At 57.5% G+C, this 168,686-nt stretch carries 169 protein-coding genes, 4 tRNA genes, 1 other RNA gene and 1 pseudogene (1 of these 175 running past the window's edge); 82 read left to right on the top strand and 93 right to left on the bottom strand.

What is annotated here, in order from left to right; all coding sequences use genetic code 11:
- Positions 1–515 precede the first annotated feature (515 nt).
- On the top strand, positions 516–3,953 hold the full coding sequence (locus AC2FGB_RS09745) for a pyruvate carboxylase (protein WP_496706549.1): 3,438 nt from the start codon (positions 516–518) through the stop codon (positions 3,951–3,953).
- 52 nt (positions 3,954–4,005) lie between these two features.
- On the opposite strand, the gene AC2FGB_RS09740 is transcribed toward AC2FGB_RS09745, so the two are convergent.
- Both AC2FGB_RS09740 and AC2FGB_RS09735 read right to left on the bottom strand, forming a co-directional pair.
- Positions 4,006–4,935, bottom strand: a complete 930-nt coding sequence (locus AC2FGB_RS09740; RefSeq protein WP_496791775.1) for a hypothetical protein — start codon at positions 4,933–4,935, stop codon at positions 4,006–4,008.
- Between the two features lie 134 nt (positions 4,936–5,069).
- Positions 5,070–5,453, bottom strand: a complete 384-nt coding sequence (locus tag AC2FGB_RS09735; protein ID WP_142636882.1) for an MAPEG family protein — start codon at positions 5,451–5,453, stop codon at positions 5,070–5,072.
- 201 nt (positions 5,454–5,654) lie between these two features.
- On the opposite strand from AC2FGB_RS09735, the gene AC2FGB_RS09730 reads away from it, so the two are divergent.
- From AC2FGB_RS09730 to AC2FGB_RS09720, 3 genes are all read left to right on the top strand, one after another.
- A tRNA-Gly gene (locus AC2FGB_RS09730) sits at positions 5,655–5,729 on the top strand.
- Between the two features lie 33 nt (positions 5,730–5,762).
- Positions 5,763–5,837, top strand: a tRNA-Gly gene (locus AC2FGB_RS09725).
- 56 nt (positions 5,838–5,893) lie between these two features.
- Complete coding sequence (locus AC2FGB_RS09720) at positions 5,894–6,049, top strand: hypothetical protein (RefSeq protein ID WP_185956685.1); 156 nt, start codon at positions 5,894–5,896, stop codon at positions 6,047–6,049.
- On the opposite strand, the gene AC2FGB_RS09715 is transcribed toward AC2FGB_RS09720, so the two are convergent.
- Entirely contained in the window at positions 6,046–6,285 is a 240-nt protein-coding gene (locus AC2FGB_RS09715) for an Lrp/AsnC family transcriptional regulator (protein ID WP_142636899.1), read from the bottom strand. The two genes, AC2FGB_RS09720 and AC2FGB_RS09715, sit on opposite strands and share 4 nt — an antisense overlap.
- A 154-nt stretch (positions 6,286–6,439) precedes the next feature.
- Between AC2FGB_RS09715 and hisB the strand changes: the two genes are divergently transcribed.
- Positions 6,440–7,027 carry an imidazoleglycerol-phosphate dehydratase HisB gene (gene hisB, locus AC2FGB_RS09710; RefSeq protein ID WP_496693809.1) on the top strand — a complete coding sequence of 196 codons (588 nt, stop codon included), beginning with the start codon at positions 6,440–6,442 and terminating at the stop codon, positions 7,025–7,027.
- Positions 7,028–7,666 (top strand): imidazole glycerol phosphate synthase subunit HisH, encoded by a 639-nt coding sequence (hisH, locus tag AC2FGB_RS09705; protein ID WP_496690913.1) that lies wholly within the window; start codon positions 7,028–7,030, stop codon positions 7,664–7,666.
- Between the two features lie 4 nt (positions 7,667–7,670).
- Here hisH and AC2FGB_RS09700 read toward each other — a convergent pair whose 3' ends face one another.
- The gene (locus AC2FGB_RS09700; RefSeq protein WP_496693810.1) at positions 7,671–8,078 is read right to left on the bottom strand and encodes a DUF2147 domain-containing protein; all 408 of its coding nucleotides are present in this window, start codon (positions 8,076–8,078) and stop codon (positions 7,671–7,673) included.
- Between the two features lie 134 nt (positions 8,079–8,212).
- Between AC2FGB_RS09700 and hisA the strand changes: the two genes are divergently transcribed.
- A complete protein-coding gene (gene hisA, locus AC2FGB_RS09695) occupies positions 8,213–8,932 on the top strand; it encodes a 1-(5-phosphoribosyl)-5-[(5-phosphoribosylamino)methylideneamino]imidazole-4-carboxamide isomerase (RefSeq protein WP_496693811.1) in 720 nt (239 codons plus the stop codon).
- A gap of 1 nt (position 8,933) precedes the next feature.
- Here the strand turns inward: hisA and AC2FGB_RS09690 are convergent, their stop codons facing one another.
- Positions 8,934–9,326, bottom strand: a complete 393-nt coding sequence (locus AC2FGB_RS09690; RefSeq protein ID WP_496693812.1) for a DUF302 domain-containing protein — start codon at positions 9,324–9,326, stop codon at positions 8,934–8,936.
- Between the two features lie 170 nt (positions 9,327–9,496).
- On the opposite strand from AC2FGB_RS09690, the gene hisF reads away from it, so the two are divergent.
- The 3 genes from hisF (at position 9,497) to AC2FGB_RS09675 (ending at position 11,200) form a co-directional block, all read left to right on the top strand.
- The gene (gene hisF / locus AC2FGB_RS09685) at positions 9,497–10,258 is read left to right on the top strand and encodes an imidazole glycerol phosphate synthase subunit HisF (protein ID WP_271949509.1); all 762 of its coding nucleotides are present in this window, start codon (positions 9,497–9,499) and stop codon (positions 10,256–10,258) included.
- Complete coding sequence (locus AC2FGB_RS09680) at positions 10,255–10,572, top strand: phosphoribosyl-ATP diphosphatase (protein ID WP_496689697.1); 318 nt, start codon at positions 10,255–10,257, stop codon at positions 10,570–10,572. Before hisF ends, AC2FGB_RS09680 begins: the two co-directional genes overlap by 4 nt.
- A gap of 61 nt (positions 10,573–10,633) precedes the next feature.
- A complete protein-coding gene (locus AC2FGB_RS09675; RefSeq protein ID WP_496689696.1) occupies positions 10,634–11,200 on the top strand; it encodes a hypothetical protein in 567 nt (188 codons plus the stop codon).
- 4 nt (positions 11,201–11,204) lie between these two features.
- Here the strand turns inward: AC2FGB_RS09675 and AC2FGB_RS09670 are convergent, their stop codons facing one another.
- From AC2FGB_RS09670 to rlmB, 4 genes are all read right to left on the bottom strand, one after another.
- Complete coding sequence (locus AC2FGB_RS09670; protein ID WP_496693813.1) at positions 11,205–11,675, bottom strand: CoA-binding protein; 471 nt, start codon at positions 11,673–11,675, stop codon at positions 11,205–11,207.
- 201 nt (positions 11,676–11,876) lie between these two features.
- Positions 11,877–12,323 (bottom strand): YHS domain-containing (seleno)protein, encoded by a 447-nt coding sequence (locus AC2FGB_RS09665; RefSeq protein WP_271949503.1) that lies wholly within the window; start codon positions 12,321–12,323, stop codon positions 11,877–11,879.
- Between the two features lie 108 nt (positions 12,324–12,431).
- Positions 12,432–12,710 (bottom strand): hypothetical protein, encoded by a 279-nt coding sequence (locus AC2FGB_RS09660; protein ID WP_496689706.1) that lies wholly within the window; start codon positions 12,708–12,710, stop codon positions 12,432–12,434.
- Between the two features lie 15 nt (positions 12,711–12,725).
- On the bottom strand, positions 12,726–13,499 hold the full coding sequence (rlmB, locus tag AC2FGB_RS09655; protein ID WP_496693814.1) for a 23S rRNA (guanosine(2251)-2'-O)-methyltransferase RlmB: 774 nt from the start codon (positions 13,497–13,499) through the stop codon (positions 12,726–12,728).
- 116 nt (positions 13,500–13,615) lie between these two features.
- Here rlmB and AC2FGB_RS09650 point away from each other — a divergent pair.
- Positions 13,616–13,699 (top strand) — tRNA-Tyr (locus tag AC2FGB_RS09650).
- A 110-nt stretch (positions 13,700–13,809) separates the two neighbouring features.
- Here the strand turns inward: AC2FGB_RS09650 and AC2FGB_RS09645 are convergent.
- From AC2FGB_RS09645 to AC2FGB_RS09625, 5 genes are all read right to left on the bottom strand, one after another.
- The gene (locus AC2FGB_RS09645; protein ID WP_496693815.1) at positions 13,810–14,331 is read right to left on the bottom strand and encodes a DUF2478 domain-containing protein; all 522 of its coding nucleotides are present in this window, start codon (positions 14,329–14,331) and stop codon (positions 13,810–13,812) included.
- Positions 14,332–14,401: 70 nt separating this feature from the next.
- Positions 14,402–15,067 (bottom strand): NnrU family protein, encoded by a 666-nt coding sequence (locus tag AC2FGB_RS09640; protein WP_142636854.1) that lies wholly within the window; start codon positions 15,065–15,067, stop codon positions 14,402–14,404.
- 105 nt (positions 15,068–15,172) lie between these two features.
- On the bottom strand, positions 15,173–17,236 hold the full coding sequence (locus AC2FGB_RS09635; RefSeq protein WP_496677739.1) for an ABC transporter permease: 2,064 nt from the start codon (positions 17,234–17,236) through the stop codon (positions 15,173–15,175).
- Positions 17,233–18,282 (bottom strand): quaternary amine ABC transporter ATP-binding protein, encoded by a 1,050-nt coding sequence (locus AC2FGB_RS09630; protein WP_496693816.1) that lies wholly within the window; start codon positions 18,280–18,282, stop codon positions 17,233–17,235. Before AC2FGB_RS09630 ends, AC2FGB_RS09635 begins: the two co-directional genes overlap by 4 nt.
- Positions 18,283–18,292: 10 nt before the next feature.
- Positions 18,293–19,243, bottom strand: coding sequence for an ABC transporter substrate-binding protein (locus tag AC2FGB_RS09625; protein ID WP_142636848.1), 951 nt, complete (start codon positions 19,241–19,243; stop codon positions 18,293–18,295).
- A 386-nt stretch (positions 19,244–19,629) separates the two neighbouring features.
- Here AC2FGB_RS09625 and AC2FGB_RS09620 point away from each other — a divergent pair, with 386 nt between their 5' ends.
- On the top strand, positions 19,630–20,292 hold the full coding sequence (locus tag AC2FGB_RS09620; protein WP_496693817.1) for a DNA-3-methyladenine glycosylase I: 663 nt from the start codon (positions 19,630–19,632) through the stop codon (positions 20,290–20,292).
- A 44-nt stretch (positions 20,293–20,336) separates the two neighbouring features.
- Positions 20,337–21,023, top strand: a complete 687-nt coding sequence (locus tag AC2FGB_RS09615; protein ID WP_271949488.1) for a hypothetical protein — start codon at positions 20,337–20,339, stop codon at positions 21,021–21,023.
- Between the two features lie 3 nt (positions 21,024–21,026).
- Here the strand turns inward: AC2FGB_RS09615 and AC2FGB_RS09610 are convergent, their stop codons facing one another.
- Entirely contained in the window at positions 21,027–21,431 is a 405-nt protein-coding gene (locus tag AC2FGB_RS09610) for a c-type cytochrome (protein WP_496693818.1), read from the bottom strand.
- Positions 21,432–21,522: 91 nt separating this feature from the next.
- Here AC2FGB_RS09610 and AC2FGB_RS09605 point away from each other — a divergent pair, with 91 nt between their 5' ends.
- Complete coding sequence (locus AC2FGB_RS09605) at positions 21,523–21,960, top strand: DMT family transporter (protein ID WP_271949483.1); 438 nt, start codon at positions 21,523–21,525, stop codon at positions 21,958–21,960.
- On the opposite strand, the gene AC2FGB_RS09600 is transcribed toward AC2FGB_RS09605, so the two are convergent.
- From AC2FGB_RS09600 to AC2FGB_RS09590, 3 genes are all read right to left on the bottom strand, one after another.
- Positions 21,944–22,630 carry an ABC transporter ATP-binding protein gene (locus AC2FGB_RS09600; protein ID WP_496693819.1) on the bottom strand — a complete coding sequence of 229 codons (687 nt, stop codon included), beginning with the start codon at positions 22,628–22,630 and terminating at the stop codon, positions 21,944–21,946. The two genes, AC2FGB_RS09605 and AC2FGB_RS09600, sit on opposite strands and share 17 nt — an antisense overlap.
- Complete coding sequence (locus AC2FGB_RS09595; protein WP_496693820.1) at positions 22,623–23,918, bottom strand: lipoprotein-releasing ABC transporter permease subunit; 1,296 nt, start codon at positions 23,916–23,918, stop codon at positions 22,623–22,625. Before AC2FGB_RS09595 ends, AC2FGB_RS09600 begins: the two co-directional genes overlap by 8 nt.
- Positions 23,919–23,981: 63 nt before the next feature.
- On the bottom strand, positions 23,982–25,064 hold the full coding sequence (locus tag AC2FGB_RS09590) for a DUF6492 family protein (RefSeq protein WP_496693821.1): 1,083 nt from the start codon (positions 25,062–25,064) through the stop codon (positions 23,982–23,984).
- 247 nt (positions 25,065–25,311) lie between these two features.
- Here AC2FGB_RS09590 and AC2FGB_RS09585 point away from each other — a divergent pair, with 247 nt between their 5' ends.
- The gene (locus AC2FGB_RS09585; protein ID WP_496693822.1) at positions 25,312–25,671 is read left to right on the top strand and encodes a hypothetical protein; all 360 of its coding nucleotides are present in this window, start codon (positions 25,312–25,314) and stop codon (positions 25,669–25,671) included.
- Here AC2FGB_RS09585 and AC2FGB_RS09580 read toward each other — a convergent pair.
- A complete protein-coding gene (locus AC2FGB_RS09580; protein ID WP_496693823.1) occupies positions 25,668–26,558 on the bottom strand; it encodes a glycosyltransferase family 2 protein in 891 nt (296 codons plus the stop codon). The two genes, AC2FGB_RS09585 and AC2FGB_RS09580, sit on opposite strands and share 4 nt — an antisense overlap.
- Positions 26,542–27,882 carry a proline--tRNA ligase gene (gene proS / locus AC2FGB_RS09575; protein ID WP_496693824.1) on the bottom strand — a complete coding sequence of 447 codons (1,341 nt, stop codon included), beginning with the start codon at positions 27,880–27,882 and terminating at the stop codon, positions 26,542–26,544. The genes AC2FGB_RS09580 and proS overlap by 17 nt, the downstream gene beginning before the upstream one ends.
- 167 nt (positions 27,883–28,049) lie before the next feature.
- Between proS and AC2FGB_RS09570 the strand changes: the two genes are divergently transcribed.
- From AC2FGB_RS09570 to AC2FGB_RS09550, 5 genes are all read left to right on the top strand, one after another.
- Positions 28,050–29,414: an FAD-dependent oxidoreductase gene (locus AC2FGB_RS09570; protein ID WP_271949472.1), complete on the top strand. Its 1,365-nt coding sequence runs from the start codon at positions 28,050–28,052 to the stop codon at positions 29,412–29,414.
- Positions 29,414–30,388, top strand: a complete 975-nt coding sequence (locus AC2FGB_RS09565; RefSeq protein WP_496693825.1) for an isopenicillin N synthase family dioxygenase — start codon at positions 29,414–29,416, stop codon at positions 30,386–30,388. The genes AC2FGB_RS09570 and AC2FGB_RS09565 overlap by 1 nt, the downstream gene beginning before the upstream one ends.
- 91 nt (positions 30,389–30,479) lie before the next feature.
- Positions 30,480–31,553 (top strand): AI-2E family transporter, encoded by a 1,074-nt coding sequence (locus AC2FGB_RS09560; RefSeq protein WP_142636822.1) that lies wholly within the window; start codon positions 30,480–30,482, stop codon positions 31,551–31,553.
- Complete coding sequence (locus tag AC2FGB_RS09555; RefSeq protein ID WP_281972741.1) at positions 31,554–32,243, top strand: P-loop NTPase family protein; 690 nt, start codon at positions 31,554–31,556, stop codon at positions 32,241–32,243. It begins immediately after the preceding gene.
- Positions 32,244–32,292: 49 nt separating this feature from the next.
- Positions 32,293–33,837: a Ppx/GppA family phosphatase gene (locus AC2FGB_RS09550; protein ID WP_496693826.1), complete on the top strand. Its 1,545-nt coding sequence runs from the start codon at positions 32,293–32,295 to the stop codon at positions 33,835–33,837.
- 3 nt (positions 33,838–33,840) lie between these two features.
- On the opposite strand, the gene AC2FGB_RS09545 is transcribed toward AC2FGB_RS09550, so the two are convergent.
- The 6 genes from AC2FGB_RS09545 to scpA all read right to left on the bottom strand — a co-directional run bounded on the left by AC2FGB_RS09545 (position 33,841) and on the right by scpA (position 39,307).
- A complete protein-coding gene (locus AC2FGB_RS09545; RefSeq protein WP_496693827.1) occupies positions 33,841–34,212 on the bottom strand; it encodes a hypothetical protein in 372 nt (123 codons plus the stop codon).
- A gap of 37 nt (positions 34,213–34,249) precedes the next feature.
- On the bottom strand, positions 34,250–35,254 hold the full coding sequence (locus tag AC2FGB_RS09540) for an endonuclease/exonuclease/phosphatase family protein (protein WP_142636815.1): 1,005 nt from the start codon (positions 35,252–35,254) through the stop codon (positions 34,250–34,252).
- A 4-nt stretch (positions 35,255–35,258) separates the two neighbouring features.
- A complete protein-coding gene (locus AC2FGB_RS09535) occupies positions 35,259–35,939 on the bottom strand; it encodes a molecular chaperone DjiA (protein ID WP_142636813.1) in 681 nt (226 codons plus the stop codon).
- 45 nt (positions 35,940–35,984) lie between these two features.
- On the bottom strand, positions 35,985–36,473 hold the full coding sequence (locus tag AC2FGB_RS09530; protein WP_282027550.1) for a GNAT family N-acetyltransferase: 489 nt from the start codon (positions 36,471–36,473) through the stop codon (positions 35,985–35,987).
- Positions 36,470–37,072 (bottom strand): VOC family protein, encoded by a 603-nt coding sequence (locus tag AC2FGB_RS09525; RefSeq protein ID WP_496693828.1) that lies wholly within the window; start codon positions 37,070–37,072, stop codon positions 36,470–36,472. Before AC2FGB_RS09525 ends, AC2FGB_RS09530 begins: the two co-directional genes overlap by 4 nt.
- Before the next feature lie 108 nt (positions 37,073–37,180).
- Complete coding sequence (scpA, locus tag AC2FGB_RS09520; RefSeq protein ID WP_496693829.1) at positions 37,181–39,307, bottom strand: methylmalonyl-CoA mutase; 2,127 nt, start codon at positions 39,305–39,307, stop codon at positions 37,181–37,183.
- Between the two features lie 168 nt (positions 39,308–39,475).
- Here scpA and AC2FGB_RS09515 point away from each other — a divergent pair, with 168 nt between their 5' ends.
- Positions 39,476–39,922: a DUF4174 domain-containing protein gene (locus AC2FGB_RS09515; RefSeq protein ID WP_271949456.1), complete on the top strand. Its 447-nt coding sequence runs from the start codon at positions 39,476–39,478 to the stop codon at positions 39,920–39,922.
- Between the two features lie 76 nt (positions 39,923–39,998).
- On the opposite strand, the gene AC2FGB_RS09510 is transcribed toward AC2FGB_RS09515, so the two are convergent.
- From AC2FGB_RS09510 to AC2FGB_RS09490, 5 genes are all read right to left on the bottom strand, one after another.
- On the bottom strand, positions 39,999–42,044 hold the full coding sequence (locus tag AC2FGB_RS09510; protein ID WP_496693830.1) for an ATP-binding protein: 2,046 nt from the start codon (positions 42,042–42,044) through the stop codon (positions 39,999–40,001).
- A 114-nt stretch (positions 42,045–42,158) separates the two neighbouring features.
- Positions 42,159–42,362, bottom strand: a complete 204-nt coding sequence (locus AC2FGB_RS09505; protein ID WP_142636801.1) for a hypothetical protein — start codon at positions 42,360–42,362, stop codon at positions 42,159–42,161.
- Between the two features lie 706 nt (positions 42,363–43,068).
- A complete protein-coding gene (locus AC2FGB_RS09500) occupies positions 43,069–43,422 on the bottom strand; it encodes a hypothetical protein (RefSeq protein WP_142636799.1) in 354 nt (117 codons plus the stop codon).
- Between the two features lie 73 nt (positions 43,423–43,495).
- Positions 43,496–43,822 carry a DUF6497 family protein gene (locus AC2FGB_RS09495; protein WP_496689677.1) on the bottom strand — a complete coding sequence of 109 codons (327 nt, stop codon included), beginning with the start codon at positions 43,820–43,822 and terminating at the stop codon, positions 43,496–43,498.
- A gap of 256 nt (positions 43,823–44,078) precedes the next feature.
- A complete protein-coding gene (locus AC2FGB_RS09490; RefSeq protein WP_142636795.1) occupies positions 44,079–45,611 on the bottom strand; it encodes an acyl-CoA carboxylase subunit beta in 1,533 nt (510 codons plus the stop codon).
- Positions 45,612–45,794: 183 nt separating this feature from the next.
- Between AC2FGB_RS09490 and AC2FGB_RS09485 the strand changes: the two genes are divergently transcribed.
- Positions 45,795–47,000, top strand: a complete 1,206-nt coding sequence (locus AC2FGB_RS09485; RefSeq protein ID WP_142636794.1) for a multidrug effflux MFS transporter — start codon at positions 45,795–45,797, stop codon at positions 46,998–47,000.
- A gap of 65 nt (positions 47,001–47,065) precedes the next feature.
- The gene (locus AC2FGB_RS09480; protein ID WP_271949447.1) at positions 47,066–48,466 is read left to right on the top strand and encodes a helix-turn-helix domain-containing protein; all 1,401 of its coding nucleotides are present in this window, start codon (positions 47,066–47,068) and stop codon (positions 48,464–48,466) included.
- Between the two features lie 59 nt (positions 48,467–48,525).
- On the opposite strand, the gene AC2FGB_RS09475 is transcribed toward AC2FGB_RS09480, so the two are convergent.
- The 6 genes from AC2FGB_RS09475 to AC2FGB_RS09450 all read right to left on the bottom strand — a co-directional run bounded on the left by AC2FGB_RS09475 (position 48,526) and on the right by AC2FGB_RS09450 (position 54,302).
- Entirely contained in the window at positions 48,526–48,765 is a 240-nt protein-coding gene (locus AC2FGB_RS09475; protein ID WP_496693831.1) for an HP1242/YdcH family protein, read from the bottom strand.
- A gap of 78 nt (positions 48,766–48,843) precedes the next feature.
- Complete coding sequence (gene betA / locus AC2FGB_RS09470; protein ID WP_496693832.1) at positions 48,844–50,502, bottom strand: choline dehydrogenase; 1,659 nt, start codon at positions 50,500–50,502, stop codon at positions 48,844–48,846.
- Positions 50,503–50,588: 86 nt separating this feature from the next.
- A complete protein-coding gene (gene betC / locus AC2FGB_RS09465; protein ID WP_281994927.1) occupies positions 50,589–52,097 on the bottom strand; it encodes a choline-sulfatase in 1,509 nt (502 codons plus the stop codon).
- Positions 52,094–52,666, bottom strand: coding sequence for a choline-binding transcriptional repressor BetI (betI, locus tag AC2FGB_RS09460; RefSeq protein ID WP_271949443.1), 573 nt, complete (start codon positions 52,664–52,666; stop codon positions 52,094–52,096). Before betI ends, betC begins: the two co-directional genes overlap by 4 nt.
- An 87-nt stretch (positions 52,667–52,753) precedes the next feature.
- Positions 52,754–53,662 (bottom strand): DMT family transporter, encoded by a 909-nt coding sequence (locus tag AC2FGB_RS09455; RefSeq protein WP_496689676.1) that lies wholly within the window; start codon positions 53,660–53,662, stop codon positions 52,754–52,756.
- Positions 53,663–53,702: 40 nt separating this feature from the next.
- Positions 53,703–54,302, bottom strand: a complete 600-nt coding sequence (locus tag AC2FGB_RS09450; RefSeq protein WP_271949439.1) for a LysE/ArgO family amino acid transporter — start codon at positions 54,300–54,302, stop codon at positions 53,703–53,705.
- An 86-nt stretch (positions 54,303–54,388) separates the two neighbouring features.
- On the opposite strand from AC2FGB_RS09450, the gene AC2FGB_RS09445 reads away from it, so the two are divergent.
- Positions 54,389–55,273 (top strand): LysR family transcriptional regulator ArgP, encoded by an 885-nt coding sequence (locus AC2FGB_RS09445; RefSeq protein WP_496693833.1) that lies wholly within the window; start codon positions 54,389–54,391, stop codon positions 55,271–55,273.
- 14 nt (positions 55,274–55,287) lie between these two features.
- On the opposite strand, the gene AC2FGB_RS09440 is transcribed toward AC2FGB_RS09445, so the two are convergent.
- Together AC2FGB_RS09440 and AC2FGB_RS09435 are read right to left on the bottom strand one after the other, a co-directional pair.
- The gene (locus tag AC2FGB_RS09440; RefSeq protein ID WP_496693834.1) at positions 55,288–56,559 is read right to left on the bottom strand and encodes an MFS transporter; all 1,272 of its coding nucleotides are present in this window, start codon (positions 56,557–56,559) and stop codon (positions 55,288–55,290) included.
- Positions 56,560–56,696: 137 nt separating this feature from the next.
- Positions 56,697–57,437: a YebC/PmpR family DNA-binding transcriptional regulator gene (locus AC2FGB_RS09435; RefSeq protein WP_496693835.1), complete on the bottom strand. Its 741-nt coding sequence runs from the start codon at positions 57,435–57,437 to the stop codon at positions 56,697–56,699.
- Between the two features lie 110 nt (positions 57,438–57,547).
- Here AC2FGB_RS09435 and AC2FGB_RS09430 point away from each other — a divergent pair, with 110 nt between their 5' ends.
- The 4 genes from AC2FGB_RS09430 to AC2FGB_RS09415 all read left to right on the top strand — a co-directional run bounded on the left by AC2FGB_RS09430 (position 57,548) and on the right by AC2FGB_RS09415 (position 62,675).
- Positions 57,548–59,320 (top strand): SLC13 family permease, encoded by a 1,773-nt coding sequence (locus tag AC2FGB_RS09430; protein WP_496693836.1) that lies wholly within the window; start codon positions 57,548–57,550, stop codon positions 59,318–59,320.
- A gap of 17 nt (positions 59,321–59,337) precedes the next feature.
- Positions 59,338–60,072 carry a glutamine amidotransferase gene (locus AC2FGB_RS09425; RefSeq protein WP_496693837.1) on the top strand — a complete coding sequence of 245 codons (735 nt, stop codon included), beginning with the start codon at positions 59,338–59,340 and terminating at the stop codon, positions 60,070–60,072.
- Between the two features lie 72 nt (positions 60,073–60,144).
- Positions 60,145–61,002 (top strand): bile acid:sodium symporter family protein, encoded by an 858-nt coding sequence (locus tag AC2FGB_RS09420; protein WP_496690945.1) that lies wholly within the window; start codon positions 60,145–60,147, stop codon positions 61,000–61,002.
- 11 nt (positions 61,003–61,013) lie between these two features.
- Positions 61,014–62,675, top strand: coding sequence for an FAD-binding dehydrogenase (locus AC2FGB_RS09415; RefSeq protein ID WP_496693838.1), 1,662 nt, complete (start codon positions 61,014–61,016; stop codon positions 62,673–62,675).
- On the opposite strand, the gene AC2FGB_RS09410 is transcribed toward AC2FGB_RS09415, so the two are convergent.
- The 3 genes from AC2FGB_RS09410 to AC2FGB_RS09400 all read right to left on the bottom strand — a co-directional run bounded on the left by AC2FGB_RS09410 (position 62,676) and on the right by AC2FGB_RS09400 (position 66,203).
- Positions 62,676–63,422, bottom strand: coding sequence for a YbaY family lipoprotein (locus AC2FGB_RS09410; protein WP_496677719.1), 747 nt, complete (start codon positions 63,420–63,422; stop codon positions 62,676–62,678).
- 96 nt (positions 63,423–63,518) lie between these two features.
- Positions 63,519–65,297, bottom strand: a complete 1,779-nt coding sequence (locus AC2FGB_RS09405) for an SLC13 family permease (protein WP_496693839.1) — start codon at positions 65,295–65,297, stop codon at positions 63,519–63,521.
- Between the two features lie 90 nt (positions 65,298–65,387).
- Positions 65,388–66,203 (bottom strand): TIGR00282 family metallophosphoesterase, encoded by an 816-nt coding sequence (locus tag AC2FGB_RS09400; protein WP_142636761.1) that lies wholly within the window; start codon positions 66,201–66,203, stop codon positions 65,388–65,390.
- 87 nt (positions 66,204–66,290) lie between these two features.
- On the opposite strand from AC2FGB_RS09400, the gene AC2FGB_RS09395 reads away from it, so the two are divergent.
- Complete coding sequence (locus AC2FGB_RS09395; protein ID WP_142636759.1) at positions 66,291–66,524, top strand: putative hemolysin; 234 nt, start codon at positions 66,291–66,293, stop codon at positions 66,522–66,524.
- An 8-nt stretch (positions 66,525–66,532) separates the two neighbouring features.
- On the opposite strand, the gene AC2FGB_RS09390 is transcribed toward AC2FGB_RS09395, so the two are convergent.
- Together AC2FGB_RS09390 and mgtE are read right to left on the bottom strand one after the other, a co-directional pair.
- Entirely contained in the window at positions 66,533–67,090 is a 558-nt protein-coding gene (locus tag AC2FGB_RS09390) for a 5-formyltetrahydrofolate cyclo-ligase (RefSeq protein WP_496693840.1), read from the bottom strand.
- Positions 67,087–68,481, bottom strand: coding sequence for a magnesium transporter (mgtE, locus tag AC2FGB_RS09385; RefSeq protein ID WP_496693841.1), 1,395 nt, complete (start codon positions 68,479–68,481; stop codon positions 67,087–67,089). The genes AC2FGB_RS09390 and mgtE overlap by 4 nt, the downstream gene beginning before the upstream one ends.
- A gap of 140 nt (positions 68,482–68,621) precedes the next feature.
- On the opposite strand from mgtE, the gene guaD reads away from it, so the two are divergent.
- A complete protein-coding gene (gene guaD, locus AC2FGB_RS09380) occupies positions 68,622–69,911 on the top strand; it encodes a guanine deaminase (protein WP_496693895.1) in 1,290 nt (429 codons plus the stop codon).
- On the opposite strand, the gene AC2FGB_RS09375 is transcribed toward guaD, so the two are convergent.
- The 3 genes from AC2FGB_RS09375 to AC2FGB_RS09365 form a co-directional block, all read right to left on the bottom strand.
- On the bottom strand, positions 69,908–71,242 hold the full coding sequence (locus AC2FGB_RS09375) for an 8-oxoguanine deaminase (protein ID WP_281994936.1): 1,335 nt from the start codon (positions 71,240–71,242) through the stop codon (positions 69,908–69,910). The genes guaD and AC2FGB_RS09375 overlap by 4 nt on opposite strands.
- 114 nt (positions 71,243–71,356) lie before the next feature.
- On the bottom strand, positions 71,357–72,148 hold the full coding sequence (gene hisN, locus AC2FGB_RS09370; protein WP_281994937.1) for a histidinol-phosphatase: 792 nt from the start codon (positions 72,146–72,148) through the stop codon (positions 71,357–71,359).
- A gap of 44 nt (positions 72,149–72,192) precedes the next feature.
- Positions 72,193–72,564 carry a helix-turn-helix domain-containing protein gene (locus tag AC2FGB_RS09365; RefSeq protein ID WP_142636749.1) on the bottom strand — a complete coding sequence of 124 codons (372 nt, stop codon included), beginning with the start codon at positions 72,562–72,564 and terminating at the stop codon, positions 72,193–72,195.
- Between the two features lie 339 nt (positions 72,565–72,903).
- Here AC2FGB_RS09365 and AC2FGB_RS09360 point away from each other — a divergent pair, with 339 nt between their 5' ends.
- Positions 72,904–73,860, top strand: a complete 957-nt coding sequence (locus AC2FGB_RS09360; protein ID WP_496693843.1) for an NADPH:quinone oxidoreductase family protein — start codon at positions 72,904–72,906, stop codon at positions 73,858–73,860.
- A gap of 7 nt (positions 73,861–73,867) precedes the next feature.
- Here AC2FGB_RS09360 and AC2FGB_RS09355 read toward each other — a convergent pair whose 3' ends face one another.
- On the bottom strand, positions 73,868–74,749 hold the full coding sequence (locus AC2FGB_RS09355; RefSeq protein WP_496693844.1) for a LysR family transcriptional regulator: 882 nt from the start codon (positions 74,747–74,749) through the stop codon (positions 73,868–73,870).
- Between the two features lie 125 nt (positions 74,750–74,874).
- Here AC2FGB_RS09355 and AC2FGB_RS09350 point away from each other — a divergent pair, with 125 nt between their 5' ends.
- Together AC2FGB_RS09350 and AC2FGB_RS09345 are read left to right on the top strand one after the other, a co-directional pair.
- Positions 74,875–75,084 carry a DUF1127 domain-containing protein gene (locus tag AC2FGB_RS09350; protein ID WP_142636743.1) on the top strand — a complete coding sequence of 70 codons (210 nt, stop codon included), beginning with the start codon at positions 74,875–74,877 and terminating at the stop codon, positions 75,082–75,084.
- A 181-nt stretch (positions 75,085–75,265) separates the two neighbouring features.
- Positions 75,266–76,045, top strand: coding sequence for a Bax inhibitor-1/YccA family protein (locus tag AC2FGB_RS09345; protein WP_142636741.1), 780 nt, complete (start codon positions 75,266–75,268; stop codon positions 76,043–76,045).
- A 166-nt stretch (positions 76,046–76,211) separates the two neighbouring features.
- Here AC2FGB_RS09345 and AC2FGB_RS09340 read toward each other — a convergent pair whose 3' ends face one another.
- From AC2FGB_RS09340 to gatC, 7 genes are all read right to left on the bottom strand, one after another.
- Positions 76,212–76,718 carry a hypothetical protein gene (locus AC2FGB_RS09340; protein WP_185956682.1) on the bottom strand — a complete coding sequence of 169 codons (507 nt, stop codon included), beginning with the start codon at positions 76,716–76,718 and terminating at the stop codon, positions 76,212–76,214.
- Positions 76,719–76,946: 228 nt separating this feature from the next.
- Positions 76,947–77,114, bottom strand: coding sequence for a 50S ribosomal protein L33 (gene rpmG, locus AC2FGB_RS09335; RefSeq protein WP_007799108.1), 168 nt, complete (start codon positions 77,112–77,114; stop codon positions 76,947–76,949).
- A gap of 281 nt (positions 77,115–77,395) precedes the next feature.
- An RNA gene (gene rnpB, locus AC2FGB_RS09330) (RNase P RNA component class A) lies at positions 77,396–77,787 on the bottom strand.
- Positions 77,788–77,910: 123 nt separating this feature from the next.
- Positions 77,911–78,594: an N-acetylmuramoyl-L-alanine amidase gene (locus AC2FGB_RS09325; protein ID WP_496693845.1), complete on the bottom strand. Its 684-nt coding sequence runs from the start codon at positions 78,592–78,594 to the stop codon at positions 77,911–77,913.
- A complete protein-coding gene (locus tag AC2FGB_RS09320; protein ID WP_281972717.1) occupies positions 78,578–79,270 on the bottom strand; it encodes a hypothetical protein in 693 nt (230 codons plus the stop codon). Before AC2FGB_RS09320 ends, AC2FGB_RS09325 begins: the two co-directional genes overlap by 17 nt.
- 39 nt (positions 79,271–79,309) lie before the next feature.
- A complete protein-coding gene (gene gatA / locus AC2FGB_RS09315) occupies positions 79,310–80,797 on the bottom strand; it encodes an Asp-tRNA(Asn)/Glu-tRNA(Gln) amidotransferase subunit GatA (protein ID WP_496693846.1) in 1,488 nt (495 codons plus the stop codon).
- Positions 80,798–80,800: 3 nt separating this feature from the next.
- On the bottom strand, positions 80,801–81,088 hold the full coding sequence (gene gatC / locus AC2FGB_RS09310; RefSeq protein ID WP_142636734.1) for an Asp-tRNA(Asn)/Glu-tRNA(Gln) amidotransferase subunit GatC: 288 nt from the start codon (positions 81,086–81,088) through the stop codon (positions 80,801–80,803).
- Positions 81,089–81,315: 227 nt separating this feature from the next.
- Here gatC and AC2FGB_RS09305 point away from each other — a divergent pair, with 227 nt between their 5' ends.
- Together AC2FGB_RS09305 and AC2FGB_RS09300 are read left to right on the top strand one after the other, a co-directional pair.
- Positions 81,316–81,474, top strand: a complete 159-nt coding sequence (locus AC2FGB_RS09305) for a hypothetical protein (protein WP_185956681.1) — start codon at positions 81,316–81,318, stop codon at positions 81,472–81,474.
- Positions 81,475–81,609: 135 nt separating this feature from the next.
- Positions 81,610–82,173 carry a DUF4202 domain-containing protein gene (locus tag AC2FGB_RS09300; protein ID WP_496689663.1) on the top strand — a complete coding sequence of 188 codons (564 nt, stop codon included), beginning with the start codon at positions 81,610–81,612 and terminating at the stop codon, positions 82,171–82,173.
- Here the strand turns inward: AC2FGB_RS09300 and AC2FGB_RS09295 are convergent.
- Positions 82,164–82,820, bottom strand: a complete 657-nt coding sequence (locus AC2FGB_RS09295) for a ceramidase domain-containing protein (RefSeq protein WP_496693847.1) — start codon at positions 82,818–82,820, stop codon at positions 82,164–82,166. The two genes, AC2FGB_RS09300 and AC2FGB_RS09295, sit on opposite strands and share 10 nt — an antisense overlap.
- A 58-nt stretch (positions 82,821–82,878) precedes the next feature.
- Here AC2FGB_RS09295 and AC2FGB_RS09290 point away from each other — a divergent pair, with 58 nt between their 5' ends.
- The gene (locus AC2FGB_RS09290; protein WP_496689661.1) at positions 82,879–83,571 is read left to right on the top strand and encodes a metal-dependent hydrolase; all 693 of its coding nucleotides are present in this window, start codon (positions 82,879–82,881) and stop codon (positions 83,569–83,571) included.
- A gap of 7 nt (positions 83,572–83,578) precedes the next feature.
- Entirely contained in the window at positions 83,579–84,556 is a 978-nt protein-coding gene (locus AC2FGB_RS09285; RefSeq protein WP_496689659.1) for a nuclear transport factor 2 family protein, read from the top strand.
- 28 nt (positions 84,557–84,584) lie between these two features.
- On the opposite strand, the gene AC2FGB_RS09280 is transcribed toward AC2FGB_RS09285, so the two are convergent.
- Positions 84,585–85,040: a nucleoside deaminase gene (locus tag AC2FGB_RS09280; RefSeq protein WP_496693848.1), complete on the bottom strand. Its 456-nt coding sequence runs from the start codon at positions 85,038–85,040 to the stop codon at positions 84,585–84,587.
- 61 nt (positions 85,041–85,101) lie between these two features.
- Here AC2FGB_RS09280 and AC2FGB_RS09275 point away from each other — a divergent pair.
- The 16 genes and pseudogenes from AC2FGB_RS09275 to AC2FGB_RS09200 form a co-directional block, all read left to right on the top strand.
- A pseudogene (locus AC2FGB_RS09275) lies at positions 85,102–85,908 on the top strand (pseudouridine synthase); the annotation flags it as partial.
- Between the two features lie 177 nt (positions 85,909–86,085).
- A complete protein-coding gene (locus AC2FGB_RS09270) occupies positions 86,086–87,000 on the top strand; it encodes a 5-bromo-4-chloroindolyl phosphate hydrolysis family protein (protein ID WP_271949379.1) in 915 nt (304 codons plus the stop codon).
- A gap of 31 nt (positions 87,001–87,031) precedes the next feature.
- Positions 87,032–88,222 (top strand): toxic anion resistance protein, encoded by a 1,191-nt coding sequence (locus tag AC2FGB_RS09265; protein ID WP_496693849.1) that lies wholly within the window; start codon positions 87,032–87,034, stop codon positions 88,220–88,222.
- A complete protein-coding gene (locus tag AC2FGB_RS09260) occupies positions 88,191–89,195 on the top strand; it encodes a DUF2927 domain-containing protein (protein WP_496693850.1) in 1,005 nt (334 codons plus the stop codon). Before AC2FGB_RS09265 ends, AC2FGB_RS09260 begins: the two co-directional genes overlap by 32 nt.
- Positions 89,196–89,217: 22 nt before the next feature.
- On the top strand, positions 89,218–90,366 hold the full coding sequence (locus AC2FGB_RS09255) for an SPFH domain-containing protein (protein WP_281994943.1): 1,149 nt from the start codon (positions 89,218–89,220) through the stop codon (positions 90,364–90,366).
- 65 nt (positions 90,367–90,431) lie between these two features.
- Positions 90,432–90,923 (top strand): cytochrome b, encoded by a 492-nt coding sequence (locus AC2FGB_RS09250; RefSeq protein ID WP_281994944.1) that lies wholly within the window; start codon positions 90,432–90,434, stop codon positions 90,921–90,923.
- 18 nt (positions 90,924–90,941) lie between these two features.
- Positions 90,942–92,051 (top strand): TFIIB-type zinc finger domain-containing protein, encoded by a 1,110-nt coding sequence (locus AC2FGB_RS09245; RefSeq protein ID WP_281972708.1) that lies wholly within the window; start codon positions 90,942–90,944, stop codon positions 92,049–92,051.
- Between the two features lie 85 nt (positions 92,052–92,136).
- Complete coding sequence (locus AC2FGB_RS09240) at positions 92,137–92,805, top strand: nitroreductase (protein WP_496693851.1); 669 nt, start codon at positions 92,137–92,139, stop codon at positions 92,803–92,805.
- Positions 92,806–92,825: 20 nt separating this feature from the next.
- Entirely contained in the window at positions 92,826–93,263 is a 438-nt protein-coding gene (dtd, locus tag AC2FGB_RS09235) for a D-aminoacyl-tRNA deacylase (RefSeq protein ID WP_271949362.1), read from the top strand.
- Positions 93,263–94,366, top strand: a complete 1,104-nt coding sequence (locus AC2FGB_RS09230; protein ID WP_496689652.1) for a DUF4147 domain-containing protein — start codon at positions 93,263–93,265, stop codon at positions 94,364–94,366. The genes dtd and AC2FGB_RS09230 overlap by 1 nt, the downstream gene beginning before the upstream one ends.
- A 51-nt stretch (positions 94,367–94,417) precedes the next feature.
- Complete coding sequence (locus tag AC2FGB_RS09225) at positions 94,418–96,409, top strand: CocE/NonD family hydrolase (protein WP_496693852.1); 1,992 nt, start codon at positions 94,418–94,420, stop codon at positions 96,407–96,409.
- Between the two features lie 125 nt (positions 96,410–96,534).
- Positions 96,535–98,118: an ABC transporter substrate-binding protein gene (locus AC2FGB_RS09220; RefSeq protein ID WP_142636703.1), complete on the top strand. Its 1,584-nt coding sequence runs from the start codon at positions 96,535–96,537 to the stop codon at positions 98,116–98,118.
- A gap of 15 nt (positions 98,119–98,133) precedes the next feature.
- Positions 98,134–99,090 carry an ABC transporter permease gene (locus tag AC2FGB_RS09215; RefSeq protein WP_142636701.1) on the top strand — a complete coding sequence of 319 codons (957 nt, stop codon included), beginning with the start codon at positions 98,134–98,136 and terminating at the stop codon, positions 99,088–99,090.
- The gene (locus tag AC2FGB_RS09210; RefSeq protein ID WP_142636698.1) at positions 99,090–99,905 is read left to right on the top strand and encodes an ABC transporter permease; all 816 of its coding nucleotides are present in this window, start codon (positions 99,090–99,092) and stop codon (positions 99,903–99,905) included. The genes AC2FGB_RS09215 and AC2FGB_RS09210 overlap by 1 nt, the downstream gene beginning before the upstream one ends.
- A complete protein-coding gene (locus AC2FGB_RS09205; RefSeq protein WP_142636696.1) occupies positions 99,902–101,539 on the top strand; it encodes an ABC transporter ATP-binding protein in 1,638 nt (545 codons plus the stop codon). The genes AC2FGB_RS09210 and AC2FGB_RS09205 overlap by 4 nt, the downstream gene beginning before the upstream one ends.
- Positions 101,540–101,682: 143 nt before the next feature.
- The gene (locus tag AC2FGB_RS09200) at positions 101,683–102,519 is read left to right on the top strand and encodes an alkaline phosphatase family protein (protein WP_496693853.1); all 837 of its coding nucleotides are present in this window, start codon (positions 101,683–101,685) and stop codon (positions 102,517–102,519) included.
- A 4-nt stretch (positions 102,520–102,523) separates the two neighbouring features.
- Here the strand turns inward: AC2FGB_RS09200 and AC2FGB_RS09195 are convergent, their stop codons facing one another.
- The 8 genes from AC2FGB_RS09195 to AC2FGB_RS09160 form a co-directional block, all read right to left on the bottom strand.
- Complete coding sequence (locus tag AC2FGB_RS09195; RefSeq protein ID WP_496693854.1) at positions 102,524–103,447, bottom strand: alpha/beta hydrolase; 924 nt, start codon at positions 103,445–103,447, stop codon at positions 102,524–102,526.
- 13 nt (positions 103,448–103,460) lie between these two features.
- Positions 103,461–105,350: an acyl-CoA synthetase gene (locus AC2FGB_RS09190; protein WP_142636690.1), complete on the bottom strand. Its 1,890-nt coding sequence runs from the start codon at positions 105,348–105,350 to the stop codon at positions 103,461–103,463.
- 151 nt (positions 105,351–105,501) lie between these two features.
- On the bottom strand, positions 105,502–107,322 hold the full coding sequence (locus tag AC2FGB_RS09185) for an ABC transporter transmembrane domain-containing protein (RefSeq protein WP_496689641.1): 1,821 nt from the start codon (positions 107,320–107,322) through the stop codon (positions 105,502–105,504).
- Positions 107,323–107,449: 127 nt separating this feature from the next.
- Positions 107,450–107,524: transfer RNA gene (locus AC2FGB_RS09180), tRNA-Gly, on the bottom strand.
- A 138-nt stretch (positions 107,525–107,662) separates the two neighbouring features.
- Positions 107,663–108,799, bottom strand: coding sequence for an N-acetylglucosamine-6-phosphate deacetylase (gene nagA, locus AC2FGB_RS09175; protein ID WP_282027563.1), 1,137 nt, complete (start codon positions 108,797–108,799; stop codon positions 107,663–107,665).
- Complete coding sequence (locus tag AC2FGB_RS09170) at positions 108,796–109,824, bottom strand: SIS domain-containing protein (RefSeq protein WP_271949347.1); 1,029 nt, start codon at positions 109,822–109,824, stop codon at positions 108,796–108,798. Before AC2FGB_RS09170 ends, nagA begins: the two co-directional genes overlap by 4 nt.
- Before the next feature lie 19 nt (positions 109,825–109,843).
- A complete protein-coding gene (locus AC2FGB_RS09165; RefSeq protein WP_271949346.1) occupies positions 109,844–110,593 on the bottom strand; it encodes a GntR family transcriptional regulator in 750 nt (249 codons plus the stop codon).
- A complete protein-coding gene (locus tag AC2FGB_RS09160) occupies positions 110,580–111,455 on the bottom strand; it encodes a glucosamine kinase nucleotide-binding domain-containing protein (protein WP_496689635.1) in 876 nt (291 codons plus the stop codon). The genes AC2FGB_RS09165 and AC2FGB_RS09160 overlap by 14 nt, the downstream gene beginning before the upstream one ends.
- Positions 111,456–111,626: 171 nt before the next feature.
- Here AC2FGB_RS09160 and AC2FGB_RS09155 point away from each other — a divergent pair, with 171 nt between their 5' ends.
- The 7 genes from AC2FGB_RS09155 (at position 111,627) to AC2FGB_RS09125 (ending at position 119,738) form a co-directional block, all read left to right on the top strand.
- A complete protein-coding gene (locus AC2FGB_RS09155; RefSeq protein WP_496693855.1) occupies positions 111,627–112,511 on the top strand; it encodes an N-acetylmuramic acid 6-phosphate etherase in 885 nt (294 codons plus the stop codon).
- Positions 112,512–112,535: 24 nt separating this feature from the next.
- Complete coding sequence (locus AC2FGB_RS09150) at positions 112,536–113,789, top strand: ABC transporter substrate-binding protein (RefSeq protein WP_281994953.1); 1,254 nt, start codon at positions 112,536–112,538, stop codon at positions 113,787–113,789.
- 65 nt (positions 113,790–113,854) lie between these two features.
- Positions 113,855–114,769, top strand: coding sequence for a carbohydrate ABC transporter permease (locus tag AC2FGB_RS09145; protein WP_142636674.1), 915 nt, complete (start codon positions 113,855–113,857; stop codon positions 114,767–114,769).
- Positions 114,770–114,779: 10 nt separating this feature from the next.
- Positions 114,780–115,619 carry a carbohydrate ABC transporter permease gene (locus tag AC2FGB_RS09140; RefSeq protein ID WP_271949335.1) on the top strand — a complete coding sequence of 280 codons (840 nt, stop codon included), beginning with the start codon at positions 114,780–114,782 and terminating at the stop codon, positions 115,617–115,619.
- Positions 115,616–116,650: a Gfo/Idh/MocA family protein gene (locus tag AC2FGB_RS09135; RefSeq protein ID WP_496693856.1), complete on the top strand. Its 1,035-nt coding sequence runs from the start codon at positions 115,616–115,618 to the stop codon at positions 116,648–116,650. The genes AC2FGB_RS09140 and AC2FGB_RS09135 overlap by 4 nt, the downstream gene beginning before the upstream one ends.
- Positions 116,647–117,642: an ABC transporter ATP-binding protein gene (locus AC2FGB_RS09130; protein ID WP_496693857.1), complete on the top strand. Its 996-nt coding sequence runs from the start codon at positions 116,647–116,649 to the stop codon at positions 117,640–117,642. The genes AC2FGB_RS09135 and AC2FGB_RS09130 overlap by 4 nt, the downstream gene beginning before the upstream one ends.
- Before the next feature lie 206 nt (positions 117,643–117,848).
- Complete coding sequence (locus AC2FGB_RS09125; protein WP_496693858.1) at positions 117,849–119,738, top strand: PhoX family protein; 1,890 nt, start codon at positions 117,849–117,851, stop codon at positions 119,736–119,738.
- A gap of 47 nt (positions 119,739–119,785) precedes the next feature.
- Here the strand turns inward: AC2FGB_RS09125 and AC2FGB_RS09120 are convergent, their stop codons facing one another.
- Together AC2FGB_RS09120 and AC2FGB_RS09115 are read right to left on the bottom strand one after the other, a co-directional pair.
- Positions 119,786–120,352 (bottom strand): tetratricopeptide repeat protein, encoded by a 567-nt coding sequence (locus AC2FGB_RS09120; RefSeq protein WP_496689625.1) that lies wholly within the window; start codon positions 120,350–120,352, stop codon positions 119,786–119,788.
- Positions 120,353–120,382: 30 nt separating this feature from the next.
- Positions 120,383–120,865 carry an Lrp/AsnC family transcriptional regulator gene (locus tag AC2FGB_RS09115; protein ID WP_142636662.1) on the bottom strand — a complete coding sequence of 161 codons (483 nt, stop codon included), beginning with the start codon at positions 120,863–120,865 and terminating at the stop codon, positions 120,383–120,385.
- 108 nt (positions 120,866–120,973) lie between these two features.
- Between AC2FGB_RS09115 and putA the strand changes: the two genes are divergently transcribed.
- Both putA and AC2FGB_RS09105 read left to right on the top strand, forming a co-directional pair.
- A complete protein-coding gene (gene putA / locus AC2FGB_RS09110) occupies positions 120,974–124,375 on the top strand; it encodes a bifunctional proline dehydrogenase/L-glutamate gamma-semialdehyde dehydrogenase PutA (RefSeq protein WP_496693859.1) in 3,402 nt (1,133 codons plus the stop codon).
- A gap of 42 nt (positions 124,376–124,417) precedes the next feature.
- Positions 124,418–125,161 (top strand): rhomboid family intramembrane serine protease, encoded by a 744-nt coding sequence (locus AC2FGB_RS09105; RefSeq protein WP_281972692.1) that lies wholly within the window; start codon positions 124,418–124,420, stop codon positions 125,159–125,161.
- On the opposite strand, the gene AC2FGB_RS09100 is transcribed toward AC2FGB_RS09105, so the two are convergent.
- On the bottom strand, positions 125,126–125,968 hold the full coding sequence (locus AC2FGB_RS09100; RefSeq protein ID WP_496693860.1) for an IclR family transcriptional regulator: 843 nt from the start codon (positions 125,966–125,968) through the stop codon (positions 125,126–125,128). The genes AC2FGB_RS09105 and AC2FGB_RS09100 overlap by 36 nt on opposite strands.
- A gap of 189 nt (positions 125,969–126,157) precedes the next feature.
- Here AC2FGB_RS09100 and bhcA point away from each other — a divergent pair, with 189 nt between their 5' ends.
- From bhcA to bhcD, 4 genes are read left to right on the top strand one after another with little or no spacing between them, the layout of a single operon-like run.
- Positions 126,158–127,348 (top strand): L-aspartate--glyoxylate aminotransferase BhcA, encoded by a 1,191-nt coding sequence (gene bhcA / locus AC2FGB_RS09095; protein ID WP_281994957.1) that lies wholly within the window; start codon positions 126,158–126,160, stop codon positions 127,346–127,348.
- A gap of 11 nt (positions 127,349–127,359) precedes the next feature.
- Positions 127,360–128,331 carry a beta-hydroxyaspartate dehydratase BhcB gene (gene bhcB / locus AC2FGB_RS09090; protein ID WP_281972689.1) on the top strand — a complete coding sequence of 324 codons (972 nt, stop codon included), beginning with the start codon at positions 127,360–127,362 and terminating at the stop codon, positions 128,329–128,331.
- Between the two features lie 11 nt (positions 128,332–128,342).
- Positions 128,343–129,506 carry a 3-hydroxy-D-aspartate aldolase BhcC gene (bhcC, locus tag AC2FGB_RS09085; protein ID WP_496693861.1) on the top strand — a complete coding sequence of 388 codons (1,164 nt, stop codon included), beginning with the start codon at positions 128,343–128,345 and terminating at the stop codon, positions 129,504–129,506.
- 1 nt (position 129,507) lies between these two features.
- Entirely contained in the window at positions 129,508–130,500 is a 993-nt protein-coding gene (gene bhcD, locus AC2FGB_RS09080) for an iminosuccinate reductase BhcD (RefSeq protein ID WP_496693862.1), read from the top strand.
- 54 nt (positions 130,501–130,554) lie between these two features.
- On the opposite strand, the gene AC2FGB_RS09075 is transcribed toward bhcD, so the two are convergent.
- A complete protein-coding gene (locus tag AC2FGB_RS09075) occupies positions 130,555–131,340 on the bottom strand; it encodes an inositol monophosphatase family protein (RefSeq protein WP_142636646.1) in 786 nt (261 codons plus the stop codon).
- A gap of 96 nt (positions 131,341–131,436) precedes the next feature.
- Complete coding sequence (locus AC2FGB_RS09070; protein WP_142636644.1) at positions 131,437–132,342, bottom strand: LysR family transcriptional regulator; 906 nt, start codon at positions 132,340–132,342, stop codon at positions 131,437–131,439.
- Between the two features lie 93 nt (positions 132,343–132,435).
- Here AC2FGB_RS09070 and metF point away from each other — a divergent pair, with 93 nt between their 5' ends.
- Entirely contained in the window at positions 132,436–133,302 is an 867-nt protein-coding gene (metF, locus tag AC2FGB_RS09065; RefSeq protein WP_271949306.1) for a methylenetetrahydrofolate reductase [NAD(P)H], read from the top strand.
- Between the two features lie 213 nt (positions 133,303–133,515).
- Positions 133,516–134,178: a J domain-containing protein gene (locus tag AC2FGB_RS09060; protein ID WP_142636640.1), complete on the top strand. Its 663-nt coding sequence runs from the start codon at positions 133,516–133,518 to the stop codon at positions 134,176–134,178.
- Between the two features lie 53 nt (positions 134,179–134,231).
- On the opposite strand, the gene AC2FGB_RS09055 is transcribed toward AC2FGB_RS09060, so the two are convergent.
- Entirely contained in the window at positions 134,232–134,750 is a 519-nt protein-coding gene (locus tag AC2FGB_RS09055) for a YHS domain-containing (seleno)protein (RefSeq protein WP_496693863.1), read from the bottom strand.
- Between the two features lie 246 nt (positions 134,751–134,996).
- On the opposite strand from AC2FGB_RS09055, the gene yghU reads away from it, so the two are divergent.
- Positions 134,997–135,875 carry a glutathione-dependent disulfide-bond oxidoreductase gene (gene yghU, locus AC2FGB_RS09050; protein ID WP_496693864.1) on the top strand — a complete coding sequence of 293 codons (879 nt, stop codon included), beginning with the start codon at positions 134,997–134,999 and terminating at the stop codon, positions 135,873–135,875.
- A 45-nt stretch (positions 135,876–135,920) separates the two neighbouring features.
- Here the strand turns inward: yghU and AC2FGB_RS09045 are convergent, their stop codons facing one another.
- Both AC2FGB_RS09045 and AC2FGB_RS09040 read right to left on the bottom strand, forming a co-directional pair.
- Positions 135,921–136,709: an SseB family protein gene (locus AC2FGB_RS09045; RefSeq protein WP_496693865.1), complete on the bottom strand. Its 789-nt coding sequence runs from the start codon at positions 136,707–136,709 to the stop codon at positions 135,921–135,923.
- Positions 136,702–137,289: a uracil-DNA glycosylase family protein gene (locus AC2FGB_RS09040; RefSeq protein WP_496693866.1), complete on the bottom strand. Its 588-nt coding sequence runs from the start codon at positions 137,287–137,289 to the stop codon at positions 136,702–136,704. Before AC2FGB_RS09040 ends, AC2FGB_RS09045 begins: the two co-directional genes overlap by 8 nt.
- Before the next feature lie 228 nt (positions 137,290–137,517).
- On the opposite strand from AC2FGB_RS09040, the gene AC2FGB_RS09035 reads away from it, so the two are divergent.
- From AC2FGB_RS09035 to AC2FGB_RS09020, 4 genes are read left to right on the top strand one after another with little or no spacing between them, the layout of a single operon-like run.
- Positions 137,518–138,177, top strand: a complete 660-nt coding sequence (locus AC2FGB_RS09035; protein WP_142636630.1) for an ABC transporter ATP-binding protein — start codon at positions 137,518–137,520, stop codon at positions 138,175–138,177.
- A complete protein-coding gene (locus AC2FGB_RS09030) occupies positions 138,155–139,729 on the top strand; it encodes a KpsE/RkpR family capsule polysaccharide export protein (RefSeq protein WP_496693868.1) in 1,575 nt (524 codons plus the stop codon). Before AC2FGB_RS09035 ends, AC2FGB_RS09030 begins: the two co-directional genes overlap by 23 nt.
- 5 nt (positions 139,730–139,734) lie before the next feature.
- Positions 139,735–140,568 carry a 3-deoxy-8-phosphooctulonate synthase gene (kdsA, locus tag AC2FGB_RS09025; RefSeq protein WP_271949290.1) on the top strand — a complete coding sequence of 278 codons (834 nt, stop codon included), beginning with the start codon at positions 139,735–139,737 and terminating at the stop codon, positions 140,566–140,568.
- 14 nt (positions 140,569–140,582) lie between these two features.
- Positions 140,583–142,079 carry a phosphomannomutase/phosphoglucomutase gene (locus AC2FGB_RS09020; protein WP_271949287.1) on the top strand — a complete coding sequence of 499 codons (1,497 nt, stop codon included), beginning with the start codon at positions 140,583–140,585 and terminating at the stop codon, positions 142,077–142,079.
- A 31-nt stretch (positions 142,080–142,110) separates the two neighbouring features.
- Here the strand turns inward: AC2FGB_RS09020 and AC2FGB_RS09015 are convergent, their stop codons facing one another.
- Positions 142,111–144,069, bottom strand: a complete 1,959-nt coding sequence (locus tag AC2FGB_RS09015) for an AsmA family protein (RefSeq protein ID WP_496693869.1) — start codon at positions 144,067–144,069, stop codon at positions 142,111–142,113.
- A 96-nt stretch (positions 144,070–144,165) separates the two neighbouring features.
- On the opposite strand from AC2FGB_RS09015, the gene rimO reads away from it, so the two are divergent.
- Complete coding sequence (gene rimO / locus AC2FGB_RS09010; protein WP_496693870.1) at positions 144,166–145,554, top strand: 30S ribosomal protein S12 methylthiotransferase RimO; 1,389 nt, start codon at positions 144,166–144,168, stop codon at positions 145,552–145,554.
- 34 nt (positions 145,555–145,588) lie between these two features.
- On the opposite strand, the gene AC2FGB_RS09005 is transcribed toward rimO, so the two are convergent.
- Together AC2FGB_RS09005 and AC2FGB_RS09000 are read right to left on the bottom strand one after the other, a co-directional pair.
- On the bottom strand, positions 145,589–145,945 hold the full coding sequence (locus tag AC2FGB_RS09005) for a diacylglycerol kinase (protein ID WP_496693871.1): 357 nt from the start codon (positions 145,943–145,945) through the stop codon (positions 145,589–145,591).
- 131 nt (positions 145,946–146,076) lie between these two features.
- Entirely contained in the window at positions 146,077–146,265 is a 189-nt protein-coding gene (locus tag AC2FGB_RS09000; RefSeq protein WP_142636616.1) for a hypothetical protein, read from the bottom strand.
- A gap of 226 nt (positions 146,266–146,491) precedes the next feature.
- Between AC2FGB_RS09000 and AC2FGB_RS08995 the strand changes: the two genes are divergently transcribed.
- Positions 146,492–146,734, top strand: coding sequence for a CDGSH iron-sulfur domain-containing protein (locus AC2FGB_RS08995; protein ID WP_142636614.1), 243 nt, complete (start codon positions 146,492–146,494; stop codon positions 146,732–146,734).
- Here AC2FGB_RS08995 and AC2FGB_RS08990 read toward each other — a convergent pair whose 3' ends face one another.
- From AC2FGB_RS08990 to AC2FGB_RS08970, 5 genes are all read right to left on the bottom strand, one after another.
- On the bottom strand, positions 146,735–146,992 hold the full coding sequence (locus AC2FGB_RS08990; RefSeq protein ID WP_271949278.1) for a DUF6455 family protein: 258 nt from the start codon (positions 146,990–146,992) through the stop codon (positions 146,735–146,737).
- Positions 146,989–147,261, bottom strand: coding sequence for a DUF6455 family protein (locus tag AC2FGB_RS08985; RefSeq protein ID WP_271949276.1), 273 nt, complete (start codon positions 147,259–147,261; stop codon positions 146,989–146,991). Before AC2FGB_RS08985 ends, AC2FGB_RS08990 begins: the two co-directional genes overlap by 4 nt.
- A 10-nt stretch (positions 147,262–147,271) precedes the next feature.
- On the bottom strand, positions 147,272–147,475 hold the full coding sequence (locus tag AC2FGB_RS08980) for a DUF6455 family protein (RefSeq protein WP_246097229.1): 204 nt from the start codon (positions 147,473–147,475) through the stop codon (positions 147,272–147,274).
- A gap of 118 nt (positions 147,476–147,593) precedes the next feature.
- Positions 147,594–147,962: a YigZ family protein gene (locus AC2FGB_RS08975; RefSeq protein ID WP_142636608.1), complete on the bottom strand. Its 369-nt coding sequence runs from the start codon at positions 147,960–147,962 to the stop codon at positions 147,594–147,596.
- Positions 147,959–148,666 (bottom strand): M48 family metallopeptidase, encoded by a 708-nt coding sequence (locus AC2FGB_RS08970; RefSeq protein ID WP_271949271.1) that lies wholly within the window; start codon positions 148,664–148,666, stop codon positions 147,959–147,961. Before AC2FGB_RS08970 ends, AC2FGB_RS08975 begins: the two co-directional genes overlap by 4 nt.
- Before the next feature lie 122 nt (positions 148,667–148,788).
- Between AC2FGB_RS08970 and AC2FGB_RS08965 the strand changes: the two genes are divergently transcribed.
- Positions 148,789–149,034: a DUF8831 family protein gene (locus tag AC2FGB_RS08965; protein ID WP_271949269.1), complete on the top strand. Its 246-nt coding sequence runs from the start codon at positions 148,789–148,791 to the stop codon at positions 149,032–149,034.
- Here AC2FGB_RS08965 and AC2FGB_RS08960 read toward each other — a convergent pair.
- Positions 149,025–149,300, bottom strand: a complete 276-nt coding sequence (locus tag AC2FGB_RS08960) for a DUF167 domain-containing protein (RefSeq protein ID WP_496693873.1) — start codon at positions 149,298–149,300, stop codon at positions 149,025–149,027. The two genes, AC2FGB_RS08965 and AC2FGB_RS08960, sit on opposite strands and share 10 nt — an antisense overlap.
- Positions 149,301–149,436: 136 nt before the next feature.
- On the opposite strand from AC2FGB_RS08960, the gene AC2FGB_RS08955 reads away from it, so the two are divergent.
- The gene (locus tag AC2FGB_RS08955) at positions 149,437–150,015 is read left to right on the top strand and encodes a nitroreductase family protein (protein ID WP_281972678.1); all 579 of its coding nucleotides are present in this window, start codon (positions 149,437–149,439) and stop codon (positions 150,013–150,015) included.
- Complete coding sequence (locus AC2FGB_RS08950; protein WP_282021506.1) at positions 150,012–150,710, top strand: EI24 domain-containing protein; 699 nt, start codon at positions 150,012–150,014, stop codon at positions 150,708–150,710. The genes AC2FGB_RS08955 and AC2FGB_RS08950 overlap by 4 nt, the downstream gene beginning before the upstream one ends.
- Before the next feature lie 3 nt (positions 150,711–150,713).
- On the opposite strand, the gene AC2FGB_RS08945 is transcribed toward AC2FGB_RS08950, so the two are convergent.
- Both AC2FGB_RS08945 and mce read right to left on the bottom strand, forming a co-directional pair.
- The gene (locus AC2FGB_RS08945; RefSeq protein ID WP_496689574.1) at positions 150,714–150,989 is read right to left on the bottom strand and encodes a DUF1467 family protein; all 276 of its coding nucleotides are present in this window, start codon (positions 150,987–150,989) and stop codon (positions 150,714–150,716) included.
- Between the two features lie 17 nt (positions 150,990–151,006).
- The gene (mce, locus tag AC2FGB_RS08940; protein WP_281972677.1) at positions 151,007–151,411 is read right to left on the bottom strand and encodes a methylmalonyl-CoA epimerase; all 405 of its coding nucleotides are present in this window, start codon (positions 151,409–151,411) and stop codon (positions 151,007–151,009) included.
- Between the two features lie 134 nt (positions 151,412–151,545).
- On the opposite strand from mce, the gene AC2FGB_RS08935 reads away from it, so the two are divergent.
- Positions 151,546–152,262 (top strand): response regulator, encoded by a 717-nt coding sequence (locus AC2FGB_RS08935; protein WP_496693874.1) that lies wholly within the window; start codon positions 151,546–151,548, stop codon positions 152,260–152,262.
- Positions 152,263–152,456: 194 nt separating this feature from the next.
- On the opposite strand, the gene aspS is transcribed toward AC2FGB_RS08935, so the two are convergent.
- The 4 genes from aspS to AC2FGB_RS08915 all read right to left on the bottom strand — a co-directional run bounded on the left by aspS (position 152,457) and on the right by AC2FGB_RS08915 (position 156,709).
- A complete protein-coding gene (aspS, locus tag AC2FGB_RS08930; protein ID WP_496693875.1) occupies positions 152,457–154,232 on the bottom strand; it encodes an aspartate--tRNA ligase in 1,776 nt (591 codons plus the stop codon).
- 79 nt (positions 154,233–154,311) lie between these two features.
- Positions 154,312–154,983: a CPBP family intramembrane glutamic endopeptidase gene (locus AC2FGB_RS08925; RefSeq protein ID WP_496689569.1), complete on the bottom strand. Its 672-nt coding sequence runs from the start codon at positions 154,981–154,983 to the stop codon at positions 154,312–154,314.
- Positions 154,980–155,627 (bottom strand): aminotransferase class IV family protein, encoded by a 648-nt coding sequence (locus AC2FGB_RS08920; protein WP_496689567.1) that lies wholly within the window; start codon positions 155,625–155,627, stop codon positions 154,980–154,982. Before AC2FGB_RS08920 ends, AC2FGB_RS08925 begins: the two co-directional genes overlap by 4 nt.
- On the bottom strand, positions 155,582–156,709 hold the full coding sequence (locus AC2FGB_RS08915) for an aminodeoxychorismate synthase component I (protein ID WP_496689565.1): 1,128 nt from the start codon (positions 156,707–156,709) through the stop codon (positions 155,582–155,584). The genes AC2FGB_RS08920 and AC2FGB_RS08915 overlap by 46 nt, the downstream gene beginning before the upstream one ends.
- A gap of 177 nt (positions 156,710–156,886) precedes the next feature.
- Here AC2FGB_RS08915 and carB point away from each other — a divergent pair, with 177 nt between their 5' ends.
- Positions 156,887–160,231 (top strand): carbamoyl-phosphate synthase large subunit, encoded by a 3,345-nt coding sequence (gene carB, locus AC2FGB_RS08910; RefSeq protein WP_271949249.1) that lies wholly within the window; start codon positions 156,887–156,889, stop codon positions 160,229–160,231.
- A 60-nt stretch (positions 160,232–160,291) separates the two neighbouring features.
- Here carB and AC2FGB_RS08905 read toward each other — a convergent pair whose 3' ends face one another.
- From AC2FGB_RS08905 to AC2FGB_RS08895, 3 genes are read right to left on the bottom strand one after another with little or no spacing between them, the layout of a single operon-like run.
- A complete protein-coding gene (locus AC2FGB_RS08905) occupies positions 160,292–163,342 on the bottom strand; it encodes an efflux RND transporter permease subunit (protein WP_496693876.1) in 3,051 nt (1,016 codons plus the stop codon).
- Positions 163,343–163,353: 11 nt separating this feature from the next.
- A complete protein-coding gene (locus AC2FGB_RS08900; RefSeq protein ID WP_271949243.1) occupies positions 163,354–164,391 on the bottom strand; it encodes an efflux RND transporter periplasmic adaptor subunit in 1,038 nt (345 codons plus the stop codon).
- Positions 164,388–164,855 (bottom strand): MarR family winged helix-turn-helix transcriptional regulator, encoded by a 468-nt coding sequence (locus tag AC2FGB_RS08895; protein WP_185956678.1) that lies wholly within the window; start codon positions 164,853–164,855, stop codon positions 164,388–164,390. The genes AC2FGB_RS08900 and AC2FGB_RS08895 overlap by 4 nt, the downstream gene beginning before the upstream one ends.
- A gap of 166 nt (positions 164,856–165,021) precedes the next feature.
- Here AC2FGB_RS08895 and AC2FGB_RS08890 point away from each other — a divergent pair, with 166 nt between their 5' ends.
- The gene (locus AC2FGB_RS08890; RefSeq protein WP_496689561.1) at positions 165,022–166,146 is read left to right on the top strand and encodes a beta-ketoacyl-ACP synthase III; all 1,125 of its coding nucleotides are present in this window, start codon (positions 165,022–165,024) and stop codon (positions 166,144–166,146) included.
- Positions 166,147–166,366: 220 nt separating this feature from the next.
- Here the strand turns inward: AC2FGB_RS08890 and AC2FGB_RS08885 are convergent, their stop codons facing one another.
- A complete protein-coding gene (locus AC2FGB_RS08885) occupies positions 166,367–166,828 on the bottom strand; it encodes a hypothetical protein (protein WP_142636888.1) in 462 nt (153 codons plus the stop codon).
- Between the two features lie 353 nt (positions 166,829–167,181).
- On the opposite strand from AC2FGB_RS08885, the gene AC2FGB_RS08880 reads away from it, so the two are divergent.
- On the top strand, positions 167,182–167,760 hold the full coding sequence (locus tag AC2FGB_RS08880) for a thymidine kinase (RefSeq protein WP_142636576.1): 579 nt from the start codon (positions 167,182–167,184) through the stop codon (positions 167,758–167,760).
- Here the strand turns inward: AC2FGB_RS08880 and AC2FGB_RS08875 are convergent.
- Positions 167,757–168,686 carry the 3' portion of a 2-hydroxyacid dehydrogenase gene (locus AC2FGB_RS08875; protein ID WP_496693877.1) on the bottom strand. The gene runs 21 nt beyond the window's last position, so only the last 930 of its 951 coding nucleotides appear in the window; the start codon falls outside the window, past its right edge; it ends in the stop codon at positions 167,757–167,759. The genes AC2FGB_RS08880 and AC2FGB_RS08875 overlap by 4 nt on opposite strands.

Raw genomic sequence — 168,686 nt, 5'->3', positions numbered from 1 at the left:
CCAAAGGTATTCCTCTCGGCCATCGCTCTCGCTGCTACAGTCCTATTCTGGCTGTAAATCAATGAGTCTGGAGCCTAGACTCTTAAACGGTCGGTGATCTTTCAGAGGATCGGATAAAGAAGTAACGCAATGATTTGAGGCAAGCAGCACGCAAACGATCTGCCCAAAACCTCTCGGGGCTACACATCCACGATAACCGGACACGGTCAGGCCTTTCATTCCCAACGTTCTTGAAGTCAATCGGCTCGGCACCCGGCACGACCATGCGCGCAACTTGCCTAATGTGTCGAAACTCGGCAAAGCACCTGCCGACCGTGGTCAAAAAGTCCTTAATGAACACACCAAATCACGCCGCAATTCACCAGTCTTGATGCCGCAGCGCAGCAAGGCTATCAAGCATTCACCAACAGGAGGCGTTTGCGAGCGTTAACATGCCGGTTCTACCCAAATCACCGATATACCTGCGCGTATTGTTCGCCTAGAAGTTCGCCAAACAAACAGGACCGGGACCTGATATGACACATTTCGACAAGATCCTGATCGCCAACCGCGGCGAGATTGCCATTCGCGTGATGCGCGCAGCGAATGAGATGGGCAAACGCACAGTCGCCGTATATGCGGAAGAGGACAAGCTTGGCTTGCACCGTTTCAAGGCGGACGAGGCCTATCGCATCGGCGAGGGGATGGGGCCGGTTGCCGCTTACCTCAGCATTGACGAGATTATTCGCGTGGCCAAGGAATGTGGTGCGGATGCCATCCACCCGGGCTATGGCTTGTTGTCGGAAAACCCAGATTTCGTGGATGCCTGCGTCCAGAACGGGATCACCTTCATTGGACCAAAGGCCGAAACCATGCGCGCATTGGGCGACAAGGCCAGCGCCCGCCGCGTGGCCATCGCCGCCGGAGTTCCGGTGATCCCAGCGACCGAAGTGCTGGGCGACGATATGGACGCGATCCGGTCACAAGCCAAAGAGATCGGATATCCCCTGATGCTCAAAGCATCCTGGGGCGGAGGTGGCCGCGGCATGCGCCCAATCGAATCCGAGGACGAACTGGAAGAAAAAGTCCTGGAAGGCCGCCGCGAAGCCGAGGCTGCCTTTGGCAATGGCGAGGGCTATCTGGAAAAGATGATTATCCGCGCCCGCCATGTCGAAGTGCAGATTCTGGGCGACAAACATGGCGAAATTTACCATCTGTATGAGCGCGACTGCTCGGTCCAGCGCCGTAATCAGAAAGTCGTGGAACGCGCGCCTGCCCCGTATCTCAGCGAAGAACAACGCGCGGAAATCTGCGAACTGGGCCGCAAGATTTGCGCCCATGTAAATTATGAATGCGCAGGCACCGTCGAGTTCCTGATGGATATGGAAACCAGCAAGTTCTACTTCATCGAGGTGAACCCGCGCGTTCAGGTGGAACATACCGTCACCGAGGAAGTCACAGGTATCGACATTGTGCAGGCACAGATCCTGATCGCCGAGGGTAAATCGTTGGCCGAAGCCACCGGCGCCGCCAGCCAAGCGGATGTGCACCTGAACGGTCATGCCCTTCAGACCCGGATCACAACCGAAGACCCGCAGAACAACTTCATTCCCGACTACGGTCGCATCACCGCATACCGCTCGGCTACTGGCATGGGTATTCGCCTGGATGGCGGCACGGCCTATGCGGGTGGTGTAATCACGCGGTACTACGACTCGCTGCTGACCAAGGTCACGGCCTGGGCCCCGACGCCACAGGCCGCGATTTCGCGAATGGACCGAGCGTTGCGCGAGTTCCGTATTCGTGGCGTCAGCACCAATATCGACTTTGTCATCAACCTGCTGAAACACCCGACCTTCCTGTCGAATGAATACACCACCAAGTTCATCGACACGACGCCCGAGCTGTTCACCTTTAAACGACGCCGTGACAGGGGCACCAAGGTTCTGACCTATATTGCGGATATCACGGTGAATGGGCATCCCGAAACCAAGGATCGTCCCGAACCGCGTACCGATCTGAAAGAGGCCAAGGCCCCGGCTCTGAAAAGTGAACCGCAGATGGGCACCCGCAATCTGCTAGAACAAAAGGGCCCGCAGGCGGTGGCCGATTGGATGAAGGCTCAGCGCCAGTTGCTGATCACCGACACCACGATGCGCGACGGGCACCAGTCGCTGCTGGCGACGCGGATGCGGTCGATCGACATGATCAAAGTGGCCCCGAGCTATGCGGCCAACCTGCCGCAGCTGTTCAGCGTCGAATGCTGGGGCGGCGCCACTTTCGATGTGGCTTATCGGTTCTTGCAGGAATGTCCGTGGCAACGTCTGCGTGACCTGCGCGAGGTGATGCCGAACCTGATGACCCAGATGCTTTTGCGCGGCGCAAACGGGGTTGGATACACCAATTACCCCGACAACGTGGTGCAGGAATTCGTTCGTCAGGCGTCAGAAAATATCGACGTGTTCCGCGTCTTCGACTCTCTCAACTGGGTCGAAAATATGCGTGTCGCGATGGATGCGGTGGTCGAGAACGGTAAAATCTGTGAAGGCACCGTTTGCTATACTGGCGATATTCTGGACCCGAACCGTGCCAAATATGACCTAAAATACTATGTTGGCATGGCGAAAGAGCTGCGCGATGCCGGGGCTCATATTCTGGGCCTGAAAGACATGGCCGGCCTGCTGAAACCAGCCTCGGCCAAGATTTTGATCCGTGCGCTGAAAGAAGAGGTCGGGTTGCCAATCCACTTCCACACGCACGACACTGCCGGTATCGCCAGCGCCACCATTCTGGCCGCCTCCGAGGCGGGTGTGGACGCAGTGGATTGCGCGATGGACAGCTTCAGTGGCAACACTTCTCAGGCGACATTGGGCACTGTGGTCGAAGCGCTGCGCCATACGGAACGCGACACCGGTCTGGACATCAAGGCCATCCGCGAAATCAGCGACTATTTCGAGGTGGTCCGAGGCCAGTATGCGGCCTTTGAATCTAGCCTGCAGGCCCCTGCATCCGAGGTATATCTGCACGAGATGCCCGGTGGCCAGTTCACTAACCTCAAGGCTCAGGCGCGCAGCCTTGGCCTGGAAGAGCGTTGGCATGAAGTGGCGCAGATGTATGCGGACGTGAACCAGATGTTCGGCGATATCGTCAAAGTCACGCCTTCGTCAAAAGTGGTTGGCGACATGGCGCTGATGATGGTCAGCCAAGGGCTGACGCGCGCCGATGTTGAAAACCCGGACTCGGACGTGGCCTTCCCGGATTCGGTCATCGACATGATGCGCGGCAATCTGGGGCAGCCTCCGGGCGGGTTCCCTGATGCGATCATCAGCAAGGCGCTTAAGGGCGAAAGCCCCAACACTGACCGCCCCGGCAAAGACGTACCCCCGGTCGATCTGGAGGAAACGCGCGCCGAGCTTTCCAAACAACTGGACGGCAAAGAGGTCGACGACGAGGATCTGAACGGATACCTGATGTATCCCAAGGTGTTCCTTGATTACATGGGTCGCCATCGGATCTATGGCCCCGTCCGCACCCTGCCCACGCGCACATTCTTCTATGGAATGGAGCCCGGCGAGGAGATCGCCGCGGAAATCGATCCCGGCAAGACTCTGGAGATTCGCTGTCAGGCCATCGGTGAAACCGATGAAAATGGTGAGGTCAAAGTGTTCTTTGAACTGAACGGTCAGCCCCGTGTGATCCGGGTGCCAAACCGTCTGGTGACATCAACCACGCAGGCCCGACCCAAAGCGGAAATCGGCAACCTCGCACATATCGGCGCACCGATGCCGGGTGTCGTGGCAACCGTTGCGGTTACTTCGGGACAAGAGGTCAAAGAAGGCGATATGCTTTTGACCATCGAGGCCATGAAGATGGAGACTGGCATTCACGCCGAAAGGGACGCCGTAGTCAAAGCCATCCACGTTCAGCCAGGCGGCCAAATTGACGCCAAGGACCTGCTGATCGAGCTGGAATAGCAAAAAAGGCGCGCCTCTGAGGCGCGCCTTTTCCATTTCATTGGGTTAAGGTTCATCCGTCTACGGTTTCTTCTTCAACCTCATCTTCGACCAATGCCTTTTCTGTTTCATCACCAGAAACATCATAATCCGCAAGCGCCGGCAGACCCAGCAGGTCGTGCAGCTCGTTCAGGGCGTCGTCAGACAACTCGCGACCGCCGGTCAGAGTATCCAGAGCCTCTTGCGGGTCAGAAGATCCGGCCAGGTTTGTCTCGGCCTCCTCTACAGCCAGCGCAGCCTCTTCGACCGCGTCGTCGTACTTGTCCTGAGCGGTGATGCCCTCGGCAAGCTCGTCTTCGGTCGGCTCATAGGCCTCTTCGATCTCTTCTGCGGTCAGTTCCTGCAGGTCTTCCAGTTCGTCGTTCTTATCCTGCAGATCTGTCGCCGCATCGGTATGACCAAGAATGCTCTGCTGATAAGAGTACAGTTTTCCTGGCATACTGTTCGGAGACGCATTCATAAGAGCCGTTTGGCTGGCATGGGCTGCGTTCAGACCTTTAAGCTCCGATGCAATTTTGCCGTGCTTGTTGGGGTGAACCGGCTCCTCATCAACGACAGCAGTGGTAACTTTGGTCATCTTGGCAGGTTTCTTATTGCCCTTGACCAGATTACCAATCGAAGCGACCAGCCCGTTTTTCTTTTGAGTCGTAGCGCCCGTTTTGGCAGTTTTTTGCTTTTTCAGGCCAAGACTGGCGAGCAACCCTTTGCCAGTCCCCTTTTTACCCAAGGACTTGCCACCTTTCACCTGTGAGGACTTGTCGCCAGACTTATCCGCGCCGTTCCCATTTCCACCACCATTGCCTTTGCCACCGCCATTACCTTTGCCGCCACCATTTTTGGCGATGGCCATATCAGGTACGGCAACAACTGCCACAAAGCTTACAGCGCCAAGCAGCAGAAATGAGGTCGCAACTACACGCGAAAGTAACAAGAACCGTTTCATATTATTCACCTGTCCTTCTTGAGCAGTGGCAGCAGATACCACAAAATCAAGCACCTGAGTTAACGTTGACAGTTAGTTAATAATTGAATTTGGGTAAAATGGTGGCTTTTTTCGGCGTGTGCGACCCACCGCGCTCACACCGCCAGCACAATATTGGCTATTGCAGCTACGAAGATTGAACCAAATGTCAGCAGCATTCCGATTTGCCTGAGGATAACGATCTGCGGAGACCTGCCAAACCCATATGCATGAAGCAGGCGACCACCCAGCAAGGCCAATCCCAACAGGTTCAACAGCAACCCGCTGGCGCCCTGCAATTCAACCATCGCCATCAATAACAGCGCAAACGGCGCGTATTCCGCGAAATTGCCATGAGTTCGGATCGCCTTGATCATTTGCCCCTTGCCACCATCCCCGTAGGAAACCTTTTCGCCCCGTCGGTGGCCAATGACCCGAAGGCTCAGCGCCAGATACAAAAAGGCGGCTAATGCCGCATAAACCGGTGTAATTGTCAGCATGGGTGGCTCCGTCTATTAATATTCCTAAGCTCTGGGCAAAGCTTAACGCGGAATCTCGACCGGTCCAGTTGAACCGGGCTGCTGCTACGCGAGGTCAAGTCTGTCTGGATTTCCTCCGCACGAGAAGATTTTTTGCAAAAGTCGCGTTTTTCCCCTTGCAGCTTTCCGCCAGAATTAATACTTCACGCCTCACTCAACGGCGCGGGCGTAGCTCAGGGGTAGAGCATAACCTTGCCAAGGTTAGGGTCGGGCGTTCGAATCGCCTCGCCCGCTCCATTGAGAGGTCTCCGGACCAAATATGTATCTGATGCGGGCGTAGCTCAGGGGTAGAGCATAACCTTGCCAAGGTTAGGGTCGGGCGTTCGAATCGCCTCGCCCGCTCCAGATACAAACCCTCTCACTCAACGCTGTTTTCTTATGGCGCGGCCTGCTGAAAAAGCATGACCCGCGTATATGTTCATATGCCGCAACCGAACAAAGCCACCTTCACATTGGCCGCGCGGACGGCGCATAAGAACGTCTTTGACACCGCGCCGAAGTACTCCGATCACGACCCGGACCGAATCTTCCGAGTGACAACGTTTGAGCAGGGCTAGAAGGCCTTGAACGTCATTGTGGTCAGCGAGCGTTCTATACCCGAGATCACCAGCAGATTTTCATTGATGAAATGTCCCACATCCTCGGCCTCGGGGATGTAAAGCTTCAGCAGCAGGTCATATTCGCCGCTGGTAGAGTAGAGCTCCGAGTGGATTTCGCGCAACGCGATCTCTTCAGCCACCTTGTAAGTGGTGCCGGGTTTGCAGCGGATCTGGATGAAAACACAGGTGGACATGGGCCGGGCCTTGTTGGTTGAGTTGGCCGCAGGCTGACATGGGCTGCGCCCGGGCGCAATCCCCTGCAACAGTTTGCGGCGATTGCGACGGATGGTCTGGATCAACCCGCCCTACCCCGTCTATAAGCACGCCTGTAGTAAAAGGAATTCGCCCATGCGCAGCGCAAAGATCAGCCGTCAGACCGCCGAAACCGAGATCACGGTCGAGGTCAATCTGGATGGGACTGGCCAGTATGACAATCAGACCGGCGTCGGTTTCTTTGACCACATGCTGGATCAGTTAGCGCGCCATTCTCTGATCGACATGACGATCCGCGCCAAGGGCGATTACCACATCGACGACCACCACACGGTCGAGGATACCGGAATCGCACTGGGGCAAGCGTTGACACAGGCCTTGGGCGACAAAAAGGGCATCCGGCGGTATGGCGAATGTCACCTGCCGATGGACGATGCACAGGTGCGCTGTGCGCTGGATCTGTCAGGGCGACCGTTTCTGATCTGGAACGTAGACCTGCAGACACCCAAGATAGGCACCTTCGACACTGAACTGGTGCGCGAGTTCTTTCAGGCGCTGGCCACTCATGGCGGCATCACGCTGCATATCGACCAGTTGCACGGGTTCAACAGCCACCACATCGCAGAAGCGGCGTTCAAAGCTGTCGCGCGCGCATTGCGCGACGCGGTTGAGACCGATGCGCGCAAAGCAGATGCGATTCCGTCGACCAAGGGCGCGTTGTAAATGCTCACCGCCATTATCGACTATGAAAGCGGCAATCTGCATTCCGCTGAAAAGGCGTTTCAGCGCATGGCGCGGGAACTGGACGCCGGCGAGGTCGTGGTCACATCCGACGCGGATGTCGTGGCGCGCGCCGACCGGCTGGTGCTGCCCGGCGACGGCGCTTTCCCTGCCTGCGCGGCCGAGCTGCGCGGGCACAAGGGTATCTATGACGCGATGGTCGAAGCGGTCGAGCAGAAAGCCCGCCCATTTCTGGGTATCTGCGTCGGTATGCAGCTGATGGCCTCGAAAGGTCATGAGTACACTGACACCGATGGGTTGGACTGGATTGCTGGGGATGTGGTGCAGATTGCGCCGTCAGACCGGTCGCTGAAAGTGCCGCATATGGGTTGGAACGATCTGGTGTTGGAAAGCGAACACCCTGTCTTTGCCGGGGTCACATCAGGCGATCACGCCTATTTCGTCCACTCATACCATTTCCGGGTCAGCGATCCGGCACAGCGTCTGGCCTATGTGGATTACGGTCAGGACGTCACGGCCGTAATTGGCCGTGACACTATGGTCGGGATGCAGTTCCATCCTGAGAAAAGCCAGGATGTGGGCCTGCGCATGATCGGGAATTTCCTGACCTGGACGCCCTGAGCGGTTACTGAACCCGTGTCCAGTCCTGCCCGCGACACACCAATCCACCCGCAACACAACCTTTGACGGTCAGCTTGTTCTGGCTGTCCAAGGTCATTTTCGAGCTGTAGGTCTTGTCTCTGTCCGGAGCCCAGATCTTGCCCCCGCCATAGGTGCCGTCGCCATCGGGCACCATATCCCAGATGATCTGCTTGCCGAGGTTTTCATATTCCAACTGTTCATTCCCGTCTTTGTCAAAAGCGGTATCGATGGTACCGCAAATCGCGCTGCCGCATTCGGCGATCGAAACATGCAGATACCCGCCGGAGTCTCCGGGCTGGGTTTTCCAAAGACCGTCAACCGGGTCGGCCATCGCCGCTCCCGAAATCAGAGATGCCAGCCCCAAGGCTGCTGCAAAAGCTGTTTTCTTCATAAAATCCTCCCTATTTGACCAGCAGTCTGGCGCGCTGGTGGACGTGGGGCAAGATTGACTTTGCGTCGCGTTGCATCCCCTGCCCTGCCTGTGCGATATCCCGCCGGGAAAACAGCGATTCAAGGCCTGACAACATGATCCTCTATCCTGCCATCGACCTCAAAGACGGACAGGCCGTGCGCCTGCTGCGCGGAGAAATGGACAAAGCGACCGTGTTCAATGAAGACCCCGCCGCCCAGGCCCGTGCCTTTGTCGACGCGGGGTGCGAATGGCTACATCTGGTTGACCTGAACGGTGCATTTGCCGGTGAGCCGGTCAACGCCGCCCCAGTCGAGGCAATTCTGAAGGAATGCAACGTTCCCGCCCAGCTTGGTGGCGGTATCCGCGACATGGTCACCATTGAAACCTGGATCGACAAAGGTCTGGCCCGAGTGATTCTGGGCACAATCGCGGTTGAGAACCCGGATCTGGTGCGCGAGGCGGCCAAAGCCTTTCCCGGCAAAGTTGCCGTTGGCATTGATGCCCGCAACGGCATGGTCGCGACCAAAGGCTGGGCTGAAGAGACGAATGTACAGGTCACTGATCTGGCGCGCAGCTTCGAAGACGCTGGCGTTGCTGCAATCATCTATACCGATATCAACCGCGATGGCGCGATGCAGGGCCCTAACATTGAGGCCACCGCGGACTTGGCCCGTGCCGTATCGATCCCGGTGATCGCGTCAGGCGGCGTCAGCTCATTGGATGATCTGATTGCTCTGCGTGATTGCGGTGTGGAATTGAACGGCGCGATTTCCGGCCGGGCGCTGTATGACGGCGCGATTGACCTGGCAGAGGCCATTCGCGCCCTGACCTGATTTACTGCGCGGCAGCCGCAGTCAGCTTTGCCAGCGCCCCGCGCATTTTCTCGATGATGGGAGAGTTTTCGACCGCGTCGAACTCATCCATCGTCTCTTTTGGATCTTCATAGATCAGCCAAACCTGACCGTCGGCATCTTCATACGCTTGCACCTTGAGCGGCAGGAACAGTCCGGCACGCGGGTCGATCTGCATTGCAGGCGTACCTAGCGCAGGATTGCCGAAAATCAGCACCTGATTGGGCGGGATAGGCGTTCCGACCTTTTCAGCTCCGGCGGCGTGGTCGATCCGCGCAAAAACCGTTGCACCCGCGTTGCCAATCGCCGCCTCAAGCGCGTCCAGCGCCTGGGTCACCGATTTGTCGGTCTTCATCTTGATGATATCGTCAGCCATTGCGGCAGCTGCTCCTGCGAAAATGAAAGTGGTTGCTAAAAAGAGTCTACGCATCTCATTGATCTCCTGATGAATTGGGGACAGTTTTCACAGGTTCCAGAGTTGTGACAATCACAAGTCTGGCATCGGCGGGGCTTTGCCGTTAGAGGTGCGCCAACAAAGGACGAGAGATGCTGAAAACCCGTATCATACCCTGTCTGGATGTCGCCGATGGCCGCGTTGTCAAAGGTGTTAACTTTGTTGGCTTGCGCGATGCGGGTGACCCGGTGGAATCCGCCAAGGCCTATGACGCGGCAGGCGCTGACGAGATTTGCTTTCTGGACATCCATGCCACCCATGAAAACCGGGGGACCATGTTCGATGTGGTGCAGCGCACAGCGGAACAGTGCTTTGTACCCCTGACCGTTGGCGGCGGCGTGCGGACCAAGGAAGACGTGCGCGCTCTGTTGCTGGCCGGTGCAGACAAGGTCAGCTTCAACTCGGCGGCAGTGGCAAACCCGGATGTGATCGCCCAAGCCGCCGATCAATTCGGCAGCCAGTGCATCGTCTGTGCCATCGACGCCAAGACCGTCAGTCCCGGCAAGTGGGAAATTTTCACTCATGGCGGACGCAAGCCCACCGGCATCGACGCGGTTGAGTTCGCCAAAACCGTCGTCGCCAAGGGCGCGGGTGAGATTCTGCTGACTTCGATGGATCGCGATGGTACCAAAGCCGGGTTCAACTTGCCGCTGACACGCGCCATTTCGGATGCTGTGAATGTACCAGTGATCGCCTCGGGCGGGGTTGGAACTCTGGATCATCTGGTCGAAGGCGTCACCGAAGGCGGTGCCAGCGCTGTCCTTGCCGCATCGATCTTTCACTTCGGCGAATTCACCATCCGCGAGGCCAAGGAACACATGGCTGCCGCTGGCATCCCGATGAGGCTGACATGAGCATTCTGCACGACCTGGCCCAAACGATTGAGGCCCGCAAAGGGACGGATCCTGAAGGCAGCTGGACCGCCAAGCTGTTGGCCAAGGGCCCCGAGAAATGCGCCGAGAAATTCGGCGAAGAGGCGGTTGAGGCCATCATTGAGGCGGTCAAGGGCGACCAGGCCAAGCTGACCTCAGAGGCGGCGGATGTACTGTATCACCTGCTGGTCATGCTGGCCGCGCGCGATGTGGCGCTGGATGATGTGTTGGCCGAACTGGTCCGGCGTCAGGGCACCAGCGGCATCGCGGAAAAGGCCGCGCGACCCAAGGGGTGACGCAGGTGTTGTCGATCCTTTATTCTGATCCTGACAGGTTCGCAGGTCAAAGGGCGCGCAGATGATCAGAGCTTTGGTATTTGGACTGGCGCTAGCCGTTCTGGGGTCCTGCGCAATTGCCCCGCCGTCCACCAGTGATGAAGTTCAGCGCCTGGCGTCTGAAATCCGCAACCTCGGGCCTGACATCGACCCTGAAGAGGCCAACCGCGCCGCGCGCATTGCCTATGCCTACACCGATCAACTGGCCCAGGAATATCAGATCACCGACCCGCCACTGATCCACAATGCCAAAGTCAACAAGGGCCTGAAGCCGCGCGGACTGTGTTGGCACTGGGCCGAGGATATCGAACGGCGGCTGGATCAAGAAAACTTCCGGACGCTGGAAATGCACCGCGCCATCGCTAATGCCGACAACCCGTTCCGGATCGACCACAGCACTGCAATCATCAGTCGCAAAGGCGAGACAATGTATGACGGTGTTGTGCTGGACCCCTGGCGCTATGGCGGCGTGCTGTACTGGACGCCCTTACCACAAGACACGCGCTATGACTGGGTTCCGCGCGAAGTGGTTCTGGAAAAGCGGCGTTTGGAACAATTCGGCGAACTGCAACCATATCTCGGTGAATAACCGCTCAGAGTTTCGACGAAATCATTCCGGTGGCAAAACCACCCATGCGCAATTCGCCAAACAAACGCTGATATTCGATCTTCGGGCAGCGGTTCATCACGACATCCACCCCGCGCACCTGCGCTGTAGCCGCAGCCGGGGCATGTTCTATTCCAATCTGCATCCAGATTGTGCGCAGATTGGGAAACGCCTCCAGCGCCGCGTCCACTATGGGTGGTACAGCTTCGGATCGGCGAAAGATATCGACCATGTCTACCGGTTCGGAAATCTCGGATAGCGACGCACGGATTGTCTGGCCAAACAGCATCTTGCCCGCATGGCCGGGGTTAACAGGGATCACTTTGTATCCCTTAAGCGACAAATACCGCGCCACATAATAGCTGGGTCGCACCGGATTCATCGACACGCCCGCCACCGCAATGGTTTTGGTACGCTTTAGAATCCGGGTCAGGAATTCATCGGAATATTCAGTCATTTGTGCACCCTAGTCGCCCTTTCCAAAAGAAAAAAGCGCCCAGGAATACCTGAGCGCCAGTTGTTGGAACGAGGGACAGTGAAATGACCCGCGGCAGTTCCGTTCCGCGGTCACTGTGACATTTAAGCATGAGTTCAGAGAAAAAAAGAGGTAGCGCGCAATTTTGTGATGACAGATCAGAAAAAAACGACCGCCGCCCTGTTATTCATACAGAACGCTTGGCCAATGCGCCTCGGCCTCGCGGATATAAGCTGCGGTATCGCGTTGCCAGATGCGCTCGATTTCTGGCGAGTGGGTCAGATATAGCCGACCGTCAATCACCTGCCAAATAGTCGGATCGGTGCTGACAAGCTCTCCTTGCGCCATTGCGAAGGCGCAGTATCCGCCGAACTGAGGTGCATAGGCACGCGGATTCATCTCAAACGCGTCCCGATTCTCAGCGGTGGCAAAGTGCCATTCGGCGCCTTTCCACATAACCGCATATTCAGGCTGACCCCGAACAGGCGTTTCGCCATTGAAATAGGACACCGCATCATATCCGGCCATAGCTGCACCGTCCGTCCGATAGAAGACGGGCAGATCCTGCGCAAACGCAGGAAGAGCAATCACACAGGCGGCAATCGCGCCAAAAAGGAAACGTCTGTTCATGGTCATCGGATCACAAATAGAAACTCAGGGTATCAAGATGCAATTTATTATCGCAACTGAAACCCCTTTTAACGCGCTTGTGAACATTCGAACCGTCAACGCCAGCCTTTAGTCGAAAATGTCCTCGATCACATCCCAGGCTTCATCCAGCACCCGTGAGAAAACGCCTTTTTTCTTCTTCTTTTTGCTCTTGTAGGGACGATCCTGCTTGGCTGTTTGACGGTTCGCCTTGGCATCTTCCAGTTTGCGCTTTGGCATCATCTTGAGGTTATGCAGCGGGGCACCGCAGCTTGAACAACTGAGCTCTTGGCGCTGCGTGCCTTTTAGAACAAGCGCTGCCCGGGTCCCACAGTAACAGCAGGTCGCAATTTTGGATGGCGTGGAAATGGCGTTCTCCTGTCGTTATCTTTGCCTAGAAGCATATAGGGCAATCGCCGCCGCATTTGAGACATTGAGAGAACCAAACCCGCCCACAGCGTCAATTTTGACCAACTTGTCGACTGTTTCTTTGGTTTTTTGCCTCAGGCCCGGTCCCTCTGCGCCTAACACCAATGCCACTGGCTGGTCCGGGTTACCTCCCAAGGCGGCCTCGATCGTGTCGTCCGCCTCTCCGTCCAGTCCTAGGACCAGAAACCCCATTCCCTGCAACTCGACAATGGCATCAGCCAGGTTACGCACCCGCAGATAGGGTTGACGTTCCAGTGCGCCGCTGGCGGTCTTGGCCAGCGCGCCAGTTTCCGGCGCCGCGTGATGGCGCATACCGACAACAGCGCTGGCTCCAAGAACCTCAGCTGACCGTAGAATCGCTCCGACATTATGGGGGTCGGTTACGCGGTCTAACAAAATGACGCGCGGATGTTCGCGCCCGATGCAGTTTTCCGCCAGACCACCCCATTCCAAAGGCTTAACCTCAAGGGCCGCGCCCTGATGAACCGACCCCGGGTCGATCGGAGCGGAAAATTTGCGTGGATCAACCATCTCGGGCTCAATGCCTGCAAATTCAATGGCTTCCACCAGCTTGTCCCGCGCATTCCGCGTCACAATCAGGTGCAATTTAGTGCGGTTTGGGTTCATAAGCGCATCCCGCACCGCGTGCAGACCAAACAGCCAAACAGTTTCGGATGCAGCAGCTTTGCGCGCCTGTTCTTTTTCGACGACCCACTTGGGTTTCTTCATTTCTTTGGCCTCCGGGCCGCGAATTCGGTTTCCTGCGTCAAAGCAGTATTTTCCTGTTGACGCTCCTTTAGAGCGCTAGTAATCACGCCTCCACGTCAGGTGCAACGCCTGACAGTGGGCGACAGGCCGCAAGGTGTGGCAGGGGACTGTAACTCCCTCGCGGAGACGCACGCCTGGTTCGATTCCAGGGTCGCCCACCATTTTCTTCCAGACATCCAGCAAGCTTTGCCAGCGCGGGTGATGGATGGCTGATCACACAGCACCATGTAGAAATTGGCAGGACCAATGGCCCCGCCTTATGACCGTTCTGTCAGGCGGCAGCTTCACGTTGCGCAGTGACCCGGTCAAACCAGGCCAAGATCGCCTCAAGGTCGGGCTCAATCTGCTCGGCACCGCCGCCCGTAAATTCTTCGAATTTGGCCGTGTTCAAACCGTTCACCCCGACAAGAACCGGAATGTCCTGCGCCAGTGCTTCAGCGATGACCGGGCGAAAACCGCGCCCATCCGCCTCGTGCTTGCCGAACTTGTTAACGATCAGCAAATGGGGATTCTCTGCCAGCGATGCCGTCACATATCCAACTGCCCGCTCAAGTGCCGCAGGGTCCAGACGGCAGCCGCGCGACTGAGTACCCAAAGACTGCGAAATCCGGATGGTCTCGCCCTCGGGCAGGATACGGACGTCCATGTCGCACTTGCTGCTGTCGGCGCATTCGGTGTTGGTTTGCACCACACCCGCCAACTGCGCATCTGCGGCCAAAAGGCGATCCGCAGCCGCGCTCAGCAGACGGTCGGTTGCACCGCGGTCGGTGGTCGTAACATAGGCGAGGTACATGCAAATCCCCTTGTCGCAACAATTCGAAACATCAAATAGCACGCACGACCCGCCCCGACCACCACTCAGCTTATGGCAGCGGAGACAATCCGATCACCGGTTCGTGTAGGTGAAGCAGGATTGCAAATGCCGCCAGCGCTACAAACCCGATCCAAACAGGCGGCCAAGGGCGTGGCGCACGCAAAGAAAACCTTGCAGTGTTGCGCGATAGCCGACCCCATTCAGCACCCATCTGACGGGACTTGCGTCGATCAATCAGCGGCAGCCCCATCGCAGCAAATACCGCAAACAAACCGAACAAAATCACGTGGGACAGGCTACCATTGGCCAGCAGATGAGCGACAGCCCACACCAACAGCGCCACCAAAACCGGGTGGCGCGTGGTGCGCAGAATGCCGGGCTTTTCCGGATCGAACGGGCGCTGGCCCAGGCCACCAAATGAAAACGGGTTCTGGATCGTCAAGCCCGCAACCGCGAGCCAGCACACAACGGGCATCATCAGAACGGGAATCCAGCGGAATATCCAAATGGGTGGGATCACCTCGACATACGGGGCTTGCGCTGCAGCGATGATCAACCAACCCAGAACCAGCAGAGACAAGATGGAATAAGCCACGAAATACCCGCGCCGTCCGAACGTAGTGATCAGACGATCGCGCACAGCGGGGCGCGCTGGTATCGCATGGGTCGCCAGAAACGCTATCAGTGCAGCAAAGAATAGGGGCCAGCCTGCCATGGTAGTCTCCGATCATTTGCGCCAGGTTTAATCACCGGCGCCGGAACGTCCTTGCCCGAAATCAAATGAGGCAGAGAGGCGGTTGTTCCGCCTTTCTGCCGATGTTTACAGGCCCAGCGCCTTGCGACGTTCCTCGGCAAAGCCCTGCACGATGCGGTCAGCTATCAGCGCAAGGATAGCCATCGCCGCCCCTGCTGAAATCCCCAACCCCACATCCGCCTGGCCCAGCGCCAGGTAGATCGACTGGCCCAGACCGGTGGTTCCGATCAGCGCAGCGATCACCAGCATGGCAAAGGCGTAAAGGATGGTCTGGTTCAGACCCAGTAAGATAGTCGGCGCAGCATAAGGAGCGCGCACGTCACGCATGATCTGCCACTCGGTCGCGCCACTAGAGATGGCGGCCTCCATCATCTCATCCGGTGTGTTGACCAGCCCGTGCCGTGTGTAGCGGATCATCGGAACAACGGCATAGGCGCAGATTGCCAGAAAGGCCGAAAACTCGCCGATCTGAAACACCATCAGCACAGGAATCAGGAACACGAACAGTGGGATCGTCTGCAACATGTCACAGACGGGGCGGACCACCTTCCAAACAGGCAACCAGACCGCACTGGCAAGACCAATCACACCACCGACTACGGCACAAGAAAACACCGCAGCACCGCTCAGATACAGCGATAACAGCGCGCGTTCCCACAGGCCCGAGACAAGAATGGTACAGAGCAATCCGACCGAAAGCGCCGCCAATCGCCAGCCCCCTGCCACCCACCCCAACGCGGCGGCGGCAGTCAGAACGAAAGGCCAGGGCAGATTGGCAATGCCGGTTTCCAGCATCCCGATCAGGATCAGCATCACAAGCCCGCCGGTCAGGTGTCCGCGCCATGCCATTAGCACAGCAATCGCTGCGGCGGCGGCGAACAGGCCATAGCTCATCACGGGCGTCCACTGAAAACCCCATGTGAACGGCAGCACGGCCTGGTCCAAACCAATCCGAAGCGGCAGCAGCACATAGAACAAAGAGTTGTTCTTGAGCGCGTCAAGCCACGGCCCATTAGCCTGGGTAAACGCCGTCAGCCCGCCGTCAATCACCCCGGCCAGCGGGTCGAGAATGGTCAGTTCGGACGGGTTCGGCAGCCTGGTCCAAAAGGCAGCGGTGAACAGCACGGCAACGCCAATTACTGCCCAGGCGACACGCTGGTCATAGCGTTTACGTTCGGTCGCCAGCGTCCCGCTCATCCGGTCGATGACGACGGCAAAGACCACGATCACCAGACCGGCCATCAAGGCTTCGCCGAACTGTGCCTTGCGCATGGTCAGAAGAACCTCCCAACCGATATCGTTGAAGCCGCCAATGACGGCTGCGATGATAACCATCGACAGCGCAGCCATTAGGCACTGGTTCACACCGACCATGATCTGCGTGGCTGCAGCCGGGATCTCGACCTGAAACAGCTGTTGAAACCGCGTGCCGCCGGACATGATGGCAGCCTCTTTGATTTCCGGTTCGACCCGCTCCAGCCCCAACATCACGTTGCGCGCCATCGGAGGGGCCGCATAGATGGCCGAGGCGATCAGCCCAACCACAGGACCGAAACCAAACAGCAGCAGCAGCGGCGTCAGATAAGCGAATGTCGGCACGGTCTGCATCACGTCCAGCACGGCCTGCACAAATGACTTCACGCGCGGAACTTCGTTGGCAAGGATACCGATAGCTCCGCCCATGATCAGCGCAACCGGCACGGAAACGGCCACTAACGCTAGGGTGTTCATACTTTCGGCCCAATAGCCCGATGCCAACACAAAGCTAAGGCCCACAAAGCCCAGCGCCGCCATCGGCAAGCCGCCCAGATACCAACCCAGCGCAGTCACCAGACCGATCAGGATGGGCCATGGCGTATTGCCGAGAACAAAGTTGGCCCAGTTCATGGGATAGGCCATGAGATCGGAAAACAGCCGCGCCACCGGTTTGATCCCGTTCAGGAACCAGTCCAGAAACGTGCCGACCCATTGCGTTGCAGGCAGTTCCCAGCCTGCGGGCCATTTGACCAGCCAGGGCGCGACGCCTTCCAGCGCCAGACACAACGCACCGACGATCACTGTGATCAGTGCGGCGCGCGCGCCAATGCTCAGGCGCGCCTGCGGCACAGAAACTTCCGTCGCTACAGTCATGTTTCATCAACCTGCAGGGCGGCGGCCAGATCGGACGGATGAACCGTTCCGACGATGTTACCATCGGCATCCCTGACGGGCACCGGTTCATATAACTCCATGCAATGCGCCAATGCAGCGTCCAATGTCATCGAGGTTGTCAGGCCAGGGTCATCTGGTCCCCGCTCTCCGTCTTGGCGCATGACCGATGCGACCTTGGCATGCTGACCCTTGGCGACATCCTTTGAAAACTCTCGCACGTAATCATCCACCGGGCGCAGTACGATATCGGTGGGTGTACCGATCTGGACTATCTTGCCGTCGCGCATGATGGCAATCCGGTCGGCCAGTTTCAGCGCCTCTTGAATATCGTGGGTGATGAAGACGATGGATTTCTGCAACGTCGCCTGAATGCGCAGGAATTCATCCTGCAACTGACGGCGGATCAAGGGATCGAGGGCCGAGAATGGTTCGTCCAAAAACCAGATATCGGGGTTCACGGCCAGAGACCGGGCAATCCCGACACGCTGCCGCTGACCACCCGAAAGCTGACGCGGGAAGCTGTCTTCGCGCCCCTCCAGACCGACCAACGAGATCACCTCCTGCGCACGGGCCTGCCGCTCTTTGCGGCTAACACCCTGAACACGCAGCGGATAGGCGACGTTTTCGGCAACGGTCATATGCGGGAACAGGCCGAAATGCTGAAATACCATGCCCAGCTTTTTGCGGCGCAGCTCGGTCATGGCTTTCTTTGACGCGCCGATGACGTTCTCGCCATCCACACGGATTTCGCCACCCGTGCCCGACAAAAGCTGCGAGATACAGCGGATCAAAGTGGACTTGCCCGATCCGGACAGGCCCATGATCACAAACAGCTCGCCCTCCTTGACCTCGAAATTGGCATCCTGAACGGCGGGGATGAACCCGTTTTCCCGCAGATCGGCAGCGGCTTTGTTAGCGTCATTCCCTGACCGAGACAGCGCGTCGGTCAGGGCTTTGTCAGCGCCGGGGCCAAACACCTGCCAGAGATTCTGGCAGGCGATGGCTGGCGAATTTACGTCAGTCACTGATGTCAGCTCACTGCGTTGCCGCGTCGACAACAGGGCGCCATTTGCCTTCGTTTTCAGCCATCCAAGCGGCGACGACCTCTTCGACGGAACCACCATCAACGTCGATCGCACCCATCATCGGCTGCTGATCTTCGACCGCCAGCTGATAGTTGGTCAGGATTTCATAGGCTGCGGGCCATTTGTCTTCCATGCCGCTCCAACCCGCCTTGAAGATGCGCGACGGCGAGAAATCGCAATCGTTCACAGCGTTCGGGTTCGGGCCCCAAGCGGGATCGGTGAAACAGGCGTCTTCCCCGGCTGGCAGTTCGACGAATTGCACATCATAGGCCGACATGGCCCAATGCGGCTGCCAGAAGGTGATCAGCAGCGGCGAGTTGCGCTCGGTCGAGGCCCGAAGCTCGGCTATCAAAGCCCCCTCGGAACCTGCGGGAACCGCTTTGAACGGCAGATCCAGGCCCACCATACGGTCAGCGCCGGGCGTACCCCAATCAGCCGGGTAATCGACCAGACGGCCCCCGGGCAGCGTTTCGGCCGTCGCAAATACCTGCGCGCAGTCCTTCAGCGCTTCCCATGCGGGCAGGCCGGGACACAGATCAGCCACATGCGCGGGATAGGCGATGCCTTCTTTGGCGTCGAGGCCCAGATCGCCGATTTCAACGACGGTGCCTTCGTCAATCTTCTTGGCATATTCATCCGATACGTTGGACGACCAGATTTCCAGGGTCGCGTCGATGTCACCATCGGCCAGCGCCTGGAACTGATTCATCATGCCTGCGGTCACATATTCCACATTGTATCCGGCAGCTTTCAGCATCTCACCCGCGACATGGGTGGTCACGTGCTGGCCAGTCCATTCGTTGATCGCCAGTTTGATCGGCTGATCCACGGCCCCCATCTCGGCGGCATAGGCAGAGCCTGCAACGGTCAGCGCCATCAGGCTTACACTCAGTTTTTTCATTGATTTTCTCCCTGCAATATTCGTTTTGCCCGGTCCGGCGCGCTGTTACGCGCCAGTCGGCTTGTCATGTGACAAATCCATGTCGCAACATGCACAAAAACTGGCGAAGAAGGGAAGCAGACAGTTCGGCGCGGCACGGAATAACTCGCCCCTTTGCCCAAGTGTTTCCCCTCTTTCAGCATCATGCTAGGCGCCCGCGCCCACTGCATTTCCCCAGCATTGCGGTGCGGATATTGATTGACGAGTCAATCACAAACTAGAATCACCCACTTTGTCGAGCATTTCTTTTGGGCTTGGGATGTTTTTTTACCTTGGCAGGCATGTGTCCCGGGCCACCTTGCAACACCGACCGCAAAACGCGACGCTAGGTTTGGAGGATTCTGCAGATGCGCCATTTCGACGAGATTTTCGCCATAGCCGCCAGCCGTCACGGCGGGACAGATGCCCTGAGCAACAAGCTTTCCAAACCCAAAAGCCCTGCGGAACTGGCTGAAATGCCCGAAGATCGCTGGCTGTCGATTATCACGAAATGCATCTTTCAGGCCGGGTTTAACTGGAAGGTCATCGAAAACAAATGGGACGGGTTCGAAACCGCTTTTGACGGGTTCGACATTGGACGCTGCGCCTTTATGGATGACGAAAAGTTCGATGCTCTGCTGCAGGACACTCGAATCGTGCGCAATGGCACCAAGATCGCCACGGTCCGCGACAATGCTGCCTTTTTGCTGGAACTGCGCCAAGAAGGTGGCATCGGAAAGATTCTGGGAGGGTGGCCTTCGGATGACTATGTCGGTTTGCTGAACATGCTGAGCAAGCGAGGGTCGCGTCTGGGTGGCGCATCGGCGCAATATGCAATGCGATTTGCGGGGCGTGACAGTTTCATCCTGTCACAGGATGTGACCGCACGGCTGGTGGCCGAGGGCGTGGTCGATAAGCCGCCGACATCGAAAAAGGCCATGGCCTCGGTTCAAGCGGCATTCAACACATGGATGGAACAGTCCGGGCGATCTCTGACGGAAATCAGCCGCGTCCTGGCAATGAGCCTGTAAAAAAACCATTTGCACACGAGTGCTGCCAGAATAGATTTTTTGTCATGTTGCGCCTCATTTTGATGACGTCCCTTTTGGTATTCACCGCTTGCGGTCGCCCCCTGACTGATCAGGAGGCTGCTTTTACCCGCACACTTCAGGGTGATACGCTGAAACTCAACAAAGTGCGGTTGGTCGAAGGCGCACCAGTTGCGCCAATAACTTTCTATCGTAAAGATCGGTCACGCCTTGCTTGCCGCGAACGCATTTTGCCCGCCCCGCAGGAAGGTATCGTGACCGCAAAACCCGCAGCGGTGGCCCTATTCAACAAAGTCTATTTCACGCGGGACTGGTATCTGGACGACTACATGTCCGAATTCCCGGATCGGATGAGCCTGATCGCGGCGATGCTGTTGGGTCATGAACTGACCCATGTCTGGCAATGGCAAAACCGCAAGAAAACCGGATATCACCCGCTGCGCGCCGCAGCCGAGCATGGCGGCAACAGCGACCCCTACCAATTCGATCTGGAGAGCTCGCCTGATTTCCTGTCCTATGGGTTCGAACAGCAGGGCGCCATTGTCGAGGAATACATTTGTTGCCGGGCGCTGGATCCTTCGGCACCCCGCACCAGACGTCTGCACGAGATGCTGGGCGCACATTTCGATCTGGCTCCGCTACGTGGTGACAAGCGTGAAAGCGCAGTGGTCATCCCCTGGGCCGATGCCGAGATCGAAGGAATCTGTCGGTGACGTTCAGTCGGCCTGCAGCGTCTGCAGATAAGCCACCAGATCCACGATCGGCTGGCTGGTCAGGATCGGCTGCCCATCTGGTGTTTTCATCGCCGTATCCTGCCCTTCGAAATACGGTCCATAGACTGGCATCGGGCTGCCATGGCTGACCAGCGGGTCTCGTCCATCTATGCGCGCCACAACACGAGCGGTCGGGAATACCCCTTCGCTGCTTGCAAGCCGCGTCAGGTCAGTTGGCTGAATAACAAGGACGCCTGCCATTGGACCATATCCCGTCGCGTCGATCCCGTGGCAGGTTGCACAATAATGCTGGTACAGCTCGGCGCCGGTATCTGTATCCTGCGCGCTGACCTGAGACGCCGTCACAAACGCCGCTATCGATAGCGCCCCTATTGCCTGTCTGATCATCACATCCTCCTGTCAGATTTGACATTTTCAGGCTTGCCCGTGCCTAGGCTTGGCGCAATGATCCAGATCAACGAGGCAATAGGAAAACCGCATGACACAATATGCTGCTATTATGCTTGTGGCTGGAATTGGGGTTCCGATCCTTGCCGCGTTGAATGCCGCATTGGGCAAATTGATCGGGTCGCCAACAACAGCGGCTGTGGTCCTGTTTGCGATAGCCTTTGCATCAAGTGCAGCGTTGATGGTGGTTTTTCCCGGCTTTGGAGCCCTTTCAAAAATTGCCGATGCCCCCAAGCACCTGCTTCTGGCCGGTGTGCTTGTCGCCTTTTATGTTCTGTCAATCACCCATGTTGCGCCACATTTTGGGGTCGGCAACGCGGTGTTCTTTGTCCTTCTTGGGCAACTCGTCAGCACTGCAGCCATCGACCACTTCGGCTTGTTTGGCGCGCAGGTCACCCCGCTGACATGGGTTCGCGCAAGCGGTATCGCAGTGATGGCTGCAGGCGTTGCCATCACTCAACTGGCCTAAGCGCGCCTCCGTCCAGCCTCAGTGTTCGGTCCATCCGGGCGGCAAGCTGCATGTTATGTGTGGCGATCAGAGCCGAGAGCCCCTCGTTCCGCACCAAAGCCATCAATGCGTCAAAAACCTGATCCGAGGTTTCAGGGTCCAAATTGCCTGTCGGCTCATCCGCAAGAAGAACCCGAGGTTTGTTGGCCAATGCGCGGCAGAAGGCCACGCGTTGCTGCTCACCGCCAGACAGGGCGGCCGGCCGGTGATCGGCGCGCGCGGCGACGCCGACATGATCCAGAAGGGACATCGCCCGTTCCTGGGCTGCCCTTTCGGACACGCCATTGGCCAGCTGCGGCAGTGTGATATTTTCCAGCGCGGTGAATTCCGGCAACAGATGGTGGAACTGATAGACAAAGCCGACATCCTGCCGCCGCAAGGCAGTACGTGTGCGATCACCTTTCCCCGTCACGTTCTGGCCCACGACCTCAACCGATCCTGTGTCGGGTGTGTCCAACAATCCGGCAATATGCAACAGCGTCGACTTACCGGCACCAGAGGGCGCCACAAGAGCCACGGCCTCGCCCGCACGCAGGTCCAAATCGACACCGCGCAATACCTGAACCTCACCCGGCTTACCTTTGAGATAAGTCTTGGTCAGACCGGCCAATCGCATCATTACATCACTCATAGCGCAGCGCCTCAACAGGGTTCAGCCGCGCCGCGCGACGGGCGGGGAAATAGGTGACCAGAAATGACAGGCCCAGAGATAGGCCAACAGCCTTGAGCACATCCGACAGATGCAGTTCAGCTGGAAGCGCATAAATACCGCGGATGGACGGATCCCAAACACCGCCCCCCATTACAAAGTTCACAAAGCTGAAGATCGGGTCGATATAGATCGCAAAGAGACAGCCCAGCACCACGCCCAACCCAGTGCCGATGATCCCGGTAAACGCGCCGCAGATAAAGAACACGCGCAGGATCGAGCCTTCGCTCAGCCCGATGGTGCGTAAGATGCCGATGTCTCGGCCCTTGTTTTTCACCAGCATGATCAGACCCGAAACGATGTTCATCGCGGCGATCAGAACCAGGATCGACAGAATGATGAACATGACATTGTCTTCCACCTCAAGCGCACGCAGGAACCCGCCCGAGGCATCCTGCCATGTCCAGATCTGACTGCGCTCACCTGCGGCCTCAAGGATGGGGATCAGGATCGGCGTCAACTCTTCGGGGCGGTCGACCATGACCTCGATCTCATCGGCCACGCCCTCGCGGTTGAAAAAACCCTGCGCCTGTTCGAAGGGCATATAGACCCGCGTCCGGTCGATGTCATAACGCCCGGCCGAAAACACATAAACCACCTGATAGGCATTCACCCGGGGAGAGGTGCCAAACGCGGTCTTCACCCCATTGGGCGAGGTCAGCTTGATGGTATCGCCCACCGTCGCCCCGATGCTGCGCGCGACACCTGAACCTATGGCAATGACGTCCTGGCCGTTCTGAAACATCGACAGATCACCAACCGCCTGTTCGCTTTCGGCGACACCTGGCAGTTCCAGCAAATCTTCGGGCTGGATGCCAAATACCTCAACCCCGCTGCTGCGGTCGCGATTGGTGATCAGAACCTGACCTTTCACCAAAGGTGCTGCACGCTGAACGCCTGGAACCTGAGCGATCCGGTCGGCCATGTCCGTATAATCCGCAATAGTGCGATCGACCTGCCCCTGCGAAGTGAACTCACCCGATGAATACACGGTCACATGGGCGTTAGCCCCCAGAATGGTTCCGACAAATTCGGACCGGAAACCGGACCTGACGGCCAATGTGGCGATCAGCGCAAACACTGCCAGGGTAATCCCGATCAGCGAAATCCATGTCATCACGCTGACGCCACCTTCAGCACGGCGCGCACGCAGGTATCGCCAAGCGATTTTCCACTCAAAAAGCGCAAATGGCGGTGGTGTCTTGGCCATGTCTGCTCCGCTGGTTTTGTTTTGTGGCGACCCTCTCGGCAATTCGACCGGGGGTCAAGCCGGTTATCCGCCCACTTCGACTTGCCCCGTCAAAGCAGCGGTTCTGTTCAAGGCGGCCTCGGCGATGGAACGATCGCAGATACCGCGGCTTTCCAGCTCGTGAAACACCCGGTTTCGAATGTCGGCGGGCAGCTTGTAAAGCGCTCTGTTATGCAAGCCTAGGGTCAGAGTTTCCGGATCGTCCAGGCGGGAAAGCTCATCGGTCAGTTTCTGCGCCGAAAAGGATGGCCACAGCCCTATGCTAGTGTTTCCCGAGGGTTCGAACCAAGGCGCAAAACCGACTTCGGATTTCAGACAAAATGCATTCAACAACATAAACTCAGACGGGCGTCTGCGAGAGGCAAATAGCGACTGAACCGATCCGTGGCGCGCATTTATCTCTTGCAGCAGATCCAGGATCAGCGACCGGCGCACAGGATAAGGCGTTGCGAAATTTGTTGTCTGCAGGCCGTCCGTTTCCGGTATCGACGCGCCCAGCGCATCAAAGCTCTGTTCCAGCCAGCGTCTGTGATAATCGCTGTTCACACCGATAAACGGAATCCGCGCCGCACCACTGTCCGAGAAAAACTCGGCCTCCTGAAAGGGGCGCAGAAACAGGTTCTTGGTGTCCAGTATCACAATGTTTTCTGTCGAGGCAGCCCGAGCAGATCCCAATTTCAACACCTGCTGTGTCCGGTATCCGTTGTTGCCACGCCATCCACCCTTGCGCGCGCCCGGAATGCGGTATCGGTTTTCGACCAATATCCTGTCCGAGATCGACCGGCGCGCGCATTGCCCAGGAGCCAGCAAAACGTCATCGCCGCTCAGGACTTCAACTTTGGGTCGCAACGGACCGTAAGAAGCCAAAATCGGTTCCACCATCGCGCGCAGTGCCGGTTCGTCCACATCGTTCATGATCACCCGGATCGAGCCGACCTGATCAGGGTCAACAAATCGGGCAAAAGACAATGCCTGCAATTCAAGCAAGGGGAAGTCTTTGGAATAGACGACGGTTGTGAAGCTCAGCAAACCGTGGATCCTTTTGTGATTTTCGGCCCGTGTATCAGCAAATTGCAGGTGATCCAATTCCGCAAGAAATTCAACCATCGGCGAATCAGGTCGGGGTTTTTCAAAATACGGATGATTTCCACATGCCGCATTATACCCTTGGTTGTGAAGCCCTTCACAGACAGCACCGCATTGTTTCAGCTATGAAGTCAATGTGAGCATTCAGGGTGAAACTGCACTCAAAATGCAACATTTTAGGCGCAATATTATTTCGCTTTTTGATTATTTAAAGAAACTTTGTCACCCTACTTTGTGGGGGAATTCATTTCCAGAGCGGGGGTCGCTCATGAATATTCGTACTGAAACAGAACTACCGGGCGCAATTTCGGCCCGGAAACTATCTACAGAAATTGATTGCGAGACCGCAGCACTGCTGCGCGCGGCGATACGCCCGATATTTTCCGGTGCCGCAAGCTGGGGCAATCTGACGGATATCCTGAAAGATAAAGGGTACCATTTGGCGTTTCGACAGGGGCGGTTATGTATCACCGATCGCATGACTGGCGACCGTGTTTGCGGAATACGCTTTCTGGGGTTCGAATTTAAGGACCTGGTCAATCGCTTGGGCCGTCCGATCGTTGTTCCACGCGGATCCGAGGCTGATGGTGATCTGCTATCCGTCCGACCGACTGCGGCAGGCCACTAATAGCGCCGCCAAAACTGTACGGATCGGCGGGCCGTTTTCCATAGGCTATGGCGTGCCGCCAGTTTGATCCCGTCTGGGGTATCTGGGCGCCGCAGTAATTCGATCATCAGATTGGCAGGCATGTGTCCGCGGCGGTAGAACCGGAAGAAATCCTGTTGGGTCAGGGTCCGCGCTGCATTGAAACCTGAATAGAATTGAACCCAGACACGGGCATAATCCTCGGCGGTTTTGACAATGTCGCTGGTTACGCCCCTGCCCCAGAACATGGAAACAGGCTCATCCGTGCGCTCTCCCTGATATCCGGTAGCGACAAGCCTCAGCATCAGGTCATAATCCGCAGCCACCCGAAACTGCGTGTCATGCCCGCCAAGCGCCTGAAACACATCCCGCCGCAGCAACACCGAATTATGGCAGAACGGCATCCGCTGCAGGATCGCTTTGAGCGACATGCGCTTTTCCCGACTTTCCGAACCGTCCTCGTATTTGCGCAGGGTCGAGCCATACAGGAAATCCGGTCGAGATTCGGCAAGCTGGTCGGCAAGGGTGTTCAAAATGCCATCCGATGCCAACGAGTCATCCGAGTTCAGGAACAGCAGATATTCACCCTGTGCAGCCTCGGCGCCTTTGTTCATGGCATCATACAGGCCAGTATCAGGCGCGCTGATCACGCGCGTTCGTGGTGCACCTGCCGTCAGCTCTTCCAGAAACGCCACCGTGCCGTCATTCGATGCGCCATCCTGAATGATATGTTCGGCCCGGTCGCAACTCTGCCGGGCCATACAGGCTATGACTTCGCGGAAACTGTCCTGCCGCCCTTGGGACAGAAGGTTATATGTCGCCGTGATGACCGAGATCAGCGGCGTGTCGGTTTCAGGCAATGCGCTCATAGATCTCGGCGATCTTGGTGACGGCGGCTTCGGGGCTCAACTCTTCGCTTTCGCCTGTGCGGCGGCAAGTCAGTTCCACCACACCGTTCTTCAGGCCGCGCGGGCCGACCGTGATCCGCCAAGGCAGGCCGATCAAATCCATCGTGGCGAATTTACCGCCTGCCCGTTCGTTACGGTCATCATAAAGTGGCTCCAACCCCAGCACGGTCAGCGCGGCATAGAGTTTTTCACAGGCTGCGTCCGCTTCGTCATCGCCTTGTTTCAGGTTCACGATACCGCAATGGAACGGGGTCACGCCCTCTGGCCAGATGATGCCCTTGTCGTCATGGCTGGCTTCAATGATCGCGCCAACCAAGCGGCTGACACCGATGCCGTGGCTACCCATATGGACCGGAACCGGTTTGCCATCGGGGCCTTGAACGGTTGCCCCAAGAGGTTCGGAATATTTTGTGCCGAAATAAAAGATCTGGCCAACTTCGATCCCGCGCGCCACGCGGCGCCGATCTTCCGGCACCTGATTGAACAGCGCCTCGTCATGCGTCTCGTCGGTGCGGGCGTATTTTGAAGTGAACTCTTCCAGAATAGACTGACATTGATCACGGTCGTCATAGTCAATCTGACGGTCGCCAAATGTCAGGTCGGTGACGGCGCTGTCATAGAATACCTCAGACTCGCCGGTTTCAGCCAAAACTAGGAATTCATGCGTATCGTCGCCACCGATTGGGCCGGAATCGGCGCGCATCGGGATCGCCTGCAAGCCCATGCGCTCATAGGTGCGCAGATATGTAACCAGGTGGCGGTTATAGGCGTGCAGCGCATCCTCTTTGGTCAAGTCGAAATTATAACCGTCCTTCATATAGAACTCGCGGCCCCGCATCACGCCGAAACGCGGACGGATTTCATCGCGGAATTTCCACTGGATCTGATAGAGCGTCAGCGGCAGGTCCTTGTAACTACTGACATGACCCCGAAAAATGTCGGTCACCAGTTCCTCGGCAGTCGGGGTAAAAAGCATGTCCCGGTCATGCCGGTCTTTCATTCGCAACATTTCCTGGCCGTAGTCGTCATAACGTCCGGATTCGCGCCACAGATCTGCCGATTGCATGACAGGCATCTGAATGGCGATGTGACCCGCTCGCGCCTGTTCTTCGTGCACGATGTTTTCCAGCTTGCGCAGAACTTTGAACCCCAGCGGGAGCCAGGAATAGATCCCAGCAGCGGCCTGCTTGATCATGCCCGCGCGCAGCATCAGCCGGTGGCTGACGATCTGAGCCTCGGAGGGGTTTTCCTTGAGAACGGGCAGAAAGTAACGGCTGAGGCGCATGGCTTGACCTTTAGAGGTAAAATTCGACTTCAAAGGTGATTATGCCAAAGCCCCGCCGGGGGCAATCACGCATTGGGATTTTACGACCACGGGCCTGTCGGTTTTTTGATTGACCCGCCAGTCAGCTGCGTCAAATGTGGCGGCAATGTAAAGTCACCGAGGCGCCCATGCAGACCATTCAAGAACCCGCCCGTCAGATCCCGGTTGTGCACAGCACAGATGTTCTTGTCGTAGGCTCTGGCCCTGCAGGTCTGGCCGCAGCGCTGGCGGCCGCACGAGCCGGGGCCGAAGTGTCGCTGGTCGACCGCTTCGGCTGCATGGGCGGCAATATCACTGCTGTCGGCGTTGAAGGCTTTGCTTGGTATCGCCACGAGCAAACGGTCGAGGCTGGCGGCATCGGCATGGAGTTCGAAACCCGCGCCAAGGAAATGGGTGCGGCGGTGCCAGAAAGTCAGTCGCTGAGTTATGAGTTGGACAGCGAAGGGTTCAAATTGGTCGCCGACAAACTGATCGAAGAGGCCGGTGTGCATCCGATGCTGCACCGGCAATTCGTGGCTCCGATCATGGACGGCGACCGGATCACCGGCATCATCACCGAATCCAAAGCCGGGCGCGAGGCGATACTGGCGAAGGTTGTCATTGACGCTACAGGGGACGCAGATGTCGCCCATCGCGCCGGTGCGCCCACGCACAAGACCGCACGCGAAGACATGATGGCGGCCTCGGTCATGTTCCATCTGGCGGGCGTCGACAAGCGCGCCTTTATCGAAGGCGTAAAGGCCGACCCCCAGACCTATAAGGATTGGGGCGGTGGCGGCGAATGGAACATTGAGACTAGCGGTAAAGAGGACGACATGTACTCGCCCTTTGTGCACAAACCGTTCCAGCAGGCGATTGATCAGGGGCTGATCCCGGCACATCTGAACACCATCGCGGGCACTTGGGGCGCGATGCATGACACCGGTGAGCTGACCTATATGAACCTGATTCATCTGGCCGAGATCGATGGCACCGATCCCGACAGCATGACCCGCGGTGAGATCGAAGGGCGGCGTCAGTCAATGCTCGCCATCGAGGCGCTGCGCCGGTTCATGCCCGGGTGTGAGAACGCCCGGCTGCGGAATTTCGGGATGACCATCGGCATCCGCGACACCCGCAAGATCGACGCGGTGTACAACATGACCGAGGATGACGCCCGCCATCAGGGCCGGTTCGAAGACACCATCGGCATCTATCCCGAATTCATCGACGGCTATGGCATTCTGATCCTGCCCACGACTGGTCGGTACATGCATATCCCCTATCGGTCGATGCTGCCCAAAGGGATCAGAGGCTTGCTGGTCGCGGGCCGGTCACATGGGGCGGACCGGGTTGCCCATGCGGCGACGCGCAACATGGCTTGCTGTGCGGTCATGGGTCAGGGCGCGGGGATTGCTGCGGCGCTTTCACTCAAAAGCAACCAAGACCTCGATAAATTGAACCTTGCCCCGGTGCATAAAGAACTGGCACGGCAAGGCGTGAGGATACGCTGATGGACCACATCCCAACAATCGACATTGCTCCGCTGGGTGACTCCAGTCACCCCGATTTCAACGCAACCGTTCAGGCAGTCATGGATGCCTGCACCCGGATTGGGTTCCTGTCGATTACCGGCACCGGCGTTTCGCGGGATACCGTCAACAACATGCGCACTTGCGTCCGGGCGATTTTCGACATCGACGATGATGCGAAATGGGATCAGGCGATCACACGCGAGAATTATCGCGGTTTTATCCCGATGGGGTTTTTCACCCCGAATGACGGGTTGGGCAAAGCGGATAAATACGAAGGCTACAAGCTGCATTATCAGGTGGACCTGGATGCGCCCATCCGCCGAGATTGTGCCCTCTATGGCCCAAATATCTGGCCCCGCCATGTTCCACGGGCACAGGCAGTGATTCTGGATTACTGGTCAAAGCTGGACGGTGTCGCGCATATGCTGCTGGGCGCGCTGGAGATGGGATTGAAGCTACCTGCGAACCAGCTGCGCGCTGCGTTCCGCGACCCCATGACCAATATGACCTTGTTGCACTACCCCCCTCAGGCCCCGGACGAGGCCGGGTACGGCATCCACCCGCATAAAGACACGGATGCGCTGACCATCATCGCCCCGGACCCGGTCGGCGGGCTTGAGGTTCAGACCCGTGACGGAGGCTGGATAACCCCCGACTGCCCGCCGGGTGGGTTCGTCGTCAATATCGGTGACATGCTGGAGCTTTGGTCAGGTGGGCGCTTGAAATCCACGCCGCACCGGGTGGTCAACCGGTCGGGAAAAGAACGCTATTCCTTCCCATATTTCGCGGTGCCGCGTCATGATGTGGTTGTCGAACCGCTTTTACCGCCCCTGCCCGGCTTTGACAGGCCATCCGTGCATTGCGGCCATTGGTCGGCTGAAATCTGGCGCACCAACTGGCCCGATGAAACAGCGCATGACGCCACCCCTGAACTGGGCACGTTAAGCGACTAGCCCCGCGCGATTCTGGCGGGTCATGAAGCGCTTGCATCGTAGGGCCGCATACGCCAAGAACATTTGGACGTGCCGAAACAAGGGGACAGCCATGGCTTTGCCGGTAAGAGATCAACTCAGGTACTGGGGCATCGCCGCAGTGGTTATTGTACTGCTGTTGTGGGCACTTGGCGATGTATTGCTGCCCTTTGTAATCGGTGGCGCGATTGCCTATTTCCTTGATCCTGTTGCGGATAGGCTTGAAAAGCTGGGCCTGTCCCGCATGGCCGCTACCGGGGTAATCACGGTTGTCGGCGTTTTGGGTTTCGTACTGCTTATCCTGATGGTCGTTCCGGCGCTGATCACCCAGTTGATCGACCTGGTCGAGGTTATGCCCAGCCTTCTCAAGCAGCTAAGAGGGTTTATCGAACAGCAATTCCCGTCGCTTTTGGACCGCGAATCCAACACGCACCAGTTTCTGGTGTCCTTGGGAGAGACGCTTCAGTCCAAAACTGGTGATGTCCTGCAATCTGTCGCTGCGTCGCTTGGATCAGCCATCAACGTGGTGGTTCTGCTGGTGATTGTCCCAGTGGTCACCGTCTACATGCTGTTGGACTGGGACCGCATGATTGCTCGTATCGCAGAGCTTTTGCCCCGCGACCACGCCCCCACCATCAAGCGGCTGGCTGGTGAGATTGACAGCGTTCTGGCCTCATTTGTACGTGGAATGGGCACGGTCTGCCTGATCCTGGGCACCTATTACGCCGTCGCGCTGATGGCCGTCGGACTGCAGTTCGGGCTGGTCGTTGGGTTCATCGCCGGCTTGGTCACGTTTATCCCTTATCTGGGCGCCCTGATCGGGGGCTCACTGGCCATTGGTTTGGCACTTTTCCAGTTCTGGGGAGACTGGACGCAAATTGGGCTGGTCGCAGCGGTCTTTGCATTGGGTCAGGTGGCCGAGGGCAATTTTCTGACGCCAAAGCTCGTCGGCAGCTCGGTCGGGTTGCACCCGGTCTGGCTGTTGCTGGCATTGTCGGTCTTTGGCGCCCTGTTCGGATTTGTCGGGATGCTGATCGCCGTCCCGGTCGCCGCAGCACTTGGCGTTCTGGCGCGCTTTGCCACGTCGATCTATTTGGATAGCCGTCTGTATACTGGCCTTGTGGGTTTGGACCAGGAAGACGATTGAATGGCCCTACAGCTGAGCTTTGATCTACCGGCCAAGACTGCGCTGGGGCGCGAGGATTTTTTCGTCTCGCCCGCAAATGCGCTGGCCGTGGCCATGATCTCGGCTACCTCATGGCCGGGGAATAAACTGGTGCTCAGCGGTCCTGCAGGCGCGGGCAAGACACATCTGGCCCATGTGTGGGCGGCCGAGACCGGTGGTCGCATTGTGCAAGCCTCGCAGATTAAGCACGACGAGGTTCCTGACCTCGCCCAAACACCGATCGCAGTGGAAGATGTCCCCATGATTGCTGGCGATATCGACCAGCAGAAAACCCTATTCCATTTGCACAATCTTGTGTTGGCAGAAGGCCACGCCCTGTTGATGACCGGGCGCCTGGCGCCAAATTTCTGGCAGTTGCCCTTGCCTGACCTGCAAAGCAGGATCGAAGGCGCACATCACGTTGCGCTGGACCCGCCCGATGACGCGCTACTGGGCGCCGTGCTGGCCAAACTGTTCGTAGACCGACAGCTGAACCCCGGACCCGAGGTCATCGCTTACCTCGTCAAACATATGGATCGCCGTTTCGAAACCGCCGCCAGCACTGTGGCGCTGCTGGATCAACTGGCGCTGTCTGAGAAACGAGACATCACGCGGGCTCTGGCCGTACGAGTACTGAGTGCGGAACTGGAAGATGCCGAAACCAGCGATTGACCCGTCCCCGGTGATTTCGCATCTTAAGCCTGGAATATCTGGACGAGATATGGATCAAGCCGTAGATACCAACATTCCCGACTGGGGACCTTTCGGAAAGCCGTTGTTTGACAACCCCGAGGCCCGCGCCCTGTCGCGCGTCGGCGTTGTTGATGTAGGGTCGAACTCGGTCAGGATGGTGATCTTTGATGGTGCGGCGCGATCGCCTGCCTATTTCTACAATGAAAAAGTCATGTGCGAGCTTGGCGCGGGCCTGTCCGAGACCGGCCGCCTGAACCCGCTTGGCAGGATACGTGCCCTGGCTGCGTTGAAGCGTTTTTCCCGGCTGTCAGACGATCTGGGTCTGCCGGGGCTGCACGTCGTGGCCACCGCCGCCGTGCGAGAGGCCAAGGATGGCCCGGATTTTTGCGCCGAAGTTCAAGCGCTAACCGGGTTGACGGTCTCGGTCATCGACGGCGGGGAAGAGGCACGCCTGTCCGCTCAGGGCGTTTTACTGGGCTGGCCCGGTGCATATGGTCTGATCTGTGATATCGGCGGGTCCTCGATGGAGCTGGCCGAGATCGGTGGCGGAGACGTTGGTCGTCGCCTGTCGTCGGCCCTAGGTCCGCTGAAGCTGCGGGATATCAAGGGCGGTCGTCGCGCGCGCAAGGCGCAAATCAAGGAGACGATGGAAAACCTGCGCGACCAGATGGGCCCTCAGCGCGATCGTCTGTTTCTGGTGGGCGGAAGCTGGCGGGCCTTTGCAAGGCTCGACATGCTGCGCCGGGGATATCCCCTGAACGTGCTGCATGAATATCGGATGACGACGAAGCAGGTGCATCAAACCATCAAATTCATCGAAAAGGGTGACCCGGAAAAACTGCGCAGTCTGGCAGGCGTCTCGGGTTCTCGGATGGCGCTGATCCCTTATGCGATGGATGTGCTTGCGCGACTGGTGCGAACGTTCAAACCCAAGGACATTGCCGTTTCCAGCTATGGCATCCGCGAAGGCCTGCTTTACGAACAGATGCCACAAATCCTGCGCGATCGTGACCCTCTGATCGAAGCCAGCTATTTTTCCGAAGCCAAAGATGCCCGCCTGCCCGGGTTTGGCAAACATCTGTTCGAATTCGTCATGCCTCTGTTCAAATCCGCGCCGGCCGCGCGGGTCAGGCTGATCAAGGCTGCGTGTCTTTTGCACGATGTCAGTTGGCGCGCCCATCCGGATTACCGGGCTGAAACCTGCTTTGATTACGTAACTCGCGCCAACTTGGGCGGATTAAAGCATTCCGAACGGGTTTATATCGGGCTGGCCCTGCAGCACAGGTATCGCAACAAGCGTGAGGGCAACCGGTTTACCCCTCTCTATGACTTGTTGGGCGAAAAAGATCAGGAACAGGCCGAGATTCTGGGCAAAGCCATGCGCTTTGGTGCAATGCTGTGGATGCAGAACGAAGCCACGATGGGCACGCTTCGGCTATACCCTAAAAAACGTCAGCTAGAGCTGATTTTGCCCGAAGCCGCAGCCCCTCTCTTTAGCGAAGTGGCCGAAGCACGACTGAACTCATTGGCAAGCACGCTGAAATCCGAACCCCGCTTGATCATCAAAGGCTGACCCTCAGATATCAATCTCGCCTTCGGGCTCATTTTCGGGTTTTTCCGGCTCAACCTCGGGCTCGGGCGGCTTTTTGCGGATAATAATATCCCCGTTCGGCAGGAATTCCGGAGCCTCATAAACACTCCAGTCCTGTACTTCGGCGGCCAGTTCCGCCAGGGCCGGTCCCATTTCCTCAAAAAACGACTGCATCGCGGGGCCGAATTGATCTGCCAGCCCCAACAAATCTTCAAGCGCGGGTTCCATTTCCTGACGCAGCCCTTCAAAGAACAACTCAGCCCCTTGTTCCATCAAGGATTTGCCTGTGTCGTCCTCTGCCTGTGCCGGAACGCCCATGGCCGCTGTGACCACGCATATTGAAATGAACTTTTTCATGCTTCAGATATAAGTCGCCCACGCCGGCGATGAAAGGTCACAGATCAATATCCAGCGTGACAGGGAAATGATCCGAGGCTGTCAGCAGCGCCTCGTGCAGGTCCCGCGAGGCATAGCATGCAGGGTCCTGGAAAGGATGCCATATGCGCCATTTCGGGCGCTTAACACGCAGCCCTTCGCTGATCATGACATAGTCCAACAGCGCCTCAAGATGATCAGCCCTGTCGCGGCGAACAAAGCGCGCGGACGAGGGTAAGATTTCGGGTTCAGCCTCGTTTGCCATCACCGCATGCGGATCGAACAGACCGGTCTGCAACAGGATTTCGACAGATGAGCGTCCGAACAGGTTTTCAAACTCATCCAAGCCCGGCCCGTCGTTGAGATCGCCCAAAAGGATGACATGCTCGTCAGCCGCAATATGTGCCTGTACTCGCCGCCCCAACCAGACAGCCTGTGCAAGCTGTTTGCGTCGATTGGCGATGGATATCCGGATCGCCTCATCGCGGCTTTCTGCCCCATGCGGGGCTTTGGATTTCAGATGCGCTCCGATCAGTCGAAACGTCGCCCCGCCTGACGTTTGCGCTGACAACTCCATTGGCGGCTTGGAAAAGCGCACATGATCCTCGGTTGCATCTATATCCAGGTCGATCTTGAACACGCCATCAAAACGAGGGGCAGCCCCTTTTCCCTCCTTGTTTCCTTTGGGATCATGGCGCAATGACAGGATCTGAGGATCGAAAAGAAACGCAAGTTCCTGATGGGTATCGTTCGGAAACCCCATGATCGCGTTTCCTATGCGGAGATCGAACGCTTCGGCAAACCCTTGCAGCGCACGCACGGTGTTCTGCGTCTTACCAGTATTCGGAGCTTCAACAATCAGTACGGCATCCGCGTCGATTGCCGTCAGCACTTTTGCGATGGCCTCGATCTGTTCAGCTTTGGTGACATTGTATCTGCCGGACCAGCTGTCATCTACGATCAAACGGTCTTGCCGGTCGAAGAGATTGGCGAACCATTCAATATTGTAGGTTGCCAATCGCATCGGTTCAGGCCTGCGCGCCTTTGATTTCATCCCAGGCGCGATTGATGTCGATCATCTTTTTTTCGGCCAGACGAATGGCCTCTTCCGGAACGCCTCGTGACATCATGGCGTCGGGATGAGTGTCGCGTACAAGTTGCCGCCAGACCTTACGAATGTCGGGCAGAGGCATATTCCGCGGCACACCCAGCACCGTATAAGGATCCTTTGGTGCATCCGGTACAAACCGTGCGCGTAAGGCCAGAAACTGAGCATCGGTCTGACCGAATATCCGGCTGACATCTTCCAGAAACTTATTTTCGTTGGGATGATAAAACCCGTCGGCCATTGCGATATGAAACAGCCCCTCCATCAGGTCGCACAAGGTGGTGCTGTCTTCTGCGAACATATAGGCAATTTTGCTGGCATATTCCTGATACCCGGCGACATCGGTGCGCGCCATGTCAAAGACTCGAGCTGCACCGGCCTCATCTTCGCGTGCGATCTGAAATACATCCCGAAAGGCAGTAACCTCGTCTCGCGTGACCTGCCCGTCGGCCTTGGCCATCTTGGCCCCCAGGGCGATGACCGCAATCGCAAAGGCGACCGAGCGTTCCGGCGGCGTGCGCAGTTTCTCGAACACGGCCGTCAGGCTTTCGCCCTGTGCAAGCGCGCTTAGCGCATCGGATATACGGGTCCAAATCGACATGAGTGCACCCTAACCCGCTCCTTCGCGACTGTCAGGTGCGACAGATCACTGCGGGGCAAGAATTTTCTGCATCAGCACAAGATCCAACCACTGACCGCATTTAAACCCCACCTCGGGCATCAGGCCCACTTGTGTAAATCCGGCAGCTGTATGGAAAGCGATGGCCGTAGGATTGGCCGAGGAAATGCCCGCAATCAGAACATGAACATTGTCCATCTGTGCGCGGGCTTCCAAGGCCTGCAACAATGCGCGGCCTATCCCCTGACCCCGCGCCTGCGGTGCCAACAGGATCGAATGTTCACGCGTATGGGCATAGCCCGGCCCTGACCGAAACGCACCATAGGTTGCGAAGCCCAGAACAACGCCGTCACGCTTGGCCACCAGAAACGCCGCCCCTCTGGATTTGATATCCAATGCAACGGCGTCATCGCTGCGCAATTCGGTGGTGAAGGTCACCAGCGTGTCGCGGATGATCGCATTCCAGATCGCCGCAACGGCGGGCGCGTCGTCTGAACTGGCTTGCCGGATATTCATTCCAGCACCCGCACCCCGTGCGGCGTGTCAATTTCCGCGCGCAACGCCGCCGGACCGCTGTCGAACTCAACTTGCCCCAACGGCCCAACCGCTTTGGCGAGATCCAGCGCATCAGGGTGATAGACGACTAGGCGGCGCAGCTGGCAGCCACTGTCGTTCAGCATGTTTGCCGGGTGAAGGTCACCCTGCCACTGGATGAGCGCCGGGAAAAGATTATCAAACGGCAGGCGCCCATTGGGAGGCACCGCCATGCGCCAACGCAGCGCGCCACGGTTTAGGTCGATCGGTTGGCCGACTCCGTCAGGAAAGACCATCAGTGAGGTCTCGATATCCGGAATCTGGCAAATCCAGTTGGTCAGGCGGGGAGCGCCCTGAAACCGATCTAGATCGAACCAGCGGGTTATTTGCGGATTGGGTGCATCGGGGTCAATCGCGATGGCTTCCAGATACAAACCGTCCCGCAGGCCCAACAACCGGTTATGAGTTCCGAATTTCTCGTGCTTGCCGCCGTCCTGCAAGGGTACGCCCAGCGCCTGTTCGACATGAGCCGAAGCCTGTTCAAGCGTTTCGCCAGCTACCGCCAAGTGATCAAGTAACACGGATGAGCCCCCCAGATGACAAACGGCCAGACCGCAAGGGTCTGGCCGTATGTTTTCCTCAAAGGCGCTGGATCACAAGATTTTTCGACGAAAAACCTCTGCGCCGGGTCAATCTTTGGCTTCGCCGATCAAACTCAGGATATCTTGTGCCGCCTCTGGGATGTTCGTACCCGGACCAAAGATCGCCTTAACCCCGTGATCATAGAGGAACTTATAATCCTGTTGTGGGATGACACCTCCGCAGATGACGATGATATCCTCAGCCCCGGCCTTTTTCAGTTCTTCGACCAGCTGCGGGGCCAGCGTCTTGTGCCCGGCTGCCTGAGACGAAATGCCGACGACATGGACGTCATTGTCCACCGCGTCTTGTGCTGCCTCGGCTGGCGTTTGGAACAGCGGGCCAACGTCCACGTCAAAGCCGATATCGGCAAAGGCTGTGGCGATCACCTTGGCTCCCCGGTCGTGCCCGTCCTGCCCCATCTTGACGACCAGCAGGCGCGGGCGACGGCCTTCGGCCTCAGCAAAATCCTCAATGGACTTCTGGATGGTGGCAAAGCCTTCGTCGCCCTCATAGGCGGCCCCATAAACACCGGCCAGCGTTTTGACCTCGGCGCGGTGGCGACCAAATTCCTTTTCCATTGCCATGCTGATCTCTCCTACGGATGCGCGGGCACGGGCGGCTTCGACAGCAGCGGCCAGCAGGTTGCCGCCATCGCGGGCGGTGGTCGTCAGGGTGTCCAGCGCCTTTTGGCAGGCAGCCTCATCGCGCGTGGCACGGATGCGTTCCAGACGTGCCACCTGCGCCTCGCGGACAGCCACGTTGTCGACATCCAGAATGTCTATCGGGTCTTCCCGTTCCTTGCGGTACTTGTTGACGCCGACGATTACCTCGTCACCCCGGTCGATCATCGCCTGCCGTCGGGCGGCGCTTTCTTCTATCCGAAGCTTTGGCATGCCGGATGCAACGGCCTTGGTCATGCCGCCCATTTCCTCGACCTCTTCCATAAGAGCCCAGGCTTTTTCGACCAGCTCATTGGTCAGGCTTTCGACGTAGTAAGACCCGGCCAGCGGATCGACCACATCGGTCACCCCGGTTTCCTCTTGCAGCACCAACTGAGTGTTCCGTGCAATGCGAGCAGAGAAATCGGTGGGCAGCGCAATCGCCTCGTCCAAGGCGTTAGTATGCAGCGATTGGGTGCCGCCCAGAACCGCGCTCATCGCCTCATAGGCGGTGCGGATCACGTTGTTATAGGGGTCTTGTTCTTGCAGCGACACGCCTGAGGTCTGGCAATGGGTCCGCAGCATCTTAGAGCGCTCGGATTTCGCGCCGAAATCGGTCATCACCCGATGCCAAAGGGTACGGGCCGCACGCAGCTTGGCAATTTCCATGAAGAAATTCATGCCAATGGCAAAAAAGAACGACAAGCGACCAGCGAATTTGTCGACATCCATTCCGGCCTGCGTCGCTGCACGAACGTATTCGCGCCCGTCAGCAAGCGTATAGGCCAGCTCCTGCACCAGGTTCGCGCCGGCCTCTTGCATGTGATAGCCCGAGATTGAGATCGAGTTGAATTTGGGCATATCATTCGACGTATATTCGATGATGTCCGAGATGATCTTCATCGAAGGCTCAGGCGGGTAGATATAGGTGTTACGCACCATGAATTCTTTCAGAATGTCATTCTGAATAGTGCCGGACAGGACGGATTTGTCGTGGCCCTGTTCCTCACCCGCTACAATGAAACTTGCCAGGATAGGAATCACGGCACCGTTCATGGTCATCGAGACCGAGACCTTGTCCAACGGGATGCCGTCGAACAGGATTTTCATGTCCTCTACGCTGTCGATGGCCACACCGGCCTTGCCCACATCGCCGACAACGCGTGGGTGGTCGCTGTCATATCCGCGGTGCGTGGCCAGATCGAAAGCAACCGAGACCCCCTGCTGACCCGCCGCCAGATTGCGACGGTAGAAGGCATTCGATTCTTCGGCGGTAGAAAACCCCGCATATTGGCGGATCGTCCAGGGACGACCGGCATACATTGTCGCCTTTACCCCGCGCGTGAACGGCCCAAACCCGGGCATGGAGCCCATATGTGGCAGATCAGCCGTATCTTCCTGCGTATAGAGTGGCTTGACGGCGATGCCTTCCAGCGTCTCTTTGGTCAGGTCGTCCAACGGGCGACCGCGCAGCTCTTTCTCGGCCAGCGCCTGCCAGTCTTTCCTATTGGTCATTGCGATATCCTTTTCTCAATTCGGGTCGCGCAAGGGCGTGGCCCGCGCGTTATCATCCGTGGTTGCGCCCATTGGAATTGGATGGGACGCAATATTTTATGGGCTGCGTGCATTTCGCTGGTCGCATTCGTGCGCACAGGGACTATATTCAATCCAACAGGAGGCCCAATGACACGAACGCTAGCCTTTGTTTTTTCGGCGCTATTTCCACTGGCGGCCCTTGCAGCTGACGGGGTAGCCCCGGTTGACGATGAATTTGTCCGCCCTGTGGGGGATAGCGAGCTCAGCGAATATCTGTGGATCAAGCGGCCCATTGTTGTCTTTGCCGATACACCTGCTGACCCGCGATTCCAGCAGCAGGTCGACATGCTTTTGGAAGGGGAGGACGTCATGCGCGACCGCGATGTGGTCGTTCTGATCGACACTGACCCTGACGCCCGCTCGCCCATCCGGTCAAAACTGCGCCCGCGTGGGTTCCAGATGGTGTTTGTCGACAAGGACGGCGTGGTCAAACTGCGCAAACCCTCCCCTTGGAGCGTGCGTGAAATCGGTCGCTCCATCGACAAGACCCCCCTGCGCCAACGCGAAATCCGTGAACGGCGCGAGGGCGGCTGAACGCGTTTCCCATACCCGACGGCCCCGGCGGCGACCGCCGGTTCCCTTGCAGGATATGACAAACGCACGGTCATGATCATTCAAACTCGATGATCACATCATCCACGGCGAGGCTGTCGCCGGGGCCTGCGTTGATCTTGGCAACGGTGCCTTTTTTCTCGGCGCGCAGAATGTTTTCCATCTTCATCGCCTCGATGGTGCACAGCGCCTGACCTTCCTGCACTTCTTGGCCCACTTCGACATCGACCTTTACGATCAGGCCAGGCATCGGGCAGAGCAGCAGTTTCGACGTATCCGGCGGCAGTTTCTCGGGCATCAGCTTGGCCAGTTCCGCCTGTCGCGGACGGCGCACATGCACCTTCATATCCGCGCCCCGGTTGCGGATCCGGAACCCGCCCGAGATTTTGTCGGCCTTCAGAACCAGCGGGCTACCGTCTATGTCCAGCACCGCCAGCTGATCGCCCGGCGTCCACTCCGAGGCCACGCGCAATGTCGCGCCGTCTTCGAATTTGACCGTCGCGCCCTCTTTGTCGGCATTCACCTGAACTGCGTATTCCTGGCCCTGCAGGGTCACGACCCAGCGTTTGCCGACCTTGCGTTCATGGTTGTCCATCCGGCCCGATACACGGGTGCGGCGAATCTCAGCCACCCGGTGCATGGCGGCGCAGGAAGCTGCGATCTGGCGCAGGTCAGCCTCGGGCAGCTCTACGCCCTGGAACCCATCGGGGTACTGTTCTTCGATGAACGCGGTAGTCATCTCGCCCTTGATGAAGATCGGATGATCCATCACTGCCGACAGGAACGGCAGATTGTGCCCGATGCCTTCGACCTCGAAACTGTCCAGCGCCACCCGCATCGCCTCAATCGCTTGATCACGGGTCGGGGCCCAGGTGCACAATTTGGCGATCATCGGATCGTAATACATACTGATCTCACCGCCTTCATAGACGCCGGTATCGTTGCGAACGGCGGCCTCTCCGCTGGGGGCCTCACCCTGCCATTTGTCATTTACCAACAGCGGACCAGCGGCAGTTTCCTGAGGCGGGCGGTAGCGCGTCAAACGACCAATGGACGGCAAGAAGCCACGATAAGGATCTTCGGCATACAAACGGTTTTCAATCGCCCAGCCGGTCAGTGTGACATCGTCCTGGGAGATCGACAGTTTCTCACCGGCTGCGACGCGGATCATCTGTTCAACCAGATCGACACCGGTGATCAGTTCGGTCACCGGGTGTTCCACCTGCAGGCGTGTGTTCATTTCCAGAAAATAGAAGTTCTTGTCACCATCAACGATAAACTCGACCGTGCCAGCGCTGGCATAATCCACAGCCTTGGCCAGGGCCACCGCCTGTTCGCCCATCGCCTGGCGTGTCGCCTCGTCCAGGAAAGGCGACGGCGCCTCTTCCACAACCTTCTGGTTTCGGCGCTGAATCGAGCATTCGCGCTCGCCCAGATAGATGCCATTACCATGGCTGTCGCATAGGACCTGAATCTCGATGTGACGGGGTTGGGTCACGAATTTCTCGATGAAAATCCGGTCATCGCCAAAGGAATTCGCGGCCTCGTTCTTGGAGGACTGGAACCCTTCGCGCGCCTCGTCGTCGGTCCATGCGATCCGCATACCCTTACCACCGCCGCCAGCACTGGCCTTGATCATGACCGGATATCCGATCTCATTCGAAATCTTGACGGCCTCGTCGGCGTCTTCGATCAGGCCCATATAGCCCGGAACCGTAGAGACGCCGGCCTCTTGCGCGATCTTTTTAGAGGTGATCTTGTCACCCATGCTTTCAATCGCACCGACCGGAGGGCCGATAAAGGCCACGCCTTCGGCATCCAGCGCTTGGGCGAATCTCGAGTTTTCCGACAGAAAACCATACCCCGGGTGAACCGCCTGCGCGCCGCTCTGACGGATTGCCTCCATCACGCGGTCGATGACGATATAGGACTGGTTTGCAGGCGGTGGGCCAATATGCACCGCCTCATCCGCCATCGATACATGCAGGGCGTTCTTGTCCGCGTCAGAATAGATGGCAACCGTGCCGATGCCCATCTTGCGGGCGGTTTTGATAACCCGGCAGGCGATCTCGCCCCGGTTGGCGATCAGGATCTTGTTGAACATGGAACGTCCTCTGTCTTGAAGTTCTGGAAACGCAAAACGCCGCCGCGGGGCAATGGCCCCACGACGGCGTGTCGCGCGATGACGGTCGGGGCGACGGGGGCCCCGAAGATTTCGTTATCTACAGTTGTTCTGGGTCTTGCAGTAAAGCACGTTGCCTGCCGCGCCGACCACGGCACCCAACAGCGGGTCGGCACTGACGACTGCCGCGCCAACGGCGCCGGCTCCACCGCCAAGCAACGCCTGCTCGCCGGTCGAGTCTCCGCACGCCGCGAGCCCTGCACAGGTCGCCATTGCAAGAATGACTTTCGAGATTCGCATGATGTCTGCCCTTTTTGGTTTTTTAACAATTTCAGAGCCAGATGCGGGAAATCGCCACTGTTATTCAATAACGAGCGTACCGAAATGCCCATTTGCGCAGTTTTATGCCATCCAATGACTGAAGTTTGCACAAAGAAAAACGCGGGCAGGACATTGTGAAAACCACAAGCCTGCCCGCGGAAGGAAGGGGTACGGAATAGTAGGTGCGCGTGCGACGCAGGCAAAGTAGAGCCGCACGACCCGCTCACCATGCACGGCCCGGTTGCACCTGCAAACCGGGATTGGCCAGTGGTGAAATTTCCGGCCAGAATCTGCCCATTCAGCGAAATATCGCGCAGAAACGCGCCGATTCCGCTTGCGTGAACTTTGGTTGGGCAGGGCGAAATTCGCACCCCGAAAGTCACGCAAACCTTTGTTTTATCAACACTACCTGAGATCACATGACCTGAAGAATTCGATCCTAAGTCGCCGCGGCCAACCCCCGCCGACCGGCCTTTTTCCTGCCCAAGCCTTGATGGTTTTCCCGCCACCAAGCCACGGGTTATACAGGCCATAGAATCAGTGGTTTGCGCCCTTTCCCTCAGGTATTTTGCGCGATTGTCACGCGCCCGATCTGCACAGCGCACATATCCTTCTTGACCCAACCGGGGCAAAGAAACCCTGTTGGAATTTCCAAGGCGTTTATGTGCGACGACGTCGATCACCTTCAGCTATCCCCGCCGAAAATGTCCGGAAACGAGGCTCTGGCCACGCTCGGATCAATGACCAGCAAGGCATCATAGCTGGCGGGGTCAAACGGATCCTCCGCCGGAATGACCTCACGCCCGAAAAACCAGCTCAGGCGACCGGCATCCAGATTGCCACGTTCGAATGGCTGGTCGCCGAAATGCTCCCACAGGGCCTCGATAAAGGCTGCATCCGCGCGACGATCAGCAGGTTTACGATCCCGGAACCGTTCACGCGTTGTCAGTGGGGTAACTCCCTTTGGGTTGGCCCGTCTGATAGTGAATTGATAATCCGTCCCGGTCAGACGGCCGGGAAATCCGCGATGTTTCAACATTTCTGCGCCTCTTCGCTAAGGTCCTTTGAGGCGAAGGGGAATGCACAGAAATTGTGGTAATTGACAACCATTCTCAAATCCCTCCGTCCCAAATACATTGGGAATCCTGCAGAAGATACGCTTCGAAGAACTGCGTGGCATCCGGCGCGGTATGGCCAAAATCTATCGGCTTGTTCGACAGGGAAATCACAACCCTGGCTGGTTCCAGCTTGTGGTGCGCGACATAGGCCACGGCCAGCGTCTGACAAAGGTGCTCCATGTCGATCGTGGCGACATCATATCCAATGCGTCCCACATCCGAGCCGATCTTTGGCGCGATGAACCGAAAGCGCAGCCATAACTCGCCCGGATTGTTGTCCAGCAGGACGTCGTTCAGATGTACAGGCTGCCCAGAGGGCACCGGCACCAATGCTTCAGCGAATGTAGGCGAACCAAGACAGAGAATTGCCAGACATAAGGCGCGATCCCAGACCCACCAAAGGCGAGCTCCTCTCTCCGGGATCGCGCGCGCATGCCTACTGGCCCGCGCTTTTCTATGTCCAATAAGGCATTTCATTTAGCAGCTTTGCTCTCAAAGTCAAATTCGCCGTTTGGGGGTCTTTCACCAACGTGCCGAGAGGCAGGCAAACCAGAGCGCCTGCCCCGCGACCGTCAGCTTACAGCGGAATGTTATCGTGCTTTTTCCAGGGGTTTTTCAGTTGCTTGTTACGCAAGCTGGCAAAAGCTCGCGATACGCGGCGGCGGGTCGAATGCGGCATGATCACCTCATCAATGAATCCACGTTCCGCAGCCACAAACGGGTTGGCAAACCGGTCCTCATAGTCCTGAGCGTGCTGTGCGATTTTCTCGGCATCGCCCAGATCCGCACGGTGGATGATTTCGGTCGCGCCCTTGGCCCCCATCACCGCGATCTCGGCGGTTGGCCAAGCATAGTTGAAATCGCCACGCAGATGTTTGGATGCCATCACGTCATAGGCACCGCCATAGGCCTTTCGGGTGATCACTGTGACCTTCGGAACGGTCGCCTCGCCATAGGCAAACAGCAGTTTTGCGCCATGTTTGATCACGCCGCCATATTCCTGCGAGGTTCCCGGCAAAAAGCCCGGCACATCAACCAGTGTCAAAATCGGAATTTCAAAGCAATCACAGAACCGGACGAAGCGCGCGGCTTTGCGGCTGCTGTCGATATCCAGACAGCCGGCCAGCACCATCGGCTGGTTGGCTACAACACCTACGGTCTGACCTTCGAGACGGATAAAGCCCGTGATGATGTTCTTGGCGTAATCTTCTTGAATTTCGTAAAAATCACCCTCGTCCGCCACTTTGGCAATGAGTTCTTTCATATCATAAGGCGTGTTCGGGTTGTCCGGGATCAACGTATCCAGCGAAGCCTCAATCCGGCCCGGTTCGTCAAAGAAGGGACGAACGGGCGGTTTTTCCTTGTTGTTCAACGGTAGGAAATCGACAAGACGGCGCACTTCGGCCAGTGCTTCGACATCGTTTTCGAATGCACCGTCGGCAACCGAGGATTTCTTGGTATGGGTCGATGCACCACCCAGCTCTTCGGCGGTTACAACCTCATTGGTGACTGTCTTGACGACATCGGGGCCCGTCACAAACATGTACGAGGTGTCTTTGACCATAAAGATAAAGTCGGTCATCGCCGGACTGTAGACGGCGCCACCGGCGCAGGGCCCCATGATCACACTGATCTGCGGAACCACGCCCGAGGCCATGATGTTACGCTGGAACACCTCGGCATAACCCGCAAGCGAGGCCACACCTTCCTGGATTCGCGCACCACCCGAATCGTTGATGCCGATCACCGGGGCACCATTCTGGATTGCCATGTCCATGATCTTGCAGATTTTCTGCGCGTGGGTTTCCGACAGAGACCCGCCGAAAACGGTGAAGTCCTGGCTGAAGACATAGACCATACGACCATTGATTGTGCCCCATCCGGTGACGACACCATCGCCTGCAGGCTTTTGATTTTCCATCCCGAAATCCGTGCAACGATGGCTGACAAACATGTCGAATTCTTCGAAACTGCCTTCATCCACCAACAGCTCTATGCGTTCGCGTGCGGTGAGCTTGCCCCGCGCATGCTGCGCATCAATACGTTTTTGCCCACCTCCCAGCCGTGCATCGTTGCGGCGGCCTTCAAGCTCGGAAAGGATGTCTTTCATAACGATGATCCCCTTTGAAATTTGGCGCGACACTATACTTAGTTTCGTTCAGACCAAAGCCTCATTCGGCAAATTTGCAAATCTTTGAAAATACAGTTTCGGGTAATTGTAAACATGCAAAGTTTCGCACTGAGACACGGTCACGGATGGCAATCCCAAAAACCGTCACTATACATGTGAACCATGCAGTTTACTTCTTCGCCAGCGCGTCGTTCGCCCCCAACCATTGCCACACTTGTGATGCTATCCGGGCTGTCAGCGCTGAGCTTGAATCTTTTCCTTCCCAGCCTGCCCAATATGGCCGCGTATTTTGACGCAGACTACAAAGTCATGCAGCTGTCGATCGCTCTGTATCTGATGATCAGCGCAGTAATCCAAATTCTGATCGGCCCCATCGCAGATAAGGTTGGCCGCAGGCCAGTTATTCTCTGGGGATTGGTTCTGTTTCTGATTGCGACACTGGGTTGCATCTACTCCCCGAACGCCGAAGTATTTCTGGCCTTCAGGATGTTTCAAGCGGTCGTCGCAGTTGGAATGGTCCTTAGCCGTGCAGCGGTGCGAGACCTTTACGAAGCAGATCAGGCCGCTTCGATGATCGGCTATGTCACCATGGGAATGGCCATTGTTCCAATGATTGGCCCTGCCATCGGCGGCTTTCTGGAAGAGAGCTTTGGCTGGAAGGCAAATTTCTGGCTTCCTTTCGGGCTGGGTCTACTGGCGCTAATGCTGACCTATTCCGACTTCGGAGAAACATCCCGCAAAAGCGGGCTGACCTTGCTGCAGCAGTTTCGTGAATACCCGGAATTGCTCAGATCCCCTCGGTTCTGGGGCTATTCCATGGCCTCAGCCCTGTCGTCGGGCGCTTTTTTCGCCTATCTGGGCGGCGCGCCTTTCGTCGGGACTGAACTGTTCGGCCTAACAGCGTCAGAACTGGGCATTTACTTCGGCGCCCCCGCGGTGGGTTATTTCTTCGGCAACTTCTTCAGCGGCAGGTTCTCTGTCCGCTTTGGCGTGAACCGGATGGTTCTTTGGGGGTGCTGGATGAACGCAACCGGCGTTGCACTGTCGACGATCGTGTTCCTTACGGGCTTCGGCTCAGTTCTCAGCTTCTTTGGGTTCATGACCATTGTTGGTGTGGGCAATGGTATGACCATTCCAAACGCAACATCAGGCGCACTGTCCGTCCGCCCGCACCTGGCCGCGACAGCATCTGGGCTGAGCGGGGCCATCATGCTGGGCGGCGGAGCTGGCCTGAGCGCGCTCACGGGCGCAATACTAACCCATGAAACAGGCGCGATGCCGCTGCTGTGGCTGATGTTGGCCTCAGCAACATTTGCCATCGTTGCTATTGCCATCGTGATCCGGCGCGAACGGTATTTGGGCCTGTAACACGCCTTGCGCAGGACGGTTTGCAAAGCTAGCGTTCAAGATTAGAAAAGTTGCAAAGGCACGCCATGGCGACCCAAAAGCTCTATGCTGGTGCAAAACTGCGTGAAATGCGCACGCGCCTGACGCTGACACAAAAGGAATTCGCAGCCAAACTGGGGGTTTCTCTTCCCTATCTGAACCAGATGGAGAATAACAACCGCCCGATCTCGACCACGGTTGTTCTGGCTCTGGCGCAGGAATTCGGCATGGACGTGACCGAACTTAGCACTGGTGACAGCGAACGTCTGGTCTCAGACCTGCGCGAAGCGCTGGCAGACCCCGTGTTTGATGACGCCATGCCACCGCTCGCTGATCTGCGCCTGACAGCTTCAAACGCCCCCGCAATGGCCCGAGCGTTTATCGCCCTGCACCGCACGTATCGCCAGACGCATGAAAGGCTGGCCTCGCTGGACGAAGCCCTGGGACGTGAAGACGCACAGATTCAGGCCAGCCCCTGGGAAGAAGTGCGAGACTTTTTCCATTATTGCGACAACTACATAGACGCGGTTGACCGAGCCGCAGAACGATTTGCAGGCCGCGCCCAGGACAAAGGCGGAATTCGCGCCGCCGCAATCGAAAGCTTGGGAGAAAACGGTATTCGCGTTCAGTTCCCGGATATCGAAGAAACCCGGAAATACGATGCGGATAGCAAAACATTGCTGCTGTCATCACGGATTGCACCGCAAACACAAGTGTTTCAGCTGCTCTTGCAGGTATCCCTAATCAATCAGGACAAGCTGCTTGAAGCGACACTGGATTTCGCCAAATTTCACAGTGATGAGGCGCGCGCGATTGCGAAGATCGGCCTGGCGAATTATTTTGCTGGCGCCTCTCTGATGCCCTATGGCGAATTTCTCAGCGCAGCCCAGCTGTATCGCCATGATTTGGAATTGCTCAGCAATCGTTTTGGAGCATCCATCGAACAGGTGGCCCACAGGCTTTCTACGCTGCAACGCCCCGGTGCAAAGGGGATACCATTCTTCTTTGTTCGGGTGGATCAGGCTGGAACGATCACAAAACGCCACTCCGCCACGCGCCTGCAATTTGCACGCTTTGGCGGTGCCTGCCCGTTGTGGAATGTGCACCGCGCCTTTGAAACTCCGGGTCACTTCCTGCGGCAGCTTGCCGAAACCCCGGACGGGGTCCGCTATATCTCGCTGGCGCGGGATGTTTCGAAATCGGGCGGTTCGTACGGAGCGCCTGTCCGGCGCTATGCGATTGCGCTGGGATGCGAGGTCCGCCACGCCGAAGCGTTGGTTTATGCCGACAATCTGGATATCTCAAACGCCAGTGCCTACGAGCCCATAGGTATCTCGTGCCGGATCTGCGAACGCCAGAACTGCCACCAACGGTCAGTTCCTCCGCTGGAACGTCGCCTGTCCATCGACACTCATACCCGCGGAACCTTACCCTATGAAGTCACCTGAGCTTTACCCGGCATAAAAACGCGGCCAGCCGAAACGGGGGCAATGCCCCCGCCCAACCCTTAAGCGTTCGACAAAATCGCCCAGATCTCATCCTTCAATGCGGCGCGTTTCTTGCGCAGCTCGCCTTCGGCAAGGTCCTCCATCGGCTCAACGTTGGTTTCCGCGCGGTGCACGATACGATTGACCTCGTGATACTCTTCGGCCAGCCGAGAAAAATGCGCATCGGACTGTTTAAGCCGACTGATCAATTCGACCTTGTCGGGAAACTCTTCGGCCAATTCGTGCGGGGTGTGGGACATTCCTGTTCGCTCCTTAGAAAATGCGTTGCGATTCAGGTCTATATTGGTCCCACTCCCCCCGCTTTGACGCGGATCAAATCAGCGCTGCGCCGAGGCCCATTGCGGATGAATCCAAGGCTGATCATTGGCTTTGGGCAACGGATCTTTGCCCAGCAGATCATCCGAGACTTTCTCGCCCACCATGATCGACGGCGCATTAAGGTTGCCGTTGGTGATTTGCGGAAAGATCGAACTGTCCGCCACACGCAGCCGATCCACGCCGATCACCCGGCCTTCGGAGTCGACAACCGCGTTCTGGTCATCCACCCGTCCCATCCTGCAGGTGCCGCAGGGATGATAGGCACTTTCGGCATGCTCAGCGATAAAGGCGTTCAACTCTTCATCTGTTTGTACCGCAGCACCGGGCTGAATCTCTTTCCCGGCAAAGGGTCTGAACGCCTCTTGCCCGAAAATCTCTCGCGTCAAGCGGATACAGGTGCGGAACTCCTCCCAGTCTTTTTCCTGGCTCATGTAATTGAACCGGATGACAGGTGCGTCCTCGGGTCGAGCCGAGCGCAATGTCACAGCACCCCGTGATTCCGATCGCATCGGACCCACATGTGCTTGGAACCCGTGCCCCTCGGCCGCGGCCTGCCCGTCATAGCGCACCGCCATCGGCAGGAAGTGGTACTGGATGTCGGGGTATTCGACACCCGGCCTTGATCGGATGAAGGCCGCGCTTTCGAACTGGTTCGAGGCACCAAGGCCGGTCTTGGTGAACAGCCATTGCGCCCCGATCAGGCCTTTGCTGACCAGGTTCCAGTGTTTGTAGAGCGTGATCGGCTGAAGCGAGGCTTGCTGGATATACAGCTCCAAATGGTCCTGTAGATTTGCGCCAACCCCCGGACGGTCTGCAACAACTCCGATCCCCTGCTCAGCCAAATGCGCAGCCGGGCCGATTCCAGACAGCATCAAAAGTTTCGGCGAATTGATGGACGAGGCTGCGATGACCACTTCGCGGCGCGCGCGGATCACCTCTGTCTTGCCGCCACGGATCAGTTCAACACCAACAGCACTTCCGTTTTCCAGAACAATCCGGGTCGCAAGACCGCGCACGATATCACAGTTCTCGCGCTTGAGCGCAGGCCGCAGATAGGCATTTGCCGCCGACCAGCGCCGCCCTTTCCAGACGGTCTGCTCCATCGGGCCGAAGCCTTCTTGCTTTTCACCGTTATAGTCGCCCGTGACTTCATACCCGGCTTGCTGGCCCGCATCGACAAAGGCCTGGAACAGCGGGTTCGCACGCGGGCCCCGCGACACATGCAGCGGCCCGTCAGTGCCCCGCCAAGTGGAATCCCCACCATGACCGCCGTCATGCCAGGTCTCCATCCGTTTGTAATACGGCAGCACATCCGCATAAGACCAACCATCCGCGCCCATCTCGGCCCAGGTATCGAAGTCCCGGGCGTGGCCGCGCACATAAACCATTCCGTTGATCGAAGAGGATCCGCCGATCACCTTCCCTCGCGGGCAGGCCAGGCGGCGGTTGTTCAGATGCGGCTCAGGCTCGGATTGATAGCCCCAGTCATAGCGCGACATGTTCATCGGATAGCTTAGCGCGGCGGGCATCTGGATAAACGGGCCCATGTCGGTACCGCCATGCTCGATCACCAGAACCGAGGCACCGGCCTCACTCAAACGATATGCCATCGCGCAGCCTGCGGAACCTGCGCCGACGATGACGAAATCTGCTTCCATTTTCGGGTCTCCATTCTCAACCGGAGCCAAGATTTTTCATCAAAAAATCTCTGCCTGACCAGAGAGGGTCTTGTTAATTCGGGTTGTTACTCTCCGCGTGGAAAGCGTTGGCTTTCCTCGACGATATTCAGATCCATGTGGTTACGCATGTACCGCTCAGATGCTTTCTGCAGGGGCTGGTAGTCCCAAGGATAATACCCGCCCTGGCGCAACGCCTCGTACACGACCCAGCGACGCGCCTGGCTGGCGCGAACTTCGGCGTCGAACCGATCCAGATCCCAACGGGCATCGGACTTGGCACGCAAGGTCTGCAACGTTCCTGCATGCTCTGGCCTGTCTGCGAGGTTCTCCAACTCGGAAGGGTCCGTCTCGAGGTCGAACAGTTGATCAGGGTCCAGCGCGCATCGGTTGTATTTCCATTTGCCATAGCGCAAGGACACCAGTGGCGCATAAGAGGCCTCGGCTGCATATTCCATCGCGACCGGCGCACTGCGCTCGTGACCCATGGCCAGCGGCACTAGGTTTTCGCCATCTGTCCACGGCGCGATCTCTGCCATATCGACACCGGCAAGAGCACCCAAGGTCGGCGTCACATCTATGGTCGAAACCGGAGCGTCGATCCGGCCCGCTGGCAGATCGGGCGCACAGATCATCAGCGGGACGCGGGATGACCCTTCATAGAAGGTCATCTTGAACCACAATCCGCGTTCACCAAGCATATCGCCATGATCCGAAACGAACAGGATGATCGCCTCTTGCCGCGTGGTCTCTAACACCTCGAGGATTTCTCCGACCTTGTCGTCCAGATAAGAGATATTGGCGAAATAGGCGCGGCGTGATTTGCGGGTATCTTCTTGAGTGATGTCAAAGCTGCGCCAGTCATTGGCGTCAAAAATCCGTTTCGAATGCGGGTCCTGATTATCATAACCAAGGTCGGCAATCTCGGGCAGAAGGTGCTCGCAATCTTCGTACAGGTCCCAGTATTTGCGACGTGCAACATAGGGATCATGCGGGTGGGTAAAGCTTACAGTCAGGCACCATGGACGGTCGTCCTTGCCACGGGCCAGATCGTATAGCTTGGACTTGGCGTTATAGGCCACCTCGTCATCATATTCCATTTGGTTGGAAATCTCGGCTACACCTGCGCCCGTGACCGAACCCATATTGTGATACCACCAGTCAATCCGCTCTCCTGGTTTACGGTAGTCCGGGGTCCAGCCGAAATCGGCGGGGTAGATGTCGGTGGTTAGGCGATCTTCAAACCCGTGCAACTGATCAGGCCCGACGAAATGCATCTTGCCCGACAGACAGGTATAGTACCCTGCACGGCGCAGATGGTGGGCATATGTCGGAATATCACTGCCAAACTCGGCGGCATTGTCATAGACACCAGTGCGCGACGGCAACTGACCGGACATAAAACTGGCCCGACCCGGCGCACACAGGGGCGACGCCGTATAGGCATTCGCAAATCGCGTGGATCGTTCGGCCAGCTTTTTCAGGTTTGGCGCATGCAGCCAGTCGACAGGACCGTCAGGAAAAAGGGTCCCGTTCAACTGATCCACCATCAGGATCAGAATATTAGGTTTTGTCATTTCTCGGCCTCGAGCAAGGTGCTGAGCACGCGCATCGCGTGGTTTACAGCCAGTTGCGGTTCTTCCGGGGCGCTCAGCGCGGCGTGGATATAAAGTCCGTCGATCAAGGCGATCATGTTCCCGGCCGCCTCAACCGGATCGGCCAAATGCGGGCGCAGCGCATAAACTAGGTTCGACCGGATACGGGCCTGATAAATCTGCCACAATCGCAGGGCGTCGTCATTGGTCTGCGCAAGAACGTAGAATGTCATCCACGCTGCCGTCACATCCGGCGTGAAACAGGATGGGGCAAAGCATGCCCGGATGATCGCTTGCGCGCGTCCACTTGGCGTGGCTGCTTTCAGTTCTGACCGGACCTCTGCCCCGAAATCCGACAGGATGCGGCGCATCGCTGCCAGAAAAATCTGATCTTTACCGCCGAAATAGTGATGTGCCAGCGCGCTGGACATGCCAGCCCGCTTAGCGATCTGGCTGACGGTTACATCGAGGGATTTTTTCGACCCGAGCTCAGCAATCGTTGCCTTAACGATCGCATCACGGCGGATTGGCTCCATTCCGAGTTTCGGCATCCGTACCCCTCAACTGCTTTTGATAGAAAAACGCTAGGAGATTTTTATTGACTCGTCAATTAATAACGTTTTTTCGGCAGAAACCGGCTAAAGTTTAGGTGCAATACTGGGGGTCGTCAGGCTGCTGCGGTTCAACACGGCCTCGCGCCAGGCAATAAAACTGACTGCCAACAGAATCAGCGTGCCCCCCGCGACCACCCACAAATCTACGCTTTCGTGGAAAACCAACGCCCCAACCAGCGTGGCCCAGATCAGCTGTAAGAATGTGACGGGCTGCGTCACTGCAACGGGGGCAGCCTGCAGGGCCAAGGTCATCAGATAGTGTCCAAGTGTGGCAAAACAGGCAACCAGAAACAGCACACCCAAATCATGGAGACTTGGAGGGGACCACACGGCAATGGCGAAAGGTATCAGCGCCATCGTCACCCATATGGACATATGTGCAACCACGACCGAGGGCGGCAGATCTCGCACCAGCATCTTGGCCAGCAGGTAGGATGCACCAAGCGTCAACGAAGTGCCCAACATGGTCACGTGACCAACCGAGATATCCCGAAACCCAGGTCGGAGAATAATTGCTACACCGATCAATGCGACACCAATGGCGGCAATCCGGCGGAAGGCTAGCTTCTCGCCTAGAAACAGCACAGCACCCAATGTGACATAGACCGGCGTCATGTAGTTCATGGCCGTGACTTCGGCCAACGGAATTCGGGTCATGGAAAAGAACCACAGCATCACGGCAATGGCGTGAACCACCCCGCGGATGCCGAACAGTGTCAGATGCCTACGTGTCAGAGGTGTCGTAACGATCAGCCGTAACGCTGGCAGTAGGAACACCAACCCAAAGACAAAGCGCAGAAATGCGGCCTGTATCGGGTCCATGGAGGTGCCCAGAGATTTGACGAGCGCAGTCATGACAACAAAGGACAGACCGGCGGAAAACATCCAGAACATTCCCGCCAATGGCCGATAGGTGTTAGGTTGAGTTGTCATGTTAACGGTTCAACACCGAAACACAGGTGGGAACAAGACCTCAGATCGCCACCAGCTTGGCCGCAATCGCCAGCATGACAAAACCGATAACAACATCCAGCACCTGCCATGCCCTTGGGCGGGCAAAGACCGGCGACAGAATCCTTGCCCCGTAGCCCAACGAGAAGAAGAAGACAAAGCTGGACAGCATCGCTCCAATAGCAAAGGCCAACCGGTCATCATATTGTGCAGATATCGACCCGATCAGAACCACCGTGTCCAGATAGACATGCGGATTCAACCAGGTGAATGCCAGCACGGTCAGCAGGACAGACCTCAGACTTGAACGTGTCCCTTCACTGACATCCATGGAAGACCCGCCGTGCCAGGCCGATAGCAGGCTGCGCAACCCGTACCAGGTCAGAAACACAGCCCCGCCATAGCGCATGACCGGCTCGAACCAAGGAGCAGTCTGAGCAAGCGTTCCGAACCCGGCAACCCCTGCCGCAATCAGAATGGCATCCGATACGGCGCAGGTCAGGCATAGGGCAAAAACATGTTCGCGGCGCAGCCCTTGACGCAGGACAAAGGCGTTCTGCGCACCAATGGCCAAAATCAGACTAAAGCCTAGAGCGAATCCGGAAATCAGAGATGCGGACATGAAACCTCCTGTGTTCGCTTTGATTGACTAGAGCCAGTCAGTCGATTTATCAAATTAAAGAAGTTACACCTGGTTAAGCTCTGCTAATGTTGCTGGATCCCAATCACCTTGCCGCACTTTCGGCCATTCTACGCCACGGAAGCTTTGACGCCGCCGCCACAGAGCTGTCGGTGACGCCTTCGGCGATATCGCAGCGGATCAAGTCATTAGAGGATCGGATAGGCGCCGCTCTGATCACTCGTGGTGCGCCCTGCACAGCGACACCCGCCGGCCTGCGCATTGCCAGATACGCCGAGGATATCGGGCTGCTTGAGGCACAGCTGGCCCGTGAACTTGCGTTGGAGGGAACCTCTGGCCCCACCCAGGTGCGCATTGCAATTCCTGCAGACAGTTTGGCCACATGGTTCATCGCTGCGATGGCCCAAACAGATGAGTTGCTGTTCGATCTGGTAATTGATGACCAGGACCATTCGGCCGATTGGCTGCGCCGCGGTGAGGTCAGCGCGGCTGTTACCACCGGAGGGCAACCGGTCTCTGGCTGCGATGCCCATCCACTTGGGGATTTCAGGTATATTCCAACGGCCAGCCCAGGTTTTATGCAAAAATGGTTCCGGGACGGTGTAACCAAAAGCAGCCTTGCCATAGCACCGTGCCTGACCTTCAATCAAAAGGACGGTCTTCAGAAAGCCTGGTTTGCGAGAGAGTTTGGGCACCACATTTCCCCGCCATCGCATTTTCTGCCATCCTCACACGGGTTTGTGGATGCAGCGATCGCCGGCATCGGGTGGGGAATGAACCCGATTGAGCTGGTACAAAAGCCTTTGGCAGATGGCCTGTTGTGCCCCTTGATACCAGACACGCCCCTTGATGTTCCGCTGACCTGGCAGGTCGGGCGTGTCTTATCCTCGGCCCTTTCGCCGCTGACCGCCGCTGTAAAGCGCGCGGCTGTCGACGCGCTTATTCAACGATAGACAGGATTGGCCGATCAGGATGGCTCGGGCGCTTTAGGAATTGGCGTGACCACCCGGTAACAGGCAAAAGCTGCGATCAGGCTCACCAAGACAACGATCAAAACCGCCGCCGAGACCTCGTGCATATGTGCCAGACCAGCCAGCGCCGCCGACACGATGACCGCAACAATCCGCGAGATGCTTTTCACCGCAGCCGCGCCTTTGACCCGCTGATCAAACGGGGCGACATCCAGAAAGTACAGCTTTCGAGCACTGCTGATACCCGTGACCGCCACGGTCACCACAAACAGGGCAATCGCATGGGTGTGCACCTCATGATCGATATGGAGGTAATGGACCGCCAGCAGCCCTGCTCCGGTCAGGGCCACCATCAGAGTGCCTGAGACCATGACCGCCCGGTGGGATTTCAGGTTAACGAACTGCCACAGGGGTGCCGCAACCAGATATCCAGAGGCCGAGGAAATGATCATGGCGGTCAGACCCCTGGCTGAACTGTGATGCGCCTCGGCCGCTATCAGGGCAAAGAACGGAACCGACAGGCCAACAACCACAATCGGCAGGCGCATCACCATATAGCGCCGGAACCAGGCGTGGTTGAACATCGACAAAATGTCAGTGAGATATTCGGACCAATGCCTTTTGCTTTCGCCCTCATGTGCGTCGGAAGTTCTGTGATGCGGGACCTCGGACATCGCGAGGATGGATAGGCCCGACAGCAGGAAGAACACAACTGACACCCCAATCACAACCGAATGCCGCGCAAACGGAGGGTTGCCCAGCGTGATCTGGTGGACCAACAGCACAAGACCAATGGCCGCCAGCCCTCCGGCCCCTAACTGCAGGTATCGCATGATCATCCGTGATCTGGACTGAACGTGGTCGCCCAGCAGGTCTGTGAACAGCAATGTCTGGATCTCATCCACCAGACCGATCACAAAAAATGCGGCAACAAAGGATATTGCCGTCAACGTGACGCTGCCCGTCGCCGCCGCTGCCAGAGCCATGACAAGGCACGCCCCGATCACAACCTCGGTCATCGCGATGCTGCGTTTCTTCCGTTCGCGCAGCGCAATCACCTGGGCCAGAAACACATCGGCGATCATGCTGCCGACCATACGGATCGAAACCAGCGCACCGGCGATGAACATCGGAAGTTCCAGCGAAACCGCAAGAAACGGCAAGACAATGGACGGGCTGCCAAGGGTCCAAGCGACCTGGGACAGAATGCTCTGCCCGGTCAGGACGGGCACATTACGTTTGGCCAATTCAGATTGGGGTTCGGTCATCTGCACTTTGACTCGCTGCTCCAGCTATTCGACCCAGCCTATGAGTTCGAACCTGATCGGCCAATAGCCCTATCCTCCAACCAACAAAAAAACCCGGCCTGAGGGCCGGGTTTCCAAATCTCAGGATGCGGGGCAGATCAAAGCTGCGCCATCACCTCATCCGATGCTTCGAAATTGGTTGTGACGCGCTGAACGTCATCATCATCTTCCAGCGCATCGACCAGCTTCATCAGCTTTTGCATATCCTCAAGCCCCAGCTCGGTCGTGGTGCTTGGCTTCCAAACCAGTTTGGTGGATTCCGTTTCACCCAGCGCGGCCTCGAGCGCGTTCGAGACGTCGTTCAGATCGGTGTCGGCGCACCAGATGATATGACCTTCGTCCGAGCTTTCAACATCTTCCGCGCCTGCCTCAATGGCCGCTTCGAACACGGTGTCGGCATCACCAACCGTATCTGGATAGACCACTTCACCCTTGCGTTCGAACATAAAGCCGACGGAACCTGTCTCGCCAAGATTGCCGCCATTCTTGGAAAAGGTCGAGCGCACAGTCGATGCGGTCCGGTTCCGGTTGTCGGTCATCGTCTCGACGATGACGGCCACGCCGTTGGGGCCATAGCCTTCATACCGGATTTCTTCATAGTCATCGCCGTCGCCTGCTTGCGATTTCTTGATCGCCCGGTCGATCACGTCTTTGGGGACCGAGTTCGACTTGGCCTCTTTCACCGCAAGACGCAGACGCGGGTTCTTGTCGGGATCGGGGTCGCCCATCTTAGCGGCAACGGTGATCTCTTTTGACAGCTTGGAAAACAGTTTGGACCGCGCGGCGTCCTGACGTCCCTTGCGGTGCTGGATATTGGCCCATTTGGAGTGGCCTGCCATGGTGCGTCCTCGTGATAGTGATTGCGTATTTGGCGCCCATATAGACGTTTGCGGGCCATGGGATCAAGAGACCGGCTTGCGACGGCTTCTTCTGCGAGTATGTTGGCGGTATGACGACAGATCAGATCATACTTTTCGCTCTCTTTGCCGCCGTATTCGGAATGCTGCTTTGGGGGCGGTTTCGCTATGATCTTGTTGCGTTTTCCGCGCTTCTGATCGGAGTGGTGTTGGGTGTCGTACCCGTCGATGACGCTTTTGCCGGTTTTGGTCACTCGGCAACCATCATCGTCGCGCTGGTTCTGGTCGTTTCGGCCGGGCTGGTCCGGTCCGGTGCGGTATTCTTGATCACGCGATCCCTGGTTGACGCGTCACGCGGCCTTGGGGCCCATATCGCCTTGATGGGCGGTATCGGGGCTGTTCTGTCCGCCTTCATGAATAACGTCGCTGCCTTGGCCCTATTGATGCCGGTCGACATTCAGACCGCACGAAAAGCCGGACGAGCCGTCGGCCTGACCCTAATGCCGCTCAGCTTTGCAACAATTCTGGGTGGGATGGCGACCCTGATTGGCACGCCACCGAACATCATCATCGCCTCAATCCGCGCAGAAACTCTGGGCGAGCCCTTTCGTATGTTCGATTTCGCCCCTGTGGGTGGCATTGCTGCGATTGCCGGGCTTGCTTTTGTCTCACTGGTGGGCTGGCGATTGATCCCGAACCGGGGACCGCAAACCGAAACCTCTGAGGCGCTGGCCGAATATATCGCAGAACTAACCGTCCCACCGGAATCGCCGTTGATCGGCAAACGGGTCAGCGAGCTTTATGAAGATGCCGAGAAATCTGACGTCGCCATCATCGGCCTGATCCGCGACGGCAAGCGCCGCTATGGCCGGTCGGCCCATGCAACACTGAATCAGGGTGACGCGCTGGTGCTTGAGGCCCGCCCCGAGGCGCTGGATGAATTCCGCGCGGCGCTGAAGCTGGATTTTTCGGACACACGTCGACAGGAGCTTCTGACCGCTGAAGGCGACGGGCTGGAAGTCGTCGAGGTTGTCGTGACCGAAAACGCCCGCATCACCGGGCGTACGGCTCAGGGGTTGGGGTTGGCATGGCGGCAGAGCACCGTTTTGATGGGCATTTCGCGCCAGGGCCGCAGCATCACCGAACAGGTCCGCAAAACCGAGGTTGAGGCTGGCGACATCCTGTTGTTGCTGTGCCCGCGTGATCGCAGCGCCGATCTGACCGAATGGCTGGGATGCCTACCGCTGGCCCAACGCGGTCTGAACGTCACCGCCAATGAAAAGGCCTGGCTTGCGATTGGCCTGTTTGCCACCGCGGTACTGGCAGCCAGTGTTGGGCTGATCTACCTGCCGGTCGCATTGGGGCTGGTTGTGGTTGCCTATGTGCTGACCAAGATCATGCCAATCGCAGATCTCTATACTCACATCGAATGGCCGGTGGTCGTTTTGCTGGGCTCGATGATCCCCCTGGGCAGCGCACTGGAAACCTCGGGCGGCACCGAACTGATCGCCAATGCGCTGATCCAGTTAACTGACGGCCTGCCTGCATGGGCTATTCTGACCGTTCTGATGGTGGTCACCATGACCCTGTCGGACGTGTTGAACAACACCGCCACGGCGATTGTGGCGGCCCCGGTCGGCATTCAGATGGCCCGCACGCTTGAGGTTTCCCCCGACCCGTTTCTGATGACGGTCGCCGTTGCAGCCTCGGCTGCGTTCCTGACGCCTATCGGGCATAAGAACAACACGCTGGTTCTGGGTCCGGGTGGCTATCGGTTCGGAGACTACTGGCGCATGGGCCTGCCGCTGGAAATCCTGATCATTGCGGTTTCGATACCCGCCATCCTTGTGTTCTGGCCGCTGTGACGGGTAAGAGCCGTTCCATGAAACAATTTCTGATCCTGCAGTTACGCCCGGAAACCGATGCGTCCGATGCCGAATATGCCTCGATTTTGGACAAGACCGGCCTGAGTTCTGAACAGACCCATCGCATCCGGTTGGATTGTGAAGACCTGCCCGACGGCTTGGACGTGACCGACTATGCCGGAGTGATCGTCGGCGGCGGCCCCGGCTGTGTCAGCGACGATCCGGCGACAAAATCGCCGACGGATGCCCGCACCGAAGCCGCCATCATGGGTCTGATGCCGCAGATCACCGCGCGCGATCATCCGTTCATGGGGTGCTGCTATGGGCTGGGTATTCTTACCGCGCATCTGGGTGGCGATGTCAGCAAGGACCAGTTCGGAGAGCCCGTCGGCCCCTCAACCTGCCACGTGACAGAGGACGGTGCGACCGATCCACTGATCTCGGGGCTGGGTCAGAGTTTTGATGCTTTTGTGGGCCATAAAGAGGCTGTGCAATCCCTGCCAGATGGGTGCGTGCATCTGCTTGCCTCGGGCCCTTGCCCGTTCCAGATGATCCGCTGGGGCCAGAATGTCTATGCCACACAGTTCCACCCCGAGGCTGATGCCCGCGACTTTGAAGAACGTATCACCATCTACAAACACCACGGCTATTTCCCGCCCGAAGATGCTCAGCGTCTGATCGACATTTGCCACGCCGCCAATGTCACTCTGCCCGGTGAAATCCTGCGCAGGTTCGCCCAACGCTACGGCTGACCCTACGGCGCGGTTGCCTGCGGCTTTGACCCTCGCTTACGCTGGTCCGAACGGCTTTGGGAGGAGTTGTAGTTGGATCTGCTTATTAATGTCGGCCTGCCACTATCGTTGGCCATAATCATGCTGTCCTTGGGTGTCGGGCTTGAGATCGCCGATTTCCGCCGGGTTGTCAGCAGACGATACCCTTTTGCGATAGGGGCGTTCTGCCAGGTGATCTTGCTTCCCATTGCGGCATTTACAACAGTCAAACTCTTTGCACTGCCACCGGAAATTGCAGTCGGTGTTATGCTCCTCAGCTTTTGCCCCGGCGGTGTTACCAGCAATATCCTGACTAAACTGGCCAAGGGTGATGTCGCTCTTTCTGTCAGCCTGACAGCCATCATCAGCTTGCTGTCGATGGTGACGGTACCCGTATTGGCCGCCTGGTCGATCAATCACTTCATGGGCGAGGACGCACCCGAGGTTTCGATCACCGGCCTCGCCATAGCGATGTTCCTGATAACCACCCTGCCCGTCGCTATCGGCGTCAGTATACGGCATTTCGCAAAAGGATTCGCAGAACGGGTCGATGCCCCTCTGTCCAAACTGGCTTCGATTCTTTTCGTCCTGATCGTTCTCGCCGCGCTGGCCGGGAACTGGGAAATGTTCGTCGAAAATTTGGGGCTGATGGGGTCGGCGTTGATCACCCTGAACATTGCGCTGCTGCTGATCGGGCTGGGACTGGCCCGCGCCGTGAACCTGTCATGGAACGAGAGCAAGACGATCTCGATCGAAACTGGCATCCAAAACTCGACTCTTGGCATCACATTGGCAGCGCTGATTACCAGCACGGAAAACGGGCTAAGCCCTCTTGCTCTGCCATCGGCCGTCTATGGTATCTTGATGTATGTCGTCGCCCTGCCATTTATCGCCTGGCTGCGCCGCAGCTGAGAGGAAAAAACATGTCCAATAACACCGCAGATGCCATTGTCGTTGGGGCTGGGCTGGCTGGGCTTGCGGCCGCGGCCGAGCTAGGCGACCGCGGAAAAAAGGTGATCATACTGGATCAGGAACCCGGTCATTTCCTCGGCGGTCAGGCGTGCTGGAGCCTCGGTGGATTGTTCATGGTCGACACGCCGGAACAGCGCCGGATGGGCATCAGGGACAGCCACGAACTGGCCTTGCGTGACTGGCAGGGCAGCGCGCAGTTTGACCGCGAAGAAGACGCTTGGCCCCGCAAATGGGCCGAGGCTTATGTCGAATTCGCCGCCGGTGAAATGCGGCCCTGGCTGCACGATATGGGGCTGCGATGGTTTCCTGTGGTTGGATGGGCCGAACGTGGCGGTTCTTATGCCGATGGACATGGCAATTCGGTACCTCGGTTCCACATCACATGGGGCACCGGCCCTGGTATTCTGGAACATTTCATCCGTCGCGTGCGCGAACATGTCAGCACAGGCCTGATCCAGCTGAAGTTCCGCCACCAAGTCAGCCATATCATTATGCAAAACGGCTGCGCCAAAGGCGTCTCGGGAGAGGTCTTGGCTGAGGACGCAGCCGCGCATGGCGCCAAGACCAACCGGGAAGAGGTCGGGGAATTCGAGGTCTATGCTCCTTCGGTCATCGTCAGTTCGGGCGGTATTGGTGGCAATTTCGAAATGGTGCGCAAGAACTGGCCGCGCGACCGCCTGGGCGAACCACCCAAAGACATGATCGCGGGCGTGCCGTTCCACGTTGACGGTCGGATGATCCCTATCAGCGAAAAGGCCGGTGGGCATGTGATCAACGGCGACCGGATGTGGCATTACACCGAGGGCGTCAAAAACTGGAACCCGATCTGGCCATCGCACGGAATTCGTATCCTGCCCGGCCCAAGCTCTATGTGGTTTGACGCGCGCGGCAATCGTCTGTTGCCCCCTTGTTTGCCGGGGTTCGACACGTTGGGCACGTTGAAAGAGATCCTGAAAACCGGTTATGAATACAGCTGGTTTGTGCTGACCCAAAAGGTGATCAAAAAGGAATTTGCGCTCTCCGGGTCGGAACAGAACCCGGATTTCACCTCGGGCAGCTGGAAAGAGGTTATCCGTCAGCGCATTTTGTCAGGATCGCAAGCCACCGCGCCGGTCGAGGCCTTCAAACAACACGGGGAAGATTTCATCGTTGCCAACACTCTGACCGAACTGGTCAGCGGCATGAACCAACTGGGTGGCGATCTGATCAAAGAGGCGCATTTGCGCGCCCAGATCGAAGCGCGGGACTCACAGGTCGACAACCCTTTTACCAAGGACGCGCAGATGGCGGCGATTCTGGCGGCCCGCAACTATCGGGGTGACAGGTTGATCCGCACCGCCAAACCACACAAGTTCCTTGATCCTGCGAATGGGCCGCTAATCGCGGTCAAACTTCACATGCTGACGCGCAAAACGCTGGGCGGTTTGCAGACCAACCTCGACAGTCAGATGATCGGTGCAAACGGTCAGGTCGTTCCCGGGTTGTTCGCCGCAGGAGAGGTCGCCGGTTTCGGCGGCGGCGGCTATCACGGATACAACGCACTGGAAGGCACATTTCTGGGCGGCTGCATCTTTTCCGGGCGCAACGCAGGACGGTCGCGCGCTGTGGCCTGATTAATGCGTGCGTATGAATTTCAGAACCGGGTCGCCTGCGCTGTCCAGCAGCGCAAGGCTATCGCCCGCCACCGCATAGGACACCACGTTTTGCAGCGCGGCAAAGAACTGATCCTCGACCTGCTCCATCTCGGGTGGGCAGGCCATCAAAGTGGCCGCAATATTGTCTGGAAACGTCAGCGAAGTGCCCGAAATCTCGGCCTGCCCGGTGAACCGGTTGCAACCGCCTGAGCCGCTAAAGGCACCGCCTTGCGCAAACTCAAGCTGCGGGGCGCGTTCGCTGTTCAGCACGGCCCCCTCCACACCAATCGCCGTCCAGCTTGTGTTTTCCAGCCCCGCCGACGTGGGGCCGTCCGTCTTGACCAACAAAATGTCGGCCGTATCCGGCGCACCATTGGTCAGGACCGGATACACCGTGTCGGTCGTAAACAGCAGTTGTGACCCACGATATATTGCCCCCCGCACCGCATAGGTCATCCCGTCACGGATCAGAGCATCATCATAGGTCAGTTCAAACTCGGCAGGCACCCCGCTCAGCACGTAGCGCTGCGCAGCCAGCGTTACCGCTGGCGCATCCGCAAGCGATATATCCTGCAGCTCGATATAAAGCGTCGCGTCTTCAGGTACGGCAATCCGTTCGCGATAGGAGGCGGTACCGGTCACCGAACCAGCCGATACATCGCTGCCAATCAGCGCCACCATAATCGCACCCATTACGATCAACTGACCAAATTTTGGAAAAGGCATAATCCCGTCCTTTCGTCCAAGTTCTAGAGGAAAAGATTGTGTCTGGATCGGCCTTTACAAGACCGTCAGCGCAAAACCGGCGGGTTCGCGCCGGTGTCACAACGGCCAGATGATCGGAATAAGCAACGAAGCAAGCAGCCCTACCGTCAGGTTCAAGGGGATGCCAACCTTCATGAAATCGACAAACCGATATCCCCCCGGACCATAGACCATCATGTTGGTCTGATATCCGATTGGTGTCGCAAAGGATGCAGATGCCGCCAACATCACCGCAACTACCAGCGGCCTTGGGTCTAAGCCGACGGCCTGTGCCAACCCGATTGCGATCGGCGTGACCACTACCGCAACGGCGTTGTTGGAGACGAGTTCGGTAAGCACCGAGGTCAAAACATAGATGGCCCAAACGATCAGGAACGGTGGCAGCGCACTTAGCCCAGGTGCGATTGCATCGACGATCAGGGAAACCGCCCCAGACTTATCAAGCGCGGCCCCGATGGCCAGCATCGAGAATATCAGCGCCAGAAGCCGCCCCTCGATAAAGGAAAACGCCTCATCCGCGTCTATGCAGCGGGTGACCAGAACCAGAGCGACCGCAAGAATGGAGAGCAACAGAATTGGCGCCACACCCAATGCAGCCAATACGACGATCCCGATAAGTGCGCCAATCGCCACCGGAGCGTGATTGCGGCGGAACGCACGCGCCGAGGGCTGTGTCACGTCGACCATATCCATATCAGCGGCAAGCTTCTGGATATCGGCAGGCGATCCCTCCAACAGCAGAGTATCCCCGACCCGCACCACGAGGTCGTCTAGTTGACGACCGATATTCTGGTTCCGCCGATGTACCGCCAGAACGTAGACACCATAGCGGCGGCGCAGGCGCATCACGCCCAGCGTTCGCCCAACCATACGGCACCCCGGTGTGATCAGCACTTCGACCGTTTTGGTCTCGACCGCAGAAACCTGATCAACACGCTTTAACTCTTTGTTGCTTTGCAGGCTCAGCAACTCGGTCATCTCGGTCCGCAGGACCACGCGATCCCCAACCTCAAGCGTCACCCCTTTGAGGTTGCGCCGCAAAGACTCGTCCCCGCGGACCACGTCAATCAGGCGTACGCCAGGGCGTTTGAACAGTTGCACCCCTGTCACCTCGCGCCCGATCAGGTTGCTGTCGGGCGGAATGACGGCCTCGGTGAAGAACTTCATCTTAGAGCGATCACTGAGAAGCGAGGCCATGCTGTCGCGTTCCGGCAGCAGGCGCGGCGCAACAAAGCGCAGATAGATCATGCCGTAGATCACTACTGCGATGCCCAAGGGCGTGACTTCGAAAATCGTGAATGCAGCCAGACCCTGAGATCGCGCGACACCATCCACAAGCAGGTTGGTCGAGGTGCCGATCAGTGTCAGCGTCCCCCCCATGATGGCAGCATAGCTGAGCGGGATCAGCAATTTCGAGGCCGGCACGTTCAACGTGCGGGCAATCTGTACAAAAACCGGGATCATCACGACGACCACGGGTGTGTTTGACACCACCGCCGAGGCCAGAACCACAAACCCCATGAGCATGGCAATCGCGATACGCGGGTTAACCTGTGCCTGTTTCTGCGCAGTTGCGGTAAAGGAATCCAATGCCCCGGTTCTGACCAGAGCCCCCATGACGATGAACATCGCCGCAATCGTCCATGGCGCAGGATTGGACAGAACTGCCAACGCGCTTTGATAGGGCAGGATACCGGTCACCAGCATCAGGGCAACGCCCGCGATGGCGACAACCTCGGTCGGGTAAGCCTCGCGCAGGAACATGACAAACATGCCTGCGACAACCAATAGCGCCACGATCGCGCTGCCCGTTTCTGTCAGTTGAAGAAATTGCATTCGTGGTATTCAGTCCGAACCCTGGCCCAGCTTGCGCGCCCGTCGGGCAGTTTCCCGTATTGCGGGCAGCAGGGCAAGCCCAACGTCGCGCTATTGCGGCCCGGCTTGTTGCAAGCGACCCCCAACGCGCACCATTTGCACGGATTTTGCCTGACCATTGCGATCATCGGTTTCCACGAACACACCGCTTAGCGTTGCTTCGCCATTTGCAGGCGTAAACCGCGCCTTGGGCATGCCGGTGATGAACCGGCGCATCGGTTCCAGCTTTTCCATACCAATGACAGAATCGTAATCCCCGCACATCCCGGCATCGGTCAGATAGGCTGTTCCCCCCGGAAGGATCTGAGCATCTGCGGTCGGCACATGCGTATGCGTTCCAACCACGAGGCTGGCGCGCTTGTCACAGTAATGCCCCATCGCCATCTTCTCGGATGTGGCTTCGCAATGCATGTCAACGATGATCGCCTGGGCCTGACCGCCGCGCGGGTGCGACTTCAGAATTGGCTCGATCGCCGAGAACGGATCATCGAAGGGCCGCTTCATAAAGACCTGCCCCAGCACCTGTACAACCAGAACCTTGCGCCCGCCAGGGGCGGTATAGAGACGATGCCCGCGTCCCGGAGCACCCTTAGCAAAGTTAACGGGGCGCACAATGCGCGGTTCGCTCTCAATGAATTGCAACATGTCCTTCTGGTCGAAAGCGTGGTCGCCCAGCGTCAGACAATCCGCCCCTGCATCTAACAGCAGCTTGGCATGATCCCCGGTCAAACCCATTCCGTTCGAGGCATTCTCACCATTGATCACCACGAAATCCAGCCGCCATTCGTCGCGCAGACGTGGCAGATGTTGCTGAACAGCCGCGCGTCCAGCGCGGCCCATAACGTCACCCAGAAAAAGTATCCTCATAGAAACCGTCTAAGTGTGGCAATTCGCAAGTACAAGCCGTTAAGCTGACCCAATGAACGGCAAAACTCTTTATTTAGGAGATTCTTTATGTTTCGGATCGGTCTGACCTTTGGTGTCTGTGCCACCCTTGCTGCCTGCTCGGAAGAGCAAGCGGTCAACTCAAACCCACAGCTGCCAAACCCCTCGGCCATCTATTGCATCGACAGCGGTGGGAGGTATGAAATTCGGGACGGAGAGAATGGCCAGACCGGCGTGTGCATATTGCCTGATGGGACCGAGAAAAACGCCTGGGAATATTTCCGCGCCAAAAACCAGGGCTGATAGGCTGGTTAAAAGGTCAACACGCGGCTTTCGGTGATAACCATATCAAGCGGTTGATCCGTCGGTTCCAGCGGCAACCCGTCTGCTTCTTGCGCATCGAAGGCAAAACCGATGGCCAGAGTCGGGCGTTTCGCGCGCAGCCCTTCCAATGTCCGGTCATAGAACCCACCCCCATAACCCAGACGCCCTCCATTTGCATCGAATGCCACCAGCGGAACGATCAGAATTTCGGGATCGAAATAGTCATCGACCTCAGGCACCTTGGCGCCAAACGGGCCATCCTTCAGCCTGCCTTCGGGCGTCCAGCGAGAGAATTTCAGCGGCTGCCCGGCCGCCTGAATAACCGGTACGCCAACCGGGCCATAAGCGGACGCCTCGGCCATGGCGGGCAGCGGGTCACTCTCGGTCCGGATGGGCATATAACCCGACAGGGGTACTCCGCGGTGCCCGGCCAGAATTTCAGATAGTCGCCCGGCGGCACCGGGCGGATTTGCATCAAACGCAGATTTGCGCCGGGCAAAGGCCGCCTTGCGCGCGGCAGCTTTGATTTCGGTCAGATCGGTCACAATAGCACCACGCTGGCAAGCCCAAGAAAGATAAAGAATCCCATGACATCCGTCGTTGTCGTCACAAAGGTCCCTGAAGCCAGCGCCGGGTCAACACCCATCCGGTCCAGCACGACCGGTACTACCGTACCTGCAAAGCCTGCGATCACCATGTTCACGACCAGAGCGGAGCCAATCACGACACCCAGCAACGGCGAGCCGAACCAATACATTCCCACCACGCCCAGAACGGTGGCAAAACACAGCCCGTTCAACATGCCCACCAGCAGTTCCCGTCGGATCACCCGCATCACGTTCGCACCTGTCAGGTCGCGCGTTGCCAGGGCTCGCACTGCGACGGTCAGCGATTGTGTCCCCGCATTGCCCCCCATCGAGGCCACAATCGGCATCAGAATGGCCAATGCCACCAACTGATCAATCGCCGCCTCGAATTGGGAAATCACCAGCGAGGCGCAGATCGAAGTACACAGGTTTACCGCCAACCACGGCAGGCGGCGCCTGCTGGTCGCGGCCACACTGTCGGACAGCGAGCTTTCGTTGCTGACGCCGGCAAGACGCAACATGTCCTCTTCGTATTCCTCATCCAGAACCACCATCGCGTCATCAATGGTGATCACCCCGACCAGCCGTCCGTCACCATCCACCACCGGGGCCGAGATCAGGTGATACTGATTGAACGCATAAGCCACATCTTCTTCGTCCTGATCGACCGGGATGGTGTAGAATTCTTCTTCGGCAATCTCATGCAGAGCCACCTCGCGCCGAGTGGCCATCAGCTTGCCCAGCGTGACCTGCGCGGTTGGCTTCAGACGCGGGTCAACCAGGACCACATGGTAGAATTGGTCCGGCAGCCCGTCATTGGCACGCATAAAATCAATCGCCTGCCCGACAGTCCAATGCTCGGGCGCCATGACGACCTCGCGCTGCATAAGACGACCGGCCGAGTTTTCGGGATAGGACAGCGCCTGTTCGGCCGCGATCCGTTCGGAATCCTCCAGCGCACCCAGGATGGCTTCTTGCTGGGGCTCTTCAAGGTCTTCCAGCAGATCGACGACATCGTCGCTTTCCATGTCGCGTACCGCATCCGCCAGAACATCGGGACGCAGGACTTCAATAACTTCTTCCCTGACACCTTCGTCCAGTTCAGACAGAATATCGCCGTCGAACTCTTTGTCATACAGACGGATCAACCGGGCGCGGTCATAGGGGTTGATCTGTTCCAGAAGGTCGGCGATGTCGGCAGCGTGCAGCGGGTCCATCAATTCGACCAGCTTGTCGCGGTCATCAACATCAACTGCATACAGAATGGATGCTACCGTTCGACGATCCAGCGCATAGGCGTCATCATCAGAAGTCGGTTCAGTTACGGGTTCGTTAATACCTGTTGTCATATCTGCCCCCGCTCTGTTCGCCCATTGGCCCCTAAATAGAAGAAGCAGCTACCGGAAAACAATGACAATGCGCCGATTTACCGACAACTTTCCTGCCCCTATGCTGTTTCGCAGTCCCAGACAGGCGGAGATGAATGAGTATGGCGCAAAAAACGCTGCTGAAAGGGCGTGTCCTGAGTTTCACTGGCACCCCGTTCGAGGGCGAACCGACCGAGGCTGTCAAAATCAGCGAAGCGGTTCTGATCGAAAACGGTCGGATTTCCAGCGTATCGGATGCCGACAGTCTGAACAATGCCCACCCCGAGGCAAAAGTCGTGGATCATGGTCAGCACGTGATCCTTGCAGGATTTGTTGATGCGCATGTGCATTATCCGCAGACCGCCATGATCGCCAGTTGGGGCAAACGCCTGATCGACTGGCTGAACACCTATACCTTCCCCGAAGAGATGAAATTCGGGGATGCAGCCTATGCCTCTGAGATTGCCAACCGGTATCTGGACCTGACAGCGGCACACGGCACCACCACGATGTGCAGCTATTGCACCATCCATCCCGAGAGTGTTGATGCCTTTTTCCTTGCGGCCAAACAACGCGGTCAACGTGTGGTTGCGGGCAAAACCTGCATGGATCGCAACGCACCCGATGGCCTGAGAGATACCGTGCAAACTGCCTATGACCAATCCCAGACTTTGCTTGAGAAATGGCACGGGATCGACCGCCTGTCCTATGCGATTACGCCGCGTTTCTCACCCACCTCCACACCCGAACAGCTAGAGGCCATGGGCGCATTATGGGCAGAGCATCCCCATTGCCTGATGCAAACCCATCTCAGCGAACAGACTGATGAAATTGCCTGGGTACGCGAGCTGTTTCCCGACGCCCGCGATTATCTGGACACCTATGAAAAGTTCGGCCTGCTGGGCCCCAACGGCCTGTATGGCCACGTCATCCACCTTGAGGCACGTGAACGCGACCGACTGCGTGAGGTCGACGCTGCGTTGATCCATTGTCCGACCTCAAACACCTTTATCGGGTCAGGCCTGTTCGACATGGCAGGGTTGATGCGCGACGGACACCGGGTTGGTCTGGCAACGGATACTGGTGGCGGTTCAAGTTTCTCGATGCTGCGCACGATGGCATCGGCCTATGAGATCGGACAACTGCGCGGAACGCCGCTGCACGCCGCGCAACTGCTGTGGCTGGGCACCGTAGGGTCGGCCCGAACGCTGAGGCTGGATGACAGCATCGGCAATATCGCCCCGGGAATGGAGGCCGACCTGATCGTGCTCGATCTCGCCTCAACCCCGGCCATCGCGCAACGCGAGGCCTGCGCCGATGATTTGTGGGAGGCCATCTTTCCCACCATCATGATGGGCGATGACAGGGCGGTTGCCGAGGTTTGGATCGCAGGTCAACCTGTCAGGACCTAGGATTGCAAGGCAAGGGCCAATCGGTTCTGCCGTTCAATCACCCGGGGCAGATCCAGCGTTGCGATCTGCCCGTCCCGCACGATCTGACGGCCTTCGACAAACAGGTGCTTTACCCTCGTCGGACCGGCAAGCAACAGGGCTGCCGGATCCCAACTGCCCGCGCTTTCGATGCCGCGCGTATCCCAAATGGCTATATCGGCACGCTTACCGATAGCCAGACGGCCGCAATCAGGTCGGTTCAAGACATCCGCCCCACCCCGCGTGGCAATTTCAAGCGCCTCGCGAGAGGACATGGCATCGGCACCGCTTGCGACTCGCTGCAACAACATAGCCTGCCGCGCCTCGAGGATCAGATTGCCGCTGTCATTGCTGGCCGACCCATCGACGCCAAGACCCACAGGCACGCCACTATCTCGCATCGACCTTACCGGTGCTATCCCCGAGCCCAACCGGCAGTTCGAACAGGGACAGTGGGCCACGCCAGTCCGGGACCGGGCAAACAGATCAATCTCTGCCCCGTCCAGTTTCACGCAATGGGCGTGCCAAACATCTGATCCGGTCCATCCCAAATCCTCGGCATATTGACCAGGACGGCACCCGAATTGTTCCTGAGAATAGGCGATATCCTCGTCATTTTCGGCCAGATGGGTGTGGAGCATTACGCCTTTGTCACGGGCCAGATTGGCCGTGTCTCGCATCAAGTCGCGACTGACAGAGAACGGCGAGCAAGGTGCCAGCCCGACCCGACACATTGCACCCTCTGACGGGTCATGAAAGGCGTCGACCACACGCATCATGTCTTCGAGAATAGCTGCTTCGGCTTCGACCAGAGCATCCGGTGGCAGGCCGCCATCGCTTTCGCCAATACTCATCGCGCCGCGCGTTGGGTGGAACCGCAGGCCGACCTCAGCCGCCGCAGCAATGGTGTCATCCAGACGCGCGCCGTTGGGGTATAGATACAGGTGATCAGAACTGAGCGTACATCCCGACAGAGCCAGCTCGGCTAAACCGATCTGGGCGGATACGAACATCTCTTCGGGGCCAAATCGCGACCAGATCGGATAGAGCGTTTTCAGCCATCCGAACAAAAGCGCATCCTGCCCGCCAGGCACGGCGCGGGTCAGGGTCTGGTACAGATGGTGGTGCGTGTTCACGAGGCCGGGCGTAACCACACATCCGCTTGCATTATGGATCTCTGCGGTTGCCTGCAACCCGTGGCCGATCTGTTCGATCTGTCCATCTCGGATCAGAATATCCGCGCCCGAAAGCTCTCGGCGCTGGTCATCCATGGTCAGGATCGTGTCTGCATTTTTGATGAGGATACCAGTCATCTTGCTCTCCTTGCATCGCCCGTTTCATGCATGGAGTGCAAAAGCTGGCGGAAAACGGGCACAAGAACCAGCCGGCTCAAGGTTAATCCGCTCGCCGGGTCGCCGCAACAATTTTCAGAAGTTGCGCAGAATTTCCAGCGCAGCTGCGTGAATATCCGGGTTTGCCGCCGCCAGAGCCCGACCGCCATTATGGGCGGGGCCGCCTTGCCAGTCTGTGACGATACCGCCAGCCGCATGAATCACGGCGATTGGCGCCTGAATGTCATAGGCGTTCAGACCTGCTTCGATCACCAAATCCACCTGACCCGCTGCAAGCAGAGCATAAGCATAGCAATCCATTCCATAGCGGGTCAGGCGTACGTGCTGTGACACAGCCTCAAACCCGGCACGATCTTCCGACGCGCCGACCTCGGGGAAGGTCGTGAACAGAATCGCCTGGTCCAGAGAAGGTGTTGAACGGGTCTTCAGGGACATATCGCCCGTAGGACCATGGCTTCGCGCGATATCCGCCGAGCCGATGAAGCGTTCCCCGATATACGGCTGGTCGATGATCCCCATGGTTGGCCCGTCCTGCGTGCTAAGCGCAATCAGAACCCCCCATGTCGGTGTCCCGCTGATAAACCCTCGGGTGCCGTCGATCGGATCCAGAACCCAGGTGCGGCCACTTTGCCCCTCGTGCTGCCCATATTCCTCGCCAAATATTCCATCTTGGGGCCGATGTCGGGCTAAAACCGCGCGCATGGCTTTTTCGGCTGCGCGGTCGGCGACAGTGACCGGATCAAATCCCTGATCCAGCTTATTTGAAGTCTCAAGATTAGACTGCCTGAAAAAAGGAAGAATGGCCGAACGCGCTGCGTCGGCCATTTCTTCAGCTACTTCAAGATCACTCAGCGACACCTTATCCATACGCTACCCGTGCGTTCCGTCAGGATCAGAGTCAACCCGCGAAATCAGGCAACATCACTCAGAACGCGCGCAAGCTCGAACAAGCGGCGACGCTGGTTTTCCGGTATGGCATAGTAAGAGCGGACGAGATCCAGGGCTTCTTTGTCGCCCATAAGGTCTGCAGGAACCGATTTCTTATCCGAGCTTCCTTTCTCGACCTCTTCCAGGCCTTCAAAGAAGAAACTGACCGGAACATCCAATGCCTCGGCAATGTCCCAAAGACGAGACGCGCTGATTCGATTGGCACCGGTTTCATATTTCTGGATTTGCTGAAACTTGATACCAACTTGCTGTGCCAACTGCTGTTGGGTCATGCCAATCAGCCAGCGGCGATGCCTGACGCGTTTGCCCACATGGACATCGACGTGATGGGTCATTGGTACTATCCTCCCTTACACACACAACTGAGACGGGTGCGCAACATGCTTTGTTACCGCAACATTAGCGAGCCCGACTTAACCACTCCCTAATTTGGAACATGCCCCCCAAATCAGCACCATAGCGCACTATTACGTTTTTTGGCGCTTTTTTCAAGAAGGTTGAATCTGATTCCACAAACAATGGTTTATAGTTGTGTTGTGAATACCGCGCACACGTTGATTCCGATCTGGAAACAACCACCTGATCAACACCGGATTAACGGGGTCTTCAGCAGGGTAACAGATTGACAAGACCACGACAGCACTGACCTATGCCCGAAAAGACGGAGCCAAATCATGCTGGCGTTTCATATCCAGACCAACGGGGCCAAGGCCCAGCTTTGCAATATTGACCTGCCAGAACCCGGCGACAGCCAGGTCTGCATTCAAATCAAAGCCTGCGGTTTGAATTTTGCGGATCTCCTTATGCAGAAGGGGACGTATCAGGACACCCCGGTGGCGCCCTTTTCCTTGGGCATGGAAGTCGCAGGGATTGTTCGCGAAATTGGAAACAATGTACGCCACCTGAACCCGGGTGACCGTGTCGCTGTCTATTCCGGCCAGGGTGGCCTCGCTGAATTCGGAGTGTTCGACGCCGATCGTGCAATCGCAATCCCTGACTCTATGAGCTTTGAAGACGCCGCCGCAATTCAGATCACATATGGCACCAGTCATATTGCCTTGGATCATCGTGCGCGGCTCAGGCCCGGCGAAACCCTTTTGGTGACCGGTGCGGCAGGTGGCGTCGGCCTGACGGCGGTAGAGATCGGCAAGCTTATGGGCGCCACGGTTATTGCGCAGGCGCGCGGCAGTGAGAAACTCAAGGTGGCACAGAGGGCCGGGGCCGATCATCTGATCGACGCATCCGAAGATCTGCGCGCCCGTGTCCAGGCATTGGGAGGCGCGGATGTCGTATATGACGCGATCGGCGGCGATGTGTTTAAAGCCGCCTTTCGCGCAACCAACCCCGAAGGTCGCATCTTGCCCATTGGCTTTGCGGGCGGTGAGGTGCCGCAAATTCCGGCCAACCACCTACTGGTCAAGAACCTGACAGTCATCGGGCTCTACATCGGCGGCTACTTGAAGTTTCGACCTCAGATTGTGACGGACAGCTTTGAAACGCTGTTTCGCTGGCATAGCGAGGGTCGCATCAAACCGCATATCAGCCATGTCCTGCCCCTGTCCGAAGCCGAACGCGGACTGGCCATGCTGCGCGACAGGACGGCCACCGGGAAAGTTGTCATAACCCCTTAAGGGATGATCAACCGACAACGGCTTTGAGCGGCACCCCCCCAAGCAAACGAAAGTTCTGGCGCACCAGCGTCGCCAACGCCTCAACCACGGCGCCGCGGCCAGTTTCGCCGCCATACAGATTTATCATATGCGCAGGAAGCTCGGGCAGGACGCCACCCGAATCGATCTGGGCAAGATGTGCGGCCTCTGTCCCTTCGAGCATGGCATGAACCGCCAAATCGGCGCTGACCGTTGCCTCGATAGTACGGTCGTTTTCGGTTTCCACCGAAAGCTCCCAGGGAATTCCAGCCGAATCCAGCGCAGCAATGACCTGCGGCCTGAACAGACACCGACGCCCAAGCGCTAGCGGAATGGGGCGTTTTCGCCAGGCAGACCCGCCCGGCGCACCAATCCAGCGCAAAGGAAGCTCGGCAATCGTCTCGGCCCCCTGCCCCACTGTCGCCTCGGTCGTTAGGATCAAATCGCAGTCTCCGCGCTTAAACATATCCTTCAGTTGCAGCGAATAGGAGGAGATAAGCTGCACACGGACGCGTGGGAAATCCGCGTTGAATCGCTGCAGCACCCGGGGAATCGCCGGATAGACGATATCATGCGGCACACCAAGAACGACCTCGCCCTCATAGGCCTGATCCGTCAGCTTGGACATCACCTCGTCATTCAACGAGATCATGCGTCTGGCATAGGCCAAAAGCTGTTCTCCCGACGCTGTCAGCGCGATGGTTCTGCCACTTCGGTCCAGCAGCTCCAGACCTAAAAGCTCCTCCAACCGCTTTAGCTGCATCGATACGGCAGATTGTGTCAGGTGCAGGAAACCGGCTGCCCGCGTCACGCCACCCTGATCGGCAACTGCCACAAAGGAGCGGAGAGTGGTGATGTCCAGATTTCGCATCTTCACGATTCCTTATGGATGTGTTCAATAATATTCATTTTCAAAATGTGTCACAGCCCTCCATATAAATCAAGGAAGTTGATGCAATAGGCACAACACATCAGCAAAACCGAAAGGACAAGGCTATGACGCAAATCACAGCTTCAACATATTGCAAGCCACGGCAGCGCTTTAAGCTCACTTCTGTTCTGGATGCGCTATCGCTACGGCGCCAACGCTGTCAGCTCGCCAGATTGGACGACCGCGCCCTTCTCGATATCGGCATTACCCGTGAAGAAGCCGAAGCCGAAGCAAAACGCCGCATATGGGATGCTCCGGAATTCTGGCAAAAATGAACCTAATCCACTACTTTTACCACTGAATGGCGGCTGACACCTCGAAGCCGCCATTTTTGTTGCGTGTTTTAGCCTGTTTCCCACGTTAAACCCTTGAAACACAGCCCGCACTTGACGATATTTGCGAGGAGCGCGGCCTGACATCGGGACGCAAAAAGAATATGTGGAGGGAGACCTTTTAATGGCACAATTTGACACGATCCGGACGGCGACCGGTACGCGCGCTGCCCAGATTGACGAGGGCCTGCGCGCCCATATGAACAAAGTCTACGGCACAATGTCCGTGGGCATGCTGATTACGGCACTCGCGGCCTGGGCTATTGCTGGTCTTGCCGTGACCTCAGATCCAAGCAACGCAGTTGCTCAGATCGGCGCTGATCGTTATCTGACCAGCCTGGGCGGCACCCTGTTCCTGTCGCCGCTGAAATGGATAGTGATGTTCTCACCGCTGGCATTCCTGATCTTTGGCTGGGGCGCGCTGATGCGGCGCGGGTCGGCTGCGGCGGTGCAACTGGGTTTCTTCGTATTCGCGGCCGTTATGGGCGTTTCGATGAGCTCGGTGTTCATGATCTACACTCCTTACTCGATCGCGCAGACGTTCATTGTGACCTCGATTGCCTTTGCTGGTCTGAGCCTGTTTGGCTACACCACCAAGCGCAATCTAAGCGGCATGGGCACATTCCTGATTATGGGTGTGATCGGCCTGCTGGTGGCGATGGTCATAAATATGTTCCTGCAATCGCCTGCGATGATGTTCGCGATCTCGGCAATCGGAGTGATTATCTTTGCTGGCCTGACGGCGTTCTACACACAGGACATCAAAAACACCTACGTTGCGCATGCAACACATGGTGACCAGGAATGGCTGAACAAAGCGGCTATAGACGGCGCGCTGAGCCTCTATATCTCGTTCCTGAACATGTTCCAGTTCTTGCTGATGTTCATGGGGCAACAAGAGTAGCACACCGCATTACAGCAGCAAATAAACAGGGCGGGTCCGAAACGACCCGCCCTTTTCTTTTGCGGCCTGCAGCAGGTCGCCCTGCGGTCAGCTCCTCGCCACGTGCTCCCAAAAAGAAAGGCCCCGTCCTGATGACGAGGCCTTGGAATTGAAAGCGAACGGAACTTTAGCTGCAGTTCAACTGAACAGCAAATCCGGAACTGCGCTTTTCTGAACCTTTGCGATAAACGTCGCCGACAGGCAAGCAGCCAGTGAATTGTTCGGCGCCAGTACCAAAGTTTGCACCAATCGTATTCGGAACCCTGGTGCGGCTATTTTCGGTACGCACGACGCCGAAAAGCGTTCCGTTCACTTCAACAGTGCTCAGGAACAGGTTTGTATCTGAGCCAGAAACGACTACTGCGCTGGTATCGCTGCGCGCGCCATTTTCTATTGCAACACGTGCAATTTTACCCGGATCGGTCTCGTCCGTTGAAACTCGGACCGGGGGCAGCTCTGCCAACTCTGCCGGAACATTGGTGGACTCTGGAACAAACGCCGCCGCACCCGGCACTTCGCTGATGCTCCGCGGCTCACCATCAATGCCCGTAAAGCCAACACCCTCGCGGTTATAGGGGTCTTCACAGGCTGCGAGAGCCAGAATAGTTGCTGTGGATAACAAGATTTTTTTCATGACGGCCAACATTTTGGAACGGTTAGCTCAAGCGTAGTTGCAATACATTCCAAAAAGCAACCCAGCGGGCAAACGAATGCCTCGGCTGCTGATGCTTAGCTGCAACGGCCTCCAAGCGCGCTCCGGCTGCCTTGAGCCGATAGATTCAGGTATGAAACATCGTCGCGCAAACGAAAAAGGCCCTGTCGAAACAGGACCCTTGTCATTCTGTCCAAGCAGGACGGCAGATTACTTGATCTTGCCTTCCTTGTACTCGACATGCTTCCGAACGACCGGGTCGTATTTACGAACGGTCATTTTCTCGGTCATGGTGCGCGCGTTCTTTTTGGTCACATAGAAGTGGCCCGTGCCCGCGGTCGAGTTCAGACGGATCTTGATTGTCGTCGGCTTCGCCATGGTTATCTCCTGCGTCCGAAAAGGCAGGGGCCTTTCGGTTGAATTCCTATGAGCGTGCGCTTTTACCCGGTCATGCAGCCGAGTCAACCTGAATTCGGGTAGATCGGCGCAGATTTCATCAAAACACAAGATCGTCCCTGCCCCCAGCTTATCGCAGACCTTTACGCGGCCATTTCGGCCACAAGGGATGCCAGCTCAGCAGCCACAGCAAGACCTGTATCAAAGGATGACTCCAGCCGTGACCCACCTGTGGAACAACGCGATTCGTCTTAGCAATATTAACGCGCGGAGGGCCTGTAAGCCGGATCTTGTTCCAGGGTTGCCCCCTTCGATGACCATTCCTCTAGGCCGTGCATTGCTGCACGGCTCAAGCTGCCAACCCGGTCCCTCTCGGCCAAGACGCACTTAGCGGCGGTATCGGCGGACGCCGACCTGCCCGCGTGGGGACCCTATTTGGCATTGCTCCCGGTGGGGCTTGCCGTGCCACCCCTGTTGCCAGGGGCGCGGTGGGCTCTTACCCCACCGTTTCACCCTTACCATGCACGCATGGCGGTCTGATTTCTGTGGCGCTTTCCGTCGGGTTGCCCCGCCCGGGCGTTACCCGGCACCGTTGTCTTGTGGAGTCCGGACTTTCCTCTCGGGCTTACGCCCCAGCAGCCATCCGGCCCTCCGCGCGGAGACGTGGGTATGCGCAGTGTCAGGCCGCGTCAAGGGCCGATAGGGCGTTAAGGGGCAGCCCCTTCTTGGCCTGCGGTCAATTCAGCCCCGAGATATTTTTGGTCAGATGAAAAGCCGATCAGGTCCAGAGCGCCGCATGGCCGAGCGAGGTGAAATCCGCAGGTTCCAACGGGCCTTTGGCCCAAGGGCGGTATCTGAGACGCACGGTGGCAAGCAGCGTGTCGTCGTCCGTTTCGGGCGAAAAGCCCATCTGTTGCGCCAACGCACGGAACAGCGGCATCGAGGCCTCTTGCGGGCCATCATCCTGGCCACGTTGGCCAGCAAGATTGAGATGTTCGAGCCGTTGCCAGGGAAAGCGAGGGCCGGGGTCGACCTTGCGCCCCGGAGCCATGTCGGAATGGCCGATAACCCCGTCCGGTGCAATCGCCCATCGGGCCATGATACGGGCCAGAAGCCACTCAAGCGTGGTCATCTGAGGTTCGGGAAAAGGATGGGTGCCAAGATTGTCCAGTTCTATCCCAATCGAACGCGAATTGATATCGGTTCGCCCGCGCCACTCTCCTGCCCCGGCGTGCCAGGCCCGGTCCTCTTCGCGCACCATTTGCCAAAGCGTGCCATCGGAACCGATCAGGTAATGCGCAGAGACTTCGAAGGCCGGGTCACACAAGCGATCCAGCGCAGCCTGTGCACTGTCCATTGCGGTGTAGTGCAAAACGATCAATGACGGCGTCAGCCCATCCCGGCGATCTCCGAAATTGGGGGATGGGTGCCAGATGGGCTTTGGATCAGTTGTTGACGGCACTGCGGAACGGGCTGGGATCCCAGCCGCAAGCATATCCGTCGCCATCAGGGTCCAGCCCCTTGCGGTCCTTCTGGGGACCGCCATTTGACAGGAACTCGATCTGCGCCTGGTCCGCCGATGGGAATTTCGCGCAATTCCGCTGTGCCTTGGCCTGCAGGTTGAACCCTGCACGGCTGTAAAGCTGGGCACCGACCGGATTGGATGTGCTCAGCGCGTATTGGACGATGTTTGGCTGACCATCCGCTCCGCGTTGCGGAACCGCGGTTGGGGCGACAACCTCATAGGTTTGGCTGTTCTGTTCGATTCGAGCAGCATCGGTTTCGATACTGCGACGTTCAGAAACCGCAGCAAAATCCTGTTCGTCAGAGATGCCGCTGTTGCTCGCAGTCGGCACCGATGCTGAAGCGGCGGCCGCCTGCGTCGAGGTGCTTGCAAGCGCTGCAGCAGTGGCCGTGGCCAGGTCAGCGCCATCCACGCCGGATGTTGGCGAGCCCAAGGGTTGCTGCGAGACCTCATAGGGTTCCGGCAGAGGGCTTCCAGTGCCGCCCTGCCCTGCCAGCTCAGCTTCTCTTTGCGCCTGATAAGTCGGGGTGTTGAACCCTGTACCCTGAACCGGGGCCACCGTGTTACAGGCGGCCATCAACCCGATTGCCGGGATCAGAATCGAAAAGCGCATCCAGCTGCTCCGTTCTACGTTGTCTTGTTGATCAGAGGATTACCACCATTTCCCCGGCTTGGCCACAAAGCCCGCAGCGCTTTCCAGCGCATAGGCCGTGTTCAGCAAATCGCCTTCGTCCCATGGACGGCCAATCAGCTGCAGACCAAGCGGCAAACCCTGAGAATCAAGACCTGCAGGAACCGATATGCCCGGCAAACCAGCAAGGTTGACCGTCACGGTAAAGACGTCGTTCAGATACATCTGAACCGGATCCGCCTCGGTCATTTCACCCAGACCGAACGACGCCGAAGGCGTGGCCGGGGTCAGGATGGCGTCAACACCGGCGGCGAAAACGTCCTCGAAATCTTTCTTGATCAACGTGCGGACCTTGCGGGCGCGGTTGTAATAGGCGTCATAGAAACCCGCCGACAGAACATATGTCCCGACCATCACCCGGCGCTGCACCTCGTGACCAAAGCCCTCGGCGCGGGTCTTTTCGTACATCTCGGTGATGCCGTCGCCCTGCCCCAACTGCGCGCGGCGGCCATAGCGGACACCATCATAGCGCGCCAGGTTCGAGGACGCCTCGGCAGGCGCAATCACGTAATAGGCGGGCAGCGCGTATTTGGTATGCGGCAGCGAAATGTCGACGATCTCGGCCCCTGCGACCTTCAGCATCGCCGCGCCATCTGCCCAGAGTTTTTCGATCTCGGCGGGCATGCCGTCCATCCGGTATTCCTTGGGGATACCGATCTTCTTGCCCTTGATGTCGCCGGTCAGCATGGCCTCGAAATTCGGGACGGCCAACTCGGCGCTGGTGGAATCCTTGGGGTCATGACCGCACATGGTTTCCAGCATGATCGCCGCGTCGCGGACATTCTTGGTCATCGGCCCGGCCTGATCCAGTGAGGATGCAAAGGCCACTATGCCCCAGCGCGAACACCGGCCATAGGTCGGCTTGATGCCAGTAATCCCGACAAAAGCCGCTGGTTGACGGATCGAACCGCCAGTATCGGTGCCAGTGGCGGCCAGACACAGATCAGCCGACACCGCCGAAGCCGATCCGCCGGAGGACCCGCCCGGTGTCAGCTGTGCGTCGTCATTGCCACGGCGCCACGGGCTGACCGCATTGCCATAGACCGAAGTTTCGTTGCTGCTGCCCATGGCAAACTCGTCCATGTTCAGCTTGCCCAGCATCACGGCACCCGCATCGGCCAGTTGCTGCGAAACGGTAGATTCGTATTCAGGTTTGAAGCCTTCAAGAATCTTTGAGGCTGCCTGCGAGGGCACGCCCTTGGTGCAGAATAGGTCCTTGATGCCGATCGGCAGACCACACATCGACGGCGCATCACCCGCTTTGATGCGCGCGTCCGCTGCCTTGGCACGTTCTATCGCGATCTCGGGGGTTTTATGAACAAAAGCGTTCAGCGCATCTGCTGCATCAATGGCGGTCAAGCAGGCTTCGGTCAGCTCGACCGAGGTGACATCACCGGCACGCAGCGCGTCGCGGGCTTCGGCCAGGCCCAGTTTGTTCAGATCGCTCATGTCTTACTCCACCACTTTGGGGACTGCGAAAAAACCTTCGCGTGCGTCGGGGGCATTGGCCAGAACCTTGTCCTGCTGGTTGCCGTCGGTGACCACATCCTGGCGGCGCTTCAGGCGCATCGGTTCGACCGAAACCATCGGCTCGACACCGTCGACATCCACTTCATTCAACTGTTCGATGAACCCAAGAATGGTGTTGAACTCGGATGCCAGCGCAGGCAGCGCGTCATCCTCGACCTTGATCCGGGCCAGTTTGGCCACCTTTGCGGCGGTGCTTTGGTCAATCGACATCGGAAAACCTCATATGCGTCAGGGGGCATTTACCTGTCTGATGCCTCGGTCGCAAGGGTAGCAGGCGGTTGTTCTGCCCCTTCTATGCAAGGAGGCGGCTTAGCCATACAAAAATGCATAGCGCCTATGCACAAAAGTAAACCAATTAGTTCAGAATCCGCCTTGAAAAAGTGAACTGCGCCGTTCACTTCTTACAGCATGGCACAGCCACTAACTGGAGTAAGATGATGAAAACGCTCATGACCGCATTTGTGTTGGCCACTACTGTTCTTGCTACGCAAGCTCAGGCATTCGGACCCACCATGGGTTCGCTAACCCGCGACCTGTCTTTCCCCGATCAGGTTTCCGAACCAGTTACACAGGACAAAACGAAGCTGGGTAACTGACGCCACAACTTCGTCCGGGTCGGATCCCCCTCTCCGACCCGGAATTTCGCATTTGACTGCTGCGTTTGATTTGCCGACTCGCTACGATGCGTCCGAACACACCGCCGGATTTCCGGCAAGCCCACGGAGCATAGAATGAGCGCGCGAAAACAGGCAGTCCTGGACGCAATCGACGCAGCCAACACCCAAGATCCAACCTTAGAGAACGGCCAACCCGCAGCGTTGCTTTACGGACAACGCATGAGCGCTGAACTGGCCAGGCTTTTTCCCGATGCATCGAACTCGCTTGAGATCGCCGCACGCGGGCAACATGTTGAACGCTGGAAGCTGGCCCGAAGTGAATATCCCGAAGGGCGCGCCGGGTATCTGGCTTGGCGCAAGGCGCAGGGCGAACACCATGCGCAAACCGTCATGACCTTGATGAAGCAGTGCGGATTTGAAGAAAACGAAATCCAAGACGCCGGACGCATGGTGCGCAAGCAGGGTATCAAACGTGACAACGAGGTACAGGCGCTGGAAGATGTGGCCTGTTTTGTGTTCCTCAAATGGTATTTCGCTCCCTTCGCCGCAAAGCACTCGCAGGAAAAAATCCTCAGCATTGTCGAGAAAACCGCGCGTAAGATGTCATCCGATGCACGCACCAGGGTTCTGGCCGAATTTGACCTGCCGACAGAACTGGCTGCTGCGTTTCAGGCCTGAGATGCACGGCTTAGGTGCCTGCGGTAGACCTCGATCATCCAGCCCAACATCGTGGCGTTCAGGATGTGCCACAGAAAATGCGTGCCAGTCGGGAACTGCGTGCAAATCGGTGCGTCCAAAGCGCGAAAGGTAATTGACACGATCAGGATCACTGCGCCGGTCGCCAGCCCGCGGGCGGTATCAGGCAGGCATTTCGACAACAGGACGGCGTAAATCAGGATCAATAGCGGCACCGGAGCATAGGCGGCCGATCCGCCCAGACCCGGAATCAGTTGGAACACCGGAATCGTCAAAGCGGCATATGGCACAAACAGGGCCGCGCCGATCCCCGCGTAAAGCGGCCGCAACTGCCAGACGTCGCGATTCGTTGCAAAAATATAGGTCAGGATAAAAAGCAGGATGGGTGCTGTATCCGCCAACGCGGACCAGACCTGTGCATGGGTGTGAAACAAATAACTGCCAATTCCGATGCCGACCAGGATAACCACAAGCATTTTTGCCAATGGCATCCCCGGCCCGCGCACCCGCCGCCACATAATGAAAGCCGCAATCAAAAAGGCGGCATTCGTAACCGCATTTATCGGCTCTGCCCAATAGGCAGGCGATAAACGCTCGCAATAACTGTCAATTTCCCGAAACCAATCCATGAAATTTTACATACCCGATGCTAGTCTGCAGCCAACAGTTCATTTGGGAGTGCTTTTCATGAATATCATCTGGCTTGGGCATGGCAGCTTTCGCATTGAAACAGCAGGACAGGTTCTTCTGATCGACCCTTGGCTGACCGGCAACCCCGTTTTGCCTGAAGATCAGCATGACGCTGCTTTGGAAGACGCGACACATATCCTGCTGACACACACGCATTTCGATCATGTTGTTGACGTTGTCTCATTGGCCAAACATCTGAACGTCCCCGTGGTCGGTCAGTATGACCTAATGGGGTACTGGAGCGAAGCCGAGGGTCTGGAAACAGTCGGCTTCAACAAAGGCGGCACGGTCAACCTGAACGGTGTTATGGTCTCGATGGTACCCGCCTCGCACAGCTCGACATTTTCGACCCCAGACGGGCTGCGAACCGGCGGCAGCGAGGTCGGTTTCATGATCTCATCCGAGGGGCACATGCTCTATGTTTCGGGCGACACCGATATCATGGCCGATATGGACTGGATGGGGGATTACTATAATCCCGATATTGGTATCCTGTCCGCAGGGGGCCACTTTACCATGGACATGAGAGGCGCCGCCTATGCTGCAAAGCGCTATTTCAATTTCAAAACCGTGATTCCCTGCCATTACAAGACCTTCCCGATTCTGGAACAATCCGCGCAGGTGCTGGCGGACGGTTTGCCGGGTGTCGAGGTGATCGAACCGCAGCTGATGCAAGCCATCAAGCTGTAGCCGCTTGATGAGTAACGCGGTAACACCCTCTCCAGAACTGGTCGCTGTCATACGGCGCTGGAATGATGCGGTTCGCCTCAAGGATCGCGCCGCGCTGATGAACCTGCTCTCGTCATCTGAACATCTGCGGTATCAGGGGTCGGCAGATGGCGAAAGCTGGTCCGGACAGGTGTTCCGCCAGGGCTTTGCCGACCACACCCGCGAAATTCCGGATTTCAGCTGGGACGAACATTCGCTCGAGGCGTTTGAATGCGGTGACATAGGATGGGCCCATTGCGAAGCAACACTTGCATTCACATCAAACGGCAAAGCCACACTCCATAGGTTCACCTTTGTATTGCATCTGGAAAACGGTGTCTGGAAGATGATCCAGATGCATGTCTCCAACCCGACTTCGAACATGGAGAAAATCGGGATCGAGCATGAAGCGCTGAACGCATTGATCGCGGCAGCTCGGCAGGAATTCACTCAGGATCAACAAGAGGGCGCGGCATCGGTCATGTTTACTGATATCGCGGGTTCTTCTGAAATTACGCGTAAGGTCGGAGATCACAAATGGACCGCGCTCATATCCAGCCATTTCGATCTGGCTGAAAATCTGATTCACACCCATGGCGGCCGACTGGTCAAATCACTTGGGGATGGCACGATGTCGATCTTCTCCTCTGTCCACGACGCGATCCAAGCGGCAACCGAATTCCAGAGGGAAAATGCGGCCCTACAGTCGGATATACCCTTGGGTCTTCGGGTTGGCATTCATACCGGCGATGTCATTCAGCGGGACGAGGATTTCTTTGGATCAGTGGTCAATAAGGCCGCACGGGTGACTGGCCTTTGTGGCGCAAATGAAATTCTTGTCACCGACGTTACCCGATTGCTGCTGGGCGCGACCGCCGGGCTGCAGTTCAGCGCTCCGATTTCGGCTCAACTAAAGGGGTTCGGTGGTCCACAGACGGTCTATCGCGTGGACTGGGCCAAACCCTAGCACCGCAGGCCGGTGGTCCCAACCCAGATTATTTACTGGCCCTCTTTTTGGTGAAGAATTCGCGCAGCAGGGCTTCGCAATCCTTGGCGGCAATACCGTCAAACACTTCGGGTTTATGGTGCGACTGTGGATGGGAAAACACACGCGCCCCGTGAGCTACCCCACCCGATTTGGGATCAGAGGCCCCGTAATAGATCCGCCGAACACGAGCGGCGGCCAAAGCCGCGGCGCACATCGCGCAGGGTTCCAGTGTGACATAGATGTCGTGGTCAATCAGGCGTTCCGATCCGGTCGCAGCACAGGCGACGCGCAGGGCCAGAATCTCGGCATGTGCGGTTGGGTCGTTCAACTCGCGTGTCTGATTGCCTGCCACGGCGACAACCCGGTCGCCCAGCACGATAGCAGCCCCTACCGGAACTTCGCCGCGTTCACCGGCTTCGCGCGCCTGCTCAAGCGCGATATCCATGTACGATCTGAACTCCATGCCTCTGACTGCATCAGAAACCTGCCTTTCGCAAGGCGGCGGGATGCGCTATGGGCTGCAAATGACTAATACCCCTCCTCCAGGCGACCGGATCGCCAAAGTCCTTGCCCGCGCTGGCGTCGCCTCGCGCCGGGAAGCGGAACGCATGATCGAAGCAGGTCGTGTGGTTGTGAACGGCAAGACCATCGACAGCCCCGCGCTGAACGTTACCGCCAAAGACAAGATCACCGTCGACGGCAAGCCGGTGTCCGAGCCGGAACCGTCACGTCTTTGGCTGTACCACAAGCCACCCGGTCTGGTTACGACGACGAAGGACGAAAAAGGCCGCGCGACGATCTTCGACAAGTTGCCCGAGGACATGCCCCGCGTCATGAGCGTCGGGCGGCTTGACCTGAACTCGGAAGGGTTGCTGTTGCTGACAAATGATGGCGGCATCAAGCGCAAGCTGGAACTGCCTGCCACCGGATGGCTGCGCAGATACCGCGTCCGTGTAAACGGGCGTCCAAAAGACGAGGATTTCGCGCCGCTCCGAAAGGGGCTGGTGATCGAGGGTGAACGGTTCCAACCGATGGAAGTAACACTCGATCGGCAACAGGGTGCAAACGCCTGGCTGACCATTGGCCTGCGCGAAGGTAAAAACCGCGAAATCCGCCGCGCGATCGAGGATATCGGCTTTGCCGTGAACCGGTTGCTGCGCGTCTCGTACGGCCCGTTTCAGTTGGGCAAACTGAAACCCGGAGAGGTCGAGGAAATTCGCCGCCGGGTCATGCGTGATCAGCTTGGTCTTGAGGCTGAGCCCGAGGCTCCGGCCAAACGCCCTGCACGGCCACAGCGCAAACGGCCTCCGATCGGCAAGAAATCTCGCAAATGATAAGGGTTAGGTAACCTTCCCCCTAGCGCCGGGGCCGCGCATCCCCTAAGTTTTCCGCAAAGAGAAACTCAGGGAGCATCATGTCCGGGTCCGGAGTACAAAAACTGGCTTACGTGGCCTTATTGGTTCTGTTGTTCGGCGTCTGCACCGGGTTACTGGGAGGGCTGTAAGCACATGGCCAAACGCTTTGGCGGCAAATACAGCCCAAACGACTCAGATTCGTCGACAGATCAACCGGCGCGCGGTCAGTTTGATGGCGCGCGCGTAGAACCAGCTGGAGCACGGGCTAATATCCTGTTTATCCCGGCTGTTCCATTGGTGTTTCTGTCGCTGAACGACGGTGCAATCGGGATGACCATTGGCCTGATTGCCGCTGGTTTGCTGACCGGGGCGGCCTTTCTGCTGCGCGAAGGGTTGCGGGCCGAAGCGGCCTATAACGCGCGGCGCACAGCCCGGCGCCCGGCAATTCCCCGCAAGATATTTTCCAGCGTTCTGACCGGCCTTGGGGCTGGATTGGCCTCATACCGATCCGAGTTTCTCGATGCGGCAACCGTGTCTGACGCCAGCCTCATCGCCCCAGTTTTATTCGGCACCGCCGCTGCTGTGTTGCATTCCGTTTCCTTCGGCCTGGACCCTATGTCAGACAAAGGCATGGAAGGCATCGATACCTTTCAGCAGGACCGTGTCGCACGGGTAGTCGAAGACGCTGAGGCGCATCTGACCGAAATGACCGACGCCATCAAACGTGCTGGGGACCGCCGGATCGAAGCGCGGGTCGAGCGATTTCAGGAAACTGCCCGCGATTTGTTTCGCACCGTCGAAGAAGATCCGCGCGATCTGGCCGGAGCAAGAAAATACCTGACCGTCTATCTGCAGGGTGCCCGTGACGCGACGGTCAAGTTCTCGGATGTTTATGCGAGAACACGTGATGCACAGTCGCTGCAGAATTACTCGTCTCTACTGGATGACCTGGAACAGAATTTCTCTGCCAGGACCCGTAAGATGCTATTGGATGACCGCAGCGATCTGACGGTTGAAATTGACGTGCTGCGCGAACGGTTGCAGCGCGAAGGCGTTCGGTTGGACTGACCGGCCCGAAGTATACAGAGAGGATTACCCCATGTCCGAGGAAGTAAAGAACAAGGCAGTCGAAGCCGAAACGCTGCTACAGGAAGTGACCGCCGTCGCCCTGCCCGACCCCACGGCGGAAATTGTCCTTCTGAAAGAGGCCGACGAGCCTGTAGGTGCTGAAATTCGTAAACGCATGGGCGAGATCGACATGGGGAACACGAATTCCATCGTGTCCTTCGGCTCGGGTGCGCAGGCCGAGTTGCAGGAAATCAGCCAGGCGATGCTGGCGGATGTACGTAACAAAGATGTCGGTCCGGCAGGTGACAGCCTGCGTAATATCGTGACCACGATCCGTGGTTTCTCGGTCAGCGAACTCGACGTGCGGCGCGAGCGTAGCTGGTGGGAAAAACTGCTGGGCAAGGCCGCCCCGTTCGCCAAGTTCACCGCCCAATACGAACAGGTTCAAGGCCAGATCGACCGGATCACGGATGACTTGCTTTCGCATGAACATACGCTGTTGAAGGACATCAAGTCCCTGGACATCCTGTATGAAAAGACGCTGGGCTTTTATGATGAGCTGGCGCTTTACATCGCGGCCGGCGAAGAGAAGCTGAACGAACTGGACAGTCAGGACATTCCTCAGAAAGAGGCCGAGGTTCAGGCCGCTCCCGAAGAGGATCAGGTGATGAAAGCGCAGGAGCTGCGCGATTTGCGTGCTGCGCGCGATGATCTGGAACGCCGGGTGCATGACCTGAAGCTGACGCGGCAGGTCACCATGCAGTCGCTGCCCTCGATCCGTCTGGTTCAGGAAAATGACAAATCCCTGGTGACCAAGATCAACTCGACCCTGGTGAACACCGTGCCACTCTGGGAAACCCAGCTGGCACAAGCCGTCACCATTCAGCGCAGCGCCGAGGCCGCCGCCGCCGTGCGCGATGCGAATGACCTAACCAACGACCTTCTGACTGCGAATGCCGCCAACCTGCGCGAGTCGAACAAGGTGATCCGTCAGGAAATGGAGCGCGGTGTCTTTGATATCGAGGCCGTAAAACAGGCCAATGCCGATCTGATCGGAACCATCAATGAAAGCCTGGAGATTGCGGATGAAGGCAAGGCCAAACGCGCCGCTGCCGAGCAAGAGCTGCAGAAGATGGAAACCGAACTGCGCGACACTTTGGCCGCAGCCAAAGCGCGCAAGGACGGTATCGGTGACAACGCCGGAACAGCTGTTCCGGGCTGATGGTGGATTGAAGGTGCGGTCACAGGGATATCTGAAGCCTGTATTGGGTCTGGTCGCATTGCTGGCGCTGGCCAACTGCGACGAGGCCCTGACGTCTTCGGTTGCCCCTCAACCGCGCCCCGTAGCCCCCCCAGCGCCTGCCCCTAATGCCTATGTACCTCCATCTGCGGCCAGTCAGGATCTTGCGCGGTTCTATCAGCGGGTAGAACGTGACCTGCTAACGCGTGGTATGCTGCGCAGCGATGGCGGCGGGCCGGACACACCCTATGATGCCAGCGATCTGGAGCGGAATTTCGAGACGATTGCCTTTTTCAACGAGTATCCAGATCACGCCGTCACCGCGACCACATACTCGACCGAGGGCCAGCTTAGCCGATGGTCCGCCCCTATCCGTGTTCAGACAGAATTCGCCCCGTCTGTGTCCCCCGAAATGCGGGCAAAGGATGCCGAACAGGTCGAGATCTTTACCGCGCGGCTGTCCAAAGTGACCGGCCATCCGATGTCTGTCGTTACCCGCAAGGCAAATTTCCATGTCTTTTTCGCGGGAAAGGATGACAGTGCATACGTGGTCTCCCGCCTGAAACAGCTTGTGCCCGGTATCGATCAGCCTTTGCTAGACCTGGTTGCAAACCCGCGTTCAAATATTGACTGTTTTGTCATCGCGTCTCCGACCAACCGGTCCCTGCACCGGTTTGTTCGGGCGGTGGTGCTGATCCGTGCTGAATTGCCTGATATGCTGCGGCGCAGTTGCATCCACGAAGAAATGGCGCAGGGGCTGGGACTCTCCAATGACAGCAACGCTGCGCGACCCTCCATCTTTAATGATGACGATGAATTTGCGCTGCTGACCAGCCATGACGAGAAATTACTGACAATGCTCTATGACCCGCGTCTTGAGCCTGGCGTGGCTGTCGAAGACGCGCGTCCCGTGGTGCGGATCATTGCGCGCGAACTGATGGGCCAGCAGCTGTGAGCCCAAGATAAGGAGACCCCAAATGGGTATTTTCGATTTTCTGACCGGCGAGTTCATCGACGTCATCCACTGGGTCGACGACACCCGCGATACGATGGTCTGGCGGTTCGAACGCGAGGGCCATGCGATCAAATACGGCGCCAAACTGACCGTGCGCGAAGGCCAGGCGGCCGTTTTCGTGCATGAGGGGCAGCTGGCGGATGTCTTCACTCCTGGTCTCTATATGCTCGAGACCAACAATATGCCGATCCTGACGACACTGCAGCATTGGGACCATGGCTTTCAGTCTCCGTTCAAATCCGAGATTTATTTCGTCAACACGACTCGCTTCAATGACCTGAAATGGGGCACCAAGAATCCGATCATGCTGCGCGATCCGGAATTCGGACCGACCCGCATTCGCGCTTTCGGTACTTATACAACCCGGGTCAAAGACCCAGCAAAATTCATGATCGAAATCGTCGGCACCGATGGTGAGTTCACGATGGACGAGATCAGCTTTCAGGTGCGCAATATCATCGTTCAGGAATTCAGCCGGGTCATCGCAGGATCAGGCATTCCGGTTCTGGACATGGCCGCCAATACCGCCGATCTGGGCAAGTTGATCGCGGCAGAAGTGACCCCGGTCTTGGACGGGTACGGGCTGGAGATGCCTGAATTTTATATCGAGAACATCTCACTGCCACCCGCAGTTGAAGCGGCGCTGGACAAGCGGACATCGATGGGGCTGGCTGGTGATCTGGGTAAATTCACCCAGTATTCAGCCGCTGAGGCGATGACAGCCGCGGCCAACAATCCCGGTCAGGGCGGTGGCATGGGCGCTGGCCTTGGCATGGGAATGGGCATGGCCATGGCACAGCAGATGTCGAACATGGCAGCGGGTCAGCCGAGCGGTCCGTGGGGCGGTTCCGCCCCCGCTGCCCAGCAACCTGCGGCGCATACGGCGCCTCCGCCGCCACCGCCAGTGGAACATGTCTGGCATATCGCCGTTGACGGGCAAACCAGCGGGCCATTTTCCAAGGCCAAGATGGGCCGCATGGCGACAGACGGAGAGATCACACGAGACACCCATGTCTGGACCGCCGGTCAGGACGGCTGGAAAAAGGCGGGTGAGGTACAGGAACTGGCGCAGTTGTTCACGATCCTGCCGCCACCCCCGCCCGGAGCCTGAAGTGACGGAAAGCTTAGGCAGCAACGTTTAACGCGTATCCGCAACCTCTCTGAAAGAGCAAACGAATGTCTACTTTGGACCGCTACTCAAAGCCCCAAATCGTATTGCACTGGCTGATCGCTGTGATCATCATCGGCGAATGGATCAGCAGCGATGGCATGGGACGGGCCCTGCACGCCCGGCTCGAGGGCAACACGGTCTGGACAGAAGGGGCCACCCCTCATGTCTGGCTTGGCTGCATCGTCTTTGCGCTGATCCTGGTCCGCATCCTTCTACGGTGGCGACAGGGCGCGCCTGCCCCGGTTGAGGAGAGCTCGGCCCTGATGGCGACCGCAGCAAAGTTGGGACATCTCTTGCTTTATGCGCTGATGGTCGCGGTGCCAATCTTCGGCATGTTGGCCTGGTTCGGGGGTATCCATGTTGCTGGTGAGGTCCACGAAACCGTGGGCAATGCCCTGTTGTTCGTCGCATTAGGTCACGCTGCCTTTGCCATCTGGCATCATTTCATCAAACGGGACGGGGTGCTGAACCGGATGCGCCTGTCCTCTGGCCGATAACGCAAATTCGAGACTTCAATGGCCCCTACCGACCCTAACATTGTAGACGAACACCGCTTTCCCTGCGATCAATGCGGGGCGGATTATCGGTTCAATCCCGGTGATGGTACGCTCACCTGTGACCATTGCGGTCACTCAGAGGCAATTGGCGCCGGACCGTGGGGCGGTTCCAGCCTGAAAGAGCTGGATTTCAACAGTGCGCTTTCGGATCAGCTGCCTGACGATGAGATCGAGGAAACGCGTGTTCTGACCTGCCCCAACTGTGCGGCTCAGGTTGAATTTGACCCGGCCACGCACGCAGCCGAATGCCCCTTTTGCGCAACCCCAGTAGTGACGGATACCGGCATCAGCCGTCACATCAAACCCCGCGGCGTGCTGCCCTTTGCGCTGGATGAACGCACTGCGCATAAGGCGATGGGAGACTGGCTGGGACGGTTATGGTTCGCCCCAAACGGGTTGAAGGATTATGCCCGCAAAGGGCGCAAGATGCAGGGTATCTATGTTCCATACTGGACCTTCGATGCGGATACGAAATCCACATATCGGGGCGAGCGCGGCATAGTTTACTATGAAACACGCAGCGTCATGCGCGATGGCAAGCGTGTACAGCAAAGGGTCGCCAAGGTGAGATGGTCCCCGAAATCGGGCCGGGTCGCACGGTTCTTTGATGACGTTCTGGTTTTGGCATCCCAGTCTTTGCCCAAGAAGTACACCGACGCGCTGGAACCCTGGGATTTACCCGCGTTGGAACCGTATCAGCCTGAGTACCTCGCCGGTTTTCGGGCCGAGGCCTATACAGTCGAATTGAATGACGGCTACACCGAAGCCCGCACACATATGTCCCGCGTGATAGAACGGGATGTACGCTTTGATATTGGTGGCGATCGGCAGCGCGTTCATGCGGTTGAGACCGATGTGCGGGATGTGACCTTCAAGCATGTCCTCCTGCCGATCTGGATGGCCGCCTACAAATATCGGGGGCAGACGTACAGGTTTGTAGTAAACGGCCGCACCGGGCGCGTTCAGGGGGAACGTCCCTGGTCAGCGCTCAAGATCTCTGTCGCCGTGTGCCTTGGCCTTTTGGTAGCTGCCGGTGTTGGTTACATGGTGGCAACCGGTCAGCAATGACGTGACCGGCTAACCGCATCAGCACTTGAACATCCGCCAGTCTGACCTCATCCTGCGCCCTGTCAACGCCGATGGGGAGGCCTGTGTGACACTATCCGCTCTGAACAGTCTACTGGATCAACGGCATTCCTGCCGCGCCTTCCTGTCTGACCCGGTGCCAAAGGATCAGATTAATCAGATCCTGACCAGCGCAGCCCGCGTTCCAAGCTGGTGCAATGCGCAGCCCTGGAACGTGACCATCACCAGCGGGCCAGAGACCGATAAGTTTCGGAAGGCTCTGCAGGATGAGGTAACCGCGGACACGCCATCCCCGGACCTGCCCTTTCCTGCCTCCTATTCGGGCATCTACCAGGAACGCCTCCGTGAATGCGGCTGGGCCCTTTACGAAGCCGTTGGCGTTGAACGCGGAGATCGCGCCGGGTCCACCCGGCAGATGATGGAGAATTTCGCCCTTTTCGGAGCGCCCCATTGTGCAATCATATCCAGCCCAACGGAACTCGGCGCTTATGGCGCGATGGATTGTGGTGGCTTTGTTACGGCCTTCACCCTAGCGGCGCAGGCTCTGGGCATAGCGACAATTCCGCAGGCCGCAGTGGCCAGCTATGGCCCTTTTCTGCACCGATATTTCAACATCCCGGATGACCGTCTGATCCTATGTGCGATCTCTTTCGGCTATGCAGACAAAGACCACCCGGCCAACAGGTTTAGAACCAGTCGCGCCGCGCCCGACGCGTTTGTCGAGTGGGTCGACTGACCATCAAATGGAGGAACCAAATGCGTGCGCTGTTGCAGAGGGTCTCGCTGGCAAAAGTCTCGGTCGAGGGTACGGTGATCGGACAAACCGGTCCGGGCCTGCTGATACTGGTTTGCGCGATGCAGGGGGATGACGACCAAAAGGCCGAACAGCTTGCTGCCAAGGTCTCAAAGCTGCGGATATTCAAGGATGAGGCCGGCAAGATGAACAGGTCGGTTCTGGATACGGGCGGCTCGGCCCTAGTAATCAGCCAGTTCACACTTGCCGCTGATACCTCGCGCGGGAACCGCCCGGGGTTTTCTGAAGCGGCACCGCCAGAGGTTGGAAAACGCTTGTATGAGGTTTTCGCGCATCGGCTAAGTGGTCTTGGCGTCCCTGTCGAAACCGGTCAATTCGGGGCGGATATGGCCGTCGAACTGGTCAATGACGGCCCGGTCACGATCTGGGTCGAAAGCTGATGGAGCAAAGGCAAAAGGCAACCCGAATATGGCAGGCCGGGGTTGACGCGGTTGGTGGATATGCGGCGACGTTATCCGCCTTGAACGATGTAGAGCAACCCAACCAAATTCTGGCTGTCGGCAAAGCTGCGGCGGCGATGACCCGCGCAGCGCTGGACCATTTCGGCCCCCTCCCCGCGCTAGTTGTCACCAAGGATGGCCACGGGGACGCCCTGCCTGACCATGTCAGGGTGATCGAGGCCTCTCATCCCGTTCCTGATATCCGCAGTCTGCAAGCGGGCCGCGCACTGCGTGAGATGGTCCAATCGATGGGATCATCTTCGCATTTGCTGCTGCTGGCTTCGGGCGGGGCCTCGTCTTTGGCTGAGGACCTTGTACCCGGCAATACGCTGGCGAATCTGGAGCAGTTGAACCGAAAACTGCTGTCGGAAGGGTTGAATATCTCTGAAATGAACGCCGAACGGCGCAAACTGTCCCAAATCAAAGGGTCTGGCCTGTTGGCCCAGTTCAAAGGAGCGAAGGCGACTGTTCTGGCGATTTCCGATGTGCCCGGCGATGACCTGAACGTTATCGGATCGGGCATTGGCGCACTTCCTGAGCCGCGCGATTTTCAGGGAGTTGCGCGCATCGTTGCATCGAACAAGCATGCCCGTGCTGCCGCCGCCCGACTGGCCATGGCCGAGGGCGCACCCGTTTTAGCGAATGAGGAATGCCTGCACGATGACCTGAAAAGCATAGCAGCCCGTTTGGGGCCACGGCTGCGCAATATGCCCGAAGGCGTCATGGTTTTCGGTGGAGAGCCAACTGTCGTGCTGCCCAGAAATCCAGGCAAGGGTGGGCGCAATCAGGCCCTCGCTTTAGCGTTGGCCAGAGAAATCGCGGGTATTGCTGGGCTGACGCTGCTTGTCGGGGGCACCGACGGCACCGACGGGCCGACCCAGGCCGCGGGGGCGATTGTTGACGGGACCATTTGGGGCGATGGTGCGGAAAAGGCGCTGCGGGATGCTGACAGCGGCAGCTATCTGGAACGCGCAAATGCTCTTTTCGTCACCGGGCCGACCGGAACCAACGTAATGGACCTTATTGTCGCAATCCGAAGCTGATTTGACGATTTTCACCTGCACCAAAACCCTTTTGGCCCCGAGACTGACTGAATGAATCCAGCCGACAATTCGCTACTCGACATCGAAGACCTGCCAGATGTCGGCATTCACATGCCGGATGGGTGCCGGCTTTCAGCCCGGATATGGAAGCCGTCGCATGCAGAAAGCCACCCTGTACCTGCCATTCTGGAGTTCCTGCCCTATCGCAAGCGCGACGGCACTGCGACACGAGACGCCCTGACCCATCCTTGGTTTGCCAAGCGCGGCTACGCCTGCATCCGCGTGGACATGCGCGGCAATGGTGACAGCGAAGGGCTGATGGAGGATGAGTATACCCAGCAGGAACTGGACGATGCAGTTGCAACTATCGAGTGGCTGGCGCAGCAACCGTGGTGCTCTGGTTCTGTAGGAATGATGGGGATCAGTTGGGGCGGATTCAATGCTTTGCAGGTGGCGGCACTACAGCCAGAGGCGCTGAAGGCGATTATCACGCTGTGCTCGACCGCCGACCGGTATGCGGACGACATCCACTACAAGGGTGGCTGCCTGCTGAACGAAAATCTCGGCTGGGGCGCGACCATGTGGTCTTATTCATCGCGCGCTCCCGATCCGGCCCTGCGTCCGAACTGGCGCGAGCTGTGGCTGGACCGCCTTGAGAACGAGCCCTTTCTGCCCTCTGTCTGGTTGCGCCATCAGACTCGGGATGCCTATTGGCGTCACGGGTCAGTCTGCGAGGATTTCAGCGCTATCCGGGCGGCGACTTTGGCTGTTGGCGGCTGGGGTGATGCCTATAAGAATACGGTGCCTTTATTGGTTGAACAGCTTGATTCTCCAGTCAAGGGGATCGTCGGACCATGGGTTCACAAGTATCCGCATTTTGCTGTTCCGGAGCCCCGAATCGGATTTCTGCAAGAGGCCCTGCGTTGGTGGGACCATTGGTTGAAAGGCCAGGATACTGGCGTCGACCAGGAACCCGACTATCGCGCCTATCTTATGGATGGGGTACGCCCCCAGCGCTGGTACAAGGAACGGCCCGGTTGCTGGATAACCGAGGATAAAGGCGCGACCTCGCATCTTCCTATTCAAACTCTGAATATTTCTAATGTTGGGCTGGACCAACCCGGACCGCTGGACACGTGCATCCGATCCCCCCAGACCTGCGGGATGGAAGGCGGAGAATACTGCGCCATCTGGTTGGGGCCGGATATGCCGGGCGATCAGCGTGTGGATGATGCATTTTCGGCCTGTTTCGACAGCGCCCCACTGGCCAATGATCTGAACATCGTGGGCGCGCCGCAAATATGCCTGCACATCAGTGCCGACCGTCCCCATGCCCAGATGGCAGTGCGCTTGAATCACGTCCATCCCGATGGGGCAACAACACGCATAACATACGGTGTCCTTAACCTGTGCCATCGCGATACCCATTCGCAACCGACCGAATTGGTCCCAGGCAAGGTATACGAGGTCACGCTGAATCTGGACCATATCGCTTATCGGGTGCCAAGGGGACACCGCTTGCGGATTGCGGTATCCAGCGCCTATTGGCCGCTGATCTGGCCTTCGCCCGAGTCTGCAGAACTTCATCTGACCGAGGGCCAAATCAAGCTGCCCATCCGTCACGCGGCTAGCGAGGCATATGTATTCCCCCCCCCGGATGCCGAGGCCGCACACGACATCACGACTGCCCGAGACAGCCGGAACTCTCGACAGGTCGAAACTGACATGAACTCGGGGGAAACTCATCTGATTATCGAAGATGACTTTGGCCTTGTTACGGACAACCACCACGGCCTGACACATGGCGGAACAGCCTTTGAACGTTGGTCGATTCGCCCTGATGACCCCTTATCTGCGCGCGGATATTGCCATTGGACACAAGAGATAATCCGTGACGGCACAGAGCTGCGTACAGAAACATCTTGCGAAATGTGGTCAGACGCCGGAAACTTCTACCTCTGTGCTGAACTCAAGGCATTTGAAAACGGCAGTTTGGTATTTTCAAAGACTAAGGAGGATACCGTACCGCGTAATCATATGTGAAATTCAAGCAGGTCTGAGCCGGACTTTTTTCTTGCTCGACCAACCGAATTGCGCCTAACTTGACTGGCGCGTCAATAAAAAAACCCGTCAGGGGCTGACGAGATAAATCACTGGGAGATATCTGAATGAACGAACAAATCACTCACATGGCCAAGCAGGTTACAGCTGGCAAGCTGACCCGCCGCGAATTTATGGGGAAAGCTGCAGCACTTGGTGTGTCTGCTGCGATGGCCAGCACAATGTTTGCCGATGCTGCACGCGCGGCTGGCCCGAAAAAGGGCGGTGATCTGAAATTTGGCCTGCAGGGCGGGGAATCCACCAACTCGCTTGACCCGGCCACCTATGCCAGCTCGGTTCCGTTCCAGAACGGCAAGCAGTTCGGCGACCAACTGGTCGAGGTTGCGCCCGATGGATCGATCGAACCGCGCCTTGCAGAAAGCGTCGAAGGCAGCGCGGATGCCAGGGTCTGGACCTTCAAACTGCGTCAGGGCGTGGAATTCCACAACGGCAAGACCATGACCAGCGAAGACGTGCTGAAAACCATGGAGCGTCACTCGAACGAGGATTCCCAGTCCGGTGCTCTGGGCATCATGCGCGGCATCGAATCGATGAAGGCTGATGGCGACAATTTCCAGGTTACGCTGAATGAACCAAATGCCGACCTGCCCTATCTGATGGCGGACTATCATCTGATCATCCAGCCGGATGGCGGCATGGAAGATCCGGGCGCAGGGGTTGGCACCGGCCCTTACCAAGTGGAAGTCAACGAACCCGGCGTGCGCCACGTGTTCAAGAAATTCGCCAACCACTGGAGCGATTACGGCAATTTCGACAGCGTCGAAGTGGTTGTTATCAATGACGCAACCGCCCGGACCGCCGCGCTGCAATCCGGTCAGGTCCACGCGATCAACCGGGTTGAGCCCAAGATTGCTGATCTGCTGGGTCGCGCACCGAACCTGACTGTGCATTCAACCGCAGGCCGTGGCCACTATGTGTTTATCATGCATTGCGACACGGCACCGTTTGATAACAATGAACTGCGTTTGGCCCTGAAACACGCGATTAACCGTCAGGATCTGGTCGACAAGGTTCTGCGTGGCTATGGCTCGATTGGGAATGACATGCCGATCAACGCGGCCTACCCGCTGTTTGACGGTTCGATCCCGCAGCGTGAATTCAGCATCGAAAAAGCAGCTGAGCATTACAAGAAGTCGGGTCATGACGGCTCGCCAATCATTCTGCAGGTCGCTGATGGCGCCTTCCCTGGTGCAGTGGACGCGGCCGCCCTGTTCCAGCAGACCGCGGCTCAGGCTGGTATCCCGCTGGAAATCAAGCGTGAACCCAACGATGGTTACTGGTCCGAGGTTTGGAACGTACAGCCGTTCTGCGCCTCGTACTGGGGTGGCCGTCCGGTGCAGGACCAGATGTATTCGACCGCGTATCTGTCGACCGCAGACTGGAACGACACGCGGTTCAAGGTTCCGGCCTTTGACGAGATGCTGTTTGCAGCCCGCGCCGAGCTGGACAATGACAAGCGCAAGGACATCTACAAACAGATGGGCATGATGGTCCGCGACGAAGGCGGCGTAATCTGCCCGATGTTCAATGATTTCGTCGAAGGTGTCAGCAATCAGCTGGAAGGTTGGGAAAGCGACCCGACCCAAGAGATGATGAACGGCAACATGTCCCGCAAGATGTGGTTCTCCTGATAAGGACCACGGATCATGCATCCTATCATCAAATTGGTTTCCCAGCGCCTTGCGCTGGGACTCCTATTGCTGTTTGGCGCTTCGGCCCTGATTTTTGGCCTGACCGAAGCCCTGCCCGGAGACGCCGCGCAAGCCGTCCTGGGACAGTCCGCAACTCCTGAGGCTCTTGCTAACTTACGTGAGGAAATGGGGCTGAACCGCCCTGCCCTGACCCGATACGCCGAATGGCTGGGCGGGATCGTTCAAGGCGATCTGGGCCAATCGATGACCAACAAACTGGATATCGCTGAAAGCATCGGCAAGCGCCTGGGCAACACGCTGTTCCTGGCTTGTGCCGCCGCCGTCGTCTCCGTACCACTCGCTATCTTCCTTGGCTTGTTGGCCGTCCGCTATCGCAACCGTATGCCGGACAAATTGATCTCGGCTGTGACCTTGACCACGGTTTCGATCCCCGAATTCCTGATCGGCTACGTGATTATCTATTTCGTTTCCGTAAAACTGGGCTGGTTTTCCTCGCTTGCGATGATCAACGATTCGATGTCCTTCGGCGAAAAGCTCTATGCAATCGCCTTGCCGGCCTTTGTGCTGACGCTGGTGGTATTGGCACAGATGATGCGGATGACCCGCGCCGCAATCCTAAACCTGATGCAGTCGGCCTATATCGAAACGGCTGAGCTGAAAGGTTTGTCCAGTTTTCAGGTCATCGCGCGACATGCCTTCCCCAACGCGATTTCGCCCATTGTCAACGTTGTTATGCTGAACCTGGCCTATCTGGTCGTGGGCGTCGTCGTGGTCGAAGTGGTGTTCGTTTACCCTGGCATGGGGCAATATCTTGTGGACTCGGTGACCAAGCGTGACGTGCCTGTGGTTCTGGCCTGCGGCGTTGTCTTCGCTGCGGTCTATATCGGGCTAAACATGGTTGCCGATATCGTGTCCATCCTTGCCAATCCAAGACTGAGGCACCCGAAATGATGAAGAATCTTCCTATTTCGGCCATGATCGGTCTGTTTTTCACCGGGCTGTACTTTTTCGTGGCGCTCGCGGCACCCCTGATCGCTCCTTACGGCATGGCTGAGGTGGTCGGTGATGTCTGGGAACCGTCCAGTGCCAAACACCTGTTGGGTACGGACAATATCGGGCGCGATCTGCTAACTCGCATGATCTATGGCGGGCGCACGACCATCTTTATCGCTGCTGCTGCCACAATCCTCAGCTTTGCCACCGGCACCACGCTGGGCTTGCTGGCCGCTGTTCTTGGTGGCTGGGCCGATCAGGTCCTCAGCCGAGCGGTTGACCTCGTCATGTCGATCCCGACACTGATCCTGGCGCTGGTCATTCTGGCGATTGTCCCGGTGACTGTCCCGATCCTGATCCTGGTGATGGGCCTGCTGGATGCCACACGCCCCTATCGCCTGTCGCGATCTGTCGCTGTGGATATCAATGTGATGGACTATGTTGAGGCTGCCAAGCTGCGCGGTGAGGGTCGTATCTGGATCATCTTCCGGGAAATCCTGCCCAATGCTCTGTCGCCTCTGGTGGCCGAGTTCGGATTGCGGTTCATCTTTATGGTTCTGTTTATCTCGACCCTCTCGTTCCTGGGTCTGGGCGTCCAACCGCCGCTGGCGGATTGGGGTGGAATCGTGAAGGAAAACAAAGACGGTATCGTCTATGGCATCGGCGCGGCGCTATATCCGGCTGTTGCCATCGCGACCCTCGCCATCTCGGTCAACCTTGTTGCTGACTGGGTCCTGAACCGTACCACATCGCTGAAAGGAGGCCGGGGATGAGTGATACCCTTCTCAAGGTCCGCGACCTCAAAATCGGCGCGACCGTCTATCCACCGGGTGAAAAACCCCATGATATCGAAATCGTGCACGGGGTCAGCTTTGACCTTGAACGCGGCAAGGTGTTGGGGCTGATCGGTGAATCCGGGGCCGGTAAATCCACCATTGGTCTGGCCTCAATGGCCTATGGCCGTGGTGGTGTTGAACTCACCGGCGGAGAGGTTTGGGTTAACGGGCGCGATATCCTGAAAACCCCGCATAGCGATATCCGTAATCTGCGCGGAGGCGAAGTAGCATATGTTTCGCAATCCGCTGCAGCATCGTTCAACCCAGCCAAGAAGATCATGGATCAGGTGATCGAAGCCGCGGTGGAGCACAAGAAGTTCTCGCGTAAAGAGGCCGAAGCCCGCGCGCGGGAACTGTTCGCCAAACTGGGGCTTCCCGATCCGGACAATATTGGTGATCGCTATCCGCACCAAGTTTCGGGCGGTCAGCTACAGCGGTGTATGACAGCACTGGCGCTTTGTCCTGAGCCTGATCTGGTGGTGTTCGACGAACCGACAACTGCGCTGGATGTAACCACCCAGATCGATGTTCTGATGGCCATTAAGGAAGCCATTCGTGATACCGGCGTTGCCGCGCTCTATATCACCCACGATCTGGCCGTCGTTGCACAAGTCAGCGACGACATCATGGTTCTGCGCATGGGTAACACGGTTGAGTACGGCAACACCGATCAGATCATCAACAACCCGCAGGAAGAGTATACCAAGGCGCTGGTCTCGGTCCGCTCCATCGAACATGAAGAAAAGAAGCCAACATCCGAACCAGTGCTGACAGTTGACGGGATCACTGCGCGCTATAAGGGGCTAAATTTCGACGTCCTGCACAACGTCAATGTCGAGCTCCATCCAGGCCAAACATTAGCGGTTGTGGGCGAATCCGGTTCTGGCAAGTCCACGCTGGCACGGGTGATCACCGGTCTGCTTCCGCCGCGCGATGGCGAGATCAATTTCGCCGGACGCAAGCTCAGTGGCGACCTGAAGGGCCGCAGCCGTGAAGACCTGCGTGAATTGCAGATGATCTATCAGATGGCAGACGTGGCAATGAACCCGCGTCAAACCGTTGGAACGATCATCGGGCGCCCGCTGGAGTTCTACTTCAACATGCGCGGCGCCGAAAAGCGCAAGCGGATCGTGGAACTGCTGGATGAGATCGAGCTGGGCGAGAAGTACATGGATCGCTATCCGGCGGAACTTTCTGGCGGCCAGAAACAGCGTGTTTGCATTGCGCGTTCATTGGCGGCCAAGCCTAAGATGATCATCTGTGATGAGGTCACCTCGGCGCTCGATCCGCTGGTGGCGGATGGTATCCTCAAACTGCTGCTGGACCTGCAGAAGATCGAGGATGTGGCCTATCTGTTCATCACCCACGATCTGGCAACGGTGCGCGCGATCAGCGACAGTATTGCGGTGATGTATCAGGGCCGAGTCGTCCGCTACGGCCCCAAGTCGCAGGTGCTGAGCCCACCGTTTGATGACTATACCGACCTACTGCTCAGCTCTGTCCCCGAAATGCATCTGGGCTGGCTGGAAGAGGTCGTCGCCCACCGCAAAATGGAAAGCGCCGGGAACTGATCCCGGCCCTTCCCGTAAGTTTATGAAATCCCGGCGCCATTCGATCAAGGTGTCGGGATTTTGCCATTCGGGGCGGGATCAGGCAGCCAGACCGCACCGAATCTTTTAGGGTCGGCTGAAGCAATCTGAAAAAGGGTCAGAGCATGGGCCGCAAACTTCTCCTCATCATTCTGGACGGTGTTCCATGGCGCAATTTCCGTCGCTTGTTCGGCAATCTGGAAGGCTGGGTCGACACCGGCGAGGCGCGCGTTTGGAAGAAGCGCGCTGTGCTACCGTCAATCTCGGCAAGCTGCTATGCCTCGATCCATACCGGTGTAACACCGCAGGAGCATGGCTGTACCGGCAATGGCAACGTGTTCCGCCTGAGTCAGAAGGACATCTTCAGCCAAGTGTGCGAAGCCGGCGGCGTGACTGGGGCTGTGGCCCACAGCTTCTGGTCGCAATTCTTTAATCGCCATCCATTCGACTATGTCCGCGATGTTGAATATGACGAGCCCAACAGCAAAACGATCAATCATGGTCGGTTCCACACGATGACAGGCTATGGCAAAGCCAACCAGATGACGCCCTGTGACGTCGATCTGTTCGCAACGCTGACCAATCTCTGCCTACGCCATGGCTTGGACTATGGATTGCTGCATACCAGCACTTTGGACAGCATGGGTCATAGGTTCTTTCATGAATGTGAAGAGATGGACCATGCCTGTTTCGTGATGGACGAAATGCTGGCCCCGTTTATCCCGCGCTGGCGGCAGTTGGGTTACGACGTCATCGTCACCGCAGATCACGGCCAGGACGATCGTGGCCATCACGGTGGGCGTGGCGCATTGCAGCAGGAAACCGCGCTGTATTACTTCGGTGACGCCGAAGGCCCCGATGCGGACGCTGTGATCGACCAGCTACAGCTGGCGCCCACGATTCTGGACCGTTTGGGTGCCCCGATTGCCGAGACCATGAAGGGTCAGCCCTTCTTGAAGTAGGGGATCAGTCGTAGGGCCAGATCTGCTGGCCCAACGCCTCTATCGCCACCGAGATCCTCTCGAAGCTGTCCGCCGCACGTTTGACCATGGTGCGCGCCCGCAGATAGCCGTGCACAAGGCCGGGTTCATTGATGCAATGAGCCTGCCCACCTGCAGCCCTGATCTGTTCGCAATAGATCGCACCATCATCACGTAAGGGATCACAATCTGCAGTTACCACCACGGTCGGGGGCAGCCCCGAGAAATCCGTGTCATGCAATGGAGCAAATGTCGGGTCGTTTTCCGGCACATCTCCACCACAGCGCACCTTCTCGTAAAAACTTACATCTTCCAGCGTCAGCAAAGGCGCATGGGCATGTTCCTTATAGGAACCACGGGACGAATCTCCGCCCAAGCCTGGATAGATGAGGACCTGACCAAGAAGATTGTCGAACTGCGTCCGTCCGTGCTGTGAAACTGCGGCGGCCAGATTTCCACCCGCGCTGTCGCCCGCCAGAACGAAAGGGTCCTGGAACTCTTGCACCGCCCAGTTGGTTGCCGCCCAGCTATCGTGAAACTGGGCAGGATGAATATGTTCGGGGCTCAGGCGGTAATCCACGGCAATCACCCGATACCCAGTTTGTGCACAAAGTTCGGCACAGACATCGTCGTGACTGTCCAGTCCGCCGACGACAAACCCGCCTCCGTGGAAATAGATCACCGTCCGGCTTGGATTGCCTGCGGTGTAAATGCGAACAGGCACGCCATCGGCGCGCCTGTCTTCTGTTTCAACACCCATTGGGCGAGGCTGGCGAAAATCCTTGCACATTACGTCATAGACGCCGCGCTGATCTTCGATCGACAATTCGACCGCGTCATCAGGATAGCTTTCAGCCGTTCGTCTTATGAACGCCCAGGTTTCTTCATCAATCAGACGTTCATAGTCCATAGCCCCTCCGCGATCAGGCAGCCCACTCCCATGGCCGGGTGAACGATCCCAGCACTTTGCTGACATCGTCGTCCGAGGAACCGTTGGCGTCAAGCTGCGCGACAAGTCCGCGCTTTTTATCATCCAGAACCGAAACCACACGCGCAGCAACGCCTGCGTCTTCAAGCGCACCATTGTAGATGCGTGTGATCGCCTGCTTACGTAGCTCGGGCTTAAAGACTTTGCCCACTGCCGTCTTGGGCAGTTCGTCCAGAATTGTCATGTGCTTAGGTTGCGCGGCACGCTCGTGAACGTGAACTCTGCAGTATTCCATCAGCTCCTGCTCTGTCACACTGGCCCCAGAGACCAGTTCGACAAAGGCACAGGGCACTTCGCCCGCATGGGCGTCTGGTTGACCGATCGCACCGGCAAATGCCACGGCCTCATGCCCCAACAGCGCCTCTTCGATCTCGGCCGGGTCGATATTGTGCCCGCCGCGAATGATCAAATCCTTGGCACGACCGGTGATCCACAAATAGCCATCATCGTCAAACCGGCCCAAATCACCGGTGCGCAGATATTTGTCATAGTGGAACAGGCCCACGTTCTTTTCGACCTCTGTATACGTGTTGCCCGCAAATACGCCGGGGTTCGAGATACAGATCTCACCAATCTGATCAGTTCCACATTCGGTCGGACCGTCGGGCCCATCCTGCAGGATTTTCACATCCGTATAAGGGAACGGAACGCCAATCGAACCGATCTTCTTTTCGCCATCCACCGGGTTGCACGACACAAGGCAGGTGGCTTCGGTCAGGCCATAGCCTTCGACTATAGTGACGCCGGTGGCCTCTTCAAAGCGACGGAACAGTTCAACCGGCAAAGGAGCCGAGCCTGAGAAGGCCGTTTTCACTGACGAGATATCAGCGTCGACAGGGCGCTGCATTTTGGCAGAGATCGCTGTCGGAACCGTGATGATAAAGCTGACTTTCCAACGCTCGATCAGTTTCCAGAAATTGTCGAAAACGCCATCCCCGCGATATCCTTGAGGCGTCGGGAAGACCACATGCGCACCCGAACTCACCGCAGCCATGACGATCACATGCACAGCAAAGACGTGGAACATGGGCAGTGGGCACATGACCACATCGTTTTCGTCGAACAACAAGGTGCCACCACACCAGCCATTATAGATCAGGCCGGAATATTTGTGTTGTGCAACCTTGGGCATGCCGGTTGTACCACCAGTATGGAAATAGCACGCAACACGGTCTGATTTACTGTCTTCGAATGTCAGTGTCTTGGGCTGTTTCGCCAGCTCTTTGCTGAAATTCAAATAATCCGCATGAGCCAATTTAGCCTTGTCGCCCATTTTGGGACGCACAAGGGGCACGATCCACGATTTCGGAGGCGTCAGATAGCGATTCAGGTCGATTTCCAGAATTGTGTTCACACCGGGCGCGTGGCGTACGGCCTCTTCCACCTTCTGTGCAACATCGGCTTTGGGAAATGACTTTAGCGTCACAACAACCTTGGCTTTCGTCTCGCGCAAAATTGCTGCGATTTGCTCGGGCTCCAACAACGGGTTGATCGGGTTCACGATCCCTGCGACGGCCCCTCCCATGAGGGTCACCAGAGTTTCGTTGCAGTTGGGCAGCACATAGGCCACCACATCGTTTTCACCGATACCCAGAGATCTGAAAAGATTGGCGGCCTGATTGACCTTACCCAGCAGATCAGACCACGTCAGTGTCTCGGCCTTATCGGTTGGGCCGGAAAACAGCTGAAAGCTAATGGCCTTGTGGTCGGGGAACTTGGCCGCCGTTCGAGAAAGTAACTGATGAAAGGTTACCGGTACGTCTCGATCCTCCCACGGCATTTCATTTTCTATTCTTGCCTTATCGTCTAATCCCGCGAATGCCATTAGTTCCTCCCTGTACTTTTACTGCGTCACGCGCAGGCTCTCATCTAGGATGAAAGTAAAACCCGCTCATGTGCAAGTAAGGGCTTAACGGCAGAACAACCCAGAATGTAGAATGACGCTGGGGCGCAAAACAAAATATCTCGCCATCAGGTTACTCTGCTGCAACACCATCGGTAAATTGCAACCGTGCCAAACGCGCGTACAGCCCATCCTGCGATACCAGATCGTCATGCGTTCCCTGCGCAACGATCTGCCCGTTCTCCAGGACGATGATGCGGTCGGCTTTTTTCACGGTTGCCAATCTGTGCGCAACAATCAGCGTCGTCCGCCCTGCACGCAACCTGTCGACAGCCCCTTGCACAGCGCGCTCGCTTTCAGCGTCCAATGCCGATGTCGCCTCATCCAACAACAGGATCGGAGCATCGCGCAAAATGGCGCGGGCGATGGCGATCCGCTGTTTTTGTCCCCCGGACAACATGACGCCTCGCTCTCCTACAAAGCTGTCATAGCCTTCGGGCAGCGTCGAGATGAATTCGTGGGCCGCAGCTGCGCGGGCTGCGTCTTCAACCTCGGCATCCGTCGCATCGAGCCGCCCAAATCGGATATTTTCGCGCGCCGATGCGGCGAATATCGTGGGATCCTGAGGCACAAGTGCCATATGACGGCGGAAATTGGAACGATCCAAATCTCGCAGGTCAATGCCATCCAAACAAACGCGTCCCGAGTCAGGATCATAGAATCGCTGAATCATCTGGATCACAGTTGTTTTTCCGGCCCCCGAGGGGCCGACAAATGCGACGGTTTCCCCGGGGTTGACTGTCAGCGACAGTTCATTCAACGCCACGACATCCGGACGCGCCGGGTAGCGGAAAGTCACATCGTCGAACTGAATCTCGCCGCGCACGGGCGCGGGGAAAACTTGCGCCTGGCCGGGATCGTTCACGGTGTCCTGAGCATTCAACAACTCGACCAACCGCTCGGTCGCACCGGCCGCACGCTGCAATTCGCTCCAGATTTCGGACAGGGCCGCGACCGAACCGGCCATGATGATCGAATAGATCACGAACTGGATCAGAACGCCCTCGGTCATGACACCATTGCGGACATCATTCGCCCCCATCCACAACACGCCCACGATTCCGGAAAACACCAGGAATATAACGATGACGGTCAGCACGGCCCGGGTCTGAATTCGGCGCAGCGAGACAGTATAGGACGTTTCGGTCATCTCACCGAATTGATTTCGGCTGGCCTGCTCATGGGTAAAGGCCTGAACGGTTTGAACCGCGCTCAGCGCCTCGCCGGCATTGCCTGATGAGGCTGCGATCCAGTCTTGGTTTTCCCGGCTAATAACCCGCAGGCGCCGCCCCAATACCAGTATCGGAACCACAACCAGCGGAATCAGCAGCAAGACCATCCCGGTCAGCTTGGCCGAGGTCAGCAGCATCAGCACAAGCCCGCCCAGAAACATCAACATATTGCGTAGAGCGATCGAGACTGACGAGCCCAGCACGGATTGAATCAGCGTGGTGTCGGTGGTAATCCGGCTCAGCACCTCACCCGTCATGATACGTTCATAGAATTCGGGGCTCATCCCGATGACGCGATCAAAAACGGCTTTGCGGATATCGGCGACAACGCGTTCACCCAGGCGCGTAACAAGCGCGTAGCGGATGCCTGTTCCGACGGCCAGAATCGCGGCGATGCCCAGCGCCGCCAGAAAGTACCAATCCAGTAGCTCTCCGTCTTCGATCCGAAAGTTGTCGACCACACGGCGGACAGCCAAAGGCAATGTCAGCGTCATGCTGGCGGTCAGAACCAAGGCCAAAGAGGCCCCAATCATTTGCAATCGATAAGGCTTCATGAATGGCCAGAGCGAAGCCAGAACACCGATCTTCCTGGACCTGGCCCGTTCCTCAGCCGCACCGGGTGCGGGTTTTGCTGCTGGACTGGCTGAGACGGGTTTTGCCATGTCAGGCCCTTACATCGTGTTCGAATTCCGGTATCCCGCTTCTTGGCGTCTACAACCCGCCGGGTCAAGCGGTGCAGCCGAATGGCCCAAACGAAAGGCTATTTGACGCAGATTTCTGGGGCTGATTTGGAGCGGGCGGCGGGAATCGAACCCGCTTCATCAGCTTGGAAGGCTGAGGTAATAGCCAGTATACGACGCCCGCTCAGCGGTGGCTGGTTTATGCCATGCCCAAGGTGTCGTCAAGCACAGTTCGCACGCGAAATTCAAAATCATATGACACCCGGGGACGGACCCCGGCGCATCGGTAATCCCGGGGTCGTTTCGGCAGCGGGCGGCTTATTCAACGCGCGGCATTCGCCCATTCGCAAGATTCAAGATCCGCCGAAATACGGATCATGGATGCCAGATTCTTACTGGAAGATTCGGCCAAACCAATCAACTTCGCAGGATAGGTCGTTGCGGCGCTCAGCGCATCCTTCAGCGGGACACCGGCATTTTTAACAAGGATGCGAACAGCCGTCGTCAGATCCAGGTCAGCCCCTGCCAGCGTTCCATTTTCAAGCGTCAGGCGGCCATCCGTTCTGGTAATACGGCGCCCTTCAAGGTTGAATTCGGCATCCTCTGTTCCGGCAACAGCCATGGCATCGCTGACCAGAAATATCCGGGCCGGGCCGGTCTTTGCCGCCCATGCCGCCCGCATGACCTCAGGGTGTACGTGTATACTGTCGGCAATCAGACCCGCAGACAAACCCGCATTGGCCAGCGCCGCCCCCACAAGACCAGGCTCGCGGTTTCCAAGCTGGCTCATGGCGTTGAACAGATGTGTGACACAGCGCGCGCCCGCCGCAGCATAACGTTGACAGGTCGCAAAATCCGCATCGCTATGACCCAGAGACACCAGAATTCCGGCCTCAGCCAAAGAGGTAACCTGTCGCTCAGACACAGCTTCTGGCGCCAGGGTTACTTTAAGGCAAGGCAATCGGCTGGCCGCGGCTATCAGGGTGGTCAGATCCTCTTCATCCATCGGGCGGATCAGCGCGGCGTCATGCGCCCCTTTTCGCGCCAACGAAAGATGCGGTCCCTCCAGATGCAGTCCAGCGACACCGAGAACACCGACATCCACAGCCTTGATCGCGGCCTCTATTGCCTGCTGGGTCTTGGCCGCAGTGTCGGTAATCAGGGTGGGCAAAAAGGATGCGACGCCAAGCTTTCTATGCGCTTGAGAAATGCGCTGGATAGTCTCGACAGAAGGGTCATCGTTGAACATGACACTTCCGCCGCCATTGACCTGTAGGTCCACAAATCCGGGGCAGAGAATATCACCGTTCAGATCGACCTGCTGCCCGGCGATTTTGGTTCCGTCTGCCGGGGTGATCTCGGACAAATTACCTTGGCGAAACACAACCGCCTGCCCCTCCAGCAGGTGTGTGCCGTCGAAATAGGCGCCGTTTCTGAATACAACCGTCTCAGAGGTCATACAGTTTCCGTAACTTTCTTAAGGTGACGCGGGGCATCAGGGTCAATTCCGCGATTGCAGGCGACCGATTCAACCATGCTGTAGAACGATGTGATGGCGCTGATGGGATCGGTCAGCCAATGGTCCGTTCTGACGACCGGCAGAGGCTGCGCCCGTTTCACCGCCGATGTTGTGGCAAAAACGGTAGCCCCTTTTGCCGCCAACGCATCAGCCGCTTCTGCCGTTGTTTGTTCAGCGGCATCACTGGCAGCGAACACAATGGTTGGAAACCCTTCTTCAACGATTGAGACCGGCCCGTGCAGAACTTCTGCAGTCGAATAGCTCTCGGCGTGGATCTGGCAGGTCTCTTTGATTTTCAGCGCCGCTTCATTCGAGATCGCCAGCGATGGACCGCGACCCAAGGTAAACAGGGACCGGCCGGAAATCGCATTGGCGGCCGGGGTCCAGTCGCATTGGGCAGCCTTCCCAAGATACCCGGGCAGTGACCATATGGCCTGCTTCAGCTCTGCCTCATCCGCGATTTCCGCCAGCAACCACAGCCCCGCCACCAGAGACGTCACAAAGGTCTTGGTTGCTGCCACACTCAATTCCGGTCCCGCATGAAGAGGCAGGACGGCGTCCGTGGCATCTGCCAGGTGGGATTCCGTATTGTTCGTAATGGCGACCGTCACGGCACCAGATCGTTTCAGCGCGCGCGTCATGCCAACGATGTCCGGGCTTTGACCAGATTGCGACACCGATATGCTCAACGCACCCTGCGCCCGAAGCTCGGCACCATAGATCGAGTTGACCGAGGGCCCGACCGAGGCAACAGGAAGGTTCAGCAATAGTTCGCATGCATATTTCAGATAGGTGCAGGCGTGATCCGAAGATCCTCGCGCCACCGAGACCAGAAAACGCGGGTCTGCGTCGCGCGCCAACTGGGCAGCGTGGCGGATATTGTCAGCCCCATTGCTTAGCAATCGGTCTACGGCATCAGGAATTTCCAGAATTTCCTGACGCATCTTCGAGAGTTCTACGGACATCTAGTTCCGTCCTTTCAGGTTACAACCGCAATTCAGCGACAAAATCATACGCATCGCCGCGATAAAGCGAGCGTGTCAGTTCGGCGACGCGTCCGTTTCTGAGAAAAGAAACACGTTCAATATTCAGCCCGGCGGCTCCCTCGGGAACATCAAGAAGTTCAGCCTCACGCGCGGCCAAATTCAGGGCCGAGATCTTCTGAACCGCCCGAACAGGACGGCGGCCCAGCCGATCCAAGACCTCGTACAGAGAGGTGGTCACCTCGATCGGGTTCGGCAGGATATCCAAAGGTAACGCCGCTTTTTCCAGCGCCAATGGACGGCCATCGGCTTCGCGCAATCGGTAGATACGAGAGATTTGCTCACCCTCGGACAAGCTCAAGGCGGCAATCTCTTCTTGGGTCGGCGCAAAGACCCCCCGCTCCAGCCATTTCGACGCGGTTTTCATTCCACGGCTGGACATGTCTTCGGTGAACGAAGTCAGATGTGTCAGCGATTGTTCGACCCGTGGGATGCGCTCGCGGATGAACGAGCCCGAGCCCTGGCGCTGTTCGATCACGCCCTCTTGGACAAGCTCTTGAATCGCCTTTCTCACGGTGACGCGCGAAAGGTCCGTGATCTCGACAAGTTCTCTCTCGGACGGAAGCGACGATTTGGGGGGCAGAACACCCGTATCAATGCCCTCCTGCAGCCTTCGCCGTAGTTGGACATATCGCGGCCCATTATCAGCGGTCAGCCAGGAATCCGAACGCAAAAAATCAGCAATGCTCATGTTCGACCTCCTTTGCCAAGGCGAGCGCCCCGTCGAGCGGTTCTCCTAACGGCGCGCGCAGGTCGGATTGCATGTTTTCGGGCAGATACGACGCGTATTGACCACCAATACCGCCCGTCAGACACAGCGCGGCTCCCGGGCTCCACCCCAAATGCGTGGCGGTATCCGCCAGATAGGCAGCACCTGCCCGCATGATTTGTTGCGCAACCACGTCGTCATCTTGGGCAGCCATGGTCACTTTTGGTGCAATCGCTCCAAACTGCGCAGGGTCTGCAGCCCCTGCAAAACGAACGATCCCGGCAGGTCCGTCATGTTCGGACAGCAAAGTGGTCAAAAGGTCCGAACGGGTCTGCGTTCCATCAGACGCACGCAATGCCAAGGACAATGCCATCCTTCCAACCCACTGGGCCGAGGCTTCATCCCCCAAGACCGAGCCCCAGCCACCGGCAAAGCGCATGTCTCTACCAGTTTGTCTGGCCAGAAATGAGCCTGTACCACAATGGGCAATCAGCCCGTCCTGCGCACCCAGTGCCCCGCGCAAGGCAGCGGGACGATCATCCTCTATCCGGGCGTGCTTTAGACCAAGCGCATCCCTCAAACGAGTTGAGATCGCCTGATCCGTGATCCCAGCTAAACCAACAAAGGCAGGACTTGCCAACAAGCCCTCAACCCCGATGCCAAGCTTGCCAGACAGCTGGTCCAACCCCAGCTTTATCTGTGAAACGCCAGCCTGAAAATCAGTCGAGACGTTTGCAGCGCCAACTTCAACGCTGTGAGCGATTCCAGCAACCTCACAGGCCACACGACAGCGCGTTCCACCGCCATCAACGGCCAATACAGCATTATGCAGGGACTCAATCATGACAATACCAATACAATACCTATTTGATTTAGAAAAGCCTAGATTTTGGCGCTACTCGCAAATATTGCAGTTTTTCCTATAAGAACAGCACAAAACCTTCACTGAAAAGAAAATGTTGGACAGGTGGTATTAAATAGGTATTGTAATCGGGAAACCTGGGAGGGGATTCTCTTGACGCTGCCGTCAACCGAACAACTGCACCGCGACGCCACCAGCCTGAGCCGCGAAGACCTGACAGGGTCGGCGCTGTTGCTGGCCGAGGGGCAGATCGCTGCGGCAGCGGCGGTGCGCTCGGCCACACAGGCTATTGCATTGGGCGCCGCTGCGATGGCCAGGACGATCCGGTCGGGCGGCATGTTGCACTATGTTGCGGCAGGCTCGTCCGGTTTGATGGCGGCGGCTGACGCGCAAGAGCTGGGCGGAACATTCTCGATCACGCCAGACCAGTTGCGAATCCATATGGCTGGTGGTCTTCCGACGGGTGTCGAGATGTCGGGTGATTCCGAAGACGCCGACGGTGACCTGCGTGAAGCGCTGAACAGTTTGTCAGCCCGGGACACGGTGATCGCCGTATCCGCAAGCGGGTCGACCCCCTACACGATGACAGCCGCAAGCATCGCCCGTGCAAAAGGCGCGACCTTGATCGGCATCGCCAATAACGCCAACAGTCCCCTGCTGACACAGACCAACATCCCGATCCTGCTAGCCACCCCGCCCGAACTGATTTCGGGATCAACGCGGATGGGCGCGGGAACGGCGCAAAAGATCGCTTTGAATATGCTGTCGTCGCTGATGGCGCTGGACCTTGGCCACGTACATGGCGGCATGATGGTCAACCTGCGCGCGGACAATGACAAACTGCGCGCCCGCGCGGCCGGAATCGTAACCCGCATTGCCGAGGTGGACACAGACGCAGCAAAGCGCGCACTGGAAGCAACACGCGGTGATGTGAAGCCCGCCGTGCTTGTCGCCGCAAAAGGTGTTTCGGCATCCGAAGCCACTGAACGCCTACGAACATCAGACGGAATCCTAACGGCCGCACTGGCCATAGAATAATAACCATCAATCGGGAGAATATGGATGACTAAGAATAGCTTGAAACTTGCTCTGCTGGGCACGACGTTGATGGCGTCGGCTGCCTATGCGGAAGATGTGACCCTGACCATCGAAAGCTGGCGAAATGACGACCTGACCCTATGGCAGGACCAGATCATCCCTGCGTTTGAGGCCAAACACCCCGGCATCAAAGTGCAATTCACACCCTCGGCCCCGGCGGAATACAACGCCGTACTGAATTCGAAACTGGATGCGGGATCGGCGGGTGACCTGATCACCTGTCGACCGTTCGACGCATCGCTGGCCCTGTATGAGGCCGGTCATCTGAGCGACCTGTCCGGTGTCGAAGCGATGAACAACTTCTCGGATGTCGCCAAGTCGGCCTGGCAAACGGATGACGGCTCGGCCAGTTTCTGCGTTCCGATGGCGTCGGTGATCCACGGGTTCATCTATAACAAGGACGCGTTTGCCGAACTGGGTATCGAAGTTCCCACAACCGAGGACGAGTTCTTTGCCGCCCTCGACAAGATCAAGGAAGACGGCACTTATATCCCGATGGCGATGGGCACCAACGACCAGTGGGAAGCCGCCACTATGGGCTACAACAACATCGGTCCGAACTATTGGAAAGGCGAAGAGGGCCGCCAGGCGCTGATCGCGGGCGAGCAAAAGCTGACCGATGAAGCCTGGACCGCCCCCTATGCCACCCTGGCCCGTTGGGGCGCTTATCTGGGTGACGGATATGAGGCGCAGACTTATCCCGACAGCCAGAACATCTTTACCCTGGGTCGCGCAGCCGTCTACCCTGCGGGATCCTGGGAAATTTCGGGCTTCAATGCGCAGGCCGATTTCGAAATGGGCGCCTTTAAGCCGCCAGTCCAGAATGCGGGCGATACCTGCTATATCTCGGACCACACCGACATTGGCATTGGTATGAATGCGGCCACCGCGAATCCCGAAGCTGCCGAGACGTTCCTGGCCTGGGTCGCAAGCCCGGAATTCGCCGAAATCTTCGGCAACGCCCTGCCTGGCTTCTTCCCGCTCTCGAACACTCCGGTCGAGCTGCAGGACCCGCTGGCCAAGGAAATCGTAGGCTGGCGCGAAGAGTGTGAATCGACCATCCGCTCGACCTATCAAATCCTGTCGCGTGGCACACCGAACCTTGAAAACGATACCTGGGGCGCTTCTGTTGCTGCCATCAAAGGTGCAAAATCCCCCGAGGAACTGGGTGTCGAACTGCAGGAAGGCCTGGCCTCCTGGTACGCTCCGCATCAATAAGCTGATCTATACCCGGGCGGTGCCGACCGCCCGGGTAACTCCGACACCCCTTTGAAAGCAATCCCATGACCCGCCCCCGCATCCGCTGGCATATCGTTGTATTTCTGGCACCTGCCGTACTCGTCTATACCGCTGTGATGATTTTCCCGCTGTTCAACACACTGCGCCTTGCACTGTATACAGAGGTTGATCAGGCTCGCGTGTTTGTCGGATTGCAGAATTTCCGGACCCTGTTTTTCGATCCCAACTGGTCGGATCAATTCTGGAATGCTCTGGGTAATAATTTTTGGTTCTTCCTGATCCATATGTTGGTTCAGAACCCGATCGGCATCGCGCTGGCCGCCCTTCTCAGCCACCCCCGCCTACGGTTTGCCGCCCTGTATCGCTCGGCGATCTTTATTCCTACGATCCTCAGCTTTGTGATCGTGGGCTTTGCCTGGAAACTGATCCTGTCGCCGATCTGGGGCATTGCGCCTTCGATGCTGGATGCTGTTGGGCTTAAGTCCCTCTTTGCACCGTGGTTGGGCAAAGAGGAATACGCACTGACCACGCTGGCGCTGATCTCGGTCTGGCAGTTCGTAGGCATCCCGATGATGCTGATCTATGCCGCCCTGCTGACCATCCCCGAAGAAATCCTTGAGGCCGGAGAGATCGACGGCATCACCGGGGCCTCGGCCTTCTGGAAGATCAAACTACCGCTGATCCTGCCGTCGATCGGGATCATCTCGATCCTGACCTTTGTGGGCAATTTCAACGCATTCGACCTGATCTATGCCTCACAAGGCGCGCTGGCGGGGCCAGATTTCTCAACCGATATTCTAGGTACTTTCATGTATCGCACATTCTTCGGCTTCCAGTTGCAACTAGGCGACCCGCATATGGGATCGGCCATCGCCGGGGCCATGTTCGCAATCATCCTGGTGGGCGTCTGTATCTATCTGTTCGGCATCCAGACCCGGATGCGCCGGTATCAACTGTGAGGGCCAAGTGATGAACAAAGCACGCCATAACCCCCTCAACACCGTAGCGATGCACGCTGGGCTGATCCTGTATACACTGATCGCTCTGTTCCCGGTCTTTGTGATCCTGATCAACAGCTTCAAAACCCGCCGATCGATCTTTCGCGAACCGCTGGCCCTGCCCAACGCAGACAGTTTTTCGCTGATCGGCTATGAGACGGTGATGAAGCAGGGGGATTTCTTCCTCTACTTTCAGAACTCGATGATCGTCACCGTGGCGTCCCTGTTCTTTATCCTGCTGTTCGGTGCCATGGCGGCTTATGCGCTGTCCGAGTACCAGTTCAAAGGCAACCTGCTGATGGGCCTATATCTGGCACTGGGGATCATGATCCCGATCCGCATCGGCACCGTCGCAATCCTTGAGATGATGGTGGCGACCGGGTTGGTGAACTCACTTTGGGCGCTGATCCTGGTCTATACGGCACAGGGTTTGCCGCTGGCGGTGTTTATCCTGTCTGAATTCATGCGGCAGGTCAGTGATGATCTTAAGAATGCCGGGCGCATTGATGGGCTGTCGGAATATACGATCTTCTTCCGCCTGGTGCTGCCACTGGTGCGGCCCGCCATGGCGACGGTGGCGGTGTTCAACATGATCCCGATCTGGAACGACCTTTGGTTCCCGCTGATCCTAGCCCCCGCTGAGGAGACCAAGACCCTGACGCTGGGCAGCCAGGTCTTTATCGGTCAATTTGTCACCGACTGGAACGCGGTCCTGTCAGCCTTGTCGATGGCAATCCTGCCGGTCCTAGTTCTCTATGTCATATTCTCACGCCAGCTGATCCGCGGCATCACGTCAGGGGCCGTCAAATGACACGTGTTCTGATCGCAGGTCTTGGCAATATGGGGTTCAGCCACGCGCTGGCCCATCACCATCACCCCGACGCCCAAATCGTGGCGTTGGTGAACCGCTCGGGGCACGTTGAGTACCCTGATCTTGCCGAATACCCGGCCTATTCCGATTTCGAAACCGCGCTGGCCGAAACAAACCCGGATCTAGTCGTGATCGCCACCTATTCCGACAGCCATGCGGATTATGCCTGTGCGGCGATGGAAGCCGGGGCGCATGTCTTTGTAGAGAAACCGCTGGCCACCAATGTCGCTGATGCGCGCCGCGTGGTCGAAACCGCCACCCGGCTGAACCGCAAGCTGGTTGTTGGCTACATCCTGCGCCACCACCCCTCGTGGGTGCGGCTGATTGCCGAGGCCCGCAACCTGGGTGGGCCTTATGTATTCCGCCTGAACCTGAACCAGCAATCCAGCGGCGCGGAATGGGAGACGCATAAAGCGTTGATGCAGACCACCTCGCCCATCGTGGATTGCGGCGTTCACTATGTCGATGTGATGTGCCAGATCACCGATGCCCGGCCCGTCCGTGTCCACGGAATGGGTCTGCGCCTATCCGATGAGATCGCGCCCGACATGTACAACTACGGGCAGTTTCAGGTGGTTTTCAATGACGGCTCGGTCGGCTGGTATGAGGCCGGCTGGGGCCCGATGATGTCGGAAACCGCGTTCTTCGTGAAAGATATAGTGTCGCCCAACGGCTCGGTCTCGATCACCGACGGGAACAAGGGCGCCTCGGCGGATATCGACGGCCATACAAAGGTTGGCGGTCTGCTAGTCCACACACCGCAAGGCGACCACACAATCGACATGCCCGGTGAACCCGGTCACCAGGAACTCTGCGATGCCGAACAGGGCTATATGCTGCGCGCCATCGCCGAAGACATAGACCTGACGCGTCATATGAATGACGCTGTCCAATCCCTTGCCATTTGCCTGGCCGCAGATGAAAGCATCCGCACTGGCCAGCCCGTTTCCTTTGAGGAGCAAGCGACATGACCGCCCTGACGCTGAACAAAATCAATAAATCCTTCGGCAATGTGCATGTCCTAAAAGACATCACGCTTGAGGTCGAAGACGGCGAGTTTGTCGTCTTTGTCGGCCCTTCTGGTTGCGGCAAGTCTACTTTGCTACGGGTGATTGCCGGGCTCGAGGATGCATCGTCCGGTGAGATCAACATTGGCGGGCAGCAGGTCAATCTGGTGCCGCCATCCAAGCGCGGCATTGCGATGGTATTCCAAAGCTATGCGCTCTATCCCCACCTCAGCGTTCGGGGCAATATGACCCTTGCACTGAAGCAGGAAAAGCAGCCCAAATCGGAAATCGAAGGCCGCGTGGCCAAAGCCAGCCGGATGCTGAACCTCGAGCCCTATCTGGATCGCTTCCCCTCGGAATTGTCGGGCGGTCAGCGTCAGCGGGTTGCCATTGGCCGCGCCATCGTGCGCGAACCCAAACTGTTCCTGTTTGATGAGCCCCTGTCCAATCTGGATGCCGCGCTGCGCATGAACACGCGGATCGAGATCGCCAATCTGCATCGCGCACTGGACGCCTCGATGATCTATGTCACCCATGACCAGACCGAGGCCATGACGCTCGCCGACAAGATCGTTGTCCTGCGCGACGGCCGGGTGGAACAGATCGGCAGCCCGATGGAGCTGTATAACAACCCCACGAACCAGTTCGTGGCCGGGTTCCTCGGCTCTCCGTCAATGAATTTCCTGCCGCAGGGGTTGCTGAACGAAAGCGGTCAGAACACGATTGGCATCCGGCCCGAGGACCTGTTTGTTGCAGATGACGGACCACTCACCGCGCGTGTCAGCCATGTTGAGAAGCTGGGCGGAGACACAAATGTCATCGCGCAGATCAACGAACACGCCATAACCGCCCGGCTGTTTGGCCAGCATGCGATATCCGAAGGGCAGGAATTGCGTTTCGCCTATTCTCCGGACAAGGCCTATCGGTTCAATGCGGACGGTCAGCGCCTTACCTGACCGCTTTTCCTGTCAAAAAGCCAATAAAAACAAGATGTGATCAGCCCGTTTTGACGGGCTGATCACATCGGCGTATCCTTACGCATCCCGAGTAAATCTGTTTCCTGAGTATCCCGGCGCCATCGTTAATGGTGCTGTTATCACCCTGTCACAAATGCCCCCTAAATGCGTTTCATCGACTTTTCACCGACAGCCAGGAGCAATCCATGAAAGACGTTGACCCTACCACACTTTCCGCCGACGACTGGGACGAGCTGCATTTCCCCCGCCCTGAAGAAAACGACTTTGACCGTGTCGTCGAAAGCGCCATTTCCCGCCGTGGATTTCTGTCCGGCGTCGTGGCCTTCGGCTCTGGCGCGGCTGCGTTGGGAACCGGCCTGCTTGGCTCGACCTCGGCGCAGGCACAAGCAGCATCCCGGTTCGCTTTCACCCCGATTGCCGCACAAACTGATGGCACCGTCCATGTGCCTGAAGGGTTTGAGTGGAAGATCTTGATGCGCTGGGGCGATCCGCTGTTTTCGGATGCCGATGGCTATGACCTCGCCGAGGGCGGCCCGGTCGAGAACTCGGACCGCATCTTTGGCGAGAATACCGACGGCATGGAGACCTTTACCTTCCAAGGTCATGAGCTGATTGCGATCAATCACGAATATCCGAACGGTAAAATCAACCTGCCCGCTGCGCAGGAAGGTGTTCCGGCCAGTGCTGACGACGTGCGCAAACTGCAGAACCTGCAGGGTGTGACGGTGATGGAAATCACCGAAGGCCCCGAAGGTTGGTCCGTGGTCAAGGACAGCCCGTTCAACCGGCGCATCCACCACAACACTGAGATGAACATCGTCGGCCCCGCTGCCGGCCACGACCTGCTGAAGACCGAGGCCGACCCGACCGGCACAACCTCGCTGGGCACCATGAACAACTGTGGTGCAGGCAAGACGCCCTGGGGCACGTATCTGACCTGCGAAGAGAACTTTAACGGCTATTTCGGGTCCAGCGACGAAAACGCCAGCTACGATCAAAAGGTCGCGGACGGCTTCAAGCGCTATGGCGTCAAAGCCGAAAGCTGGAATGGCTACGAACTGTTCGATCCGCGGTTCGACACCTCCAAAAACCCAAACGAGCCGCACCGAGTGGGATGGATCGTTGAAATCGACCCGACCAAACCGGACAGCACCCCGGTCAAACACACCGGTCTTGGCCGTTTCAAGCATGAGAATGCCGAGGTGACTCTGGCCGCTGATGGCCGCGTGGTTGTCTATATGGGTGATGATGAGCGGGGCGAGTATCTGTACAAATTCGTCTCGAACGGCACCTATCAGCCCGGCGGCGAAACCCAGAATCTGTTGAACGACGGCACGCTTTATGTGGCGAAATTCGATGACGACATGACAGGCACCTGGCTGCCGCTGACGCCGGATGCAACCGGCATGGATGCGGCGGATATTGCGATCTTCACCCGATTGGCGGCATCCAAGGCGGGTGGCACGACCATGGATCGCCCTGAATGGGTGGCGTCCAGCCCGGTAGCGGTCGAAGCCTATTGCTGCCTAACCAACAACAAGAACCGCGGCGTGAAACCAAATGCCGGGGGAGACGACACGTCGACCAATGGCCCCAACCCGCGTGAGGCCAATAAATATGGCCAGATCGTTCGCTGGAAACCGGACAACGACGACCACGCAGCCGACGCGTTCGTTTGGGATCTCTATGTCATGGCGGGTAATCCGACAGTGCATTCTGACGCCCGCGCCGGATCGGCCAATGTGAACGAGGGCAACCTGTTCAACTCACCCGACGGAATGACCATTGACTCGACTGGTCTGGTCTGGATCCAGACCGACGGCAATGACGACAACGAAGAAGACTTTGCAGGCCACGGCAACAACCAGATGCTGGTCGGTGATCCGGTCACGGGCGAAATCGCCCGCTTCATGACCGGTCCAAACGGGTGTGAGGTCACGGGGCTGGCTTGGTCCAGCGATCTGCGCACCATGTTTGTCGGCATTCAGCATCCCGGCAGCGAATGGCCGGATGGAGGCACGCCGCGCTCATCGGTGATCACGATCAAGCGCACCGATAACGGGCTGGTCGGTTAAGCTGTTCCAGATTGTCCCCGGTCCTATGGATCGGGGACATCTATTCCTCAGATATCCTTACCTGGCGGCTCCAACGGTCCGCCCGGAGCCATCAGGTGGCGCTCGGACAGCCAGGGGTTAAGCTCCAAGGCATGTGACAGTGCCGCACGGGCTTCATCAATCCGATGCAAGCCAAGCAGCGTCAGGGCGCGCCCGCTGATCGCCGCGACATGGTTCGGAGACAGCTCGATCGCCTTGTCCAGATCCGGCAGTGCAGATGCGAAATCCTGGCTAAGATAATATGCAAAGGCGCGCTGATTGTACCCCTCGGCATAGTGCGGGCAGTATTCGATGAGCTTGTCAAACTCCTCGATGGCGCCCCGAAGGTCCCAGCCACTGCGGCGGGTCATGCCCCGGTCCAGAACGGCCTGCGCAACAGCGTCGGGCGCATCGGTCCAGAACTCCCATAATTGATTGGAAAATGTCTGGGCTTCGGCCTCGTTTCCAACATCCTGAATTTGCGCGATTACGGCCGAGATGCTTTCGGTATGATCCGGCGAGGACGGGCATTCTTCAGACCAGGCGACACCAGGAGGGGCCACCAACACTAGCAGAGGGAACACAAAACGCTTCATACGCGTATGGTGACGCGCTTGCGCAATTCGTCAACCCACCCTGTCCAAAGCGCCTGAAACAACGGTTTCCTTAACTGCCTCCATCGCCACAAAGGTCGAGGTATTCGCCACATGCGGAAGCGAGGATATCTTCTCAGCCAAAACGGCGCGGTATTCCGACATTGAACCAGTGCGGATTTTCAGCAGATAGTCGAAATTCGACGCGATCATATGGGCTTGCTCGATTTCGGGCACCTTGCGGACTGCGGCGTTAAACTCGGCCAGTGCCTTCTCTCTTGTGTCGGTCAGGCGCACCTCGACAAAAGCCACATGGTCCAGCCCCAGTCGGATCGGGTCCAGTAAGGCGCGATACCCGGTGATCACCCCGCTAGCCTCAAGTCGCTTTAGACGCGCCTGGGTTGGGGATTTCGACAGCCCGATCCGCCGCGCTAGGTCGGCAACTGATATGCGCCCATCCTCTGAGAGAATCGCCAAGATCGCTCGATCAAACCGATCCAAATCCGGAAAGCTCATTTGCACGGCATTATCCCCTAAATACAGTCCATCCGACCAGATGAATTAAAAAATACGGCAATCGTCCTGAGAAATCGACATTATATTCAACAAAAGCCTGGAGGATTCATGTCACACAGCCTGAGCACCCATATCGACAGCCAAACCTACGCTGATCAAACCGCCGTTCTCGACAATCTTATCGATCATGCCGCGCTGTCTGAAACTGATCGAGCCCAAATCTGTGCGGCAGCCGCCCAGCTTGTGCGTGATATTCGATCCAGTACATCGCCGGGCATGATGGAGGTGTTTCTGGCCGAATATGGCCTGTCTACCGATGAGGGCGTGGCGCTGATGTGTCTGGCCGAAGCGCTGCTGCGCGTGCCGGATGCCGACACGATCGATGCTCTCATCGAAGACAAGATCGCGCCGTCCGACTGGGGCAAGCATCTTGGGCAATCCTCCTCGCCGCTGGTGAATGCCTCGACTTGGGCGCTGATGCTGACCGGTAAAGTCCTCGACGACGGCAAGCCCTCGCCTGTCAGTGCCCTGCGAGGTGCGATCAAAAGACTGGGTGAACCGGTTATCCGCACGGCCGTCGGGCGCGCAATGAAGGAAATGGGTCGTCAGTTCGTGCTGGGCGAGACCATCCAGTCGGCCATGGAACGTGCCAGCGGGATGGAGGCCAAGGGCTATACCTATTCCTACGATATGCTGGGTGAAGCCGCACGGACCGAGGCCGACGCGGCCCGATATCATTTGTCTTATTCCCGTGCCATCACCGCCATTGCAGAGGCCTGCACCCATGATGACATTCGGGCCAATCCGGGCATCTCGGTCAAGCTGTCGGCGCTGCACCCCCGGTATGAGCTGGCCCAGGAACAGCGTGTGATGGCCGAGCTTGTCCCCCGCCTGCGCGCCCTGTGCCTTTTGGCCAAAGCCGCTGGCATGGGCCTGAATATCGACGCCGAAGAGGCCGACCGCCTGTCGCTGTCCCTGCAGGTCATCGAAGCGGTGATGGCCGAGCCTGCACTCGCAGGATGGGACGGGTTCGGAATTGTGGTTCAGGCCTATGGTCCGCGTGCTGGAATCGCACTGGACGCGCTCTATGGAATGGCCGAGCGTTATGACCGCAAACTGATGGTGCGGCTGGTCAAAGGCGCCTATTGGGATACCGAGATCAAGCGCGCTCAGGTAGAAGGCGTCGAGGGTTTTCCGGTGTTTACCAGCAAGGCCGTGACCGATGTTTCCTATATTGCTAATGCGCGAAAATTGCTGGGCATGACCGACCGGATTTATCCGCAGTTTGCCACCCATAACGCCCATACGGTCAGTGCAATTCTGCAAATGGCAACTGATCAGCCTTTCGAATTTCAGCGGCTGCACGGGATGGGAGAAACCCTGCACCATCTGGTTAAGGGCGCAAACAACACACGCTGCCGCATATACGCGCCTGTCGGGGCCCATCGTGACTTGCTGGCCTACCTGGTGCGGCGACTGCTTGAGAATGGTGCGAACTCTTCATTCGTGAACCAAATCGTGGATGATACTGTTCCCCCGGAGGAGGTTGCAGCCGATCCGTTTCTCACTCTCCTCGAACCGGCACGCGCCATTCCAACCGGACCCGAACTGTTTCAACCCGAGCGGCCCAATTCGCAGGGGTTTGACTTGCGGCACATTCCCACTTTGGACCGGGTCAATGCCGCGCGGGAGGCGTTTCGGACGCATCACTGGTATGCGCGCCCGTTGTTGTCCGGCGATGCGCGGCCCGATGACGATCAGCCCATCGTCAACCCAGCACAGTCGCGGGATCGCCCCGGTGCTGTTGCCCCGGCCAGCGCACAAGATGTCGAGCTTGCTTTGACTGCAGCCACCCCCTGGCAGGTAGTGGCAGATCAACGCTCGCAGGTTCTGAATGCCGCCGCCGACCTTTACGAGACCCATTTCGGTGAGCTTTTCGCCCTGCTGGCCCGTGAGGCTGGTAAGTCCCTGCCCGATGCAGTCGCCGAACTGCGCGAGGCGGTAGATTTCCTGCGCTATTATGCGGCGAATATACCCGACGCAGAACCAGCGGGTGTGTTCACCTGCATCAGCCCGTGGAACTTTCCGCTGGCCATTTTCACCGGTCAAATATCCGCTGCTTTGGCCACTGGGAATGCGGTATTGGCAAAGCCGGCACCGCAGACACCATTGATCGCGCATCGCGCCGTTGAATTGCTGCACGAGGCCGGAGTGCCACGCAGCGCGCTACAGTTGCTGCCGGGCGGTCCATCGGTGGGCGCAGCCCTGACCTCGGACACGAGGGTGTCGGGAGTGGCCTTTACCGGCTCGACCGGGACCGCCCTGAAAATCCGTGCGGCCATGGCCGGAAACTTGCGACCGGGAACGCCTCTGATCGCGGAAACCGGTGGCTTGAATGCGATGATCGTGGACAGCACCGCCCTGCCCGAACAGGCGGTTCAGTCGATCATCGAAAGCGCATTCCAATCAGCGGGACAAAGGTGCTCGGCGTTGCGCTGTCTTTATGTCCAAGAAGACATTGCCGATGATCTTCTGACCATGCTGACAGGGGCCATGGACGCGCTGCTGGTTGGCGATCCCTGGTTGATTTCAACCGATTGCGGTCCCGTGATCGACGAAGATGCACGCCTTGGTATCGCTGATCACATCGCATTGGCACGGTCCGAAGGGCGTGTCCTGAAAGAGATGTCCGTCCCCGGCGACGGCACGTTCATCGCCCCAACCCTTATCGAAATCCCCGGCATTGCCGAGTTGGAGCGCGAGGTGTTTGGCCCCGTCCTGCATGTAGTGCGGTTCAATTCCTCGGAGTTGGATCAGATCATCGCCGATATCAACGCCACAGGATATGGGCTGACCTTTGGCCTGCACACACGGATCGACGACCGCGTTCAGCACATCACCGAAGCTGTTCATGCCGGAAACATCTACGTCAATCGCAACCAGATCGGCGCCATAGTTGGATCGCAACCCTTTGGCGGCGAGGGTCTGTCGGGGACCGGCCCAAAGGCGGGCGGGCCGAACTACCTGACCCGCTTCTGCGCCCCGGACCGGCAGGTCAGTCCCGAGCAATGGTCCACCGATATGACCGATCTACCATTGCCAGAAGGAAAATCTGCTGAGATCAGGGCGCGGTTGCTGCCCGGTCCGACGGGTGAATCGAACCGCCTGAGTGAATTCTCACGCGCACCGCTATTGTGTATGGGTCCCGGAGTTGAAGCCGCACAAGCGCAGGCCAACGCGGTCAAAGCACTGGGCGGGCGGGCTATCACTGCTATCGGCGCGTTAGACCTGCACCGGCTTGAAAACCTGACTGGCTTCTCGGGCGTATTGTGGTGGGGCAACGACGCAACCGGTCAGGAAATCGAGCGTCATCTGTCCCGGCGTGCAGGCCCGATCATCCCTCTGATCCCCGGCCAGCCAGATCGCACCCGCGTTCTGGGAGAACGACATGTCTGTGTCGACACCACTGCTGCGGGTGGGAATGCCGCATTGCTGGGGGGTGCGGCCTAAACAGGCCTTGACGCTGGGCAGCCAACCGCCCAGCGTCGCACCATGTTTCCAATTCGTGACCATAACCCTTCGGGACGCACACCGTATGTCATCTATCTGTTGATGGCTGCAAATATCCTGATTTTCCTCAGCTATGCGGGAAGCATGGAGAACCAGCGGCTGATCACCCAGCTGTATACCGACTATGCGGTGGTGCCCGCCCGGATTACGGACGGCTATACGCTTGAGACCCTCGTGACCTCGATGTTCCTGCATGGCGGCTGGATGCATCTGGCAGGAAACATGCTGTTCCTGTGGATCTTCGGCGACAACCTCGAAGACGAGATGGGCCACCTGCCCTTTCTGCTGTTCTATCTTGCCGCCGGTATCGGGGCCGGTCTGATCCACGTCGTCACAGCGCCACAATCTCTGGTCCCTACGATTGGTGCGTCTGGCGCAATAGCTGGCGTCATGGGTGGCTATTTGTTGATGTTCCCCAAAGCGCGCGTGGACATCCTGCTTGTTCTGGTGATCTATTTCCGTGTCTTCTCGATCCCGGCGTTTGTCATGCTAGGCGTGTGGCTGGGTATGCAGTTCATTGGAAGCCTGTCCAGCAACCCCGACGAGGGCGGCGTCGCCTATTGGGCCCATACCGGGGGCTTCCTTGTTGGTTTGCTCTTGTGCATACCCCTTTGGTTGCGGCGCGGCGCGAGTGACTATTGGAACCGCACCCATGGGCATCCGCCCCATCCAGAGCACGAATACAAGCTGTCACAATCCCGCATCCCCCGCATCCCGCGCCGGTAAGCGCCCACCGCTGAGCAAGGTAACCTCTTGCGCGGCGGCTTGTACCAATCGGCCTAATTCCGGCGCGCGTTCAGTGCTGAACCGGGCGGTAGGGCCAGATACGGAAATGCCCGCACAGGGTTCCCCCCGGTCGTTGAAGATGGCCGCACCGATGCATGACATCCCCTCGTATCGTTCCTCCCGATCATGCGACCACCCGCGGGCCCGGGTCTGATCCAGATCGCTTTGCAGTGCATCGCCGGGCACCAGTGTTTGAGGCGTGAAGACCTTTGTGTCCAACGTGCCCAGCGCTTTGATCAATGCAGCCTCGTTCAACGCGGCCAAGATCGCCTTACCGGTGCCCGAGGCATACATCGGTGTCCGCGCGCCCGGTGGAAAAAAAGCCCGGATCGGATTGGCCGTTTCGACCTGCCCCACAAACACCACTTCGGCCCCGTCCGGAACGGCCAGATTCGCCGTTTCGCCGCTATCCTGCATCAGCCGGCGTAAAATGGGCCTTCCGATTTCGATAACACCATTACGGCGTAGAAAGGACGCTCCGGTGCGATAGGTCTCGATCCCGATCATCCATTCTTGACGCTCTTCATCAAAGGCGACGAAACCGTGCTTCTGCAGCGTCACCAGAATTCGGTGTGTTGTTGCCGTGGGCACATCAACTTCGCGCGCCAAATCGCTGAGTGCTGCGCGTTCCAGACGGGCCACTGTGGTCAAAACGCTCAGCGCCCGATCCAGCGATTGCATGGTCCCGGCCGAGCTTTCCTTGAACAGCGATTTTGGTCTGCCGCGTGGCCTTTTCTGCGTTTCCATCCCAGGCATTTCCTTTCAGCTGTCCAGAGTTTCTCGCGTCCGGATTTCTTGCACGTAAAAATGAAAAACGGAAAAGTTTAATATATCAGTAGCTTAATATTTATCTTCAATAAATGAAAATATTTTTCAAGAAAATTGCGTAATGCAGCTTTTTCCCGGACACTTATCTCCAAAGCAGAGGAACAAGCCATGTCGAACCAAAACCCGGTTTTCATTCCCGGCCCGACCAACATACCTGATAGACTGCGCCTTGCCATGCAGGTTCAGACGCAGGATCATCGCGCGCCGGACTTTGTCCAGACATTTGCACCCGTACTGGAAGACACCAAGAAGGTCTTTGATACCGCTGCGGCCCAGATCGTTACCTTTCCCGCCAGCGGCACAGGTGGATGGGAGGCTGCAATCACCAACACGCTCAGCCCAGGTGATAAGGTCCTGATTGCGCGCTATGGCGTTTTCAGCCACCGCTGGATTGATCTGTGCACACGTCACGGGCTTGACGTTCAGGTCATCGACTGTCCTTGGGGCAGCGGCGCTCCCGCTGACCAATTTCAGACGGTTCTGACTGGGGACAAAGCGCATGAAATTCGCGCCGTTCTGGTCACTCATAATGAAACGGCGACAGGGGTGCTTTCGGATATCGGGGCTGTAAGACGGGCGATGGATGCCGCCAATCATCCGGCGCTTTTGATGGTGGACTGCGTCAGCTCTTTGGCCTCTGTACCGTTCGAGTTCGACCGCTGGGGCGTCGACATCGCGGTTTCGGGATCGCAGAAGGGATTCATGCTGGCCACTGGCATGGCCATCCTTTGCGTCAGCCAGAAAGCGCTGGACGCGATGGAAACCGCAGAGCTGCACCGGACCTTTTTCGATTTCCGGGATATGATGGCGGCCAATGCGACCGGAGGGTTTCCCTATACACCACCTCTGCAACTGATCTACGGGCTGCGTGAAAGCCTGAAGATGCTGTTTGAAGAAGGCTTACCGAATGTTTACGCCCGTCATCATCGGCTTGCCGAGGGTGTCCGGCGCGCCGTCGATGCTTGGGGGCTGGAACTGGTTGCTCAATCGCCAGACCTTTACTCGGACACGGTCAGCGCAATCTACGTGCCCGAAGGGTTCGACAGCAACATTCTGACCGACCATGCCTTTAACACCTACGGGATGTCCTTTGGTGTTGGCTTGGGCCAGTTGCACGGCAAGGCGTTCCGTATTGGGCATCTGGGCAGTCTGACAGATGCGATGGTCCTGTCCGGACTCTGTACGATCGAGATGGCAATGGCCGATCTAAGCTATCCGATCACGTTGGGCTCTGGCGTCGCCGCAGCCCAGGAACACTTTCGCGCCACACCCGGCAACCGAACCGAGGCCGCGGCGTAAGGAGAATGACAATGTTGGATCACCCCTCTGCCGCGGATCTGACGATCGAGGACATGCGTGTCGCGCATGATCGGATCAAACCGCATATCCGCCGAACTCCGGTCATGGTTTCGGACCACCTGAATGACCTGACCGGCGCGCAGCTGTTCTTCAAATGCGAAAATTTCCAAGAAGCCGGGGCCTTTAAGGTGCGTGGGGCCTGCAACGCTGTATTCGGCCTTGCAGACCATTTGATGCCCAAGGGTGTCTGCACGCATTCCAGCGGCAACCACGCCTTGTCTTTGTCTTATGCGGCCGGCCGCCGCGGTATTCCGTGCAACGTGGTCATGCCGCGCACAGCCCCGCAGGCCAAGAAGGATGCAGTTCGCCGATATGGCGGTACAATCACCGAATGTGACCCTTCGACAAGCTCGCGCGAAGCAACATTTGCCGAGGTTCAGGCCCGAACCGGTGGCGAATTTGTTCACCCCTATAACGACCCGCGTGTGATTACCGGTCAGGCCACCTGCTCCGCCGAACTGCTGGAACAGACTGGTGGTATGGACGCCGTTATCGCGCCCATCGGCGGTGGCGGCATGATTTCAGGCACCTGTCTGACGGTTTCGAACCTTGCGCCCGAGACCGCAATTTATGCAGCGGAACCGGAACAGGCGGATGACGCTTACCGGTCATTCAAGGCCGGTCATATCATCGCAGACGACGCACCCAAGACAGTTGCGGATGGGCTGCTGGTGCCCCTGAAAGAAAACACCTGGCATTTCGTATCCAACCACGTGACCGATATTTTTACCGCCTCGGAAGAGGAAATCATCGAAGCGATGAAACTGACCTGGAAGCACCTGCGCGTGGTGATGGAGCCGTCTTCGGCGGTTCCTCTGGCAACCATTTTGAAGAACCCAGAGGTTTTCCAAGGCAAGCGCATTGGGGTCATCGTGACCGGTGGCAATGTAGACCTGGACAAACTGCCCTGGCTGAAAGGGTAAGGAGAAACAACATGAACAAGACCGTAAATTTTGAAGACCTCGAGGTCGGCTTCGACATCCCTGCCGCGATCGGCATGGACGAAAGCGAGATACAGACGCCTTGCCTGATCCTTGATCTGGACGCGCTAGAGAGCAACATCCGAAAGATGGGCGATTTCGCAAAGGCCCATGGGATGCGCCATCGTGTTCATGGCAAGATGCACAAATCGGTCGATGTGGCCAAGCTGCAGGAACGGTTGGGCGGTTCGGTCGGCGTCTGCTGTCAGAAAGTGTCGGAAGCCGAGGTATTTGCCCGTGGCGGCATTACGGACATCCTTGTATCCAACCAGGTGCGCGACCCGGTCAAGATTGACCGACTGGCACGGCTGCCCAATTTCGGCGCACGTATCATTGTCTGCGTGGACGATATCGACAATATCTCCGACCTTTCGGCTGCCGCTTCGCGTCACGGTACAGAACTGGAAGTGTTCATCGAGATCGACTGCGGCGCAGGGCGCTGTGGTGTAACCACGACACCGGCGGTCATCGAGATTGCCAAAGCTGTGCAAGCAGCGCCAAATCTGAAATTCACCGGCATTCAGGCCTATCAGGGTGCGATGCAACATCTCGACACCTATGAGGCCCGTAAAGAGAAGCTGGATGTAGCCATTGCCATGGTCAAAGACGCTGTCGCCGGGTTGAAAGCAGAAGGGATCGAGTGCGAACTGGTTTCGGGCGGCGGCACCGGTTCCTATTACTTCGAAAGTAACTCGGGCGTTTACAACGAATTGCAATGCGGCTCTTACGCCTTCATGGACGCGGATTATGGGCGGATTCTGGATCAGAACGGCCAGCGGATTGATCAGGGAGAATGGGAAAATGCGCTATTCATCCTGACCAGCGTCATGAGCCACGCCAAAGCAGACAAGGCCATCTGCGACGCCGGCCTCAAGGCGCAGTCGGTCGATAGCGGCCTGCCCTTTGTGTTCGGGCGTGATGATGTCGAATACCTCAAGTGCTCGGACGAGCATGGGGTTATCGGGGATCCAGACGGCGTACTGAAGGTCAATGACAAGCTGCGGTTGGTGCCGGGCCACTGTGACCCCACCTGCAATGTCCATGATTGGTATGTGGGCGTACGGGGCGGCAAAGTCGAAGCCCTGTGGCCGGTCTCGGCCCGCGGGAAAGCCTATTGAGATGCGGGATGTTATGAAAAGCGACGGCCTGCTGATTGTAGGCGAAGATCTGTGCGAGAAACTGGTAGGACGCCAGCAGGCCTTTGACGCGGTACAGGCTGTGTTCGGTGCGATGGCTAAAGGTGGCGCGTGGAACTTTCCCGTTATCCGCGAGGCTTTGGGCCATGCCGACGCTCTCTATGGGTTCAAATCGGGATTTGACCGCGACGGTCAGGTGCTGGGCCTCAAATCCGGTGGATACTGGCCGGGCAATGCGGCGAAGGGCCTGACCAACCACCAATCCACGGTGTTTCTGTTCGACCCCGATACCGGGCGATTGTCCGCGCTTGTCGGGGGCAATTACCTGACAGCGGTGCGCACAGCGGCCTCTTCGGCGGTTTCGATCGCGCAGCTGGCGCGGCAAGACGCAAGAGTACTTGGTATGGTCGGGGCCGGACATCAGTCAACTTTCCAGCTGCGGGCGGCGGCGGAACAGCGCGACTTCGAAAAGGTCATTGCCTGGAACCCGCATCCCGACATGCTGCCCCGCCTTGCAGCTGTGGCCACTGAGGTTGGGTTGGAATTCGAGGCCGTCAGCCAACAGGAGCTTGGCGCACAGGCGGATGTGATCATCACCATCACCTCGGCTTTTGAGCCGCTCTTGATGAAAGACTGGATCAAGCCCGGCACGCATCTGGCTTGCATGGGCACCGACACCAAAGGCAAGCAAGAGGTCGACGCGGATCTCGTCGCTGCGGCGACTGTCTTTACCGACGAGGTCGCCCAGTCCGTGACAATCGGCGAGGCCCAACATGCCATCAGCCTTGGCGCCTTGACCGAGGATGCAATCGCGCCCATCGGCGCCGTCATCAATGGTGACCACCCCGGTCGGACAAGCGACGATCAGATCACTCTGTTTGATGGAACCGGGGTCGGGTTGCAGGATCTTGCAGTCGCCTCAGTCGCTGCACGATTGGCTGAAGAGGCGGATCTAGCCCAGCGCGCGACCCTCTGAAACGAAAAAGCGCGCCTCAATCGGGCGCGCTTGCTTAACCTGCCTGTTGGTGGCTCAGCCCCGGATGACCTTGGAAAACTGATCAAAGATGGGCTCGTTGGAACAGATGACCTCGCCATCCTCCAGCACGTTACCTTCCGGGTTCAAAGCCTGCACAAAGCCACCGGCCTCTTTCACGATGATGATCCCGGCGGCAACATCCCAGGCATTCAGACGGCGTTCCCAAAAGCCTTCATACCGGCCAGCAGCAACATAAGCCATGTCCAGCGCTGCTGCGCCCCACCGACGTACACCGGCGCAGACTGGCATCAGACGTGCCAGATCCTGCAGGGTCGCAGGCAAGTCAGACCGTCCGCCAAAAGGCAGCCCGGTCGAAAAGATCGACTCGATCATGCGGTGACGACCCGAAACGCGGATACGGGTGTCGTTCATCCATGCGCCTTCGCCATTTTCTGCAAAGAACATCTCGTCCTTGGCGGCGTCATAGATCACACCGGCAACAATTTTGCCTTTATGTTCCAACGCGATCGAGATCGCCCAGTGCGGCAGGCCGTGCAGAAAATTCGTGGTGCCATCCAGCGGATCCACAATCCAGCGGCGGGTGGGATCTTCACCGGCAATCTCGCCGCCCTCTTCGGCCAGCCAGCCATAGGTCGGGCGCGCGCCAAGCAGTTCCTCTTTCAGGATCGCCTCGGCTGCAATGTCTGCCTTGGACACAAAGTCCCCGGCGCCTTTCATCGACACCTGAAGGTTCTCGACTTCACGAAAATCCTTGACCAGTGAACGCCCCGCTTTGCGCGCGGCTTTGATCATGATGTTGAGGTTTGCACTGCCAACCATTGTCCAAAGGCTCCTGTCCGGTCAAACCGCGCGTATACTGGGGCAATGCGCCCTTGCCAAGAGGAATGATACGCATAGCAGACCCGCGTTTTGTGCCTATTGCTCCTGCAGCTTGCGCGCCTCGGTTTTGGCCAGCTTGATCAGCTCTTGCACAAAGGGTTTTTCAAGGTCCTCGGTGCGCACTGCAGCATAAAGGCGACGTGTAATGCCCGCCTTGGTCAGCGGGCGGGTAACATAGTCGGAATTATACTTCACCTCACGCACAACCCAGTCCGGCAGCACCGATATCCCCCGGTTTGACGCGACCAGCAACAGGATCACTGCGGTCAGCTCAACCTGCCGGATCGCAGCCGGTTCAACCCGCGCAGGGATCAGCAGCTGGCTGAATACATCCAACCGTGTCCGTTCGACCGGATAGGTAATCAGGGTCTGGCCCCGAAAATCTTCGGCCTCAATGAACTCTTTCTGGGCAAGCGGGTGTGTCGAAGCCGCGACAAACACCGCGTCATAGTCAAAGAGTTCGATGAATTCGACACCGGGCAGATCTTCTGGGTCCGAGGAAACAACCAGATCGACCTCTTCTTTTTGCAAAGCCGGCAAGGCATCAAAGGCTAGGCCGGGGCGGATATCGACATCCACATCGCCCCAGGATTTACGAAAGGATTCCAGCACCGGGAACAGCCACTCAAAACAGGCGTGGCATTCAATGGCGATATGCATACGGCCCGTGCGCCCGTCGCGCAAAGAAGAGAACTCCTGCTGTGTCGCCTCGACCTGCGGCAGGATCTGCTCGGCCAGGCGTAACAGCCGCAAACCGGCCGCCGAAAGTTTCATCGGTTTGGACCGGCGCAAGAACAATTCGACCCCGGCCTGATCCTCTAGGCCTTTGATTTGATGGCTCAACGCGGATTGAGTGATGTTCAGTTGATCTGCGGCACGGGCAAGCCCGCCACATTCATGGATCGCCTTGATCGTACGCAGGTGGCGGAATTCGATATGCATTGCGTGGAACTCATGTTGTTCTTGAATAATATGAGTTTGTCTCACAATGCGTTAGCTGGCACAAGGGTCAGAGATTTCACCCGTGAGGCCGAGATGACAAGACCAGAAGTTTCATTTGAATTTTTCCCGCCACAGACGCTTGAGGCTTCATTCCGCCTTTGGGATACGGTGCAAACACTGGCACCGCTTGAACCGCGCTTTGTTTCTGTCACCTATGGCGCGGGGGGCACCACGCGCGAGCTGACGCGCGATGCGGTGGCCACATTGCACAAGTCCTCTGGCCTGCCTGTTGCTGCACATCTGACTTGTGTGGATGCGTCACGTCAGGAAACACTGGAAATCGCAGATACCTTTGCTCGGGCGGGCGTGGAGAACATCGTCGCCTTGCGCGGTGATCCGCCCAAGGGTCAGGATCGGTTCGCGCCGCACCCGGAAGGGTTCGCGGACTCGGTCGAATTGATCGAAGCACTGGCAGAAACCGAGATGTTCAGTATCCGTGTTGGCGCCTATCCGGACAAACACCCGGAAGCACAGGATTTTGCCGCCGATATCGACTGGCTAAAGGCCAAGCTGGACGCTGGGGCCGACGAAGCCCTGACTCAGTTCTTCTTTGAGGCCGAGACATTTTTCCGTTTCCGCGATGCCTGTGAAAAGGCAGGGATCGACAAGCCCATCGTTCCGGGCATCCTGCCGATCGAAAACTGGAAAGGGGCGCGCAACTTTGCCCGCAGATGCGGGACACATATTCCGGATTGGATCGAGAATGCCTTTGAGAAGGCCATTCGTGACGACCGCGAAGACCTGCTGGCCACCGCATTGTGCACAGAACTTTGTTCAGACCTGATCGAGGGCGGGGTGGACAAGCTCCACTTTTACACCCTGAACCGGCCGGAACTGACCCGGGATGTGTGCTTTGCCCTTGGCGTCACACCAAAGGCCGAGCTTCAGAACGTCGCTTGATATCCGCTTGTTTCAGACTGTGCACCCGAGGCCAAAACCCCGGGTGTTTTTGCGGAATAAGTTGGGATTACCCTGTCTGACTGGGCCACTTGAACAATCCAGCTGCAGCCTTAATCATTGTCGCGATAAACCGTTCAATTCTGTTACAAATTTGACTTTAGCAACCGCCCATTCATTGTGGGGCCGTATAGTTTGTTTATGAGTGAATTTAGTATGGAACCTTTTGACAAGGTTAGTGCCCGCGCCAATGCCTTCGGCACACTTGGTCTGGCTCAAAGCGCCAGTTCAGATGACATTCGAGAAGCCTGGCGCAACATCGCATTCGAAGCCCACCCCGATAAGAATGGCGGAGACGGTGCGGCCTTGGCCAACGCCAAGGCGGCCTATGATTTGCTGCGCAGCGAGGGGCTGGCCGGGAAAGGTCTGGCGGGCTCGGCGGCGGGGAAACCACGCCGCCCCCGATTGCGCAAACGCGTTATTCAGCTGGAAACCCAAGATATTGATGCCTGTCGTGCAATGCTGAATACGGCGCTGCCCCACTTGCAGGACACCCCGGTGGACAGTCAAGATGCGGATCGCCTGCAAGATGCTGACCACATTCCGGACGCTGTCGGCTTGCATGGCCGCAACCTGACTTATTTCATTTCCGCACCTGTCTGCGAAGGTGCTAACCGCGTCGCATTGCCGACGAGTGTTCTCGCTGGCTCCAAGCGCGTCAAGACAGAGATTCTGAGCTTTCAGTCCAAAGATGCGGGCACTGGCGAAGTTGTCGTACCCGTTGCGCTTGCGACCAAGAAATTTCCGGGCGCCCGCAGCGTGCGGATCAGATTCAACGCCGACCAGCAAACGCAGGATGAGTACTGGTTGGCCGGATGACAAACAAAAAGCCCGGCAAATCAATGCCGGGCTTTGCATCCGTTGCAGAACTCTCAGTTTGTGACCGGGCCTTCGGAGGTAAACTTCGGGATCACGCTGCTGGAGGCCCCGTCGGCCTCGATGCCCGGCCAGTTTCCTTCAGCCAGATTGATATTGCCGGGAATATCTTCTTCAAAGAACCCGACAACCACATCGGTAATGTTCAGATACAGCTTGTCATCAACAATCCGCCACAGGTTCGGGTTCGCAGGCACCTTGCCGCCGCGTGACACGCCATAGGCGCAGTGACCGTCATATTGCGGCGCATAATAAGCAGGGTTTTCCATGAACTTGTCCCGGTTCTCTTCGGTCGAGAATGCCCAGGTAACGCCGTTGTATTCGGCCGTAATATCTGACCTTCCGCGGACGGCTTCGGGCTGTGATTGACCGACAGCAACCTGATCCAGACTGCGATAGGCAACCACGTCATATCCCGACACCGCATAGCCGGTGCCGTCCACATACTGATCTCCTGCAAGGGCAGGCATGGCAAATGCCAAGGTCGCAACTAAGGTCCAGGCAAATCGTTTCATAAGGGCGGTCCTTTTTTATTGGGTGGATGATCGGCCCGGAATACGGGGCTGTGCAGAGAATAGGTGATTCCTCGATCGAACGCAGTCCCGCTCGCGTCGCTGTGACATCGAATGAGAAAACGTGAAGTCTTTTGCACTGAATGTTACAAAATCTTCCCAACAGGCAGGGTTGGACTTTGCCCTTTGCAATATTAGCTGTTGAAGCGAACGGATAATTCACCCGAACATTGCTGAGAAAGGCAATAAATGAGCGAGCAATCGACCTATACGCCCCCTATGGTCTGGACATGGGACAGCCAAAACGGCGGACAATTCGCTAATATCAACCGCCCGATTGCGGGGGCAACTCATGACAAGGATTTGCCTGCTGGGCGCCATCCTCTGCAGCTCTATTCGCTTGCTACTCCGAACGGGGTAAAAGTAACCGTCATGCTGGAAGAGCTTCTGGCGCTAGGCCATGAAGAGGCCGAGTATAACGCCTGGCTGATCAACATCGGCGAGGGAGATCAGTTTAGTTCGGGCTTTGTAGAGGCCAACCCGAACTCGAAGATCCCTGCCCTGTGGGATCGGTCCGGTGAAAAACCTGTGCGCGTGTTCGAAAGTGCCTCGATTCTGTTTCACCTGGCTGAAAGGTTCAACGCTTTCCTACCCGAATCCGGGCCCGAACGGACAGAGGTGATGAACTGGGTTTTCTGGCAAATGGGCAGTGCACCATATCTGGGTGGCGGGTTTGGCCATTTCTACGCCTATGCGCCCGAGAAATGGGAATATCCCATCAACCGCTTTGCCATGGAAACCAAGCGGCAGCTGGATGTTCTGGATCGGGAGCTGTCCGAGAAAACCTATATCGCAGGCGAGGATTACTCTATCGCCGATATCGCGATCTGGCCCTGGTACGGACAACTGGTTCTTGGGCGCCTGTACAGCGCAGCCGAGTTCCTGGACGTCGAATCCTACAAGAACGTCAAGCGCTGGGCCAAGGAGATTGACGCCCGTCCCGCCGTGAAACGCGGTCGCATGGTCAATCGTGCCTTCGGCGAAAAGCATACACAGCTTCACGAACGCCACGAGGCCGGCGACTTTGAAACGCGTACACAGGACAAGCTGGAGCCGGCAGCCGAATAAACAAACCGGGCTTCGCGGATCAATCTGCGAAGCCCCATTCTGCCATTACTTAAGCAAAGGCGGTTTGTCCGGATCGCGCCCAGGAGCGATATGCGCATTCACACGTGCCTCAGGCTGCGGCAGATCGTACCGCAAACCCACCCGCGCCAAAGACGCTGCGGCCGTGTCACTTGATTTGAAAAAACCTACGTCCATTGCCCCAGCTTCGACCCCGGAAAAGGTAAGCGCTTCAGACGCGGCCTTAGCCAGAGCTGCCTCTGCCCCTTCGACGGCATCGACAAATCCCAGCAAATGCCCGAAACCACCTTCAGCCGTTTTGGTGCTGACCAGATAGGCGGCTTGCGCCAACCCAATGGCCGTAGCCAGCTTGGCGTCCAAAGCTGTCAGCAGTTCGTCGGGCAACCCCGATGGAGCCAGGAACTCGGACAGGTGCTGTTGCACCTCTTCGGGACCATGCTGCAAAGTTTCCACCAACCAGCCCAATGCCTCGGGCGGGATCAACATCGAGGACGGGGCAACTTCAAGGTTCAACCCCAGCCCGATCCCCTGCCCCCACAACATAGACGATAAAACCCGCCCCGACAGCGCAACATAGGGCACCGGGCGGTCTGCGAAGCGGGCCAGCCGGTCTTCACGATCGAAAGCCAGCACAAAACGCCCGTCTGCCACGTCGAACAATTCGGGCGAAATATTCTCGTTCTTTGCCTCTTCCGTCAGCATCAGGAACAGCTCACTGTCAGCCAGCCGTTCAAAGAAACGCAGACGGGCGGCATCATCCTGCGGAGCGGCCTCAGCCGCGGCATGGGCGGCGTCCAGAGCCGAAATCTCAGTCATTCAGAACCTCTTGCACCCGTGCACGCAAAACCGGCAACAGATCGGCTTCGAACCACGGATTTTTCTTCATCCATGCCGTATTCCGCCAGGACGGATGAGGCAAGGCAAAGATCCGCGGCGCATAGTCCCGCCAGTTGCGGACGGTTTCGGTGACTGACCCACGTGACTTCAGGTGATATCTATGGGCGTGCCCCCCCACAAGAATGGTCAACGGCACAGGCCTAAGATCCGCCATGACCCGATCATGCCAAGTCTGACCGCATACTGGCGGAGGAGGCAAATCTGCCTTGCGCGCATCATAGCCGGGAAAGCAAAACGCCATTGGAACGATCGAGACACGTGAACGGTCATAAAACAGCTCCTCATCAACACCCAACCACGCCCGAAGCCGATCACCGGAAGGGTCGGTAAAAGGGCGACCCGACGCATGCACTCGTGCCCCCGGAGCCTGACCACAGACCAAAATGGGCGTGTCTTTGCGGAACCAGACAATGGGTCTTGGTTCATGCGCGGTTTCGGTTGCCGCAAATCGGTCGGCACAAATACGGCAGGCCTCTATTTCTTTTTCGAGTGGGTTCATGAGATCGCAATCAGTGCCGCTTCAGATGGTTGGTGTTCTGAAAGCAAGATAGGTAACACACATCCAGACGCCAACAGATGCAAAAGTCACATTACCAAAAACGACCCCCGGAACGCATTGATCATTTGTTTCATAATTCGACATAATGTGGCCTATATGGCGCCGTAGAGATACCGTTCTTTCGCCGATCCGAACGGCGCAACAACAAGATAAACCCGCAGGCCTTGGATGCTTGAGTTTGAAAATGTCAGCAAGTCCTTTTGGACCGGGACGCGCCGAAAGGTGATTCTGGACAGAGTGTCTTTTCGCGTCGAACTTGGCACATCCATCGGCATTCTGGCCCCGAACGGTACCGGAAAAACCACCCTGATCAACATGATGGCCGGACTAGAGAAACCCGACGAAGGGGTCATTCGCAAATCCTGCCGCGTCTCTTTTCCGATGGGATTTACCGGCGGAGTTTCAAACAAGCTGTCGGCTCTGGAGAACTCGCGCTATATCGCCAAGATCTATGGTATGGACCCGGACTATGTCGAGGCATATTGCAGTTGGCTGTGTGGCCTGGGTGAATATTTCAATCAACCGCTGGCGACCTATTCATCCGGTATGCGGTCGCGGTTCACATTCGCGTTGATGCTGGCTCTGGATTTCGACATGTACCTCATCGACGAAGGGATGCCGGCCACAACGGATGTTGAATTCAACAAAAAGGCAGGCGACATTCTGCAGGAACGGCTGCGCACAACAACACTGGTCATCGTCTCTCACAACCCGGCCCTGCTTGAAAAATTCGCGCGTCAGGCGGCGGTATTAGTGGATGGTCAGCTTCACTTGTTCGAAACCTTGGAAGAGGCAAAGCAGTTATATGACTACCAAACCCAGGGCTGATAAATACAACTGGCGCCGCAAACGGCGGTCTGCGGGAAATGCCGAAACGCGCGAAGACGCGATCTCGCGCATTCGCCAGGCCACACAGGCGCCCGGCGCAGCAAATGAACCGCCAGTAGGGACCGAGATCGACGCTATCAAACGCGAAGGACTGACCGGCCGCCAACTGCGGGTGGCACGTCGTCTTGCCCAGAAAAACGGTCTTGCGGCGACTTCGGACTATGATGCAGTTCGGTTGTTGCGCAAAAAGGGAATTGATCCGTTTGAACCCTCCAGTCTGCTGAACCTTGCCTCGGAAAAGAAAACTTCGGACGAGCAGACGAATGATCGCATCACGATCCACCTGCCCCAGACCGTGAAAGATGCACCAGAGAACTTGCCCGGGCCCGAGATGAGCCCGGCCGAGCGGCGTGAACGTGAAATCGGACAGATTCAGAGGGACATCGCCCGCCGCCGCCGTCGCAAACTGTTCGCTCTGTTTGCACGGCTTGCGGCCTTTGTCCTGCTACCTACCTTTGTCGTGGGTCTCTATTTCTATCGGATCGCGACCCCAATGTACGCCAGCAACTCTGCCTTTCTGATCCTTCAGGCGGATGGGGGTGCAGGCTCTATCGGAGGGCTTCTGGCAGGGACCCAATTTGCGACCACGCAGGATTCGGTTGCCACCCAGGAGTTTCTGGAATCGAAAGATGCGCTTGAACTTTTGGACACAGAGGCCGGTTTCGCTGATGTGTTCAAACAGGACTGGATCGACCCCATTCAGCGATTATCCCCGGACGCCAGTCTCGAAGAGGCTTACAAGCTGTACAAACGCATGATCACGGTCGGATATGACCCGACCGATGGCCTGATCCGGATGGAGGTGGCGACACCTGACCCCCAGACTTCGGCCGCGTTTTCACGAGAACTGATTTCCTATGCCGAGCAACGGGTAAACGCGCTGACCGAAAAGAAACGCGAAGACCAGATGAAAGATGCCCGGGAAGGGTTTGTAAGCGCTCAGGAAGAACGCAAGAAAGCTCAGGAAGACCTGATCGAGCTTCAGCTGCAAGGCGCAATCCTTGACCCTGAAAGCGTCATTGCCGGGTTGCGGGGCCGCATAAACGAAATCGAGACGCTTATTCAGGACAAAGAACTGCAGCTTGCAGCCTTGTTGGACAATCGCCGCCCAAACAAAGCCAAGGTGGATGGCGCGCAGGCCGATATCGCACGGCTTACGGTTGTGCTGGAGGAATTGAACGCCGAAATGCTGGATGTCTCTGCCGGCGAGAATTCGCTGGCCAGGCTGAGTGTTCGGATTCAGATGGCACAGGCCGATCTGGCCGCTAGGGATATGATCCTGCAATCAGCTATGCAGCATATGGAGACAACCAGGACCGAAGCCAATCGTCAGGTTCGGTATCTGACGGTTTCCGTCAATCCTGTTCCCAGTCAGGAACCCAGCTATCCGCGCAAGTTCGAAAATACGATTTTGGCTTTCCTGTTGTTTGCTGGTATCTACCTGATGATCTCGCTTACCGCGTCGGTCCTTCGTGAACAGGTATCCTCGTAAGACACATGAAACATGTAAAAATCTCCGATCTCACGGTCGGCAATGATCTTCCGCTGACGATCATCGCCGGTCCCTGCCAACTGGAAACTGCCGATCATGCTCAAATGATCGCAGGAAAAATGAAAGAGGCCTGCGACGCCGCCGGGGCGCAGTACGTCTTTAAAGCCTCGTATGACAAGGCGAACCGAACTTCACTGTCGGGTGCGCGAGGTATGGGAATAGACACAGGGCTCAAGGTTCTGGATGACATCCGCAAAACCATGGGCATTCCAGTGCTGACAGACGTACATACCGAAGCCCAGTGCGCGATTGCGGCCGAGGCTGTGGACGTGCTGCAAATCCCTGCCTTTCTATGCCGACAAACAGATATGCTGCTCGCAGCTGGCGAAACCGGCAAGGCGGTTAATGTCAAAAAAGGACAGTTTTTAGCCCCATGGGAGATGGGCAACATCGTGAGCAAGGTCGAAAGCACTGGGAACACAAACATCCTGCTGACAGAACGCGGAACTTCGTTTGGATATAATACGTTGGTCGCTGACATGCGCGGCCTGCCGCAGATGGCCAAAACGGGATACCCGGTCGTAATGGATGCCACACACTCGGTACAGCAGCCTGGCGGCAAAGGTGGTTCTACTGGTGGGCAGCGAGAATTCGCGCCTGTGATGGCCCGCGCTGCGGTTTCGCTTGGCATCGGTGCGGTTTTTATCGAAACCCATCAGGACCCTGATACTGCACCTTCCGACGGTCCTAATATGATCCCATTGGACCAGATGCCGCAGCTCATCGATACATTGATGTGTTTTGATGCGTTGGCCAAGGCCAACCCTATCCAAATCTGAACAAGAGTATTCCCATGACCAAACCCAACCCCGAGGTGACTCCGAACACCTGGAGCTTTCTGCGCGACGCAATGATCAAGCCAACCGGCTTTCGCGAATATGATGCCCGCTGGAAATATCCAGAAGAGATCAACCTGCCAGGTATGACCGCACTGGGGTTGGGTCTGGGCACACAGATGCGCAAGCGTGGGATTGAACCCGTGATTGCTGTAGCCAATGATTATCGTGATTATTCTCTGGCCATTAAAAATGCCCTGATCCTGGGCCTGATGCAGGCGGGAATTCAGGTAAAGGATATCGGTCCGGCGCTTAGCCCGATGGCCTATTTCGCTCAGTTCCATCTGGACGTTCCAGCCGTGGCCATGGTCACGGCCAGCCACAATCCAAATGGCTGGACCGGGGTCAAGATGGGGTTCGAACGTCCCTTGACCCATGGCCCGGACGAGATGTCAGAGCTGCGAGACATTGTTCTGAATGGCGAAGGGCAGACCCACCCTGGCGGGTCCTACGAATTCGTTGATGGCGTGAAAGAGGCCTATATCGACGATCTGGTCGGCGATTTCAGAATATCCCGACCTCTCAAAGTGGTCTGTGCCACAGGGAACGGCACAGCATCCGCCTTTGCCCCGGAAATCTTTGAACGCATGGGGGTAGAAGTCGTGCCCAGCCATAACCAGCTGGACTATACTTTCCCGCATTACAACCCGAACCCAGAAGCGATGGAAATGCTGCACGACATGTCCGATACCGTGAAAGCCAGCGGTGCCGACATGGCGCTGGGGTTCGATGGTGACGGTGACCGCTGTGGCGTTGTGGATGACGAGGGGGAGGAGATTTTTGCTGATAAGGTCGGCGTGATCATGGCCCGCGATCTGGCCAAGATTTACCCCAATGCCACCTTTGTCGCCGACGTGAAATCAACCGGCCTTTTTGCCAGCGACCCCGAGTTGAAGGCCCGCGGGGTCAAGGCAGATTATTGGAAAACCGGCCACAGCCACATGAAGCGGCGAGTCAAAGAGATCAACGCGCTGGCTGGGTTCGAAAAGTCGGGGCATTACTTTTTGGCCGAACCGATTGGCCGTGGCTATGATTGCGGCATGCGCGTCGCGGTTGAGATCTGTAAACTGATGGACCGCAACCCGGACCAAAGCATGTCCGACCTGCGAAAGGCACTACCGAAAACATGGTCGACACCGACCATGTCCCCCTATGCAGCGGATATCGAAAAATACGACATACTCGACCGTTTGGTCGCAAAGCTGGTCGCCAAATCCGAGGCCGGAGAGACGCTAGCAGGTCGCCCGATCAAAGAAGTGGTCACTGTCAACGGTGCCCGAGTCATTCTGGACAATGGCAGCTGGGGGTTGGTCCGCGCCTCGTCGAATACGCCCAATCTGGTGGTCGTCTGCGAAAGCAGCGAAAGCGAAGAAGAGATGCGTGCCATTTTTGCGGATATCGACGCGGTTATCCGAACCGAACCGGGTGTCGGAGATTACGACCAGACCATCTGAGCGTTGGTGTCGGGGCGCTGGCCCCGACACTTCAATTTCCGCCAAACAGCTTAAGCAGTCCTTTCTTGGCCTCGTCCTCAAGCTTGTTCTTCAGCGCATCCTCGACGCTGTCCCCGTCAGTCCCGGCCGTACCGGTATCGCCGCCTATCTTGTCGATGACTTTCTTTTTGACATCATCCTCAAGCTCTTTGACCTTTCCTCCGGCGGCCGCTTCGATCACCTTGGTCAGGTCCGGCTTGATCGACGGATTGCTCCATGGTCCAACGATACGCACCGGAACCGACAGGCCCTCTCCCGAATTCGCACGCAGAGCGACCGGCGTGAACAGATAGTCGATATTGCGCGCTCCGATCCCGACTTTTCCTTTGCCATCCGCGCGGAAATTGTCCAGCGACATCAACAAATCGTTGTTCTGCAAAACGCCCTGATCAATGGTGAAGCTACCCGTCAGGCTGTTGAACACGGTGGTGCCACCCGATCCTTTGCCTCGTCCCATGAGACGATCAAGGTCAAAGCCCGATATCAACCCCTTTCCTACATCCAAGCGGCCCTTACCGCTGAGAGAACGCATGATCTGATTCTCGTTCTGGCCAACGCCCAGAAACTCGAATGATCCTGACCCGGTCCCGGACAGCCGCTCGACCCCGACCAAGGCTGTCAGAGCTTGTTTGAGGTCAATGCCCTTGGCCTTTATCTTGCCGCCAACGGACAACCCATTCCGATTATTGGCCACCACCTGCCCGTTCAGCGTTCCGGAAAACAAGGTTGCCGGGTTCATCTCCAATGCAGCCCGAGACCGGTCCAGCCGCATTGTCAGGTCGCTGGGGCCAAGCGTCAGCTCGGGCAGCGCGATAGATTTGGCTGTCAGTCGAATTTCACCATTGGCCAAAGCCAGCGCCGAGGCGTCGATCGGTTCCCTTGACCACCCCTCCGAGGCAGCACCCGCGCCGGAACCGCCTGAACTGGACGAGACCGTCTGACCACTTTGATTATAGCGAGAAAGATCAAGATCACTGGCATCCAACCGAGCGGTGATCTGTGGCGGGTTGGAAATGACAATATCAACTTCGCCTGTAAAACGGTTACTGTCGAGTGAAGCCACCAGATCGCGCACAGATATGCGGCCATCTCTGGTATAAGTCATCTGCCCCGACACATTCGCAGCGCGGCCCAACCCGTGCGGCACTCCAACGCCCTCCTGACCAAACGCGGCCAGCATTTTTTCCGTGTCTTTGGTTTTCAACTGCAGCTTGCCGTCCATCTCTCCGGCAAGGTTGACGCGCCCGTCAAATCCGATGTCACCACCAGGGGCCGCAAGTGCAAGTTCAATCTCGGATGCCGCGCCCGTGGCATAAGCCGGCAAGTCGGGTATCTTGATATCCACGCGGGCCTCACCGCCCGGAACCGGCATTTGTGCATCCAGAACCATGGGGGCCGAGACTGCTGGCCAACTGGCAGACAAATCCACATCTGCGACATCAAATCGGGCCGATCCATTTTCAACAAAGATCAGACGCGCCTGAGTCAGTTTCAGATGCTCCAGTGTCACGGCACGCGATGCATCGGCCGGTTTTGATCCACCCGTGCCGCTGGCTGTCGGGGCGACGGCCGTGTCAAACTCCCAGTTTCCGCGCCCGTCTGACAGTTCAAGTCTGAGGGTCGGATTCTCGGCAATAATCCGTTTGATCAGCACATCGCCGGACAAAATGGCCAAGGTATCGACCCCAACCGCCAGGCTTTCGGCGCTCAGCATCGGCTCAGATCCCGCCCACGAGGCATTTCCGAAGGAAACCGCCCCGGTTTCCATGCCCAGCACTGGCCAGAAGGACAGCTTAACGCCCCCCGACAGTTTCAGATCACGCCCGGTTTGTGCCTTGACCTGCTCGGCCAGAATGGTCGCCAACTTGTCGCCCGGCATCAGCAGCAATGCGCCGATGACAAGACCTACCACAGCCACCAAAAGGAACAGGATGCGCATTAGCCATTTCATTTTCTGCTCTCCGACTTATTTGGCACGCTATAAAAAGATCATTCAAAGACGGCAGCGCATTTGCAAGGGGAAGCTTTCCCCACTATATGCCGCGCCATGACCACAAACCCGCCAAACCTCCGCCCCGACCTGGCACCTGCTGCCCGGATCACTGATACACCACGTCCGAACCAGCCGACCATCGGCATGGTATCGCTGGGTTGCCCCAAGGCTTTGGTCGACAGCGAGCGGATTCTGACGCGCCTGAGGGCCGAAGGATACGGCATCTCGCCGGACTATTCAGGCGCGGATGCCGTGATTGTGAATACCTGCGGATTTCTGGACAGCGCCAAGGCGGAGTCTCTGGATGCCATCGGCGAGGCTTTGGTGGAAAACGGCAAGGTTATCGTAACCGGATGCCTGGGGGCCGAACCCGATTACATCCGCGAGCATCACCCCCGTATCATGGCCGTCACCGGACCACATCAGTACGAGCAGGTGCTGGACGCGGTACACAAGGCCGTGCCGCCTGATCCCGACCCTTTCGTGGATCTGCTGCCTGCGGCCAACGTTCAACTGACGCCGCGCCACTATAGCTATCTCAAGATATCCGAGGGCTGTAACCACAAATGCAAGTTCTGCATCATCCCGGACATGCGCGGCAAACTGGCCAGCCGTCCGGCGCATGCTGTTCTGCGCGAGGCGGAAAAGCTGGTCGATAACGGTGTGCGCGAATTGCTCGTGATCTCTCAGGACACGTCGGCCTATGGGTTGGACCGGAAGTATGACGTGAATCCCTGGAAAGACCGTGAGGTCCGCAGCCATATCACCGATCTGGCGCGTGAATTGGGTCAGTTGGATGCCTGGATTCGTCTGCACTATGTATATCCCTACCCGCATGTACGTGAACTGATCCCGCTGATGGCGGATCCGGGCAGCAACGTGCTGCCCTATCTGGATATCCCTTTTCAACACGCACATCCGGATGTTTTGAAACGAATGGCCCGCCCCGCTGCAGCTGCCAGAACATTGGACGAGATCGCCGCCTGGCGCGCGACCTGTCCTGACATCACTCTGCGATCCACCTTTATCGTGGGCTATCCCGGCGAGACCGAGGCTGAGTTCCAGACCCTTCTGGACTGGATGGACGAGGCGCAACTGGATCGCGTCGGCTGCTTTCAGTACGAGAACGTCGAAGGAGCCCGATCCAACGACCTACCTGACCATGTGCCCGCCGATGTCAAACAAGACCGATGGGAAAGGTTCATGGAAAAGGCTCAGGCGATTTCCGGGGCCAAACTGGCCGCCAAGGTCGGCCATACCCTGCATGTCATCGTGGATGATATCGACGATGAGGCCGCGACCTGTCGCACCACCGCAGATGCGCCCGAGATCGACGGCAATCTGTTCATCGACGAGGGGTTTGAGGCCCTGAAGCCGGGCGACATTGTCTCGGTCGAGGTGGACGAGGCCGGGGAATATGATCTATGGGGCAAGCTGCGCTAACCACACGTAACTGAATTGACCGACCCAGCGGCAGTCAGAAAAGGCTCAACAGCCCGATTACCCAGGCCAATCCGCCAGCCAAAGCAGTCAGTGCCACCGCAGCGCTGGCGGCGTCTTTGGCTTGCCCGGCCAATAGATTGTGTTCGGTCGAAGTATGATCCACCGCCCGTTCGATCGCCGTGTTGAACAGTTCGGCCACCAGAACCAACAGACCGATCACCAGTATCAGAGCCCGAACGCCATCGCTCAGGGGCAGCCACAGGGCCAGACCCGCAGAAACAAGATTAGCGCAGACCCAAGCGCGGAACGAGTATTCACCGTGCCAAGTGGCAGCCAATCCCTGCCTGCTCCAGCGGATGCGGTCCTTTAGATGGGCGACAAGTTTTCTCATGCGACCTCGGTAATTCAATAGGTCAAACAGAAACCCGAACACCGTATGACAGGCAATAAAAAAGCCACCCATAGGGCGGCTTTTTTGTTCGATTGTGAGGGCGGCTATGTCGGAATCCGCCCGCGAAAATCTTATTGAGCAGTCGGATTACATACGGTCTGACCTGCTTCGGTCGTCGCCAGATCTGTCCCTGCCGGGCAGCTCGGCGTGCCGTATTTGTCATAATCTGGGGTAATGTATACCGGTGTCGGCTCTTCCTGTTGCGAGCAAGCAGCCAGAACCAGGGCAAACGCACTAACGGCAGCAAATTTGAGTTTCATGTCCGTCATTCCTCTAGTTAATTTCTGTTATTGCCCTGAACATGGGGCCGACTTCACAATACGGTGTGGTTGGTAATTTTGCAATAAAATCAACAGCGCGTTTGCGAAAGCAGGCAAAACCATGCCGGGGGGATTGCCTATGGAATGGGTGCCGCGTGGCAGCTACTGCTTTCGGCACATCTGTTCAGGCGATAGACTGGGGAAAGTCAGCGAACGGAGAAACCAGATGCCAGAAGGTCCAGTCATTGCGCAAAAAGCGCCCTATCCAATCGAAGTAACCGAAGGAAAAAGCTATTTCTGGTGCTCGTGCGGCCGGTCCAATCGGCAGCCATTTTGTGATGGATCTCACAAAGGAACCGGCTTTGAACCGGTCAAGTTCACGGCTGATACCAGCAAGAAACTGTTCTTCTGCGGCTGTAAAAACTGCGCTAACCCACCGTTTTGCGACGGGACACATTCCAAGATCTGATCACTTCAGCCGGTTGAAAACCTGGCTATTTACGCAGAACCCGGGCGCTGAACGGGGATCAGATTGCTGCGCCGCCAGCCATATCGTGCATTTCTCGTGACAGTCCGAGGCCCGGCAACGCGTTACCATCTCGGCGTATTCATCCGGGCTCAACCGCCCGTCGGACATGGCTTCGGTCAACGAGATCTTAAGGCATCGGGCAACGGATCGAGTTAGCCAAAAGTGCTTTTCCACGTCGCCCAGTACAGCGTGTTTCATCCCAATTCCTGCATTTGTATTACTTTCAACGCGGCGAATTGATGTTTGTTCGGGCAGGTTTGCGGTGCTCCTGCAACATCTGGATGTCTTTCCATCCAATCCGGGCAGGCAGCCGCCCAGCCACATCCCTGACACAGGCGGATCATTTCAGCCCAGTCTTCCTGACTTAGCCGACCTTTATTGTGGGCCCGCACAATATCCGTACCTGTCGCTTGCCCCATCCTCAACACAAGGCGCAAATGGGTCATGAGGTGTCCAAGGCGCGGCATTGCGGCCCCCCTAAGGGATCAACTTGCTTAACAAATCTTGGTTCCGGCAATATTCGGGTGTCTGCGTTGCCAGAACCGGTTGATTCAAAAATGATTGGCAATGGCCCGGGTTCGGGCAATCGGTGCATCGCAGAACCGCATCGGTAATCTGATCCACCGATATATGTCCAGCGATTGCAGATTCCTGCAGATCCACCCCCAGCTTGCCAGCCATACGGTCAACAAGACCAGCATGATGCCTAAGCGTTTCGCGATCGGGCATTGGCATTCCTTTCCGTTTCGCTTTGTCCGATCAGACTAGCAATACGAAACAGCCCAAGCCTTGACGCAGGTCAAAGTCCCAATTCCAGTTCGTCCAGATAAGCCCGTGTTGCATCCTGAACCCGGCGAAATCGATCACCGCCCAGCTTTTTTCCGCCATACCATCGAGTGACAATGACGATATGACCGCTCAGTTCGGCCCTTTCCAGCATGCGCAGAATCACCATTCCGGCACCGCTTTCCCCGTCATCCGCCTTGAGCGCACCAGTAGGCAGGATTGCGGCCCAGGTATTGTGCGTGGCCTTGGCATAGCTTTTGTCAGATTTCAGGTCCTGCAGGACAGCTGCCACCTCGTCACGGGAACTGACCAAAGCGCCGGACACCGCATATTTCGATCCGCGGTCCGTCAAGACAACCCCCAACCGTTTCAGTCCCGTCATTGTGTCAGCCCAAGCTGCCGCGAGGTTTCCAAAACAATTTCGACGCGCTGAGCATTCGGTGGATGGGTGCCTAGAAAACGATCGCCCGGGTCAGGAATTCGGGCAAAATAGCGGGCTCCTAACAAGGGATTATAACCTGCCCGGTGCGTGATGATCGTTCCCAACCGGTCCGCTTCCAGTTCAAAGTCCTTGACATAAATCTGGGCACCCACCTGCGCGCCCAGCTTCTGCGCCTGTTCAAGATCGGCGTCATTTGCCCCCGCTATGCGTGCAAGCTCGCCAAAAATCGCGGCACTTTCCCGTGAGTTTTCGGACTGGCGGGGAATATGGCGCAGGATGTGATGAGCAGATTCATGCCCCATCACAAAGGCCAGTTCATCGGCGTTTTCCACCGATTGAATCATCGCGCGGGTGAAGATTATGACTGGTTGATTGTCGTCATCCAAGGTTTGAAAAGCATTTGCTGGTGCGCGAGGGTTCAGATCAACCACGATCGAAAAATCGCAGTTGCTGACATTACTGCGCCGCTTGCACTCTGCGCGCGCCACATCCCCGACCCTTTGACTGATTTCGCGAAAGGTCAGCACATCGACCTGAAAATCAGTTGAAGGTTGTTGCCATTCCTCTACCGGCTGAACGCGTAACGAACCGGTGTCACAGGCCGACAGAACCAGACCAAATATCATCAAGATCAGGCGACGCATACTATTTCCTTTGGTCCGGTCATGCCTTTTCGTCGAACATAGCCCGACACAAGGCGGTTCGCCACCGGACGATTTCCCAAGAACGGGTTGCATTGCAATGTTCCGCCCGGCAAGCTGGACACATGTTTTCGATTGAGCATGAATTCGACTCGACGGTCATAACCCTGGTGGACGAAGGCGAAAAGCCTTTGAACGAGGATGTGGTTATTAACAATTTTGCAGAATGCGTAACGCTGGAACAACTGGATCCGCGCACTGACCAGGTTCAGAAGATTACGCTTTCGCCCGAACAGGTTCGTGATCTGGCTGCGGCACTGGATCTGCCCGAAGGTGTTTACCAAATTCGCGAAACCCCCGATCAGGCCTGACACACAAAGACTTTCTCGCGCGATTTCTGGCCGCGCTTCAGGATCAGTGCGGACGGAGCAACCCCCAGCGCCACCGCCAGAAGCTCACGTGTGGCTTCATTTGCCCTGCCGTTTTCGGGCGGTGCAGTGATATATATTCTGATCGTTCCGTCCCGAACCAAAATCCTGTCTGCTGCGGCTTTCGGGGTAACCCTGACCGCAATCTCAGCATTCGGTGCAACACGGTCGCTCAGGTCTGGAAGATTTCTTAGTTTCGGTTTTCCCATTGGCACCTTCTGTTAACAAAGACCCTTGCACGGTTGGGCGGGGAATGAAATTGATCCAACTGGTCCAGCCGATTGCACTTGAAACTCGCCAGACGTTCAACCAGATACAGACAGCCTATGTAAAGGAAGTTAACATATGTCCTTGAAGAATCCGGCCGCTTTTGAGTTTCTGCAGACCCGTCGATCGCGCCCAGCCAAAACGTTGATTGAACCAGCCCCCGACCGTGAGCAGCTGATGCCCCTGCTGACCGCAGCAGCCCGCAGCCCGGATCACGGAAAACTGGAACCCTGGCGGTTCATCGTGCTTGAAAAAGGCGCAATGGGGCGCCTGTCAGGGCTAACGCAGGAATGCGGTGAGGCGCTTGGCAAATCCCCTCAAGACATTGAAAAAGCGCGCGGGCAGTTCGATTTAGGCCATCTCGCCGTCGCTGTGATCGAGGTTCAGAAGCCTTCGGAAAAGATTCCAGCCATCGAGCAGACCTATTCTGCCGGGGCTGTTTGCCTTGCTTTGCTGAACGCTGCTTTGACCGCAGGATGGGGCGCGAATTGGTTGTCTGGCTGGCAAACCCACGATCCGGAATTCTGTCGCAAGGCGTTTGAATTGCAGGATAACGAACGGGTTGCCGGTCTGATCCATATCGCGACCGAGGGCTCGACCCCGCCCGAACGCCCCCGCCCGGATGTTGATGCCCTGACCGAATGGGTCACAGAATGATCATCCTCAACGCCTTTTTTTCAGCGCTTGGTCAGATCGGAGACCCGAAATTCCGCGGGGTTCTGCTGCGAGGTATCGGCCTGACCATCCTGATGCTGATCGCAGCCTGCGCCGGTGCAATTTGGCTGATCAACCGGCTGTCAGGGGACGAGATATCGCTCCCATTCATTGGTGCAGTTCCCTGGCTGAATGACGTCCTCAGCTATTCCGGCATTTTCCTGGTGCTGATCCTGCCAGTGTTTCTGATGATTCCCGTCGCCTCAGCCATCACGTCTGTGTTTCTGGACGATGTCGCGCAAGCTGTAGAGGACAGGCATTATCCGAGCCTGCCCGCGGTTCCACGCATCCCGATAGGCGATGCGATCACTGACGCGCTTGGCTTTATGGGCGTGTTGATCCTGGCCAACCTTCTGGCGCTGATCCTTTATGCGATCTTCACGCCACTGGCCCCGTTTATCTTTTGGGCGATGAACGGATTTCTGCTGGGGCGTGAGTATTTTACGCTGGCAGCCATGCGCCGTATCGGGCGTGAGGGCGCGCGAAAACTGCGGGCACAACATTCGTCAACAATTTGGCTTGCGGGCACATTGATGGCCATCCCACTGTCTATTCCGCTGGTGAACCTTGTGATCCCGATTATCGGAGCTGCTACATTCACGCATATCTTTCATAAGCTGTCAGGGCCAACGCCCTGACGCCTAGTTTCGCGGCTCCATTTGATTTAGCCAATCGAAATCCCGTACCGAAATCACGCCCGAAATAATAATCCCTGCAATGATAGCCCAGAGCATGACCGACACCCCGGTGGTGATCCATAGCTTTTTCTTCATGTGATGCACTTCCGGGGCCCCTGAATGGGTGCCGGGAACGACCTCGCCCAAATCACCCTGGGTCTTGATGCGGATCGGCAGAATCACCAAAAGCGTCATGAACCAGATGACGGCAAACAGAACCAGTCCTGCAGTGATCGTCATGTGTACACCTCCGGTGTTTATACTTGTTCCAACTCGACCAGACAGCCGTTGAAATCTTTGGGATGCAGGAAAAGAACCGGTTTCCCGTGCGCGCCGATCTTGGGTTCACCGCTACCCAGCACCCGGGCGCCGGTTTCTTTCAGGTGATCACGCGCGGCAATGATATCCTCCACCTCATAGCAGACATGATGAATTCCGCCGGCGGGGTTCTTCTCTAGAAAACCGTTGATCGGGCTGTCATCGCCCAAAGGATAAAGCAACTCGATCTTGGTGTTGGGCAATTCAATGAACACCACAGTAACGCCGTGATCAGGTTCATCCTGCGGCGTGCCAACCTTGGCACCTAAAGCGCTGCGGTACTGTTCAGACGCCGCCATAAGATCAGGGACGGCAATGGCAACGTGGTTTAAGCGGCCAATCATGGAACTCTCCTACCTTCTGAGTTGCAGCGGTTATGGGGACAGATCAGGCAAAGGACAAGTGCGCCAAATTGCCGTTAACCCCGTGTTAGCCAGAAGTTCCTAGCGTGAAGCATCTGCTGAATAGGAGTTCTGCCATGGACGATTCGAGCCCCTTCACCGCACCCGCACAGCCAACGGCCACGCGGCCGCTGCTGGGACAAACCATTTTGGTTGTTGAAGACAGCCGCTATGCCTGCGACGCTATCCGGTTAATGTGTTTGCATTCGGGTGCGCGGATCAGGCGGGCCGATTGCCTGAAGTCCGCCCGGCGCCATCTTCAGATCTATCGACCTTCGGTGATCTTGGTGGATATGGGGCTGCCAGATGGCTCTGGTGCTGATCTGATTGCCGAATTGGCCATGACTACGCCCCGGATCGGAGCGATCCTGGGCATGTCAGGAGACGACAATTCAGAAACCCTTGCGACAGAGGTTGGCGCGGACGGGTTTCTTGCCAAACCGCTTAACTCACTGTCCTATTTCCAATCGTCTATTCTGAAATGCCTACCTGAAGACCGCCGCCCCTGCACGCTCCACGCCGTTCGGGATGAGGTGATATGCCCCGATCCTATGGCCTATCAGGACGACATGGCACATATCGCAGATGTTCTGGCCGGACCGAATGACCATCGGTCACTGGACTATGCGGCCCAATTCCTGCGCGGCGTTGCCCGTGATGCTGAAGATACGGTTCTGGCCGAAGCCGCCCAGCAGTTGGCAGCCTCACGCGCCGCAGGTATGCCCATCACCGCTCTGACAGCCCAAGTTGCGGGAATAGTGCAGGCCCGTCTGGAACAGCGCGAGGCTATCTGAAGTGACAACCGCATATCTAATTACCGCATCGCTCCTTTGTCTGTGGGCATACAGACAGACACGCGTCAGCGCGCGTGACATTCGGAACAGCCGCGAGAGGAAAAAGGACCATTTCCTGTAAACCCGCTAACAGCGAATTGGGAATGGGTTGAAAACAGAAAAAACCGCCACAGGCGACTGTGGCGGGTTTTCTATCAGTCCTGAGGGATAATCCGCAGGCCCAACTCCATCAGCTGGTCCGAGGCCGGGTCGGACGGTGCCTGCATCATCAGATCCTCGGCACGCTGGTTCATCGGGAACATCATGACTTCGCGGATATTGGCTTCATCGGCCAAAAGCATCACGATCCGGTCGATACCAGCTGCACAACCACCGTGCGGCGGGGCGCCATAGTGGAAGGCGTTGAACAGCGCGCCAAAGCGGGTTTTCACCTCATCCGCGCCATAGCCAGCCAGCTCAAAAGCCTTCAGCATGATCTCGGGCTTGTGGTTCCGGATCGCGCCCGAGACCAGCTCGTATCCGTTACAGGCCAGGTCATATTGATAACCGCGCACGTCCAGAGGATTACCCTGCAGCGCCTCCATCCCGCCCTGCGGCATCGAGAAGGGGTTGTGTTCAAAGTCGATCGCACCGGTTTCTTCGTCTTGCTCATAGATCGGGAAATCGACGATCCAGGCAAAGGCAAAGCGGTCTTTCTCGGTCAGGTTCAGTTCATCACCGATCACATCGCGCGCCCTGCCGGCCACCTTTTCAAAGGCTTTCGGTTTGCCGCCAAGGAAGAACGCAGCGTCTCCGACGCCCAGACCCAACTGCTGGCGGATCGCCTCGGTCCGTTCAGGGCCAATGTTTTTGGCCAGTGGACCGGCGGCCTCCATCCCTTCGCCCTGATCGCGCCAGAAGATATAGCCCATACCGGGCAGACCCTCTTTCTGGGCAAAGGCGTTCATGCGGTCGCAGAACTTGCGGCTGCCACCCGTCGGCGCAGGGATAGCGCGGATTTCGGTGCCATCCTGCTCCAACAGCTTCGCGAAAATCGCGAACCCAGACCCGCGGAAGTGGTCGGAGACCACTTGCATTTTAATAGGATTCCGCAGGTCGGGCTTGTCGCTGCCATACCACAAGGCCGCGTCCTTGTAGGAAATCTGCGGCCAGTCCTGATCGACTTTACGGCCGCCGCCGAACTCTTCGAACACGCCGGTCAGAACGGGCTGAATCGTGTCGAATACGTCCTGCTGCTCGACAAACGACATCTCAAGGTCAAGCTGGTAGAAATCGGTGGGTGAGCGGTCGGCGCGCGGGTCTTCGTCCCGGAAGCAGGGCGCGATCTGGAAATACTTGTCAAAGCCCGACACCATGATCAGCTGTTTGAACTGCTGTGGGGCCTGCGGCAGCGCGTAGAACTTGCCCGGGTGAAGACGTGACGGAACGAGGAAATCGCGCGCGCCTTCAGGCGAGGACGCCGTGATGATTGGCGTCTGATACTCGCGGAAGCCCTGATCCCACATCCGGCGGCGCATCGAGGCAACAACGTCCGAGCGCAAGGTCATATTCTGCTGCATCACTTCGCGGCGCAGGTCCAGATAGCGATAGCGCAGGCGCGTTTCCTCAGGGTATTCCTGATCGCCGAACACCATCAGCGGCAGCTCGTCAGCGGCGCCCAGTACTTCCAACTCGCGCACGTAAACTTCGATCTCGCCCGTGGGCAATTTCGCGTTCACCAGATCAGCGGCGCGCGCTTTGACTGTGCCATCGATACGGATACACCATTCCGAGCGGACTTTTTCCAGTTCGGCGAATGCCGCGCTGTCGCCGTCGCACAAAACCTGTGTGACGCCGAAATGATCGCGAAGGTCGATGAATAGAACGCCGCCGTGATCTCGGACCCGATGCACCCAGCCAGACAGGCGAACGGTTTCACCGACATTGGCGGCGGTCAGAGCGGCGCAGGTGTGGCTGCGATAGGCGTGCATGGATCATATCCCTTCGGGCGCAGAATTGGTCGGGCCGATACACCGCGTCAGACTGGGAAAGTCAAGGCAAGTCGCACCGTCAAAACGGCCTTTGCACGTTGCCTGAGTAGAAATAGATGCCCAGACCCACCGCAAAGATGATGTTCCCCGCGATGGCATGCAGCAGAACCGCATAGAAAAACGATCCGCGTTTGCGATAGGCCCAGGTGAACAGCAACCCTCCGGCAAATGTCATCAGAGCTACGATCCAGCTCCAATACATCAAATGCGCAAGCGAGAAGAGCGATGCATTCAGCAGATAAGCTGTGCGTCCATTGGGCAGGATCGCGTGGTAACGACGAAAGAACAGCGACCGGAACAGCAGCTCTTGCGGCAGGGCGGAAACGAATGGGTAAAACACCCAAATCATCGCCAGCAGCTCGGGTTGGTTGTGCAACAGGAAAAAGGCAGCTTCGGGACGGGTCAGTCGTACTAGCGCAACACAAAACAGTGTCATTCCCACAGCAAAGCCGGCGACTTCGGGCCAGGACCAGTTGCGCCAGTTATATCGCAATTCAGCCCAAGCAAATCCGTGCGTGAAATGCAACAACACGATCCCGATGGCCGTAAAGGTAAACAGCGATGGAAACATCCAGTTTGGCGGGAAAAGTACGGCGATCAGCACAGGTATGGCGACGAAGAACAAACCGAATTCCAGTCGCAACCAACGGGAAGATGCTGCGGCTTCAGCCCAATCGGTTTGCCTGTTCACAGTACCGCCAATTCTGCCCAGATCAGGCCTCGCAAGGAATTGCCCATCCAGAACCTTTCCGCGCTTTGCAGGTTGGTCATGGTCAGCACCGCCTCGCTGACTTTATTATTTTCCAGCAAGTCTTCGCGCAAGATCCCGGGAAGCAAACCGGAGGACAAGGGCGGCGTCAGGCAACGACCATCGGGCATGCCCAGAAAGATGTTAGTGATGGTGCCCTCGCACACTTCGTCACGCTCATTCAGAAACAGCCACTCATCTACGCCCTCGGGCAGTGCCGCCCGGGCCCGGTCATAAACATCGCGCTGCGTCGTCTTGTGCTGCAACCAGATATCAGAGGCGGCAAGCCTCGTATTGGAAACTGCGACCCGCCAGACGGACGGGTTATCCGCCAGTGCACCAGTTGTCACGCCAAACCCGCCACTGATGTCCATCGTCAATCGACAGCGCAACGAGATTGAACCCGCAACTTGGTCAAGCGTTGCAATCGCGCGCCCTGCATCGAAAGGAAGCCCCAATGCCCGTGCCGAACGCTCCATCCGGGCCAGATGTTTTCCAACACGCACAAACCCGCTCTCTGGCCGGAATGCCAGCGTTTCGATCAGACGGAAGTCAGGGTCAGCTGGTGGGCGAAACGTGCCTTCCATAGCGCTTCCTCATATTCGGATGGGGCAGTGCTGTCCCAAACGACGCCCCCACCCACATTCAGCGTGGCCTTGTTGCCGTCGACCATCAGCGTGCGAATAGCCACGTTGAACTCGGATCGCCCGTCTGGCGCGGCCCAACCGATAGCACCACAATAGATATCGCGTGGCCAGGGTTCGAGATCGGTCAAGATCTCCATCGCGCGAATTTTGGGCGCGCCTGTGATCGAGCCGCAGGGAAATAACGCGTTTAGGATATCGGAAAGTTCTGCCCCAAGATGCAGCTGTGCCTGCACCAGCGAGATCATCTGATGCACGGTTGCATATGTTTCGACCTTGAACAGCTCGGGCACCTTCACCGACCCCGGCAAAGCGACGCGGCTGATATCATTGCGCAGAAGGTCGACGATCATGAGGTTTTCGGCGCGGTTCTTGTCGTCAACCGACAGGAAATCGCGGCGGCGCGCATCCTCGGCCATGTCTTCGCTGCGCGGCTGCGTGCCCTTCATCGGGCGGGTTTCGATCATCCGATCAGCATCGGTGCGAAAGAACAGCTCGGGCGAACGGCTGAGCAGATCGGGCAGACCATCCTGCAGCACCAACGCCCCGTGACCAACGGGCTGGCCTGCTGCCAGTGCGGCATAAAGCGCGGCGCTGTCGCCTTGGACCGTCAGATCAATGGGGAACGTCAGGTTGGCCTGATAGATATCCCCGGCCCCGATCGCATCGTGGACCAGCTGAAAGGCGCGTGCATATCTTGCCTCGTCCCAGCGCGGTGTGAATTCGGCAACACCGCCTAGGGGTGCGGGCAGATCGGCCTGGCCTGGCGCATCATAGGCGCCGAAACACAGCAGTGGCAGGCGGCGGTCAGTAGGCATCCGGACCAACAGGCGGGGTTCCAACGCATATCCAAGCTCATAGCTTGCATAACCGGCCAGCCAGGCCCCATCCGCGCGTGCCTCATCCAGCGCCGCCAAAGCCTGTGGCACGTCTTCCGCTTTGTCTGCGCGGATCACCCGGTCTGGCCGTTCGAAATAAGTTCCCGATCCGGCCGGCCCCTGATCAAAACGAATACGCACGTGCATCCTCATTTGTCGTGCTGCGCGGTATAGACAATACGGCGGTAAGGGAAAGAGGGGAAAGCGGCAATTTCGCCCCTGTTTCCGATACCTCTTGAACCTTTTGGCGCGGTCCCTATAACGCAGAACAATTTGGGCACGCGGGCGGTGCCCTGACTCGCAGTTAACCGAAGGAAACAGGCTATGCCGAGAAGAACCGACATCCAGTCGATCATGATCATCGGGGCGGGCCCCATTGTCATCGGTCAGGCCTGCGAATTCGACTATTCAGGCGCACAGGCCTGTAAAGCCCTGCGCGAAGAAGGATACCGGGTCATTCTGGTAAACTCAAACCCGGCGACAATCATGACCGATCCCGGTCTGGCTGATGCCACTTATATCGAGCCGATCACGCCCGAAGTTGTCGCCAAGATCATCGAGAAGGAACGCCCCGACGCCTTGTTGCCCACAATGGGTGGGCAGACCGGACTGAACACCTCACTTGCACTGGAAGAGATGGGCGTACTGGACGAGTTCGGTGTCGAGATGATCGGTGCGACCCGCGACGCCATCGAAATGGCCGAAGACCGCAAACTATTCCGCGAAGCGATGGATCGGCTGGGCATCGAAAACCCCAAGGCCACCATTGTTACCGCCCCCAAGCGCGACGACGGCTCCACCGATCTTGATGCTGGCGTCCAGATTGCCTTGGGCGATCTGGAAGACATCGGCCTGCCTGCCATCATTCGCCCCGCCTTTACCATGGGCGGCACCGGCGGCGGTGTGGCTTATAACCGCGAGGATTATATTCACTTCTGCCGCTCGGGCATGGATGCCTCGCCGGTAAACCAAATCCTCGTCGATGAGAGCCTGCTGGGTTGGAAAGAGTATGAGATGGAGGTGGTACGCGACACGGCCGACAACGCCATCATCGTCTGTTCCATTGAGAATATCGACCCGATGGGTGTGCATACCGGCGACTCGATCACCGTGGCCCCTGCCCTGACACTGACCGACAAAGAATACCAGATCATGCGCAACGGCTCCATCGCCGTTCTGCGCGAGATTGGGGTCGAGACCGGCGGTTCGAACGTACAATGGGCGATCAACCCCGAAGACGGCCGAATGGTCGTGATCGAGATGAACCCCCGCGTGTCGCGTTCGTCCGCGCTGGCGTCCAAGGCGACCGGGTTCCCGATTGCGAAGATCGCGGCCAAACTGGCTGTTGGCTATACGCTGGACGAACTGGACAATGACATCACCAAGGTCACGCCCGCCTCCTTCGAGCCAACCATCGACTATGTCGTGACAAAAATTCCGAAATTTGCGTTCGAAAAGTTCCCCGGCTCTGAACCTTACCTGACCACGGCGATGAAATCGGTGGGTGAGGCCATGTCCATTGGCCGCACGATCCACGAATCGATGCAAAAGGCGCTGGCCTCGATGGAATCCGGCCTGACTGGCTTTGATGAAGTGGAAATCCCCGGCCTGAACGTTGGTGTCTGGGACGAGGTCAGTGACAAAGTCGCGGTGATCAAAGCGATCAGCAAGCAAACCCCCGACCGTCTGCGCACCATCGCGCAGGCCATGCGTCACGGTTTGACCGATGATGAGATTTTTGGTGTCACCAAATTTGACCCTTGGTTCCTGGCCCGCATCCGCGAGATCATCGAGGCCGAGCGTCAGTTGCGCAAAGACGGCCTGCCGGTGACCGAAGAAGGCATCCGCAGGCTGAAAATGCTTGGCTTTACCGATGCGCGCTTGGGCAACCTGACAGGCCGTGACGAAGGCAATGTACGCCGCGCCCGCCGCAATCTGGGTGTTAACGCAGTGTTCAAACGCATCGACACTTGCGCTGCCGAGTTTGAGGCGCAGACGCCCTATATGTACTCGACCTACGAAGCCCCTATGATGGGTGATGTTGAGTGCGAGGCACGCCCGAGCGATCGCAAAAAGGTCGTCATCCTTGGCGGCGGCCCGAACCGGATCGGTCAGGGGATCGAGTTTGACTATTGCTGCTGTCACGCCTGTTTCGCACTGACTGAAGCGGGCTATGAAACTATCATGATAAACTGCAACCCCGAGACCGTGTCGACCGACTACGACACCTCGGATCGGTTGTATTTCGAGCCTCTGACCTTCGAGCACGTGATGGAAATCCTGACGAAGGAACAAGAAAACGGCACGTTGCACGGAGTAATCGTGCAGTTCGGCGGTCAGACCCCGCTGAAACTGGCAAATGCGCTGGAAGAGGAAGGCATCCCGATCCTCGGCACCACGCCAGACGCCATCGATCTGGCCGAAGACCGTGAACGCTTCCAGGCGCTAGTCAACGATCTGGGCCTGAAACAGCCCAATAACGGCATTGCCTCGACCGACGAGCAGGCGCTGAAAATCGCCGAGGATATCGGCTTTCCGCTAGTGATCCGCCCGTCCTATGTACTGGGTGGCCGCGCGATGGAAATCGTGCGCGATATGGACCAGCTGCGGCGCTATATCAACGAGGCCGTGGTGGTCTCGGGCGACAGCCCCGTGCTGCTGGACAGCTATTTGGCGGGCGCGGTTGAACTGGATGTCGACGCCCTGTGCGACGGCACGGACGTACATGTCGCAGGCATCATGCAGCATATCGAAGAGGCTGGCGTGCATTCGGGCGATAGCGCCTGTTCGCTGCCGCCCTACTCGCTGTCGAAAGAGGTGATTAGCCGGATCAAGGATCAGACTTTCAAGCTGGCCAAGGCGTTGAACGTTGTCGGCCTAATGAATGTACAATTTGCGATCAAGGATGACGATATCTACCTGATCGAAGTCAACCCGCGCGCCTCACGCACCGTGCCATTTGTGGCCAAAGCCACGGACAGCGCCATTGCCTCCATCGCCGCGCGTGTGATGGCCGGCGAGAAGCTCGCGGATTTCCCGTTGCGCCCGGCTTACAAGACCGTGGACGACACCAAGATCGCCGACCAGATGACACTGGCAGACCCGGATATGCCGTGGTTCTCGGTGAAAGAGGCGGTGCTGCCCTTCGCCCGGTTCCCCGGCGTCGACACTATTCTGGGGCCTGAGATGCGCTCGACCGGAGAAGTCATGGGCTGGGACCGCGACTTCCCCCGCGCCTTCCTCAAAGCACAGATGGGTGCGGGAATGGTGCTGCCATCCTCGGGACGTGCGTTTATTTCGATCAAGGATGCCGACAAGACGCCTGCCATGCTTGAGGCCGCACAGGTTCTGGCCGCACAGGGCTTTGCCCTTGTCGCCACCCGCGGAACGCAAAGCTGGCTGGCCGAGCACGGTATTGCCTGTGATCTGGTCAACAAGGTCTACGAAGGTCGCCCCGACGTGGCTGACATGCTTAAAGATGGTCAGGTACAGTTGGTGATGAATACCACCGAAGGTGCACAGGCGGTCGAGGACAGCAAGGCCATCCGGTCCATCGCGCTCTATGACAAGATCCCATATTTCACCACCGCCGCCGCCAGCCACGCTGCCGCGTTGGCGATAAAGGCGCAGGCCGAAGGTGATGTCGAGGTCAGGTCCCTGCAAGGCTGACCTTCTCCCACTACACCAGAATAAAGCAAAACCCCCGGTCCATGACCGGGGGTTTTTCATTTAGACAACCGGCTGCGGTGGTTTCTTGCGCCGTTCCTCCGGCAGGAAGAACACCATGTAGAACACGGGGGCCGCCACCATGGTAAGGACCGTGGCAAAGGCCAGACCACCCATGATGGTCACCGCCATCGACCTGAAGAACGCATCCGTCAACAACGGAGCCATACCCAAAATCGTCGTGATTGCGGCCAGCATCACCGGGCGCAAACGCGAGACCGAAGCCTCGATGATCGATTCACGCAGCCCCTGCCCGGTTGCACGTACCAAATCGATCTCTTCGACCAAAACGATACCATTCTTGATCAGCATCCCCGATAGGCTAAGCAGTCCCAGTAGCGCCGTAAATGTGAACGGCAGACCCGTGCCCAGCAGACCGATCACCACTCCGTTTACCGACATCGGTACCAACAGCCAGATAATGATCGGCTGACGAATGGCGTTGAATATCAGCACCGAAATCAGAACCATGATCAACAGGCTCAACGGCAACTGACGACCCAGGCTTTTATTTGCATCGCCAGCATTCTCGAACTCTCCACCCCATTCCAGTCGATAGCCCGCTGGCAGCTCCATGCTTTCGATGGCTGTGCGGACTTCGGAATGAACCTGCGCAGCTGTCAAATCCGGCGGGATGTCGGCCCCTACCGTAATGGTCAGCACACGATCCCGGCGATGAACCAGCGTATTGAGTGCCTTATATTCGAACCTGTCGACCATCTGCTCGATCGGCACGAATTTCTGCGACTGGTCCGAGAATACAACCTGATCCACGATCGAATAATCCCCGTCCACCGGGCGGCGCAAGATGATCGGAATCAGGCGGTCGCGTTCGCGGAACACACCACCAGTGATCCCATCGGTCGAGAATTGCAGAGTCGCCGCGATATCTTCGCGCGACACCCCTGCGGTCTGCGCCCGTTCGGTCGCATAAATTGGCTGGACAGCCAGCCCTTGTTCGCGCCAGTCGTGATAGACGTTCAGCGCATTGGGCGAGGCCGCGCGCATCGTCTGCACAGCCTCATTCGCAAGTTGCCGAAGCACCGCCGGATCGCTTCCCGAGAAACGGGCCTGAATTGGATCACCGCCGCCAGGACCAAAGACCAGCCGCTTGGTGCGGAACTTGCCTTCGGGGAACTGCGCCGAGCCAAACGCCTCGAGATCCGCCCGCAAAGCCGGAATGTCATCCAAGGTTTCCGTCCGGATGATCATGTGACCGTAGCTGGGGTTCGGTTTTTCCGAAGAGTAGGTCAACAAAAAACGAGTTGCTCCTTGCCCAACAAATGTCGTGACAGATACCACATCGTCCCGATCCGCCAGCCAGTTTTCGAAAACAGCCATATCCTCGGCGGTGCGCGCAATGGGTGTGCCCTGCGGCAGGTTGTAATGCACGAAAAACAGCGGTGTATTCGAGTCTGGAAAGAACTGTTGTTTGACCAAACCAAATCCTGCGAAACAGACCACGGTAATGCCCACCAGCATTGCAATCACCATCCAACGGAACCGCAGCGCCCAGTTTAGGATCGCGCCATAAACACGGAACATGATCCCGCCATAGGCATCAATTTCACCTTCTTTGCCCTGCTTGAAGAAATAGTGCCCAAGCATCGGAGTCACCGTCAGCGCCAGGGTCCAGCTCAGCAGCAGCGATATCCCGATAACAGCAAATAGCGAAAACAAGAACTCGCCCGTCGCATCAGGGCTAAGACCAATCCCGGCAAAAGCCATGATGCCAATCACCGTTGCTCCCAACAGCGGGATTTGCGTTTTGGCCGCAGCCTCATCCGCCGCATCGCGCGAATTCTTGCCGCGCAGCATTGCAATCTGCATTCCTTCGGCCACCACAATGGCGTTGTCCACCAACATACCCATCGCGATGATCAAAGCGCCCAACGAAATTCGTTCCATTTCGATCGAGAACAATGCCATGAACAACAACGTGCCAACCACGGTCAGCAACAGAGTTGTTCCCACAACCACAGCCGCGCGCCAACCCATGAACAGGGCCAAAACCGCAACAACAATAGAGACCGACAGCGCGAGGTTCACCAGAAAGTCGTTCGATGCCTGCTCAACAACGACGTGCTGCTGGTAAATCGGCAGGATTTCGACACCATAGGGGATCTGAGAATCCAACTCGGCAAATTTCGCGTCAGCACGCTTGCCGACCTCAACGATATTATCAGTCGAAAGCCCAGCGATACCCAGAGTGAAGGCTTCGGTCCCGTTGAACCTGATGATTAAATTAGGATCGGTTAGGCGACCACGATGTACATTCGACATATCGAACAGGTTGATAACCTGGCCCTGCGATCCTACAGAAAGGCCAGCAATGGCGGAAACCGTATCGGACCCTTCGGCGGTTAATATCGCGGTCCGGCCATCTTCTGATCGCAATGACCCCGACGAGTTTACCGAGTCCGCATTTGTAATCGCGTCGGTAAGCGCCTGCAGAGGCACGTTCTGGTTCACCGAAATAGACAGGTCGGGTTCGATAAAGATCGCCTCTTGCGGCAGGCCCATCACCTCGACATCCGCGACACCGTCAACCGTCAGTAGTTCGCGCCGAAGAAATGTGGAAAGCTCATGTTTTTCAGCGTCCGAGAAGCCCTCGGCCGTGACCGCATAAAACAAGCCAAACACATCGCCAAACCCGTCATTGACCAGCGGATCACCCACCCCCGATGGCAGCTCCCGTGAGGCGTCACGGACCTTGGCGCGCAATTTGGTCCAGATCTCCGGCAGCTCGGTCCCATCATAGGCTGAGTTAATCTCGACCTCGATCAGCGAAAAACCGGGCTGGTTCATTGATGTGATTGTCTTGACCTCGCCCATCTGCTGGATGACGGATTCCAGTGGCTCTGAAACCTCCAGCGCCACTTGTTCAGCCGTTGCCCCCGGATACTGGGTAGCGATGACGGCGTTTTTGATTGTGAAGGCTGGATCTTCCAGACGGCCAAGCGACAGAAATCCCCAGATGCCGCCGAACAAGGCGATCAGGATGACCAGCCATGTATAGATAGGGCGATCAATGGATGCGCGTGCGATGTTCATCAATCCGCCCCTTAGTTGGCAAGACCGGTAAAGCGGCGCACCACCTGACCGTCAATCAAAACGTCGCCGCCGGCGACAACGATTTCTTCCCCGTCACTTAGGCCGTCCAGTACGTTGACATCACCGGTTTCCGTGGGCTCGATGGTAACGGGGACGCGGCGCAGTGTCCCTTGGTCAGCCCCAGTCGGAGAAAACACCATTACGCCCAGCGCCCCTTCGACATCGGCCACAATGGCTGTAGGCGGAACAAAGATCCCCCGTTTCTGGTCCTTGACCCGAACAGTCACAGTAGCCGACGAACCAGGCAGAATTTGCAGCCCTTCAGGCGGTGTCAGGCCAAATTGGATGCGGAAGGTTTGACCGACACTTGAAGATTCGGCGTCGAATTCGCGGATCTGAAGCGGGAAGACTTCGTCGCTCACCGGAAATTTCGCGGTGATGGTGATGTCATCCTGCTGGCCCGACCGTTGAAACAAAATTTCGGGTACGTCGACCTCAATCCGAAGTTCGGACATATCATGGATGCGCACGATCGGGGTACCTGCGGAAACAGTGGTAAAGGCCTCGACCGCCCGGCTGGACACCAGCGCGTTAAATGGTGCCGTCAATGTCGCCTGTTCCAGATCGTAAAGCGCGTCACGCACAGCGATATCAGCCAGTTGCGCCGCAGTCTCAGAGTCGTCCACAGCCACTTGGCTGGCCGCAGTTCCCCGCAGCCGAGACAGGCGGGCCAGGGTCCGGTCCGCCTGATCTTTCTGCAGAACGGCACGATCATAGCGGCGCTGGAACGGCTCACGATCCAGCTCGGCGATCAGCTCACCCTTGGGGATGACAAATCCTTCAGCCACTGGCATTTCAACAATCTGTCCAGCCACCTGAAAGGCCAGATCAACCGTTTGCCGCGCAGCGACGCGACCAAAGAACTGACGTGTGAACCCAGGCGTGGTTTCCTTTACCACCATCAGCTTTACCGGCTTGGCAGCTTCTTCAGCCATGATTGAGCTGGAGAGAAAGATCAGGGCCACGCCCAAAGCAGAGATCAGTTTCATTTCTTCAGTCCCTCGGGAATTCCAGTTTTCAGTATGTTTTCCCGGATCTTCCGGGCCAGTCTTGCGAATTCTGCGGTTTCATCTTTGTTCAGTCCGGACGCGCGCTGAAACAGGGCGCCCGCTTGGGCCACAAGCATCTGGCGTGTTTCTGTGCCTTTTTCGGTCAAAACCAAAAGCCATGCACGGCGATCCTCTGGATCGCGTTCACGTCTCAGATAGCCCGCTTTTTCCAAGGCATCGGCGGTCGAGGTGATTGTCGAAGGAACTGACAGCATGTCAGCCGCTAAAACGCCCATGCGCCTGGGCTGGTCCAATTTGATCACCATATGGCATTCCTGATGGCTCAGCTCTATTTCGATGGCATCGAAGCTCTCCTCGAGCTTCCAATAGAGCGCATACACACCCATCATCGCCTGCATCTCGGGGCTTAAGCGATGCAACAGAGTGTTATGATCATGGGCCATGGGATGATTCCTTGCAGAATTTGACGCGTATATACTTCGAAAAACGAACTATTCAAGAACTGAAGCTCAATTTCCAACCAAGCTTAACATTCCCTCGGGTCAATCTCTCTTGAACAATACCAATCATAACGGCATTTTGGGTGAATCCAGAAATCCAGGACCCAACATGTATACGCCAGCAATCACCGGCTCGGGTGTTTTCACGCCAGATAATGTCATTACGAATGCCGAGCTCGTTTCGGCCTTCAATGCATATGCCGACAAGATGAACACCCAGAACGCAGAGGCGATTGCCGCTGGTGACGTTGAGCCGATGCAGCATTCGTCTGAAGAGTTCATTCTGAAGGCCTCCGGAATCGAAAACCGCTATGTGATGGACAAAGCGGGCGTTCTGGATCCCGACGTGATGCACCCGCTGTTTCGTCAGCGCTCTGACGATGAACCTGGCATCATGACCGAAATGGCCGTTGACGCCTGCAAGAAAGCGCTGGCACAGGCCGGGCGCAACGGGGACGATGTTGATCTGGTAATCTGCGCGGCTTCGAACCATGAACGGGCTTATCCTGCAATCGCGATCGAGATCCAGCATGCGCTGGGATGCAAAGGGTTCGGATTCGACATGAACGTTGCCTGTTCTTCGGCCACGTTCGGCATTCAGGCGGCAGCGGATATGGTCAGGTCCGGTTCGGTAAAATGTGCGCTTGTGGTAAACCCCGAGATTTGCACGGGCCACCTGGAATGGCGTGACCGAGATTGCCACTTTATTTTTGGTGACGTGGCAACGGCCACCGTGATCGAACGGATCGAGGATGCGACCGGACCGCATTTCGAGATTTTGTCGACCAGCTGCGCCACGGATTTTTCCAACAACATCCGAAACAATAATGGCTTCCTGCGTCGCACTCGGCCAGAGGGATTGACCGACCGCCGCGACATGCAGTTCATGCAAAACGGCCGTAAAGTGTTCAAAGAGGTTCTTCCAATGGTCAGCAAACACATTGCCGATCACATGGACGCCGAAGGGATCAGCAACGCCGATCTCAAACGTCTTTGGCTGCATCAGGCGAACAAAACGATGAATGATTTCATCGGTAAAAAAGTCATGGGCCGCGAACCCGCCCCCGGAGAGCAGCCAAACATCCTGCAAGACTATGCGAACACGTCCTCGGCTGGGTCGATCATCGCATTTTCGAAATACTCTGACGATTTCACCGATGGCGAGATCGGCCTTATCTGTTCCTTCGGAGCAGGGTATTCCGTGGGTTCGGTAATCGTGAAACGGCACGGTTAAGACAACATTCCGCGCAACTACAAATTCGTACAAAAAAGCCGGGCTCATTCGACCCGGCTTGGTTGTTTGATCCTTGTTTCAGCACTGGCATCACCCCGTCCGGCGGCAAGCGGCAAAAGCCCCAGTATGCGAGCGTTCAGATCGGGTCAAGTTTGACCTAGCATATCATGAGTATCGGTACGCACACCAAACTGGATCAAGACACCCAGCTTCCCTTGCCTCAGCTCACGCTTTCTTCTTCCAGGTGCAGCTTCATCTCGATCAGAACATGCTGCAGCAGGCTGGTTTCCTTCAACAGGCGTTTGGCCTCGTTCACCGTGATGATACCGTCTTCGATAGCAGACTGGTATTCGGTCATAAGCATGGCAAAGCGTTGGCTCAACGCGATGACATCCGAATTCACACCTCCGGTGCGAGGAGCGTCCGTGTTGCGGCCATCATATGACAGCGTAATGTTCTTGAGGTCGGCCAAAGCCGACGTCACATGCGGAAAGTTGGCCACCGCTTCAAGGCGAGCAACTGCATCAACCGGCATGAACCGATCAGCATGCTCAGCATTATCTGAATAATATCGGCCAAGCGTGGCTTTGGATTTACCCGTGATCTCGCACGCGGACTCAATTCCAACGTCCTTGACCAACGCTTCGGTGTGCTTTTTGAGATAGGCCCCGATATCTGCCATGTTTTTACCTTTGCTACCTGCCTTCCCCACTACATCTGCCATTGCGGGGGAAAGGGAAATGAAATTTCCCATACCTGATTCATAATTGAAATGCGATATGTTGGCTATCCCTCAGATATGCGAGGGTTTTGTGAGTGAGTGGCGGCAATAATGCCGGTAGCGAGTGATAGCGGGGCACATATTAGCCCCGCTTCGTTTAGGCCGCTTATAGGCCGAAGGCGTCGCTGTTGTGAGTGCAGGGGCTCCATCCCCAAAGAGCGTGAGCTCATCCCCTAACTGGACAACGGCGGCGTCGCTCATTTCGCCACATGAGATGGCTTGCCCAGGCGGGGCTGGCGAATTAGACCCGAGCCATGGCAAAACTTTACTTCAACTACTCGACTATGAACGCGGGCAAATCGACCGTGTTGCTGCAGGCCTCGCATAATTATCGCGAGCGCGGCATGGATACTTACCTGATGACGGCCGCATTGGATGGGCGCGCCGGTGCTGGGAAAATTGCCTCGCGGATTGGGATATCATCCGAGGCTGATACTTTTGACACCGATGATGATGTTTTCGCCATGATCGAAGCCCGTCTGGCGCAAGGCAAAATTGCATGTGTCTTTATCGACGAAGCCCAGTTCCTGACCGAAGATCAGGTCTGGCAACTGGCCCGCGCCGTAGATGACCTGAACGTGCCGGTGCTGGCTTATGGGTTGCGGGTCGATTTTCAGGGCCGGCTGTTTCCCGGATCGGCCGCCTTGCTGGCGCTGGCGGATGAAATGCGTGAGGTTCGCACGATCTGCGAATGCGGCCGCAAGGCAACAATGGTGATTCGTCAGGACGAGAATGGAAATCCCATCACCCAAGGTGCTCAGGTCCAAATTGGTGGCAACGAAACCTATGTCTCGCTGTGCCGCAGGCATTGGCGCGAGGCGGTGGGCACCTAAACCTGATTTGGCAGCGGGCGCCCCTGAACAAAGGCCGCAACATTATCTAGCGCCATGTGGCCCATAGCGCTGCGGACCTCCTCAGTCGCGGTACCCAGGTGGGGCAACAGGGTCACGTTCTGCAAATCTATCAGAGCTTGCGGCACTGCGGGTTCGAATTCGTAGACATCCAGACCCGCACCCGCGATTTGCTTTTCTTGCAACGCCGAAATCAGGGCCGATTCATCCAATACCTCTCCCCGAGAAATATTGATCAGGATGGCAGCAGCGTTCATCGCCTGCAGCACCTGCGCATTGATCAGATGCCGGGTTTCGACACCGCCCGGCACAGCCAGGATCAGGAAATCGACACCGGCAGCCAAAGCTTTGAGTTCTGGGACATAATCCGCCGGAAACTCTAACTCCTTTGGACTGCGCGATTGATAGGCGACGTGCATACCAAACCCATAGTGGCAACGTCGCGCGATGGCTTGCCCAATGCGCCCCATGCCCACAATGCCGACCCGTTTGCCGGTCACGTGATGGCCCAACATCTGTGTCGGGTGCCAGCCCTGCCAAAGGTTTGAACGTACCAGCCGTTCGCCTTCTCCGGCGCGGCGGGCCGTGGACAGCAGCAATGTCATGGCGATATCGGCAGTCGCATCTGTGACAGCGCCCGGCGTGTTGGTCACGGCAATTCCGGCGTTACGGGCCGCGTCCACATCAATGTGATTGTACCCAACCCCAAAATTCGCCAGCAGTTTGCACCGCGGTTCTGGCACCTCAGCAAATATCTGGGCCGAGAACAGGTCGCCCAAGGTCGGCACCACCACATCGAATTCGGACAGCGCATGCCCCATTTCCTTGGGTGACATCGGCAAGGTTTCACTGCGCATCTCTGCGTCGAACTCCGCGCGTGCACGTGCTGCGACAGAGGCGGTCATCGG

The sequence above is a fragment of the Ruegeria sp. CDSC021 genome (assembly GCF_059610845.1).
This window is presented reverse-complemented; position numbering and strand designations above follow the sequence as displayed.

Bases quoted from the DNA above. Each gene is read 5' to 3' on its own strand.
- AC2FGB_RS09745 (WP_496706549.1), top strand. From the start codon at position 516: ATGACACATTTCGACAAGATCCTGATCGCCAACCGCGGCGAGATTGCC.
- AC2FGB_RS09740 (WP_496791775.1), bottom strand. From the start codon at position 4,935: ATGAAACGGTTCTTGTTACTTTCGCGTGTAGTTGCGACCTCATTTCTG.
- AC2FGB_RS09735 (WP_142636882.1), bottom strand. From the start codon at position 5,453: ATGCTGACAATTACACCGGTTTATGCGGCATTAGCCGCCTTTTTGTAT.
- AC2FGB_RS09720 (WP_185956685.1), top strand. From the start codon at position 5,894: ATGACCCGCGTATATGTTCATATGCCGCAACCGAACAAAGCCACCTTC.
- AC2FGB_RS09715 (WP_142636899.1), bottom strand. From the start codon at position 6,285: ATGTCCACCTGTGTTTTCATCCAGATCCGCTGCAAACCCGGCACCACT.
- hisB (WP_496693809.1), top strand. From the start codon at position 6,440: ATGCGCAGCGCAAAGATCAGCCGTCAGACCGCCGAAACCGAGATCACG.
- hisH (WP_496690913.1), top strand. From the start codon at position 7,028: ATGCTCACCGCCATTATCGACTATGAAAGCGGCAATCTGCATTCCGCT.
- AC2FGB_RS09700 (WP_496693810.1), bottom strand. From the start codon at position 8,078: ATGAAGAAAACAGCTTTTGCAGCAGCCTTGGGGCTGGCATCTCTGATT.
- hisA (WP_496693811.1), top strand. From the start codon at position 8,213: ATGATCCTCTATCCTGCCATCGACCTCAAAGACGGACAGGCCGTGCGC.
- AC2FGB_RS09690 (WP_496693812.1), bottom strand. From the start codon at position 9,326: ATGGCTGACGATATCATCAAGATGAAGACCGACAAATCGGTGACCCAG.
- hisF (WP_271949509.1), top strand. From the start codon at position 9,497: ATGCTGAAAACCCGTATCATACCCTGTCTGGATGTCGCCGATGGCCGC.
- AC2FGB_RS09680 (WP_496689697.1), top strand. From the start codon at position 10,255: ATGAGCATTCTGCACGACCTGGCCCAAACGATTGAGGCCCGCAAAGGG.
- AC2FGB_RS09675 (WP_496689696.1), top strand. From the start codon at position 10,634: ATGATCAGAGCTTTGGTATTTGGACTGGCGCTAGCCGTTCTGGGGTCC.
- AC2FGB_RS09670 (WP_496693813.1), bottom strand. From the start codon at position 11,675: ATGACTGAATATTCCGATGAATTCCTGACCCGGATTCTAAAGCGTACC.
- AC2FGB_RS09665 (WP_271949503.1), bottom strand. From the start codon at position 12,323: ATGAACAGACGTTTCCTTTTTGGCGCGATTGCCGCCTGTGTGATTGCT.
- rlmB (WP_496693814.1), bottom strand. From the start codon at position 13,499: ATGAAGAAACCCAAGTGGGTCGTCGAAAAAGAACAGGCGCGCAAAGCT.
- AC2FGB_RS09645 (WP_496693815.1), bottom strand. From the start codon at position 14,331: ATGTACCTCGCCTATGTTACGACCACCGACCGCGGTGCAACCGACCGT.
- AC2FGB_RS09640 (WP_142636854.1), bottom strand. From the start codon at position 15,067: ATGGCAGGCTGGCCCCTATTCTTTGCTGCACTGATAGCGTTTCTGGCG.
- AC2FGB_RS09635 (WP_496677739.1), bottom strand. From the start codon at position 17,236: ATGACTGTAGCGACGGAAGTTTCTGTGCCGCAGGCGCGCCTGAGCATT.
- AC2FGB_RS09625 (WP_142636848.1), bottom strand. From the start codon at position 19,243: ATGAAAAAACTGAGTGTAAGCCTGATGGCGCTGACCGTTGCAGGCTCT.
- AC2FGB_RS09620 (WP_496693817.1), top strand. From the start codon at position 19,630: ATGCGCCATTTCGACGAGATTTTCGCCATAGCCGCCAGCCGTCACGGC.
- AC2FGB_RS09615 (WP_271949488.1), top strand. From the start codon at position 20,337: ATGTTGCGCCTCATTTTGATGACGTCCCTTTTGGTATTCACCGCTTGC.
- AC2FGB_RS09610 (WP_496693818.1), bottom strand. From the start codon at position 21,431: ATGATCAGACAGGCAATAGGGGCGCTATCGATAGCGGCGTTTGTGACG.
- AC2FGB_RS09605 (WP_271949483.1), top strand. From the start codon at position 21,523: ATGACACAATATGCTGCTATTATGCTTGTGGCTGGAATTGGGGTTCCG.
- AC2FGB_RS09600 (WP_496693819.1), bottom strand. From the start codon at position 22,630: ATGAGTGATGTAATGATGCGATTGGCCGGTCTGACCAAGACTTATCTC.
- AC2FGB_RS09595 (WP_496693820.1), bottom strand. From the start codon at position 23,918: ATGGCCAAGACACCACCGCCATTTGCGCTTTTTGAGTGGAAAATCGCT.
- AC2FGB_RS09590 (WP_496693821.1), bottom strand. From the start codon at position 25,064: ATGGTTGAATTTCTTGCGGAATTGGATCACCTGCAATTTGCTGATACA.
- AC2FGB_RS09585 (WP_496693822.1), top strand. From the start codon at position 25,312: ATGAATATTCGTACTGAAACAGAACTACCGGGCGCAATTTCGGCCCGG.
- AC2FGB_RS09580 (WP_496693823.1), bottom strand. From the start codon at position 26,558: ATGAGCGCATTGCCTGAAACCGACACGCCGCTGATCTCGGTCATCACG.
- proS (WP_496693824.1), bottom strand. From the start codon at position 27,882: ATGCGCCTCAGCCGTTACTTTCTGCCCGTTCTCAAGGAAAACCCCTCC.
- AC2FGB_RS09570 (WP_271949472.1), top strand. From the start codon at position 28,050: ATGCAGACCATTCAAGAACCCGCCCGTCAGATCCCGGTTGTGCACAGC.
- AC2FGB_RS09565 (WP_496693825.1), top strand. From the start codon at position 29,414: ATGGACCACATCCCAACAATCGACATTGCTCCGCTGGGTGACTCCAGT.
- AC2FGB_RS09560 (WP_142636822.1), top strand. From the start codon at position 30,480: ATGGCTTTGCCGGTAAGAGATCAACTCAGGTACTGGGGCATCGCCGCA.
- AC2FGB_RS09555 (WP_281972741.1), top strand. From the start codon at position 31,554: ATGGCCCTACAGCTGAGCTTTGATCTACCGGCCAAGACTGCGCTGGGG.
- AC2FGB_RS09550 (WP_496693826.1), top strand. From the start codon at position 32,293: ATGGATCAAGCCGTAGATACCAACATTCCCGACTGGGGACCTTTCGGA.
- AC2FGB_RS09545 (WP_496693827.1), bottom strand. From the start codon at position 34,212: ATGAAAAAGTTCATTTCAATATGCGTGGTCACAGCGGCCATGGGCGTT.
- AC2FGB_RS09540 (WP_142636815.1), bottom strand. From the start codon at position 35,254: ATGCGATTGGCAACCTACAATATTGAATGGTTCGCCAATCTCTTCGAC.
- AC2FGB_RS09535 (WP_142636813.1), bottom strand. From the start codon at position 35,939: ATGTCGATTTGGACCCGTATATCCGATGCGCTAAGCGCGCTTGCACAG.
- AC2FGB_RS09530 (WP_282027550.1), bottom strand. From the start codon at position 36,473: ATGAATATCCGGCAAGCCAGTTCAGACGACGCGCCCGCCGTTGCGGCG.
- scpA (WP_496693829.1), bottom strand. From the start codon at position 39,307: ATGACCAATAGGAAAGACTGGCAGGCGCTGGCCGAGAAAGAGCTGCGC.
- AC2FGB_RS09515 (WP_271949456.1), top strand. From the start codon at position 39,476: ATGACACGAACGCTAGCCTTTGTTTTTTCGGCGCTATTTCCACTGGCG.
- AC2FGB_RS09510 (WP_496693830.1), bottom strand. From the start codon at position 42,044: ATGTTCAACAAGATCCTGATCGCCAACCGGGGCGAGATCGCCTGCCGG.
- AC2FGB_RS09505 (WP_142636801.1), bottom strand. From the start codon at position 42,362: ATGCGAATCTCGAAAGTCATTCTTGCAATGGCGACCTGTGCAGGGCTC.
- AC2FGB_RS09500 (WP_142636799.1), bottom strand. From the start codon at position 43,422: ATGTTGAAACATCGCGGATTTCCCGGCCGTCTGACCGGGACGGATTAT.
- AC2FGB_RS09490 (WP_142636795.1), bottom strand. From the start codon at position 45,611: ATGAAAGACATCCTTTCCGAGCTTGAAGGCCGCCGCAACGATGCACGG.
- AC2FGB_RS09485 (WP_142636794.1), top strand. From the start codon at position 45,795: ATGCAGTTTACTTCTTCGCCAGCGCGTCGTTCGCCCCCAACCATTGCC.
- AC2FGB_RS09480 (WP_271949447.1), top strand. From the start codon at position 47,066: ATGGCGACCCAAAAGCTCTATGCTGGTGCAAAACTGCGTGAAATGCGC.
- AC2FGB_RS09475 (WP_496693831.1), bottom strand. From the start codon at position 48,765: ATGTCCCACACCCCGCACGAATTGGCCGAAGAGTTTCCCGACAAGGTC.
- betA (WP_496693832.1), bottom strand. From the start codon at position 50,502: ATGGAAGCAGATTTCGTCATCGTCGGCGCAGGTTCCGCAGGCTGCGCG.
- betC (WP_281994927.1), bottom strand. From the start codon at position 52,097: ATGACAAAACCTAATATTCTGATCCTGATGGTGGATCAGTTGAACGGG.
- betI (WP_271949443.1), bottom strand. From the start codon at position 52,666: ATGCCGAAACTCGGAATGGAGCCAATCCGCCGTGATGCGATCGTTAAG.
- AC2FGB_RS09455 (WP_496689676.1), bottom strand. From the start codon at position 53,662: ATGACAACTCAACCTAACACCTATCGGCCATTGGCGGGAATGTTCTGG.
- AC2FGB_RS09450 (WP_271949439.1), bottom strand. From the start codon at position 54,302: ATGTCCGCATCTCTGATTTCCGGATTCGCTCTAGGCTTTAGTCTGATT.
- AC2FGB_RS09445 (WP_496693833.1), top strand. From the start codon at position 54,389: ATGTTGCTGGATCCCAATCACCTTGCCGCACTTTCGGCCATTCTACGC.
- AC2FGB_RS09440 (WP_496693834.1), bottom strand. From the start codon at position 56,559: ATGACCGAACCCCAATCTGAATTGGCCAAACGTAATGTGCCCGTCCTG.
- AC2FGB_RS09435 (WP_496693835.1), bottom strand. From the start codon at position 57,437: ATGGCAGGCCACTCCAAATGGGCCAATATCCAGCACCGCAAGGGACGT.
- AC2FGB_RS09430 (WP_496693836.1), top strand. From the start codon at position 57,548: ATGACGACAGATCAGATCATACTTTTCGCTCTCTTTGCCGCCGTATTC.
- AC2FGB_RS09425 (WP_496693837.1), top strand. From the start codon at position 59,338: ATGAAACAATTTCTGATCCTGCAGTTACGCCCGGAAACCGATGCGTCC.
- AC2FGB_RS09415 (WP_496693838.1), top strand. From the start codon at position 61,014: ATGTCCAATAACACCGCAGATGCCATTGTCGTTGGGGCTGGGCTGGCT.
- AC2FGB_RS09410 (WP_496677719.1), bottom strand. From the start codon at position 63,422: ATGCCTTTTCCAAAATTTGGTCAGTTGATCGTAATGGGTGCGATTATG.
- AC2FGB_RS09405 (WP_496693839.1), bottom strand. From the start codon at position 65,297: ATGCAATTTCTTCAACTGACAGAAACGGGCAGCGCGATCGTGGCGCTA.
- AC2FGB_RS09400 (WP_142636761.1), bottom strand. From the start codon at position 66,203: ATGAGGATACTTTTTCTGGGTGACGTTATGGGCCGCGCTGGACGCGCG.
- AC2FGB_RS09395 (WP_142636759.1), top strand. From the start codon at position 66,291: ATGTTTCGGATCGGTCTGACCTTTGGTGTCTGTGCCACCCTTGCTGCC.
- mgtE (WP_496693841.1), bottom strand. From the start codon at position 68,481: ATGACAACAGGTATTAACGAACCCGTAACTGAACCGACTTCTGATGAT.
- guaD (WP_496693895.1), top strand. From the start codon at position 68,622: ATGGCGCAAAAAACGCTGCTGAAAGGGCGTGTCCTGAGTTTCACTGGC.
- AC2FGB_RS09375 (WP_281994936.1), bottom strand. From the start codon at position 71,242: ATGACTGGTATCCTCATCAAAAATGCAGACACGATCCTGACCATGGAT.
- hisN (WP_281994937.1), bottom strand. From the start codon at position 72,148: ATGGATAAGGTGTCGCTGAGTGATCTTGAAGTAGCTGAAGAAATGGCC.
- AC2FGB_RS09365 (WP_142636749.1), bottom strand. From the start codon at position 72,564: ATGACCCATCACGTCGATGTCCATGTGGGCAAACGCGTCAGGCATCGC.
- AC2FGB_RS09360 (WP_496693843.1), top strand. From the start codon at position 72,904: ATGCTGGCGTTTCATATCCAGACCAACGGGGCCAAGGCCCAGCTTTGC.
- AC2FGB_RS09355 (WP_496693844.1), bottom strand. From the start codon at position 74,749: ATGCGAAATCTGGACATCACCACTCTCCGCTCCTTTGTGGCAGTTGCC.
- AC2FGB_RS09350 (WP_142636743.1), top strand. From the start codon at position 74,875: ATGACGCAAATCACAGCTTCAACATATTGCAAGCCACGGCAGCGCTTT.
- AC2FGB_RS09345 (WP_142636741.1), top strand. From the start codon at position 75,266: ATGGCACAATTTGACACGATCCGGACGGCGACCGGTACGCGCGCTGCC.
- AC2FGB_RS09340 (WP_185956682.1), bottom strand. From the start codon at position 76,718: ATGAAAAAAATCTTGTTATCCACAGCAACTATTCTGGCTCTCGCAGCC.
- rpmG (WP_007799108.1), bottom strand. From the start codon at position 77,114: ATGGCGAAGCCGACGACAATCAAGATCCGTCTGAACTCGACCGCGGGC.
- AC2FGB_RS09320 (WP_281972717.1), bottom strand. From the start codon at position 79,270: ATGCGCTTTTCGATTCTGATCCCGGCAATCGGGTTGATGGCCGCCTGT.
- gatA (WP_496693846.1), bottom strand. From the start codon at position 80,797: ATGAGCGATCTGAACAAACTGGGCCTGGCCGAAGCCCGCGACGCGCTG.
- gatC (WP_142636734.1), bottom strand. From the start codon at position 81,088: ATGTCGATTGACCAAAGCACCGCCGCAAAGGTGGCCAAACTGGCCCGG.
- AC2FGB_RS09305 (WP_185956681.1), top strand. From the start codon at position 81,316: ATGAAAACGCTCATGACCGCATTTGTGTTGGCCACTACTGTTCTTGCT.
- AC2FGB_RS09300 (WP_496689663.1), top strand. From the start codon at position 81,610: ATGAGCGCGCGAAAACAGGCAGTCCTGGACGCAATCGACGCAGCCAAC.
- AC2FGB_RS09295 (WP_496693847.1), bottom strand. From the start codon at position 82,820: ATGGATTGGTTTCGGGAAATTGACAGTTATTGCGAGCGTTTATCGCCT.
- AC2FGB_RS09290 (WP_496689661.1), top strand. From the start codon at position 82,879: ATGAATATCATCTGGCTTGGGCATGGCAGCTTTCGCATTGAAACAGCA.
- AC2FGB_RS09285 (WP_496689659.1), top strand. From the start codon at position 83,579: ATGAGTAACGCGGTAACACCCTCTCCAGAACTGGTCGCTGTCATACGG.
- AC2FGB_RS09280 (WP_496693848.1), bottom strand. From the start codon at position 85,040: ATGGAGTTCAGATCGTACATGGATATCGCGCTTGAGCAGGCGCGCGAA.
- AC2FGB_RS09270 (WP_271949379.1), top strand. From the start codon at position 86,086: ATGGCCAAACGCTTTGGCGGCAAATACAGCCCAAACGACTCAGATTCG.
- AC2FGB_RS09265 (WP_496693849.1), top strand. From the start codon at position 87,032: ATGTCCGAGGAAGTAAAGAACAAGGCAGTCGAAGCCGAAACGCTGCTA.
- AC2FGB_RS09255 (WP_281994943.1), top strand. From the start codon at position 89,218: ATGGGTATTTTCGATTTTCTGACCGGCGAGTTCATCGACGTCATCCAC.
- AC2FGB_RS09250 (WP_281994944.1), top strand. From the start codon at position 90,432: ATGTCTACTTTGGACCGCTACTCAAAGCCCCAAATCGTATTGCACTGG.
- AC2FGB_RS09245 (WP_281972708.1), top strand. From the start codon at position 90,942: ATGGCCCCTACCGACCCTAACATTGTAGACGAACACCGCTTTCCCTGC.
- dtd (WP_271949362.1), top strand. From the start codon at position 92,826: ATGCGTGCGCTGTTGCAGAGGGTCTCGCTGGCAAAAGTCTCGGTCGAG.
- AC2FGB_RS09230 (WP_496689652.1), top strand. From the start codon at position 93,263: ATGGAGCAAAGGCAAAAGGCAACCCGAATATGGCAGGCCGGGGTTGAC.
- AC2FGB_RS09225 (WP_496693852.1), top strand. From the start codon at position 94,418: ATGAATCCAGCCGACAATTCGCTACTCGACATCGAAGACCTGCCAGAT.
- AC2FGB_RS09220 (WP_142636703.1), top strand. From the start codon at position 96,535: ATGAACGAACAAATCACTCACATGGCCAAGCAGGTTACAGCTGGCAAG.
- AC2FGB_RS09215 (WP_142636701.1), top strand. From the start codon at position 98,134: ATGCATCCTATCATCAAATTGGTTTCCCAGCGCCTTGCGCTGGGACTC.
- AC2FGB_RS09210 (WP_142636698.1), top strand. From the start codon at position 99,090: ATGAAGAATCTTCCTATTTCGGCCATGATCGGTCTGTTTTTCACCGGG.
- AC2FGB_RS09205 (WP_142636696.1), top strand. From the start codon at position 99,902: ATGAGTGATACCCTTCTCAAGGTCCGCGACCTCAAAATCGGCGCGACC.
- AC2FGB_RS09200 (WP_496693853.1), top strand. From the start codon at position 101,683: ATGGGCCGCAAACTTCTCCTCATCATTCTGGACGGTGTTCCATGGCGC.
- AC2FGB_RS09195 (WP_496693854.1), bottom strand. From the start codon at position 103,447: ATGGACTATGAACGTCTGATTGATGAAGAAACCTGGGCGTTCATAAGA.
- AC2FGB_RS09190 (WP_142636690.1), bottom strand. From the start codon at position 105,350: ATGGCATTCGCGGGATTAGACGATAAGGCAAGAATAGAAAATGAAATG.
- AC2FGB_RS09185 (WP_496689641.1), bottom strand. From the start codon at position 107,322: ATGGCAAAACCCGTCTCAGCCAGTCCAGCAGCAAAACCCGCACCCGGT.
- nagA (WP_282027563.1), bottom strand. From the start codon at position 108,799: ATGACCTCTGAGACGGTTGTATTCAGAAACGGCGCCTATTTCGACGGC.
- AC2FGB_RS09170 (WP_271949347.1), bottom strand. From the start codon at position 109,824: ATGTCCGTAGAACTCTCGAAGATGCGTCAGGAAATTCTGGAAATTCCT.
- AC2FGB_RS09165 (WP_271949346.1), bottom strand. From the start codon at position 110,593: ATGAGCATTGCTGATTTTTTGCGTTCGGATTCCTGGCTGACCGCTGAT.
- AC2FGB_RS09160 (WP_496689635.1), bottom strand. From the start codon at position 111,455: ATGATTGAGTCCCTGCATAATGCTGTATTGGCCGTTGATGGCGGTGGA.
- AC2FGB_RS09150 (WP_281994953.1), top strand. From the start codon at position 112,536: ATGACTAAGAATAGCTTGAAACTTGCTCTGCTGGGCACGACGTTGATG.
- AC2FGB_RS09145 (WP_142636674.1), top strand. From the start codon at position 113,855: ATGACCCGCCCCCGCATCCGCTGGCATATCGTTGTATTTCTGGCACCT.
- AC2FGB_RS09140 (WP_271949335.1), top strand. From the start codon at position 114,780: ATGAACAAAGCACGCCATAACCCCCTCAACACCGTAGCGATGCACGCT.
- AC2FGB_RS09135 (WP_496693856.1), top strand. From the start codon at position 115,616: ATGACACGTGTTCTGATCGCAGGTCTTGGCAATATGGGGTTCAGCCAC.
- AC2FGB_RS09130 (WP_496693857.1), top strand. From the start codon at position 116,647: ATGACCGCCCTGACGCTGAACAAAATCAATAAATCCTTCGGCAATGTG.
- AC2FGB_RS09125 (WP_496693858.1), top strand. From the start codon at position 117,849: ATGAAAGACGTTGACCCTACCACACTTTCCGCCGACGACTGGGACGAG.
- AC2FGB_RS09120 (WP_496689625.1), bottom strand. From the start codon at position 120,352: ATGAAGCGTTTTGTGTTCCCTCTGCTAGTGTTGGTGGCCCCTCCTGGT.
- AC2FGB_RS09115 (WP_142636662.1), bottom strand. From the start codon at position 120,865: ATGAGCTTTCCGGATTTGGATCGGTTTGATCGAGCGATCTTGGCGATT.
- putA (WP_496693859.1), top strand. From the start codon at position 120,974: ATGTCACACAGCCTGAGCACCCATATCGACAGCCAAACCTACGCTGAT.
- AC2FGB_RS09105 (WP_281972692.1), top strand. From the start codon at position 124,418: ATGTTTCCAATTCGTGACCATAACCCTTCGGGACGCACACCGTATGTC.
- AC2FGB_RS09100 (WP_496693860.1), bottom strand. From the start codon at position 125,968: ATGGAAACGCAGAAAAGGCCACGCGGCAGACCAAAATCGCTGTTCAAG.
- bhcA (WP_281994957.1), top strand. From the start codon at position 126,158: ATGTCGAACCAAAACCCGGTTTTCATTCCCGGCCCGACCAACATACCT.
- bhcB (WP_281972689.1), top strand. From the start codon at position 127,360: ATGTTGGATCACCCCTCTGCCGCGGATCTGACGATCGAGGACATGCGT.
- bhcC (WP_496693861.1), top strand. From the start codon at position 128,343: ATGAACAAGACCGTAAATTTTGAAGACCTCGAGGTCGGCTTCGACATC.
- bhcD (WP_496693862.1), top strand. From the start codon at position 129,508: ATGCGGGATGTTATGAAAAGCGACGGCCTGCTGATTGTAGGCGAAGAT.
- AC2FGB_RS09075 (WP_142636646.1), bottom strand. From the start codon at position 131,340: ATGGTTGGCAGTGCAAACCTCAACATCATGATCAAAGCCGCGCGCAAA.
- AC2FGB_RS09070 (WP_142636644.1), bottom strand. From the start codon at position 132,342: ATGCATATCGAATTCCGCCACCTGCGTACGATCAAGGCGATCCATGAA.
- metF (WP_271949306.1), top strand. From the start codon at position 132,436: ATGACAAGACCAGAAGTTTCATTTGAATTTTTCCCGCCACAGACGCTT.
- AC2FGB_RS09060 (WP_142636640.1), top strand. From the start codon at position 133,516: ATGGAACCTTTTGACAAGGTTAGTGCCCGCGCCAATGCCTTCGGCACA.
- AC2FGB_RS09055 (WP_496693863.1), bottom strand. From the start codon at position 134,750: ATGAAACGATTTGCCTGGACCTTAGTTGCGACCTTGGCATTTGCCATG.
- yghU (WP_496693864.1), top strand. From the start codon at position 134,997: ATGAGCGAGCAATCGACCTATACGCCCCCTATGGTCTGGACATGGGAC.
- AC2FGB_RS09045 (WP_496693865.1), bottom strand. From the start codon at position 136,709: ATGACTGAGATTTCGGCTCTGGACGCCGCCCATGCCGCGGCTGAGGCC.
- AC2FGB_RS09040 (WP_496693866.1), bottom strand. From the start codon at position 137,289: ATGAACCCACTCGAAAAAGAAATAGAGGCCTGCCGTATTTGTGCCGAC.
- AC2FGB_RS09035 (WP_142636630.1), top strand. From the start codon at position 137,518: ATGCTTGAGTTTGAAAATGTCAGCAAGTCCTTTTGGACCGGGACGCGC.
- AC2FGB_RS09030 (WP_496693868.1), top strand. From the start codon at position 138,155: ATGACTACCAAACCCAGGGCTGATAAATACAACTGGCGCCGCAAACGG.
- kdsA (WP_271949290.1), top strand. From the start codon at position 139,735: ATGAAACATGTAAAAATCTCCGATCTCACGGTCGGCAATGATCTTCCG.
- AC2FGB_RS09020 (WP_271949287.1), top strand. From the start codon at position 140,583: ATGACCAAACCCAACCCCGAGGTGACTCCGAACACCTGGAGCTTTCTG.
- AC2FGB_RS09015 (WP_496693869.1), bottom strand. From the start codon at position 144,069: ATGAAATGGCTAATGCGCATCCTGTTCCTTTTGGTGGCTGTGGTAGGT.
- rimO (WP_496693870.1), top strand. From the start codon at position 144,166: ATGACCACAAACCCGCCAAACCTCCGCCCCGACCTGGCACCTGCTGCC.
- AC2FGB_RS09005 (WP_496693871.1), bottom strand. From the start codon at position 145,945: ATGAGAAAACTTGTCGCCCATCTAAAGGACCGCATCCGCTGGAGCAGG.
- AC2FGB_RS09000 (WP_142636616.1), bottom strand. From the start codon at position 146,265: ATGAAACTCAAATTTGCTGCCGTTAGTGCGTTTGCCCTGGTTCTGGCT.
- AC2FGB_RS08995 (WP_142636614.1), top strand. From the start codon at position 146,492: ATGCCAGAAGGTCCAGTCATTGCGCAAAAAGCGCCCTATCCAATCGAA.
- AC2FGB_RS08990 (WP_271949278.1), bottom strand. From the start codon at position 146,992: ATGAAACACGCTGTACTGGGCGACGTGGAAAAGCACTTTTGGCTAACT.
- AC2FGB_RS08985 (WP_271949276.1), bottom strand. From the start codon at position 147,261: ATGCCGCGCCTTGGACACCTCATGACCCATTTGCGCCTTGTGTTGAGG.
- AC2FGB_RS08980 (WP_246097229.1), bottom strand. From the start codon at position 147,475: ATGGCTGGCAAGCTGGGGGTGGATCTGCAGGAATCTGCAATCGCTGGA.
- AC2FGB_RS08975 (WP_142636608.1), bottom strand. From the start codon at position 147,962: ATGACGGGACTGAAACGGTTGGGGGTTGTCTTGACGGACCGCGGATCG.
- AC2FGB_RS08970 (WP_271949271.1), bottom strand. From the start codon at position 148,666: ATGCGTCGCCTGATCTTGATGATATTTGGTCTGGTTCTGTCGGCCTGT.
- AC2FGB_RS08965 (WP_271949269.1), top strand. From the start codon at position 148,789: ATGTTTTCGATTGAGCATGAATTCGACTCGACGGTCATAACCCTGGTG.
- AC2FGB_RS08960 (WP_496693873.1), bottom strand. From the start codon at position 149,300: ATGGGAAAACCGAAACTAAGAAATCTTCCAGACCTGAGCGACCGTGTT.
- AC2FGB_RS08955 (WP_281972678.1), top strand. From the start codon at position 149,437: ATGTCCTTGAAGAATCCGGCCGCTTTTGAGTTTCTGCAGACCCGTCGA.
- AC2FGB_RS08950 (WP_282021506.1), top strand. From the start codon at position 150,012: ATGATCATCCTCAACGCCTTTTTTTCAGCGCTTGGTCAGATCGGAGAC.
- AC2FGB_RS08945 (WP_496689574.1), bottom strand. From the start codon at position 150,989: ATGACGATCACTGCAGGACTGGTTCTGTTTGCCGTCATCTGGTTCATG.
- mce (WP_281972677.1), bottom strand. From the start codon at position 151,411: ATGATTGGCCGCTTAAACCACGTTGCCATTGCCGTCCCTGATCTTATG.
- AC2FGB_RS08935 (WP_496693874.1), top strand. From the start codon at position 151,546: ATGGACGATTCGAGCCCCTTCACCGCACCCGCACAGCCAACGGCCACG.
- aspS (WP_496693875.1), bottom strand. From the start codon at position 154,232: ATGCACGCCTATCGCAGCCACACCTGCGCCGCTCTGACCGCCGCCAAT.
- AC2FGB_RS08920 (WP_496689567.1), bottom strand. From the start codon at position 155,627: ATGGAAGGCACGTTTCGCCCACCAGCTGACCCTGACTTCCGTCTGATC.
- AC2FGB_RS08915 (WP_496689565.1), bottom strand. From the start codon at position 156,709: ATGCACGTGCGTATTCGTTTTGATCAGGGGCCGGCCGGATCGGGAACT.
- carB (WP_271949249.1), top strand. From the start codon at position 156,887: ATGCCGAGAAGAACCGACATCCAGTCGATCATGATCATCGGGGCGGGC.
- AC2FGB_RS08905 (WP_496693876.1), bottom strand. From the start codon at position 163,342: ATGAACATCGCACGCGCATCCATTGATCGCCCTATCTATACATGGCTG.
- AC2FGB_RS08900 (WP_271949243.1), bottom strand. From the start codon at position 164,391: ATGAAACTGATCTCTGCTTTGGGCGTGGCCCTGATCTTTCTCTCCAGC.
- AC2FGB_RS08895 (WP_185956678.1), bottom strand. From the start codon at position 164,855: ATGGCCCATGATCATAACACTCTGTTGCATCGCTTAAGCCCCGAGATG.
- AC2FGB_RS08890 (WP_496689561.1), top strand. From the start codon at position 165,022: ATGTATACGCCAGCAATCACCGGCTCGGGTGTTTTCACGCCAGATAAT.
- AC2FGB_RS08885 (WP_142636888.1), bottom strand. From the start codon at position 166,828: ATGGCAGATATCGGGGCCTATCTCAAAAAGCACACCGAAGCGTTGGTC.
- AC2FGB_RS08880 (WP_142636576.1), top strand. From the start codon at position 167,182: ATGGCAAAACTTTACTTCAACTACTCGACTATGAACGCGGGCAAATCG.